Origin of the sequence: Thioclava dalianensis (assembly GCF_000715505.1) — a bacterium.
In the GTDB taxonomy this organism is placed as follows: domain Bacteria; phylum Pseudomonadota; class Alphaproteobacteria; order Rhodobacterales; family Rhodobacteraceae; genus Thioclava; species Thioclava dalianensis.
In genome coordinates this window covers 52,850-249,728 of record NZ_JHEH01000004.1, presented here as the reverse complement: position 1 = coordinate 249,728, position 196,879 = coordinate 52,850, and the positions used below count along the sequence as shown (strand labels likewise).

General features: G+C 63.0%; 187 protein-coding genes, 2 tRNA genes and 2 pseudogenes (1 of these 191 only partly in view). 87 read left to right on the top strand and 104 right to left on the bottom strand.

The window, feature by feature from the left end; translation table 11 throughout:
- Positions 1-321, bottom strand: a 321-nt coding sequence (locus DL1_RS05475) for an iron-sulfur cluster assembly protein (protein WP_038063564.1), incomplete at its 3' end; no start/stop codon positions are given.
- A 342-nt stretch (positions 322-663) separates the two neighbouring features.
- Between DL1_RS05475 and DL1_RS05470 the strand changes: the two genes are divergently transcribed.
- Complete coding sequence (locus DL1_RS05470; RefSeq protein WP_038063562.1) at positions 664-867, top strand: DUF1127 domain-containing protein; 204 nt, start codon at positions 664-666, stop codon at positions 865-867.
- A gap of 639 nt (positions 868-1,506) precedes the next feature.
- Positions 1,507-2,289 carry a 23S rRNA (adenine(2030)-N(6))-methyltransferase RlmJ gene (locus tag DL1_RS05465; protein WP_038063559.1) on the top strand — a complete coding sequence of 261 codons (783 nt, stop codon included), beginning with the start codon at positions 1,507-1,509 and terminating at the stop codon, positions 2,287-2,289.
- Here the strand turns inward: DL1_RS05465 and mntR are convergent.
- Positions 2,266-2,700 carry a manganese-binding transcriptional regulator MntR gene (gene mntR, locus DL1_RS05460; protein WP_038063557.1) on the bottom strand — a complete coding sequence of 145 codons (435 nt, stop codon included), beginning with the start codon at positions 2,698-2,700 and terminating at the stop codon, positions 2,266-2,268. The genes DL1_RS05465 and mntR overlap by 24 nt on opposite strands.
- Before the next feature lie 179 nt (positions 2,701-2,879).
- On the opposite strand from mntR, the gene DL1_RS05455 reads away from it, so the two are divergent.
- Entirely contained in the window at positions 2,880-4,154 is a 1,275-nt protein-coding gene (locus DL1_RS05455; RefSeq protein ID WP_425441845.1) for an Nramp family divalent metal transporter, read from the top strand.
- 76 nt (positions 4,155-4,230) lie between these two features.
- Here the strand turns inward: DL1_RS05455 and DL1_RS05450 are convergent, their stop codons facing one another.
- From DL1_RS05450 to DL1_RS05440, 3 genes and pseudogenes are all read right to left on the bottom strand, one after another.
- On the bottom strand, positions 4,231-6,315 hold the full coding sequence (locus tag DL1_RS05450; RefSeq protein WP_143081650.1) for a methyl-accepting chemotaxis protein: 2,085 nt from the start codon (positions 6,313-6,315) through the stop codon (positions 4,231-4,233).
- A gap of 112 nt (positions 6,316-6,427) precedes the next feature.
- Positions 6,428-6,685 (bottom strand): annotated as a pseudogene (locus DL1_RS05445) (transposase); the annotation flags it as partial.
- 550 nt (positions 6,686-7,235) lie between these two features.
- Positions 7,236-7,325 (bottom strand) — tRNA-Ser (locus tag DL1_RS05440).
- Positions 7,326-7,539: 214 nt separating this feature from the next.
- On the opposite strand from DL1_RS05440, the gene DL1_RS05435 reads away from it, so the two are divergent.
- The 7 genes from DL1_RS05435 to DL1_RS05405 are packed head-to-tail and all read left to right on the top strand — an operon-like array spanning position 7,540 to position 14,036.
- Positions 7,540-8,472, top strand: coding sequence for an SPOR domain-containing protein (locus tag DL1_RS05435; RefSeq protein ID WP_038063550.1), 933 nt, complete (start codon positions 7,540-7,542; stop codon positions 8,470-8,472).
- Between the two features lie 15 nt (positions 8,473-8,487).
- Complete coding sequence (locus tag DL1_RS05430) at positions 8,488-9,663, top strand: D-alanyl-D-alanine carboxypeptidase family protein (RefSeq protein ID WP_038063548.1); 1,176 nt, start codon at positions 8,488-8,490, stop codon at positions 9,661-9,663.
- 30 nt (positions 9,664-9,693) lie between these two features.
- Complete coding sequence (tmk, locus tag DL1_RS05425; RefSeq protein ID WP_038063545.1) at positions 9,694-10,302, top strand: dTMP kinase; 609 nt, start codon at positions 9,694-9,696, stop codon at positions 10,300-10,302.
- A 10-nt stretch (positions 10,303-10,312) separates the two neighbouring features.
- Entirely contained in the window at positions 10,313-11,437 is a 1,125-nt protein-coding gene (locus DL1_RS05420) for a DNA polymerase III subunit delta' (protein ID WP_038063542.1), read from the top strand.
- Between the two features lie 21 nt (positions 11,438-11,458).
- Positions 11,459-12,292 (top strand): TatD family hydrolase, encoded by an 834-nt coding sequence (locus tag DL1_RS05415; protein WP_038063534.1) that lies wholly within the window; start codon positions 11,459-11,461, stop codon positions 12,290-12,292.
- Complete coding sequence (locus tag DL1_RS05410) at positions 12,289-13,092, top strand: MBL fold metallo-hydrolase (RefSeq protein ID WP_038063531.1); 804 nt, start codon at positions 12,289-12,291, stop codon at positions 13,090-13,092. Before DL1_RS05415 ends, DL1_RS05410 begins: the two co-directional genes overlap by 4 nt.
- Complete coding sequence (locus DL1_RS05405; protein ID WP_038063528.1) at positions 13,089-14,036, top strand: AEC family transporter; 948 nt, start codon at positions 13,089-13,091, stop codon at positions 14,034-14,036. The genes DL1_RS05410 and DL1_RS05405 overlap by 4 nt, the downstream gene beginning before the upstream one ends.
- A 22-nt stretch (positions 14,037-14,058) precedes the next feature.
- Here the strand turns inward: DL1_RS05405 and irrA are convergent, their stop codons facing one another.
- The gene (irrA, locus tag DL1_RS05400; protein ID WP_038063526.1) at positions 14,059-14,484 is read right to left on the bottom strand and encodes an iron response transcriptional regulator IrrA; all 426 of its coding nucleotides are present in this window, start codon (positions 14,482-14,484) and stop codon (positions 14,059-14,061) included.
- Positions 14,485-14,632: 148 nt separating this feature from the next.
- Between irrA and fabA the strand changes: the two genes are divergently transcribed.
- The 8 genes from fabA (at position 14,633) to DL1_RS05360 (ending at position 21,621) form a co-directional block, all read left to right on the top strand.
- On the top strand, positions 14,633-15,142 hold the full coding sequence (fabA, locus tag DL1_RS05395; protein ID WP_038063524.1) for a bifunctional 3-hydroxydecanoyl-ACP dehydratase/trans-2-decenoyl-ACP isomerase: 510 nt from the start codon (positions 14,633-14,635) through the stop codon (positions 15,140-15,142).
- Between the two features lie 29 nt (positions 15,143-15,171).
- Positions 15,172-16,398: a beta-ketoacyl-ACP synthase I gene (gene fabB, locus DL1_RS05390; RefSeq protein WP_038063522.1), complete on the top strand. Its 1,227-nt coding sequence runs from the start codon at positions 15,172-15,174 to the stop codon at positions 16,396-16,398.
- A 34-nt stretch (positions 16,399-16,432) separates the two neighbouring features.
- A complete protein-coding gene (locus DL1_RS05385) occupies positions 16,433-17,221 on the top strand; it encodes an enoyl-ACP reductase FabI (RefSeq protein ID WP_038063519.1) in 789 nt (262 codons plus the stop codon).
- A gap of 54 nt (positions 17,222-17,275) precedes the next feature.
- Entirely contained in the window at positions 17,276-18,064 is a 789-nt protein-coding gene (locus DL1_RS05380; RefSeq protein ID WP_038063516.1) for a pyrroline-5-carboxylate reductase family protein, read from the top strand.
- Positions 18,065-18,114: 50 nt separating this feature from the next.
- Positions 18,115-18,786, top strand: a complete 672-nt coding sequence (locus DL1_RS05375; protein WP_038063512.1) for a haloacid dehalogenase type II — start codon at positions 18,115-18,117, stop codon at positions 18,784-18,786.
- Positions 18,787-18,875: 89 nt separating this feature from the next.
- A complete protein-coding gene (locus tag DL1_RS05370) occupies positions 18,876-19,694 on the top strand; it encodes an alpha/beta fold hydrolase (protein WP_038063510.1) in 819 nt (272 codons plus the stop codon).
- Between the two features lie 71 nt (positions 19,695-19,765).
- Positions 19,766-20,863: a glycosyltransferase family 4 protein gene (locus DL1_RS20765; protein WP_051693335.1), complete on the top strand. Its 1,098-nt coding sequence runs from the start codon at positions 19,766-19,768 to the stop codon at positions 20,861-20,863.
- Positions 20,860-21,621 (top strand): polysaccharide deacetylase family protein, encoded by a 762-nt coding sequence (locus tag DL1_RS05360; RefSeq protein ID WP_038063508.1) that lies wholly within the window; start codon positions 20,860-20,862, stop codon positions 21,619-21,621. Before DL1_RS20765 ends, DL1_RS05360 begins: the two co-directional genes overlap by 4 nt.
- 76 nt (positions 21,622-21,697) lie before the next feature.
- Here the strand turns inward: DL1_RS05360 and efp are convergent, their stop codons facing one another.
- A complete protein-coding gene (efp, locus tag DL1_RS05355; RefSeq protein ID WP_038063506.1) occupies positions 21,698-22,267 on the bottom strand; it encodes an elongation factor P in 570 nt (189 codons plus the stop codon).
- Between the two features lie 100 nt (positions 22,268-22,367).
- Here efp and epmA point away from each other — a divergent pair, with 100 nt between their 5' ends.
- Positions 22,368-23,399, top strand: coding sequence for an EF-P lysine aminoacylase EpmA (gene epmA, locus DL1_RS05350; RefSeq protein WP_038063664.1), 1,032 nt, complete (start codon positions 22,368-22,370; stop codon positions 23,397-23,399).
- Positions 23,400-23,457: 58 nt separating this feature from the next.
- Here the strand turns inward: epmA and DL1_RS05345 are convergent, their stop codons facing one another.
- The 4 genes from DL1_RS05345 to DL1_RS05330 all read right to left on the bottom strand — a co-directional run bounded on the left by DL1_RS05345 (position 23,458) and on the right by DL1_RS05330 (position 25,176).
- Positions 23,458-23,835 carry a DUF2237 family protein gene (locus DL1_RS05345; protein WP_038063504.1) on the bottom strand — a complete coding sequence of 126 codons (378 nt, stop codon included), beginning with the start codon at positions 23,833-23,835 and terminating at the stop codon, positions 23,458-23,460.
- Between the two features lie 75 nt (positions 23,836-23,910).
- Positions 23,911-24,420 (bottom strand): MarR family winged helix-turn-helix transcriptional regulator, encoded by a 510-nt coding sequence (locus DL1_RS05340; RefSeq protein WP_081856256.1) that lies wholly within the window; start codon positions 24,418-24,420, stop codon positions 23,911-23,913.
- 103 nt (positions 24,421-24,523) lie between these two features.
- Complete coding sequence (locus tag DL1_RS05335) at positions 24,524-24,799, bottom strand: FAD assembly factor SdhE (RefSeq protein ID WP_038063501.1); 276 nt, start codon at positions 24,797-24,799, stop codon at positions 24,524-24,526.
- A complete protein-coding gene (locus tag DL1_RS05330) occupies positions 24,796-25,176 on the bottom strand; it encodes a helix-turn-helix domain-containing protein (RefSeq protein ID WP_038063498.1) in 381 nt (126 codons plus the stop codon). Before DL1_RS05330 ends, DL1_RS05335 begins: the two co-directional genes overlap by 4 nt.
- Positions 25,177-25,258: 82 nt before the next feature.
- On the opposite strand from DL1_RS05330, the gene DL1_RS05325 reads away from it, so the two are divergent.
- Together DL1_RS05325 and DL1_RS05320 are read left to right on the top strand one after the other, a co-directional pair.
- Positions 25,259-26,461 carry a pyridoxal phosphate-dependent aminotransferase gene (locus DL1_RS05325; protein WP_038063495.1) on the top strand — a complete coding sequence of 401 codons (1,203 nt, stop codon included), beginning with the start codon at positions 25,259-25,261 and terminating at the stop codon, positions 26,459-26,461.
- Positions 26,462-26,489: 28 nt separating this feature from the next.
- Positions 26,490-26,897, top strand: coding sequence for a hypothetical protein (locus tag DL1_RS05320; RefSeq protein ID WP_038063493.1), 408 nt, complete (start codon positions 26,490-26,492; stop codon positions 26,895-26,897).
- Between the two features lie 19 nt (positions 26,898-26,916).
- On the opposite strand, the gene urtE is transcribed toward DL1_RS05320, so the two are convergent.
- The 15 genes from urtE to DL1_RS05245 all read right to left on the bottom strand — a co-directional run bounded on the left by urtE (position 26,917) and on the right by DL1_RS05245 (position 39,660).
- A complete protein-coding gene (gene urtE, locus DL1_RS05315) occupies positions 26,917-27,612 on the bottom strand; it encodes an urea ABC transporter ATP-binding subunit UrtE (RefSeq protein WP_038063490.1) in 696 nt (231 codons plus the stop codon).
- Position 27,613: 1 nt separating this feature from the next.
- Complete coding sequence (gene urtD / locus DL1_RS05310) at positions 27,614-28,372, bottom strand: urea ABC transporter ATP-binding protein UrtD (RefSeq protein WP_038063487.1); 759 nt, start codon at positions 28,370-28,372, stop codon at positions 27,614-27,616.
- Entirely contained in the window at positions 28,369-29,592 is a 1,224-nt protein-coding gene (urtC, locus tag DL1_RS05305; protein WP_038063484.1) for an urea ABC transporter permease subunit UrtC, read from the bottom strand. The genes urtD and urtC overlap by 4 nt, the downstream gene beginning before the upstream one ends.
- 94 nt (positions 29,593-29,686) lie before the next feature.
- Entirely contained in the window at positions 29,687-31,669 is a 1,983-nt protein-coding gene (gene urtB, locus DL1_RS05300; RefSeq protein ID WP_038063481.1) for an urea ABC transporter permease subunit UrtB, read from the bottom strand.
- Between the two features lie 70 nt (positions 31,670-31,739).
- Positions 31,740-33,023, bottom strand: coding sequence for an urea ABC transporter substrate-binding protein (gene urtA / locus DL1_RS05295; protein WP_038063478.1), 1,284 nt, complete (start codon positions 33,021-33,023; stop codon positions 31,740-31,742).
- A gap of 283 nt (positions 33,024-33,306) precedes the next feature.
- Positions 33,307-33,933, bottom strand: a complete 627-nt coding sequence (ureG, locus tag DL1_RS05290) for an urease accessory protein UreG (RefSeq protein ID WP_038063475.1) — start codon at positions 33,931-33,933, stop codon at positions 33,307-33,309.
- A gap of 9 nt (positions 33,934-33,942) precedes the next feature.
- A complete protein-coding gene (locus tag DL1_RS05285; RefSeq protein ID WP_038063472.1) occupies positions 33,943-34,581 on the bottom strand; it encodes an urease accessory protein UreF in 639 nt (212 codons plus the stop codon).
- On the bottom strand, positions 34,574-35,077 hold the full coding sequence (locus DL1_RS05280; protein ID WP_038063469.1) for an urease accessory protein UreE: 504 nt from the start codon (positions 35,075-35,077) through the stop codon (positions 34,574-34,576). The genes DL1_RS05285 and DL1_RS05280 overlap by 8 nt, the downstream gene beginning before the upstream one ends.
- Before the next feature lie 129 nt (positions 35,078-35,206).
- Positions 35,207-36,913, bottom strand: coding sequence for an urease subunit alpha (ureC, locus tag DL1_RS05275; protein ID WP_038063466.1), 1,707 nt, complete (start codon positions 36,911-36,913; stop codon positions 35,207-35,209).
- Positions 36,913-37,218: an urease subunit beta gene (locus DL1_RS05270; protein WP_038063463.1), complete on the bottom strand. Its 306-nt coding sequence runs from the start codon at positions 37,216-37,218 to the stop codon at positions 36,913-36,915. Before DL1_RS05270 ends, ureC begins: the two co-directional genes overlap by 1 nt.
- 4 nt (positions 37,219-37,222) lie before the next feature.
- A complete protein-coding gene (locus DL1_RS05265) occupies positions 37,223-37,408 on the bottom strand; it encodes a hypothetical protein (protein WP_038063460.1) in 186 nt (61 codons plus the stop codon).
- Positions 37,409-37,467: 59 nt separating this feature from the next.
- A complete protein-coding gene (locus tag DL1_RS05260) occupies positions 37,468-37,770 on the bottom strand; it encodes an urease subunit gamma (RefSeq protein ID WP_038063457.1) in 303 nt (100 codons plus the stop codon).
- 9 nt (positions 37,771-37,779) lie between these two features.
- Positions 37,780-38,604: an urease accessory protein UreD gene (locus DL1_RS05255; RefSeq protein WP_051693334.1), complete on the bottom strand. Its 825-nt coding sequence runs from the start codon at positions 38,602-38,604 to the stop codon at positions 37,780-37,782.
- 139 nt (positions 38,605-38,743) lie between these two features.
- On the bottom strand, positions 38,744-39,205 hold the full coding sequence (locus DL1_RS05250; RefSeq protein WP_038063454.1) for an Lrp/AsnC family transcriptional regulator: 462 nt from the start codon (positions 39,203-39,205) through the stop codon (positions 38,744-38,746).
- The gene (locus tag DL1_RS05245) at positions 39,202-39,660 is read right to left on the bottom strand and encodes an Lrp/AsnC family transcriptional regulator (protein WP_038063451.1); all 459 of its coding nucleotides are present in this window, start codon (positions 39,658-39,660) and stop codon (positions 39,202-39,204) included. Before DL1_RS05245 ends, DL1_RS05250 begins: the two co-directional genes overlap by 4 nt.
- Positions 39,661-39,786: 126 nt before the next feature.
- Between DL1_RS05245 and ilvC the strand changes: the two genes are divergently transcribed.
- Together ilvC and DL1_RS05235 are read left to right on the top strand one after the other, a co-directional pair.
- A complete protein-coding gene (ilvC, locus tag DL1_RS05240) occupies positions 39,787-40,809 on the top strand; it encodes a ketol-acid reductoisomerase (RefSeq protein ID WP_038063448.1) in 1,023 nt (340 codons plus the stop codon).
- A gap of 83 nt (positions 40,810-40,892) precedes the next feature.
- A complete protein-coding gene (locus tag DL1_RS05235; protein ID WP_038063445.1) occupies positions 40,893-41,285 on the top strand; it encodes a hypothetical protein in 393 nt (130 codons plus the stop codon).
- A gap of 7 nt (positions 41,286-41,292) precedes the next feature.
- Here the strand turns inward: DL1_RS05235 and glmM are convergent, their stop codons facing one another.
- The 8 genes from glmM to DL1_RS05195 all read right to left on the bottom strand — a co-directional run bounded on the left by glmM (position 41,293) and on the right by DL1_RS05195 (position 51,865).
- Positions 41,293-42,636: a phosphoglucosamine mutase gene (gene glmM, locus DL1_RS05230; protein WP_038063442.1), complete on the bottom strand. Its 1,344-nt coding sequence runs from the start codon at positions 42,634-42,636 to the stop codon at positions 41,293-41,295.
- Positions 42,633-43,664 carry a dihydropteroate synthase gene (gene folP / locus DL1_RS05225; protein WP_038063439.1) on the bottom strand — a complete coding sequence of 344 codons (1,032 nt, stop codon included), beginning with the start codon at positions 43,662-43,664 and terminating at the stop codon, positions 42,633-42,635. Before folP ends, glmM begins: the two co-directional genes overlap by 4 nt.
- A gap of 40 nt (positions 43,665-43,704) precedes the next feature.
- Complete coding sequence (locus tag DL1_RS05220) at positions 43,705-44,625, bottom strand: dihydroneopterin aldolase (protein WP_038063436.1); 921 nt, start codon at positions 44,623-44,625, stop codon at positions 43,705-43,707.
- Positions 44,626-44,737: 112 nt separating this feature from the next.
- Entirely contained in the window at positions 44,738-45,427 is a 690-nt protein-coding gene (locus DL1_RS05215; protein ID WP_038063434.1) for a cell wall hydrolase, read from the bottom strand.
- Positions 45,428-45,679: 252 nt separating this feature from the next.
- Positions 45,680-48,223 carry a putative PEP-binding protein gene (locus tag DL1_RS05210; protein WP_038063430.1) on the bottom strand — a complete coding sequence of 848 codons (2,544 nt, stop codon included), beginning with the start codon at positions 48,221-48,223 and terminating at the stop codon, positions 45,680-45,682.
- A 183-nt stretch (positions 48,224-48,406) separates the two neighbouring features.
- Positions 48,407-50,467: a glycine--tRNA ligase subunit beta gene (gene glyS / locus DL1_RS05205; RefSeq protein ID WP_038063427.1), complete on the bottom strand. Its 2,061-nt coding sequence runs from the start codon at positions 50,465-50,467 to the stop codon at positions 48,407-48,409.
- A gap of 1 nt (position 50,468) precedes the next feature.
- Complete coding sequence (locus tag DL1_RS05200) at positions 50,469-50,945, bottom strand: DUF6446 family protein (RefSeq protein WP_038063424.1); 477 nt, start codon at positions 50,943-50,945, stop codon at positions 50,469-50,471.
- Positions 50,942-51,865, bottom strand: a complete 924-nt coding sequence (locus tag DL1_RS05195) for a glycine--tRNA ligase subunit alpha (protein ID WP_038063422.1) — start codon at positions 51,863-51,865, stop codon at positions 50,942-50,944. Before DL1_RS05195 ends, DL1_RS05200 begins: the two co-directional genes overlap by 4 nt.
- Positions 51,866-52,054: 189 nt before the next feature.
- Here DL1_RS05195 and DL1_RS05190 point away from each other — a divergent pair, with 189 nt between their 5' ends.
- Positions 52,055-53,878 carry a trypsin-like peptidase domain-containing protein gene (locus DL1_RS05190; protein ID WP_038063419.1) on the top strand — a complete coding sequence of 608 codons (1,824 nt, stop codon included), beginning with the start codon at positions 52,055-52,057 and terminating at the stop codon, positions 53,876-53,878.
- Here DL1_RS05190 and DL1_RS05185 read toward each other — a convergent pair whose 3' ends face one another.
- On the bottom strand, positions 53,879-55,327 hold the full coding sequence (locus DL1_RS05185) for a TrkH family potassium uptake protein (RefSeq protein WP_038063416.1): 1,449 nt from the start codon (positions 55,325-55,327) through the stop codon (positions 53,879-53,881).
- A 161-nt stretch (positions 55,328-55,488) separates the two neighbouring features.
- On the opposite strand from DL1_RS05185, the gene DL1_RS05180 reads away from it, so the two are divergent.
- Positions 55,489-58,920: a pyruvate carboxylase gene (locus tag DL1_RS05180; RefSeq protein ID WP_038063413.1), complete on the top strand. Its 3,432-nt coding sequence runs from the start codon at positions 55,489-55,491 to the stop codon at positions 58,918-58,920.
- Positions 58,921-59,127: 207 nt separating this feature from the next.
- On the opposite strand, the gene pyrG is transcribed toward DL1_RS05180, so the two are convergent.
- Together pyrG and secG are read right to left on the bottom strand one after the other, a co-directional pair.
- Positions 59,128-60,771 carry a CTP synthase gene (gene pyrG, locus DL1_RS05175; protein ID WP_038063658.1) on the bottom strand — a complete coding sequence of 548 codons (1,644 nt, stop codon included), beginning with the start codon at positions 60,769-60,771 and terminating at the stop codon, positions 59,128-59,130.
- 162 nt (positions 60,772-60,933) lie between these two features.
- Positions 60,934-61,413 carry a preprotein translocase subunit SecG gene (gene secG, locus DL1_RS20760; protein ID WP_051693333.1) on the bottom strand — a complete coding sequence of 160 codons (480 nt, stop codon included), beginning with the start codon at positions 61,411-61,413 and terminating at the stop codon, positions 60,934-60,936.
- Between the two features lie 316 nt (positions 61,414-61,729).
- On the opposite strand from secG, the gene DL1_RS05165 reads away from it, so the two are divergent.
- Together DL1_RS05165 and DL1_RS05160 are read left to right on the top strand one after the other, a co-directional pair.
- Complete coding sequence (locus DL1_RS05165) at positions 61,730-63,025, top strand: adenylosuccinate synthase (RefSeq protein ID WP_038063411.1); 1,296 nt, start codon at positions 61,730-61,732, stop codon at positions 63,023-63,025.
- A gap of 5 nt (positions 63,026-63,030) precedes the next feature.
- Positions 63,031-63,270 (top strand): DUF2842 domain-containing protein, encoded by a 240-nt coding sequence (locus DL1_RS05160; RefSeq protein ID WP_038063409.1) that lies wholly within the window; start codon positions 63,031-63,033, stop codon positions 63,268-63,270.
- 91 nt (positions 63,271-63,361) lie between these two features.
- Here the strand turns inward: DL1_RS05160 and DL1_RS05155 are convergent, their stop codons facing one another.
- Positions 63,362-65,809 (bottom strand): hypothetical protein, encoded by a 2,448-nt coding sequence (locus DL1_RS05155; RefSeq protein ID WP_038063406.1) that lies wholly within the window; start codon positions 65,807-65,809, stop codon positions 63,362-63,364.
- A gap of 197 nt (positions 65,810-66,006) precedes the next feature.
- On the opposite strand from DL1_RS05155, the gene DL1_RS05150 reads away from it, so the two are divergent.
- Complete coding sequence (locus DL1_RS05150) at positions 66,007-66,609, top strand: thiamine diphosphokinase (RefSeq protein WP_245739583.1); 603 nt, start codon at positions 66,007-66,009, stop codon at positions 66,607-66,609.
- Here the strand turns inward: DL1_RS05150 and DL1_RS05145 are convergent.
- Positions 66,600-67,547, bottom strand: coding sequence for a LysR family transcriptional regulator (locus DL1_RS05145; RefSeq protein ID WP_038063401.1), 948 nt, complete (start codon positions 67,545-67,547; stop codon positions 66,600-66,602). The two genes, DL1_RS05150 and DL1_RS05145, sit on opposite strands and share 10 nt — an antisense overlap.
- Before the next feature lie 62 nt (positions 67,548-67,609).
- Positions 67,610-68,929, bottom strand: a complete 1,320-nt coding sequence (locus DL1_RS05140; protein ID WP_038063398.1) for an XRE family transcriptional regulator — start codon at positions 68,927-68,929, stop codon at positions 67,610-67,612.
- A gap of 160 nt (positions 68,930-69,089) precedes the next feature.
- Between DL1_RS05140 and DL1_RS05135 the strand changes: the two genes are divergently transcribed.
- On the top strand, positions 69,090-70,241 hold the full coding sequence (locus tag DL1_RS05135; protein ID WP_074854869.1) for a mechanosensitive ion channel family protein: 1,152 nt from the start codon (positions 69,090-69,092) through the stop codon (positions 70,239-70,241).
- 23 nt (positions 70,242-70,264) lie between these two features.
- Here DL1_RS05135 and DL1_RS05130 read toward each other — a convergent pair whose 3' ends face one another.
- From DL1_RS05130 to DL1_RS05095, 8 genes are all read right to left on the bottom strand, one after another.
- Positions 70,265-70,696 carry an AIR synthase family protein gene (locus DL1_RS05130; protein WP_038063395.1) on the bottom strand — a complete coding sequence of 144 codons (432 nt, stop codon included), beginning with the start codon at positions 70,694-70,696 and terminating at the stop codon, positions 70,265-70,267.
- Between the two features lie 126 nt (positions 70,697-70,822).
- Complete coding sequence (locus tag DL1_RS05125) at positions 70,823-71,812, bottom strand: ABC transporter substrate-binding protein (protein WP_038063392.1); 990 nt, start codon at positions 71,810-71,812, stop codon at positions 70,823-70,825.
- Between the two features lie 52 nt (positions 71,813-71,864).
- Positions 71,865-72,713, bottom strand: coding sequence for an ABC transporter permease (locus DL1_RS05120; RefSeq protein WP_038063389.1), 849 nt, complete (start codon positions 72,711-72,713; stop codon positions 71,865-71,867).
- Positions 72,713-73,573, bottom strand: a complete 861-nt coding sequence (locus DL1_RS05115; RefSeq protein WP_038063385.1) for an ABC transporter permease — start codon at positions 73,571-73,573, stop codon at positions 72,713-72,715. Before DL1_RS05115 ends, DL1_RS05120 begins: the two co-directional genes overlap by 1 nt.
- Positions 73,574-73,681: 108 nt before the next feature.
- Complete coding sequence (locus DL1_RS05110) at positions 73,682-74,470, bottom strand: ABC transporter ATP-binding protein (protein ID WP_038063382.1); 789 nt, start codon at positions 74,468-74,470, stop codon at positions 73,682-73,684.
- On the bottom strand, positions 74,467-74,895 hold the full coding sequence (locus DL1_RS05105) for a VOC family protein (RefSeq protein WP_038063379.1): 429 nt from the start codon (positions 74,893-74,895) through the stop codon (positions 74,467-74,469). The genes DL1_RS05110 and DL1_RS05105 overlap by 4 nt, the downstream gene beginning before the upstream one ends.
- A 1-nt stretch (position 74,896) precedes the next feature.
- Positions 74,897-76,348: a dihydropyrimidinase gene (gene hydA / locus DL1_RS05100; protein ID WP_038063376.1), complete on the bottom strand. Its 1,452-nt coding sequence runs from the start codon at positions 76,346-76,348 to the stop codon at positions 74,897-74,899.
- Between the two features lie 83 nt (positions 76,349-76,431).
- The gene (locus DL1_RS05095; protein WP_038063373.1) at positions 76,432-77,682 is read right to left on the bottom strand and encodes a Zn-dependent hydrolase; all 1,251 of its coding nucleotides are present in this window, start codon (positions 77,680-77,682) and stop codon (positions 76,432-76,434) included.
- Between the two features lie 120 nt (positions 77,683-77,802).
- Between DL1_RS05095 and DL1_RS05090 the strand changes: the two genes are divergently transcribed.
- On the top strand, positions 77,803-78,471 hold the full coding sequence (locus tag DL1_RS05090; protein WP_081856255.1) for a TetR/AcrR family transcriptional regulator: 669 nt from the start codon (positions 77,803-77,805) through the stop codon (positions 78,469-78,471).
- A gap of 3 nt (positions 78,472-78,474) precedes the next feature.
- Here the strand turns inward: DL1_RS05090 and DL1_RS05085 are convergent, their stop codons facing one another.
- On the bottom strand, positions 78,475-79,422 hold the full coding sequence (locus DL1_RS05085) for a hypothetical protein (protein ID WP_038063370.1): 948 nt from the start codon (positions 79,420-79,422) through the stop codon (positions 78,475-78,477).
- Positions 79,423-79,600: 178 nt separating this feature from the next.
- On the opposite strand from DL1_RS05085, the gene DL1_RS05080 reads away from it, so the two are divergent.
- Positions 79,601-80,182 (top strand): VOC family protein, encoded by a 582-nt coding sequence (locus tag DL1_RS05080; RefSeq protein ID WP_038063367.1) that lies wholly within the window; start codon positions 79,601-79,603, stop codon positions 80,180-80,182.
- Between the two features lie 82 nt (positions 80,183-80,264).
- Here the strand turns inward: DL1_RS05080 and aptA are convergent, their stop codons facing one another.
- A complete protein-coding gene (aptA, locus tag DL1_RS05075; RefSeq protein WP_038063364.1) occupies positions 80,265-81,590 on the bottom strand; it encodes an omega-aminotransferase AptA in 1,326 nt (441 codons plus the stop codon).
- A gap of 253 nt (positions 81,591-81,843) precedes the next feature.
- Here aptA and DL1_RS05070 point away from each other — a divergent pair, with 253 nt between their 5' ends.
- Positions 81,844-82,437: a TetR family transcriptional regulator C-terminal domain-containing protein gene (locus DL1_RS05070; RefSeq protein WP_038063652.1), complete on the top strand. Its 594-nt coding sequence runs from the start codon at positions 81,844-81,846 to the stop codon at positions 82,435-82,437.
- A 156-nt stretch (positions 82,438-82,593) separates the two neighbouring features.
- On the top strand, positions 82,594-83,163 hold the full coding sequence (locus tag DL1_RS21800; RefSeq protein WP_038063361.1) for a hypothetical protein: 570 nt from the start codon (positions 82,594-82,596) through the stop codon (positions 83,161-83,163).
- A 63-nt stretch (positions 83,164-83,226) separates the two neighbouring features.
- Here DL1_RS21800 and preA read toward each other — a convergent pair whose 3' ends face one another.
- The gene (preA, locus tag DL1_RS05060; RefSeq protein ID WP_038063359.1) at positions 83,227-84,525 is read right to left on the bottom strand and encodes an NAD-dependent dihydropyrimidine dehydrogenase subunit PreA; all 1,299 of its coding nucleotides are present in this window, start codon (positions 84,523-84,525) and stop codon (positions 83,227-83,229) included.
- A gap of 3 nt (positions 84,526-84,528) precedes the next feature.
- Positions 84,529-85,869: an NAD(P)-dependent oxidoreductase gene (locus tag DL1_RS05055; protein ID WP_038063355.1), complete on the bottom strand. Its 1,341-nt coding sequence runs from the start codon at positions 85,867-85,869 to the stop codon at positions 84,529-84,531.
- 305 nt (positions 85,870-86,174) lie between these two features.
- Here DL1_RS05055 and accB point away from each other — a divergent pair, with 305 nt between their 5' ends.
- Positions 86,175-86,669 (top strand): acetyl-CoA carboxylase biotin carboxyl carrier protein, encoded by a 495-nt coding sequence (gene accB, locus DL1_RS05050; RefSeq protein ID WP_038063352.1) that lies wholly within the window; start codon positions 86,175-86,177, stop codon positions 86,667-86,669.
- An 11-nt stretch (positions 86,670-86,680) separates the two neighbouring features.
- Positions 86,681-88,024, top strand: a complete 1,344-nt coding sequence (gene accC / locus DL1_RS05045; protein ID WP_038063350.1) for an acetyl-CoA carboxylase biotin carboxylase subunit — start codon at positions 86,681-86,683, stop codon at positions 88,022-88,024.
- Between the two features lie 64 nt (positions 88,025-88,088).
- Here the strand turns inward: accC and DL1_RS05040 are convergent, their stop codons facing one another.
- Entirely contained in the window at positions 88,089-88,799 is a 711-nt protein-coding gene (locus tag DL1_RS05040) for a DUF1698 domain-containing protein (RefSeq protein ID WP_038063347.1), read from the bottom strand.
- A gap of 71 nt (positions 88,800-88,870) precedes the next feature.
- Here DL1_RS05040 and aat point away from each other — a divergent pair, with 71 nt between their 5' ends.
- Positions 88,871-89,509, top strand: a complete 639-nt coding sequence (gene aat / locus DL1_RS05035) for a leucyl/phenylalanyl-tRNA--protein transferase (RefSeq protein WP_038063650.1) — start codon at positions 88,871-88,873, stop codon at positions 89,507-89,509.
- Here the strand turns inward: aat and DL1_RS05030 are convergent.
- The 6 genes from DL1_RS05030 to DL1_RS05005 all read right to left on the bottom strand — a co-directional run bounded on the left by DL1_RS05030 (position 89,473) and on the right by DL1_RS05005 (position 94,005).
- Positions 89,473-89,886 (bottom strand): DUF2155 domain-containing protein, encoded by a 414-nt coding sequence (locus DL1_RS05030; RefSeq protein ID WP_051693331.1) that lies wholly within the window; start codon positions 89,884-89,886, stop codon positions 89,473-89,475. The two genes, aat and DL1_RS05030, sit on opposite strands and share 37 nt — an antisense overlap.
- On the bottom strand, positions 89,883-90,338 hold the full coding sequence (gene mlaD, locus DL1_RS05025; protein ID WP_038063343.1) for an outer membrane lipid asymmetry maintenance protein MlaD: 456 nt from the start codon (positions 90,336-90,338) through the stop codon (positions 89,883-89,885). Before mlaD ends, DL1_RS05030 begins: the two co-directional genes overlap by 4 nt.
- Positions 90,339-90,352: 14 nt before the next feature.
- The gene (locus DL1_RS05020; RefSeq protein ID WP_038063340.1) at positions 90,353-90,727 is read right to left on the bottom strand and encodes an NADH:ubiquinone oxidoreductase subunit NDUFA12; all 375 of its coding nucleotides are present in this window, start codon (positions 90,725-90,727) and stop codon (positions 90,353-90,355) included.
- A complete protein-coding gene (locus DL1_RS05015; RefSeq protein ID WP_051693330.1) occupies positions 90,630-91,859 on the bottom strand; it encodes an acyltransferase family protein in 1,230 nt (409 codons plus the stop codon). The genes DL1_RS05020 and DL1_RS05015 overlap by 98 nt, the downstream gene beginning before the upstream one ends.
- A gap of 134 nt (positions 91,860-91,993) precedes the next feature.
- On the bottom strand, positions 91,994-93,259 hold the full coding sequence (gene clpX / locus DL1_RS05010; protein ID WP_038063337.1) for an ATP-dependent Clp protease ATP-binding subunit ClpX: 1,266 nt from the start codon (positions 93,257-93,259) through the stop codon (positions 91,994-91,996).
- A 116-nt stretch (positions 93,260-93,375) separates the two neighbouring features.
- Positions 93,376-94,005 carry an ATP-dependent Clp protease proteolytic subunit gene (locus tag DL1_RS05005; RefSeq protein ID WP_038063334.1) on the bottom strand — a complete coding sequence of 210 codons (630 nt, stop codon included), beginning with the start codon at positions 94,003-94,005 and terminating at the stop codon, positions 93,376-93,378.
- Between the two features lie 196 nt (positions 94,006-94,201).
- On the opposite strand from DL1_RS05005, the gene DL1_RS05000 reads away from it, so the two are divergent.
- Positions 94,202-94,783, top strand: a complete 582-nt coding sequence (locus DL1_RS05000) for a hypothetical protein (RefSeq protein ID WP_038063331.1) — start codon at positions 94,202-94,204, stop codon at positions 94,781-94,783.
- 15 nt (positions 94,784-94,798) lie between these two features.
- Positions 94,799-97,405, top strand: coding sequence for a methyl-accepting chemotaxis protein (locus DL1_RS20755; protein WP_051693329.1), 2,607 nt, complete (start codon positions 94,799-94,801; stop codon positions 97,403-97,405).
- Positions 97,406-97,509: 104 nt separating this feature from the next.
- Here DL1_RS20755 and DL1_RS04990 read toward each other — a convergent pair whose 3' ends face one another.
- Positions 97,510-98,781 (bottom strand): urate hydroxylase PuuD, encoded by a 1,272-nt coding sequence (locus DL1_RS04990; protein ID WP_051693328.1) that lies wholly within the window; start codon positions 98,779-98,781, stop codon positions 97,510-97,512.
- A 108-nt stretch (positions 98,782-98,889) separates the two neighbouring features.
- The gene (uraH, locus tag DL1_RS04985) at positions 98,890-99,246 is read right to left on the bottom strand and encodes a hydroxyisourate hydrolase (RefSeq protein ID WP_038063328.1); all 357 of its coding nucleotides are present in this window, start codon (positions 99,244-99,246) and stop codon (positions 98,890-98,892) included.
- A 324-nt stretch (positions 99,247-99,570) separates the two neighbouring features.
- Here uraH and DL1_RS04980 point away from each other — a divergent pair, with 324 nt between their 5' ends.
- From DL1_RS04980 to DL1_RS04960, 5 genes are read left to right on the top strand one after another with little or no spacing between them, the layout of a single operon-like run.
- On the top strand, positions 99,571-100,395 hold the full coding sequence (locus DL1_RS04980; RefSeq protein WP_038063325.1) for a UDP-2,3-diacylglucosamine diphosphatase: 825 nt from the start codon (positions 99,571-99,573) through the stop codon (positions 100,393-100,395).
- On the top strand, positions 100,392-101,525 hold the full coding sequence (locus DL1_RS04975) for a ceramide glucosyltransferase (RefSeq protein ID WP_038063322.1): 1,134 nt from the start codon (positions 100,392-100,394) through the stop codon (positions 101,523-101,525). Before DL1_RS04980 ends, DL1_RS04975 begins: the two co-directional genes overlap by 4 nt.
- Positions 101,522-102,097: a DedA family protein gene (locus DL1_RS04970; RefSeq protein WP_038063319.1), complete on the top strand. Its 576-nt coding sequence runs from the start codon at positions 101,522-101,524 to the stop codon at positions 102,095-102,097. Before DL1_RS04975 ends, DL1_RS04970 begins: the two co-directional genes overlap by 4 nt.
- Positions 102,094-102,834: a glycosyltransferase family 2 protein gene (locus tag DL1_RS04965; protein WP_051693327.1), complete on the top strand. Its 741-nt coding sequence runs from the start codon at positions 102,094-102,096 to the stop codon at positions 102,832-102,834. Before DL1_RS04970 ends, DL1_RS04965 begins: the two co-directional genes overlap by 4 nt.
- Positions 102,835-102,858: 24 nt before the next feature.
- On the top strand, positions 102,859-104,277 hold the full coding sequence (locus DL1_RS04960; protein ID WP_038063316.1) for a dihydrolipoyl dehydrogenase: 1,419 nt from the start codon (positions 102,859-102,861) through the stop codon (positions 104,275-104,277).
- Between the two features lie 83 nt (positions 104,278-104,360).
- Here DL1_RS04960 and DL1_RS04955 read toward each other — a convergent pair whose 3' ends face one another.
- Entirely contained in the window at positions 104,361-104,690 is a 330-nt protein-coding gene (locus DL1_RS04955) for a HesB/IscA family protein (protein WP_038063313.1), read from the bottom strand.
- Positions 104,691-104,781: 91 nt separating this feature from the next.
- Between DL1_RS04955 and DL1_RS04950 the strand changes: the two genes are divergently transcribed.
- The 10 genes from DL1_RS04950 (at position 104,782) to DL1_RS04905 (ending at position 114,583) form a co-directional block, all read left to right on the top strand.
- Positions 104,782-105,993 (top strand): deoxyguanosinetriphosphate triphosphohydrolase, encoded by a 1,212-nt coding sequence (locus DL1_RS04950; RefSeq protein WP_038063311.1) that lies wholly within the window; start codon positions 104,782-104,784, stop codon positions 105,991-105,993.
- 71 nt (positions 105,994-106,064) lie between these two features.
- Positions 106,065-106,487, top strand: coding sequence for an OsmC family protein (locus DL1_RS04945; RefSeq protein WP_038063309.1), 423 nt, complete (start codon positions 106,065-106,067; stop codon positions 106,485-106,487).
- Positions 106,488-106,691: 204 nt separating this feature from the next.
- Positions 106,692-107,498, top strand: a complete 807-nt coding sequence (gene xth, locus DL1_RS04940) for an exodeoxyribonuclease III (RefSeq protein WP_038063307.1) — start codon at positions 106,692-106,694, stop codon at positions 107,496-107,498.
- Positions 107,499-107,562: 64 nt separating this feature from the next.
- Entirely contained in the window at positions 107,563-108,132 is a 570-nt protein-coding gene (locus DL1_RS04935; RefSeq protein ID WP_038063304.1) for a peroxidase-related enzyme, read from the top strand.
- 168 nt (positions 108,133-108,300) lie between these two features.
- Entirely contained in the window at positions 108,301-108,807 is a 507-nt protein-coding gene (locus DL1_RS04930; protein WP_074854903.1) for a 2Fe-2S iron-sulfur cluster-binding protein, read from the top strand.
- Complete coding sequence (locus DL1_RS04925) at positions 108,804-109,826, top strand: FAD binding domain-containing protein (protein WP_038063301.1); 1,023 nt, start codon at positions 108,804-108,806, stop codon at positions 109,824-109,826. The genes DL1_RS04930 and DL1_RS04925 overlap by 4 nt, the downstream gene beginning before the upstream one ends.
- A complete protein-coding gene (locus tag DL1_RS04920; RefSeq protein ID WP_038063297.1) occupies positions 109,823-112,018 on the top strand; it encodes a xanthine dehydrogenase family protein molybdopterin-binding subunit in 2,196 nt (731 codons plus the stop codon). The genes DL1_RS04925 and DL1_RS04920 overlap by 4 nt, the downstream gene beginning before the upstream one ends.
- Complete coding sequence (locus tag DL1_RS04915) at positions 112,008-112,934, top strand: XdhC family protein (protein WP_051693326.1); 927 nt, start codon at positions 112,008-112,010, stop codon at positions 112,932-112,934. Before DL1_RS04920 ends, DL1_RS04915 begins: the two co-directional genes overlap by 11 nt.
- A gap of 95 nt (positions 112,935-113,029) precedes the next feature.
- A complete protein-coding gene (locus DL1_RS04910; protein ID WP_038063294.1) occupies positions 113,030-113,776 on the top strand; it encodes an alpha/beta hydrolase in 747 nt (248 codons plus the stop codon).
- A gap of 96 nt (positions 113,777-113,872) precedes the next feature.
- A complete protein-coding gene (locus tag DL1_RS04905) occupies positions 113,873-114,583 on the top strand; it encodes an alpha/beta fold hydrolase (protein ID WP_038063292.1) in 711 nt (236 codons plus the stop codon).
- A 66-nt stretch (positions 114,584-114,649) separates the two neighbouring features.
- Here the strand turns inward: DL1_RS04905 and phaZ are convergent, their stop codons facing one another.
- Entirely contained in the window at positions 114,650-115,960 is a 1,311-nt protein-coding gene (gene phaZ, locus DL1_RS04900) for a polyhydroxyalkanoate depolymerase (protein WP_051693325.1), read from the bottom strand.
- A gap of 116 nt (positions 115,961-116,076) precedes the next feature.
- Here phaZ and phaC point away from each other — a divergent pair, with 116 nt between their 5' ends.
- The 5 genes from phaC to DL1_RS04875 all read left to right on the top strand — a co-directional run bounded on the left by phaC (position 116,077) and on the right by DL1_RS04875 (position 121,847).
- Positions 116,077-117,870, top strand: a complete 1,794-nt coding sequence (gene phaC / locus DL1_RS04895) for a class I poly(R)-hydroxyalkanoic acid synthase (protein WP_038063288.1) — start codon at positions 116,077-116,079, stop codon at positions 117,868-117,870.
- 144 nt (positions 117,871-118,014) lie between these two features.
- A complete protein-coding gene (locus DL1_RS04890) occupies positions 118,015-118,464 on the top strand; it encodes a hypothetical protein (protein ID WP_038063285.1) in 450 nt (149 codons plus the stop codon).
- Between the two features lie 157 nt (positions 118,465-118,621).
- Positions 118,622-119,173 carry a polyhydroxyalkanoate synthesis repressor PhaR gene (gene phaR / locus DL1_RS04885; protein WP_038063282.1) on the top strand — a complete coding sequence of 184 codons (552 nt, stop codon included), beginning with the start codon at positions 118,622-118,624 and terminating at the stop codon, positions 119,171-119,173.
- A gap of 292 nt (positions 119,174-119,465) precedes the next feature.
- Positions 119,466-121,415 (top strand): threonine--tRNA ligase, encoded by a 1,950-nt coding sequence (thrS, locus tag DL1_RS04880; protein ID WP_038063278.1) that lies wholly within the window; start codon positions 119,466-119,468, stop codon positions 121,413-121,415.
- A 225-nt stretch (positions 121,416-121,640) separates the two neighbouring features.
- Positions 121,641-121,847 carry a cold-shock protein gene (locus DL1_RS04875; protein WP_038063275.1) on the top strand — a complete coding sequence of 69 codons (207 nt, stop codon included), beginning with the start codon at positions 121,641-121,643 and terminating at the stop codon, positions 121,845-121,847.
- A 102-nt stretch (positions 121,848-121,949) separates the two neighbouring features.
- Here DL1_RS04875 and DL1_RS04870 read toward each other — a convergent pair whose 3' ends face one another.
- The 6 genes from DL1_RS04870 to proS all read right to left on the bottom strand — a co-directional run bounded on the left by DL1_RS04870 (position 121,950) and on the right by proS (position 127,425).
- Positions 121,950-122,273 carry an arsenate reductase family protein gene (locus tag DL1_RS04870; RefSeq protein ID WP_038063272.1) on the bottom strand — a complete coding sequence of 108 codons (324 nt, stop codon included), beginning with the start codon at positions 122,271-122,273 and terminating at the stop codon, positions 121,950-121,952.
- 3 nt (positions 122,274-122,276) lie between these two features.
- On the bottom strand, positions 122,277-122,957 hold the full coding sequence (locus DL1_RS04865) for an ABC transporter ATP-binding protein (protein ID WP_038063270.1): 681 nt from the start codon (positions 122,955-122,957) through the stop codon (positions 122,277-122,279).
- On the bottom strand, positions 122,950-124,242 hold the full coding sequence (locus DL1_RS04860; RefSeq protein ID WP_038063266.1) for a lipoprotein-releasing ABC transporter permease subunit: 1,293 nt from the start codon (positions 124,240-124,242) through the stop codon (positions 122,950-122,952). Before DL1_RS04860 ends, DL1_RS04865 begins: the two co-directional genes overlap by 8 nt.
- A 177-nt stretch (positions 124,243-124,419) precedes the next feature.
- Complete coding sequence (locus DL1_RS04855; protein WP_081856253.1) at positions 124,420-125,538, bottom strand: cytochrome-c peroxidase; 1,119 nt, start codon at positions 125,536-125,538, stop codon at positions 124,420-124,422.
- Positions 125,539-125,600: 62 nt separating this feature from the next.
- Entirely contained in the window at positions 125,601-126,101 is a 501-nt protein-coding gene (locus tag DL1_RS04850; RefSeq protein ID WP_038063264.1) for a hypothetical protein, read from the bottom strand.
- Positions 126,088-127,425, bottom strand: a complete 1,338-nt coding sequence (gene proS / locus DL1_RS04845) for a proline--tRNA ligase (RefSeq protein ID WP_038063261.1) — start codon at positions 127,423-127,425, stop codon at positions 126,088-126,090. Before proS ends, DL1_RS04850 begins: the two co-directional genes overlap by 14 nt.
- A gap of 267 nt (positions 127,426-127,692) precedes the next feature.
- On the opposite strand from proS, the gene DL1_RS04840 reads away from it, so the two are divergent.
- Genes DL1_RS04840 through ppx form a run of 4 tightly spaced genes read left to right on the top strand, consistent with a single transcriptional unit; the run spans position 127,693 to position 133,317 of the window.
- Positions 127,693-128,832: an AI-2E family transporter gene (locus tag DL1_RS04840; protein WP_051693324.1), complete on the top strand. Its 1,140-nt coding sequence runs from the start codon at positions 127,693-127,695 to the stop codon at positions 128,830-128,832.
- Between the two features lie 3 nt (positions 128,833-128,835).
- A complete protein-coding gene (locus DL1_RS04835) occupies positions 128,836-129,510 on the top strand; it encodes an HdaA/DnaA family protein (protein WP_038063258.1) in 675 nt (224 codons plus the stop codon).
- A 51-nt stretch (positions 129,511-129,561) separates the two neighbouring features.
- A complete protein-coding gene (locus DL1_RS04830; RefSeq protein WP_038063256.1) occupies positions 129,562-131,727 on the top strand; it encodes an RNA degradosome polyphosphate kinase in 2,166 nt (721 codons plus the stop codon).
- Between the two features lie 39 nt (positions 131,728-131,766).
- On the top strand, positions 131,767-133,317 hold the full coding sequence (gene ppx, locus DL1_RS04825; protein ID WP_051693323.1) for an exopolyphosphatase: 1,551 nt from the start codon (positions 131,767-131,769) through the stop codon (positions 133,315-133,317).
- On the opposite strand, the gene DL1_RS04820 is transcribed toward ppx, so the two are convergent.
- The 4 genes from DL1_RS04820 to scpA all read right to left on the bottom strand — a co-directional run bounded on the left by DL1_RS04820 (position 133,314) and on the right by scpA (position 137,766).
- A complete protein-coding gene (locus DL1_RS04820) occupies positions 133,314-133,733 on the bottom strand; it encodes a hypothetical protein (RefSeq protein WP_051693322.1) in 420 nt (139 codons plus the stop codon). The genes ppx and DL1_RS04820 overlap by 4 nt on opposite strands.
- Before the next feature lie 32 nt (positions 133,734-133,765).
- A complete protein-coding gene (locus tag DL1_RS04815; RefSeq protein ID WP_038063253.1) occupies positions 133,766-134,785 on the bottom strand; it encodes an endonuclease/exonuclease/phosphatase family protein in 1,020 nt (339 codons plus the stop codon).
- Positions 134,785-135,483 (bottom strand): tellurite resistance TerB family protein, encoded by a 699-nt coding sequence (locus tag DL1_RS04810; RefSeq protein WP_038063250.1) that lies wholly within the window; start codon positions 135,481-135,483, stop codon positions 134,785-134,787. Before DL1_RS04810 ends, DL1_RS04815 begins: the two co-directional genes overlap by 1 nt.
- 153 nt (positions 135,484-135,636) lie before the next feature.
- Positions 135,637-137,766, bottom strand: coding sequence for a methylmalonyl-CoA mutase (gene scpA / locus DL1_RS04805; RefSeq protein ID WP_038063247.1), 2,130 nt, complete (start codon positions 137,764-137,766; stop codon positions 135,637-135,639).
- Positions 137,767-138,018: 252 nt separating this feature from the next.
- Here scpA and DL1_RS04800 point away from each other — a divergent pair, with 252 nt between their 5' ends.
- Entirely contained in the window at positions 138,019-138,507 is a 489-nt protein-coding gene (locus DL1_RS04800) for a DUF4174 domain-containing protein (RefSeq protein WP_038063244.1), read from the top strand.
- A gap of 63 nt (positions 138,508-138,570) precedes the next feature.
- Here DL1_RS04800 and DL1_RS04795 read toward each other — a convergent pair whose 3' ends face one another.
- The 6 genes from DL1_RS04795 to DL1_RS04770 form a co-directional block, all read right to left on the bottom strand.
- Positions 138,571-140,574 carry an acetyl-CoA carboxylase biotin carboxylase subunit gene (locus DL1_RS04795; protein ID WP_038063241.1) on the bottom strand — a complete coding sequence of 668 codons (2,004 nt, stop codon included), beginning with the start codon at positions 140,572-140,574 and terminating at the stop codon, positions 138,571-138,573.
- Positions 140,575-140,730: 156 nt separating this feature from the next.
- On the bottom strand, positions 140,731-140,946 hold the full coding sequence (locus tag DL1_RS04790; RefSeq protein WP_038063238.1) for a hypothetical protein: 216 nt from the start codon (positions 140,944-140,946) through the stop codon (positions 140,731-140,733).
- Between the two features lie 370 nt (positions 140,947-141,316).
- The gene (locus DL1_RS04785; RefSeq protein ID WP_038063235.1) at positions 141,317-141,709 is read right to left on the bottom strand and encodes a hypothetical protein; all 393 of its coding nucleotides are present in this window, start codon (positions 141,707-141,709) and stop codon (positions 141,317-141,319) included.
- A 78-nt stretch (positions 141,710-141,787) separates the two neighbouring features.
- Positions 141,788-141,910 (bottom strand): hypothetical protein, encoded by a 123-nt coding sequence (locus tag DL1_RS22215; protein ID WP_038063232.1) that lies wholly within the window; start codon positions 141,908-141,910, stop codon positions 141,788-141,790.
- Positions 141,911-142,076: 166 nt separating this feature from the next.
- Positions 142,077-142,589: a DUF6497 family protein gene (locus DL1_RS04775; RefSeq protein ID WP_245739582.1), complete on the bottom strand. Its 513-nt coding sequence runs from the start codon at positions 142,587-142,589 to the stop codon at positions 142,077-142,079.
- A gap of 9 nt (positions 142,590-142,598) precedes the next feature.
- Positions 142,599-144,131 (bottom strand): acyl-CoA carboxylase subunit beta, encoded by a 1,533-nt coding sequence (locus DL1_RS04770; RefSeq protein WP_038063229.1) that lies wholly within the window; start codon positions 144,129-144,131, stop codon positions 142,599-142,601.
- Positions 144,132-144,378: 247 nt separating this feature from the next.
- Between DL1_RS04770 and DL1_RS04765 the strand changes: the two genes are divergently transcribed.
- Positions 144,379-145,773, top strand: a complete 1,395-nt coding sequence (locus DL1_RS04765; protein ID WP_038063227.1) for a helix-turn-helix domain-containing protein — start codon at positions 144,379-144,381, stop codon at positions 145,771-145,773.
- A 6-nt stretch (positions 145,774-145,779) separates the two neighbouring features.
- Here the strand turns inward: DL1_RS04765 and DL1_RS04760 are convergent, their stop codons facing one another.
- The gene (locus tag DL1_RS04760; protein ID WP_245739581.1) at positions 145,780-146,367 is read right to left on the bottom strand and encodes a thermonuclease family protein; all 588 of its coding nucleotides are present in this window, start codon (positions 146,365-146,367) and stop codon (positions 145,780-145,782) included.
- Between the two features lie 173 nt (positions 146,368-146,540).
- On the opposite strand from DL1_RS04760, the gene DL1_RS04755 reads away from it, so the two are divergent.
- Positions 146,541-146,918, top strand: a complete 378-nt coding sequence (locus DL1_RS04755) for a DoxX family protein (RefSeq protein ID WP_051693320.1) — start codon at positions 146,541-146,543, stop codon at positions 146,916-146,918.
- Here DL1_RS04755 and betA read toward each other — a convergent pair.
- The 3 genes from betA to betI form a co-directional block, all read right to left on the bottom strand.
- Positions 146,915-148,567, bottom strand: coding sequence for a choline dehydrogenase (gene betA, locus DL1_RS04750; protein ID WP_038063222.1), 1,653 nt, complete (start codon positions 148,565-148,567; stop codon positions 146,915-146,917). The genes DL1_RS04755 and betA overlap by 4 nt on opposite strands.
- Before the next feature lie 100 nt (positions 148,568-148,667).
- Positions 148,668-150,119, bottom strand: a complete 1,452-nt coding sequence (gene betB / locus DL1_RS04745; RefSeq protein WP_038063219.1) for a betaine-aldehyde dehydrogenase — start codon at positions 150,117-150,119, stop codon at positions 148,668-148,670.
- Entirely contained in the window at positions 150,116-150,697 is a 582-nt protein-coding gene (gene betI / locus DL1_RS04740) for a choline-binding transcriptional repressor BetI (RefSeq protein WP_038063216.1), read from the bottom strand. The genes betB and betI overlap by 4 nt, the downstream gene beginning before the upstream one ends.
- A gap of 114 nt (positions 150,698-150,811) precedes the next feature.
- Between betI and choX the strand changes: the two genes are divergently transcribed.
- Genes choX through choV form a run of 4 tightly spaced genes read left to right on the top strand, consistent with a single transcriptional unit; the run spans position 150,812 to position 154,411 of the window.
- Positions 150,812-151,756: a choline ABC transporter substrate-binding protein gene (gene choX / locus DL1_RS04735; RefSeq protein WP_038063212.1), complete on the top strand. Its 945-nt coding sequence runs from the start codon at positions 150,812-150,814 to the stop codon at positions 151,754-151,756.
- A complete protein-coding gene (locus DL1_RS20750; RefSeq protein ID WP_051693319.1) occupies positions 151,753-152,451 on the top strand; it encodes a hypothetical protein in 699 nt (232 codons plus the stop codon). Before choX ends, DL1_RS20750 begins: the two co-directional genes overlap by 4 nt.
- Positions 152,448-153,284 carry a choline ABC transporter permease subunit gene (gene choW / locus DL1_RS04725; RefSeq protein ID WP_038063209.1) on the top strand — a complete coding sequence of 279 codons (837 nt, stop codon included), beginning with the start codon at positions 152,448-152,450 and terminating at the stop codon, positions 153,282-153,284. The genes DL1_RS20750 and choW overlap by 4 nt, the downstream gene beginning before the upstream one ends.
- Positions 153,281-154,411 (top strand): choline ABC transporter ATP-binding protein, encoded by a 1,131-nt coding sequence (choV, locus tag DL1_RS04720; protein ID WP_051693318.1) that lies wholly within the window; start codon positions 153,281-153,283, stop codon positions 154,409-154,411. Before choW ends, choV begins: the two co-directional genes overlap by 4 nt.
- Before the next feature lie 114 nt (positions 154,412-154,525).
- On the opposite strand, the gene DL1_RS04715 is transcribed toward choV, so the two are convergent.
- Complete coding sequence (locus tag DL1_RS04715) at positions 154,526-155,434, bottom strand: DMT family transporter (RefSeq protein WP_038063206.1); 909 nt, start codon at positions 155,432-155,434, stop codon at positions 154,526-154,528.
- Between the two features lie 53 nt (positions 155,435-155,487).
- On the bottom strand, positions 155,488-156,090 hold the full coding sequence (locus DL1_RS04710) for a LysE/ArgO family amino acid transporter (RefSeq protein WP_038063203.1): 603 nt from the start codon (positions 156,088-156,090) through the stop codon (positions 155,488-155,490).
- Positions 156,091-156,189: 99 nt separating this feature from the next.
- On the opposite strand from DL1_RS04710, the gene DL1_RS04705 reads away from it, so the two are divergent.
- From DL1_RS04705 to DL1_RS04670, 9 genes and pseudogenes are all read left to right on the top strand, one after another.
- Entirely contained in the window at positions 156,190-157,044 is an 855-nt protein-coding gene (locus tag DL1_RS04705; protein WP_038063199.1) for a LysR family transcriptional regulator ArgP, read from the top strand.
- 57 nt (positions 157,045-157,101) lie between these two features.
- Positions 157,102-157,923 (top strand): TIGR00282 family metallophosphoesterase, encoded by an 822-nt coding sequence (locus DL1_RS04700; RefSeq protein ID WP_038063196.1) that lies wholly within the window; start codon positions 157,102-157,104, stop codon positions 157,921-157,923.
- A 115-nt stretch (positions 157,924-158,038) separates the two neighbouring features.
- A complete protein-coding gene (locus DL1_RS04695) occupies positions 158,039-159,817 on the top strand; it encodes an SLC13 family permease (RefSeq protein ID WP_038063194.1) in 1,779 nt (592 codons plus the stop codon).
- A 12-nt stretch (positions 159,818-159,829) separates the two neighbouring features.
- On the top strand, positions 159,830-160,198 hold the full coding sequence (locus tag DL1_RS04690) for a hypothetical protein (protein WP_038063193.1): 369 nt from the start codon (positions 159,830-159,832) through the stop codon (positions 160,196-160,198).
- Positions 160,199-160,274: 76 nt separating this feature from the next.
- Positions 160,275-161,024 (top strand): YebC/PmpR family DNA-binding transcriptional regulator, encoded by a 750-nt coding sequence (locus DL1_RS04685; RefSeq protein WP_038063191.1) that lies wholly within the window; start codon positions 160,275-160,277, stop codon positions 161,022-161,024.
- A 162-nt stretch (positions 161,025-161,186) separates the two neighbouring features.
- On the top strand, positions 161,187-161,411 hold the full coding sequence (locus tag DL1_RS04680; RefSeq protein ID WP_038063189.1) for a hypothetical protein: 225 nt from the start codon (positions 161,187-161,189) through the stop codon (positions 161,409-161,411).
- Positions 161,374-161,517, top strand: a pseudogene (locus tag DL1_RS22340) (hypothetical protein); the annotation flags it as partial. The gene DL1_RS04680 and the pseudogene DL1_RS22340, both read left to right, overlap by 38 nt.
- A 300-nt stretch (positions 161,518-161,817) precedes the next feature.
- Positions 161,818-162,042, top strand: a complete 225-nt coding sequence (locus DL1_RS04675; RefSeq protein ID WP_038063187.1) for a hypothetical protein — start codon at positions 161,818-161,820, stop codon at positions 162,040-162,042.
- A 431-nt stretch (positions 162,043-162,473) separates the two neighbouring features.
- Positions 162,474-163,028 carry a GNAT family N-acetyltransferase gene (locus DL1_RS04670; RefSeq protein WP_038063184.1) on the top strand — a complete coding sequence of 185 codons (555 nt, stop codon included), beginning with the start codon at positions 162,474-162,476 and terminating at the stop codon, positions 163,026-163,028.
- Positions 163,029-163,405: 377 nt separating this feature from the next.
- Here DL1_RS04670 and DL1_RS04665 read toward each other — a convergent pair whose 3' ends face one another.
- Positions 163,406-164,296, bottom strand: coding sequence for a helix-turn-helix domain-containing protein (locus tag DL1_RS04665; RefSeq protein ID WP_051693317.1), 891 nt, complete (start codon positions 164,294-164,296; stop codon positions 163,406-163,408).
- A gap of 135 nt (positions 164,297-164,431) precedes the next feature.
- Between DL1_RS04665 and DL1_RS04660 the strand changes: the two genes are divergently transcribed.
- Together DL1_RS04660 and DL1_RS04655 are read left to right on the top strand one after the other, a co-directional pair.
- A complete protein-coding gene (locus tag DL1_RS04660) occupies positions 164,432-165,385 on the top strand; it encodes an NHL repeat-containing protein (RefSeq protein ID WP_038063181.1) in 954 nt (317 codons plus the stop codon).
- Positions 165,386-165,579: 194 nt separating this feature from the next.
- Entirely contained in the window at positions 165,580-165,981 is a 402-nt protein-coding gene (locus DL1_RS04655; protein ID WP_038063178.1) for a hypothetical protein, read from the top strand.
- Between the two features lie 156 nt (positions 165,982-166,137).
- Here the strand turns inward: DL1_RS04655 and DL1_RS20745 are convergent, their stop codons facing one another.
- The 4 genes from DL1_RS20745 to amaB form a co-directional block, all read right to left on the bottom strand.
- Positions 166,138-166,455, bottom strand: a complete 318-nt coding sequence (locus tag DL1_RS20745; RefSeq protein ID WP_245739591.1) for a transposase — start codon at positions 166,453-166,455, stop codon at positions 166,138-166,140.
- A 260-nt stretch (positions 166,456-166,715) separates the two neighbouring features.
- Positions 166,716-168,077 carry a 2-oxoadipate dioxygenase/decarboxylase HglS gene (gene hglS, locus DL1_RS04645; protein ID WP_038063175.1) on the bottom strand — a complete coding sequence of 454 codons (1,362 nt, stop codon included), beginning with the start codon at positions 168,075-168,077 and terminating at the stop codon, positions 166,716-166,718.
- 19 nt (positions 168,078-168,096) lie between these two features.
- Positions 168,097-169,365: an NAD(P)/FAD-dependent oxidoreductase gene (locus tag DL1_RS04640; protein ID WP_038063172.1), complete on the bottom strand. Its 1,269-nt coding sequence runs from the start codon at positions 169,363-169,365 to the stop codon at positions 168,097-168,099.
- Positions 169,362-170,864, bottom strand: a complete 1,503-nt coding sequence (amaB, locus tag DL1_RS04635; protein ID WP_038063169.1) for an L-piperidine-6-carboxylate dehydrogenase — start codon at positions 170,862-170,864, stop codon at positions 169,362-169,364. Before amaB ends, DL1_RS04640 begins: the two co-directional genes overlap by 4 nt.
- Before the next feature lie 312 nt (positions 170,865-171,176).
- Here amaB and DL1_RS04625 point away from each other — a divergent pair, with 312 nt between their 5' ends.
- Complete coding sequence (locus tag DL1_RS04625) at positions 171,177-172,109, top strand: LysR family transcriptional regulator (RefSeq protein ID WP_051693314.1); 933 nt, start codon at positions 171,177-171,179, stop codon at positions 172,107-172,109.
- A gap of 830 nt (positions 172,110-172,939) precedes the next feature.
- Here the strand turns inward: DL1_RS04625 and DL1_RS04615 are convergent.
- Together DL1_RS04615 and DL1_RS04610 are read right to left on the bottom strand one after the other, a co-directional pair.
- A tRNA-Thr gene (locus DL1_RS04615) sits at positions 172,940-173,015 on the bottom strand.
- A gap of 46 nt (positions 173,016-173,061) precedes the next feature.
- Complete coding sequence (locus DL1_RS04610; protein ID WP_051693313.1) at positions 173,062-174,777, bottom strand: ABC transporter permease; 1,716 nt, start codon at positions 174,775-174,777, stop codon at positions 173,062-173,064.
- Positions 174,778-174,887: 110 nt separating this feature from the next.
- Between DL1_RS04610 and DL1_RS04605 the strand changes: the two genes are divergently transcribed.
- Positions 174,888-175,763, top strand: a complete 876-nt coding sequence (locus DL1_RS04605; RefSeq protein ID WP_038063163.1) for a hypothetical protein — start codon at positions 174,888-174,890, stop codon at positions 175,761-175,763.
- Positions 175,764-175,800: 37 nt separating this feature from the next.
- Here DL1_RS04605 and DL1_RS04600 read toward each other — a convergent pair whose 3' ends face one another.
- On the bottom strand, positions 175,801-176,052 hold the full coding sequence (locus DL1_RS04600) for a DUF2312 domain-containing protein (RefSeq protein ID WP_038063161.1): 252 nt from the start codon (positions 176,050-176,052) through the stop codon (positions 175,801-175,803).
- 130 nt (positions 176,053-176,182) lie between these two features.
- On the opposite strand from DL1_RS04600, the gene DL1_RS04595 reads away from it, so the two are divergent.
- Complete coding sequence (locus tag DL1_RS04595; protein ID WP_038063159.1) at positions 176,183-176,398, top strand: hypothetical protein; 216 nt, start codon at positions 176,183-176,185, stop codon at positions 176,396-176,398.
- Between the two features lie 9 nt (positions 176,399-176,407).
- Here the strand turns inward: DL1_RS04595 and DL1_RS04590 are convergent, their stop codons facing one another.
- From DL1_RS04590 to DL1_RS04565, 6 genes are all read right to left on the bottom strand, one after another.
- Positions 176,408-178,345: an enoyl-CoA hydratase-related protein gene (locus DL1_RS04590; protein WP_038063158.1), complete on the bottom strand. Its 1,938-nt coding sequence runs from the start codon at positions 178,343-178,345 to the stop codon at positions 176,408-176,410.
- 148 nt (positions 178,346-178,493) lie between these two features.
- Positions 178,494-179,672, bottom strand: a complete 1,179-nt coding sequence (locus DL1_RS04585; RefSeq protein WP_051693312.1) for a FliM/FliN family flagellar motor C-terminal domain-containing protein — start codon at positions 179,670-179,672, stop codon at positions 178,494-178,496.
- A gap of 81 nt (positions 179,673-179,753) precedes the next feature.
- Entirely contained in the window at positions 179,754-182,447 is a 2,694-nt protein-coding gene (locus DL1_RS04580; protein ID WP_038063157.1) for an ATP-binding protein, read from the bottom strand.
- Between the two features lies 1 nt (position 182,448).
- The gene (locus DL1_RS04575) at positions 182,449-182,745 is read right to left on the bottom strand and encodes a hypothetical protein (protein WP_038063595.1); all 297 of its coding nucleotides are present in this window, start codon (positions 182,743-182,745) and stop codon (positions 182,449-182,451) included.
- Positions 182,745-183,143 (bottom strand): response regulator transcription factor, encoded by a 399-nt coding sequence (locus DL1_RS04570; RefSeq protein WP_038063155.1) that lies wholly within the window; start codon positions 183,141-183,143, stop codon positions 182,745-182,747. Before DL1_RS04570 ends, DL1_RS04575 begins: the two co-directional genes overlap by 1 nt.
- A gap of 326 nt (positions 183,144-183,469) precedes the next feature.
- Positions 183,470-184,711, bottom strand: coding sequence for a glycerate kinase type-2 family protein (locus tag DL1_RS04565; RefSeq protein ID WP_038063153.1), 1,242 nt, complete (start codon positions 184,709-184,711; stop codon positions 183,470-183,472).
- A gap of 141 nt (positions 184,712-184,852) precedes the next feature.
- Here DL1_RS04565 and serS point away from each other — a divergent pair, with 141 nt between their 5' ends.
- Positions 184,853-186,142 (top strand): serine--tRNA ligase, encoded by a 1,290-nt coding sequence (gene serS, locus DL1_RS04560; RefSeq protein WP_038063151.1) that lies wholly within the window; start codon positions 184,853-184,855, stop codon positions 186,140-186,142.
- An 81-nt stretch (positions 186,143-186,223) separates the two neighbouring features.
- On the top strand, positions 186,224-186,436 hold the full coding sequence (locus DL1_RS04555) for a hypothetical protein (RefSeq protein ID WP_038063148.1): 213 nt from the start codon (positions 186,224-186,226) through the stop codon (positions 186,434-186,436).
- A 140-nt stretch (positions 186,437-186,576) separates the two neighbouring features.
- Here DL1_RS04555 and der read toward each other — a convergent pair whose 3' ends face one another.
- The 3 genes from der to DL1_RS04540 all read right to left on the bottom strand — a co-directional run bounded on the left by der (position 186,577) and on the right by DL1_RS04540 (position 190,212).
- Positions 186,577-188,091: a ribosome biogenesis GTPase Der gene (gene der, locus DL1_RS04550; RefSeq protein WP_051693311.1), complete on the bottom strand. Its 1,515-nt coding sequence runs from the start codon at positions 188,089-188,091 to the stop codon at positions 186,577-186,579.
- Between the two features lie 49 nt (positions 188,092-188,140).
- Positions 188,141-189,463, bottom strand: a complete 1,323-nt coding sequence (locus DL1_RS04545) for an outer membrane protein assembly factor BamB family protein (protein ID WP_245739579.1) — start codon at positions 189,461-189,463, stop codon at positions 188,141-188,143.
- A 68-nt stretch (positions 189,464-189,531) separates the two neighbouring features.
- Complete coding sequence (locus tag DL1_RS04540) at positions 189,532-190,212, bottom strand: hypothetical protein (RefSeq protein ID WP_038063145.1); 681 nt, start codon at positions 190,210-190,212, stop codon at positions 189,532-189,534.
- A 194-nt stretch (positions 190,213-190,406) separates the two neighbouring features.
- Here DL1_RS04540 and DL1_RS04535 point away from each other — a divergent pair, with 194 nt between their 5' ends.
- Positions 190,407-191,579 (top strand): efflux RND transporter periplasmic adaptor subunit, encoded by a 1,173-nt coding sequence (locus tag DL1_RS04535; RefSeq protein WP_074854863.1) that lies wholly within the window; start codon positions 190,407-190,409, stop codon positions 191,577-191,579.
- Positions 191,576-195,097 carry an efflux RND transporter permease subunit gene (locus tag DL1_RS04530; protein ID WP_038063142.1) on the top strand — a complete coding sequence of 1,174 codons (3,522 nt, stop codon included), beginning with the start codon at positions 191,576-191,578 and terminating at the stop codon, positions 195,095-195,097. Before DL1_RS04535 ends, DL1_RS04530 begins: the two co-directional genes overlap by 4 nt.
- Here DL1_RS04530 and DL1_RS04525 read toward each other — a convergent pair.
- Positions 195,088-195,576, bottom strand: a complete 489-nt coding sequence (locus DL1_RS04525) for a GNAT family N-acetyltransferase (protein ID WP_038063139.1) — start codon at positions 195,574-195,576, stop codon at positions 195,088-195,090. The genes DL1_RS04530 and DL1_RS04525 overlap by 10 nt on opposite strands.
- Positions 195,560-196,879, bottom strand: the 3' portion of a protein-coding gene (locus DL1_RS04520) for an ABCB family ABC transporter ATP-binding protein/permease (RefSeq protein ID WP_038063136.1). Its footprint extends 534 nt past the window's final position; only the last 1,320 of its 1,854 coding nucleotides appear in the window; the start codon falls outside the window, past its right edge; it ends in the stop codon at positions 195,560-195,562. Before DL1_RS04520 ends, DL1_RS04525 begins: the two co-directional genes overlap by 17 nt.

Sequence of the window (196,879 nt, the reverse complement as noted above, 5' to 3'; positions counted from 1 at the left end):
GGGGGGGGCCCCCGCCTGCGGCTTGGCATGCCCGCCAATGGCTGGACCCTTTTGTGCAGCCTGCCCACCGCCCAGCCCCCGCGGCGGCCCTGCGGGAATCACAACCGTCACGCTCGAGATACCGGGCAGCGCACGCACCGCCGCCTCCAGCGCCGGGCGCATCGCCTCCAGCTCGGAATGCGGTGCGCCTTCCAGCACGAAGCGCACGATTCCGTCCTGAACAGCCAATGCCCGTACCAAATCACGACTCACGACATCGCCGCCGCCGGAAACCGCAACCCCTTTGAGGGCAGCAAGCACCTCTTCTTTGCCCAGAGCCATGCAAATCTCTCCTTATTGCCCGCGCAGCTTATTATCAGCGTCGCCAAGTTTGGCCGCGACTGTGGCGTTTTTGTCGCGGGGTTCAAGAGCAGACCTGCCCAAAAGGACAGTTAATCCGTGACCGCCGATGTGAGCGCGAACATTTCTTGCCGAAATGACCCGAAAATGGATCAGAAACGGTTATGCGGTTTCTGCATGGCAGCAATGAGCATAAGCGCCGTTGTGCAAGCGCAGCATTAGCCTCATCTTAGGGACAACGCGATAGAAAGCACATCGCAACCACCACGGACCACATGACGGAAAATCCGCGCCGGTCCGATCAGAGATTAAGAGGCTGAAGCAATGGCACTCGTACAAGATATCCGCGTTTCCGAAAACGGCCTGAGCGCCGTGATGACCAAAGTTTCCGAAGCGTTCGCACGCCGCAAGGTGTACCGTCAGACGCTGGGCGAGCTGCGCTCGCTGAGCGCCCGTGAGCTGGACGATCTGGGGCTGCACGCCTCGATGATCACCCGCGTGGCTTACGAAGCCGCTTACGGTAAATAATTGAATTCCTGAGACCCCTCTCCTCCTCCCTGGGGTCTTGGAAATCGGCGGCATCCTCTCTCCTCCTCCCTGAGGATGCCGCCACAAAGATACCGACCCCACGCGGCGCGAGGCCGCGATGTCGGACAGACTGCCCGGCTTCCTCTCCTCCTCCCTGGAAGCCGCGCCGAGAGGGCGGTGACCTCTCTCCTCCTCCCTGAGGTCACCGCCCGTTAATTTCGGCAGAAACCTGCGACAGGCTGTCGCATGCTGCACCGCAGCACTTGAACACCGGAGCAAAGGCTCCAAATTGGTTACGAAAGGCCCTCTCCTCCTCCCTGGGCCGATCGTTCTGGCGGCGCCCTCTCTCCTCCTCCCTGAGGGTGCCGCCGCAAAGAACACCGAGGGTCCTCTCCTCCTCCCTGGACCCGAGGCTGAGACATCGCTCCTCTCCTCCTCCCTGGAGCGGTGTCGAACATACCGAAGGGTCTCTCTCCTCCTCCCTGAGACCCGAGGTAGAAAAAGACGGTGGCGCTCTCTCCTCCTCCCTGAGCGCCGCCGTTTTTTTATGTCCGCAGATCCGCTCCGAGATGCGCTCAGGCGTGAAACGGGTTGCGTGCGTCGCGGACTGCAGGCACTCAGGCGACAAGGAGATTGCCGATGCTGTCCTATCAACACGCCTATCACGCAGGAAATCTGGCCGACGTGCACAAGCACGCGCTGCTGGCCTCGGCGCTCGATTACCTCACGCGCAAGGACAAACCGCTGAGTTATATCGAAACCCATGCCGGGCGCGGGCTTTATGCACTGGATGGGATCGAGGCGCGCAAGACCGGTGAGGCCGAAGCGGGCATCGGGCGGATTGCGCAGCTTGACTGGTTCGGCCCCGATCACCCCTACAGCCGGGCGCGCGCGCAGGTACTTGAGGCGCAGGGCCCCGCCGCCTATCCCGGCTCACCGCTGATCGCGCAGGCTCTGCTCAGACGCACCGACACGTTGCAACTCTGCGAGCTGCACCCGCAGGAATATGTAGCGCTGCGCGACGCAATCGGGCCCCGGCGCGCGATCTTGCACAAGGCGGACGGGCTGGAAATGGCGATCTCGCTCAGCCCGCCGATGCCCCGCCGCGGGATGATGCTGATCGATCCGTCTTATGAGGTGAAATCCGAATATGACGCGCTGCCCAAGGTCATCTCGCAGGTCGCGACACGCTGGAATGTCGGCATCATCGCGCTTTGGTACCCGATTCTGACCTCTGGCGCGCATCAATCCATGATACTGCAGCTGATGCGCAACTTCCCCGAAGCGCTGAGCCATGAGGTCCGCTTTCCGCCAGCGCGCGAAGGGCACGGCATGATCGGATCGGGAATGTTCGTGGTCAATCCACCTTGGGGGTTGGCCGACGAGGCCCGGCGTCTCTCAACCCTGTTTGCCGGTCTCTGACCGCGCAAGATAGGCCTCGAAGGCGCGCAAGGTGCGCTGCGACACATGGTGCTCGATCCCCTCGGCATCCAGCTCGGCCACCTCATCAGGCACCCCGACCGCACGCAACAGCGCCACGACCACGCGATGGCGCGCACGCACCTGCTCGGCCAGCGCCTCCCCCTCTTCCGTCAGAAAAACCCCGCGATAGGGCCGCGAAACCGCGAGCCCTTCCCGCTTGAGCCGCGCCACCGCCTTATTCGCGGTGGGATGGGCAACGCCCAGCCGGGCCGCGATATCAGTGATCCGCGCCTCACCGAACTCCCGCGCGAGATCAGAAATCATCTCGACATAATCCTCTGCCAACGCGCGCGACGCTGCCTGCCGTGCACGGTCGAACCCCTTGATTTGTGTCGGATCGGTCTCGGTCATCTGAAAGCTCCACTGGGCGCGCTGGATACCGGGCGATGCCAGCGCTGCCAAGCTATTTTCGGCTCCATCACGCTCCCGTGTCAACGATATATAGCCCCTTGCCAAAGTTGTAGCCCAGGCTACATTTCGCGGACGCAGCATCTTTCGACGATACGAGGCCCCCAATGAGCATGACCGGCATGACAGAGCGAACCCGCATCAAGATGGCGGATGTTCTGGCCGGGCGCAGACGCGGTGGGCTGCTGTTGTTCTTCGGCCCTGCTGTCATTGCTTCGGTCGCCTATATGGATCCCGGAAATTACGCGACCAATATCGAGGCAGGTGCGGGCTACGGCTATCGGCTGCTTTGGGTCGTGCTGGGGGCCAATCTGATTGCAATGTTGTTTCAGGCGCTTTCGGCGCGCATCGGCATCGTGTCTGGTAATAATCTGGCGGAACTGTCGCGCATGCATTTCTCGAAGCCGCTGACGCTGGCGATGTGGGTCGTCTCCGAGATCGCGGCGATGGCCACCGATCTGGCGGAGTTTTTGGGCGGCGCGCTGGGGCTTTCGCTGTTATTCGGCTGGCCGCTGATTTGGGGGATGGGGGTGACAGCAATCGTCACCTACGCAATCTTGCTGTTTGAGCGCGGTGGCTTTCGCCCGATGGAGTTGGTGATCGGCGCGCTCGTCGGGATCATTGGCGCGAGCTACCTGATTGAGATGTTCATCGCCCCCGTCGACTGGAGCGCGGCACTGATCGGGTTGGGCACGCCGGATCTGCCCGACGCCCGCGCGCTGACGATCGCGGTGGGTGTGATCGGGGCGACGGTCATGCCCCATGCAATCTTTCTACATTCCGGTCTGACACAGGACCGCGCGCGCTCTCACGGCATTGCAGAAAAACGCCGGATCGTGCGATTCTCGAACTTTGAGGTGATCATTGCGCTGGCCGTGGCTGGCATGGTGAATATCGCGATGGTCATCATGGCGGCCTCTGCTTTTCATCAGGGCCATGCCAGCGTGGCCGAGATCGAGACAGCCTATCATACCCTCACCCCGCTTTTGGGCGGATTCGCCGCCGCAGCGTTTCTAACGTCGCTGATTGCTTCAGGCGTCTCCAGCTCTGTCGTCGGCACGATGGCGGGCCAGATGATCATGCAAGGCTTCATTCGGCGCCGGATCCCGATCTGGCTGCGCCGCGCCATCACCATGGTTCCTGCCTTCGTTGTCGTCTTGCTCGGCGTGAACACCACGGAGGCGCTGGTGATGAGCCAAGTCGTCTTGTCGGTCGCCCTGCCGGTGCCAATGATCGCACTGATCTATTTTGTGCGCCATCGCGGGGTTATGGGCGAGTTCGCTGTGCGCGGGCCCCTTCTTTGGTTGGCGATTCTTGGGGCGGGGATCGTGCTGGCTCTCAACTTCGTGCTGCTATGGCAATCCGCCGGACTTTCGGTCCCGGGCCTGCCCGCCTGATAGGCGGCAGACCCGGCAAACCCCGGCATTTTCGTCGAACCTTCGCGGGCCCAAAGCAAGGGCCAGACACCGGCGGTCAACCGGCAAGCCGCGTAGGCTCATCAATTTCGGCACGCACATTGGTGGTGAAGAAGGCGACCTCCTGCAGGACCTCTTCCAGCTTCTGGGTCAGCCCCATCACCGCCGCGTTCGTCTCCTCGGCCATCGCCGCGTTCTGCTGCGTGGTGTGATCGAGATCCGACACTGCCTTGTTCATCTCTGCCAGCCCGTTCGACTGCTCGGAGGCGGAGGTCGCGATCGTGACGACTGAGTCGCGGATTTCAGCGACGCGCTGGTTGATCCGCTTGAGCGCGGCACCGGTTTTGTCGACCAGATCGACGCCCTCGGAGACCTGCCGTTCAGAATTGACGAGAAGATCGGCGATCTCCTTGGCAGCTTCCGACGAGCGCTGTGCCAGCGCGCGGACCTCGGAGGCAACGACCGCAAAGCCGCGTCCCGCATCGCCCGCCCGCGCGGCTTCGACCCCCGCATTGAGCGCCAGAAGGTTGGTTTGGAACGCGATATCGTCAATCACGCCGGTGATCGATGAGATTTTTTGCGAGGATGCCGCGATCTCGTTCATGGCCACGATGGCATTGTCGACGATCCGGGCAGAGTGATCGGCCTCTTCGGCGGCGCTGCCAACCTGCCCGCGGGCGGAATTTGTCAGCTCCGTCGAGCCCGAGACGGACCCGGTCAATTGCTCCAGAGCCGCGGCGCTTTGCTCCAGTGTCGCCGCCTGCGTCTCTGTCCGGCGCGACAACTCGTTGCTGCTGGCACGGATCGCCTGCGCCTCGCGCACCACCTCGGCGGCACCTTCGCAGACCGATCCGATTGCCCTCTCGACCTGCTCTAGCGCCCGATTGAAGATCGTCCGGATATCGTCCATCGGACCAAGGTTGGTCTCGATGCGGGCACTCAGATCTCCTTCCGCCATCTTGGAAAGGGCCCCGCCGACCTGTTCGATTGCAAGCTGGGACGTCGTCATATCAACGGCGAATTTTACCACCTTCACCACACGCCCGGAGGCATCCATGATCGGGTTGTAACTGGCGTCGATGAAGATCAGACGCCCGCCCTTTCCAACGCGGCGGTATTGTTTTGCGAGCGTCTTACCCGCTCTCAGATCCTCCCAAAATGCGGCATACTCCGCGCTTTTCGCAACCTCATCTTCGATGAAGATCCGATGCTTTTTCCCTACGATCTCGTCGCGCGTATAGCCCATCACATTGCAAAACAGCGCATTGGCTTCGAGGATCGTGCCCTGCGGGTCAAACTCGATCACCGCCTGCACCTTTTCGATCGCATCGATCTTGGCGCGGCTTTCAGCCTCCATGTTCTTCACCGAAGTGATATCGAAGGCATATTTCACGACCTTAAAGGGCCGACCTTCGGGATCGATCAATGTCTCATAAGTCGCTTCAAGCCAGCAAATCTCACCGGATTTGGTCATCCGCCGCACCGGACCGTTGCGCGAGGCACCTTTGGCCAGATCGGACCAGAAGGCGTCATATTGCGGCCCCTCGGCCTCACCTTCGGGCATGAAGATCCGGTGATGTTTGCCTTTAATCTCTTCGAGCCGATAACCCATCGCGTTGAGAAAATGCGTATTGGCGTTCAACACCTTGCCGGAGAGGTCAAATTCGATCACGGCCATGGAGCGCGACAAGGCATCGACCTTCGAGCGGTTGTCGCGGCGGCGCAGATGGAACTCTGTGATATCGCTGGCGAGCAGCAGTACGTCCTGCAGCGTTCCGTCCGCGCCCATCCGAGGCAGATAATTGATATCGAGCCAGCGTTCATCGCCCTTCGCATCAAGGCGCGGTCGGATGACCTGCGCGGGGGCCCCGCGTTCCAGATCGCCCCAAAGCGCCTTGTATTCCGCGGATTTCCGATCCTTCTCGCGCAGGAGGCGCGCGTAATCGCTGCCTTCCAGCTGCGCGCGTGTATAGCCCATAGCCTGCGCGAACCGATCATTCACGGAGAGGATCGTTCGGTCAGCACCGATGCGGCAGATGAGCTGCGTCTGCTCGATCAGATCGAACCATTCCGCCTGAGGGGAAGGGTTCGCCACGTCCTGCCCGAGAAGTGCTTTGAGAAACCGCATTCGTAGACCTTTCATGCCTGTTGATCCGGCATGATTAGCGCAAAATCTCTAAGCCAACGTAAACGGCAGCCCGCCTATCAAGGGCAAAGCGCCCGCGCGGACCTCAAGCCAAGCGCGGGCGCAGAGCCTATCGGTGGGGCCGAGTAGCGGCTCGGGGCAGACCCTTACCTAGGATCAAGGCCCATAGCCAGTAGATTACGGTGGCGGTGAGAGCGATGGCTGAGAGGAAGACCTTTGGGCATCGGTCTTAGCGCGTGGCAACGCGCCGCCAGTCCTTGAGCCTGCCGAATATGATCTCGATCCGGCTTCGACGTTTGTATCCGCGCTTGTCATACTTCACCGGTGCCTTGCGTTGCTCTCGGCCTGGGATGCAGGCGCGTAGGCCCGGGTCAGGCAACGTGCCCAGTAGAGCGCGACCTTCCTGCGCTCTCGTTTTTCGCCCTTTCATCGAAATCGCTTCAACACGCGCGATGATATCAGACACGGGTCCGGCGAGCAGATCTTTCGAGGACAAATAGTCGAACCCCTTAGATCCCACTAACGTTCGAGCTACGTCTAGCTTCAATTCCGAATTGGCACCTCCGCAGGCAAGCAATGCGTCCCATTCCGAGACCTGCTGTCTCCACGCGGCTCCCCCCCCTCTCCCCGGCAACAGACTTCGAGTCTGTATCAAGAGAAATCCAAACCGTCTTACGGCTTTCGACCGACGCATATTTCGTTGGAACACGCTTCACGAGACAGAGCTTTCCCCTTTGCCCCTAGCCATTATCGACATCACGGATCTCCCCCGTCACGACCCTCAACAACCGCAAATGCGCAGCAGTTTGTGCAGAAAAATGTGCAGCAAATCGGCATAGAGGACCTGCCCCGCTCGCGCCAATTTTATCATTTTTCCTAGGAAACGATGCTTACGCACATTCAACGCGTGTAGCATATGGCGGAAGCGGTGGGATTCGAACCCACGGTACGGTTCCCCGCACGCTAGTTTTCAAGACTAGAGCCTTAAACCACTCGGCCACACTTCCGTTGGCCAGCCATTAGCCCGGCTCACGCGATTCTGAAAGCCTTTCGCGCCGAAATCCGCCCTCGACATGCAGCCCTTCTTTTCATGGGCCGGGCAACACGCTAGGATCGCGCGCGGCGGAGAGCTTATGCGCAGGGCCAAAAACCTCGCATGAAACACCTTCCGACGACGGGGCAAACAGGCGCGGACCAACCGCGCGCAGTGAGGGGCGAGCTATGAGACAGCTAAATTTGCAGGGCAACAGTTTACGCCGCAAGGCGTCTGTACTGGCGCTGACACTGGCGGGCGGCTTGATGCTTTCAGCCTGTCAGGACGGTGCCAAGCCGTTTGATTTCCTCAAGAAAAAGCCGGGTGATGCGACGGCAGACACGTCGAGCTCGACCTCGACCAATCTGGTAGAGCGCGATGTCGAGGCGCCGCAGGTGTTCTCTGTCGATGAAAAGGCGCTCTGGGATGGCCGCCCCTCGCTGGGCGGGGTCTGGGTCGCCTATCCGGGGGTCAAAGACCCTGAGCGGGTGATCATCCGCAACCCCTCCAACGGCAAATTCGTGATCGGCGCGCTGTTCCGCCGCGAGATCGACAATCCCGGGCCCAAGCTTCAGGTCAGCTCCGATGCCGCCGATGCGCTTGGCATGCTCGCAGGCGCGCCGGCCGAGCTGTCGGTCGTGGCGCTGCGGCGCGAAACCGCACCGGCGGAAGATGAGACCACGCCGCTCGTCGATAAGCCCGTGATCGCCAAGCCCGACAGCGTCGATCAAACGCCGCTCGCGCCGCCCAAGGGCGCCGCCACGACAACTGAGCCCGCCGCTAAACCGGCCATCGGCGCACCGCCGACACCGGCGCCCGCCCCGGCCGCCCCCGTGAACGCAGCGCCCGAAAGCCCGTCCCCCAAGCCCGCCGCCAAAACGGCCCCGAGCGGGCGCTCCTTCGTGCAGATTGGCATTTTCTCGAGCGAGGCCAATGCCAACCGGGCGAAGGCCCAGATGGCCAAAGCGGGCGTGATTGCCACCATCAAGAAAGAGAAAAGCCAGTCCAAGACCTTCTGGCGCGTGATCGCGGGCCCTGCCCCCTCCAAACCCGATCTCGAAGCGCTGAAGACCACCATTCACAAGCTGGGCTACCCCGATGCCTATGCTGTCTCGAACTAGGATTGATCGTTGACCATGAGATTCCCCCGCCTGATCCTCGCCGCCGCTCTGGCGCTCGCCACCGCCCTGCCCGCCGCAGCCTTTGAAACCAAGGCCCGCGCGGCCTGGGTCTATGATGTGACGACCAAGACGGTGCTGCTGGACAAGAATGCCGACATTCCGCTGCCCCCAGCCTCGATGTCCAAGCTGATGACGCTCGATCTGCTGTTCGAGGCGCTCGAGGATGGGCGGGTCACCATGGACACGACCTTCCCCGTCTCGCCGCATGCCCAGTCGATGGGCGGCTCGACGATGTTTCTCAACACGACCGACCGCCCGACCGTGCGCGAGCTGATCCAAGGTATTATCATCAATTCGGGCAACGATGCCTGCGTGGTGGTGGCCGAGGGGCTAGCAGGCTCCGAGCCCGCCTTTGCCAAACTGATGACCGAGCGTGCGCATGAGCTGGGCATGAAGAACTCGATGTTTGCCAATTCCAACGGCTGGCCCGACCCGGGTCAACGCATGTCGGTGCATGATCTGGGCATCGTGGCCAATCGCATCATCACCCATTTCCACCAGTATTATCACTTCTTCTCCGAGACCCATTTCAACTACAAGGATCGCGCCCCGGCCAATGCCGAAAACCGCAATCCGCTGCTTGAGATCAAGGCCGCCGACTGGAAAGCGGACGGGATGAAGACCGGTCACACCCAAGAAGCAGGCTATGGACTGGTGGGCTCGGCTGTGATGGGCGACCGCCGGATCCTCTACGTTCTGGCAGGGCTGCCCACCGAGCAATCCCGCGCTCAGGAAGGCGAGGCGGTCGCGAACTGGGCGTTTCGGCAATTCGTGATGGAAAAGGTCGCAGCCTCCGGCACCGAGCTGACCCGCGCCCCGGTCTGGCTGGGTGCGCAGAAAACGGTGGGGCTTGCCCCCGAGCAGGATCTCAACCTGCTGATCCCGGCTGGCGCGAAAGACAAGGTCAAAGCCGAGGCGGTTTTTGACGGTCCGATTCAGGCGCCGATCAAGAAGGGCCAGAAGCTTGGCAAATTGGTGATCACGGTGCCGGGCCTGCAGGATCCGCGCGAAGTGGCGCTGGTGGCGGAAAATGACGTCAAGCGCGGCGGGTTCATGGTGCGCGTCAAGGCGGCCATGGCACGGCTGGGCGGCAAAGCCTTTGACGCGGCGATGGAAAAGGTGAACAGCTAAGCGCATGACCCGGGGATACGAGTAGGCGCCATGTTTATCAGTTTTGAGGGGATCGACGGGTCGGGCAAATCGACCCAAGCGCATCTGCTGGCCGAGGCCCTGCGCGGGCGCGGCCATGACGTGGTGCTCACCCGCGAGCCGGGGGGCTCTCCGGGGGCCGAAGAGATCCGCAGGCTTGTCCTTGAGGGCGATCCCGAGCGCTGGTCCGCCCAGACCGAGATCTTGCTGTTCACCGCCGCACGCCGCGACCATTTGGAGCGCGTGATCCAACCCGCGCTCGAGGCCGGTCGGATCGTGATCTGCGACCGCTTTGCCGACAGCACTCGGATGTATCAGGGCCTCTCGCGCGGCGATCTGCGCGCGGTGGTCGATCAGTTGCAAACGCTGATGATCGGGCGCGAGCCCGACCTGACCATTCTGATCGACATCGACCCAGCGACCGGTCTCTCGCGCGCCCGGGGGCGGCAGGGCCATGAAGAACGCTTTGAAGATTTCGGCCTTGGTCTGCAAGAAAAGATGCGCGCAGGCTTTCTCGATCTCGCCCGCGAATACGCTGCGCGCTTTGCGGTGATCGACGGCGCACGCGCGCCCGAGCGCGTCGCGCAAGACGTGCTGGAATGTGCGGCGGCCAGGCTCTAGAGTGTCGGCCATGAGCCTCGCCGACCTTCCCGATCCCACCCTTGCCCCCGGCGCACGCCACCCGCGTGAGACGCTCGCACTGGTGGGTCAGTTCCGCGCCGAGGCGGATTTCCTCGATGCCTTCAACACCGAGCGGCTGCATCACGGCTGGCTGCTGAGCGGGCCGCGCGGCGTCGGCAAGGCCACGATGGCATGGCGCATCGCACGGTTTTTGCTCACCCGTCCCGAGGGCGACGACTCAGGTCTGTTTGGTGCGCCTGAAGCCCCCACCAGCCTCGATCCGGACCCGGCCCATCCTGCGCTGAGCCGAATCCTCGCGGGCTCCGAGCCCGGGATCTTCACACTCAAGCGCGGCGCCAATGCGACGGAAAGCGCGCTCAGCCAAGAGATCCGCGTCGATGAGGTGCGCAAGCTGAAGTCCTTCCTGCATCTGTCCTCCACCGAAGGCGGGCGGCGCGTGGTGATCGTGGATGCCGCAGATGAGCTGAACGTGCAGGCGGCCAATGCGCTGTTGAAGCTGCTCGAAGAGCCGCCCGCCCGCGTAACCTTCCTGCTGATCGCCCATCAGCCCGCACGGCTTTTGCCCACGATCCGCTCGCGCTGTCGCGAATTGCGTCTGGGCACGCTTGAGCCCGACGAGATGGCCGCAGCCCTTGCCGCCGCAGATGAGGACGGCACGCCGCCCAATCTCGACACCCATGCGCTGGCGGCTTTGTCGGGCGGCTCGGTCGGGGCGGCGATCCGGCTGATCAATCTCGAGGGCATGACGCGCTATGCCAACCTGATCAAGCTGATGGCCACCCTGCCACGGCTGGACCGGATCGGCGCGCTGCAATTGGCCGAAGCCTGCGCCGGCAAGGCCAATGAGCCGCGCTACGATCTGATCCTCGGGCTGATCGAGCTGTTTCTCGCCCGCACGGCCCGGGCCGGGGTCGCAGGCCCGCCCGAGCCGCAAGCCGCCCCCGGCGAGGCCGAGCTGTTGGCCCGCCTCTCGCCCAATGAGCAGGCGGCGATGAAATGGGCGGAGCTTCATCAAAAGCTGGGCGCACGCGCCCGCCATGGCCGGGCGGTCAACCTTGACCCTGCCGCTCTGGTGATGGATATCGTGTTGGAGATCAGTGACGCGGCCTCTTGAGGTCGCAGCAAGGAGCCCGATTTGTCCCCCTCCCCCGAGACCCGCCCGCCCGAGATTACAGACAGCCATTGCCATCTCGATTTCCCCGACTTCGCGGGGGAACTGGATCAGGTGATCGCACGGGCCAATGCCGCCGGGGTGACGCGGATGGTCTCGATCTGCACCCGGCTGCGCAATGAGCCCGAAGTGCGCGCACTGGCGGAAACACATCGCGGTGTCTTCTATGCTGCAGGCACCCACCCGATGAGCGTCGCCGCCGAGCCGATGGCGCGGGTCGAGGAGCTGGTCGCCCTCAGCACCCATCCGAAATTCGTAGGCATCGGCGAGACAGGGCTCGATTATCACTATTCCGCCGAGAGCGCCGAGGCGCAAAAGACCTCGCTGCGCCTTCATATCGAGGCCGCGCAGGAAACCGGTCTGCCCTTGATCATCCATGCCCGCGATGCGGATGAAGATATGGAAGCGATCCTGACCGAGGGGATGAAGATCGCGCCCTATGCCTGCGTGATGCATTGCTTTTCCTCGGGGCCACGGCTGGCGCAGGCGGCGATTGATCTGGGGTTTTACCTGTCGATGTCGGGCATCGCGACCTTCCCCAAAAGCCAGGAGGTGCGCGATATCTTCGCGCGCGCCCCGTTGGAGCGGATCCTCGTCGAGACCGATAGCCCCTATCTCGCCCCGCCGCCCCATCGCGGGCGCCGCAACGAGCCCGCCTATAGCGCGCTGACGGCAAAGGTGGGCGCAGAGGTGTTCGGCCTGCCGCTGGCCGATTTCGCCGCGGCCACGCAGGCCAATTTCGACCGGCTGTTTGCCAAGGCCGCCGCTCATGGCGAACGCGGGAGCCTGTCTGCATGAGCCGCATGCGCTTCACCATTCTGGGCTGCGGCTCGTCGGGCGGTGTGCCGCGGATCGGCAATAACTGGGGCGAATGCGACCCAGCCAACCCGAAAAACCGCCGCCTGCGCTGCGCGATGCTGGTCGAGCGGATCAGCGAGGGCGGCACGACCCGAGTGCTCATCGATACCGGCCCCGATATGCGCGAGCAGCTTTTGAGCGCGCGCGTCGATCGGCTCGATGCGGTGGTCTATACCCATAGCCACGCCGATCACGTGCACGGGCTCGACGATCTGCGCCAGATTGTTTTCAACATGCGCAAGCGCCTGCCCGTCTGGGCCGATGGCGACACGCAAGAGGCTCTTTTGGGCCGCTTCGCCTATGCCTTCGTCCAGCCGCCCGATAGCAATTACAAGCCGATCTGCGATCTCAACGCGATCCGAAACGATACGGCTTTCGAAATTACGGGCGATGGCGGCCCGATCCGCTTCCAGCCATTTCAGGTCGAACATGGCAATATCGACGCGCTCGGCTTTCGGATCGCCGATCTGGCCTATCTGCCCGATGTCTCGGCCATCCCCGAGCCCGCATGGGCCCATCTGGGCGGGCTCAAATGCTGGGTGCTCGATGCGCTGCGGCGCACGCCCCACCCGACCCATGCGCATCTGGCGCAATCGCTCGAATGGATCGCCCGCGCGGCTCCGCAAAGCGCCGTGATCACCAATATGCATATCGATCTCGATCACGACGCGGTGGCGCGCGAGACCCCCGATCACGTGCGCCCGGCCCATGACGGGATGGTGCTGGAATTTGACCTTTGAGCGTTCTGATCGACGTCATCCTGCCGGTCTTTCTGGTGATCGCCTTCGGGTATGTCGCCTCATGGCGCGGGCTGTTTTCCGAAGGGGCGGTCGATGGGCTGATGCGCTTTGCCCAGACCTTCGCGGTGCCGGTCCTGCTGGCGCGGTCCATCGCAAATCTCGATCTGAGCCAAAGCTATAACTGGTGGATGATGACCGCCTTCTATGCCGGCGCTCTGATTGCCTTTTCAATCGGCATCTTTGGATCGCGGATAATGGGGCGCAGCGGCCCGGAATGCGTAGCCATCGGCTTTGCCTGCATGTTCTCGAACTCGCTGCTGCTGGGCCTGCCGATTACCGAGCGCGCTTATGGCACCGACGCGCTCTCGGGCAATTTCGCGATCATCTCGGTGCATTCGCCGTTTCTCTACGCAGTCGGCATCCTTTCGATGGAGATGGTGCGCTCGTCGGGCACGGGGGCGAGCCTTGGCCGCGTCGGGCTCAACGCGCTGACAGGCGTTTTGCGCACGCCGCTGGTGATCGGCATCCTCACTGGCTTTGCCATCAAGATCGGGACCGAGCTGACAGGCCAACCCCTTCCCCATCCAATCCGCGAAGGCATGGATATGATGGCGCGTGCGGCGCTGCCTGCCGCCCTGTTCGGGTTGGGCGGCGTATTGCATCGCTACCGCCCCGAGGGCGATGCCAAGGCGATTGCGATGATCACGGTACTGGCGCTGATCGTGCATCCGGCGATCACCTACACGCTAGCGCATTTCGCCTTCCACGTGGATACCGCCGCCCTGCGCTCGGCCACGCTGACGGGCGCAATGGCACCCGGCGTGAACGCCTATCTCTTTGCCAATATCTACGGGGTGGCCAAGCGCGTCTCGGCCTCGGCAGTGCTGATTGCAACGGCGCTGTCGATCCTGACGATCTGGGGCTGGCTGGCGATCCTGCCCTAAGTCAGTTCCCCTTGCGCGCCGCTCAGGCCTTGCGCACCCGGATCACGACATCGACGCGGGTCACCTTGGCGCCTTCCGGGGCTTTGGGGATCCGCGCCAGCTGCAGCTCCTCGGCAGGCGCATCCGAGATCCGGTTCTCATCTTCCCAGAAGAAATGCGGATGATCATCCATGCGCGTGTCGAAATAGCTGCGCGAGCCATCGACCGTCACCTCACGCATCAGCCCGGCATCGCAAAACGCTTTGAGCGTGTTGTAAACCGTGGCCAAAGAGACCTTCTCGCCCGCATCGCAGGCCGCTGCATAAAGGCTCTCAGCGGTGACATGACGGTTCTCGCCATCTCCCACGAGCAAGGCCGCAAGGGCCACGCGCTGACGCGTCGGCCTCAGGTGTCCCTGAGCCAACCAAGATTGTCCCCGCTCGCGCATCCCGTCAGGTTTTGCTGGCATCCCTAAACTCCTTCCCATCAATATGACTGTTCTGGGCGCAGGTTTCAATGGAGCAGGCGCGCAGCCGGCTCCCCGTTGCCCTTGCGCCGATTGGCGCAGCGGTGCTAGAGGGTTTGGAAAAGCACGCCGTAAACGGGAAGGAGCACCGATGGCAGGGTTTCCGACGAGCTTCGGGAAAGAAGATCTACTTAAATGTGCGCGCGGGGAGCTGTTTGGCCCCGGCAATGCACAACTCCCCGAGCCCCCGATGCTGATGATGGACCGTATCACCGAGATTTCGGAAGATGGCGGTCTGCACGGCAAAGGCCATGTCGTGGCCGAATTCGACATCACCCCCGACCTGTGGTTCTTCGAGTGCCACTTCCCGGGCAACCCGATCATGCCCGGCTGCCTCGGGCTGGACGGGCTGTGGCAGCTCACCGGCTTCAACCTTGGTTGGCGCGGCTGGCAAGGGCGCGGCTACGCGCTCGGCGTCGGCGAGGTAAAGCTGACCGGAATGGTCCGCCCCGAGCGCAAGATGCTGACCTACAAGGTCGATTTCACCAAGGCCGTGCAAACGCGCCGGCTGACCATGGGCGTCGCCGACGGGATCGTCGAGGCCGATGGCGAAGTGATCTACCAAGTCAAGGATATGAAGGTCGCGCTCTCCGAGAGCTGATCTGAGAGACTATAAACGAGGAGGGCCTTATGCGCCGCGTCGTCATCACCGGGCTTGGCATCGTCTCGCCCATCGGCAACACCGCCGACGAAGTCACCGCCAGCCTCCGGGCCGGTAAATCCGGCATCACCTTCCAGGACTCGTATAAGGAGCTTGGCTTTCGCAGTCAGGTCGCCGGCGTCCCGGATATCGATCTGGCCGCGAATATCGACAAGCGCCAGCTTCGGTTCATGGGACCGACGGCGGCCTATGCCTATATCGCGATGGAACAGGCGATTGCCGATGCCGGGCTTGATGCCGGCGATATCAGCAATGAGCGTACCGGCCTCGTGGCAGGCTCGGGCGGTCCGTCCACCTCGAATTTCTTCTTGGCCCACCAGACGGTGATCGAGAAAGGCAGCCCCAAACGCATGGGGCCGTTCATGGTCACCAAATGCATGAGCTCGACCGTCTCGGCCTGCCTCGCCACGCCGTTCAAGATCAAGGGCGTGAACTACTCGATCACCTCGGCCTGCTCGACCTCGGCCCATTGCATCGGCAACGGCGCAGAGCTGATCCAGATGGGCAAGCAAGACATCGTCTTCGCAGGCGGCGGCGAAGAGGTCGACTGGACCCTGAGCTGTCTCTTCGATGCGATGGGCGCGATGAGCTCGAAATATAACGACGCCCCCGAAACCGCCGCGCGCGCCTTCGATGCGACCCGCGACGGCTTCGTGATCGGCGGCGGCGGCGGCATGCTGGTGCTCGAAGAGCTCGAACATGCCAAGGCGCGCGGTGCCAAGATCTATGCCGAGGTGACGGGCTACGGCGCGACCTCGGATGGCTATGACATGGTGGCCCCCTCTGGCGAGGGTGGCGAGCGCTCGATGAAGCTGGCGAAATCGACCCTGCCTGAAGGCCGCAAGATCACCTATATCAACGCGCATGGCACCTCGACGCCGGTGGGCGATGTGACCGAGGTTGAGGCCGTGCGCCGCGCCATAGGCGAAGATCACGCGCCGATCAGCTCCACCAAGTCGATGACGGGCCACGCGCTTGGCGCGGCAGGGGTCAACGAGGCGATCTATTCGCTCCTGATGATGCAGGGCAATTTCATCGCCCCCTCGATCAACGTGACCGAGCTCGACCCTGCCATTCGCGCGGGCGAGATCGCGACCGAGATGGTCGATGGCGTCGATCATGACAGCGTGCTCTCCAACAGCTTCGGCTTCGGCGGCACGAACGCATCGCTCATCATGAGCAAATTTCTGGATTAATTCGTAAACACGGCGGCAGGACGGCAGGACGGGAATGGCAGAATTAATGAAGGGCAAGCGCGGCCTCGTTATGGGGGTCGCGAATGATCGCTCGATCGCATGGGGCATCGCCAAGGCATTGTCGGACGAAGGCGCAGAACTGGCCTTCACCTATCAGGGCGAGGCCTTTGGCAAACGGGTCGCTCCGCTCGCCGAGAGCCTCGGCTCGACTTTTCTTCTCGATGTCGATGTGAATGACGACGCCTCGATGGATGCGGCCTTCGCGCAGCTGAAAGAAGGCTGGGGCAGCATCGATTTCGTGATCCACGCCATCGCCTTTTCCGACAAAAGTGAACTCGCGGGCCGCTTCATCGACACGACGCGAGACAACTTCAAGAACTCACTGACGATTTCGTGCTACAGCTTCATCGACGTGGCCAAACGCGCCTCGGAGCTGATGACCGAAGGCGGCTCGCTGATCACGCTGACCTATATGGGCTCGCAGCGCGTGACGCCCTTCTACAACGTCATGGGCGTGGCCAAGGCGGCGCTGGAATCTGCCGTGCGCTACCTCGCCGCCGATCTCGGGCCGCAAGGCATCCGGGTCAACGCGATCTCGCCCGGCCCGATGAAGACGCTCGCAGGGGCCGCCATTGGCGGCGCACGCAGAACATTCCGGCACACCGATGCCAATGCCCCGTTGCGCCACAATGCGACGCTCGAGGCGATCGGCGGCACCGCAGTCTATCTGTGCTCAGAGTATGCTGCCTGCACCAGCGGCGAGATCATTTCGGTCGATAGCGGCTATCACGTGATGGGCATGCCCATCGCAGAAAACCTGTAAGGGGTTTACCACCCCGCCCCACCCGCTAGGGTGAAAGCAAACAGGAGGGGCGGGATGACAAGACGCGATTTTTCCGTAGGAATCATTGGCACAGGCATGCTTGGCGCGGCTCTGGCGCGCGCTCTCTGGCAGGCCCGCGCGCAGGGCTCAGCGCTCTATCTCAGCAACCGCTCAGGCCATCTGCCCGATCTTGAGGGATTTCCCGCTGATCACCTGCTCACGGATCCGCAGGCGCTGGCGGATGCCTGCGATGTCATCGTGCTATGCGTTCCGCCCGCCGCCGCGCGCAGTATCCAGATCCAAGCCACAGGCAAGCTGGTCATCTCGGTGATGGCGGGCGTGCCACTGGCCGAAATTGTGCGGCTCACCCAGAGCTCCCGCGCGATCTGCGCAATGAGCAGCCCCGCCGCCGCGCATGCATTGGCCTATTCGCCGTGGTTCGCAGCGCCCGATGTGACCGCGCAAGATCGCAGCCGCGCCCGCGCGATCTTCGAGGCCTGCGGCACCACGGATGAGCTGGAGACCGAGGACCACCTCGCCCATTTCACCGCGCTTACCGGTCCGGTGCCGGGATTTGTCGCAGCCTGCGCCGCCGCGATGGCAGATCATATCCGCGCGCAAGGCATCGCACCCGAGATTGCTGATCGCGCGATACGGCAGTTGTTTCTCGGCGCGGGGCAGATGATGGCCGAGGGCCCTTCACCGGCCACGCAGGTGCAAGAGATGATCGACTATGACGGGACGACGGCTGCCGGGCTCAGACGCCTGCAAAGCGGCCCCTTTGCGCGCGAGATCGCAGCCGCCCTTGAAAGCGCCGTGCAGAAGACCCGAGAGATATACTGAGCGGACCCGCCAATGGCTCGGCACCGTTTCACCCTTTGGGAGGACCCAAAATGACCACAGAGCTCTGCGTCTTTGACGCCTATGGCACCTTGTTCGACGTCGATGCCGCCGCCCGCGCACTCGCGCTCGACGAGCCCCGCCTGCGCGATATCTGGCCCCGTCTCGCCGCCGACTGGCGCCGCAAGCAGCTTGAATATTCTTGGCTGCGCGAGGTGATGGGCGATTACGTCGATTTCTGGCAACTCACCCGCGACGGGCTGGACTGGGCAATGGAGGCGCAAGGGCTTGACGATCCCGCGCTGGCCGCGCGCCTGATGGATCTCTACCGCGAACTGCCGGCCTTCCCCGAAGTGCCCGCCATGCTGGAGACGCTCAGGGCGCGTGGCGTGAAATGCGCGATCTTGTCGAATGGCGCCCCCGACATGCTGGCCTCTGCGGTACAGGCTGCAGGCCTCGCGCCGCTGCTCGATGCGGTGATCTCGGTCGACGCGCTACGCCGCTTCAAACCCGCTATGGAAGTTTACGGGCTGGTCGAGACCCAGCTTGCCATCTCGCCGGCGCAGACCAGTTTCATCTCGTCGAATGGCTGGGATGCCGCCGGCGCAGCGCGCTTCGGCTTTCGCGTGGTCTGGGCCAATCGCGCGGGTGCCCCGACCGAGCGGCTGTCCCATAGCCCGGACGTGATCCTGCCAGATCTCACGTCCCTGCCCGACCATCTTTGAGCGCGCCTTGCTGATGCAAAGCAGACGTGAATGGCAAGGTCGCAACAAGGCCCTAGCTACTCTCAGATGATCAACCGAAAGGAAGCCTCATGGAGTTCTTCACCGCCGATGATGGCGCGAAGCTGGCCTATCGCGACACGGGCTCGGGCACGCCGGTGCTCGCGCTCTCGGGCCTCACGCGGACCGTTCAGGATTTCGACTATGTCGCTCCGCATCTGCCGGGTATCCGGTTGATCCGCATGGATTACCGCGGTCGCGGCGCGAGCGATTGGACCGGAGAGGCAAGCTACACCGTCCCGCGCGAGGCGTTGGACGCGCTGCAACTTCTCGACCATCTGGGGCTGGAGCGCGCCGCGATCTTGGGCACCTCGCGCGGCGGGCTGATCGGGATGTATCTCACAGCCACCGCGAAGGACCGGATCACGGGGCTCGCGCTCAACGATGTCGGCCCGGTACTGCAAGAGACCGGGCTGAACCAGATTTTCGACTATATAGGGCGCAATCCGGCCGCCAAGACCTATGACGAAATGGCCGCGAAACTGCCCGCAGCGATGAAGGGCTTTGAGAACGTGCCCGACAGCCGCTGGGCGCAGGAGGTGCGCCACCATTATCTCGAGACAGAAACCGGGCTGAAGATCAATTACGACCCGGAGCTGCGCGCCGCCTTCCTGAAGGCCTTCGAAGGCGGTGTGCCCGAGGCCTGGCCGCTGTTTGATGCCGCCGAAGGGCTGCCGCTGGCGCTGATCCACGGCGCGAATTCCGAACTGCTGAGCGACGAGACCGCCCGCGAGATGCAGCGCCGCCGCCCCGACATGATCTATGCCAGCGTGCCAGACCGCGCCCATATCCCCTTCCTCGACGAAGCCGAGGCGCTGGAAGCGCTGCACGCTTGGATCGCAAAGCTCTGAGCGCGCCCCCTACCGCTGGCGCCGCGCGCTGTCTATAAACGCCCTCGCCGTCCCTGCCAAAGAGGCTCTCGATGCATGCAGGCTCGTCCAGCAGCCCCCGCCACCGGATCATCATGGTGGCCCATAGCCACAAGCTCGGCGGGATCGAGCGCAACGTGCATGCGCTGGCCCGCGTGCTCAGCGAGGCCGGGCATCACATCGCCTATGCCGGTCCGCGGGACGGCTGGCTGGGCGAGGCGATGGCGCAGGCGGGGTATGACAGCCTCGATCTGGCGATGAACGGGATGTATGATCCGATCTCGGCGTGGAAATTGCGGCGCTTTGCAAAGCGATGGGGTGCCGATCTGCTGCATGGTCATGCCCAACGCGGCACGCGCTACGCCCGCTGGGCGGCGGCCGGGCGTGTGGCCGTCATCGCCAGCGCGCATTCCACGACCGCGTGGAAATGGTTCGGCCCCAATCACCCGATCCTCGCAGTCTCGCAGGCCGTACGCTCTGTGCTGCTCGACAAGGGATTCGCGCCCGAGCAGGTGCGCTGCGTGCATCTGGGCGTGCCCGATCAAGGCCGCGCCCCCGCGCCGCCCCCCGGCCCGATCCGCCCCGAGCGCCCGCTTGTCATGGGCATTCTTGGGCGGCTCGAACAGGTGAAAGGCCATGACACGGCGCTTGAGGCGCTGGCCCTTCTGCGCGACCGCCTGCCCGCGCGGCTCGTCTTTATCGGCGCAGACACCACCGAATGGGCGGCCCAGATGAAGGCCCGCACAAAGGCGCTCGGCCTTTCGGATCGCGTCGAATTCTGGGGCCAGCGCAGCGACATCGCGGCTGTTTTTGCGCAGATGGACCTCATGCTTGCCCCCTCCTACCGCGAGGCGCTGAGCCTCTCCCTTCTTGAAACCTGCGCCGCCGGACGCCCGGCCATCGGCAGCAATCTGGGCGGCATCCCCGAGGTGATCACCCCCGGCCAGAACGGGCTTCTGGTGCCGCCCTCCGACCCCGAGGCGCTGGCCGAAGCCATCATGCAGCTTGCTCAGGACGACGCGCTGCGCGCGCGGATGGGCGATGCGGCCCGCGCGGTTTTTCTGCAGACCTTCACCGAGGCCGCGATGCGCGCGGGCACCGAGGCGGGCTATGCGCAGGCCTTGTCACAGGCGCAGGGAGGCGCGCGATGAGCGGCATCACAATCTTCATGTATCATCAGATAGGCCCCTTCCCGAAGATGGCCGAGCACCGCGCAAGCTATTGCAATATAGACCGGTTTCGCGCGCAGATGCGGATGCTCAAACTGCTCGGCATCCCCGTCTTGTCGATGAGCACGGCAGCACGCGCGCTGCGTGGCGAGATCGCGATGCCCCGGCGCGCCGTGGTGCTCAGCTTCGATGACGGATGCCGGAATTTCCACGAACACGCCCTGCCCGTCCTGCGCGCGCATGGCTTTCCCGCCATCGTCTATGCGATCTCGGATATGATTGGCGGGACAGCTGACTGGCTCGCCTCGGCCGGTCACCCGGCAGCGCCTCTGATGAATTGGGAGGAGTTGCGCAGCCTGCCCGCCGATAACATCGAAATCGGCAGCCACAGCGCCAATCACATCCGCTTGGGCGATCAGGATGCGACCCGGCAGATCCGCGAGCTTCGCGACAGCAAAGCCCGGCTGGAAGACGGGCTCGGACGGGCCGTGCCGCATGTCTGCTACCCCTATGGCTCACACGGGCCAGAGACGCTGAAGGCCGCAGCCCAAGCCGGATATGAGACCGGCGTAACCTGTCAGCGCGGCGCGGCGACGCCCGCCTTTGACCCGCTGGCCCTGCCCCGCAAGGCAATCTCTCAGGGCGATGACAGTTTCGGGTTCCTGTGGAAGCTCTACGCCAAGGATGCGCCCAAAGGCACAACGCTCTTCCGCCCCGACTGGCACCAACCTCACGCCTAACCCATTGATACAAAAAGGCGCTCCAAAAGGAGCGCCTTTTCCGAAACGTTTCGGAATCCGAGACTTTGGCGCGAGATCAGTCCTTCGCGCGTTCCACATAGGTGTTGTCCTCGGTGTTGACGACGATCCGCGTGCCCACGCCGATATGCGGCGGCACCATCACGCGAATGCCACCGGTGCACATCGACGGCTTGTAGCTCGACGAGGCCGTCTGACCCTTCACGACCGGCTCGGTCTCTTCGACCTCGACGGTGACCTTCTGCGGCAGGTCGATCGCGATCGCGGCGCCCTGAAACGTCTTGAGATAGACGCGCAGCCCGTCGCGCAGGAACACTTTCGCATCGCCAATCACATCGTCTTGCACCGCGATCTGCTCGTAGGTGTTGGGCTCCATGAAGTGATAGCCCTCGCCATCCTCGTAGAGGAAATCATACTCGCTTTCCTCGACATGGGCGCGCTCCACCTGCTCGGTCGTGCGCCAACGCTCGGACACTTTCGTGCCATCCGAAATGCGGCGCATGTCGACCTGCGTGACGGGCGTACCCTTGCCGGGATGGATGTTCTGCGCGGTGATCACGACATAAAGCTTGTCGTCGATTTCAAGAACATTGCCCTTGCGGACCGAGGAAGCGATGACTTTGGCCATGAAAGGACCCCTTGTGACTATCGAAGAAACAGGCTCTGGCGCCCGGCTGGCTGAGCGCCTAAACCATTTACGCCCCGATTTCCAGCCTGAAAGGCCGATCATGCCCCCGTTCTGGACCCCTGAGCGCCATGCCGACCGTCGCCCGGCGCTTTTGGCACGCAACCGCATTCAACACGCGATCCGCGACTGGCTGGAGGCGGAGGACTTCCTCGAGGTCGATCCCAGCGCGTTGCAGATCAGCCCGGGCAACGAGGCGCATCTGCATGCATTCGCAACCGAGGCCCTTGGCAATGACGGGCAAGCGCGCCCGATGTATCTGCATACCTCGCCAGAATTTGCGATGAAAAAGCTGCTCGCAGCGGGTGAGGCCCGGATCGCGAGCTTTGCCCATGTCTGGCGCAACCGGGAACGCGGGCCGCGCCACAGCCCCGAATTCACGATGCTGGAATGGTATCGCGCAGGCGCGGATTACACGGTTTTGATGGACGATTGCGCGACGATTCTGACGCTGGCAGCCCGGGCGGCGGGCGCAGAGGTGTTCCGCTCAGCCCATGCGGAATGCGACCCCTTCGCGCAGCCCGAGCGGCTGAGCGTGGCGGAGGCTTTCTCGCACTATGCCGGGATCGACCTGCTGGCGACCTGTGCACCCGGCGGGGCGACCGATGCCGCAGCCCTACGTGCGCAATGCGAAAGTACAGGCTTTGCCGTAGCCGCGGATGACAGTTGGTCGGATATGGTCTCGAAACTGCTGGTGGCCAAGGTCGAGCCGCATCTGGGCCATGGCCGCGCGACGATCCTCGATCGCTACCCGCTGGCCGAAGCGGCCCTCGCGCGCCCCGCCCCCGACGATCCCCGGCTGGCCCAGCGCTTTGAGCTTTATGCCTGCGGGGTGGAGCTGGCCAACGGGTTTGGCGAGCTGACCGATGCGGTTGAACAACGCCGTAGGTTCGAGGCCGATATGGATCTCAAGGCGCGGCTTTACGGGCAGCGCTACCCGCTCGATGAAGAATTTCTGAGCGCCCTTGCGATCATGCCGGAAGCCTCGGGGATCGCGCTTGGTTTTGATCGGCTGGTCATGCTCGCAACGGGCGCGCCGCAGATCGATGACGTGATCTGGGTGCCCGTTGGCTAGGGATCAGGCCGCGCACCTGATCCAAAGACGCAGACTGCGCGTCGCACCCTAGCTTACCTCATTTGGTTTGCGCGGCATGTTCCTTGAGCACGCTTAGCGAGACCTCGCGCAACGCGTCGCGATGAGTCGAGGCGAGCATGATCTTTGGTCCGCAGCCCTCTTGCGCGGCATCGGCAAAACGCGCGGCACAGAGGCACCACCGGTCACCGGGCTTCAATCCGGGAAAGCCGAATTCCGGGCGCGGCGTGCTCAGATCATTTCCGACATATTTCGACCATGCGAGAAATTCGGCCGTCATCACTGCGCAGACCGTGTGCGAGCCGGTATCTTCCCAGCAGGTATTGCAGCTACCATCCCGGAAAAACCCGGTCATCGGCGCTTTTGAGCAGGGTTGCAACGGCCCGCCCAACACATTGATCGCTTCGTACATCTGCATCCTAGCGCCCCCTGTTTGGGGGCTAAGCTTCCGCGATGCACCTGCGCAAGGCAAGCCCCGCGCGCGATATCGGCGTCAGTAGATGTAGCGGATCTGATCGGACCAGTAGCGCTCCATCCGGCGCAGGGTGTGATTCATCTCCTCCATCGCATCGAAGGAGATCACGCCCTGCGTCTCCATCCCCTGCGCATGACGCGCAAAGAGCGCCTCGACATTGTCGCGCATCTCGCGGCCCTTCGCGGTCAGGCGCACCCGCACCGAGCGGCGATCAATATCGCAGCGCTGATGGTGCATATAGCCCGCCTCGACCAGCTTCTTGAGATTATAAGACACGTTGGAGCCCTGATAATAGCCGCGTGTCTTCAGCTCGCCTGCGGTGACCTCATTCGCGCCGACATTGAACAGCAAGAGCGCCTGAACCGGGTTGATCTCCAGCTCTCCCAGACGCTCGAACTCGTCCTTGATCACATCGAGCAACAGACGGTGCAATCGCTCCAGCAAGGACAGGCTGTCGAGATAGCCCGCCATCAGACCCGGGCCGTCCGCGCGAGACCGGAGCTCCTCAATCTTGTTTTGCACAACCATGTGACTCTCCAACGCTGCTCACCTATCGCAAGCAGCGTGACGGAGAATGGCAAAGATACCGTTAAGACGAATACCCCCGCACCCGAACAGGGACTTGCGGGCCTCAGCGTTGCGGCAGATGGCGTGCGCGGGCAAACTCCCCGATCCGGGCGATCAAGGCGCTGTACTGCTCGGGACAGGGGCGCGTACCCGACACCCACGGATAGAGATCCTGATCGTTCTCTTCGAGCAGCGCGTCATATAGATCCAGCTCCGGCGCCTCGAGCCCCGCCAGCGACTCATCGGAGAAAGGCCCAAGGATCATGTCCATTTCCTTGGTGCCACGCCGCCAGCTGCGCATCCGCATCCGCTTCAACCGGGCCTCTGGGGTCTCGCTCATTCGCTCTCTCCTGCCATGAGCCGTTTTTCCAAGCGGCCCAGCCGTGCGTCCAGCTCTTCGAGCCCGGCGCGCACCTCGCGGATTTCGCGCACGATCGCACGATCCGTCGTTGGCTCTGCCATTGCCTCGGGCGGGCCGTCAAGCCCCTGCCCCTCGCCGGTGAGCAACCACATCAATGTGACATTGAGCATCCCCGAGAGCATTTGCATACGATTGGCGCGCGGCTCGGCCGCATCGTCCTCCCACGCCTCGAGGGTTTCCAGCCGCACACCCAGCTTCTCGGCCAGTTGCGTCTGGCTCAGACCTGCAGCCTCACGCGCGCCCGCCAAACGGTCGCCAAATGTTGCCGATGCCTCACCGTACCAATCTTCGGCCATGAACATCTCCTGCTTTCGCTTGATCACTGTTGGCCCCAAGCCTAGAAGTTTGCGCAATGGAATACAAATCAAGGGCAGTTCGATGGCATTTCTTTCCGAGACGCTCGCACGGGTCAAACCCTCGCCAACCGTTGCGATGACGGGCAAGGTTGCCGATCTGCGCGCAGCCGGGCGCGATGTGATCGGCCTGTCCGCCGGAGAGCCCGATTTCGACACGCCCGACAATATCAAGAAAGCGGCCTTGGCAGCGATTGATGGCGGAAAAACCAAATACACCGCCGTCGACGGGCTGACCGAGTTGAAGGAAGCGATCTGCGCCAAATTCGCGCGCGATAACGAATTGCATTACACGCCCGATCAGATCTCGGTCTCGTCGGGCGGCAAGCATGTGCTGTTCAACGCGCTGATGGCGACGCTCAATCCCGGTGATGAGGTGATCATCCCGACGCCCTATTGGGTGAGCTATCCCGATATGGTCCTGATCGGGGGCGGCACGCCTGTCTTTGTGGAGGGCAAGCCCGAGCTGGGCTTCAAGATCAGCCCCGAGGCGCTTGAGGCCGCGATCACGCCCCGCACCAAGTGGTTCATCTTCAACTCGCCCTCCAACCCCTCGGGAGCTGCCTATTCGCGCGCCGAGCTGAAAGCGCTGACCGATGTGCTGATGCGCCACCCCCAAGTCTGGGTGATGACGGATGACATGTACGAGCACCTGACTTTCGACGGGTTCGATTTCACCACCCCCGCGCAGGTTGAGCCGGGGCTGTATGAGCGCACCCTGACGGTCAATGGGGTCTCCAAAGCCTATGCGATGACGGGCTGGCGGATCGGCTATGCGGGCGGCCCGAAAGCGCTGATCGCCGCGATGCGCAAGGTCCAGTCGCAATCGACCTCCAACCCCTGCTCGATCAGCCAATGGGCCGCAACCGAAGCACTAAACGGTCCGCAGGACTATATCGGCACCGCTCGGGCCGCTTTCAAACGTCGGCGCGATCTTGTCGTCGACGCGCTCAACGCCTGCCCCGGGATCACCTGCGCGACGCCCGAGGGGGCTTTCTACGTCTACCCCTCGATTGCGGGTTGCATCGGCAAAACCACCGCCGGAGGCACGCTCATCTCTGATGATGAGAGCTTCGCGACTGCGCTTCTCGAAGAGGGCAACGTTGCCGTGGTGTTCGGCGCAGCCTTCGGACTTTCGCCCAACTTCCGCATCAGCTACGCTACCTCTGATGCGGCGCTGACCGAAGCATGCGCCCGCATAAAGACCTTTTGCGAAGGGCTGCGATAGGCCGGGAAACGGCCAGGGAGACACAGGCATGGCAGGCGAGCTTCCGGACTATTATTTCCGGGTCAAAGAGAATGGCGCGGCGGTCTTTCGGGTCGATACCGAGAACCGGCAACGGCGCATCGAGATGGACCAGATCGCGGTGGTCAATGTCCGCAACGGCGAGATCAAGCCGCAGGGCGACCGCGTTCTGAGCGCACAGGACCGTGCCGAGATCGACGCCTGGATCACGCATCGCCGCGATGTGCTGGCGGCGCGCGATGTCGATGACATCCTGCGCGCGATCGATCACCTCAATCTGGTGACGCAATGGGCGCAATCGCGCGCCACCGATGATCAGCTCGAAGAGATCACCGACACGCTCTTGCTCACGATGCATGATCTGCGCTCGGTTCTGGTGCGCAAAAAGGCCGAACGGGTGATCGCCAAGGCGAAATGAGCGGCCAAGGCTCGGCGGATCAGACCGAGACCACTTCGCGCAGCGCCTCGCGGGTCAGCGTGTCCTTCGTGCCCTCCATCGCCACGGCGCCACGCTTGAGCACGTAGAAGCGATCCCCCAGATCATGAGCGAAGTCGAAATATTGCTCGACGAGGATGATCGCCATATCGCCCTTCTCGCGCAGATAGGCGATCACGCGCCCGATTTGCTGGATGATATTGGGCTGAATGCCTTCGGTCGGCTCATCGAGCAACAGAAGCTTGGGCTTCATCAGCATCGCCCGCGCGATCGCAAGCTGCTGCTGCTGGCCGCCTGACAGATCGCCGCCCCGCCGGTTGAGGAACTCCTTGAGGATCGGGAACAGCTCATAAATCTCATCGGGGATGAAATGCTCGGATTTGGGCAGACAGGCAAAGGCCGTTTCCATATTCTCGCGCACGCTGAGCAGCGGAAAGATCATCCGGCCCTGCGGAACGTAGCCCAAGCCCGCCCGCGCCATCGCCTGCGGCGCGACCCGCCCCATCTGCGCCCCGTCCAGAATGACCTCGCCGCCAGAGCGCGGATGCGTGCCCGAAATCGCTTTCAGAAGCGAGGTCTTGCCCACCCCGTTCGTGCCCATGATGCAGGTCACCTCACCGGCGCGGGCCTCCATATCGATGCCGTATAGAATCTGACTGCCGCCGTAATGCAGCGTCAGCCCGCGTGTTTTCAGCATGTCAGCGCCCAAGATACACCTCGATCACCCGTTTATCCGCCGTCACATGATCGAGCGACCCTTCCGCCAGCACCGATCCCTCGTGCAAGACCGTGACCTTGCAATCGAGCCTGCGCACGAATTCCATATCGTGCTCGACCACCACCACCGCATGATCGCGCGCCAGCGCCACCAGAAGGGCTGTCGTCTGCTCGCGCTCGGCCAGCGTCATGCCAGCGGCGGGTTCGTCTACCAGCAAGAGCTGGGGCTCCTGCGCCAGCAGCATCCCGATCTCGAGCCATTGCTTTTGCCCGTGGCTCAGCTCACCCGCCTTGCGCGGCAATTGCTCGGCCAGCCCCACCTGCTCGGCAACTTCGCGCACCCGTGCCGCATCGCGCGCGCCTGCGCGCCAGAACAGGACCCGCCACGGCGCGCGATGCGCCTTGAGCGCCATCATCAGATTGTCGGTCACCGACTGATCCTCGAAGACTGTCGGCTTTTGAAACTTGCGCCCGATGCCTGCCCGCGCGATCTGCGCCTCGTTGCGCTTGAGCAGGTTGGTCGACATCGGCCCCCAAAGCACCGAGCCCTCATCGGGCCGGGTCTTGCCGGTGACGATATCCATGAAGGTCGTCTTGCCCGCGCCATTGGGGCCGATCACCGCGCGCAACTCGGCACGACCAATCGAGAAGCTGAGATTGTTGATCGCCTTGAACCCATCAAAGCTGACGGAGATGCCCGAGACCTCGAGAAGCGTGGCCGCGCCCGCACCGGTACTCATTCGCGCGCCTCCTCTTGCTGCAAACTGCCCTGATCGGGGCCCATCGGTGTGCCACCGCGCCGGGGGCTCCGGATATGGGCCAGAAGATCGACCAGCCCCGAGAGGCCTTTCGGCGCCAGCAGCGTCACCAGAACGAAGCTCAGCCCCAGCAACACCTGCCACCAATCGACCCATTTGACCGTGTAAAAGCCCAGCGGCAGATCGGGCACCCGCCCGCCGGTGAACCAGCTTGAGACGATAGAGACAAAAAACGCACCCATCACCGCCCCGTAAAGCCGCCCGCGCCCGCCAATGGCGACCCAGACCGCGAGATAGATCGACGCGATGGGCGCCATCTCACCGGGGTTGATGATGCCCGCCTGCGGGTAATAGAGCGCGCCCGCAATCGCTGCGATCACGGCCGTTAGCGTGAAGACGAACAGCTTGTAGCCCTCGACAGGATAGCCCAGAAACCGCACCCGCGCCTCATCGTCGCGGATGCCGCGAATGACCGAGCCGAACTTGCCCGACACAATCGCCGCCGAGAGCACATATCCCAACGCCAGCGCAAAGGCCGAGGCCCAGAGGAACCAGACCGAACTGTGATCCTGATCGGCTGCGAGGCCGGGGATGTTTTGCAGCCCCGAAAGGCCGTTATTGCCGCGCAGCCCGCTCTCGTTCTGGAAGAGATAGAGCGAGAGCGCCAGCGTCATCGCCTGCGTCAGGATCGACAGATAGACCCCCGTCACCCGCGAACGGAAGGCGAGCCAGCCGAAGATCAGCGCCAGCAACCCCGGCACCAGCACCACGAAGAGAAGCTGCATCGGCAGCGAGCCCGCGAAGGTCCAGATCGCGGGCAGATCCGAGCCCCCCACGACGCCAAAGATCTGCGTGCCAATCGCATCGCGCACCTCCTGCTGGGTCATCGGAAAATCGCCCGCCGAGGCCAGCACGATATCGCGCGTGCGCTCATACATCAGCCACATCCCGATCATGTAGCCGCCCAGTCCGAAAAAGGCGAAATGGCCAAGGCTGAGAATGCCGGTATAGCCCCAGACCAGATCCATCGCGATGGCGATCAGGCACAGGCACAACGTCTTGCCCAAGGTCTTCACCATCGAGGTCGAGATCACGCCCGGCCCATAGGCATGGCTCAGTAAGGTGATCACCAGCGTGAAGCAGGCAAGGATCGCGAGAAACCACAGCACCGAGGGGTTTTTGCTCAGAAATCCGGGTTTCATGCGCTCCCCCCCCATGTCGCGGCGGGGGTTTTGCACCCCCGCACCCCCGCAAGGTATTTGATCCAAGGCGAAGAGATATCCGGTTTTAACATGGTCAATCTCCCGCGGCCCGACCCTTGAGCGCGATGATGCCGCGCGGCCGGAATTGGATGAAGATGATGATGAAAAGGATCATGTAGGTCTGGGCTGCCAGCGTGTTGGAGGGGTTGAGCCATTCGATGCTCTTTTGCAGCCCGCCGATCAGCGTGGCCCCGGCCAGCGTGCCGAAGATCGAGCCCACACCGCCCACAACCACCGTCATGAAGCTTTGCACGATATAATCCTGCCCCATCTCGGAGGTGACCTTGGCAAACAGCCCGATGGCCACGCCCGCGATCCCGGCAATCCCCGAGCCAAAGCCGAAGGCCAGCATGTTGATCCGGTCGGGATTGATTCCCATCGAGGCCGCCATCGAGGGGTTTTGCGTCACCGCGCGGACCTCAAGCCCGAGCCGCGTGCGCCGCATCACCCAGAGATACAGCGCGAGGAAAACCAGCGCGAGCACGAAGATCGCGATGCGGATATAGCTGATCGAGACGATATCGTTGAATTGCAGCGCCCCTTCGAGCCAAGGCGGCGAGGTGAGCGGACGGGCCTGCGTGCCGAAGATGTTCTTGAAGAGCTGTTGCAGCGCAATCGAGATCCCGAAGCTTGCCAGCAGCGTCTCGAGCGGACGCTTGTAGAGATAGCGGATCACCAGCCGCTCCATCGCGACGCCCGCGCCGAATGTGATCGCAAAGGCCAGCGGCAGCGCGACCAGCACCGAGAGCGTTTTATCGGGCACGAAGAGCTGCACCACATAGCCGGTATAGGCACCCATCGTGATGAACTCGCCATGCGCCATGTTGATCACGCGCATCACCCCGAAGGTGATCGCAAGACCGATGGCTGCGAGGAAATAGATCGAGGCGAGCGAAAGCGCATCGAGCCCCAGATCCGCGCCCTGCATCAGCGAGACCTGACGGCTCACCCGCGTCAGCCCCGCCTCGGCGGCGGCGGTCACATCCGGGTCGGGCTCGGCGTAGATATCGGCATAGCTGTGCGCCTCCACCAGCTTTTGCGCCTCGGCATCGGTCAACCGCTGCGGCACTTCGCCTGCCTTGGCCAGCGCCGCATAAGCCTGCTCGCGCGCCTTGGGATCGGACATCTCCGACAGCGGCAGCCCGCCCACCTGACCGTTGACGACATGGGCCGCCAGCGCCCGCTGCACCTCGCTTGCGCTGATCCGCGCGGGTGCCATCTTGGCCTCCACCAAAAGCGCATAGGCCTCAGCATCCGAAATATCGCGCCCGGGTTTGAGCTCATCAGCGACATTGCCCTCGGGCGCGCCTGCAAACGCGCTCCGTCGGGTCGCGACCAGAGGGTTGAGCGTGCCGCGCAGATCCAGCCCGGTATCGGAGCCAAAGCTCTCGATTGCGGCGATCCGCTCGGCGGACTCTTTGCCAAAACGGATTGTCAGCAAGCGCTCGAGCCGCTGCTTTTCGGCCTTGATTTTCGGGTCGGTCTCATCCGGGATACTGGCGCGCAAAGGCGCGAGATGGCTGGCTTCGCCGTCGCGCTCAATCGCCTGCAAAGCCTCGCGACGCTTGGAGGGATCGGGATCGGAGAGCAGAAACTTGACCAGCGCCGCGCCGATCAGCGCGCGCACGCCGGAATTCGGTTTGACCTCCTTGATCTCGGAGCGTGGCGCTGTGCCCGCATCCTCCCCCGTGACGGGATCGCTCAGCGCATAGTCCTGACCCACGCGCTTTATGATAAAGACCGCATCATCGCTCTCGCGCAGCCCCACCCGCTTATCCGCCCAAGCCTGCAGAAACCGCGAGGCGCCGGGGCCTGAGGCTGCGATCTCATCGATCACCGGGCCGATGGTCATCCGCGAGGGGCGCGCGATCTTCTGGGCGTTATCCGCCAAGATCGCGCCAAGCCCAGTGGGTGCGGGCGCCGAGGTCACAGATCCGCTCTGCGGGGACGTGTCCTGCGCGCGCACGGGACACGCGAGCATCACGGCAATCGCGAGCCAAATAAAGAGCTTATGCATCGAATTCCCCTGCACCCCTGCCCGGTCTCGCGGCAGGAGACTGGCCCCTGCCGCGTGTTTTGTCGGTCGATCAGTAGTTCGACTTCTTCTGAACGCAGGTCTTGGTCTGGGTGTTGTACATCCCGCAATCGAGGCCCGGCCAATCCGACTTGAGCACCGCCGATTCCGGCAGGTAGTCGGTCCAGGCATCGCCCGGAACCGGATCGGTCTGCGAGATGATGTCGAACTGGCCATCCTCTTGGATCTCACCGATCAGGACCGGTTTGGTCAGGTGGTGGTTGGGCAGCATCTTCGCCGTGGTGCCGGTGAGGTTGGGGAATTCCTGCCCCGGCATCGCCGCGATAATCGTATCGATATCGGTCGTGCCTTTCTCTTTGACCGCGTTCACCCACATGTTGAAGCCGATATAGGTGGCCTCCATCGGGTCATTGGTGACACGGCTGTCATCGCCCGTATAGGCGTGCCAGGTTTTGATGAACTCGGCATTCTCGGGGGTATCGGCACTCTCGAAATAGTTCCAGGCGGCCAGCTGACCGACGAGGTTTTTCAGATCGGCCTGACCCAGACCCGACAGCTCTTCTTCGCCAACCGAGAAGGCCACGACCGGGATGTCATCTGCGGTGATGCCCGAGGCTGCGAGTTCTTTGTAAAAGCCGATATTGGCGTCGCCATTGATCGTCGAGATCACGCCGACCTTCTTGCCATCCGCACCAAGCGCCTTGACGTCCGAGACGATCTTGGACCAGTCGGACTGACCGAAGGGCGTGTAGTTGACGAAGATGTCTTCCTTCGCGATGCCCTTATCTTTGAGATAGGCCTCGAGAATGTTGTTCGTGGTGCGCGGGTAGACATAATCGGTGCCCAGAAGCGCGAATTTCTCGACGCCCAGTTCGTTGAGGAAGTAATCCACCGCCGGGATCGCCTGCTGGTTCGGGGCGGCCCCGGTATAGAACACGTTGCGCGAGCTTTCCTCGCCCTCGTATTGCACAGGGTAGAACAGCAGCCCGTTGAGCTCTTCAAGCACCGGCAGCACCGATTTGCGCGACACGGAGGTCCAGCAGCCGAAGATCACGTCCACCTTGTCGACCGAAATCAGCTCGCGGGCTTTTTCGGCAAAGAGCGGCCAGTCCGAGGCCGGATCAACCACGACCGCCTCTAGCATCTTGCCGTTGATGCCGCCCTTCTTGTTTTGCTCTTCGATCAGCATCAGGACCGTGTCCTTCAGCGTGGTCTCCGAAATCGCCATCGTGCCCGACAGCGAATGCAGGACACCCACCTTAATCTTGTCGTCCTCCTGAGCGAAAGCCACCCCGCCCGTCATCGTCACCGTTCCCGCAAAAGCTGCGGAAATCATAAGGTTGCGCCGAGTAATCATGTGTCGTCCCTCGTTTGCGTCAGCGCGCGTGGCCCTCTTGCGATCGCGTGGATCGGGCTCTTGTCGCGGCGGCTGAACCTCCATTGTTGGTGGCGGTGCGGGTGAGATCCCGCAGCGCCTCGGCTATCCAAGCGCCAACGCTGCAACGCGGCAAAGAAATCCGCAGCTCAAAGTGGCAAAACCCGCCACGAGGACGGGTTTGCCAAAGATTCCTGCGCAGATTTCGCTCACGCGCCCGTTATTTAAGCAATCGCATCTCGCGTCACGCTGGAATCGGGCTGAGCGCCAAGCCGCCCTCGCGCACCAGAAACTCCACGATCTGCTCCATCCCATCGCCTTGGCGCAGGCGCGTCAGCACGAAAGGCTTGTCCCCGCGCGCCGCCTGCGTGTCGCTCTCAAGCAATGCCAGATCGACCCCGACATAGGGGGCCAGATCAATCTTATTCACCACGAGAAGATCGGATTTCGTCACCCCAGGGCCGCGTTTGCGCGGAATATCCTGCCCCGCCGCCGTGTCGATCACATAGATCGTAAGATCCGCCAGCTCCGGGCTGAAGGTCGCCGCCAGATTGTCGCCCCCGCTCTCGATCAGCACAAGCTCCAGATCCGGGATCGCGCGGTTCAGATCTGCAATCGCGGCAAGGTTGATCGAGGCATCCTCACGGATCGCGGTATGCGGACAACCGCCGGTTTCCACCCCGCGTATCCGCTCAGCCGGCAGCACCTGCGCCCGCATCAGGGCTTCGGCATCCTCGCGCGTGTAGATATCGTTGGTCACCACCGCCATCGAGACACGCGCGGCCAGCGCACGCGCCAATTGCTCGGTCAGTGTCGTCTTGCCAACGCCGACCGGCCCACCGATGCCAACGCGTAAAGGTCCGTTTCCCATTCTCTCACCTCATGTCTTGAACAGACGCACATCGAGCGTCTCATGTTGCATCGCCGCGATCTCGGCTCGATAGGCGCTGGTCGCGATATCGTCGCGGCCCGCAGCCGCTGCGCGCTGCGCAATCTCGGTGATCTGCGGATGCAGCCCAGCGAGCACCTTCTGACCGGCCACTTGTCCTAAAGGGACAAGCCGGACCGCCGCAAACACCAGGTTTGCCGCAAAGGAATGTAGAAAAAGTGCAATGATGCGCGGGCTCGGAAGATCGAGATCCCGCGCCGCCTCCGCCACGGCGAGCGGCATCATCCGCGCACGCTGCTCGACCCCGCGCAAGCCCGATTGCGCCCGCGCGAAGGCCGCCCCCTGCTCCGCACTTTCGCTTAGCCGTTCCGCCGACCCCGCCAGAGCGCGCGCCAGATCATCGAGCGCATCGAGATCCTCGCCGCGCAGCGCGCATCCCAGCAGCACCGCGTCGCTCCAGCCTGTGCCATGCGCCAAAACAGCACCCAGCCATAGCGCCAAACTGTCCGGATCATGCACATCGCCCAAGGCCACCGCCTGCTCCAGCCCATGGCTATAGGCAAAGGCCCCGGTCGGAAACCCGGGCGAGAGCCATTGCATCAGGGCCAGTTCAGGCGCGCCCTCAGGCATGATCGTGTTCGTGGTGATGATCGGAGGCGTGGTGATGGCTGTGCCCATGCTCATGGCCCATCGTGCGGCCCATCCCATAGGCGCCGCCCTCGGGCTGAAAGGTCTCCATCGCGGCGCTGACCTGCGCGCCCAAGCCCTTGAGCATCCCCTCGAGCACATGATCGGCGCGGATCACCAAGCGATCCGCCTCGATCTGGCAAGGTGTGTGCCGGTTGCCGATATGCCACGCCAGCCGCGGCAGGCTGGGGCCACGGACGACCAGCACCGGCTCGCGCGCGGGTCGCACCTCGATGCAGCGCCCGTCGCTCAGAACAAAAGCCTCACCGCCCACAAGATTGGTCACCTCGGGCAGATCCACCAGGAACCCGGCCCCAGAGGCCGCCACCAGACGCTTGCGCCGCAGGAAGCGCCCCTCATAATCAAGCGCCACATGATCAATCGCATCGCGCCATTCCCCCCGCGCCGCAATCGTTTCGGATTTCGGATATTCAGACATTTCTGCCTCCATGAAAGCTCTGTAAGTTTGGCGATCCCAATCCGCGTAAAATCCGCGACAGGACCGCCTTGTTTGATCACCGCTCGCCGCGCCGATGGGCTGGCCGAAACGTTTCGGACCGCTCCCAGCTCAGAACAGGAAATACCGCTGCGCCAAAGGCAGGCTTTCGGACGGTTCGCAGGTCAGCAATTCGCCATCGGCACGCACCTCATAAGTCTCGGGATGGATCTCGATCTGAGGCGTCGCCGCATTATGCACCATATCCGCCTTGCCGATGCCGCGCGTCTTCTCGACAGCAAGCGTGGATTTGGCCAACCCCAGACTGGCCCCGATCTGCGCCGCCTCCGCGGCTTGGCTCACAAAGATCACCGAAGACGCATGCCGCGCGCCGCTATAGGCGCCAAACATATTGCGCATGTAGAAAGGCTGCGCCGGGATCGACCCGTTGGGATCGCCCATCTGGGCCGACACGATCATTCCGCCCACCAGCACCATATCGGGCTTCGCGGCAAAGAAAGCCGGGTTCCACAGAACCAGATCGGCACGCTTGCCAACTTCGACAGAGCCGATATGGCGGCTCATCCCATGGCAAATCGCGGGGTTGATCGTGTATTTCGCGATGTAGCGCTTGACCCGCGCATTGTCATTCTCGCCCTGCTCCTCGGGCAACCGCCCGCGCTGCTTGCGCATCTTGTCAGCAGTCTGCCAGCAGCGAATGATCACCTCACCCACCCGGCCCATCGCCTGACTGTCTGACGAGATAATCGACATCGCGCCCATGTCATGCAGGATATCTTCGGCCGCAATTGTCTCCTTGCGGATCCGGCTTTCGGCAAAGGCCACATCCTCGGGCACCCGGTTGTCGAGGTGATGACAGACCATCAGCATATCGAGATGTTCCTCGATCGTGTTGCCGGTATAGGGCCGCGTCGGATTGGTCGAAGACGGGATAACATTCGGATGTGAAACGACTTTCAGGATGTCTGGCGCATGGCCTCCGCCCGCCCCTTCCGTGTGAAAGGCGTGGATCGTGCGGCCCTTGATCGCGGCCAACGTGTTCTCGACGAACCCGCTCTCATTGAGCGTGTCGGTATGGATCATCACCTGCACATCCATGTCGTCGGCGACACTCAGGCAGCAATCGATCGCACCCGGCGTCGTCCCCCAATCCTCGTGCAGCTTGAGCGCGGCAGCCCCGGCATTGACCATCTCCACCAGCGCATCGGGCCGCGACGCATTGCCCTTGCCCGACAGCGCAAGGTTCACCGGAAAGGCGTCAAAGCTCTGAAGCATCCGCCCGATATGCCATGGGCCCGGAGTGCAGGTCGTGGCCAGCGTGCCATGGGCCGGCCCCGTGCCCCCACCCAGCATCGTCGTGATCCCGGAGGCCAGCGCGTCCTCGATCTGCTGCGGGCAGATGAAATGGATATGCGCGTCAAACCCGCCCGCCGTCAGGATTTTCCCTTCGCCCGCAATCACTTCCGTACCGGGGCCAATGATGATGTCGACCCCCGGCTGGGTATCGGGATTGCCCGCTTTACCAATCGCGGCGATCACCCCGTCGCGCAGCCCCAGATCGGCCTTGTAGATGCCCGAATGATCCACGATCAGCGCATTCGTAATCACGGTATCGACCGCACCGCCCGCGCGTGAAATCTGGCTTTGGCCCATCCCGTCGCGGATCACCTTCCCGCCGCCGAATTTCACCTCTTCGCCATAGGTGGTGAGATCGCGTTCCACTTCGATGATCAGATCGGTATCGGCCAGCCGCACCCGGTCGCCCGTCGTCGGGCCGAACATATCGGCATATGTCGCGCGAGAAATCGTAGCTGGCATTACAAAGCCCCCATGACTTTCTGATTGAAACCATAGACTTGGCGCGCCCCGCGGAACGGAATGAGCTGCACCTCGCGGCTCTGGCCCGGCTCAAAGCGCACCGCCGTGCCGGCTGCGATATCCAGCCGGTATCCGCGTGCGGCATCCCGATCAAAGGACAGCCCCGGATTGGTTTCTGCAAAATGGTAGTGACTTCCCACCTGCACCGGGCGGTCGCCCGCATTGGCGACCATCAGCGTGATCGCCTCGACCCCTTCATTGAGCGTGATCTCGCCATCCAATGTCAGTATTTCCCCTGGGATCATGCGCTCACTCCTCATCGTCGGAATTGCGCCAAGCCCGGATCACTTCCGGCACCAGATAGAGCGCCGCGGCCAATAGAAGCACGCCGATAAGCGGACCATCGTGGAAAAACCAAGTGGTGCCCGCACTGTGACCGGGATGGGCCAGCACAGCGGTGGGTGCGAGGGCGGCAAGGGCAAAGAGACGTTTCATCGAAGGTCCTTTCGTAAGTAAAACTTATGTATCAGGCGGGAGAATAAGCTTTGCTTATCTCAGCGGATCGGATGGTGAACCGTGACGAGCTTGGTGCCATCGGGAAATGTCGCCTCGACCTGAATCGAATGGATCATCTCCGGAATGCCAGACATGCATTGCTCGGCTGTGATCACCTCCGCGCCGGCCTCCATCAGATCCGCGACAGAACGCCCATCCCTGGCCCCCTCCACAACAAAATCGCTAATGATCGCAATAGCTTCCGGGTGATTCAGCTTCACCCCACGCTCCAATCGCCCGCGCGCGACCATCGCGGCGAGGCTGATCAAAAGCTTGTCTTTTTCCCTCGGCGTCAGGTTCATCTTGTCCTCTTAGATCTGCCACACGCGCGGGGCGGGCGCCCCACGTCGTAAAATCGTCATCACGCGCAAGATCTGTCGGCGCAGCGGCCAACCTTCCCGCGCCAAAAGCCGGATCACGCATTTGCCATCAAATCCCGATGCCGCGCCGGTCACTTCCGGCTCATCCAGCACGCCCCGCACCGCATCCACCGCATCTTCCGCACCGTGAGCGCAGAGCACAATCGTCGCGAAGGCCCTCCCATCCGCCAATGTCGCGGCTTGAGCACTGTTTGCGAGGATGTCGGAATTCATCAAGAAAGGCTCTAGAAATATAGGCTTTCCAGCCCGTTCGATCCGTCGAACATCGAAAAACTGCAAGTCAGAGACGGTCTCGCCCATCGCGGTGCGCCCCAAGATGACAGCTTCGACCATCAAGCACCCGGCATCAGGAGCAAGCCGGATAACCGTCTCACGATGCAACTTGGCGCGATCAAACAGGATCGTCTCTTGCGGCAACCAATCAAGCCAGCAACCCGCGCCGACGCTATGCTCAACATGCACGCGGGCGACGCCCGCATCCGAGCGATAGCCCCGCTCAGCCGCCTGCGTGGTCGCCACCAATCGAGCGCCCTCTTGCAGTGACGTTCGGTAGTCCAGCCGATCCCCACCAGTCAAACCACCGGAAGTATTGAGAAAAACCACCTCGGAATCGCCTGCGACCCGCGGCAAGATCGCCTTGGCCGATCCCGATTGACGCAACCCACGCAGGCGCGACCCCGAAAAAGACACCATCGCCGCCCCGCGAGAGCGTTGCATCGCAGGCGTCAATTCATCCGGGGATTTTGCGTCAAACATCTGGGCCTCCCAGACGATAGAACCGCGCGCAGCTTCGCGCGTCCATTGCACAGACTGACAACGGCCATGACAGATGGGATGGCGACAAACCTGCGTCTATTTTTTGCTCGCATTGCTCACAAAACGTGCGGAAAAGGAACTAGCCGAGCGGCCCGGGTCTGCGCTCTTCACTGAGCAAGACATTCGCCTCGACCTGCCCGACCCCCGGCAGTGTCATGATCCGCCGCCGCAGGACACGCTCGAAATCGGGAAGATCGCGCGCGGTGACACGGACACGATAGTCAAAAAGCCCCAAAACGTGTTGAACGACCTGCACCTCCGGGATCGCCGTCACGGCGCGCTCGAAATCTTCCAGACTGACACGCCCCTTCGCCGCAAGCTTGATGCCGAGAAACACCGTCACCCCGAAGCCGAGCGCCGTGTGATCAAGGTCAATGCGACGCCCGACCAGAACGCCCGCCTCCTCTAAACGCTTGATACGGCGCCAGGTCGCGGGTTGAGACAGGTGAAGCTTGCGCCCAAGAGCGCCGGCGCTTTGGGTCGCATCCTCCCGCAAAGCACGCAGGATCGCGCGATCCAGATCATCCAGTGCAAAGCTCATAGCGGCAACTCCGCGCCCGATTTTATGGTCGAGATCAGCATCAACGCATCCAGCTCGGCAATATGCGGCAAGGTCAGGATCTTGTTGCGATAAATCTCCTGATAATGCGCCATATCACGGGCGATGACCTGAAGCCGCATATCGGTCGACCCCAGAAAGCTCTGGATTTCGATCACCTCCGAAACGTTTCGGGCCGCAGCAATAAACGCATCGAACGCGCGCGGATCGGTCTTGTCGAGCGTGAACCGCAGCGACACTTCAACCTCCCAACCCAGCGCGTGCCAGTCGATCACCGCATGTTCACCACGCAAGACGCCACCTTCGCGCAACCTCTCGATCCGACGCCAGCACGTGGCCGAAGTCAGCCCCGCACGCTCGGCGAGATCGGCAACCGAAAGCCCGGGCGCTGCCAGCATGTGCCGCAAGAGTCGGCGGTCCGCATCGGTAATTTGCATGAATTTCTCGATGTTCTATAAAATTAAGAATTGATAATACGAATTACTCAAATTTTTCTCAAGTTTCGAAATCACTTTCCGCGCTAGATCGCTAATCTCGCCCCTGAACATAGAAGGAGGAACGCCATGCGCGTCTATTATGATCGCGATTGCGATGTGAACCTGATCAAAGACAAGAAAGTCGCCATTCTGGGCTATGGCAGCCAAGGCCACGCCCACGCGCTGAACCTGCGCGATTCCGGCGCGAAAAATGTCGTCGTCGCCCTGCGTGACGGGTCGCCCTCGGCCAAGAAGGCTGAAGGCGAGGGCCTCAAGGTCATGGGGATCGCAGAAGCCGCCGCTTGGTGCGACGTGATCATGTTCACCATGCCCGACGAATTGCAGGCCGAGACGTACAAGAAATACGTGCATGACAACCTCAAAGAAGGTTCGGCCATCGCATTTGCCCACGGCCTGAACGTGCATTTTGGCCTGATCGAGACGAAGCCCGGCATCGACGTGATCATGATGGCACCGAAAGGCCCGGGTCACACCGTGCGCGGCGAATATGTCAAAGGCGGCGGCGTGCCGTGCCTATTCGCAGTCGACAATGACGCAACCGGCACCGCTCAGGACATCGCGCTGAGCTATTGCTCGGCCATCGGCGGCGGGCGCTCGGGCATCATCGAGACCAACTTCCGTCAGGAATGCGAAACCGACCTCTTCGGCGAGCAAGCCGTGCTCTGCGGCGGCCTCGTTGAACTGATCCGCATGGGCTTCGAGACGCTGGTCGAAGCGGGCTATGAGCCCGAGATGGCCTATTTCGAATGCCTCCACGAGGTCAAGCTGATCGTGGACCTGATCTACGAAGGCGGCATCGCGAACATGAACTACTCGATCTCGAACACCGCCGAATATGGCGAGTATGTCTCGGGCCCGCGCATTCTGCCCTATGATGAGACGAAGGCCCGCATGAAAGCGGTTCTCCAAGACATCCAAAGCGGCAAATTCGTACGCGACTTCATGCAGGAAAATGCGGTCGGCCAGCCGTCGTTCAAAGCGACGCGCCGCATCAATGACGAGCATGAAATCGAGAAAGTCGGCGAGAAGCTGCGGGCGATGATGCCGTGGATCTCGAAAGGCAAAATGGTCGATAAAGAGCGCAACTGAGCCTGCGACCAGATGCATCAGGAAGGGCGCCTTGCGAGGCGCCCTTTTCTTTGCGAGAGTGACGTAACACATCCGGAGTCCGCATGCCTGACCTGACCCGATCCGAACTTGACGCGATCCATGCCGATCACGCAAAGATTTTTACGCGTCAATGGTTTACGCGGCTTTTCTCAGGTCAACTCCCGCCGGGCGATACGTTCTGGGCGGGAAATTACGGCCCGGCGCTTTTTGCGGTTCCGGTTCTGGTTCTGGTGGCTTTGTTCACCGCCCTTGCAAGCCCCGGCCACCTCTCGCCGCTCTTTGGCAGTGCCGCGATTATTGCGGCGATCTACCGAGGGGCGATCCTCCTTGGGCTGATCCGCTCCGTGCGGCGCGCAGGCCCTGGCCCGCGCATCTGGCACGCGCTCGGTATCGCTTGGACGCTGCTCGAAACGGGCCTTCTGCTCTGGGTCGGCCTGAGGCTGCTGGTGGGGTGATCGCGGGTCAGGCGGTCTCTGCCGCGACCGCCGCCACGATACTGTCCACCGCCGCATGCAAGACGCCCACGTCCTCGCATTCCGCCATCACGCGGATCAGCGGCTCTGTGCCCGATTTCCGGATCAAGAGACGCCCCTGCCCGGCCAAGTTCGCCTCGGCCTCCGATATCACTTTTTCAACGTTTGGCGCAGAGAGAGGCTCCTGCCCAGACTGATACCTGACGTTTTTCAGCAATTGCGGAACGGTCTCGAACTGCCGCACGAGTTCGGAGGCGGGTCGCTCGGTCTCGGCAATGGCTGCCAGAAACTGCAAGCCCGCCATCAGCCCATCACCGGTCGTGGCATAATCGGTCATCACGATATGGCCCGATTGCTCACCGCCCAAATTGAACCCGCCTTCGCGCATCCGCTCGACCACGTAGCGATCACCGACCGCCGTGCGCTCAAGCCGCAACCCGCGCCCCTGAAGAAAGCGCTCCAGCCCAAGGTTTGACATCACGGTCGCCACCAGAGCGCCCCCACGCAACTGACCGCTTTCGGCCCAACGCGCAGCCAAGAGCGCCATGATCTGATCGCCATCGGCGACATGGCCGGTCTCGTCGATGATCATCACCCGGTCGGCATCCCCATCGAGCGAAATACCAAGATCCGCGCCATGGGCCACGACGGCCTCGGCACAGGTCAGGGGATAGGTCGAGCCGCAGCGCTCGTTGATATTGCGGCCATCGGGCGAGACCCCGACGGGGATCACGTCACAGCCAAGCTCCCACAGCACAGCGGGGGCAGCGCGATAGGCCGCACCATTGGCGCAATCCACCACCACCTTGAGGCCCTGCCGCCCGCCCTTGGGGAAGGTCGTCTTGGCATATTCGACATAGCGCCCGAGCCCGTCATCGATGCGCTTGGCACGGCCGATATTCTCGGGCTGGGCCAGACGGATCTCCTCGTCGAGCATCGCCTCGATCTCGGCCTCTGCCGCGTCAGATAGCTTGAAGCCGTCCGGGCCGAAGAACTTGATACCATTGTCTTTTGCGGGATTGTGGCTGGCCGAGATCATGATGCCCAGATCGGCGCGCATCGAGCGGGTGAGATAGCCCACGGCGGGCGTCGGCACCGGCCCCAGCAGCAGCACATTCATCCCCGTCGAGGTCAGCCCGGCCGTCAGCGCATTTTCGAACATATAGCCCGAAAGGCGGGTATCCTTGCCGATCACGACCCGGTGGCCGCGCGACTTGTCCTGCCGGAAATAGCGCCCGGCGGCCGCGCCCAGCTTCAGCGCCATCTCAGCCGTCATATGGCCCGAATTGGCCTGTCCGCGCACGCCATCCGTGCCGAAAAGCTTCCTGCTCATGCGTCGCTCTCCTCTGCGTAGCCTCTTGCGATAGCGTCCCAAAGGCGCACGCCTTGGACGATCTCGGCAACATCATGCACCCGGTGGATCTGCACGCCCTGCGCCAGCCCCGTCAGCGTCACGGCCAGCGTCCCGGGCATCCGGGCGCTGGCCTCCTCGGCATGCCCCACAGTGCCGATGAACCGCTTGCGCGACACCCCCAGCAACAGCGGGCAGCCCAAGCCGTGAAACAGGCTAAGACCCCGGATCAACGCCAGATTATGCGCCACCGTCTTGCCAAAGCCGATACCTGGATCGGCGATGATATTGGCGCGCTCGACGCCATGAGCCTCGGCCAGAGCGATCCGGTCCTCGAGATAATCGTAGATATCGAGCAGAACATCGCCGTAGCGCGGGTCGTCCTGCATATCCTCAGGCAGGCCTTGCGCATGCATCAGGCAAATCGGCGCACCAGAAATTTCCGCCACCTCGACCATCGCGGGATCAAATTCTAGCCCCGAGACATCGTTGAGCATGTTCGCCCCCGCCTCAAGCGCCTGATCGGCCACCAGAGCCTTGCGCGTGTCGATCGAGATCAGACCGTCGAAGCCACGCGCGCGCAGCTCCGAAATCACCGGGGCGGTGCGAGCGATCTCTTCATCCTCGGAAACCTCCGTCGCGCCGGGTCGGGTCGATTCCCCGCCGATATCGAGAATATCCGCGCCCATCTCGCGCAGGGCAAAGGCGCGGGCCACCGCCGCATCCTCGACATCGAACTGCCCGCCATCGGAAAAACTGTCGGGCGTGACGTTCAAAATTCCCATGATCCGCGGTGCATCAAGCGCAAGCGTACCAAGCGGCTTGCGCGGCTCGCAGAGGCGGATCATTTCTTCTTCGGGCAAATGGGTCGCGGGGATGATCTCGGGCTCGGCGTCCCGGCGGATCAGCTCCACCTCATCAAACCAACACCAGCCCCCGGCCAGTGTCAGGGCCGTCTCGGGCCGGGCGGAGTCGGTGCGCGCAATCGGGCGATAATAGATCTTGTCCATGCGCCCCATTCACCGCATCGGCGCAGAAGTTTCAAGCGCTTCAAACGCCCGAGATGGTGATCGGCACGCGGCTTCCCGCCGGGGCTGAAACATCTCCGTGAAGCTCAAGCCGCGTCGCCGCCAACTGCTCTGAGAGCCACAGCGCGAGCGCCACCGCATCTCGCGCGGGCGCGCCCGGACCATCGACCGCGTCCAGCACGATCTTTGAGGGCGCCCAGACCACCATCTGGCCATGGCGCATCGCCCAGTCGATCTCGGTGCGCGTCGCGACCACGACGCAACGCGGATCGCGCGCCGCCAGCCGCCAGGCATTCTGCTCGATTGCCAGCAGATCGATCCGGCGCTGGGTCGGCCCCTGCCCGCTTTGCGGAATTTCCCCATCGGGCAGCCCGACGGTCAGGATCACCGGCAGCCCCGAGGCTTGCAGCACATCGAGCCTGCGCCCGAGATCCTCTTGCGTGAACACCGGGTTGGAGAGATAGGCCACGACGGGATGCAGGGCGGTTTCGACGCCGCTCGCATTCGTGCCCTTCACAGGAGAGGCCGCACGCGCGCGCACGATCTCGACGCCAAGGGCCCCCGGTCCACGGTCGAGCTTTTCGATCCGCACAAAGACGCGCATCGCCTGCGGCGCGGCGAGAATCCGTTCGGCCACACGCGCCGCCAAGGTTTCAAGCAGATTGACCCGCTCCTCGCTCAGCTCATCCGCGATTGCCTCGGTGATGCGATCATAAGAGAGAATCCGGTCGACATCATCCTCAAGCGGCTCTGGGATCGGGCGCACCTCGACCACGACATTGAATTGAAGCCGCTGCGAGTGCCCCCGCTCTTGCTGGAACGCACCAATATCGGCCTCGACGATATGATCGCGCAGCGAAATCCGATCCCGCGGATCTGTCGGAGCCGAGGCACGCGCCCGCTCTTCGGGATGGGCAAACGCTTGTGAAATGTCGGAACTCATGCGTCCCTCCCGAAGTTGTTCGATCATGCGTGTTGATAGCAAAAAGGGTGCGCCGAAGCCCACCCTCTTACGTCATAGCAGTGACGATCTGCGACCAAGACGGGCCGCGCCCTCAGTTCGAGGCCGTGCGGATCGGATTGGCGTAAAACACGTGATGCCCGATCGAAGCAGTCCTGTCGAAACGATGCGACCAGCGCGGACGGACCCTGAGCGTGTGGAAATAGGTCGCCCCATCGGTCAGGCTGCGCGGCGCGCCATCCATCATCGCACGCGCCACCTTGGCCACACGTGCAAAGGCACTGGCGTTGCGCACCGTGTCCTTGCGACCGTCACAATACCAGCTGAACTGGCAGCCGCGCGCGTTCGACTGGTGAACGACGCCACAGATCGAGCCTGGAAACCGCGGGTCATCCACTCGGTTGAGAATTACTTCAGCCACAGCCTGCTGGCCTTTGACCGTCTCGCCTCGTGCTTCGAAATAAAGCGCGCGCGAAAGGCATTCGAACTGCGCCCCGCCGGTGGCCTTAGGCTGCTGCGAGAGCCAAGCAGCAGACAGCAAGCCGGGCAGAGCCCCGTGATTGGCAACTTTCTTCGAATGGGCAGGTGCCATCGTGAGCGCGGTCACGCGACGCTTGTCGATCGCGCTCATCGCCGTGCGCTCCTGCCACAGAACCGACATCAGGCCCTGTTCGGCAACTTCACCTTGGTTATTGGACTGGCTCACCGTTACTTCGGCACGCAAGCCTCCGGCACAGGCCAGAAGGATCAAAGCGCCCCCGGTCCAGCTTTTCAGCACTGACATGTTTATCTTCCGATAAGGACAATCGCCACATCCCCCCAAGGGCGTGACCGAGGCTCACTTAACGTCATGAAGAAAAAAAGTCCAGAAAACAGGGAACCTAGGCGCAGATCCCACAGGATCGGCGGCGGAAACCTGCCAAAACCGTGCGCGCAAATCCGCGTGACGGCCTTTTTCTCGCGATAGCGTGAGCTATGCTAAAAGCCAATAGAAAAAGAGCGATCGGGCGAAAATTCGAGCGCAATTACCCTTGGGTTAGGGCGCGCCCCTCCCGCGCGGTGCCAAAAGCGCGAAATGGGCCGCTGCAAGCCGTGCAACCGGCACCCGGAAGGGCGAACAGGAAACATAATCGAAGCCCGCCGCCCGACAAAAGGCGATTGATTCGGGGTTGCCGCCATGCTCGCCACAGACCGAAATGGTGATATCAGGACGCGCGCCGCGGGCGCGTGCGGCCCCCATCAGCAATAGCTCCCCCACTCCCTCGACATCGAGAATATGGAACGGATCCTCGAAATAGACCTGCTGATTGACATAGGTCGACATGAAGCGGCCTGCATCGTCGCGCGACAGACCATAGGTCATCTGCGTAAGGTCATTGGTCCCGAACGAGAGGAACGCCGCGTGTTCTGCGATCTCTCCGGCCCGCAACGCCGCCCGGGGCGTCTCGACCATCACGCCCAGCTTATAGGTGAACCGTGTCTTGGTCTCATTGCGCACGGTTGCCGCAACCGAATCGATTCGGGTCTTCACGATCTCGACCTCACGTGAGGCAGAAACCAGAGGGATCATGATCTCGGGAATGATCTCGGCTCCCCGCATCTTGGCCTCGACTGTCGCCTCGAAAATCGCGCGCGCCTGCATGTCGTAGATCTCGGGCACAGTGATGCCAAGCCGCACCCCGCGCATCCCCAGCATCGGGTTGAACTCGCTGAGCGCCTCGGTCCGGCGCACGACCTCGGACAGCGGGCGGTCCAGAGCTTCGGCCAACTCCCGCATCCCTTCCCGGTCATGTGGCAGAAATTCGTGTAGCGGCGGGTCAAACAACCGGATGCAAACCGGCTGCCCCTTCATCAGCTCGAAAAGCGACAGGAAATCAGCGCGTTGCATCGGAAGAAGCCGCTCCAGCGCAGCGCGCCGGTCCTCCGGGCTATCGGCAAAAATCATCTCGCGCATCACCGTCAGGCGATCTTCGTCGAAGAACATATGCTCGGTCCGACACAGCCCGATTCCATCGGCCTCGAACATCATCGCCGTGCGCGCATCATCGGGCGTGTCGGCATTGGCCCGGATCCCGATATCGCGCACCAGATCGGCCCAATGCAGCAAGGTCCGAAAGCCGTCATCGAGGGCCGGGGCGAGCATCTCGGCCGTGCCGACGAGCACTTCCCCATTGGTCCCGTCGAGCGTCACCACATCGCCTTCCCGGAAGATCCTGCCCTTAGGGCCGCGAAATTGCCGCTCGCGCGCGTTGATCTCGATCTCCGAGCAGCCGACGATACAGGGCAGCCCAAGGCCCCGCGCGATCACCGCCGCATGGCTCGTCATCCCGCCCCGTTCGGTCAACACCGCCACCGCGGCATGCATCCCGCGGATATCCTCGGGCGAGGTCTCACGGCGTATCAAAATACAGGGCTCATCGCGCGCCGCCGAAGCCTGCGCGGCAGCGGCGGTAAACACCACCTTGCCCGTCGCCGCCCCCGGCGACGCCGCGATACCCCGTGCCAGCACGTCGCGCGGTGCGCGCGGATCTATTTGATAATGCAGCAATTCGGTGATCGCACGCGGTTCGACGCGCAACAGGGCATCGGCGCGCGAGATGACGTCATCCTCGGCCAAAGCCACCGCGATCTTGACGGCCGCGCGGGCGGAGCGCTGGACACGCACCGCGTCAATGACATGCACTTGCCCCGATTCCACCGTGAATTCGAGCTGCATTTCCTCGCGCAGCTTGACCCGACAAGCGGCTCCGAAACGTTTCAGGTCGGCAAAAACGGACGGATCGGCCTCTTCAAGCGAGGCGCCGCGTTGATCGCGCGTCAGATAGAGCGCCTCTATGGAACTGCTGCGCCCTTGGCTTTGATCGCGGAACCGTCCCCGGATCTCCTGCGCGCCCGTCACCGAATCCACGAACTGGATCGTCCCAGAGCCGGACAGTCCGGGCCCGATCCCCAGTGCCATATCTTGCACAACAAGCCCAAGCACGGCATCAGGTGGCGCGCCTTTGGCCTGCCGCAAGAGCCGCGCCGTCGTACCTTCCCAAGCCCGCGCCATCGAGCGCAGAACCTCTGCCAATTGCTGCGCAGGCGCTTGCGGAAATCGCGAGTCGGTTTCTTCCTCATAGGCATCAAGCGCAGCTTCCAGCGCACCCGGCCCGGTTTCTTGCTGAAACATATCTGGATCGAGGCGCGCGACATGAAGCGCGTATCCCTGAACAAAGCGCAGATAAAGCGCATCTGCCGTCTCGGTACCATGCGTATTGGACAAGATCGCATGCATCTCGTCATTCATGCCGACATTGAGGACCGTACCGGGGCCACCCCATGCCGGGTTTTCCGGACTGGGCCGAACCGATACCAGCATGTTGGCCCCAAACTCACCCGCCATCGCGACCGTGTCGATCCCCTGCCCCGAGGCGATCGCGCGCACGGATTGTGCGGGCAGCGCAACGGTTTTGGGGACCGGCAATTCCAGCCGGATCAGACGCTGAAGGCATTTTGCACGCCATCCGTGCCGAGCCGTCTCGACACGTGCGCCGGGCGTCAAAGCCACAAATTCAGCATTTTCAGCAAGTTTCTGCATTGCAGCGAAGCCCTCCACACCCGAAGAATAGGCTGAAATTCCCGCCCCGCAAGTGTGTCACTCTGATGAAAGACGCGGCGTCACTATTCAACAACGCAACTGCAATGCGCCACCGGGAGATCAAACGAAAAACCGGACACCCGAAAGGTTTCGGGTGTCCGGTTTTTCGCAGATAGAACGGGCCTAACCTTCAAGCCGGGTCAGATCGGCGACACTCAGGCAAATCTGGCGAATCCGCGAGAGCATATTGAGACGATTGCGCCGAAGCACCGCATTGTCTGCGTTGATCTGAACCGCCTCAAAAAACGCGTCGATCGGTCCGCGCAAACTGGCCATTGCCGCCATCGCCGCGCCAAAATCCTGAGCCTGCATAGCCGGGTCGATCCGCGCCTCTGCCGCGTCGAGAGCCTTGAACAGGACCTTTTCTTCCTCGGTTTCCGCGAATTTCACATCCGCACCGAAGCTATATTCGACTCCGTCCTTCTCCTCGGCCTGCGTGAGGATATTGTTGGCGCGCTTGAAGCCTTGAAGAAGGTTGGCACCATCCTCGGTCTTGAGCGTCTCCGACAAGGCCTCGGCCCGCTTCACCACACGCGCCAAATCATCGCTGCCCGGCATCGCCAGCACCGCATCGATCACGTCATAGCGGATCCCCTGATCCTTCAGGAAAACCTTGAGCCGATCATGGAAGAACACCAGAAGGTCGGCTTGATCCGCGTCCGGCTGTGCGGCGGCGAAAAGCTCCGTCAAAGACAGTTTCAACCCGTTCTCCAGAACCAACCGGATCACACCGAGGGCCGCACGGCGCAGGGCGAACGGATCTTTGGACCCCGTCGGCTTCTCGTCAATCGCCCAGAAGCCGGTGAGCTTGTCGATCTTCTCGGCCAGCGCAACGGCTACGGAAACGGGCTCACTCGGTACGGCGTCCGATGGGCCGAGCGGCGCATAATGATCACGCACGGCATCAGCTACCGGATCGGGGAGAGTTGTACTTTTCGCATAGTATCGGCCCATGACACCCTGCAATTCGGGGAATTCGTAGACCATTTCCGACCTCAGGTCGGCTTTCGCCACGCGCGCTGCCTGAGCGGCCAATTCGGGATCCGCACCGACGAGCGGTGCGATCTCGCGCGACAGTGCTTCGATCCGACGAACCTGATCTCCGACCGAGCCGAGTTTATTGTGGAAGGTCACGGCGTCTAGGCCAGCCGCCATCCCCTCCAGCCCTTTTCCGGCAATCAGGCGCTGGTCATTTTCCCAGAAGAACTTGGCGTCGGACAGACGCGCCGAGAGCACCTTCTGATTGCCCGCAAGGATCGTTGCGCCCTCGTCGGCGGTCTCGCGATTAGCAACCGTCACGAAGCCCTCGATGCGACCGGTCTTGGGGTTTCGTACCGAGAAGAACTTCTGATGCTCGCGCATGCTGGTTTGCAGCACTTCGGGCGGCAGCGTGAGGAATTCTGCATCAATCTCGCCCATCAAGACGACCGGCCATTCGACGAGCCCTGCAACTTCCGCCAGAAGCCCCTTATCCTCGACAACCTCCCAGCCCTTTGCAAAGGCCATCTGCTCGGCATCATGCCAGATCGTATCGGCGCGTTCTTGCGGATCGAGCACCACCTTGGCAACCTTGAGTTGACGCGCATAATTCTCAAACCCGATCACCCGAAACGGTTCGGGTGCCATGAACCGATGGCCTCGCGATGTATCCGTTGCTGTGATCCCATCAATCTCGAGCGGAACGATCGTGGCGCCCGCCTCATCCGACAAAATCGCCAGAATGGAATGCAACGGCCGCACCCAGCGCAGAGTCCCTGCCCCCCAGCGCATCGATTTCGGCCAGGGGAAAGTGCGGATCGCGCGCTCGAGCACCTCGGACACGATCTCTGTCGCGGGCCGCCCGGGCTTTTCGAGGGTCGCGAAATAGACCTGACCCTTCTTGTCGTCGCGGATCTCAAGCTGCTCTTTGGCAAGCCCCGTCGAACGCAAAAACCCCTCAAGCGCCTTTTCCGGCGCATCGGTGCGCGGACCTTTGCGTTCTTCGCGCAGGGTCGGCGAATGGGCCGTCAGCCCCTCCACGGCCAGAACCAGACGCCGCGGTGTCGAAAACGCACCTGCGGAAGCATAGGTCAATCCGGCCTCGACCACGCCATCGGTGATCAGCTTTTGCAGATCGGCACGCGCGCGCGCCTGCATCCGCGCGGGGATCTCTTCGGAGAACAGTTCAATCAGAAGATCGGGCATGTTACTTCTCCGCCTCATCATTCAGTTGGTGCCAGACGAATGCCCGGCCATCAGGATAAATCGCCACCACGCGGTCAACGCCGGGGTGGATGTCATGATGCGACAGGAACGCGACCGCGTCGCCGCGTTCGAGATCCGCACCGATCTTCTTGGCGTCGTAGCACTTGAACCAGTTCGGCCCGTTCAACGGCTTAGGATCGGCATAGACCTGATAGGTTTCGGTCGCGGTCGCAATCGACAGATCGGTGTGGAAACAGGCGCGGTAGCGCAGGGGCGAGCTGTCCGCGTCGATCCCCTCGTAGCCCTGCACGGCAATCGGCTCGAGCACGGAACTGTCGATCTGCGCAAGTGTGAGATCGGCGTCAGCCGCGTCAGCCGAAACGTTTTGGTAATAGGCATATTCCTGCGCGTAATAGACACCGGCGCCGAAAAGCAGCGCGATGATCACGATACCGCCTCCGATGTATTTGCCATTCACGCGACCGCCCCGCCCGCTTCGGTGCGCACGAAGGCATCCGCACAGGCCTTGGCGAGCGTGCGCACACGTCCGATATACGCCTGCCGTTCGGTCACCGAGATCACGCCGCGCGCATCTAGCAGGTTGAACAGGTGACTCGCCTTGATGCACTGATCATAAGCGGGATGGGCCATGATGATCGCGCGGCCCGCGTCATCGCGCTCCTCAGCGGCCAGAATGCGACCGCATTCCGCCTCGGCATCCTCGAAATGCTGCAACAACATCGCCGTATCGGCCTGATCGAAATTCCAGCGGGAATATTCCTGCTCGGTCTGGCGGAAGACATCGCCATAGCTGAGCGCAATCGGAGCTGACGGGTCATTATAGGGCATGTCCATGACGTGATCGATGCCCAGCACATACATTGCCAGCCGCTCAAGCCCATAGGTCAACTCGCCCGAAACCGGCTTGCAGTCATGACCGCCAACCTGCTGGAAATAGGTGAATTGCGAGACTTCCATCCCGTCGCACCAGACCTCCCAGCCAAGCCCCCAAGCGCCCAGCGTCGGGCTCTCCCAGTCATCCTCTACAAAGCGGATGTCATGCAAATCCAAATCGATACCGATTGCGGCAAGCGAGCCCAGATAGAGCTCTTGCAGATCGGGCGGGCTCGGTTTGATGAGCACCTGATACTGATAGTAATGCTGCAACCGGTTCGGGTTCTCGCCATAGCGCCCGTCGGTCGGCCGCCGCGAGGGCTGCACATAGGCCGCAGCCCAAGGGCGATCGCCCAGCGCCCGCAGTGTCGTGGCCGGATGGAAGGTTCCAGCCCCCACCTCCATGTCATAGGGCTGCAACACAGCGCAGCCCTTGGAGGCCCAGTAGCTCATCAGCCGCAGGATGATCTCCTGAAACGACTTGGGGGTATCGGGTTTGGCCATGTCAGCACCTCTCTCAAAGCGCCTTCTTCCTAGGCAAGGGGGGCAGTGCCGTCAACGGCTGCGACGCAGCAAGATCGCCCCGATCTGCGGCCCGCCGCCCACAACCTAAGCTTTGCGCGCAATTCAGGGGGTGACCTTGGCCCTTGTTTCGGTAAGTTGCGCGATAAAAGAACGGATGAGGTGGAGCAGATGCGCGGTTGTCGCAAAGCGGTATCGGTTGTGGTGGGGGCGAGCCTGACCGCCATGGTTTGGACCGGCACCGCCTGGGCACAGGCCTGGGTACAGATCGAGGCCAAGCCCTCGCTCAATCAAGCTGAGGACCGGGCGCGCGACTGGGCCGGGATGTTTCCGGAAATTTCGGGCTTTCGCCTGACCTCGGGCTGGTATGCCATCGCGATTGGGCCCTTTGCCGATGATCAGACGGCCAATCAACGGCTGCGCGCCCTGCGTGCGCAAGGTCTGATCCCGCGCGACAGTTTCGTGGCCGATGGCGGGAAATTCACGCAACAATTCTGGCCGGTCGGCGCCAGCCTCGGGACAGCCCCCTCGCAATCCGAAACGATACCGGGACCGGGCGAGCCGGATTCGAATATCGAGATTGCCCCCCTGCCCGCAGAGGTGCCCGACGCGGCGTCACCGGCAGAAGAAAGCGCAGCGCCAGAGGCCGCAGCGCCCGAAACAGCGGCACCCGAAACGATTGGGGAGTCGCGTCGGCTGGAAGCGGCGCTCAGCCGCGATCAGCGTCGCGAGATCCAGACCGCCCTTGACTGGGAGGGCAGCTATTCCGGGGCCATCGACGGGATCTTCGGACAGGGCACCCGCGCCTCCATCGCCGATTGGCAGTTGAAAAACGGATATGATCCGACTGGCGTGCTCTCCTCGGCGCAACAGCAGGCGCTGCTGGACAAGGTCGCCTCCGAGCGCACCGAGTTGGGCCTCGAACCGGTTACCGAGAAAGAGGCCGGCATCTCGATCGATCTGCCGATGGGCCTCGTGAAATTCGACCGCTACAACGCGCCCTTCGTGAATTACGCGCCCAAGGATGGCAGCGGCGTTCAGGTCTTGCTCATCTCGCAACAAGGCGATGCGGCCCGGCTGCGCGGCCTCTATGACGCGATGCAGACGCTGGAAATCGTGCCGGTGAACGGCCCGCGCGATCTGCGCGGCAACGGCTTCACCATCGAGGGCACAAACAGCGCGCTGCAGTCCTACACGCAAGTCAGCCTCTCGCAGGGGCTGATCAAAGGCTTCACGCTGGTCTGGCCCAAGGGCGATGAGAAACGCATGGGTCGCGTGCTCGACGCGATGAAATCGAGTTTCAAACCCATCGGTTCCACGGCGCTGGATGCCACGCTTGGTCAGCCGATGTCGGTGACCCGCGCAGCCCTGATGGCAGGGATCGAGAAGCGCGCACCGATCTTCTCGCGCTCGGGCTTTTTCATCGATGCCAATGGCGATGTGCTGACCGCCGCAGAGGGGCTCGCCCGTTGCGGGCGGATCACGATCGAGGATCACCCGGCCGATGTGAGTTTCAGCGACACCAAGACGGGCTTTGCCGTGCTCAAGCCGCAAGACCGGCTTGCGCCCAAAGCGGTCGGGGCCTTTCGAACCAATGCGCCGCTGGCCGGGGTGCCGATTTCCGTGGCCGGGTTCTCCTATCCCGAGGCCCTGCCCGCTCCGGTGCTGACCTTTGGCACGCTCTCGGCGCTCAAAGGTCTGGACGGGCAAGCCGGACAGGCGCGGCTTGAGGCACGCACCCGCGCAGGCGATGCGGGCGGGCCGGTGTTCGACAGCACGGGCGCGGTGATCGGCATGCTGCTGCCGCTGCCGCAAAGCGCGGGCCGGGTTTTGCCAGACGGGCTGTCGGTCGCGCTGCAAACCGAGGCAATGACCAGCACCTTGTCGCAAAACGGATTTGCGCCGCGCGCGGCAGAGCCATCCGGGGCGAAGGCCGCCGAGGATCTTCAGGCGATGGCCGACAAGATCGTGGTGCAGATTTCCTGCTGGAAATGATCAGGCGCGCCAGAACCGCGGAAGGAACAGGACCAGCACGCTCATAAGCTCCAGCCGCCCGATGCACATCGCGGCACTCATCAGCCATTTGGCGGAGTCGGGAAATTTCGCGACCGAGCCATTGGCGGTGATCTCTGGCCCCCAAGCCGGGCCGATATTGGCAATCGAGGTCCAGGCGGCGGTCATCGCCGTCTCGGTCTCAAGCCCGGTGAAGGTCAGCGCGATGATCAACACACCGTAAGTCAGGATGAACAGAGAGAAAAACGCGACGACCGAGTTGACGATACTGTCCTCGACCGGCGCGTCATCGTAATGCACCCGCAGCAGTCGGTGAGGCGAGTAGAGCCGCTGGATCTGCACCTTGATCGCCTCAAACAGGATCAGGTAGCGAAACACCTTGACCGAACAGGCCGTCGAAGAGGTACAGCCCCCGATCAGCCCGGCGATGATCAGGATGGTGAAGGCCAGATGCCCCCATTGCGTCACATCCTCGGAGGCAAAGCCGGTGCCGGTAAAGGTCGAGACGACGTTGAACGTCACCTCGCGCAGCGTGGGCCAGAAGGCGGCCTCATGGCGGATCATCCGATAGATCACGATCACCGCGATTGCATAGCCCATCCAGCGCAGGAAAGCGCGGACCTGCGGGTCGCGCCAGAGCGGCGTGACATTGCCCGACATCAGCTGCGCAAACCGGATGAAAGGCATCGCGGCCAGCGCCATGAAAATCGAGGAGGCATATTCCGGCGCACCCTTATAGGTCGCGAAACTGGCATCGTAATTCGAAAATCCCCCGGTCGAGAGCGTCGTGAGCGCGTGCATCACCGCGTCAAACCCCGTCATCCCGACCGCCATATAGACCACCACGCAGGCAATGGTCAGACCGACATAGATGCGGATCAGCGCGCTTGAGATATCCATCGCACGCGGCAGGATTTTCCCAAGCGTATCGAAGCCCTCGGAGCGAAAGAACTGCATCCCGCCGACCTTCATCACCGGCAGAAAGATCATCGCAACGATGATGATCCCCAGCCCGCCCAGCCATTGCAGGATGCCGCGCCAAAGGTTCACGCCGGGCGGCAGATCATCAAGATGCTCGATTGCGGTGGTGCCGGTGGTTGTCAGGCCAGACATCGCCTCGAAATACGCATCCGTCAGCCCCAGATGAGGCACGCCGATCATGAAGGGCAGCGCACCGAAGAGGGGCAAGGTCAACCAGACCGCCGTGGTCAGCACAAAGCTCTGCTGGATACTCAGCGTGCGGCGCAGCCCGTCGCGCGAGGCGATTGCCAACACCAGACCTGCGCTCACCGTGAGGGTCGCCGTCTCGACAAAGATCATCCAATGGGCCGAGCCATATCCCCAATCCACCGCCGCCGGGATAAGCATCGTCAGCCCCAGCACGGAAGTCAGCATACCGATGATGTAGCCTACCGGGCGCAGATCGATCATCCGCCCAACATGCCCAGCAGGCGGGGCTAGTCAATAGCTCGATTATCTTTGCAAACCCCACCGAACCTTTCAGCAAATTTGCCCAAGTTTGCAGATATGCCTTGCGCTGCGCTGCGGCACCGCTACCGTCTGGGCGACTTTGAAAGACTAAGGAGACTTCGATGTTCAACAAGATCCTTGTGGCAAACCGTGGAGAAATTGCCATTCGAGTGATGCGTGCGGCCAACGAGTTGGGCAAGAAAACCGTCGCGGTCTACGCCGAAGAGGATAAGTTGGGGCTGCATCGTTTCAAGGCCGATGAAGCCTATCGCATCGGCGAGGGGCTCTCGCCTGTCGGCGCCTATCTCAGCATCGAAGAGATCATCCGCGTGGCGCTTGCCAGCGGCGCAGACGCGATCCATCCGGGCTACGGTCTCCTGTCGGAGAACCCCGATTTCGTGGATGCCTGCGTCAATGCCGGGATTACCTTCATCGGGCCGAAAGCCGAAACGATGCGGGCACTGGGAGACAAGGCCTCTGCCCGTCAGGTCGCGATCAAGGCCGATGTGCCGGTAATCCCCGCGACAAACGTTCTGGGCGAGGATTTCGACGCGATCAAGCGCGAGGCCGCCGAGATCGGCTACCCGCTGATGCTCAAGGCAAGCTGGGGTGGCGGCGGGCGCGGGATGCGCCCGATCACCTCTGAGGCCGAGCTGGTCGAGAAAGTCCGCGAGGGTCGGCGCGAGGCCGAGGCCGCCTTTGGCAATGGCGAGGGCTATCTGGAGAAGATGATCCTGCGCGCGCGCCATGTTGAGGTGCAGCTTCTGGGCGACACCCATGGCGGTCTTTATCACCTCTATGAGCGCGACTGCACCGTTCAGCGCCGCAACCAGAAGGTCGTGGAACGCGCCCCCGCCCCCTATCTCAGCGAGGCGCAACGCGAGGAAGTCTGCGCGCTCGCACTCAAGATCGGTCGCGCGGTCGGATATCAGAACGCAGGCACGGTCGAGTTCCTGATGGATATGGAGACCGACCAGTTCTATTTCATCGAGGTCAATCCGCGCGTTCAGGTCGAGCACACCGTGACCGAGGAAGTCACCGGCATCGACATCGTGCAGGCCCAGATCCGGATCGCAGAAGGCGCGACACTGGCCGAGGCGACCGGCACGCCAAGCCAGAACGATGTGACGCTCTCGGGCCACGCGTTGCAATGCCGGGTCACCACCGAGGATCCGCAGAACAACTTCATCCCCGATTACGGGCGCATCACCGCCTATCGCTCGGCCACCGGCAACGGGATCCGGCTGGATGGCGGCACCGCCTATGCGGGCGGCGTGATCACGCGCTATTATGACAGCCTGCTGGTCAAGGTCACGGCCTGGGCGCAAGATCCCGATCAGGCGATCCGCCGGATGGACCGCGCGCTGCGCGAGTTCCGCATTCGCGGGGTCAGCACGAATATCGATTTCGTCATCAACCTGCTCAAACACCCAACCTTCATCGATATGAGCTATTCGACGAAGTTCATCGACACCACCGACGCGCTGTTCGACTTCAAGCAACGCCGCGACCGGGGCACCAAGATCCTGACCTATATCGCCGATATCACGGTCAACGGGCATCCCGAGACCGCAGGCCGCCCCAAACCCTCTGCCGAGGCGCGCCCGCCGCGCGTCCCCGAGGCGATCGGCACGCCGCAGCCCGGCACGCGCAATCTGCTTGAGGAAAAAGGCCCCAAGGCCGTGGCCGAATGGATGAAGGGTCAAAAGAAGCTTCTTCTGACCGACACCACGATGCGCGACGGCCACCAGTCGCTGCTGGCGACCCGGATGCGCTCGATCGACATGATCAAGGCCGCGCCCGCCTATGCCGCAAATCTGGGCGATCTGTTCTCGGTCGAGTGCTGGGGCGGCGCCACCTTTGATGTGGCCTATCGCTTCTTGCAGGAATGCCCGTGGCAGCGCCTGCGCGATATCCGCAGCCATCTGCCCAACGTGATGACCCAGATGCTGCTGCGTGCCAGCAACGGCGTGGGCTATACGAACTATCCCGACAATGTGGTGCAGTTCTTCGTGAAACAGGCCGCCGAAACCGGCGTGGATGTGTTTCGCGTCTTCGACAGCCTCAACTGGGTCGAGAATATGCGCGTCGCGATGGATGCAGTGATCGAGAGCGGCAAGCTCTGCGAGGGGACGATCTGCTATACCGGCGACATGCTCGACCCCGACCGCGCCAAGTATGACGTGAAATATTACGTCGGCATGGCGAAGGAACTGGAGGCGGCGGGCGCCCATGTGCTCGGCCTCAAGGATATGGCAGGCCTGCTGAAACCGGCCGCTGCGCGCCAGTTGATCTCGGCCCTCAAGGATGAGATCGGCCTGCCGATCCATTTCCACACCCATGACACGTCGGGGATTTCCGGCGCGACGGTGCTGGCGGCCGCCGATGCGGGCGTCGATGCCGTGGATGCCGCGATGGATGCGTTCTCAGGCGGCACCTCGCAGCCCTGCCTGGGGTCCATCGTCGAGGCAATGGCCCATACCGAGCGCGACACCGGGCTCGATATCGGCGCGATCCGCATGATGTCGAACTATTGGGAGGCCGTGCGTCATCAATATGCGGCTTTTGAGTCCGGCCTCGAGGCCCCGGCCTCGGAAGTCTACCTGCACGAGATGCCCGGCGGCCAGTTCACCAACCTTAAGGCACAGGCTCGCTCGCTGGGCCTTGAAGAGCGCTGGCACGAGGTGGCGCAGGCCTATGCCGATGCCAACCAGATCTTTGGCGATATCGTCAAGGTGACCCCCTCGTCGAAAGTGGTGGGTGACATGGCGCTGATGATGGTCAGCCAGGGGCTCAGCAAGGCCGATGTGCTCAACCCCGCTAAGGATATGTCCTTCCCCGACTCGGTGATCGACATGCTGCGCGGTAATCTCGGCCAGCCCCCCGGTGGCTGGCCCGCGGAGATCTCGCAAAAGGTCCTCAAGGACGAGAACCCCTCGACCGAACGCCCCGGCAAGCACCTGCCTGCGGTGGATATCGAGGCCACCCGCAAAACGCTGGCCGAAGAGCTGGACTGCGAGATCGACAATGAAGATCTCGCAGGCTACCTGATGTATCCCAAGGTCTTCACCGAATACGCAACGCGCCACGAGACCTACGGCCCGGTGCGCGCCCTGCCCACCCCCACCTTCTTCTACGGGCTGGAACCCCAGACCGAGATCTCCGCCGAGATCGATCCCGGCAAGACGCTGGAGATCCGCTATCTCACGACAGGCGAGACCGATGAACTGGGCGATGTGAAAGTCTATTTCGAGCTCAATGGCCAACCGCGCGCCGTGCGCGTCCCCAATCGCGCAGTCAAGGCGACCACGGCGGCCAAGCCGAAAGCCGATATCAGCAATCCCAACCATATCGGCGCACCGATGCCGGGCTCAATCGCAAGCGTCGCGGTCAGCGTGGGTCAGGCGGTCAAAGCGGGGGATCTGCTGCTCACCATCGAGGCGATGAAGATGGAAACCGGCCTGCATGCCGATCGCGACGCCACCGTGAAAGCGGTTCATGTCAGCCCCGGCACACAGATCGATGCGAAGGATCTCCTCATCGAGCTGGAATAAGCCGAACTTGGCGGGCGGGTCCGGCGCGCAGGCGGGCCCGCTGCTGAGACGAAAAAAGGGGGCTCCGCCCCCGCGCGTGCCGCGCTCCCCCGAGGTATTTTGTCCAAGATGAAAGAGGCGGCTTCCTCTTGATCGAAATATCAAGGGGGTGAGGCCGCAGGCCGAGGGGGCAGCGCCCCTCCTATCGAACCTCAGCCCATTGAGACGTCAGACCAACCGGCTTTGCTCCAGCGCCGCCTTGACGAATCCCGCAAAGAGCGGGTGCGGCGCGAAGGGTTTGGATTTCAGCTCGGGATGGAACTGCACACCGATGAACCACGGGTGATCCTTGTGCTCGACAATCTCGGGCAGGCGGCCATCGGGCGACATGCCGGAAAATTCGAGCCCGCAGGCCTCGAGCGGTTCACGGTATTTGACGTCGACCTCATAGCGGTGACGGTGGCGCTCTTCGATCTCGGTTGCGTCATAGACCTCGGCGACGCGGGAGCCCTCGCGCAGGGCCGCCGAATAGGCGCCCAGCCGCATCGTGCCGCCCTTGTCATCGTCGACCTTGCGCTCGACGCGGTGATTGCCCTGGATCCATTCCTTCAGGTGATAGACCACGGGCGTGAAGCGCTTGCCCCCGGCTTCGTGGTCGAACTCCTCGGAGCCCGCATCGCTGAGACCGGCCAGATTGCGCGCCGCCTCGATCACCGCCATCTGCATCCCGAGACAGATGCCCAGATAAGGCACGCCTTTCTCGCGTGCGAATTGCGCCGCACGGATCTTGCCCTCGGTGCCGCGCTCGCCAAAGCCGCCGGGCACGAGGATGGCGTGGTAATTCTCGAGATAGGGCGCGGGATCTTCGGTCTCGAAAATCTCCGCGTCGATCCACTCGGCCTTCACGCGGACGCGGTTGGCCATGCCGCCATGGGTCAGCGCCTCGGCAATGGATTTATACGCATCCTCGAGCTGGACATATTTGCCCACGATGGCCACACGGACTTCGCCTTCGGCATGGTTCAGCCGGTCCATCACATCTTCCCAGCGTCCCATATCGGGCTTGGGCGCGGGCGAGATCCCGAAGGCATCGAGCACCGCTTGATCGAGCCCCATCCGGTGATAGGCCAGCGGCGCCTCGTAGATCGATTTGAGATCATAGGCGGGGATCACGGCTTCGGGGCGAACGTTACAAAACAGCGCGATCTTGGCGCGTTCTTTTTCCGGGATCGGGTGCTCCGAGCGGCAGACCAGCACGTCAGGCTGCAAACCGATCGAGCGCAGCTCCTTGACCGAGTGCTGCGTCGGCTTGGTCTTCAACTCGCCGCTGGCGGCGAGATAGGGCAGCAGCGTGAGATGCATGAAGATGCACTGGCCGCGCGGCCGATCCTGGCTGAACTGGCGGATCGCCTCAAAGAAGGGCAGCCCCTCGATATCGCCCACGGTGCCGCCGATTTCACAGAGCATGAAATCGACCTCATCATCGCCCACATTGAGGAAGTCTTTGATTTCATTCGTGACATGCGGGATCACCTGGATCGTCTTGCCGAGATATTCGCCGCGACGTTCCTTTTCCAGCACGTTGGAATAGATCCGGCCCGAGGAGACGGAATCGGTCTTGCGCGCGGAAACCCCTGTGAACCGCTCGTAATGGCCCAGATCGAGATCGGTCTCGGCCCCGTCATCGGTCACGAAAACCTCGCCATGCTCGAACGGGCTCATCGTGCCGGGATCGACATTGAGATAGGGATCGAGCTTGCGCAGCCGCACCGAAAAGCCGCGCGCTTGCAACAAGGCGCCCAAGGCAGCCGATGCCAACCCCTTGCCGAGCGACGAAACAACGCCGCCGGTGATGAAGACATAACGTGCCATGAAGACCCCCGTGATCTGCAAATAAGAGAATTTAACCTGCCCACAGATGGGCAGGATCACGGGATTTAATACTTACACGATTCGCGGCCCGCCCGCAACCGGACCGCAAGTTATTGGGATAGATATTCGCCACGCCCCAAGGGGTTGTGGCACAAGGCCAGCTTAATTCGCAGGCGGCGGCGTCACCGGCCCCGAGCTATTCGCGCCCGAGCTCGTAGGGCTTGCAGGGGCCGAGGTGCTTTCACCCGCATTCGTGCCCGACGTCGCATCCGAGCCATCCGGCGCCGGCGGCATCACGACACCCAGCGACCCGCTCGAGGAGCCACCTGCGGGTGCCGTGCTGTTCGTGTCAGCCGGGGCGCCCTGCTGAGTGCCGGCCCGATCGAGAACCGATTCGTCACGCGCTTTCTGCGCAGCCAGCACCGTCAGCGTCACCGAGGTCACGAAAAAGGCGGCTGCAAGGATCCAGGTCAACCGGGTCATCGCATTCGCGGCCTGACGACCGGTCATGAGCCCGCCCACGCCGCTCGAAGAGCTCGACGACCCCATACCAAGCCCGCCCCCTTCGGAGCGTTGCAGCAGCACCACACCAATCAGCAGCAATGCGAGGATCAGGTGGATCGAGAGAACGACGTTTTCCATTGCGCGGGTCCGGGCCTTCTTTCATTGACGGGCCTATCTAGGCGGATGCAGCCCAAGGCGCAAGACCGACTTGCCGGTTTTTCCCCCGACCGCTGCGCAAAATGTATCAAACCATCGGGGCGCGTGGCCGCATCTCAGCCCTGCCCCCCTTTCCTGCTTCCTCTTGATCGCCAAATATCCCCGCCGGAGGCGCCTCAACGCGCAGCTCACCCGACGCGGACCCGATGCGCGCAGCGTGCTTTACAATTCGACCCTTTCGCAACAGGCCCGCAGCCGCTATACCTCGCGCGGTTTGACAGCTGCCAAGGAGAGAGCAATGGCCAATGTCGTCGTCGTCGGTGCCCAATGGGGTGACGAGGGGAAAGGCAAGATCGTGGACTGGTTGTCCGAGCGTGCCGATATTATTGCGCGCTTTCAGGGTGGCCATAACGCGGGCCATACGCTGGTCATTGATGGCAAGGTCTACAAGCTGAACGCATTGCCCTCGGGCGTGGTGCGCGGCGGCAAGCTCAGCGTGATCGGCAATGGCGTCGTGCTCGATCCGTGGCATCTTGTGACCGAGATCGAAAAGATCCGCGAACAGGGCGTCGAGATCAGCCCCGAGACGCTGATGATCGCTGAAAACACCCCCCTGATCCTGCCGATCCATGGCGAGCTGGACCGCGCCCGCGAAGAAGCCTCCTCCAAGGGCACCAAGATCGGGACGACCGGGCGCGGCATCGGCCCGGCCTATGAAGACAAGGTCGGGCGCCGCTCGGTCCGCGTGGCCGATCTCGCCGATGAGGCCACGCTGACGGCCCGTGTGGATCGCGCGCTTCAGCACCATGACCCGCTGCGCAAGGGGCTTGGAATCGAGCCTATCGACCGCGACGGGCTGATCGCGCAGCTCAAGGAGATTGCCCCCGAGATCCTGAAATACGCAGCGCCCGTCTGGAAAGTGCTCGCCGAGAACCGCAAACAGGGCAAACGGATCTTGTTTGAAGGCGCGCAAGGTTCGCTTCTCGATATCGACTTTGGCACCTATCCGTTCGTGACCTCTTCCAACGTGGTCGCAGGCCAAGCGGCGGCCGGCACGGGCATGGGACCGGGCGCGATTGATTTCGTCCTGGGCATCGTCAAAGCCTACACCACCCGCGTCGGCGAAGGCCCCTTCCCGACCGAGCTTGACGATGCCGACGGCCAGCGGCTGGGCGAGCGTGGCCGGGAATTCGGCACCGTCACCGGGCGCAAGCGTCGCTGCGGCTGGTTCGACGCCGCGCTGGTGCGCCAGACCTGCGCCGTCTCGGGCGTCTCGGGGATCGCGCTGACCAAGCTTGACGTGCTCGACGGGTTCGACGTGCTGAAAATCTGCGTCGGCTACGATCTGGATGGCAAGCGGCTCGACTATCTGCCCACCGCGGCAGATGAGCAGGCCCGCTGCACCCCGGTCTATGAAGAGATCGAAGGGTGGAACGAATCCACCGAAGGCGCCCGCAGCTGGGCCGATCTTCCGGCAGCGGCGATCAAATATGTCCGTCGCATCGAAGAGCTGATCGACTGCCCGGTGGCGATGCTCTCGACCAGCCCCGAGCGTGAAGACACGATCCTCGTCACCGATCCTTTCGCGGATTGAGGCCGATGGCGCTGAGTTACAAAGCACGCAGACGCGGGGCCCTTCTGGCCCTCGTCATCGGGCTGCCGCTTTACGTGGTGGTCGCGGTGAGTGTGGTGAACTGGGCAGAGGGCCGCTGGGGAACGATGCCTTGGTGGTTCTCGCTCGTCGTCTATGTCGTCCTCGGTATGCTTTGGATCGTCCCGCTGAAACCGGTCTTCACCGGCATCGGCAAGGACGACCCGGACGCGCCCTCGCAAGACTGATCCGCCTCGGCGGATCGTCTTTCTCCGATACGACTGACGCAAAAGGGCGGCCCCGCAGGACCGCCCCGTTACTCCGCACCACTCTCCAGACTTACTGCCCGGCGGCCACCTTGGCCTCGTCGTAATAGCGCGAGGCTTGGGTAATCGCGTATTGGCCGCGTTTCACCTTGGTGATCTTGCCCTGACGGAGCAAACGGCCAAAGACGCGCATCCGCTCTTCGCGGGGCACATCTGCGGTGGCGTTCATCGTGGTCAGCTTGCGCATGATCTGGGGCGGCGAGAAATAGGGACGCCCTTCGACTGCCGATGTATAGGCCGCTGCTGCCTCAAGCAGATCCGACAGGCCCTGCGTGCCCAGCGTTTCGGCAAATTCCTCAAAGCTCGTGGCATCGCCGGACGCCATGGCTGCGGTTTCCGCGTCATAGGCTTCGGCCAGCTGCGCGCTCGAGACACGGCGCGGACGGATCACATGGGTCGTCGGTTGCGCCTGAGCGGCGGGCTTGGCGACCTGCTGATCGGCATCCACATCCACGCGCTGTTCAGACACCAGAACCAGCGGCGCGGGGCGCAGCGCGGTCTCGGGGCGACGCGACACGCGCTCGCCTCCGCTGGCGACGGGGCGGCGCGGTTGCACGGCTTGCGAAAGATCCGCGCGATAGGCTTCGGTCGCGCGCTCGTCCTCCGGCAGCGGTCCGGCGGTGTCCTGACCCTTGGTGATGCGATCTGCCACGGTCGCGGCCACAGCCGCTTTGAGATGAGCGATAGCGGAAAAGCGGCGACGGGTTTCCTTGCCCGCCGATTGCTTGTCGGCCTCTTGCATCAGGCGCGACATCTCGGCCTCGGGCGCATCGGCAGCCGGAGCCGGGTTGCGCGTCTGTGCCGCCACGGGCTCCTGCGGCGCGACATCCGCATCTTCTTCGTCGTCCGGCTCAAGCGCCAGATCATCCTCGTCATTTTCGTCGAGCGCGTCAGCGTCGGCATGCGCTTTGCTGTCGGCTTCCTCGGGCGTCTCAAGACCCAGCGCCTCGGCCAGAGCGGCATCTTCCAGATCCAACGCGTCCGGATCGGCATCGTCTGCGTCGTCGGCATCATCTGCGTCGAAATCAGAGCTATCTTCGATCTCGGCCATTTCTGCGTCGTCGGACAGCATCGCCAGTTCGCGCATCAGGTCGGCCTCATCCTCTTCCGAGAGCGAGGAGCGCGGCGCGGCGGCTGCGGGTTTCTCCGGGGTCGTGGTGCCCAACTCTGCGGCTAGGCGCGCGGCGAGATCGTCACCGATTGCGTCCTCTGCGGCCCCACTGTCCTGTTGAGCCTCGTCTTTCTGAGCCACGTCTTCTTTCTCGGCCATTTCGTCTTGCGACTGGGCGGCTTTGAGAGCGGCTTCGGCCTCGGCGACGGCATTGGTCTCTTGGGGCGCTTCGGTCTTGAGTGCGACCGGTGCGGGCGTCGGGCGACGCACCTTGATCACGCGCGCCCGAACCCGAGCGGGTGCGGGTGCATCGGCCTGCACCTCTTCGCGCGCAGCCGCCTCGGGCTCGGCGGGGGTCTCCTCGACCGGCGATTGCTCGGCTTCAGCAGCGGCCTCTTCAATCAGTTCCGCGACCGCTTCCGGCTCTGCTTCGGCGGTTTCGGGCGCGTCCTCTGCGGCAGCCTCGGGGGCATCCTCCGCATGCTCAAGCGCCACCTCGTCAGCCGTGTCATCCTCCACGGCATCGACCAAGTCCTGCGATTGCTCGGGCTGAAGGGCCTCGGCGAGCCCCGCGATCAGCGTGTCATCAGCCGGGTCGGTTGCCGGCTCGGGCGCGGCCTCACGGTCGGCGGGCTCTTCAGCGGCGGCCTCAGCTGCGGAAGGTTCCTCAGAGGCGGACTGCGGCGCATCCGCATCCAGATCTTCGGCATCCAGCGGGCCGGAAATATCGAGATCAAAGCCGAAATCCGCATCGTCATCGGGTGCGGCTGCGTCGGTATAGCCAACGGAGGGCTGCGACACGATATCGGTCTGCTCATCCTCTTCATAGGTCATGGGCTGTTCGGCGCGGGCGCGAGCCACGGCGGCACGAATACGCTGCAATTTCATCGCCACCGACTCAGGCGCGGTACCAACCGGAGCTTCAGCTGCTTCAGGCTGAGCGGCGCTGGCCTCCGGGGCAACAGCCTCGGCAGCCGCAGGTGCAGCCTCGGCGGCAATCGCAGCCGTCGTCATCTCATCAGCGACCAGATCCTGCGCCGGTTCAGGGGACTGCGCCACCTCGGGCTCCGACTCGGATTGCGCGCCGATCAGGCTGTCATGCTGGCGCAGGATCACCCCGTTCTCTTGGATCTTGGCATCAACACGGCGCTTGATCTCACGCTCCGCGATCTTGTGAAGCATCTCGGCATCGGGTTGCGGTGGCTCTGCGCCGAAATACCGGTCCTCAGATGCGAGATCCCGGAAATACTCCGCAATCGCCTTCATCGTATTGAACGGCTCGTCAAACCCTTCGAGCGTGCACGAAAAAGTGCCGTAAGAGACGGTAAGGATCTTGCTTGCACCAATCATGGACCACTCGCTTTCTATTGGACCTCATAGCGTCAACATCCAACTGAACTGGTTCTTTCCCGTGGACGAAAGAAGGCATTTAAAAGGAATTTTATAGGTCTTGATTGTGTTCCCCTGCCATATTCGTCATCAATCATGCCATGTTCCAGCCGATTGTAAACTCAACGCACGGTGTCACATTGCTCGGCGCCGGGGCAGTGAACCAAATAGATGTTGACGATGCGTTGACAATCGCGCCCTGTCTCGTGGCCGCGGATGGTGGAGGTGATCGGGCTCTGGATCTGGGTCATGAGCCGCAGGCCGTCATCGGCGATCTCGACAGCCTGAGCGCACAGGCCCGCGCGCATCTGGGGAGCCGCGTTCATCACGTGGCCGAGCAAGACAGCACGGATTTTGGCAAATGCCTCGCTCTGATCGAGGCCCCCTTCATCCTCGCGCTCGGCTTTACCGGGCAGCGGCTTGATCACACGCTGGCCGCGATGAGCGATCTATTTCGCACATCCAAAACCGTGGTGATGCTGTCCGAGGAAGAGGTGATCACGCGCTGCCCTGCGCATATCACGCTGGATCTGGAGCCCGAGACGCGGGTGTCGATCTTTCCCTTCGGCCCGGTCACCGCGCACTCTTCCGGGCTGCGCTGGCCGCTCGACGGGCTGGAGTTTTCCCCCGACACGCGGGTCGGCACATCGAATGCGGCGCTGGGTCGGGTGGAGATCACGCTCAACGGCTCGGCCCTGTTGATGGTGCCGCGCGAGGGCCTGGGCGCGATGCTTCAGGCGCTCGGACTGCCTCAGACCTGATCGGCGCCCTCGATGCGCAACGTATCGCCCAGCCAAGGCGCATCGCGCAGCGCCGGGGTCACGACCCGCGCAGCCAGCAATCCGCGCAGCCGTTCGGCGACCTGACCGGGCAAGCCCCCCATGCCGCCCGCCCGTGCCGCAAGCACGATCCGGCGCGAGAGCGGCGCGCCCGGCAAGGGCTCGAGCACCAGCCCCGCGCGGGGCGCGTGGCGCACCCCCGAGGGTGTCAGGATCGTCCAGCCCTGCCCCGCCGCCACCAGCGCAAGAATGGCCGGATAGCTGTCCAGCGCGAGCCGATGCCCCGGCGCATGCCCCTCGCGCGCCAGATGAGCTGCAATCTGACGGCCCATAAGCGTGCGCTCGGAATAATGAATGAACGGCAGGTCGCGCGGCGCGTTTTCCGGGCGCACCACCAGAAAGGGCTCTTGCAACAACGGGTGCAGCTCGGTGCCATCAGGCAGCCCGTTTTCAGGCAGCGCCGCCACCGCGACATCCAAGCCGCGCGTCTCAAGCAGGCTCAACAGGCGGTGGCTCGGCCCGGTCTCCAGCTCAAAGCGGCATTGCGTCAGCTCCGAGGCCATCCCGGCCAGCAATTCGGGCGTCACCTCGGCCTCGAAATCCTCGATCATGCCAAGCCGGAAACTGGTCAGACCCGACGGGTCGGCCAACGCCACGCCAGCGCGCCCCTGCGCCAGCGCCTCAAGCATCGCCTCGGCATGGGGCAAGAACCCTTGCCCCGCCACGGTCAGCGCAAACGGCCGGGCGCTGCGATCCACCAGTTCAGCGCCCAATGCTGTTTCCAACGCGGCGAGCTGCTGGCTCACGGTCGGTGCCGAGACCCCAAGCCGCCGGGCTGCGGCCGTGATCGCGCCCTCTTCCGCAGTCGCGGTGAACACCTCGACGGCCCAGAGGCTTACGCGGGGGGGCTGAGGGGGCATCGGCAGGCTCCTTTGCTGGCTCCGCGCGCACAGTGCCGCGCAACAGCGATGGCCACAAGCCTTTAGCCCTCGGCCACGATCGCGGGTTCACGCCGCCCCGCGCAGTCCGCGCGCGGGCAGATCCGGCAGGACGTGCCGACGCGGCGCAGCGAGCCGGAGGGGGGCGCGGTCTCTTCGGGCAGGATCAGCATCATCGCCTCACGCAGAACCGGCCCGTCAAACCCGGTCACGCGGGTCTCGCAGAGCGCATAGGTCAGAAACCGCATCGGCATCCGCCCCGCGATATCGACATGGGCGCGGATCGGCTGCATCGGCTGGGCCAGCGCCTCGTAGAGCGGCCAGAGCGGGCAGCCAGCCCCAAAGCGCGGCAGCGCAAAACCTGGCACGGCGCGGCGAAAGGTCATCGTCCCCGAGCCATCGCAGATCACGAGGCCTAGCTCGCTCATCCCGGCAAGACCGGGCGGGAGAGCGGCCAACCGGCGCATCACGGTGCTGATCGGCGCGCCAAGCGCCTGCGCAAGCTGGCCGGGATCGGTGCCGATCTCACTCAGGGCAGGCGCGATTACGTCAAGCGGCAGGGCCCGCGCATCCGTGGCGATCCGTTCCAGATGGGCGCGCGCGAGGCTGCGTGCCGCTGCAGAGGCCAGCTCCGGCACGCCCTCGATCAGCTCTGACAGAGCGCAGGGGCCGGCCTCGATCTCTGGGAAATGCCACGCCCGCGCCTCCAGCCAAGCCTCAAGCTCTTCTTGCGGCGAAGACAGACCCGTCTCGGCCTCATTCATCCCGTCGAGATATCCCACAAGCGCCTCTGCCGTGGCCGACAGCCGCAGGCTTTCCTCCTGAATCGTCGAGAGAAACCGCGTGCGCCATTCCGGCTCAATGTCTTCCGCCTCAACGAGGATCGCCGCGGTGGAGCGCAGGCTCGTCACCGCCGAGAGCACCTCATGCAGCGAGGTTGCAAGGAAGGGGTCTTGCGCCATGCGGTCGGCGTAATCCTCAAGCACCCGCTCAAGCCGCGACAGGCGCGCCTGCCTGCGCGCCAAAAGCCCGGCCCAGCCGGGGAAACGCCCGACGAACTCCTCGATCCGCTCCAGATCGGGCGTCGGACCGCCGCCCGCCACCTCGCTTTCGCCTGCGGCAACCGCCTCGCGCAGCCCATCGAAAAGCGCGCTATCGGCGCCCTCGGACAGCATCACCGTCTCGACGCCCATTGCACGGGCGATCCGCTCAACCAAAGCGTCTGATACACGGCGGCGATTATGCTCGATCAGATTGAGATAGGCCGCCGAAATCCCCGCCGCGCGGGCCAGATCCGCCTGCTTCATCGTCAGCAAGGTGCGGCGTTCGCGAATGCGTGTGCCAGTGAGGGGGGAACGAGGCATCGGGTTTCTCCTTTGCCCAGTTTACAATCAACCCTGCCCTTTACAATGAAATTTACAGCATTGCCCCTACCATTGCCGGGACAAACGGCTCGGTGATTTGACCGCGCGACAGAATCGCCCATCCTGAGATTTCCCCCGCCGCAGCCCAAAAGAGGCCCCGATGCAGCCAGACCAGATTGAATCCGGCCTGAAAGACATGGTCACAGCCGTAAACCGCATCGCCCCCGACTGGGCGGTCGCGCTTTCAGGCTTTGCGATCGCGGCGCTGCTGGCGCTGGGGCTGTTCCGCTTCGTCTTTACACTGCTCACCCGGATGGTTGCGGAGCGCGAGCTGTTCTGGCGCTCGCTGGTGGCGCGCGCCGCCCAGCCGCTGCGCCTCGTGCTGCTGATCGTAGCGCTGGCCTTCGTGAACCAGATCGTGCCCATGCCGCCGCATGTGAGCCGGGGCGTCACGCAGATCCTGCTGATGGCGCTGATCCTGTGCCTCGCCTGGATCGCCTATACCGCCCTCTACATTTGGACCACGATCCATCTACGGCGCTTCAAACTTGATGCCGAGGACAATTTGCTCGCGCGCAAACATGTCACCCAAACCCGTATCCTGATGCGCGTGGCCAAGGTGATGGTGGTGATCCTGGCCGTGGCCGCCGCCCTGATGACCTTCCCGGCGGTGCGGCAATATGGCGTCTCGCTGCTGGCCGCCGGTGGGGCGGCGGGCATCGTGGTGGGGCTTGCCTTGCAACCGGTGCTGAAAAACCTGTTTGCGGGCATCCAGCTTGCGCTGACCCAGCCCATCCGCATTGATGATGCGCTGATCGTCGAGGGGGAATGGGGCAATGTCGAGGAAATCACCGCCACCTATGTTGTGATCCGCATCTGGGACTGGCGGCGTCTTGTGGTGCCGCTGAGCTATTTCATCGAGCAGCCCTTCCAGAACTGGACGCGCGAGAGCGCGGCTCTGATCGGCACGGTCATGATCTATCTCGACCACAGCGCCGATATCCCCGCGATTCGCGCCAAGGCCCGCGAGATCGCCGAGGCCTCACCGCTTTGGGATCGCGATGTTTTCGCTGTTCAGGTGACCGATTTTCGCGAGCGAGTAATCGAGGTCCGCATCCTTGTCTCTGCGCGCAACGGGCCGCGCACCTTCGATCTGCGCTGCGACATGCGCGAGGCGCTGATCGACTGGATCAAGCGCGAGATGCCCCATGCCCTGCCCCGGACTCGCGCCGAGATCGACGGGCTGGAGCCCCACGCGCAGGCTAGAACGCCCGACCAATCGCCCCCGCCGCACGACCCAGCCCCTCGCTGAGAACGCCGCCCGCCTAAGGTGCCTCACTCGAAACTCTTGAAGCGCGCGCCATAGGTCAGCGCGCGATGCGAGCAACTGTCCATCGCATTCATCAGCCATGCCCGATCAGGCCCCTCGAAGGCCTGCAAATGGCGGTTCAGCGCGATCTCTCCGCGCATGATATTGCTGGCCAGCGGGCCGCTGAAGTCGAGCAGGCGCTGCAGCCAAAACTCCTTGGCCTCGGTGATATAGCCGCCATAGCTGGCACCCGGCACAACCTGCCGCGCGACGGCCAGACAATAGCCCGCCTCCACGGGCTGAGTCGGGGTCTCAAACAGATACCCCGCCGGTGCCGCGAACTGGCTTTTCCACGTCATCCAGAACAACACAGCCAAGCCAGACAACCCCAGAGCACCGAGCACATAGACCCGCAGGCCGATCCCGGCGCCCGCTCGCGTGCTCGCCTTGGCCGCCATATCATCCCCCGGTTCGTGGACCCGCTCCAAAGCCTAGCACGCTCAGGCTTAAAACTCCGTCAACGCGCAGCAAAAAGCCCCCCGGATCGCTCCGGGGGGCCAAGTGTTTTGCGCGCGGCGCGGACTTTACTTCAGACCGGCCTTATCGGTGACGGCATGGGTCCATGCGCCTTCGGGCTTCTTGGTGATCACCGGATCCGAACCACCTTCCAGCAGCACCTTGACTGTGCGCTCGTAATCAGCCGGATCAAGCACGCCATCGGTGCCCTCGGTCAGCTTGGCGACTTCCTTCATCATGCCGACCTGATGCTCCATCGTCTGCGCACCGGTCTCGTCATTGTCGAGCACGATTTGAGCGGCCTCCTCGGGATGGGCATCGGCATATTTCCAGCCTTCCATCGACGCCTTCACGAATTTCGCCATCGTGTCGACAAAGGCCGGATCCTTGAGCTTATCCTCCATCACGTAAAGACCGTCTTCGAGCGTCGCCACACCCTCGTCCTCATATTTGAAGGTGATGAGTTGATCGGGCTTGATCCCGGCCTCGAGCACCTGAAGATACTCATTATAGGTCATCGTTGAGATACAGGCCGCCTGCTTTTGCAGCAGCGGATCGACGTTGAAGCCCTGCTTGAGCACCGTCACGCCATTGGGGCCGCCATCGGTCGGGATGCCCAGATGGGCCATCCAGCTCAGGAAAGGATACTCATTGCCAAAGAACCACACGCCCAGCGTATGACCGGGGAAGTCCTTGGGGGTCTTGATGCCGCTTTCCTTCAGACAGGTCAGCATCATGCCCGATTTCTTGTAAGGCTGCGCAATATTGACGAGCGGCAGGCCTTTTTCGCGCGCAGCCAGTGCGGCGGGCATCCAGTCGACGATGACATCCGCGCCACCGCCTGCGATCACCTGCTCAGGCCCGATATCGGGACCGCCCGGCTTGATCGTGACATTGAGCCCCGCATCCTTGTAATAGCCCTTGTCGAGCGCGACATAATAGCCCGCGAATTGCGCCTGCGTCACCCATTTGAGCTGTAGCGTCACATCTTCGTTGGCCTGGGCTGCGCCCGCCATGAGACCCAGGCTGACACTCAGCCCCGCGATCAGTTTTTTCATTTCTCTCTCCACTGTTGGCCCCGGATCTTGCGCCCGGGATTTTCGCTATTCGTCAGGCTCGTGCGCGTTGCGACGGGTGCCAGAATGTCACCAGCTTCTCGATGAGCGCGACCGCCCCGTAGAAGCCCGAGCCCGCGAGGGCCGCAACGGTAATCTCCGACCAGACGAGCGGCAAATCAAGCTGCCCCACGGCGGTCGATATCCGAAAGCCCATCCCGCGTGTCGGGCTGCCGAAAAATTCAGCAACGATGGCCCCGATCAGCGCCAGCGTCGTGGCGATCTTGAGCCCGTTGAACAAAAACGGCATCGCGGCGGGCAGACGCATCTTGAACAGACCCTGCCAATAGCTCGCCGAATAGGTCGCCATCAGATCACGCTGCAATTGATCGGTCGCAGCCAACCCCGCCACCATGTTCACGAGAACCGGGAAGAACACCATCACCACGACGACCGCCGCCTTGGATTGCCAGTCAAAGCCAAACCACATCACAAGGATCGGCGCGATCCCGACGATCGGCAACGCGGCCACGAAATTGCCCACCGGCAACAGTCCGCGCTGCAAGAACGGCGAGCGATCGATCAGCACCGCCACGACCACGGCGGCCGCACAGCCCATCAGATAGCCCGACAGCGCGCCTTTCAGAATGGTCTGGACGAAATCCTCCCGCAGGATCGGCCCCGACGCGGCGAAGCTCTGCGCGATCTGGCTGGGTGCGGGCAGGATCACCGGGCTGATCTCAAGCCCGAGAACGAGCCCCTCCCAGAGCAAGAGGATCGAGATGCCAAACAGCGCGGGGATCGTGAATTGCGCCCATTTCTGATGCCCGTGCCGCTGTGCGAGCCACGCGTTGGCCCCCCATGCCGCAATCCAGAACACCACTGCGAAGATCAACCAACCCATCATGCCATCCCCATTCGACGCAGCACCACCCGCTCGATCACGCCCACCGCGATCACGAGGATCGCCGCAAGCCCAGCTGCGGTAAACAGCGCAGCCCAGATCTGCACAGTTTGCCCGTAATAGCTTCCCGACAGCAGCCGTGCGCCGAGCCCTTGCGTGGCCCCTGCGGGCAGCTCGGCCACGATCGTGCCCACCAGACTGGCCGCCACGCCAACTTTCAGCGAGGCGAACAGATAGGGCATCGACGATGGCAGGCGCAGCTTCCAAAGCGTCCCCGACCGGCTCGCATTATAGGTCTTGAGAAGATCAAGCTGCATCGCATCGGGCGCACGCAATCCCTTCACCATCCCCACGAGGACGGGAAAGAAATTCAGATAGGCCGCGATCAGCGCCTTGGGCAAAAGCCCCGTGACGCCAAGGCTTGCCAGCACCACGATCACCATCGGCGCAATCGCGAGGATCGGCACGGTCTGGCTCGCAATCGCCCAAGGCATCACCGACAGATCCATGGCCCGGCTATGGGTGATCCCCACCGCGAGCAGGATCCCCAGCCCGGTGCCCAGCGCAAAGCCCACCATCGTGGCCGACAGCGTGATCCATGCGTGGAAGACAAGACTGCGCTTGGAGGTGAAGCGCTGCCCGAACAAACCATCCCACAAGCCCTGCGCCACCTGATGCGGCGCGGGCAGAACGGGGCGCTTCTGGCTCATCGTGTCGGTGAGAAGATGGCTGATGCTGACACTCTCGCCCGCCCTCGCCGCCTGATCATAGGTCCATTTGCTGTTGAGCAAGACCGTAGCGCCGTACCAGATCACGAGAATCGCCGCGAGTACGCTCAGAACGGGGGCTATCGACTTCATCGCGCGCCCCCTTCCTCTTGACCGAAATATCCTCGGGGGGAGCGGGCAAGGCCAAAGCCTGGCCCGCTGGGGGCAGACAGCCCCCCCGCCCCGGTGCGAATGATGCGCTCAATCTTCATAGGCATGCCCCGCCCTCAGGCCCTCGCGAACACGATGAGCCACCTGCAAGAACGCCTCGCTGTCGCGAATGTCCAAGGGGCGCGCGCCGCGCGGCAACGGGCTGTCGATCACCTCGTAGATCCGCCCCGGACGGGGCGACATCACCACGATCTTGGTGCTCAGATAGACCGCCTCCGGGATCGAATGGGTGACAAAGCCGATGGTCTTGCCCGTGCGCTCCCACAGTTTGAGCAGCTCTTCATTGAGCTTGTCGCGCACGATCTCGTCGAGCGCGCCGAACGGCTCGTCCATCAGCAAGATATCGGCATCGAAGGCCAGCGCCCGGGCAATGCTCGCCCGTTGCTGCATCCCGCCCGACAGTTGCCAGGGGAATTTCTTGCCAAAGCCCTCAAGGTCCACCAGCGACAGCACGTCTTCCACGCGCTTGACCTGCTCGGCGCGGCTATAGCCCATGATCTCGAGCGGCAAGCGCACATTGGCGGCAATCGTGCGCCACGGATAAAGCCCGGCGGCCTGAAAGACATAGCCGTAGGAACGCTTTTGCCGCGCGGCCTCGGCACTCATGCCCTTCACGCTCAGCGCGCCACCCGTCGGCGTCTCAAGCGCTGCGATACAGCGCAGGAAGGTCGTCTTGCCGCAGCCCGAGGGGCCGATGAAACTGACGAACTCGCCCGCCTCGATATCCAGATCGATATCCTTGAGCGCGTGGACCGGCCCGTCATTGGTCTGAAAGGTCAGCTCAAGCCCCTTGGCCTGAATGATCGGTGTCGCAGTCATCCGCGCCTCCACAAGCCACGATCGGCGATCTCAACGCTGTTGCCCGCCGGATCGCGCAGATAGATCGAGCGTGCCCCGACCGGCCAGGTGAAATCGGCTTCGATCTCTACATCATTGTCTTTCAAGTAAGTTTCCCAGTCTTCAAGCGTCTGTGCATCGCTTGCGATACAGACATGGCCCGGCCCGGTCGCCCCATGGGGCGGCACGGGCAGACGCGCATCGGGCGCGGGCGGTATTTGTGTCGCGCTGGCGATAAAGGTGAGGATCACGCTCTCGCCGCAACGAAAGAACACATGCCGCCCCTCGACCCTCGTGATCACTTCGAGCCCGAGCAGCCCGCTATAGAACGCCTCCGTAGCGTCGAGATCAGTGACATAGACGGCGGCTTCGAGAACGCCCGGGCTCTTGGGCGGGGACGAGACCATCTCAGACCCCGCTCGCCGGAATGCCGCTGCGCTGGATCGGACGGGGCGCGGTCAGCTCTTTCCAGGTCGAGAGCGCCTTGGTGACGGGCGTTCCTGCCTCGCGCGGCACGAACTGGCCATGGCCCTCTTTCGTCTGGATCTTGCCATCGGCCCAAGCCACGACGCCACGCGAGAGCGTGTAGCGCGGCAGACCCGTCACCTCTTTGCCCTCGAAGACGTTGTAATCAATCGCCGATTGCTGATCCTTCGCGCTGATCACTTTGGACGCTTTGGGATCCCAAACCACCAGATCGGCATCCGCGCCCACAAGCACCGCGCCCTTCTTGGGATAGATATTGAGGATCTTGGCGATATTGGTCGAGGTCACAGCCACGAATTCGTTGGGCGTCAGCCGCCCCGTGCCAACCCCGTAAGTCCAGAGCATCGGCAGGCGGTCCTCAAGCCCCCCTGTCCCATTCGGGATCTTGGTGAAATCGCCCACGCCATAGCGTTTCTGATCGGTGGTGAAGGCGCAGTGATCGGTCGCCACGCAAGACAGCGTGCCCGAAGACAACCCGTTCCACAGGCTGTCCTGATGCTGCTTGTTGCGGAAAGGCGGGCTCATGACGCGGCGCGCGGCATGGTCCCAATCCTTGTCGAAATATTCGCTTTCATCGAGCGTCAGATGCTGGATCAGCGGCTCACCCCAGACCCGCTTGCCCGCGAGTTTCGCGCGCCGGATCGCCTCGTGGCTCTCCTCGCAAGACGTATGCACGACATAAAGCGGCACGCCCGCCATATCGGCGATCATGATCGCGCGGTTGGTGGCCTCCCCCTCGACCTGGGGTGGGCGCGAATAGGCGTGCCCCTCCGGCCCGTTATTACCATCGGCCAGCAGCTTGGCTGACAGTTCGGCCACCACATCGCCATTCTCGGCATGGACAAGCGGGATCGCCCCCAGCTCGGCACAGCGCTTGAAGCTGGAATAAAGCTCGTCATCATTGACCATCAAGGCGCCCTTATAGGCGAGGAAATGCTTGAAGGTGTTGATGCCGCGCTCGGTCACGGCCTTCATCTCGTCAAAGACCTGCTTGTCCCACCATGTGATCGCCATGTGAAAGGAATAATCGCAATGCGCGCGGGTCGATTTGTTGTCCCATTTCTTGAGCGCATCGAGCAGCCCCTCACCGGGCGCGGGCAATGCGAAATCCACCACCATCGTGGTACCGCCCGCCAAGGCTGCACGGGTGCCGCTCTCGAAATCATCCGCCGAATAGGTGCCCATGAACGGCATCTCGAGATGGGTATGCGGATCGATCCCGCCCGGCATCACAAAACAATCGGTCGCATCGAGCGTCTCATCGCCCTTCAGATCCCGACCGATCTCAATGATCTGCCCGCCCTCGATCAAGACATCCGCCTTATAGGTCAGATCCGCGGTGACGATGGTTCCGTTCTTGATGACTGTGGTCATGCTGTTCTCCCTTCGAAAGGCCTGGCCTTCCTCTTGATAGAAATATCCCGGGGGTCCGGGGGCAGAGCCCCCGGCCGCGCCGTTCAGCTCACGATTTCGGCCGTCTCAAGCGCTGCGTGGAACAGCACATCCGTGCCCGCTGCAGCCCAATCCTTTGAGATCTCTTCGGCCTCATTATGGCTCAGCCCGTCCACGCAGGGGCACATGATCATCGCGGTCGGTGCGACCTGATTGATCCAGCAGGCATCGTGGCCCGCGCCTGAAATGATATCACGATGGCTATAGCCCAGCCGCTCGGCGGCATTGCGCACAGCGCTCACACAGGCCGGATCGAAGGTCACGGGATCAAATCCCCCGCTTTTCTCAAATTCGACGCTCAGCCCCATCTCGTCGCAGATCTCGCGCGCGCCGGTCTTGAGACGCGCCTCCATATCCTCGATCACCGCCAGATCGGGCGAGCGGAAATCGACGGTAAACACGACCTTGCCCGGGATCACATTGCGCGAATTGGGATAGACATCGATGTGACCGGCAGCGCCCACGGCATCCGGTTTATGCGACCAGGCGATCTCATCCACAAGTTCGAGCACCCGCGCCATGCCGAGGCCCGCATTCTTGCGCATCGGCATCGGGGTCGATCCGGTATGGCTGTCCTTGCCGGTGATCGTGACCTGCGTCCAGCTCAGGCCTTGGCCATGGGTGACCACGCCAATATCCTTACCTTCAGCCTCAAGGATCGGGCCTTGCTCGATATGCAGCTCGAACATCGCATGCATCTTGCGCGCGCCGACCGTTTCATCGCCGACCCAGCCGATGCGCTTCAACTCATCGCCAAAGGTGTTCCCCTCGGCATCGGTCTTGCCATAGGCCCAATCCTGCGTGTGCACGCCCGCAAAGACGCCCGAGGCCAGCATGGCAGGCGCAAACCGTGTGCCTTCCTCATTGGTCCAGTTGGTCACCACGATCGGATGTTTGGTCTTGATCCCGAGATCATTCATCGAGCGCACGGCCTCCAGCGCGCCCAGCACACCCAGCACACCGTCATATTTCCCGCCCGTGGGCTGCGTGTCGAGATGGCTGCCCATATAGACCGGCAGCGCGTCCGGGTCCTCGCCCGCCCGCGTCGCGAACATATTGCCCATCGTGTCAACGCCCATCGTCATGCCAGCGGCCTCGCACCAAGATTGAAACAGCGCGCGGCCTTCGGCATCGGCATCGGTCAAGGTCTGGCGATTGTTCCCCCCCGCGACGCCCGGGCCGATCTTGGCCATCTCCATCAGGCTGTCCCAAAGACGGTCGGGGTTGATACGGAGGTTTTCTCCGGGTGCTGGCATTGTAGAACTCCCTGTCGGCTGGTGGGGCTTTGCCCTCTTGCGACGAATCTTGATCTGACCGTATGGTCAGGTTGGAGTGGGCCATGTCCTGACCATTCGGTCAACAAAAAATCCGGCGGAATGCGCGTGCAAGACGAGAAGAACAGCAATAGCCTAAAAAATAGGCGACCGAACGGCGGGAGCCGCGCGAAGGCGCGCCGCGAAACCGAAGAGACGATCCTGACTGCGGCAGAAACGGTCTTTGCCGAGGCAGGCTTCGGTGGCGCGACGATGCAGCTCATTGCCGATCTGGCGGGTCTGCCAAAAGCCAACCTGCACTATTATTTCGATACCAAAGAGGCGCTCTATCGCCGCGTCGTCGAGCGGATTTTCAACATCTGGCTCGAGGCTGCCGATGTCTTTGATGGCGCAGCCGGCCCCACCGAAGGGATCGGGGCCTATATCGATGCCAAGATGGAAATCTCGCGCCATCATCCCAACGGCTCCAAGGTCTGGGCCAGCGAGGTGATGCATGGCGCGCCGGTCATCCAAGATTACCTCGAGACCACATTGCGCGACTGGACCGAGGGGCGCTGCGCGGTGATCCGGCGCTGGATTTCCGAAGGCAAGATGGCGCAAACCGACCCGCATCACCTGATGTATATGCTCTGGGCCACGACCCAGCATTACGCCGATTTCAGCCACCAGATTGACACGCTCAACGGCGGGGACCCCTTGTCCGACGCGCAATGGGAAGCGGCCAAGACGAGCGTCAAGACCATCGTACTGCGCGGGATCGGCGTGCTCTAGGCGCTACTGCGCGGGCGTGGTCGGGTCAGGCGCAGCACTCGGGGCGGGATCAGAGCCTTGGGCAGGCGCAGCGCTCTGATCGGGTTGCGCACTTGAGGGCCCGACGGGCGGATCTTGCGCCTTGGCGGGGCTTTGAGGATCGGCAGGCACCGTGCCCTCCGGATCCGCTGCTTTCTGATCCCCGGCCTCTGGTTTCAAAGGCGTCTCGACGACCGACCCGACCGGCGCACCGCTCACCCCGGAAGGCAAATGGTTCTTGGGCAGTTTCGAGCCCAACAGCTCGGCCCCGTCGCTGATCTCGGCGCCATGCTCCAGCTTGGGCTCAGGGGCGGCTTCCGCCGCCGCGCCCTCCGCGCCTGCGTCCGAACAGACATAAACCGTGCCGCCCACGATCACCGCCGTGGCCATCAAGGCGGGCGGTGAGGCCGCCGTCAACATCCCAAAGCCTGCCTTGAGAAGCTTGTCGCGCAGGTTGCTTGACGTGTCATGCACGATCTTGTTGCCCAGCTTGTCGCCGATGACGGCCCCCGCCGCCCCCGATGCAAGATCGCCCGCCTTGTCGCCCAACCCCTTGGCGGCCTCTGCCGTGCCCTCGATGCGCTGACAGAAACTCTTCGAGGGTTCCTTGCAAAGACCCAGCGCATCGCGCGGACCCTGATCATAGCCCAGATAGGTCTTGTCCTTCGTATCCCATTGCAGACAGAACGGCGCCCGCCCGGCATCGTCCAGCTCGGGCGTGAGCGCGCGCAGCGTCACCAGCGCCGGACAGGTCACATCGCCCTTGCCGCCAAACATCTTCTCGCGCAGCGACCGGCTTTCCTTGAGCGCGGCATTGTCCGGGTCGTAGCGAAAGGCATATTGCGTGCCACGAATCGACGTCTCGCAAGAAACCAGCTCGGCCAGCGCGGGGACCGGCATGAGGACCGCGATCAAAACCAGGTAACGCAGCATTGGAAACCCCTTTCGTTTCGAGCCGCACGATAGCGAAGGCCCAGCGCGCAACAAGCCCCCAGAATGCCCAGATGGACAGGCTCGGGCGGGGTTTCGCGCAAGACTGCACAGGTCTTGCGCCTCGACCCAACAGCGAGAGCGGCTATTGTTGTGGGCAGACATGATAGGGAGGCCTCAAATGCGCAAGATCCAGTCCCAAGGCGTTCATCACATCACGCTGACCGGCGCGGACCGGCAGAGCACGATCGATTTCTGGGAAGGGGTGCTCGGGATGCCCTTCATCTTCGATCAGCCCAATCTCGACAATCCCGATGAGGGGCATCTCTATTTTGATCCCGGTGACGGGCGGTTGATCACCATTTTCACCGACGAGACCCGCAAGCCGGTGCATGACCGCACGCCCACCGATCCGGGCTGCGTGCATCACATCGCCTTTTCCGTCAGCCTTGCCAGCCATCGCCAAGTGGTCACCCGGCTCGATGCGCGCGGGATCAAACATTCGGGCGTGAAGGATCGCGGCTTCATGGATTCGATCTATTTCAAGGACCCGCTCGGCTTTCTGATTGAGCTTGCGGCCTATAAATTCGAGCCACCGCGTGGATCGTCTCATGCGGAGGTGATGATCGAAGCCCACCGGATCCGCGTGGCTGCGGGCGACGAGTCCATTGGCGAGGTCCATCTGGCCGATGCCATCGAGCGGATCGTCGCGCGCTCGCAGCAATCGCTCTCCACGGATCGCTCCGCCAAAGACCCCTATTGAGACCGAAAAACGCCCGAGCGATCCGCCCGGGCGTTGATTTCACAGATGCGCGGCAGGTCTGTGACCCACCGCAGGGTGCGTTTTAATCCAATGTTTCGAGCACGTCCTTGAGCGTCCCGATCAGTTCGTCGATCTGCTCCTTCGAGATGATCAGCGGCGGGCTCATCGCGATGATATCGCCCGTGGTGCGGATCAGGATGCCCTTCTCATAGGCCTTGAGGAAGGCCGAAAAGGCGCGCTTGGTCGGCTCACCGGCAATCGGCTCCAACTCGATCGCGCCGATGAGACCCTCGTTGCGGATGTCGATCACGTGGCGCGTGCCTTTGAGCGAATGCAGCGCATCCTGCCAATAGGGCGCAAGCTCGGCTGCGCGCTCGAACAGCCCCTCTTCCTTATAGGTGTCGAGCGTGGCGATGGCGGCGGCCGAGGCAATCGGGTTACCCGAATAGGTATAGCCGTGGAACAGCTCGATCATATGCTCGGGGCCGTTCATGAAGGCATCATGCACCTCTGCCGTGCACATCACAGCCCCCATCGGGATCACGCCATTGGTCAGGCCCTTGGCCGTGGTCATCAGATCGGGCACTACGCCGTAATGCTGAGCGGCAAAGGCCGCGCCCAGACGACCGAAGCCCGTGATCACCTCGTCGAAGATCAGCAAGATGCCGTGCTTGCGCGTGATCTCGCGCAGCTTTTGCAGATAGCCCTTGGGCGGCAGCAGCACGCCGGTCGAACCCGCCATCGGCTCCACGATCACGGCTGCAATCGTCTCGGCCCCGTGCAGCGCCACAATCCGCTCCAGCTCATCTGCCAGATGCGCACCATGCTCGGGCTGCCCCTTGGAATACCGGTTTTGATCGGGAAGGTGGGTGTGCGGCATGTGATCGACGCCCGGCACCAGCGGTCCAAAGACCTTGCGGTTTGTGACAATGCCGCCCACCGAGATACCGCCGAAGTTCACGCCGTGATAGCCGCGCTCGCGACCAATCAGACGGGTCCGCGCCCCGTCACCCCGCGCACGGTGATAAGCGATGGCGAGTTTCAGCGCGGTCTCGACCGATTCCGAGCCGGAATTGGTGTAGAAGACATGCTCCATCCCGTCGGGCGCCACATCGATCAGACGGTTGGCCAGCTCGAACGCAATCGGGTGGCCCATCTGGAACGCGGGCGCGTAATCCATCTCGCCCGCCTGCTTCTGGATCGCCTCGGTGATCTTGGGGCGGCAATGCCCGGCATTGCAGCACCACAGACCTGCCGTCCCGTCCAGCACCTGCCGCCCGTCCGAGGTCGTGTAATGCATATCCTTGGCAGCCACGAACATACGCGGGTTCTTCTTGAACTGGCGGTTCGCGGTGAACGGCATCCAGAATGCATTGAGGTCGTTGGGGGTCTTGCGGTCGAGGGCCATGGGATGTCTCCGGTCGGGCGACCCCGGTCATGACGGGATCGGCATAAGCGATCTGACCAATTGGTCAGGGTCACGCTAGCACAGCCAAAAAGCCAGTCAAGCACGTCCTCTGCGCGCTTTTCACCCCCACGCGCCCCGTTGTGATTGATCCGCACAACGGTTTCGGATTTAATCCCTCTAGATTGGGAGAAAAAATGTGAAAGACACGGGACATCCAGCACAGGCCGGCGCGGCAAACGAGCAGGATAAGCCGTTGACACGCATACAAAAGCTGAACCGCCGCAAGATCCTTGAGGCAGCGCTTGAAGTGTTCTCCGCGCATGGGTTTCGCGGCGCCACGCTCGATCAAATCGCTGTGGAGGCCGGGCTCAGCAAGCCGAACCTTCTCTATTACTTCCCCTCCAAAGAAGCGATACATGTCGCTTTAATGGGCGGGTTGCTCGAAATTTGGCTTGCCCCTCTGCGCGCGCTGAACCCGCAGGGCGATCCGCGCAGCGAGTTGATGGGTTATGTGCGCCGCAAGCTGCAAATGAGCCGGGATATGCCGCGCGAAAGTCGGCTCTTTGCCAATGAGATGCTGCAAGGCGCGCCGCGGCTCAGCGACACGCTTGGCGACGAGTTGAAAGAGCTGGTCGATGCCAAGGCAGAGGTGATCCGCGACTGGAGTGCCGCGGGAAAGATCGCGCCGGTCGATCCGCATCACCTGATCTTCTCGATCTGGGCGCTGACCCAGCACTATGCCGATTTCGACGTTCAGGTCCGCGCCGTGCTTGGACCTAAAGCCGATCCGTTCGAAGGGGCGGGCCAGTTTCTCGACATGCTGTTCGAGCGCCTTCTGGCCCCCTGAGGCCACGACGACTGCCGCCATAGACCAAAGATCGCGGGCCGACACGTCGCGCCCCGCATGCCCTCCCCCGGCTCCAGAAAAATTTTCAATTGTTCACCTTTGAGTAAGATTCGGGGCGCAGACTCGTCTGATAGTGGATCTATAAGAGGATTGGAGATGGATCGGATTTCGGCGCTTTGGCCACAGATCGGTTGGTCGCCCCTGATGGCGCCGCCGACGACAAAGGTCTCCCCGGCCAGCCGTGTCGAAGCGGCAGGCGCGGGATCCCAAATGGGCAGCGGCTTGCGGGCCGATGTCGACACTCCTGAGAGCGGAGATCGCGCTCAAACAGCCCGGTTAATCGGCGCGCTCTCGGCCGCCCGGCACAATCGCACTGATCCGCCAGGGTATGGTGGCGCAGTTCCCGAGGCATCACCCCGCCCGACGCCGAAGTCACGGCCAGACCCGGATGCGCTGGTCGGCCCGAAGCCAACATTCGAAGTCAGCCCGCTTGAGGCCGCCGCCGCCCGGGCGCTGGATCCGCCTGCGCCTCTCCCCCAATCAAATGAGATAGACCAAGCCCCGGTTGAAGCCTCCGCCCCAGCGGCGCCGAAAGAGACGGAAAACCTGCAAGATGATGCACCAGAGCGTCCGCAAGTCACCGCTGATGAAACACCGGCGATGGCCGAACGCGCCTGGCGACAGCTCAGCGATTCCGGCACGGCACAGCTGGACGTAACACGCTGACGCGCCCCGAAGTGCCCCCCGGGGCGCGCGCCAAATGTCACGCATCACTCTGCGCGCTAGACCTTACTCTGCAGCCGTTGCACTCGGGTTGTTCGGGTGTTGGGTCCAGTTGTTGTAGCCGCCAACCGTCTCACCAGTGCGCAGATCGGTTTCACCCGGTTCAAGCTTGCGCATCGTGATGCATTCGACCGGACAGACATCGACACACAAGTTGCACGCGACGCATTCCTCGTCCTTCACGGTGAATACCCGATCCGCACTCATGTCGATGGCCTGATGTGAGGTATCCTCGCATACCGCATAGCAGCGCCCGCATTTGATACAGTCGTCCTGCTTGATCTCGGCCTTGGTCACATATCCCAGATTGAGATATTGCCAGTCCGTGACATTGGGCACGGCACGCCCCACCAGCTCGGAGGTCGAAACAAACCCTTTGCGATCCATGTAATCCGACAGGCCCGAGATCATTTCCTGCACGACCTTGAACCCATAGGTCATGGCCGCCGTGCAGACCTGCACGTTCCCCGCGCCAAGCGCTAGGAATTCCGCCGCGTCGCGCCAGGTCGTCACCCCACCGATACCAGAGATCGGCAAGCCAGCTGTCTCCGGGTCGCGCGCGATCTCGGCCACCATATTGAGCGCGATGGGCTTCACTGCAGGCCCGCAATAGCCGCCATGCGTGCCTTTGCCGTCAATCGTGGGTTCGGGTGCAAAATCATCCAGATCCACCGAAGTGATCGAGTTGATCGTGTTGATCAGGCTGACCGCATCTGCGCCCCCGGCCTTGGCCGCACGCGCGGGTTTGCGAATATCGGTGATATTGGGCGTGAGCTTCACGATCACCGGCATATTGGAATATTGCTTACACCAGCGGGTCACCATCTCGATATATTCGGGCACCTGCCCCACGGCCGAGCCCATCCCGCGTTCGGCCATCCCATGCGGGCAGCCGAAATTCAGCTCGATCCCATCGGCGCCGGTCTCCTCGACACGGGGCAGGATCGCTTTCCACGCCTCCTCCTCGCAGGGCACCATGATCGAGGCGATGAGCGCACGATCCGGATAGTCACGCTTGACCATCGTCATCTCGCGCAGATTCACCTCGAGCGGGCGGTCGGTGATCAGCTCGATATTGTTGAGCCCCAGCAGCCGCCGGTCGGCCCCATAGATCGCGCCATAGCGCGGGCCGTTCACATTGACCACGGGCGGCCCCTCGGCGCCGAGCGTTTTCCAAACGACGCCGCCCCAGCCCGCCTCAAAAGCGCGACGGACGTTATATTCCTTGTCGGTGGGCGGCGCGGAGGCCAGCCAGAACGGATTGGGGGATTTGATCCCGATGAATTCAGAACGCAGATCGGCCATGTCTTAGCCCTCCATCAGGAATTGGTGGATTTCAACGGCCGCGTCACGCCCCTGCGCCACGGCAGTGACCGTCAGGTCTTCGCCCGCATGGGTGCAATCGCCGCCTGCCCAGACACGCGGCGCGGCGCGCCCGGCCCCGTCAACGACGATCTTGCCGCCCTTCACTTCGATCTTTTCGGGCATATCGCCCAGCGTCTGACCAATCGCCTTGAAGACCTGATCCGCTGGCAGCCGGAACGTGACATCGGTCCGCTCAAGACCGGACGCCCCCTCTTGCGTATAGGCGAACTCGATCTCGCGCACCGCGCCATTTCCATGGATCGCCACAGGGGCCGCATTCTCGATGATCCGCACGCCATGGGTCAGCGCATGCTCCTGCTCATGCAGGCTCGCAGGCATTTGCGCGCGGCTGCGGCGATAGACGAGCGTGACGTTGAGCGCGCCCAGCAGCTTGGATTGCACAGCCGCATCCACTGCCGTCATCCCGCCGCCGATCACCACGACATCCCGTCCGATCGGCAGCTTGGCCAGATCGTCGGCCTGCCGCAGCTCGGCGATAAATTCGGTCGCAGGAACGATACCGTCCTTGTCTTCACCCTCCATCCGAAGCGCGTTGACACCTGACAGCCCCATGCCGAGGAAAACCGCCTCATGATCGGCCAGCAGGTCGCCAAGATCACCATCGCCCTTACGGCCCAGCTCCCAATTCGCGACCACCGAGATCCCGCCGATCTGCATCAGCCAATCGACCTCTGCCTGAGCGAACCCGCCCGGCGCCTTATAGCTCGCGATCCCGTATTCGTTGAGCCCGCCGGGCTTGGGGCGCGCGTCAAAGATCGTCACGTCATGGCCGCGCATCGCAAGCCCATGTGCGCAGGCAAGCCCCGCAGGTCCCGCCCCCACCACGGCAACCGACTTTCCGGTCTTCGCCGCGCGGGTGAAGGGATGGCTCTGCCGTGCCATCAGCGTATCGGTCGCGAAGCGTTGCAGCGCACCGATCTCAACCGGTTCGCCTTCGGATTCCATCCGTACGCAAGCGCCTTCGCACAACGTCTCGGTCGGACAGACCCTTGCGCACATGCCGCCAAGGATGTTCTGCGCGAAAATGGTTTTCGCGGCGGCCTCGGGTGTGCCCGTCGAGATTTGCCGAATGAAAAGCGGCACATCGATCGAGGTGGGGCAGGCCTCCATACATGGCGCATCATGGCAGAAATAGCAGCGATCCGCCGCGATCCGGGCCTCTTGCGCGCCCAGCGGCGGGGTGTGATCGGCGAAATTCGTACAATAGCGTTCCGGGTCGAGCCGCCCTGGCACGATCCCTTGAGTGAGCTGGCTGTCGGACACTTGCGGGCTCCCTGTCTGATTTTTGTGTTTTTGGTGCCAACACGGTGCCACAGGTTTTAATTTTATCAAGTGGTAAAATTTTACTCTGCGCGAGGAAGTTGGCCCGCACCGGGGCACCCTGCGCGAAAAATAAGCACCCCGCCCGTCGCTTGCGCGCTTTCCGGGCGGTCACGAATTCGCCACGCGGCAGGGCACGACTCCCGTTGCGGCTTTTCACCGCGGCTGACCTCGCGTATAACGCCTCGAAACAAAGGCAAGGCTCCGAAAGAACGGGGCATTCGTGACAAGCACCCTCAGAGGACCGCATGACCAACACCACCCGAGATAATGACGTCGCTTTCATTCAGGCTCTGGCCGAGCTGCTCAATTCAAATGAACTGACCGAGATCGCGGTAACGCGCGACTACGCGCCCGATGACAGCCTGAAGGTGCGGGTCTCGAAACAGACCAACATCGTGCAAGCCGCAGCCTCCGCTCCGGCGCCCGCGCCTGTCGCAGCCGCGCCCGCGCCGCAAGCCGCTGCAGCTCCCGCGGCCGCTCCGGCTGCCGAAGACCCGGCCGATCACCCGGGCGCCGTGGCCTCGCCCATGGTTGGCACGGCCTATATGTCGCCCGAACCGGGCACGGCTGCCTTCGTGAAACCCGGCGATCAGGTCAAGGAAGGCCAGACGCTGATGATCGTCGAGGCGATGAAAACCATGAACCACATCCCGGCGCCGAAATCGGGCACGGTCAAGCGCATCCTCGTGGATGACGGCCAGCCGGTGGAGTTTGGCACGACCCTGATGATCGTCGAGTGAGGGGGCCAAAGATGTTCGACAAGATCCTGATCGCCAATCGCGGCGAGATCGCGCTGCGCGTCATCCGCGCCTGCCGCGAGATGGGGATCGCGTCCGTCGCGGTCCACTCCACTGCCGATTCGGACGCGATGCATGTCCGGATGGCCGATGAATCCGTTTGTATCGGCCCACCCTCTTCGACGCATAGCTATCTCTCGGTGCCCGCGATCGTCGCCGCCTGTGAGATCACCGGCGCTCAGGCGATCCATCCGGGCTACGGCTTTTTGTCCGAAAATGCGGCCTTCGTGCAGGTGCTCGAAGATCACGGCATCACTTTCATCGGTCCGTCGGCGGCCCATATCCGCATCATGGGCGACAAGATCACCGCCAAGGAAACCGCGAAATCGCTGGGGATTCCCGTGGTTCCGGGCTCCGAAGGCGGCGTGCCTGATGTCGAGACGGCCAAGAGAGAAGCCGCTGCGATGGGCTATCCCGTCATCATCAAGGCAACCGCCGGTGGCGGCGGGCGTGGGATGAAGGTGGCCAAGGACGAGGCCTCGCTTGAGAGCGCTTTCCGCACGGCCCGCGCCGAGGCGAAATCGGCCTTCGGCAATGACGAAGTCTATATGGAGAAATATCTCCAGCGTCCGCGCCATATCGAGGTGCAGGTCTTTGGCGACGGCAAGGGTCGCGGCGTCCATCTGGGCGAGCGAGACTGCTCGCTTCAGCGCCGCCATCAGAAAGTGTTCGAAGAGGCCCCCGGCCCCTCGATCACGGAAGAAGAGCGCGCCCGCATCGGCGGCATCTGCGCCAAGGCAATCGGCGAGCTGGGCTATGCCGGCGCAGGCACGATCGAGTTTCTCTATGAGGATGGCGAGTTCTATTTCATCGAGATGAACACCCGTCTGCAAGTCGAGCATCCGGTGACCGAGGCGATCTTCGGCGTCGACCTCGTGCGCCAGCAGATCAAGGTTGCCGCCGGAGAAGAGATGGAGTTCGAGCAGGACAAGCTCTCGATCCGCGGCCATGCGATTGAAGTGCGTATCAATGCCGAAAAGCTGCCGAATTTCGCGCCCTGCCCCGGCAAGATCACGCATTTCCATGCACCGGGCGGTCTTGGCGTGCGGATGGACAGCGCGCTGTATGACGGCTACTCGATCCCGCCCTATTACGACAGCCTGATCGGCAAGCTGATCGTGCATGGGCGCGACCGGCATGAGGCGCTGCAGCGGCTCAATCGCGCCTTGGGCGAGCTGATTGTGGACGGCATCGACACCACGGTGCCGCTGTTCAACGCGCTTCTGGCCGAGCCTGATATTCAGTCTGGCGATTACTCGATCCACTGGCTCGAGAAGTGGCTCGAAAAGAACCTCTGACGCGCCATCGAACGCATGCAAAGCGCCTCCCTTCTGGGGAGGCGCTTTTTTACATCCGACAGCGTTATTTCGGGATCAGAAGACAGGTACCACGCCGCTTCGCCTGATCGGCAGGACGGTAATAGTCGCCCACAAATTTGCGCTGCCCCGGGCCCAGCTCCTCCCAGTTCAGCCAATGGCAATCGTAATCGAGCACATCGGCCATCGCGTCCATCGCCGGGAAAGAGGGAATGCCGATCAGCGCCTTCGTCTGGCCTTCGAACTGCGGGATCGAGTTCAGCTCATTATCCGTGCGCTCGCGCACCAGCATGATCACCTGCCCCGGGCGCTGCGCAAATTCACTGTCCACAATCACCAGTTCCGGGCCCAGTTTCCGCACAAGCTGGAACAGACGGAAATGATCCATCACGTGATAGAGAATCCCCAAAACTCCCACGACATCAAAGCGTTCGCCCGCGTCGATAAGCTTTTGCATCCCGTCGTAAATATCGTCGCAGATCAGCGAGACCTTCTCGCGCAGATGGGCGCGGGGAAATTCCGCAAAGCGGTCGATCAGCTCCTGTCGGCCCTCGATCCCCACCACCTCGCGCGCGCCTGCGGCGGCAAAGGCATAGGCCCAGCGGCCATCATGGGCTGCCAGATCCAGCACGCGCTTGCCCGCGATCTGGTCCTCCAGCGGCTTGATGATCATCTTGTGGCGATGATTCATCCGCTCCACCGTCCCCGGATCATCGGCATAGCGCCCGATTTCGGGCAGGAAATCATAAAAACCCATGTTTGCGCTCGACCCCACTCTGGTTCATCTTGCAGGCGAGCCTATGCGTAACGGGAAAACCGGGCAAGAAAATGACGGACAGGTTAAGCGCGCAACTCTTATTAGCGGGATATGCCCAAGGCATTTTCCCGATGGCGGAAAGCCGGGAGACCCTCGAGCTTCACTGGTTCGACCCGCCCCATCGCGGCATCGTCCCCTTGGACAAATTCCACATTTCCCGCTCTCTCGCGAAGGAGATCCGGCGCGAAGACTTCACAATCACGATCAACCGGGCATTTCGGGGCGTTGTCGAGTGCTGCGCGAACCGAGAAGAAACCTGGATCAACGGCGCGCTTTTCGACCTCTATGATGAGCTGCACGCGGCGGGTTTTGCGCAATCGGTCGAGGTCTGGGACGGGCCGCGACTTACGGGCGGCCTGTTCGGGATCACAATGGGCGGGGCTTTCTGTGGAGAAAGCATGTTCTCCGCGCGTCGCAGCGGGTCAAAAATCGCAATTGCCTATACCGTGGACCGGCTGCGTCAGGCGGGGTTTGTGCTGTTTGACACGCAATATATCACGCCGCATCTCGCGACGCTGGGCGGGATCGAGGTGACACGGATGGAGTACCGCACGCGCCTGGCCGCGGCGCTCTATCTCGACGCGGAGTTTACCGCGCCGCAGATCCCGACGGCTCAGCTATTGTTGCAGCGAATGACCCAGACGTCATAGCGCGGGTGATCGAGCGCCGAGAGCGCCGGAGACGATGCGATCATCCAGCCCGAAAAATCGGGCTTGGGCTTGTCGCCCTCAGTAATCGTGAGGAAGGCATAGGCATCCGACGCCGGATCATCGACCGGGTAGCGACATTCCTTCAAGGTGACGGAAATAAAGCCGAACTGAACCGTCTGCCCGACTTTCATTTCGATATTGGAGGTGCGACCGGCCACCTTGTCGAGTCCGCGCAACATCGCGCCCGAGCCCTCGGCCAGCCCCTCGGTTGGTCCGGCCTGCGGGATCTGATCGTCGGGGATTTGCTGCGGGCTTGCCTCTTGGGCCACTGCGACACAAGGCCAAAGCATCGCCGCCAGCATCAACGCGCGGATCATTGCGCCTCCCCATCGCCACCACCGGCGAATTTCATCATGAGATTCAGCACCGAGACGGCGCTTTGCGTATCAAGGATCTCGTCGCCGGGCTGCAAGTCGTCGAGCGCGCCGCCGGGAATCAGTTCGATATAATTGCCCCCCAACAAACCGTCCTGGGCCACTGCAATCACGGTATCCTCGGGCAACCGGATGCCCTCCTTCACGGAGATCGTCGTGTCTGCGAAAAACGTCTTGGGGTTCAGCTGCACCGCGCTGACAGAGCCAACCTTGACCCCCGCCAAGCGCACATCCGTACCCGGGATCACCCCGCCGATCGAGCGAAATGAGGCATGCAGAGGGTAGCTTGCACTCTCGCCGCCCAAGCCAATACCGCGCCCGGCCCAGACCAGAAAGCCTAAGGCTACGACCAGCACGACAGCGCCGGTCACAATCTCGGTACGGTTTTCAGCCATTTGCCCGCCCCTCGTTACTCGGGTTGCCAGGCCTCGTAGTCACGCCGCTCAACGGGTTGTGCAAGGCGGATGGAGCCCGGAGGCACATAGGCGGCCGAGGTCCCGGTGTGGTTTTCCTGATGGGGCTTTTCCCAAGGCTTATGCACGAACGGCTGATCGGTCGGCGGCTCGTCATAGGTGAAATGCATCCAGCCATGCCAATCGGGCGGAATCCGGCTCGCCTCGATGACGCCGTTATAGATCACCCAGCGTTTCTTGTCGTCCCGCGAACGGTAGTAGATATTGCCCTGCTCATCCTCGCCCACTTTCGTGCCTTTGCGGGCCGTAAAAAGCTGTGTGCCGAGCGTTTGGCCGTTCCACCAGGTCAGAGTCCGAAGCAGGAAATTCATGCGATACCCTCCGCGATCTATCCTGCCTGTTATATCTTGTGGGACGCCGAGGTCCAGTGCTCTGCGTGGATTGATCGCATTCAGGCCCGGAAACTTGCGCTGCAACTCGCGGACGGCGCAGTGTGCGCAACGCGGGGCGTTCGATCCAGTGCCATGACAGGATCGCCAAGGCGAGCGTGACCGGCAGAGAGAGGGCCACATTTGACATCGGCGCCATTGGCCCGAGCCAAGCCATCATCGCGCCCTGAACCGGAAAGGCATAGATATAGACGCCATAGGAATAGTCGCCGAGCGCGTTCCAGCGCCGCGCGACACCGGAGGGCAGCAAGGCCAGCCAGATCGCGCCATAGCCCGTCGCAAGACAGATCAGCGGCCCATGCAGCCCGCCCTGCCCCGACAGGGCCGCAGCACCGATCAGTGCCAGCGCGATCCATGGCGAGGCTGGAATTACAGACCGCCACAGGTAGAGCAGCATGCCTGTCCCAAAGGCCAGGGACGGCATCCAGAAATCGGCCTGCACCATCCCCCCCAAATCTGAGCCTGCAAATAGCGCGACCAAAAGCCCTGCCCCAAGCAGGCTGAGCACCAGACGCCCGCGCAGCAACCCCGCAAAGCCAACAGCGGCGGTCGCGAGATACAGCGCCATCTCGATCGGCAGTGACCAGATCGAGCCTTGCACCGTGGGATAGGGATTTTGGGTAAACACCGCAGGCAGCGTGTATTCAAGATGAAGCAGGCTGGCATTGCCCAGCAGGGCGTCCCAAGTCCGCGCGTCCTGCAGATAGTCCTGGATCGAGAGTTCCGTGAACACTGGCCCGAGGCCAAGCGTCACCAGCGCGATTGAGACAATGAGCGCGGGATAGATCCGCGCGACGCGTGCGTGCAGGTAGGGCCACACCCCCGCCGAGCGCTCATAGCTCGCACTGATCAAAAAGCCCGAGATCGCGAAAAACACCAGCACGGCGAAGGTCCCGAGACTGTAACCGGTGGCGCGCTCCAGCGGCTCGGTCGTACCCGGTCCCAAAGCGATCGGCCACGCATGGGAGACCAGCACGCAGAGCGCAGCGATCAGCCTGATCAAATTGAGATTATTGTCCCGCCCCGCCGCCAGCGGCTCCAAACTTACGCCCATGCCCTGTGTCCCGCGCTTTATGTCGGTTTTATCAAAGTTTAGACGCTTTTTGTCGCAAACGGAACAGGGCACCCCAAACGAAACGGGGCGCGCAACTGCACGCCCCGTTCGCTAAAGACTTACGAAGCCGAAGATCAGCTTGCCGATTTGCCCTCTTTCTTGGCATCGGCATAGATCAGCAACGGTTTGGCATCGGCCTGACCGACCGCCTCTTCGTTGACGACAACCTCTTCAACCTCTTCCATGCCCGGCAATTCGAACATCGTGTCGAGCAGGATGTCCTCCATGATCGAGCGCAGGCCGCGTGCGCCGGTTTTGCGCGCAATCGCCCGCAGAGCAATCGCCTTGAGCGCGTCATCGGTGAAGGTGAGCTTGACGCCCTCAATGTCGAACAGCCGCTGATATTGCTTCACGAGCGCGTTTTTCGGCTCGGTCAGAATGATCACCAAGGCCTCGGCATCGAGATCGGTAAGCGTCGCAATCACTGGCAGACGCCCGACGAATTCCGGGATCAGGCCAAATTTCAGCAGATCCTCGGGCTCGAGCTCTTTGAACAGCTCACCGATATTGCGATCTTCGCTGTCCTTCACATCGGCGCCAAAGCCCATCGCAGAGCCCTTGCCGCGCTGTGCGATGATCCGGTCGAGCCCAGCAAACGCCCCGCCGCAGATGAACAGGATGTTCGTCGTATCGACCTGCAGGAATTCCTGCTGCGGATGCTTGCGCCCGCCCTGCGGCGGCACAGAGGCCACGGTGCCCTCCATGATCTTCAGCAACGCCTGCTGCACGCCTTCGCCCGACACATCGCGGGTGATCGAGGGGTTGTCGGATTTGCGGGTGATCTTGTCGACCTCGTCGATATAGACGATGCCGCGCTGCGCCCGCTCGACATTATATTCGCTGGCCTGAAGCAGCTTGAGGATGATGTTCTCCACATCCTCGCCGACATAACCGGCTTCGGTCAGCGTCGTCGCATCCGCCATCGTGAACGGCACGTCGAGGATTCGCGCAAGCGTCTGAGCCAGCAACGTCTTGCCGCAGCCCGTCGGGCCGATCAGCATGATGTTGGACTTCGCAAGCTCGATATCGGTTTTCGTACCGTGATTGAGTCGTTTGTAGTGATTGTGCACAGCCACCGAGAGCACGCGCTTGGCGTGTTCCTGACCGATCACGTAATCATCAAGGACATTGCAGATATCACGCGGCGTGGGTACGCCATCGGTGGATTTCAGCCCCGCCGATTTTGTTTCCTCACGGATGATATCCATGCACAGCTCGACGCATTCATCGCAGATGAACACGGTCGGACCCGCAATAAGCTTGCGGACTTCGTGCTGGCTCTTGCCGCAAAACGAGCAATAGAGCGTGTTCTTGCTGTCGGAGCCGTTCGAGTTCGCCATCTAAAACCTCTGCGCTGCCGGGCCTTCCGGACTATTTCGGGGGCCTGTCCCACTCAGACTAGGACAGGCCACCCGTCACCTCAATGTCAAATTCATGGCTCAGTTAAGAGCCAAGATCACTTTTCGCCCTCGCCCGCCACGCGGCTTTCGAGAATATCGTCGATCAAACCCCATGCCTTGGCGTCCTCGGCCGACATGAAATTATCCCGCTCGAGTGCTGCCTCGACGGTCTCGTAATCATTGCCGGTATGCTTGACATAGATCTCGTTGAGCCGCCGCTTGAGCTTTTCGGTCTCACGCGCATGGATCATGATATCCGTCGCTTGGCCCTGATAGCCGCCCGAAGGCTGGTGCACCATCACCCGCGAATTGGGCAGCGAGAAGCGCATGTCTTTCTCACCTGCGGTCAGCAGCAGCGACCCCATCGAGGCCGCCTGCCCGATCACCAGCGTGGAGATTTTGGGTTTGATGTATTGCATCGTGTCGTAGATCGACAGACCGGAGGTGACGACACCGCCGGGGCTGTTGATATACATCGCGATTTCCTTGTTCGGGTTTTCCGCCTCAAGGAACAGAAGCTGGGCACAGATCAGCGTCGACATGCCGTCATGCACCGGGCCGGAGAGGAAGATAATGCGCTCTTTGAGAAGGCGCGAGAAGATGTCATAGGCGCGCTCGCCACGTGACGTCTGCTCGACCACCATCGGCACCAGCGTATTCATGTAAAGGTCGTGGGGGTCTTTCATCTCGATGCCCTTCCTGCGTGTCATTCGAAAATCATAGCCTCAGGTCTTTACTGAAGTCTTAGTGACGCGGGCAAAGCGCTGCAAGGGCAGGCAGGCGAAACTCCTCACCGGGCTGCGATTAATTGGCTGTAAAGTGTTGGGCGATAATGTGCTCCTCGACCGCCGTGCCATACGGCTTCGATCTGGAGTGTGACCCATGCGACTGACTGCCCCGACTTTTCTCCTCTGCGCCTGTGTGATGGCCGTACCGCTGCGCGCCGCGGCGCAAGACGTGAATGACAAAGTGCGCGCCTTCGTCGCCTCGGATCTGCGCGGCTGGGCAGAGGATCCCGCAATTGTCGCCGCGATTCAGGCCGGAAATGCCGCACATTCCGACCTGACGCCTGAGGCGATCGAAGCGCTCGATCAAACCTGGCGCGCAGAGACCGCACAAACGGATCGCCCCACGATTCAAGCCGTCCTCGATACACCCGCCTCACAGGCGCTGCGCGAACATGTGACAGGGAGCGACGGGTTCGTCACCGAAGCTTTCGTGGTCGACCAGACCGGCCTCAACGTGGCCGCGTCAAGCGTCACGTCGGATTATTGGCAGGGCGATGAGGCCAAGTTCACCAAAACCTATCCCGAGGGCGCGGATGCGGTCTTCATCGACGAGGTGGAGTTCGACGAATCGACGCAAAGCTATCAGGTGCAGGTCTCTTTCACGATCACCGACCCCACATCGCACGCTCCGATTGGCGCCATGACCGTCGGCCTCGACGCCGAAGCCTTCGAATAATCAGGAGCGACATTGATGCCTGCCGCACCGAAGAAAACCATGCGAAGCCCGGGTATTTTCTCGGTTTTCGCCAAGATCACCCTGATTTCCGGGGTGAGCGCCCTGATCTTCGCAACGCTGATGTCGTGGCTCTCGAACAATGCCGCGACCGAACGCGCCAAAACGCTCACACAGGAAACCGCGCGCTTCGTCACGCCGATGGTGTCCGACCAGATCGTCGGCGCGTTGCGCTTTGGCAAATCGGCCCCCGCCCAGACCTTGATCGAAGAGGCACTGGCTGCAACGAACGGGCAAGCGGAAGGCGCCGTGGCGCTTGACGGTAAAGGTGCGTCCTTCGCGCAAGATCCGGGGAGCGCGGATGTTCCCGAACTGACTCGGATCGCCCGGTCGGCCCTTGAAACCGGGACGCCGACGCAATCAACCGATGGATTTTCCTATGCCGTGCCGATCTTTTCCGGCAAAAGCGATGCCCCGATCGGCGCGCTGGCGATGCAATGGACACCGAAATTCAACATCGCCACAGCACATGCGGATGCGCTGCGCGTGATCAAGCTCACCGGGCTGATTGCACTGGCTTGCCTTGGCATTGTCGCTGGGCTCGCAATCGTTTTGATCACGCGCCCGCTCACACGGGTGCATCGCGCGGTCTCCAACGTCGCAGCCGGCGCTTTGAGCGATGTCATCTCGGACCAGACGCGTCGGGACGAAATCGGCGCAATTGCACGGGCGCTCGACTCGTTTCGCGCCTCACTCGCGCAGGCCGAACAGGGTCATCGCGAGGCCCATATGCATTCAACAGCACTCGACTGCTCGACTGTTGCCGTCATCTTGACCGATAAGGATCAGGTTATCACCTACGCCAATGACGCGGCCACCACGCTGCTTGCAGTGTTCGAGGCCGGGGTTCGACTGCATAATCCCGAGTTTGACACCAAGGCTCTGATCGGGGCGCGCGCCGACCAGATTCTGCCCGATGATGGCTCTGGCGCACCGATGGACAGCACCTCACATGAGGTTCAGACGCATGAGGGCCGCTTGCCAGAGGGCACGCTCCGCGCAATCGTCAGCCCCGTTCTGGACGAGTCCGGCGGCACGATCGGATATGTCTGGGAATGGCGCGACGTCACAGAGGACATGCGCAACGCCTCGCTTATCGCTGCAATCGACACCAATCTTCTGCGCGTCGACCTGCGCCTTGATGCGACGATTGACCGAGCGAATGAGGGCTTTGCAACGATCCTTGGCAAACCTCTCTCGACCCTGCCGGGCCACTCCCTGTCCAAGCGGATTCTCTATGAGGGACAGCCGGTTTGCGCCCATATGCGCAAAAACAAAACGGCGTTGAGCGGCCAGTTCATCCTCACCTGCGAATCGGGCGACGAAGCCATCCTTGAGGGATCTGCCAATCCGATCTTCGATGCAAAAGGCGAGATGGTCATGTTCAGCCTGCTGGCCAGCGATCAGACCGCAATCACCCGGGAACGCGAGGCGCGCGCCGCCGCGGCCGCCACCACAGCCGCAGACCAAAGACATGTCGTCGACGCCCTGCGCGCGGGGCTCACCCGGCTCTCGGAAGGCAAACTGAGCCAGTCGATCGACGAGGACTTTCCAAGCGAATACGAAAGCCTGCGCCACGATTTCAACCGTGCGCTCGGCGATCTTTGCAAAGCCATGGTGCAGGTGTTGGAAAACGCGGATTCGATCCGCGCGGAAACCTCTCAGATCAACTCCTCTTCAGAGGATATGGCGCGCCGCACCGAGCAACAGGCTGCAACACTTGAACAAACCGCCGCCGCGCTCAATCAGATCACCAGTTCCGTAGAGGCTGCGGCGAAAAGCGCCAGCCATGCCAACCAACTGGTGGAGGCCGCAAAACGCCACGCCGAACAAAGCGGCGAGGTCGTCAATGAGGCGGTTCAGGCGATGTCGGAAATCGAACAAAGCTCCGACAAGATTTCGAGCATCACTTCTGTCATCGACGAGATCGCGTTCCAGACCAATCTGCTCGCGCTCAATGCCGGGGTGGAAGCCGCACGTGCCGGAGAAGCTGGTCGCGGCTTTGCCGTCGTCGCCTCCGAAGTCCGCGCCTTGGCCCAACGGTCGTCAGACGCGGCGCGCGAAATCGCCGATCTGATCGAATCCTCCTCGCTGCAAGTCAAGCGTGGTGTCGGGCTGGTTGGGCAGGCGGGTGAGGCCTTGGGCGGCATCCAGACCTCGGTTGGGGACATTCTGACCTATGTGGCCGACAGCGCCAATGCGACGCAGGAGCAAAGCGCAGGCCTCTCGGAGGTCAATTCGGCGGTAACGCAGCTCGATCAAGTCACCCAACAAAACGCCGCGATGTTCGAAGAGGCTTTGGCCGCGAGCCACTCTCTAGATCGCGAGGCGGACATGTTGACCCAGACAATGGCACGTTTCGATCTCGGCCAACCTGCACGGATTGCCCCCGAAAGCACCGCACGGTTAGAGCAAAAAGGCGCTGCTCCAAAACAAAGCGCGCCTGCCAAAGCCACCACTCCCGCTCCAAGCTTCAGCTCGGCGCGCGCAGCGGGCAAAACGGCGCAGGCGGTGAAATCCGCCCCCTTGCCCGCGCCTGCAGCCGACGATTGGGAAGATTTCTAAGCCGGTTGGACAGTGGGCCTCGCACGCTTTGTCACGATGCCCCCATCTCAACACAAGGCCCGCCCCGGGATCTCGGGGCGGGCCTTCAAGCTCAAAGCCAAGTTTCAGCCAGACTCCGACCGATCCGCCGCTGTCGCGTGGACGCCCGCCTCTCCGGCGCGGTACCATTTGCGGATCATCGCGCGCTCACCGGGCTCTACAAAACTCAGATTGGCCGGCGGCATCGCATCTGTCAGCCCGGCTTGCAGATAGATCTGACGCGCGGCTGCCGCGATCTCGCGCGGTGTCTCCAGAACGATCCCTTTCGGCGCCTGCCCGATCCCGTCATATCCAGGCTCGGAGGAATGACACATCGAACAGCGCCCTAGCACGACATTGCTCACATCCTCGAAGCCCGGAGCCGCCGCGAAACGCGCCTCCGCCGGGGACCACATGGCGGTGTCGTCGTCATCCTGCGCGCCCAGATCCGCCTTCGGGATCATCGACAGCCAAATGATCAGCAAGAAGATCACGGCACTCGCCCCCCAGGTCCACCAAGGCTTTGGCTTATGGGCATGGTGGGAATTGAAGAAATGCCGGATCGTCACCCCCAACAGGAACACCAGCGAGGCGATGACCCAATTATACTGGCTCGCAAAGGCCAGCGGGTAGTGATTTGACAGCATCAGAAAGATCACCGGCAAGGTGAGATAATTGTTATGGGTGGAGCGTTGCTTGGCGATGCGCCCATATTTCGGGTCTGGCGTCCGGCCAGCGATCAGATCGGCCACCACGATTTTCTGGTTCGGAATGATGACCAGAAACACATTCGCGGTCATGATCGTGGCGGTAAAAGCCCCGAGGTGCAAAAGAGCCGCGCGCCCCGAAAACACCTGAGTGTAGCCCCAAGCCATCACCACCAGCAACACATAGAGCCCAAGCATGAGCCGCGTGTTATTGTCGCCAAAGCGCGTCTTGCAGATCAAATCATAGACAATCCAGCCGATCGCCAGAGAACCGAGCGAGATCGCAATCGCCTGCCAGACGGCCAGATCCATCACCCGCGGATCGATCATATAAAACTGCGCCTGGCTCCAATAGAGCAACACCAGCATCGCAAAGCCCGACAGCCAGGTTCCGTAACTCTCCCATTTGAACCATGTGAGCCGCGCGGGCATCTGCTCGGGTGCAATCGTGTATTTCTGGATGTGATAAAAGCCGCCGCCATGCACCTGCCAGGCCGCCCCGCTCACACCTTTGGGCGCGCCCGGCTCGGGTGCCAGTCCCAGATCGAGCGCGATGAAATAAAAGGACGATCCGATCCACGCAATCGCGGCGACCACATGCAGCCAGCGCACGGCAAACTGCGCCCATTCCAGCCAAAAGGTATAATCCATCTTCCGTCCCTCGGTTTTGGACAGAGTTTCGCAAGCCTTTCGCAAGCGCAAGCGGCCCGGGACGGCCGGCGCGAAAATTTTCTACGTTTGATTAAATTTCCAGCGCTGTCAGCTGCCGCGATAGGTCGAATATCCGAAGGGCGACAGCAACAGCGGCACATGGTAATGGGCCTGCGGATCTGAGATCCCGAAGCGGATCGGCACGATATCGAGAAAGAGCGGTTCGTCCTGCGCCTGCCCGACCCGGCGCAGATACTCGCCTGCGTAAAACACCAGCTCATACTGCCCGGTCGCAAATTCCGCCTCGGGCAGGATCGGCCGGTCCGTGCGACCATCGGCATTGGTCTCCAGCTCGGCCAGAAGCACACGGCTTTCGCCCGACAGGCGATAAAGCGCAACGCGCAGCCCCGATGCCGGAGCACCGCAGGCCGTGTCGAGAACATGGGTCGTCAAGTAACCAGCCATCCGCGTTTTGCCCTTCGTTTGTTTCACGTTACGACTATGAAACACACGGCCTGCAAATGACAAGTTACAGAATACTCACCGGAATTTGCGCTCGCACGAATGAGAGAAGCACTTGATCCTCTCGCCCCATCCCCTAGTTGCTACCTTATCTTCATCCAACCGTCACCCCGGCGTCACATCGCGCCGTCATGGGGCGTCAAGAACCGTCGTCGCGAGCATCATGATCAAGCTGACCGCCTCCCGCCCAAGCGTCGCACCCTCTGCTCTCCGAGCTGGACGGTCCGGTTCGATCATTTTGCCTCTCCCCCTGATCGGAGCCGCCTCATGACAGCGTTGCCAGCCGTTCCCCTCAAACCCGCAACTCGCCGCAAGCAATATCGCGCGCTTTTCCTGTCGGACTTTCATCTTGGCTCGCGCGGGTGCCGCCCCGGCCCGATCCTTGAATTTCTTCGCACCAGTGATGCCGAAACAATCTATCTCGTCGGCGATATTCTCGATCTCTGGCATGGCGGCACGGTTCAGTGGTGCGACGAACAGACCGAAATCCTGTGCGAATTGGAGCGGCGCGCCAAAGCGGGCACCCGCGTGGTCTATCTGCCGGGCAATCATGACGCCGCGATGCGCGCACCCGGCATGAGCTATCTCAACTTCGATCTCGCCGAGCAGGCCGTCCATATTGGCGCCGATGGTCAGCGCTATCTGGTGATCCATGGCGATCAATGCGATCTGCGGATCCTGCGCTGGCATGCGATGACGCGCTTTGGCAGCCGGATGGATGCGCTGTTCAGAGGCATCGATGCGTGGCTCCGCCGCCACTCTTCGCGCGGCGACGCCGAGCATAGCGCGATCGAGCAGGCCATCGACTGGGTGAACCAGCTGATCTCGCGCGGCGATGGCTATGAGCGCAGACTCGTGCGGCTTGCCCGCGATGCAAAGGCCGACGGCATCATCTGCGGCCATTCCCACAAGGCCGCATTGCGCGATCTGGACGGGCTGACCTATGCCAATTGTGGCGATTGGGTTGACAGCTTGACCGCCCTGACTGAGGATTACTCGGGTTCACTGCAGCTGTTGGAATGGCGTGTCGAACGCCGCGTACGTCCTGCGGCACAGCCCGAAGAACCGGTCTTGGCGAAGGTACGGGCATGAGTTTGGTATATGGTTTTGTTGGTACGATCCTCGGGATCACAGTGATCGCGCATTTCCTGACGACCGCGCTGAGCGCCGCGCGCTATCTGCGCCCCGTCCGGCCCGCGCCCCGCATGCTTCCCCCCATCGCGCTTTTGCGCCCCGTTTGTGGCGTAGATCCCTTTGACACGCAGACGCTGGAATCCTCGTTTCACCTCGATTATCCCGATTACGAGGTAATTTTCTGCGCCCCCTCCGAGAACGACCCGGCCTGTGCGCTGGTGCGAGAGCTGATCGCGCGCAATCCGCAGGTGCGCGCGCGCCTGCTCACCGGGCTTGATCCGGTTTCGGCCAATCCCAAGCTGAACAACCTGCACAAGGCTCTCGCGGCGACCGACGCCGACTGGCTTGCAATGGTCGACAGCAATCTCGATCTGCCGCGCGACTACTTTCAGCAGCTTCTGGCGGAATGGCGGCCCGGCACCGGGCTCGTCTCGGCCCCTGCCATCGGCGCGCAACCGGCCAATCTGTGGGGCGCGGTCGAAGCCGCGTTTCTCAACACCAATCAGGCCCGCTGGCAGCTCAGCGCCGACGTGCTCGGGGTAGGGTTTGCGCAGGGCAAATCGCTGTTCTGGCGCCGCGACATTCTTGAGGCCGGTGGCGGCTTTCCAGCGCTCGGGCGCAACATGGCAGAGGACGTCGCCTCCACCAAACTTGTCCGCGATCAGGGGCTCAAAGTGCGCATCACGCAAAGGCTCTTTGCTCAGCCGATTGGCCAACGCTCTGCCCGCGCGGTCTGGGACCGGCAATTGCGCTGGTCCAAGGTGCGCCGCGACGGGTTCGCCGCGATCTTCGCCATCGAGATCGCGCAAGGCCCGCTTGTCCCGTTCCTCGCGACCCTCGCGCTCAGCGCCGCAGGCCTGCTGCCCGCGCTCGCGCTGCCGGTGCTGGCAATCTTGTGGTACGCAGCGGAATGGGCACTGGCCCGGATCGCCGGTTGGCCCGCAGGCCCGCGCGATCTGGTAGCCTTTCTCTTGCGCGACGCCATGCTGCCGCTGATCTGGTGCGCGACTTGGAGAAACCGCGAATTTTCGTGGCGCGGCAACCAGATGTCGCATAGCGAGGTCCGGGCGGGCAGCGCCAAACAATGATCGGCCTTGAGACGCTCACGGCCTTGATGGCCAAGAACGGACTGATCGTCGTGGCCCCGATTGCGGTGCTCGAAGGTCCGATCGTGACCGTCATCGCCGCGTGGCTCGCCAGTCAGAACATGTTCAACGTCTGGGCCGTCGCCGTTGTCGTGATCCTCGCCGATGTCGTAGGCGATCTCGGGCTCTACGCGCTCGGACGCTGGGGGCTGCATCGCCTGCCATCGCGCTGGCGTACCAAGCTTGGCCTCAGCCGGGCGCGGCTTTTGCGCAACGGCAAGCATTTCCGCGACAAGGGCGTGCGCACGCTGCTTTTTGGCAAATGGACCCATTCGGCAGGCGCCCCCGTGCTTGTCGCCGCAGGCGTGGCGAAGATGAATTTCATGGTCTTCGCGCTCACCAACCTGATCGCCTCCATCCCGAAATCCCTGCTCTTCGTGTGGCTTGGCTATGAGCTGGGATCATATTACGGGCGTATCGACGGTTGGCTCAGCCGCGCCTCGCTGATCCTTCTGGTTCTGATCGTGATCGGGGGAGCAATCTGGTATTATCGGCGCAAGCGGCGGCATGCATGACTGCCTTCAGCTGCATCATTCCCGCCTATAACGAGGGACCGCGGATCGCCGCCGTTCTCGAATGCGTGCTGCGTCAGGAGGAGCTCTCCGAGGTGATCGTGGTCGATGACGGCTCGCGCGATGATACCGCCGCCATCGCTGAAAGCTACCGTTCAGCCCATCCCCAGTTGCGCGTTCTGCGCCAGTCTGTGAATGCCGGAAAGACCGCCGCCGTTGCGCGCGGGATCGCCGAGGCGCAGGGCGCACATCTGGTCTTTCTCGACAGCGATCTGCTGGGGCTGACGCCCGAGGCTCTGGGCGCGCTGCTGGCCCCCGTGGCTGCCGGGCGCGCGGATGTGAGCCTCAGCCTGCGCCGCAATGCACCCCGGCTGTGGCACGCAATCGGGCTGGATTACATCTCGGGCGAGCGTGTTTTGCCCCGTGCAATGCTGGCCGACCGGCTCGAAGAGCTGCATCGCCTGCCCCAATTCGGCCTTGAGGTCTTCATGAACCGGATCTGGATCGCCGAGCAGGCCCGGATCGCGGTCGTGCCTTGGCCCGAAGTCGACAGCCCGATGAAGCATGACAAGCTGGGCACATGGCGCGCGGGTCTGCGCGCCGATGCGCGGATGATGGGCGATATTTTCCGCACCATCGGCCCGGTGCAGGCGCTGCGCCAAATCCGCCACATGCGCGGGTTGCGTGTGCGACATGATGTCGGCGCTCTGCCGGGAACGAAAGCCGCGCCCACCCGTTGAGTTAAAGTTATAACGGGAGGTCTCATGACCCAACATCATCGCGTCATCATCATCGGTTCGGGCTCGGCGGGCCTTTCAGCCCTTCACGAGGTCCGCCGCGAGACGGATGATTTCCTACTAATCAATCACGCGGATTGGGGCACGACCTGTGCGGCGCGTGGCTGCATGCCCTCCAAAGCGTTGATCGAGGCGGCCAACGCCTTTGCGCGCCGCCGGGATTTCGCGCAGTTCGGCATAAACGGAGCACAAGATCTGGACGTCGATATCCCAACCGTTCTGCAACGCGTGCGCAGGCTGCGCGACGATTTCACCTCCTCCCCGCGCGCTGTGCCCGAAGAACTCGGCCCCCGCGCGATTTCGGGTTGGGCGCGTCTGACGGGACCGGATCGGGTCGAGATCGAAGGCCATGGCACGCATAGCGCCGATGCGATCATCTTGGCGACCGGCTCCACCCCTGTGGTCCCAGACCCGTGGCGCGCCTTTGGCAACCGCATCCTGACCACCGACACCCTGTTCGAGCTGCCCGACCTGCCCCGCCGCATCGCGGTGATCGGTATGGGAGCGATCGGCGTGGAGCTTGCCCAAGCGATGGCGCGGCTCGGGATCGAGGTCGCAGGCTTCGACCAGCGCGACCAGATGGGGGGGCTGAGTGATCCAGAAGTGGCCGCAGCACTTCATGCCGGGATTGCGAAAGACATGCGCCTCTATCTGGGCGGGCAAGCGCAGATCGAAGAGGCTGGGGCCCATCTGCGCGTCAGCTCAGAGCAAGGCGCGTTTGAAGCCGATGCCGTGCTGGCAGCGCTCGGGCGCAAACCCAATATCGACGGGCTTGGTCTTGAGACGCTGGGTGTTCCGCTCGACGACAAAGGCCTGCCGGAGGTCGACACCAACACGCTGCGCATCGGTGAGACCTCGGTCTTTCTGGTGGGCGATGCGAATGGCGCGCGCAGCCTGCTGCATGAAGCCTCGGATGAGGGCTATATCGCCGCGCGCAATGCTCTCTCGACATCCCCGCATGGAATGAAACGCCGGGTACCGCTTGCGATCACCTTTTGCAGCCCCAATGCCGCGCGGATCGGCAAGGGCTTCAGCGCGCTTGAGGGGCAGGACTACCTTATCGGCGCGCGCGATTTCAGCGATCAGGGCCGCGCGCGGATGGCAGAAACCGCACAGGGGCTCATCCGGATATATGCCGCGCCCGAGACCGGACGTCTGCTCGGCGCAGAGCTCGCCGCCCCCGAGGGCGAGCATCTGGCGCATCTGCTTGCGCTGGCTATGCATCAGGAAATGGACGTGCGCGCGATGCTGCGCATGCCGTTCTATCACCCGGTGCTGGAAGAGGGGCTACGCTCGGCGCTGCGCGAAATTGCCCGCCAGCTTCCCGGCCCCCGGCAATCCGATCTGGCCGATTGCCCCAAGACCGGGCATCCCGCTTTGGACTGAGCCGCAGCAAAAAGCCCGCCGCGCAAAATTGCGGGCGGGCTGAAAGTAAATGATCGGGCAAGGCCACGCGACGCGGCGCGCCCTCACATCGAGAAAGAAACGCCGCAGCCGCAGGAGCTGCTGGCATTGGGATTGTCGATCACGAAGCGCGCGCCAATCAGTTCTTCGGTGAAATCGATCGTCGCGTTTTCCAGAAACGGCAGCGACACCGGGTCGATCAAGACTTTCTGTCCGGCACCTTCCAACACGATATCGTCTTCGGCCACATCAGCCTCAAGCTTGATATCATATTGAAATCCCGAACATCCTCCGCCCTCGACCGCGACACGCAGAGCCTGGGGCGCTGCAGTTTGACCGTTGATTTCGGCCAGTCGGGCGAAGGCACGTTCGGTCACTTTGGGGGGCAGTTGCATCGGATAACCTCCGCTTGGCCCAAAGGGCCTGTAATTCCGTATCTTTCCAGATATAGGAGGAGAAAGGTCACGCGACAAGACGAGGATCGGTTTGCTCAAACCCTATGCCTGCCAACCAGAAGACACACGCGGCCGTCTGCATGACGAACGCATGTCCACCTTTCGCTCGCCCTTTCAGCGCGACCGCGACCGGATCATCCATTCCTCGGCCTTCCGCAGGCTCAAGCACAAGACGCAGGTCTTTGTGGAGCATGAGGGCGATTACTACCGCACCCGGCTGACCCATACGATCGAGGTGGCGCAGGTTGCGCGCACCATCGCGGGCGTGCTCGGTCTCAACACCGATCTGGCCGAGGCTGTGGCGCTGGCCCATGATCTCGGCCACCCGCCCTTCGGTCATACCGGCGAGGATGCGTTGGCCGGGCTGATGGCGCCGTTCGGCGGGTTCGATCACAACGCGCAGGCGCTGCGGATCGTGACCAAGCTGGAAAAACATTACGCCGATTTCGACGGGCTGAACCTGACATGGGAAACTCTCGAAGGCATCGCCAAGCATAACGGCCCGGCGATCTCGGATCACGGCGGGTCGCATTCCTTCCCGACACGGGCGGAGCTGCCCTATGCGCTGGCCGAAGTGGATGCCCAATGGGATCTGGAGCTGGAAACCAATGCCTCTGCCGAGGCACAAGTGGCCGCCGTCGCCGATGATGTCGCCTATAACCATCACGACCTGCATGACGGCCTACGCGCGGGGCTGTTTGACGAGGATGACCTGTGCGAGCTCCCGGTGCTGGGCGAGTGTTTCGCGGCCGTGGACGAGCTTTATCCCGGTCTGGATCGGTCTCGCCGCCAGCATGAGGCGCTGCGGCGTGTCTTCGGCGTCATGGTCGAGGACGTGATCGCAGTGGCGCAGAACCGGCTGACCTCGCTGGGGCCGGAAACCGCCGATGACATCCGCCAAATGGACGGGCCGATCATTCGCTTTTCCAAGCCGCTCTATCAAAACCTCAAGGCGATCAAGGGCTTCTTGTTTCAGCACATGTACCGTGCCCCCAGCGTCGTCGTCGAGCGCAAGCGGGTGACCGCGATGGTCAACGCGCTGTTCCCGCTGTTTATGGATCAGCCCGAATTGCTGCCTGCGGAATGGCAGGACGAGGTCGCACAGGCTCGCGTCATCGGCGGCGACCGCACCCGGCCCGAGGCCCGCGAGGCACTCGCTCGTGTCGTTCTGGACTACGTCGCGGGCATGACCGACCGTTTCGCCATCCAGGAATATGAGCGGCTGATCGGACGCGACGGCTAATATTTGGAACCGCTTGGCCTGCCTCCCCGTTGGAGAGGCAGGTTCAACACGAACATGAAGGAGCGACGCATATGATCCGCAAACACGCATCCGCCCATTGGGAAGGCCCGATCAAAGAGGGCAAAGGCACAATCTCGACCCAGAGCGGCGCGCTGGACGCCCAGCCCTATGGCTTCAACACGCGCTTCGAGGACAAGCCCGGCTCGAATCCGGAAGAGCTGATCGCGGCGGCCCATGCGGCCTGTTTCTCGATGGCGTTCTCGCTGGGTCTGGGCGAGGCAGGCATCACCGATGTCGAAATCGACACCAAAGCCGTTGTATCGATGGACAAGGAGGGCGACGGATTCGCAATCAAATCCTCGGCGCTTACCACCACCGTCAAAGGCAAAGGCGATGCGGATAAGATCCGCGAAGTGGCCGAGGGTGCGAAAGCCGGATGCCCGATTTCGAAAGTGCTCGATTGCGAGATTACGCTGGATCTCACGGTCAACTGATCGCGAAACACGACCACTTGAGACAGGGCGCCCCCGCATCGGGGCGCCTTTTTCAATGCGGGTTGCACTCCCTCTGCAGCCTGCCCTTCAAGGCCCGCGCATGGGCAAGCCCGCGCCGGGCTGCGATGATCACGCGCAATCGCCTTGTCCTTTCGCGGCCCGAAAGGATACACCCATCGGCGAAACGCCACGCGGAGGCCCGACATGAAAATTGCCACCTTCAACATCAACGGGATCAAGGCGCGCCACCCCGCCCTGATCGACTGGCTCAAGGAAGCAGAGCCGGATGTGGTGTTGCTTCAGGAGATCAAATCGGTCGATGAGGGCTTCCCGCGCGAGCTGTTCGAGGACATGGGCTATCAAGTCGAAACCCATGGCCAGAAAAGCTTCAACGGCGTGGCGATCCTCTCGAAGCTGCCGCTGGAAGATATCACGCGCGGCCTGCCCGGCGACGACACGGACGAACAGGCGCGCTGGATCGAGGCCACGGTGGTGGGCGAGCGCGCGGTGCGGCTCTGCGGCCTCTACCTGCCCAATGGCAACCCGGTGGAATTCGACGCCGAGGATGCGCCGATCCTCGAGGGCAAATACGGCTACAAGCTGGGCTGGATGGCGCGGATGCAGGCCCGCGCGGCAGAGTTGCTGGCGCTCGAAGAGCCCTTCGTGATGGCGGGCGATTACAACATCATCCCGCAAGACGAAGACGCCGCCAAACCCGAGGTTTGGGCGCGCGATGCGCTTGCGCTGCCGCAAAGCCGCGCCGCGTTCCGCGCGCTTTTGAACATGGGCTTCACCGAGGCGTTTCGGGCCCGCGATGCCGCCCCCGGCCAATATTCCTTCTGGGATTATCAGGCGGGCGCGTGGTCGCGCAATAATGGCATTCGGATCGACCACCTGCTGCTCTCGCCGCAGGCCGCGGACCTGATGCGCGAAGTGGGCATCGATAAGGATGTGCGCGGGCGCGACAAGCCCTCCGACCATGTGCCGGTCTGGGTCGATCTCGCCGCCTGAGAGCGCACACGCTGCCTTGCACATAGCCTCCTCGCGCCGCAGGATCGGCGCGAGGAGGACCATCATGTCAGAACAGATCAGCCGCCACCCGGTGCCACGCCTTGCCGAAATGCCCGACGATATCCGCACCCGGATCGAGGCAGTGCAGGAAAAGGCGGGCTTCGTGCCCAATATCTTTCTTGCGCTGGCCCATAGGCCCGACGAGTTTCGTGCCTTTTTCGCCTATCACGACGCGCTGATGGAGCGCCCGGGCGCGCTTAGCGTGGCCGATCGTGAAATGATCGTTGTAACGACTTCGGCGGCCAATGAATGCCAGTATTGCGTGATCGCCCATGGCGCGATTTTGCGAATCCGGGCCAAGGATCCTCTGATCGCCGATCAGGTGGCCGTCAATTACCGCAAGGCACCGCTGAGCCCGCGCCAGCGCGCGATGCTGGATTTCGCGATGAAGGTCTCGCGCCGTGCGGAAGAAATCGAGGCCGCCGATTACGAGACCCTGCGCGCCCACGGGTTCGCGGATGACGACATCTGGGATATCGGCGCCATCGCCTCGTTCTTCGCGCTCTCCAACCGGTTGGTGAATATGGCCGCGATCCCGCCCAACCCGGAGTTCTACACGCTGGGACGCGGCTAGGCATCGCCGCGTCAGCCGACGCAAAGGCAGCCGCGATGGCGGGCGAAAAGTGACCCGCCACGCGGAACCTGATGGGGTGGAACGTGGTTGAGGCTGAGAATGCGGCGCACCTGATTTTAGCGTCTGGTGCCGCTTGCAGCCTTCGAAGACATCTCCGAAAGGATCCCCATGCCTATCTCTCTCAAGGTAAACGGCGTCGAACGCACGCTGGAGTGCGACACGCGCGTGAGCCTGCTTGACGCGTTGCGCGATCATCTCGACCTGCCCGGCACCAAGAAGGGCTGCGATCACGGCCAATGCGGCGCCTGCACCATTCTGGTCAATGGCCGTCGCATCAATTCCTGCCTGACGCTTGCCGTCATGCATGAGGGCGACGAGATCACCACGATCGAAGGCTTGGGCGGCCCTGAGGACCTTTCTCCGATGCAGCGCGATTTCGTCAGCTGCGACGGCTATCAATGCGGCTATTGCACGCCGGGCCAGATCATGTCGGCGACCGGGATGCTCGCCGAGGCGCGCGACGGGATGCCCAGCCATGTCTCTGAAAGCCTGATCGGCAAAGCCAATCTGAGTGATGCCGAGATTGCCGAGCGGATGAGTGGCAACCTGTGCCGCTGCTCGGCCTATCCCTTCATCCGCGAGGCCATCGCGCGCAACACGGAGCAGTCGCAATGAGAGAGTTCGACTACGTGCGCGCCGACAGTCTCGATCACGCGGCAGCGCAAGCCGGGCCGCATGCCGCGCTGATTGCGGGCGGGACCAACCTCTTGGACCTGATGAAGCTGCAAGTGATGGTGCCTGAACGGGTGATCGACATCTCGCGGTTGGACGGTCTCGACACGATTGAGGCCGACGGCCCCGGCCTGCGGATCGGCGCGATGGTACGCAATGCCGATCTGGCCGCCGATCCTCGCATTCGCGCCGATTATCCGGTGCTCGCGCGCGCCCTTCTGGCGGGCGCGTCGGGTCAGATCCGCAACAAGGCCAGCACGGGTGGCAACCTGCTGCAACGCACCCGCTGCCCCTATTTCTACGACACCGCGATGGCGTGCAACAAACGCGCGCCGGGATCGGGATGTGCCGCCGAAGGCGGCGCGTCTCGGATGCTCGCGATCTTGGGCACCTCCAAGGACTGCCGCGCCGCACACCCGTCTGATATGGCCGTGGCGCTGCGCGCGCTTGAGGCCCGCGTGGCGATCCGCGCCCCGAATGGCACCGAGCGCATCCTCGAGATGGATCAGCTCTATCGCCTGCCCGGCGACCGTCCCGATCTTGAGACGGAACTAGACGAGGGCGACATCATCACCGCCGTGCTGCTGCCTGCCCCCGCGCTTGGGTCGTCGCAAAGCTATCGCAAGATCCGCGACCGCGCCTCTTACGCCTTCGCGCTGGTCTCGGTGGCCGCTGTCGTGACGATGCAGGATGACCGGATCGGCAAGGCGTCGCTGGCCTTTGGCGGGCTTGCGCCGCGCCCGTGGAAGGACGCGCAGGTCGATGCGATGCTGGCCGGACAGGCCCCGTCCGAGGCGCTCTTTTCCAAAGCCGCCGATACGTTGCTGGCCGAGGCCGTCAGCGATGCGGGCAATGAGTTCAAACGCCACCTCGCGCACCGCGCGATGATCGCCGTGCTACGTGAGGCCACGGGCCTCGCCCCCGCCAGCACCGGAACCGACCTTGTAGGAGAGCCGGCATGAGCGACAGCTTCACGATGAACGAGGCGCAGCCGCGCCTGCTCGACACCACAGATCAAGGACTGATCGGGGCCCCGCTCGACCGTCCCGAAGGGGCGTTGAAAGTCAGCGGTCAGGCGACCTATACCGCCGAGTATCACCCTGAGGGGATGTGCCATGGCGTGTTGGTGCGCGCGACGATTACGCGCGGCACGGTGACCGGCTTCGACGAGACCGCCGCCGCCGCCCTGCCCGGCTATCTGGGGCTCTTTCACGGCCCCGAATTCCTGCGCAACCCAGCCCAAGGGATGGCGGGCAAGGCCCCGACCCAGCCCGGCGATCGGGTGGCCTATCACGGCCAGCCGATTGCGCTTGTGGTGGCCGAGAGCTTTGAGACCGCGCGCGACGCCGCCGCACGTATCGTCGTGCACTATGACGAACAGCCCGGCGCGCCGGTCGATCCCGAAACCGCCCCCAGCGAGGAGCCCGATGATCGCACCGTTCAGGGCGATCTCGACGCGGCGATGCGCAAAGGCGCGGCCACGCTGGATCGCGCCTACACGACCCCGGGCCATGCGGCAGCCGCGATGGAGCCCCATGCGGCCCTTGCGGAATGGGAGGGCGATCACCTCACCCTGCACGGCGCGCTGCAGATGATCCGCTATAACAAGGCCGAGCTTGCCGATGCCATCGGGGTCAAGCCCGAACAGGTGCGCGTGCTTGCCCCCTATATCGGCGGCGGCTTTGGCTCCAAACTGGGGATCTCGGCCGAGCATATCTCGGCCGCACTGGCCGCACGCGCGCTCAAGCGCCCGGTGCGGGTGGTGATGGCCCGCCAGACCGTCTTCGACGCGATCCTGCGCCGCACTGAGACCGCGCAGCGCCTGCGTCTGGCGGCAGAAACCGATGGCAAGCTCACCGCGATCGGCCATGAGGACCGGATTTCCAACCTCGAAGGGGAAGGCTTTGCCGAACCCACGGCGGCGGCCACGCAGTTTCTCTACGCAGCCCCAAACCGGCTGGTCCGCAAGACGATCTCGCGCAATCACCGCACCCCCTCGGGCTCGGTGCGCGCACCGGGTGAGGCCGTGGGCATGTTCGCACTGGAATGCGGGATGGACGAGCTGGCCGAGACCCTGGGGATCTGCCCGGTAGAGCTGCGCCTACGCAACATCCCCGAAAAGCACCCTGAGACCGGCCAGACCTTCACCGCGCATGCGCTGGCCCAAGCGCTGCGCGAAGGGGCACAGGCATTCGGCTGGGACAAGCGCACAGAGCCCGGCACGCGGCGCGAGGGCGAATGGCTGATCGGGATGGGCGTGGCCTCTGCGGCGCGCACCAACATGCTGATCGCCTCATCTGCGCGGGTCACGCTGACCCGTGACGGCGCTTTGGTCGAGACCGACATGACCGATATCGGGACCGGATCTTACGCGATCCTAGGCCAGATCGCAGGTGAGATGCTGGGCCTGCCCATCGACAAGGTCTCGGTCCATCTTGCCGATAGCGACCTGCCCGGCGCGTCGGGCTCGGGCGGCTCTTTCGGGGCCTCCTCCGCGGGCTCCGCGGTCTTTCTCGCCGCACGCAAGATCCGCGACGAGTTGGCCAAGCGACTGGGCTGTGCGCCTGAAGACGTCCGCGTGGACCGTGGTCAGGTCACCGGCGACAACAAGAAGGCTGCTCTGGCCGACCTATTGGTCGAGCCGATCGCGATGGAGGCCAGCATTGAGTCCGGAGAGACCGCGAAGACGCATTTCTCTTCCGGCTTCGGCGCGCATTTTGCCGAAGTGGCGGTCAGCGAGATCACCGGCGAGGTGCGCGTGCGCCGGATACTTGGGGTCTTTGGCGTGGGTCGCGTGCTCAATGAGAAGACCGCGCGCTCTCAGGCCGTGGGCGGCATGATCTGGGGCGTGGGTTCGGCTTTGCACGAAGAACTCTCGCATGATCCGCGCACAGGCCATATAGTGGGTCGGGATCTCGCCAATTACCACGTCCCCTCCCATGCCGATATTCCGGCCAAGATGGAGGTGCGTTTCTTGGAGGAGCGCGACGATCATGCCAACCCTATCCAGTCCAAGGGAATTGGCGAGCTGGGCATCTCGGGTGCCGGGGCTGCGGTGATCAACGCGATCCACAATGCCACCGGTCTTCGGGTCTATGACTTCCCGGCCACGCCGGATAAAATCGTACAAGGGTTCATGGAACATGGCCGATAAACTCGATCTGACGGATCTGCCCGTGTCCCCATCGCAAGGTGGGGTGGCGATCACTCTGGACGCCTTCGAGGTGCCGCTGCCCCAGCCGGGGCAGCTTGCGGCCATTGCGATGATCACCCATCGCGAAGGCGCAAGCTACCGTCCGTTAGGCGCGGCGATGACGCTCGATATCGCGGGTAATCTGCGCGGCCAGCTTTCGGGCGGCTGCATCGATGCCGATATCGAGATCCACCTGCGCAATGCCGTGAAAAGCACACAGGCCCGGACCTTGCGCTATGGCACGGGTTCGCCCTTCCACGATCTCGTCCTGCCCTGCGGCGGCGCGCTTGAGGTCACGGTCTACCCCGCCCCCGAGCATAAGGTGCAAGATGCACTCTGCACGGCGATCCGCACCCGCAAGACGGTCACGCTGCACGCCACTCCCGCGGATTTGCGTGTTGAGGCGAGCGCAGAGAACCTGCTGGCGCTCACCTTGCAGCCCGACCCGCGCTTTGCGGTCTTCGGCGCAGGCCCCGAGGCCGAAGCCTTTGCCCGCCTCGCCGCCGCATCGGGCTATAAGGTCCGGCTTGCCAGCCCCGAACCTGCCGCGTTCGTGGCGGTCGATACGGTTGCGCTCTCGTCCTCTGATCCGCTGGCGGGCATGGATATCGATGCCCGCACCGCCATCGTGACCTTCTTTCACGATCATGACCGCGAGATCCCGATCCTGCGCGACGCGATCCGCAGCAAGGCCTTCTTCATCGGCGCGCAAGGCAGCCAGCGTACCGCGCGCAACCGTCAGGTCCAGCTGGAAGCCTTGGGCTGCGCGCCGCGCGACATCGCCCGGATCCGCGGCCCGGTCGGCCTGATCGAGCGGGCTCGCAATCCGCGCGTGCTTGCCGTGTCGGTGCTGGCCGAAGCGCTCTCCGCCGCCTGATCCCGCGCGCGCTTGCCTCCCGCATGGGGGGCAAGCGGTTGAGCCTACAGCAAGGCCCGGATAGGTTTGCGCAAAAGGACGCCAGAGGACATCTCATGACCGACTATCTCGACACGCCCGAAGCTCGCCGCATCGCCTATAATTACACACCGGGCAAAGGTCCGGGCGTGGTGTTTCTGGGCGGCTTCCGCTCGGATATGGAGGGCACCAAGGCGCTCGCCCTCGAAGCTTGGGCGCGCGCGCAGGGCCGGGCGTTTCTGCGGTTTGACTATTCGGGCCATGGTGTATCTGGCGGGCAGTTCGACGAGGGTGCCATCGGCGATTGGTTCGAGGATGCGCGCGACGCGATCCGAGCGCTGACCGAAGGGCCGCAGATCTTGGTCGGCTCCTCCATGGGCGGCTGGATTTCGCTTCTGCTGGCGCGCGAGCATCCCGAGCACGTAGCCGGCCTTGTCACCATCGCCGCTGCCCCCGACTTCACCGAGGACGGCTACTGGGCCGGCTTCGACAAAGAGACGCGCCATCAGCTTGAGGCCGAAGGATCGGTCCAGATCCCCTCGGATTACGGCGATCCCTATGTGATCACGCGACGCCTGATCAATGAGGGGCGCACCCGGCTTGTACTGCGTTCCGATCTCACCCTCCCTTTCCCCACGCGGTTCTTGCAAGGCACCGCTGATGAGGCCGTCTCGGTGGAGACAGCAGTACGGCTGATCGGGCACGCGCAGGGTGATGATATGCGGCTCACGCTTGTGAAGGGCGCAGATCACCGCTTCTCGGAGCCGGACTGCCTTGCGCTGATCGAAACCGCGCTCGAAGAGGTGCTGGGCGCGCTCGGCTGACGCCATCACACCGTTTCAATTTGCCTCACGGACAGGCTTGCGGCACACTCAATCTCGCAAGAGCGCGAGAAAGCGCCGCGAAACGAGGTTCGAGCGATGCAAGACGATCCCCTGATCTTCCTGCCCGGGTTCATGTGTGATGCCCGCCTGTTCTGGCATCAGGTGCAGGAACTCTCGACCGACCGCTCTGTCTTCGTGGCACGTCTGCGCGGGGCGACGATCGAAGAGATGGCGCAGCAGGTTCTGGCGCAGGCCCCACCGCGCTTTGCGATGGTCGGGCATTGGCTGGGCGGGATCGTGGCGATGGAGATCCTGCGCAAAGCCCCCGAGCGGGTCAGCCAGATCGCCCTGATCGACATCTCGCCGCTGCCCGAGACGCCGCAGATGGCGGGGCTGCGCGAGCCCCGGATCGTGCGGGCACGGACGGGACGGCTGGACGAGGTGATGCTGGAGGAGATCCCCGCCGAGACCCTCGCGCCCGGCCCGGCGCGCACGCAGATACAGGCGCAGGTTCTGGATATGGCTGCAGGTCTTGGGGCCGAGACCTTCGTTGAACAATCGCGCGCCCTGATGCGCCGCCCGGATTTTCAGCGCACCTTGCGCGCGACTCACACGCGCGCGCTGCTGATATGTGGCGAATATGACCAGATCTGCCCCCCGCGTCGGCACGAGTTTCTGGCCGAGCTGATGCCACATGCCGATTATCGGCTGGTCCTTGGCGCGGGCCATCTGAGCCCGCTTGAGCAGCCCGAAAAGGTCACGCAAAATCTGCGCGACTGGCTCGATGCGCCGCTTTTGCTGACCTGAACCAGCCGTTTCGCCGAATTTGCAAAGGATCGCCCGGCCCAAGCTCCGCGCGACCGGGCGGGTGTGTCAGCTTGCTTCGGGCTGCTTGACGGCTTTCTTGCGGATCGGCGTCACGGTCGCGGGCTTACGCTTGTCGCTGGTGACGGGCTCTGCGTTATCATCGATGAAATCGAGCACCAGCGGACGGATATTGTTGCGCCAGCTCGAGCCCGCGAAAATCCCGTAATGCCCGGCGCCGGGCTCCAGATGCTGGGTCTTCATCGATGCGGGCACGCCCGAGCAGAGATCCAGCGCCGCCACACATTGACCGGGCGCAGAGATATCGTCCTTCTCGCCCTCGACAGTGTTGATGGCCACGGTGGTGATCTTGCCGATATCGACAGCCTTGCCGTTGATCGTGAACCTGTTCTGAGCAATCTCCAGCCCTTTGAAGATTCTCTCAACGGTCGAGAGATAGAACTCCGCCGTCATATCCATCACCGCGAGATACTCATCATAGAAGCGGTAATGCCGGTCATTCTCCGAGCCCTGATCGGTCGATTCGTGCCAGATCTTGTCCTGAAACGCCTTGGTATGCTGCTCCATATTCATCGAAATGAAGGAGGCAAGCTGCATCAGGCCCGGATAGACCATCCGGCCCGCACCTTTGTATTTGAAGCCGACCCGCTGGATCACCATCTGCTCCAACTGACCCATCGTGACCCGGCGGCCGAAATCGGTCACATCCGTCGCCTTCGCATCAGGATCGATCGGCCCGCCGATCAGCGTGAGCGTGCGCGGTTGCGCCTCGGGTTGCTCTTCGGCGAGATAGGCCGTGGCGGCAAGCGCTAGGGGCGCGGGCTGACAGACCGCGATTACGTTGGTGTCAGGCCCCATATGTTTCATGAAATCGACGAGATAGAGGGTGTAATCCTCAATATCGAACTTGCCTTCGCTGACCGGAATGTCGCGTGCATTGTGCCAATCGGTCACCCAGACATCGGCGTCGGGCAGCAGCGAGGCCACGGTCGAGCGCAGCAGCGTTGCGTAATGGCCCGACATCGGCGCCACCAGCAAGACACGGCGCTGCATCGGCGCGCGGCCCTGTACGTTGAAATGCAGCAAGGAGCCGAAAGGCCGTTTCACGACCGTCTCAATCTCGACCAGATGATCGCGCCCGTCTTCGCTGGCAATCGAGGTGATTCCCCAGTCGGGCTTGATCACCATGCGAGAGAAGGAACGCTCCGTCACGCGGCCCCAAGCCGACATGATCTTGAACATCGGATGCGGTGCGAGGCCCCAGACCGGATATGAGGCCATAGCCCGGGCCGATGCTCCCATCCATTCATTGGTGTTCCTGACGGTCTCCATCAGGTCGTAGCTCATCATGGTCTTCATGGCGACTCCTTGCGTGGGGCAGTTCAGCAACCAAGGCCGATTGTGACCAAACGCTTCTTTACCCCAAGACTGCGGCAAGATTATGCTGAGATCGAGGATAGGGAGGAAATTGGCCTATGACAACTAACGACGAGATCAAAAATGCTGCATCGCAGAAGATGCAGGAAAATCTCGCGCGGATCGAGGCCCTCACCGAGCGCATGGTCGAGGCGCTTGCACGCAAGCGCGCTCCCAATCCCGCGCTCGAAGGTCCCGGCAGCGATCTGATCGTGAATTCCAGCGCCGCGCTGATGAAGGAATGGGTCGAGAAACCCTCGAAGATCTTCGAGACTCAGGTCTCTTACTGGTCGCAGGCCATGCAGCACTATGTCGAGGCGACAGAAGCCTTGACCCATGGCGGCTTTCGCCCCCCCGAAGACCCCGGCCCTGCCGATCCGCGCTTCAAAAATCCGCTTTGGGACAGCCACCCCTATTTCAACTTCATCAAGCAACAATATCTGATTGCCTCCGAAAGCGTGCAGAAATCGGTCGACGAGCTGGAAGATCTAGATGAGGTGGATCGCAAGCGCCTTGCCTATTTTTCACGCCAGATCGTCGATCTGATGGCGCCCACGAATTTCCTCGCGACCAACCCCGATGCGCTGGAAAAAGCGGTGGCGACCGAGGGCGAGAGCCTCGTGAAAGGGCTCGAGAACCTCGTGCGCGACCTCGAAGCGAATCGCGGCGACCTGTTGGTCACCCTGTCTGACACCGAAGCCTTCAAGCTGGGCGAGAATATTGGCACGGCGGAAGGTTCGGTCGTCTACCGCAACAAGATGTTCGAGCTGATCCAATACGCGCCCACCACCGAGACCGTGCACAAGATCCCGTTGATCATCTTCCCGCCTTGGATCAATCGCTTCTATATCATGGATCTCAAGCCGCAGAACTCGCTGATCCGCTGGATCGTCGATCAGGGATTCACGCTTTTTGTCGTGAGCTGGAAAAATCCCGATCCGAGCTATGCCGAAGTCGGACTCGAGGATTACGTGCAAGACGGCTATCTCGAAGCGATCAAGCAGGTCAAAGACATCACCGGTGAAAAGAAAATTAACGCGGTGGGCTATTGCATCGCGGGCACCACGCTTACCCTCGCACTGGGACTGCTCGAAAAGCGCAAGGACAAGTCGATCAATTCGGCCACCTTCTTCACGACGCTGACCGATTTCTCCGATCAGGGCGAATTCACCGTCTTTCTGCAGGACGATTTCGTGGACGGGATCGAGCGCCAATGCAAGGCGGACGGCATCCTGTCGTCCTATTTCATGTCGCGCACCTTCTCCTTCCTGCGCTCGCGCGATCTGATCTATCAGCCCGCAATCCGCAGCTACATGATGGGCGAGGCCCCGCCCGCCTTCGATCTGCTCTACTGGAACGGCGATTCGACCAACCTGCCCGGCAAGATGGCGATCGATTACCTGCGCGGGCTGTGCCAACAGGACCGGCTTGCGGGCAAGGGCTTTGAGATCTTGGGCGAGACGGTCAGCGTGCGCGATGTGAAAGTCCCGCTGATGGCCATCGCCTGCGAGACCGACCACATCGCACCGTGGCGCGCCTCCTTCGCCGGGATCGCCCAGATGGGGGCGAAGGACAAACAGTTCATCTTGTCGGAATCGGGCCATATCGCGGGCATCGTGAACCCGCCTTCCAAGAAGAAATACGGCCATTACAGATCGCAGGCCCCGGTCTCGAATGCCGATGAGTGGAAAGACGAGGCCGAATTCAGCGCCGGATCCTGGTGGCCGCATTGGGGCGAATGGCTGGCCGGACGGTCGGGCAAGATGGTGCCCGCACGCGTGCCCGGCTCTGGCAGCCACACGGTTATCGAACCGGCCCCGGGTTCCTATGTAAGAGAGGTGGTCAAGCTCTGAGCACTCGCGTCATGCGTGCAAATCTCTGCGTTGCAGCGAATACCCCCTTGAAATGCCGCACCGCAGCATGTATATAGATGACGTAACGAAACGGGCCCCGCCAATGTTCCAACTCAACGGGCCCCAACCGATGGAGCAAGACCCATGGCTAAGACCCAAGACTACAGCAAAATCATGCAAGATATGATGTCGTCCTTCCCGATCGACAGCTCGAAATTCCAAGACGCTTTCAAATCGCAAGCGGCTCTGGGCGAGAAGATGTCGAAAGTCGCGCTGACCGCAGCCGAGCAGTCGACCGAGCTCTCGACCAAGTGGACCAAAGAGACCCTCTCGAAAGTCTCGACGCTGACCACGACGAAAGAAGAGCCCGCTGACTACGCCAAAGCGATGAGCGACTTCGCCTCGGCTTCGGCTGAAATGGCTGCTGAAAACATCGCCGCTTTCGCTGAAATCGCGAAAAAAGTCCAAATGGACACGGTCGAGCTGATGATGGCTGCTGGCAAAGACATGTCGGATGAAGCGACCGCCACGATGTCCAAAGCGACCAACGAGATGGGCGCTGCGGCCAAAAAAGCGACCGCTGCTGCGAAGTAATTCCTCCCGTCACCCCGGCGACGTCCTCCCTGCCGGGTGACGGATATCTGGGCGGGCCTTCGGGCCCGCCCTTTTTGCATATATTTTCTATGGTTGCTTTTGTGCGGTCTGCGTCTAACAATCGCTGCACTGCAAAAAAGACTTTGGGGAGGATATCATGGCAGAAGACGCCAAGCCGCTTTTGATCAAGCGCTATGCCAGCCGCCGCCTGTATAACACCGAGACAAGCGACTACGTGACACTCGAGGATATCGCGAAATTCATTCGCGAAGGGCGCGAAGTTCAGATCATCGATCTGAAATCCGGCGACGATCTGACCCGGCAATATTTGCTGCAGATCGTAGCGGAACATGAAAGCCGGGGCGAAAGCGTGCTGCCGGTCGATGTTCTGACTGATCTGGTGCGCTCCTATACCGGGGCCGCGCAATCGGTGGTGCCGCAATTTCTCGCCGCCTCCTTCGAGATGTTGCGCGAAGGGCATTCGCATTTGCTCGACAACATGAACAAGATCCCCACCCCGATGTCGTCGATGCCCGGCTTCGAGGCCTTGCAAGCGCAGCAACAGGCCTTCTTGCAAAACATGATGAAGGGCTGGGCCCCGATGGGCTCAAGCGGCCCTGCCCCGGAAGAGAGCGGCGACGGGCGCGACGAGCTGGACGCGATCAAGAAGCAACTCGCCGAATTGCAGACCAAGCTCAACAAGATGTAACGTCTCGCGCCAAAAAGGGGCGCTGCCCCCTCTTCGGCCGCGCCGAGTTCACCCCCGGGATATTTAGGGGCAAGAGGAAGAGATCGCCGCTTCCTCTTGATCAAAATATCCCGGGGGAGTGCTCATCAAAGGACGGGGGCAGAGCCCCTCTCTTCTCCGGTCATTGTCAGTCACTGGCAACGCATGCCGCAGCGCGCCCCATTGACAGCCGCCCTCCCACATCGCAAAACGCCTCCACATATTTCCCGCAACCGGGCGTTCCGTGGGCGCCAAATCGACGAGGAGGACGACCATGTCCCAGATCTCCCTCACCTTTCCCGATGGCAATGCGCGCAGCTATGAGGCTGGCGTGAGCGCAGCCGAGGTCGCAGCCTCCATTGCCCCCTCGCTTGCAAAAAAGGCCATTTCGGCCACGCTCGACGGCGCGCATTGGGATCTGCAATGGCCGATCACGCAAGATGCGAAGATCGCAATCAACACGCTGCAAGATGACGCCCCCGCGCTGGAGCTGATCCGCCACGACCTCGCGCATATCATGGCGCGCGCCGTGCAGGAGATCTGGCCCGACGTGAAGGTCACCATCGGTCCGGTGCGCGATCACGGCTGGTTTTACGATTTCGACCGCGCAGAGCCCTTCACCCCCGAAGATCTGGGCGCTATCGAGGCGAAAATGCGCGAGATCATCAATGCCCGCGATCCGGTGAAAACCGAAGTCTGGGCGCGCGAGGATGCGGTCAAATATTACGAGGCCAATAACGAGCCCTATAAGATCGAGCTGATCAACCGCATCCCCGCGGGCGAGGATCTGCGGATGTATTGGCATGGCGATTGGCAGGATCTCTGCCGGGGCCCGCATTTGCAGCATACCGGTCAGGTTCCGGCGGATGCGTTCAAGCTGACCCATGTCGCGGGCGCCTATTGGCTGGGCGATTCCACACGCCCGATGCTGCAGCGGATCTATGGCGTGGCCTTCAAGTCGAAGAGGGATCTCAACGCTCATATGACCATGCTTGAGGAGGCCGCCAAGCGCGACCACCGCAAGCTGGGCCGCGAGATGGATCTCTTCCACATGCAAGAAGAGGCTCCGGGTCAGGTCTTCTGGCATCCCAACGGCTGGACGATCTATACCGAGCTGCAGGACTATATGCGCCGCAAGCAGCGCGCGGACGGCTATGTCGAGGTGAACACCCCGCAAGTCGTGAACCGCAAGCTCTGGGAGGCCTCGGGCCACTGGGAGAACTATCAAGAGCATATGTTCATCGTCGAAGTGGACGAGGATCATGCCCGCGAAAAGACCGTCAACGCGCTCAAGCCGATGAACTGCCCGTGTCACGTGCAGATCTTCAACCAAGGTGTGAAAAGCTATCGCGACCTGCCCCTGCGCATGGCCGAGTTCGGCTCGTGCTCGCGCTATGAGCCCTCGGGCGCTTTGCACGGCATCATGCGGGTGCGCGGCTTCACGCAAGACGATGCGCATATCTTCTGCACCGAGGACCAGATCGAATCCGAGACGAAGAAATTCATCGAATTCCTCGCGGGGATCTATACCGATCTGGGCTTCCACGACTGGCGCGTGAAACTCTCGACCCGGCCCGAAAAGCGCATCGGCTCTGAAGAGAGCTGGGACCGGACCGAAGCGGCGCTTGGCAATGCTTGCCGCGCGGCGGGCTATGATTTCACCATCAACGAGGGCGAAGGCGCCTTCTATGGTCCGAAGCTGGAATTCGTCCTCACCGACGCCATCGGTCGCGACTGGCAATGTGGCACGCTGCAGGTCGACCCGAACCTGCCCGAGCGACTGGATGCGGATTATGTCGGCTCGGATGGCAACCGCCACCGCCCCATCATGCTGCACCGCGCCGTGGTTGGCAGCTTTGAGCGCTTCATCGGCATGTTGATCGAAAACTTCGCGGGCAAACTGCCGCTTTGGATCGCACCGCGTCAGGTCGTAGTGGCCTCCATCGTCTCAGAGGCCGATGACTATGTGCGCGAAGTGGTGGCCAAGCTGACCGCAGCCGGGATCCGGGCCGAAGCCGATATCCGCAACGAGAAGATCAACTACAAGGTCCGCGAGCATAGCCTCGGCAAGGTGCCCTATATCTTCGCGATCGGCGCGCGTGAGGTCGAGGAGCGCACGGTCTCGGTGCGGCGTCTCGGCGAGAACCGCACCACGAGTGTGGGAATTGACGAAATTATCGCTGAGTTGCGCACCGAATCGACGCCCCCCGACTTGCGCGGATAATTGCCGCGACATCTCGGGCTTCGGAATTTTTCATAGATCTGTGAGGGGGTTAGCCTCCTCACGGAATGTCATTGCATTTTTGCAAATCTCCGCCAGACTTGATTACGCGTGTATCGCTGACTTTCTACCCCGTGCTCTCACAAGGCAGCCGGACGACCCGAAAGACACTGGCTGCACGGCCCCGGCGCAATCTCGCGTCGGGTAGTTACGAAGGAGAAGACGGGAATGGCCACTGGCACCGTGAAATGGTTCAATTCCACCAAAGGCTACGGATTTATCGCGCCCGATGATGGCGGCAAAGATATTTTCGTGCATATTTCGGCGGTCGAGCGTGCAGGGCTGCGCGGTCTCGATGACAATCAAAAGATCGAATACGAGCTTCAGTCGGGCCGTGATGGCCGCGAGTCGGCCTCAGATCTCAAGCTGCTCTGATCTCAATGATCAGCTAACAGCGACGGCCTGCGCAGATGATGCGCAGGCCGTTTGCATTGGCGCAAAGCCTCGGCCGGATCGCCGCTCAAAGCGCGCGACCGCTCACAGCCACTGCGCCTGCACATCCTTGCCCCAGCCCAGTGTCAGCTGCGCGCCCTCGCGGATCACAGGGCGCTTCATCAAAGCCGGGTGCTCTTGAAGCAGCTCGGCCACCGGCATTGCGCGCGTCTCATCTGTCAGCTTGCGCCAAGTCGTGGAGGCGCGGTTGACGATCTTCTCGCCAAACGCCGCCTCGAATTCCGAGACCTCTGCCGCACTCAGCGGCTCGGCCCGCACGTCGCGAAACGTGACCTCGCGCCCCGCCTCTTCGAGGGCGCGGCGCGCCTTGCGCACCGTGTCGCAGGTCGAAATCCCATAGACGATCATCGCTTACTCCTCCGTCAAACCGCCCGCATCAAGGCGCAAAACCCGATCCATCTTGGCAGCCAGCGCCAGATTATGCGTCGCGATCAGCGCCGAAAGGCCCGTCTCGCGCACCAGCTCCATCAACACGTCGAACACCGTATCCGAAGTCGTCGGATCAAGATTGCCGGTGGGCTCATCGGCCAAAAGCAGGCTCGGCCCATTGGCCAGTGCGCGGCAGAAAGCGACGCGCTGCTGCTCGCCCCCCGACAGAGCCGAGGGTCTGTGTGCGGCGCGCGAGGTCAACCCGACACGCCCCAAAAGATCCGCCGCACGCGCCTCAGCCGCCTTGCGCGCCACGCCATTGGCAAGCTGCGGCAGCACGATATTCTCGGTAGCGGAGAACTCCGGGAGCAGGTGGTGAAACTGATAGACAAAGCCCAGCTTCTCGCGCCGCGCCGCCGTGCGCACCCCATCGCGCGCACCGCTCAGATCCGTGCCCTCAAGCTCGACCGTGCCGCTATCGGGCGTATCAAGCAGCCCCGCGATATGCAAAAGCGTCGATTTGCCCGCCCCCGAGGGTGCGACCAGCGCCGTCACCTGCCCCTTGGGAATGCGCAGCGAGAGGTTCTGCAGCACGACGATCTCGTTGGGCTTGCCGCGATTGTAGCGCTTTTCCAGCGCGCTCAGGACCAAGACATCACTCATAACGCAGCGCCTCCACCGGGTTCATGCGGGCCGCCCGGCGCGCCGGAAAGATCGTTACGACAAAGGACAAAGTCAGCGACAACCCAACGGCCTTTAGCACATCCCAGGGCTGCAATTTCGCGGGCAGATGATAGATGCCCCGGATCGAAGGGTCCCACGCATCGCCGCCATTGATCCAGTTCACGAACTCCATCACATGGTCGATATTGACCGCAAACAGCACCCCGATGGCCAGCCCCGCCGCCGTTCCGATCACGCCGATGAAGGCGCCGCAGAGGAAGAAGACCCGCAGGATCGAGCCCTGCCCCAACCCCATCGTGCGCAAGATGCCGATATCGCGGCCCTTGTTCTTGACCAGCATGATCAGCCCCGAGGTGATGTTCATCGAGGCAATCAGCACGAGGATCGACAGGATGATGAACATCACATTGTCCTCAATGCCAAGCGCGCGCAGGAAACTGCCCGAGGCATCTTTCCACGTCCACAACAGCGTGCCCTTACCGCTGGCATTGCTCAGCGCGGTCTCCCATTGCTCGACATGTTCGGGATCGGCGACATCGACATCGATCTCATCCGCGCCGCCCTCGCGGTTGAAAAAGCTCTGTGCCTCCTTGAAGGGCATGTAGAGCCGGGTCTGATCGATATCGTAACGCCCCGCCGAGAAGATATATTCGACCGTATAGGCGTTCACCCGCGGGCTTGTGCCAAAGGGCGTCTTGGCCCCGTTGGGCGATAGCAGCTTGACCTTATCGCCGACGGTCACGCCGAGATCGCGCGCCATGCCGATACCGATCGCGATCCCCTTGTCGAAATTGTCGATATTGCCCTGCGCCTCGCTCGAATGCGCGATCCGGGGGATGTTCTTGAGATCCGATAGCGCAAGACCATAGACATCCGCCACATTGGCACGATCGGCAAAGCTCACCATCGCCTGTCCACGCACCGCAGGGGCCGCACTCACCACGCCCGGCACCGCCTTGATCCGCTTCGTGCGTTCCTCGTAATCGCGGATCTGGCGCGTAAACACGCCCGAGCCCGGAACCACCTCGCTGGGCGCGGTATAGACAGTGATCTGCGGGTTTGAGCCCACGATGGTCGAGACGAACTCGGCCCGGAAGCCCGCGCGCACGGCCAAGGTCGCAATCAGCGCAGCCACACCGAGCGTGATGCCGATCAGGCTGATCCATGTCATGACCGAGACGCCCCCCTCGGCGCGCCGCGCCCGCAGGTAACGCCAGGCAATCATGAACTCGAAACGGGAAAACGGGGCGGTGCGTGCGGCCATGGGCTCCATCCGGCAAAATTCGCCGCAAGCTGGCCTGCGCGCGGGCAAAGGTCAAGGGCGCGCCCACCCTAGCCGGCTCACGCCTGCGCCAGTTTCCGCCTTCGAATTCGCCCAAATATCCCGGGGTGAATGGCCCGTAAGGGCCAGAGGGGCAGAGCCCCTACCCTCCCAGCGCCATTACTCGCTTAGCAACCCCTCATAGCGCTGATCGGTCAGGCTGCGTAAAAATGCCTCAAGCGCCGCGATCCGCTGATCGTTCAGCGCGGGCCCACGTTCCAACTCCGCGCGCGACAGGGTGCCGGGCGTCTCGGGCGGGCCAAAGGGCTGCCCGGTCTCGGGATTGATCTGCCGCTCGGCGCGGTTGCTGTTAAAACTGTTATAGAACAGCAAAACCGTGCGCAGATCCGAGAACACCCCGTTATGCATGTAAGGCCCGGTGAGTGCGACATTTCGCAGGCTCGGAACCTTGAACTTCCCCGCGAGCGCCGGATCGGAGATCTCGGGATTGTCCAACAACCCGCGATCGGGCGCTTGCCCCGCGCGCAGCAGATCCGGGTTCGCGGGCACGCCAATATTATGATAGGCGTAATTGGTGAAAGTCTCGTTGGCCGCCCCCGGCGTTTCGCGCAATTGGTGGCAGGCATTGCAGCTGGTGAATTGCTGCGAGAAGAACAAAAGCCGTCCCAGTTCCTCCTGATCGCTCAGTTCCGCCTCGCCGCGCAAAAACCGGTCATATTTCGAATCGAAGCTGGAAAATTGCGGTTCGGATTCAAAAGCGGCAATCGCCTTGGCGGTGAGCGCGGCCACAGCCTCCGGATCAGAGGGATCGGCACCGCCCAATACGGCAAGGCTCGCCCGGTAGCGCGGCTTCTCAAGCACCCGCTGGGCCACCTGCTCCGGGCCGCTCAAGGCCATCTCGACCGGATTCATCATCGGACCAATCGCTTGGGCTGCCAGATCCCGTGCGCGCCCGTCATGGAACTGGCCACCGATATAGGCACCCGTCTCATCGCGATGAAAGGGCGGGGCGAACTTCGCATATCCTAAAGCGGGCGCATTGCGCGCGCCCCGGCTTTCACCATCATCGCCGAGGCTGACGGCCCCGGGGCGTGGATCGGAAAAGCCGCGCGCGGGATCGTGGCAGGTCGCGCAAGATTGCGTGCGCGCCGCCGACAGATCCGCGTCGAAAAACAACGCAGCCCCCCAATCGGCAAGGCTGTCATAGGGGGCCGCGTCCTGCGCTCTGGCCGACCCAAAGCCCGCCAACCCGATAAGTGCCGCCAAAACGAACCGCATACCCGCCCCTCTCACTGATTGAGGTGTGAATACCCGATAGAAACACTCAGGTCCAGTCGGTCTTACTTGCAGCCAAGCGAGTCCGGGATATCGGCCAGCAAGCCCTGCATCTGATCCGCCGCGCCAGAGGGGAAGCGGATATCGAGCGAAGCCAGAACAGGCCCGCCCTTGCAGCTCAGCCGTTTGGTGATCTGCCATTGCACCATGCCGCTTTCAGCCGCTCTCGAGCGCAGATCGAACCCTTTGTCATCGATCGTGTCGCTTTGAACCGTGTCGCCTTCCAGCAGATGCGCGCGCAAAGTCTGGTCATGCAGCGATGTCAGCGCCGTGCCCGCATCCGCATGGGCGCGGAACGCAACATGGGCCGCCACATGCGAATCCAGCCCAGGCTGCGTGAACAGCACACCACCGCCTGGCATGGTATCGACGTCCCAGCCCAGCGGCACCTGCGCGGAGATCCCCAGCCCGTCATCGGACCAGTGCGTAAGCCCCGTTCCCTGAGCCAACGCGCCCGACCCGAGCAGCGCCAACCCGGCGGCCAATATCAGATCAAAGCGCCGCATAGATCGCCACGATCTTCTCGACCGCCTCCTCTGCCGACATCTCTTCGCTCTCGCCGGTGCGGCGGCTGGTCAGCTCGACCTTGCCCGCCGCGATCCCGCGCGGCCCGACGGTGATGCGCCAGGGCAGACCGATCAGATCCATCGAAGCGAATTTCGCCCCTGCCCGCTCTTCGCGGTCATCGTAAAGCGGCTCAAGCCCGGCTTCGGTAAAGGCGCGGTAGAGCGCCTCGCAGGCGGCGTCGCAAGACGTGTCGCCCTGCTTGAGATTGACGATCCCGACATGGAACGGCGTCACGCCTTCGGGCCAGATAATGCCGCGCTCGTCGTGATTGGCCTCGATCAGCGCGCCGAGAAGACGCGAGACCCCGATGCCATGGCTGCCCATATGCACCGGCACCTTGCCCTGATCGGGCGTGTTGACGGTGGCGCCCATCGCCTCGGAATATTTGGTGCCGAAATAGAAGATCTGACCGACCTCGATCCCGCGGCCAACGCAGCGGCGCTCCTCGGGGATCTCGTTGAACAATGCCGCGTCATGGGTCTCGTCGGTGCGCGCATAGGCCGAGGTGAACTCGTCGCAGATCGCCTTGACGGCCTCGCGATCATCGTAATCCACCTCGCGCTTGCCCAGCTTCAGCTCGGGCACCTTGGCGTCGTAGAACACTTCCGACTCGCCAGTCTCGGCCAGCACGAGGAATTCATGCGTGTCATCGCCGCCAATCGGGCCGCTATCGGCGCGCATCGGAATCGCCGTCAGCCCCATGCGCTCATAGGTGCGCAGGTAGCTCACCATATGGCGGTTATAGGCATGCAGCGCGTCTTCCTTCGTCAGATCGAAGTTATAGCCGTCCTTCATCAGGAACTCGCGCCCTCGCATCACACCAAAGCGCGGCCGCACCTCGTCGCGGAATTTCCACTGGATGTGGTAGAGCGTGAGCGGCAGCGATTTGTAGCTTTCCACATGGCTGCGGAAGATATCGGTGATCATCTCTTCATTGGTCGGACCGTAGAGCATATCGCGCCCGTGCCGATCCTTGATCCGCAGCATTTCGGGGCCGTAGGCGTCATAGCGACCGGATTCCTGCCACAGCGTCGCGGGTTGCAGCGTGGGCATCAAAAGCGGGATATGCCCGGCGCGCACCTGCTCTTCATGCACGATCTGCTCAACGCGCTTGAGCACTTTGTAGCCCAGCGGAAGCCAGGAATAGATCCCCGCCTGCTGCTGCTTGATCATGCCTGCGCGCAGCATCAGCCGATGGCTGGCAATCTGCGCATCCGCAGGGGTTTCCTTCAGAACGGGGAGAAAATAGCGGGAAAGGCGCATCTGCGATCCTTTGGGCGTTGAGGAAGGTCTTGCCAGATGGCCTAGAGGAAATGGGCGCATTGGGCAAGATGGCGCTTGCGGAACGGGGCTTGGCTCCCGCCGCGCACAGGTTCCGGCCAGAGAGCCGCCTGCTTTGGCGTCGCGACACAGAGGGCCTATTTCACCGGGCGGACATGCCATAGTCTGTCGAGCGATCGCCGCACGCACTCTTGATTCTCTCCGCCGTCTTGCCACGTTAGGGCAACTGTACCGCAAAGGAGCCCGACGATGGCCTTGTCCGTCCGACAACAGATGATCTTCTGGAGCCTCGCCGCGGCAGTGCTTGTCTTTGCGCTCTGGCGCATGGGCGGCGTGATCTTGCCCTTCCTGATGGGCGGCGCGATTGCCTATTTCCTCGACCCGCTCGCCGACCGGCTGGAGCGGCTGGGGCTGAGCCGGGCGCTCTCGACCATCGTGATCGCGCTGGTGGGGCTCTTGGTCTTCGTCGTGCTGTCGCTCGCGATCCTGCCGATGCTGGTGCGCCAGCTCGGCCAGCTTATCGCGCTGGCCCCCGAGCTGTTGCAATCGCTGCAAGCCTTTCTGACGGAGCGCTTCCCCGATCTGGTGAAAAACTCCGTCGTCAATGACACGCTCGCCTCGATTGGCGAGGCCATCAAATCGCGCGGGGGCGAAGTGGCCAGCACCTTGCTCAGCTCGGCTATGACAGTGGTCAATATCGTGATCTTCATCGTCGTCGTGCCGGTCGTGACTTTCTACATGCTGCTCGACTGGGACCGAATCGTCGCCAAGATCGACAGCTGGCTGCCGCGTGATCACGCGCCCACGATCCGCACCATCGCCCATGATATCGACCGTGTGCTGTCGGGCTTCGTGCGCGGACAGGTCACGGTCTGCCTGATCCTCGGCTCGTTCTACGCCATCACGCTGATGCTGGCAGGGCTGCAATTCGGGCTTTTGGTGGGCTCGGTCGCAGGGGCGCTCACCTTCATCCCCTATATCGGCGCGATCATCGGCGGCTCGCTGGCCATCGGGCTTGCCCTGTTCCAGTTCTGGGGAGACTGGCTCCATATCGGGATCGTCGCGGGGATCTTTGCCTTCGGTCAGTTCATGGAGGGCAATATCGTCACGCCCAAACTGGTCGGAGATTCCGTCGGCCTGCATCCGCTCTGGCTGCTCTTTGCGCTCTCGGCCTTCGGCACGCTGTTTGGATTTGCGGGCATGTTGGTCGCAGTGCCGGTCGCCGCGGCCATCGGAGTGCTTGCAAGGTTCCTCATCGACCAATATCTGCACGGGGCGCTCTATCGTGGCGTCAGCGGGCACGAGCCGCCCGACATGGCGCCCCCATCCTTCATCAACGAAGAGACGGGTCAGGTCACGGGCGCGGGGCGCAGCACGACCGAAAGCTAGGATATGGCCAAACAACTGATCTTTCCCCTGCCGATCCGCTCCGCGCAGGGACGGGAGGATTTCTTCATCGCCCCGGCCAATGCGCTGGCGCTGAGCACGCTGGATGCGCCCCAGACATGGCCCAACGGTCGGATGATCCTGATCGGGCCGGAAGGCGCGGGCAAAACCCATCTGGCCGCGATCTGGGCGCAAGAACAGGGCGCCGAGCCGCTGGCGGCGCGCGATCTGAGCGATGACGACGCACCGCGACTGGCAGCCCAGCGCGTCGCGGTGATCGAGAACACCCATCAGATCGGCGGGGATCGCGTGCGCGAGACCGCGCTGTTTCACCTGCACAATCTGATGCAGGCCGAGGGCGGCAGGCTTTTGCTGACCGCGCGCACTCCGCCGCGCGACTGGGGCGTGACGCTGCCAGACCTGATCAGCCGGATGGAAGCCTCGGCCACCGTTCGCATCACACCGCCCGATGATGCGCTGCTCGCAGCCGTGCTCGTCAAGCTGTTCAACGATCGCCAACTGATGGTCTCGCCGGTGCTGATCGACTGGCTGGTGACGCGGATGGATCGCTCGCTTGCGACCGCGCGCAGGCTGGTGGCAGCGCTTGATGACCGCGCTTTGTCAGAGCAACGCGCGATCACGCGACCGCTGGCGGCACAGGTGCTGGACAGTCTGGACTAAGCCGCGCAAACTGTCATATCGCCCTTACAATTCTCAACGATAAGCGCGGATATGACACAGGCAGATTTTCTACAGACACCGTTCCCCGCCCCAGTGACCCTGCCGCCCGAGGAAATCTCGGGGCCGGGCCGGTTCTTCAATCGCGAGTTGAGCTGGATCGCCTTCAACTGGCGTGTCCTCGACGAAGCGCGCAATCCGCGCGTGCCTTTGCTGGAGCGGGTCCGGTTCCTGTCGATCTCGGCCACCAATCTCGACGAGTTCTATTCGGTCCGTGTCGCGGGCCTGATGGAACTGGTGCGCGAGGGCAACATGAACCCCTCCGATGACGGCCTGACCCCGGCCGAGCAATTGGAGCGGATCAACGCCGATGCGCGCAAGCTGATGGACACCCAGCAGGCGACATGGTCCGCGCTCAAGCGCGCGATGGAGCAAGAGGGCATCCATGTCGTCTCGCGCTCGCGCCTGACCAAGGCCGATCTGAGCTATCTGTCGGAGCATTTCCTCAACAAGGTCTTCCCGGTGCTCTCGCCGCTGGCGATTGACCCGGCGCACCCCTTCCCGTTCATTCCCAATACCGGATTCTGTCTGGCGCTCGAGCTGGAGCGCGAATCCGACAAGCGCCGCCTTCAGGCGCTTCTGCCGATCCCGCAGCAAATCGACCGCTTCGTGCGGCTGCCCGGCGAGGCCCGCTTCTTGCCGCTTGAGCAGCTTTTGATGATCCACCTCAACTCGCTCTTTCCGGGCTATCGCGATGTGGGTTCGTGCAGCTTCAGGGTTCTGCGCGACAGCGATCTTGAGGTCGAGGACGAGGCCGAAGATCTCGTGCGCGAGTTTGAGACGGCGCTCAAGCGCCGCCGCCGCGGTCAGGTGATCCGCATGTCGGTATCGCCCGGCGCGCCTGCCGATCTGCAGGCGCTGGTGATGCGCGAGCTGCATGTGGATCCCGATGAGGTGGTCGAGGAAAAGAACCTCGTGGGTATCGCTGACGTGAAGGAGCTGGTGCTCAGCTCGCGGCCTGATCTGCTTTGGCCGCCCTTCACGCCGCGCGTCCCCGAGCGCGTGCAGGATCACGAGGGCGATATGTTCGCCGCGATCAAGCAAAAGGATATCTTGCTGCACCACCCCTATGAGACCTTCGATCTCGTGGTGCGTTTTCTCGATCAGGCCGCCAATGACCCCAATGTTCTGGCGATCAAACAAACGCTTTATCGGACCTCCAAGGACAGCCCGATCGTGGGCTCACTTTGCGAGGCCGCAGAGAACGGCAAGTCAGTCACGGCACTAGTCGAGCTGAAGGCCCGCTTTGACGAGGCCGCGAATATCCGGCAATCGCGGCGGCTGGAGCGCTCGGGCGCGCATGTGGTCTATGGCTTCATCAACTACAAGACCCACGCCAAGATCTCGACCGTGGTGCGCCGCGAGGGTGACCAGCTTGTCACCTATACCCATTACGGCACCGGCAACTACCACCCAATCACCGCCAAGATCTACACCGATCTGAGCTTCTTCACCTGCGATGCGCCGCTGGGCCGCGATGCGACCAAAGTGTTCAACTACCTGTCGGGCTATGTGCAGCCCGAGGGGCTGGAGAACCTCGCGATCTCGCCGATCTCGATGAAGCCCCGGCTGCTGGAGCTGATCGACCGCGAAGTCAGCTTTGCCAAGGCGGGCAAGCCTGCGGCGATCTGGGCCAAGATGAACTCGATCATCGAATCCGATGTGATCGATGCGCTCTACCGGGCCAGTCAGGCGGGCGTGAAGATCTCGCTCGTGGTACGCGGCATCTGCGGCATCCGGCCCGGCATCAAGGGCCTGTCCGAGAATATCCGCGTCAAATCCATCGTGGGCCGCTTTCTGGAGCACTCGCGGATCGTGTGTTTCGGCAATGGCCATGGCCTGCCCTCCGAACAGGCGCGGGTGTTTTTCTCCTCCGCCGACTGGATGGGACGCAATCTCAATCGCCGCGTGGAAACGCTCGTCGAGGCAAAGAACCCTACCGTCAAGGCGCAGATCACCGGCCAGATCATGGCCGCCAATATGGCCGATGAGGCGCAAAGCTGGATCTTGCAACCCGACGGGAAATTCATCCGCTACCTGCCCGAGGGCAAGGACGATCTGTTTTCCTGCCATCGCTTCTTCATGGAGTTTCCCTCGCTGTCGGGCCGGGGTTCCGCAGGGGCAAAGGACGTACCAAAACTTGCCCATAGCTTCGACTAGCCCTAGCTTGGCCCCCAAGCGACTCAACCGGATGGGCTGATGACAGGCAAACTCAAGGCGCTGCCGAAGACGAGTGACAATGACGATTGGGACCCCTTTGGTCAGCCACTCTTCGACGACCCATCGGTGCGCGCGCTCTCGCGTGTGGGCGTGGTCGATATCGGGTCGAACTCGATCCGCATGGTGGTGTTTGACGGGGCCGCCCGTTCGCCTGCCTATTTCTTCAACGAAAAGGTCATGGCGGGCTTGGGCCAAGGTCTGGCCGAAACCGGCAAGCTGAATCCCGAGGGGCGCAAGCGCGGGCTTGAGGCGCTCAAACGCTTTGCCGCCTTGGCTGACGGGATGGAGATCGGACCGCTCACCTGCGTGGCCACCGCCGCGATGCGCGATGCCGAGGATGGCCCCGAATTTCGCGCCCAGATCGAGCGCGAGACCGGCCTCAAGCTGCATGTGATCGAAGGCGTCGAAGAGGCCCGGCTGTCGGCCCAAGGGGTGCTGCTGGGCTGGCCCGAAGCCGAGGGTCTGGTCTGTGATATCGGCGGCAACTCGATGGAATTGGCCGAGATCAAAAACGGTAAGGTCTGGCGCCGCGCCACCTCGCAGCTTGGCCCCTTCCGGCTGCAGATGGTCGAAGGCGGCAAGAAAGCACTGGCCGCCCATATTCAGGAAACGATTGCCGCTTTGGCCGAACAGGTCGGCACCGATCACGACCGGATCTATCTCGTGGGCGGCTCGTGGCGCGCGATTGCCCGGCTCGATATGGAGCGCCGCGAATACCCTCTTCTGGTGCTCCACGAATACCGGATGACGCCCGAAGGGCTCAACGAGACCATCGACTGGATCGGCAAATCCGACATCGACAAGCTGCGCTCCAAGACCGGCACCTCGGCTGCGCGGATGGAGTTGGTGCCGCTGGCCAGTCAGGTTCTGGCCGAACTGATCACACAGTTCCAGCCCAAGGAAATCGACGTCTCGGCCTATGGCATCCGCGAAGGTCTGCTCTATGAGCAGATGCCCGAGCGCCTGCGCCGTCGCGATCCGCTGGTCGAGGCGTGCCGCCATTCCGAGCGCGTGATGTCGCGCATCCCCGGTTCGGGCAAGAAGCTGCACGCTTTCATCGAGCCGATCTTCGGCCCGCTGCCGCCCGAGAGGTTCCGCCTGATCCGCGCCGCCTGCCTGCTGCATGACACGACATGGCGCACCCATCCCGATTACCGCGCCGAGGCCTGTTTCGAGAATGTCACCCGCGCGAACTATTCCGCGATGTCACATGCCGAACGGATCTTTCTGGGGCTGGCCTTGCTGCATCGCTACAAAAACTCGCGCTCCGGATCGCGGCTGGAGAGCTTCCTTGGGCTTCTGAGTGACGAGGAAATCCAGCAGGCCGAAGTTCTGGGCAAGGCGATGCGGTTCGGCTCGATGTTCAGCGCCAGTAATCCCGCCGATGCCGGAGAGCTAGACTACAGCGCCAAAGAGGGCGTACTGAAGCTGAAACTAAGCAAGAAAGGCCGTGCGCTCTTTGGCGAGGTCGCCGCAGCACGCTTCCGGTCGCTGGCCAACGCGCTCAAGGCAGAGGCGCAGGTCTCCTAAAGCTCGATCTCGTTTTGCGGCCCCGTGTGGTGGTCCTGCGGGCCATCTGGCGCCTCGGGCGCGGGCGGTGCGTCCATAAGGGGCGGCGGCGGGGGCGCATCGGGACGGCGCTTCATGACGATATCGCCATTGGGCAGCCGCGCGGGCGCCTCGTAATTGCGCAGATCATCGACCAGCGCGAGAAACTGGCGCAGCTTGGGGCCCAGCTCCGTGGTCGCCTCCCCGAGCCCTTTGCGCATCTCGTCGAGATCGGGCTTCATCTGGTCGATAAGCCCGCGAAACAGAAGCTGCGCGCCCTCTTCAAGCATCGACAAGCCACGCTCGGCATCGCCGTCCGATGGCGCGGGCGTGCTCTGAGCCGAGGCAGGCCCGGCCAGAGAGAGAACGGTCGCGAGGGTCAAAAAAGCATGTTTCATAGCCCGCACCTTACCCGTATTTCGGTGGGAAATCACGCATCGAGCATCAGATCGAGCGCGACCGGAAAATGATCGGATGCCTGCAACAACGCTCCGCGCAACTCTGGCACCGCATAGATCTTGGGATCATCGAACGGATGCCAGATCCGCCACGCGGCCCCCCGCTGCACCAAATCGGGCGAGACCATGATATAGTCGAGCATCGCCGAGAAATACTGTTTGGTATCAGAGCGATAGAACCGGGCAGAGCTGGGCGCCGCCGCCGTGTGATGCGCAATGCTCAGCCGCGCATGCGGGTCACGCAGCCGCAGCGCCTCCGGCCCGCCCTCGCCCGCGACGATCTCTACGCCGGAACGCCCGAAGAGTTTTTCGTACTCGTCCAGCCCCGGCCCGTCGTTGAAATCCCCAAGCACGATCAGGCTGTCGCCCGCCGCCAGATGCGCCTCCACCCGCCCGCGCAGCCAGACCGTCTGGGCAAGCTGCTTGCGGCGGTTCTCGATTGCGATTCGCGTCGCCATCTCCGGGCTGGTCGCGCCATGCGGCGCTTTGGATTTCACATGCACCCCGATCAGCCGCATAACCTCCCCGCCGATTGTCTTCAATTCGGCCTCTAATGGGGGCTTGGAGAACCGAACCGTGTCCTTATGGGCATCAATATCGAGATCGATATGCAATGCCATGTCAAACCGCGGCCACGCATCGCTCTCTTGCGGGTCATGGCGCACGCTCACCACGTCAGGGTCGAACATCAGCGCGATTTCCTGCTGGGTGTCATTGGCAAACCCGATCAGCGCCTTGCGCTGACGCAGCCCGTAATGCCGCGCGAATGCCTCAAGCATATCGACCGTGCGATGGCGCTTCACATCATCGTCGGGGGCTTCAACCACGAGCAGCACATCCGCCTCCAGCGCGCTCATCACGATCCCGATGGCGCCAAGCTGCTGGGCGCGCGTCACGTTGTAGCGCGCCGACCACTGATCATCCTCAAGCATCCGCCCGTCACGATCGAACAGCGTGGTGAACCATTCGATGTTCCAAGTGGCGATACGCATCAGGCGGTCGTGGCGCTGGCGCGGATCTCTTCCCATGCGGCGTTGAGCGCAATCACCTGCTGCTCGGCCAGTTGCACGGCCTCTTGCGGCAGACCGCGCGCGATGGCGCGGTCGGGATGCGCGTCACGCACCTTCGCGCGCCAGACCTTGCGCACCGCGTCAATCGGCGTACCCGGTGCCACTTCGAGGACCGACCAAGGATCGCGCGGCGCATCAGGCACGAAGGCTGCGCGCATCGCGTGGAAGCAACACTCCTCAAGCCCGAAGATCTGCGCCACCTCGCGCAGGAAAATATCCTCGTTTTCGTGGTAATCGCCATCGGCTATGGCGATGAAGAACAGCCCCTCAAGCACATCGCGCAGCACATCCGCGCCGGGCCCGAACATCCGCGAGATCTTGCGTGCATAGGCGTCAAAACCCGCCACATCGGTGCGGGCAAGATTGAAGACGCGCGCGGCGTTTTCCTCTTCGCCGGGCGGGATCTGGAAGATTTTGCGAAAGGCCGCGACCTCGTTGCGGGTGACCTCGCCATCGGCTTTGGCCATCTTCGCGCCCAGCGCAATCACCGCGATGGTAAAGGCGACCGAGCGTTCCGGCGGCTCGCGCAGATTGTCAAAAAACGACGACAGCCCCTCGCCGCGCCCGAGGGCAGCAAGAGCATGCGCGATGCGAGACCATATCGAAAGCGGCTTATCCATGCGGTAAGTTTAGCCTCACGCGCATGATTTTGCACCTGCACAAATGCACAGAGCAGCTACAGATCCAATATGCCGCAGGCGCAATCTTGCCACCGAAAGGCGCTCACGGCGGACCGGCACCGGGCGCGCGGCCCGATGCCTGAGAGGGCGCGATCAGCCCCGGGTCTGGCGCACAATCTCAAGGATTTCACGCGCGGCGTGCGGAATATTCGTGCCCGGCCCGAAGATCGCCTTGACGCCGGCCTCCTTGAGAAAGGCGTAGTCCTGTTGCGGGATCACGCCGCCGCAGATCACGATGATGTCATCTGCCCCCTTGGCGCGCAGGGCCTCGATCAGCTTGGGGGCAAGTGTTTTGTGTCCGGCTGCCTGACTCGAGATACCCACGACATGCACATCATTGTCGATGGCATCTTGCGCGGCCTCATCGGGGGTCTGGAACAGCGGCCCGACATCGACGTCAAAGCCGATATCGGCAAATGCGGTCGCGATCACCTTGGCCCCGCGATCATGCCCGTCCTGCCCCATCTTGACGACGAGCATCCGGGGACGACGGCCCTCTTGCTCGGCAAATTCTTCGACATCGCGCTGGATCTGGGCAAAGCCCTCATCGCCCTCATAAGCCGCGCCATAGACGCCTGCGAGGGTCTTCACCTCGGCGCGGTGCCGCCCGAACTCGCTTTCCATTGCCATCGAAATCTCCCCTACAGAGGCCCGCGCCCGCGCCGCCTCAACGGCCGCTTCCAGAAGGTTGCCGCCCTCTTTCGCGCGCCGTGTCAGCTCGGCCAAAGCCGCCGTGCAGGCCGCCTCGTCGCGGGTGGCGCGGATCGTCTTGAGCCGCGCGATCTGGCTGTCGCGCACCTTCGCATTGTCGATATTGAGGATGTCGAGATCGTCTTCCTTCTCAAGCCGGTACTTGTTGACGCCGACGATCACGTCCTCGCCCCGGTCGATCAACGCCTGCCGGCGCGCCGCCGATTCCTCGATGCGCAGCTTGGGCATGCCGCTGGCCACGGCCTTGGTCATACCGCCCAGCTCCTCGACCTCTTCCATCAACGCCCAAGCCTTCTCGGCCAGCTCGGCGGTGAGGCTCTCGACGTAATAGCTGCCCGCCAGCGGATCGACGACATTGGTGATCCCGGTTTCTTCTTGCAAGATCAGCTGCGTGTTGCGCGCGATCCGGGCCGAGAAATCCGTGGGCAGCGCCATCGCCTCATCGAGCGCATTGGTGTGCAGCGATTGCGTGCCGCCCAGCGCGGCGGCCATCGCCTCATAGGCGGTGCGCACCACGTTGTTATAGGGATCTTGCTCGGCAAGGCTCACACCCGACGTCTGGCAATGGGTGCGCAGCATGCTCGATCCCGGCTTTTGCGGATTGAACTCTTGCATCACCCGGCTCCACAGCAGACGCGCCGCGCGCAGCTTGGCCGCCTCCATGAAGAAGTTCATCCCGATGGCGAAGAAGAAGCTCAGACGCCCCGCGAACCGGTCCACATCCATGCCCGCCGCAATCGCCGTGCGCACATATTCGCGCCCATCGGCCAGCGTGAAGGCCAACTCCTGCACGAGGTTCGCGCCCGCCTCTTGCATGTGATAGCCCGAGATCGAAATCGAGTTGAATTTCGGCATCTCATTGGCGGTGTATTCGATGATATCGGCGATGATCCGCATCGAGGGTTCGGGTGGATAGACATAGGTGTTGCGAACCATGAACTCCTTGAGAATGTCGTTCTGGATCGTGCCCGAAAGCACCGAGCGGTCCACGCCCTGCTCTTCGCCGGTGACGATGAAATTGGCCAGGATCGGGATCACGGCCCCGTTCATCGTCATGGAAACACTGACTTTATCGAGCGGAATGCCGTCGAACAGGATTTTCATATCCTCGACGCTGTCAATCGCCACGCCCGCCTTGCCGACATCGCCCTCAACACGCGGATGATCGCTGTCATAGCCCCGATGCGTCGCCAGATCGAAGGCCACCGACACGCCCTGCTGCCCTGCGGCCAGCGCACGGCGATAGAAGGCGTTGCTTTCCTCGGCGGTCGAGAAGCCCGCATATTGCCGGATCGTCCACGGGCGGCCCGCATACATCGTGGCGCGGGGCCCGCGCGTATAGGGCGAGATCCCCGGCACGGTGCCCAGATGGTCGAGCCCCTCCAGATCCGCCTCGGTATAGAGCGGCTTCACATCAATGCCTTCGAGGGTTTTCCAGGTCAGATCCCCGAAGTCCCGGCCACGCAATTCTTTCTCGGCGAGCTTGCGCCATTCCGCTTGCTTGTCGGTCATGGTCTCTTCCTTTTTACTCTGGCGCCGTGGTCGGGGTGACCCCCTGTCCTCCCGGCTGAAACATCCACGAAATCAATTCCCTTAGCGCAGCCGCGGGGCTTCTTAGCCCGGATCGAGCGCACAGTCCCTTCTGCCGGGATGATCCGGGAAAAATCCCTCTCAACACGCTTAAAGCGCTGATTTTGCAAAAAATTGCATGTGCAGCCGTAGCCCGCACGCCCCGGCATGCCTATATCTTGCACAGGAGGAGCGATGACCCAGTCCCGTATCACTTTGGCCCTCGCGGCCTGTCTGAGCCTGAGCCTTGGCTCCGCGCTCCCCGCCCAGCAGGCGGCAGAGCCCGCGCCCGATGCCACGACCACGCCAGAGGCGGCGGGCGGCTTTGCGCCGGTGCCCGGCGATAGCGTCTCGCTCGACGATCTGGTGTGGAAAAAGCGCCCCGTCGTCGTCTTTGCCGACAGCCCCAACGATCCCGCATTCATCGAGCAGATCCGCCGCCTGTCAGAGCGCTGGCCGGAACTGGCCGCGCGCGACGTCATCGTGATTGCCGACACAACGCCCGATCCGCCAAGCTCCGTGCGGCTCAAGCTGCGCCCGCGCGGGTTCTCGCTGGTGATCATCGCCAAGGATGGCACCGTCAACCTGCGCAAACCCGCGCCTTGGGATGCACGCGAGGTGATCCGCTCGATCGACAAAATGCCGATCCGGCGCGAAGAGGTCCGCAACGGCGCACTCAGGTAGCGCCGCGCGATCGCGACCGGCGCATCCAGGCCTGCCCCCGACTGTCGCGGCGCCATGCCCACCTTATTCGAACTCCATGATGATCTCGTCCACGGCAAGGCTCGCGCCCGCCTCGGCCGAGATCGACTTCACCACGCCCTTACGCTCCGCGCGCAGGATGTTTTCCATCTTCATCGCCTCGACAGTGGCCAGCGCCTGCCCTTCTTGGACCTCATCGCCCTCTTGCACGGAAATGCTCACCACGAGGCCCGGCATCGGGCAGAGCAGCAGCTTGGAGGTATCAGGCGGCACTTTCACCGGCATCAACTGCGCCAGCTCGTACTGACGCGGCGTGCGCACATGGACTTTCAGATCAGCGCCGCGCAGGCGGATCCGAAAACCCATCGGGATCTTGGCGACCTTGAGCACCAGCGGCGCGCCATCGACATCCAGCCGCGCCAATTGGTTACCCGGCGTCCAGTCGCTTTCGACACGCATCTCGGCCCCGTCCTCGAAGCGGATCGTGGCCCCAGCCTTGTCGGCGGCCACGCTTAGCGCGAAGTTCTGATCTTGCAGCGAGACGACCCAATCGGTGCCGACCTTGCGCTCGTGATTGCCCAGCGTGCCGGAAATGCGCGTGCGCCGGATCTCGGCCACCCGCTCCATCGCGGCACAGGCCGCAGCGACCCGCCGCTCCAACTCCGCCGGAAGCTCCGTACCCTCGAACCCTTCGGGATATTCTTCCTCGATAAAGGCGGTGGTGATATTGCCGCTGATGAAGCGCCCATGATCCATCACGGCGGCGCAGAACGGCAGGTTGTGCCCGATCCCCTCCACCTCGAACGTATCGAGCGCAAGCCGCATCTCTTCAATCGCCTCGGCACGGCTCGGCGCCCATGTGCACAGCTTGGCGATCATCGGATCGTAGAACATCGAGATCTCGCCGCCCTCGAACACGCCAGTATCGTTGCGCACGATGCCGCCGCCATCGGTCTTGCCCTCGACCGGGGGGCGATAGCGCGTCAGCCGCCCGATGGAGGGCAGGAAGTTGCGATAGGGATCTTCGGCGTAAAGCCGGCTCTCGATGGCCCAGCCATTGATCCCGATATCCGACTGTTTCATCGGCAGCGGCTCGCCATCGGCCACGCGGATCATCTGCTCGACCAGATCGACGCCGGTGATCAGCTCGGTCACCGGATGCTCGACCTGCAAGCGGGTGTTCATCTCGAGGAAGTAGAAATTCTTCTCGCCATCGACGATGAATTCCACCGTCCCCGCCGACGTGTAGCCCACGGCCTGCGCCAGTGCGACCGATTGCGCTCCCATGGCCGCGCGGGTCTCTTCGTCGAGAAACGGCGACGGCGCCTCTTCGATGACTTTTTGGTTGCGGCGCTGGATTGAGCATTCGCGCTCATTGAGATAGACGCAATTGCCGTGTTGATCCGCCAGAACCTGAATTTCGATATGGCGCGGTTGCGTCACGAATTTCTCGATGAAGATCCGGTCATCGCCAAAGCTCGACGCGGCCTCGTTCTTCGACGACTGAAAGCCCTCACGCGCCTCCTGATCGTTCCACGCGATCCGCATGCCTTTGCCGCCGCCGCCCGCAGAGGCCTTGATCATCACCGGATAGCCGATTTCGCCCGAAATCTTCACCGCCTCATCAGCATCCTCGATCAGCCCCATATAGCCCGGCACGGTCGAGACATTGGCCTCCTGCGCGATCTTCTTCGAGGTGATCTTGTCGCCCATCTTCTCGATCGCGCTGGCGGGCGGCCCGATGAAGGTCACACCATTGGCCTCCAACGCCTCGGCAAATTTGCGGTTCTCCGACAAGAACCCATAGCCCGGATGCACCGCCTCCGCGCCCGTCTTCCGGATCGCCTCAAGGATCTTGTCGATCACGATATAGGATTGGTTGGCAGGCGACGGCCCGATATGCACGGCCTCGTCGGCCATCTTCACATGCAGCGCATCGCGATCCGCATCGGAATAGACAGCGACCGTCTGGATACCCATTTTCCGGGCCGATTTAATGACCCGGCAGGCGATCTCGCCCCGGTTGGCAATCAGGATTTTCTTGAACATAGCCGCTCCTTCCCCTTGGCGGCACGCGCGGCGCGCGGGCCCTCCGATACGGTCTGATCTTGTCTTGAGACAAACGAAAAACCGCCACCGGGACGCGTGGCCCCGATGGCGGTCATGATCGAATAGGCGCGGCCCGATGCGGGCTGCGCGCGAAACTTAGTAGCCGCGGCGCGAGCGGGTGCAGACGCCCGCATCGTCGCAATAGGTGCCTGCGAGCGCGCCCAAGGCTGCGCCTGCCACAACGTTGTTGTCAGTCGCATCGGCGACGAGGGCACCAGCGCCTGCCCCTGCCAGCGCACGCTGACCATCGGTCTGCATGCAGCCTGCGAGTGCGAGGCCGGAAAGAAGGATGAGAATTGGGGTCTTGCGCATCGTGTTCTGCCTTTTCGAGCGGTTGTTATTACCGCTGAACCTATCTCGAAAGCGTGAAAAGCCAACTCAAAATCCGCAATCTCGCAAGAATCGGCAAAGCGCCGCCGATCCCCGCAGCGCCGTGCGAGGACCCTCTTGCCATGTCGATCCGCCGCTCTGCGCGCAGCAAAAGAAAGCTGCGACCCGACCAGAAGGTCAGGCCGCAGAGAAAGGGAAGGGGTAGGGGTAGTAATATGTGACCCGCAGGGGTTGGGGACATAACGGGCCACACCATTAATCTGAGCATTGTTGCACACGATTGCAAAGCCCAATTGGGCCCGGGCCGCGGATTCGGCGGCTTGCTGCCATTCGTAAGTTGCAACTGGCGAAATCATGCCCAGTCCTCGTCATCTTCATCCCCGAAATCAAAGCTTTCGGGGGCGGAGAACACGGTCGGAAACGCAGCCTCGGCGCGTTTGACATCAATCTGCAGCAGCGCCTCATAGCTCTCGGGATCGAAGGGATCTTCAGCCGGGATCACCTCGCGGCCAAACAGCCAGCTGATCCGTCCGGCATCCAGATTGCCACGCTCGAAGGGCTCTTCGCCGAACTGCGCCCAGAGGGCTGCCATAAAGCCCTCATCGGCCCGCCGATCGGCAGCCGAACGATCCGCGAAACGCTCGCGCTTGATGATCTTGGTCGCGCCCTTCTTATTGGCGCGCCGAATTGTGAATTGATAATCGGTTGAGGGCAGACGCCCCGGAAAGCCGCGATGTTTCAGCATGTTGCACAGCCTCCCTGCGAAGAGAGCGCTGCGCTGTTGCGCGGGACGAGGGCTGCGCCCCGTCCCGGGCGAACGGCTTCAATACTTGCCGGACGAGACCGGTTCTTGCGTGATGGGTGCAGCCATTGGCGCGGGCTCAGGCTTGGGCGCGCAGGCCGCGACGAACCCGACGAGCGCGATGGCGATAAGCAGCTTTGACATGGTGTTCTCCTGTCCGTGGACACGCGCTGTGCCACGAAGGTCAAACCAGCCGCATCCGATTGCACGGGTGGGCAAGGATTCCCTTTCCCCAGCGTTAGGTTACCCCGCAAAGCCTGTTCACGGAAGCGCGATCTGCGCGTGATCCGCCGAACCGTCGAGGACGGCATTAGAAGAATTGCCATTCGCATTTTCCTTTATCGACAGAATAGGTGTCGAAATATTGTGTTGCCTCGTGGTCGACCTCGCCGAACGGCACGATGCGGTCGGACAGGCTCACCACGACATCCACCGGCCCCGGAGCCGGTTTGGCCAGCCGGGCGGCGACCCACGAATTGCACAGTGACTCGATATCGGCCAGTGCGATCTCGGGGCTCAGAGGGCTTGGCCCGCCAATCTGCGGCGCAAGAAAGCGGAAGCGGTAGGTCAGTCCATTTGCGCCCTGCGCGGAGTGGATCACGTCGATCCACCAGACCTTCTGCCCCGAAGGCACAGGAATCGCCTTGCCCTGCGTTCCCTCGGGTCCATCGGCAGGCGTCACGTCATCGGGATGCATATGCACGCCGTATTGCGCGAGCGGCGCGACCTCGCGCGGCGCCTGAGCCTGCGCGCTCGCAGCCATCAGCCCCGCGGCCAAAAGACCTGCGCCCACCGCGCGTAGCCCTGCATCCATCACCCCCATAGCGCCCTCTTACAGCGGAATATTATCGTGCTTCTTCCAAGGGTTGGACAGTTTCTTCGAGCGCAGCGCCGCGAATGCGCGCGCCACCCGGCGCCGGGTCGAGCGGGGCTGGATCACCTCATCGATGAACCCCTTCTCAGCCGCCACGAACGGGTTGGCAAAGCGGTCCTCGTAATCCTTGGTGCGGCTCGCGATCTTCTCAGGGTCGCCCAGCTCCGAGCGATAGAGGATCTCGACCGCGCCCTTGGCCCCCATCACCGCGATCTCTGCGGTGGGCCATGCATAGTTGAAATCGCCCCGCAGATGCTTGGAGGCCATCACGTCATAAGCCCCGCCATAGGCTTTGCGGGTGATCACTGTCACCTTCGGCACCGTCGCCTCGCCATAAGCAAAGAGCAGCTTGGCCCCGTGTTTGATGACCCCGCCATATTCCTGCCCCGTGCCCGGCAGGAAGCCCGGCACATCGACCAACGTCAGGATCGGGATCGAGAAAGCGTCACAGAAGCGCACGAACCGCGCCGCCTTGCGCGAGCTGTCGATATCCAGACACCCCGCCAGCACCATTGGCTGGTTGGCCACCACACCCACGGTCTGCCCCTCAAGGCGGACGAACCCGGTGATGATATTGCCCGCAAACTCCTTCTGAATCTCGAAGAAATCGCCCTCATCGGCAATCTTCGTGATCAGCTCTTTCATATCGTAAGGCGCGTTGGGATTGGCCGGGATCAACGTATCGAGCGATTCCTCGATCCGGTCCACATCATCGAAGAAGGGCCGCACCGGCGCCTTTTCGCGATTGCTGAGCGGGAGGAAATCGATCAGGCGGCGAGTCTCGATCAGCGCCTCGACATCATTCTCATAGGCGCCATCAGCCACCGAGCTTTTCTTGGTATGGGTACTCGCACCGCCCAGCTCCTCGGCCGTCACGACCTCATTGGTCACGGTTTTCACCACGTCAGGCCCGGTGACGAACATGTAGGAGCTGTCTTTCACCATGAAGATGAAATCGGTCATCGCGGGCGAATAAACCGCACCGCCCGCACAGGGCCCCATGATCAGGCTGATCTGCGGCACCACGCCCGAGGCCATGATGTTGCGCTGGAACACATCGGCATAGCCGCCGAGGCTCGACACACCTTCTTGAATCCGCGCCCCGCCCGAATCGTTGATCCCGATCACAGGGGCGCCGTTTTGCACCGCCATATCCATGATCTTGCAGATCTTCTCGGCATGGGTTTCCGACAGCGAGCCGCCGAACACGGTGAAGTCCTGCGAGAACACATAGACCATCCGCCCGTTGACGGTGCCCCAGCCGGTGACGACACCATCGCCATAAGGCTTGCTCTCCTCCATCCCGAAATCCGTGCAGCGATGGGTTTTGAACATGTCGAACTCTTCGAAAGAGCCCTCATCCATCAGCAGCTCGATCCGCTCGCGCGCGGTCAGCTTTCCCTTCTTGTGCTGCGCCTCGATCCGCGCCGCACCACCGCCCAGCCGCGCCTGCGCACGCCGCTCTTCGAGCTCTTCCAGGATATCTCTCATGCGAACCTCCGACTGTTTGAAGGCACAGTATACAAGCGCAACCATCTTACAAAGGGCATTTCAGAAAATTTGCAAAATCTTGGCAAGATGATTGTTGCTAATTGCGAATTTGCGAATATCACGCGGAATCGCGGTCTCGCCCCTCGTTCTGAAAGCAATAACGCGCCAAAAGTAGCAAGCCGCGTCACTAGAATTTGACCTCCAGATTTTGCAAAGATAGTAATGCGTTTGCAAAGAGGAGGCTCGGATGGCGACTCAGAAACTCTATGCCGGTGTCAAACTGCGCGAGACGCGCACACGGCTGGGCTTGACCCAAAAGATCTTTGCCGAACGGCTGGGCGTCTCCCTGCCCTATCTCAACCAGATGGAAAACAACCACCGCCCGGTCTCCGCACAGGTGGTGCTGGCTCTGGCCTCGGAATTCGGCCTTGATGTGACCGAGCTGTCGGCGGGCGATGCCGAGCGGCTGGTCACCGATATGCGCGAGGCGCTGGCCGATCCGATCTTCTCCGAAACCGCCCCACCAATTGCCGATCTCCGGCTCGCAGCGTCGAACGCCCCTGCCCTCGCGCGCGCCTTTCTCGAGATGCACCGCGCCTATCGCCAGACCCATGAACGACTCGCCTCTCTCGACGAGGCTCTGGGCCGCGACGGCACACAAACCGTGCTCAGCCCGTGGGAAGAGGTGCGCGACTTCTTTCACTATTGCGACAATTACATTGATGCGGTCGATCGCGCCGCCGAGCGGTTTTCCTGCCCCAATGGCAATCGCTTGGACCCCATCCCCCATGCGATGAACACGCTGGCCCGCCATGGGCTCACCGTGCAGTTTTCCGACATCGGCCCGCTGCGCGAGCGTGATGGCGACCGGCTTGTGATCAACGCCCATGCAGGCAAGCCGACGCAAGCGTTTCAACTGCTGCATCAGGTCGCTCTTGTGACCCAAGATGACCTCCTTGAGGCCACGCTGGATCTCGCCCGCTTTCAATCGGACACCGCGCGCGCCATCGCCAAGATCGGTTTGGCCAATTACTTCGCGGGCGCGGCGCTGCTGCCCTATGCCCGTTTCCTCGAGGCCGCGCAGGAGACGCGCCACGATCTGGAACGGCTTTGCGACGTGTTCGGCGCGTCAATCGAGCAGGTCGCCCACCGCCTCTCCACCCTGCAACGCCCCGGCGCCAAGGGCATTCCGTTCTTCTTCGTACGCGTCGATCAGGCCGGTACGATCACCAAACGCCATTCCGCCACGCGGCTGCAATTTGCCCGCTTCGGCGGCGCATGCCCCTTATGGAATGTCCACCAAGCCTTTGAAACGCCAACGCGTTTCCTGCGCCAACTGGCCGAGACGCCGGATGGGATGCGCTATCTCTGCCTCGCCCGCGACGTGTCCAAACCGGGCGGCAGTTTCACAGCCCCCGTGCGGCGCTACGCGATCTGCCTTGGCTGCGAGGTCAGCCATGCCGATGGTTTGATCTATGCCGACGATATGGAGCTGATCAACCCGAAGGCCTATGAGCCAATCGGGATTTCCTGCCGGATCTGCGAGCGCAAGAATTGCCATCAGCGCTCGGTCCCGCCGCTGGAGCGGCGTCTGCATGTCGACCCCGATCACCGCGGACTTCTGCCCTATGACATTGCCTGAGCGCGCTCAGCCCCCGGCGCGCCGCCAGCCTGCCGCCCGCGCCGCCGCCTCCGAGCAAAACCACCGCTCGCCACGCTTGGGATTGATCCGGGTCGCCGCATAGGCGCGCGTTCCGGGCAGATGATAGAGATGCCCGCGCGCCGAGATATTGCCCTTGATCGCACAGCCCAACTTGGGCGGAGGATCGCCCGCCCGGCCCTGTGCGCGCACATCGGCAGGCTGCTCGGCCGCGCCCTGCCAGATCCCCAGCGCCGCGCGCTTGGCCTGCGTCTCCTGACCGACATAGTCGCGGGAATATTTGCGATAGGCAAAGGCCGCACCGCGCGCCACCATCTGCGCATTGATGTCGCGCCCATCCGCGCGACACACAGCGATCAGGCGCCCGTAGCGATCCGTCTCCTGTCCCGTGCAGCGCACGCCATGGCTTGCGAGCTTTTGCAATTGCAAGGTCGCAGCCTTGCCACAGGCCCACAGCTGCCCCGAGGCACGTTTGCAGGTCTGGCGCGCCTCGGGCGCGTCGATCCCAAAGAGCCGCACCCGCGTATTCTGGAGCACGAGCGTATCGCCATCCACGACCCGCGGCGCCCCGCTCACCGAGCCCCCAACGGCTGGCAGCGCCAGCATTAACCAAAGGAAACAAATCCTGAACATTCTCAAGATATGGCGAGAATTGATCTCAGGGGCAACAGATCTCGTAGGTTAATCTTACCAATTGGCACATCTGCGCCCCGACCGCATCTGCGCGCAGCCCTCAGGAAAGGCCCGACATGCACCCGAAACTGACCGACAGCCTCAATCTCGCAGGCCGGATCCTGATCGCGCTTTTGTTCTTCGGCGGGGCTGCGCAAAAAGTGACCGATCCGCAGATCGTCGAGCAGATGATCGGCTGGCTTGGCCTGCCCGGCTGGCTGGTCTGGCCCGTGGCCCTGTTCAACCTGATCGCGGCGCTTGCGCTGATCTTCGGGCCCCGCGTTCAGCTCTGGGCGGTGCTGCTCGCGGGCTATTGCATCTTCACAAGCTGGTTTCACTGGCAGCTGCGCGCCGACCCGTGGCAGGTGACCATCGTCGTCAAGAACTGGGCGATCGCGGGCGGGCTGCTGATCCTCGCAGCCCAAGGCCCCGGACGTTTCAAACTCTGGCGCTAGCGCTGCGCGACCTGCCAGTTCGGCGCCATCTCGGGCGTCAGGTTCTCGCGCGGCAGCGGGTCGAGCCCGAGGATATGATCGGCCATTTTCTCGCCCACCATGATCGAAGGCGCGTTGAGATTGCCATTGGTGATGCGCGGGAAGATTGAGCTGTCGGCCACCCGCAGCCCCTCGACCCCGATCACCCGACCCTGCGGATCGACCACGGCATCCGGGTCATCCGCCGCCCCCATCCGCGCGGTACCGCAGGGATGATAAGCGCTTTCGGCATGTTCGCGGATAAAGGCGTCGATCGCCTCATCGCTCACGACATCCGCGCCCGGTTGCAGCTCGCGCTTCACATGGAGCGCCATCGCGGGCTGCTCAAAGATCTCGCGCGTCAGCCGGATGCATTTGCGGAACTCTGCCCAGTCATCGGGATGGCTCATATAGTTAAAGCGGATCTCCGGGGCACCGCTCGGATCGCCCGCGCGCAGCCGCACCGTGCCACGCGATTTCGAGCGCATCGGCCCGACATGCGCCTGAAAGCCATGCCCCTCAGCCACGGCCTTGCCGTCATAGCGCACGGCAATCGGCAGGAAGTGATACTGGATATCGGGATAGTCGATCCCGGCCTCCGAGCGAATGAAGCCGCAGGCCTCGAACTGGTTCGACGCCCCCACGCCGGTCTTGGTCAGCAACCATTGCGCGCCGACCTGCGCCTTGCCCCTCAGGTTCCAATATTTGAACAGGCTGACGGGCTCGCGCGCTGAGAACTGCATATAGACCTCAAGATGGTCCTGCAGATTGCTGCCCACACCCGGCCGATCCGCCAAAACCTCGATCCCGTGCTCGCGCAGATGCGCGCCCGGCCCGATCCCCGAGAGCATCAGGATCTTGGGCGTGTTGATCGAGCTGGCCGCCAGCACCACTTCGCGCGTGGCCCGGATGATCTCGCGGGCGCCGCCTTTGCGGGTGATCTCGACGCCCACCGCGCGCGTGCCTTCAAACACCACGCGCTGCGCCAGACCGCGCTCGATGCGCAGCTTGCCGGTCTTGAGCGCGGGACGCAGATAGGCATTGGCCGCCGACCAGCGCCGCCCCTTCCAGATCGTGGCCTCCATCGGACCAAACCCCTCTTGGGCCGCCCCGTTGTAATCCTCGGTCACAGGATAGCCCGCCTGCTCGCCCGCCTTGATGAACGCATCGAAAAGCGGATTGGCCCGCGGCCCGCGCGTCACATGCAAGGGCCCTGAGGTGCCCCGCCATTGCGAGCCCGCCCCGCCATGCCAATGCTCCATCCGCTTGTAATAAGGCAGCACATCGGCATAGCCCCAGCCTTGCGCACCGCTCTCTTCCCAATGGTCGAAATCGCGCGCATGGCCCCGGACATAGACCATCCCGTTGATGCTCGACGAGCCGCCCAGTACCTTGCCACGGGGCGTCGCCAGCCTGCGCCCGCCCAGCCCCGGCTCCGGCTCGGAGGAAAACCCCCAATCATAGATCGGCATATTCATCGGATAGGAGAGCGCGCCCGGCATCTGGATGAACGGCCCGGCATCCGAACCGCCATGCTCGATTACCACGACATCGCGCCCGGCCAGAGCCAGACGATAGGCCAAGGCAGACCCGCCCGACCCGGCACCAATGATCACGAATTCCGCACTCATATCCAACTTCCTCTTGACGAAAATATCCCGGGAGAGACTGCCAAAACGCCCGTTTTGGCAGTCGGGGGCAGAGCCCCCTCCCGCCGCCTCACCCAAACCCTCAATAGGGGCTTTCGACCGGGCCCATGCCGACATAGACCGACTTGAGCTGGGTGTAGTGATCCACCGCCGCGCGGCTGTTCTCGCGCCCAAAGCCCGAGCCTTTCACAGCCCCAAAGGGCATCTCCACCGGCGTCAGGTTATAGGCATTGATCCAGCAGGTGCCGGCCTGCAAACGGCTCACCATCCGGTGCCCGCGCGCGAGATCGGCGGTAAAAACCCCGGCGGCGAGGCCAAACTGCGTGTCATTGGCCCGTGCGACCACCTCGTCCTCGCTCTCGAAATCCAGAACCGACATCACCGGCCCGAAGATCTCTTCGCGCGCAACGGTCATCACATCGGTGATATCGGCAAAGACGGTGGGCTGCACGAATAGCGGCCCCGCAGGATCACCCGCGCCGCCGCAGACCAGCCGCGCGCCCTCATCGCGGCCCAGCTTGATATAAGACATCACCTTGTCAAACTGCGCGGTCGAGATCAGCGGCCCGAACTGCGTCTCATCGTCAAGCGGATCGCCCAGCCGGATCGTGCCCGCGCGCTCGGCCAGCCGCTTCAGGAACGCCTCCTTGATGCCCTTTTGCACAAAGACCCGCGTCCCGTTCGAGCAGATCTGCCCGGAGGAGTAGAAATTCCCCAGCATCGCGGCACCGACCGCGCTTTCCAGATCGGCATCGTCGAACACGATCAAAGGCGATTTGCCGCCCAGCTCCATCGTGACCTGCTTCATGCCAGCGGCGGCGGCGCTGTAGACCTTGCCGCCCGTGGGCACCGATCCCGTCAGCGAGACTTTGGCAATCCGGGGATCGGTCGCGAGCGCCGCGCCCACCGGGCCATAGCCCTGCACCACGTTGAAGATGCCCGCAGGCAGCCCCGCCTCGATGAAGATCTCGGCCAGCCGCAAGGCCCCCAGCGGCGTCACTTCCGAGGGTTTGAACACCATCGCATTGCCCGTGCTCAGCGCGGGCGCGGATTTCCAGCACGCGATCTGGCTGGGATAGTTCCACGCGCCAATCCCGGCGCAGACGCCCAGCGGCTCGCGGATCGTATAGGCGAAATCGCCCCCCAGCGGCATCGTCTCGCCGGTCAGCGTGGGCGCAAGCCCCGCGAAATACTCCAACGCCTCTGCCCCCGAGGGCCAGTCGGCCTCGCGAGTTTCCTGAATCGGCTTGCCCGTGTCGAGCGTCTCAAGCTGCGCCAGCTCCTCGGCCCGCTCGCGAATGATCGCGACAGCGCGGGTCAACACGCGAGCCCGCTCCACCGGGCGCCGCGCGGCCCAATCAGCCTGCGCCGCAAGCGCACCGGAAATCGCGGCCTCGATCACCGCAGGCGTCGCGGCATGCAGCTTGGCAATCACCTCGCCCGTGCCCGGATAGGTGACCTCGATCACCTCGCCCGCGCTGTCTTCCATCCATTCGCCATTCACGAAATGGCTCGCCTTCGGTTGCGCTTTCATTGCACGCCCTCCAATTCAAGTTCCAGATGGGCCAGCACCAGATCGCAGGCCTGCCTGCGATCCAGCACGCCTCCCGCCAGTGCGGCGCGGATATACACCCCGTCGATCAATGCCCCCAAACCATCGGCCACAGCCTCGGCGCGCAGCCCCACGATGGGCCGCAGCCCAACCAGCAGGTTCGAGCGCAGCCGGGCCTGATAAATCGCCAGCAGACGCCGGGCCGCCGCACTCGACTGCGCCAGCACGTAGAAATTCAGCCAGGCCGAGATCGCCTCATTGCGAAACGAACTGGGCGCGAATGAGCCCATCACCACTGCCTGGACCCGGTCGCGCGGGGTCTGCGCCATGGCCAGCGCCCCGCGCACCTCGGCGCCGTAAAGCGTCAGGATCGAGCGCATCGCGGCGAGGAAAATCTGCTCTTTCGAGCCAAAATAATGATGCGCCAGCGCAGAGCTCATCCCCGCCCGTCGCGCGATCTGAGCGACGGTCACATCCAGCGATCCGGCCGCACCCACTGCCTCAATCGTGGCTTTCACCAAGGCGGCACGGCGTATAGGCTCTGCTCCAAGCTTCGGCATCTGATCTCTCGTCTTTTGACGTTACGGTTGCATGTTCGGGCTAAAACATGTTTATTGACTCGTCAATCAACAACCGCACCGAAGCGGTTTTCATGCTGTGACAGGGAGACATATATGACATTTCGTTCCACCCTCTTCGCGCTCGGCGCGGCGCTTTCGCTCGGCTTTGCCGCAAGCGCACCCGCTCAGGCGGCGGATTGCTCCAAAGTGACGTTCTCCGATGTCGGCTGGACGGACATCACCTCGACCACCGCGACCGCAACGACGATTCTCGACGCGCTCGGCTATCAGACCGATGTGAAAGTGCTCTCGGTGCCGGTCACCTACGAGGCGCTGTCCAAGGGCGATGTTGACGTGTTCTTGGGCAACTGGATGCCCTCGATGGCCTCCAACGTCGAACCCTATGAGAAAAATGGCACTGTCGAGACGCTGGGCACCAACCTGACGGGCGCGAAATACACGCTGGCCACGAATGCCGCAGGCGCCAAGCTCGGGATCAAGGATTTCTCCGATATCGCCAAGCATAAGGATGCGCTCAACGGCCAGATCTACGGCATTGAGCCGGGCAATGACGGCAATACGCTGATCCTCGGGATGATCAAGAAAAACGAATTCGACCTCGGCGATTTCGATCTCAAGGAAAGCTCCGAACAAGGCATGCTGGCGCAGGTCGCCCGCGCAGATCGCTCCGACAAGCCGATCGTCTTCCTCGCCTGGGAACCCCACCCGATGAACTCGAACTTCAAGATCACCTACCTGTCGGGCGGCGATGACGTGTTCGGCCCGAACTATGGCGGTGCCGAGGTCAAAACCAACGTGCGCAAGGGCTACGTGCAGGACTGCCCCAATGTCGGCAAGTTCGTCTCGAATCTGAAATTCACGCTGGCGATGGAAAACGAGATCATGGGCAAGATCCTCGATGACGGCGAGCAGCCCGGCAAAGCCGCCAAAGAGTGGCTCGCAGCCCATCCCGACACCTGGAAGCCCTGGCTCGACGGCGTGACCACCAAAGACGGTGGCGACGCGGTGGCCGCGGTGCAAAAGGCCCTCGGCGCGTGAGCCTCCCCCCTGACACCACCGACGCGCGCAGAGCAATCTGCGCGCGTCTCTCGCTGGCGGGGCTGGCGCTGCTCCTCGCGGGCCCCGTCCGCGCCGCCGAGCCACAGCCGGAGTGCCCCGGCGCAAGCGCCTTGCAGGGTGCGGGCATCCTGCTGACCCGCAATGCCCCGCGCATGAGCGAGGCCTTCCGCTTCGAGAACGGCACGCTGACCGGCTACCGCGCCGACGACCCCGCGACCGGCCGCGCACCGCTGCGCGAAACCTACCCCCATCCCCTCGCCGTAGGCCTGCGCGAGATGGGCGGACGCGAATTTGCCTTGCGCTACACCAAGGATCCGGCAGAGCTCGACACGCTGCCACAGACACGCCGCTGGTCGAGCCCCGTGGCGCTGGTCGTCGACGGCCAGACGGAGCGCGAAGGCACCATCACCTACAGCTATCGCGGCGAAGGCACGGTTGAAATCGGCGCGTGCAGCTACCCCGCATGGCAGGTGATCGAACGCATCGATCTTGGCGATCTGAGCGCCTCCTTCCTCAAGGAATACGCCCCCGACCCGGGCCTCGTGCTGCGCGCAACCAAGCTTGACCCCGCAACCGGCGCGCCGCTGGCGCAGGTCGCCTTCGACACAATCTCCGCGCGCCCCGCCTCCCAAAGCAAGACCCCTCCAGACAGAACCAACAAGGGACAGCAATGAACTGGTTGACCGAATGGAAACTCCCCTTGGGCAAATGGGCCCAAGCGGTGATCGACTGGCTGCAAATCAATGCCGGCGGCTTTTTCGACGCCCTCTCCGCCCTGATGCAGGGGCTGATCAACGGCATCCTATGGGTCTTTGAGGCCCCGCCACCGCTTGTCGTGATCGCCGTCTTCGTCGCCCTCTCATGGTGGTTTCAACGCAGCTGGAAGCTCTCGCTCTTCGTTGCCATCGGATTTCTCTTCATCGTCAATCAGGGCTATTGGTCCGAAACCACCGAAAGCCTGACCCTCGTGCTCTCGGCCTGCGTCGTGTGCATGGGACTGGGCGTCCCGATCGGGATCGCCGCCGCGCACCGGCCACGTCTTTACAAAGTGCTCCAGCCGGTGCTCGACCTGATGCAAACGCTCCCGGGGTTTGTCTACCTGATCCCCGCCATCGTGTTTTTCGGCATCGGCATGGTGCCGGGCCTGATTGCGACGGTAATCTTCGTGCTGCCCGCGCCGATCCGGCTGACCTATCTGGGCGTGGTCTCGACCCCGGACACGCTGACGGAAGCGGCGCGCGCCTTTGGCGCGACCAAGAACCAGCTTCTGTGGAAGGTCGAACTGCCCTACGCCCTGCCCCAGATCATGGCCGGGCTGAACCAGACGATCATGCTCTCGCTCTCGATGGTGGTGATCGCCGCGCTGGTGGGCGCGGATGGTCTTGGCGTTCCGGTGGTGCGCGCGCTCAACACCGTCAACACCGCGCTCGGCTTCGAGTCGGGCTTCGTGATCGTGGTGCTCGCGATCATCCTTGACCGCATGCTGCGCCGGGAGGGCAAGAAATGAACGAGACCGCAACCGATACAACCAAGGGCCTCGCGGTCCGCTTCGACAATGTCTCCATCGTCTTTGGCGAACATCCGCAAACCGCGTTGCCACTGATGGATGAAGGCCTCTCGCGCCCCGAAATCCAAGACCGCACGGGACAGGTGCTGGGCGTGCATGACTGCTCGCTCGATGTCGCCGAGGGCGAGATCCTCGTGCTGATGGGCCTCTCGGGCTCGGGCAAATCCACGCTGCTGCGCGCGGTCAACGGGCTCAACCCGGTGGCGCGCGGCTCCGTGCAGGTCCATGACGGCCAAGGCATGATCGACCTCACCCATTCCGACCCCGCCACGCTGCGCCGGATGCGGCTCAGCCGGGTCGCGATGGTGTTCCAGCAATTTGGCCTTCTGCCGTGGCGCACGGTGCGCGAAAATGTCGGGCTGGGTCTTGAGTTGGGCGGCATGAGCAAGGCCGAACGCCGCGAGCGGGTGGACGCCCAGCTGCAACTCGTGGGGCTGTCGCAATGGGCCGACCGCGCCGTGGCCGAGCTGTCGGGCGGCATGCAACAGCGCGTGGGGCTGGCGCGCGCCTTTGCGACCGAAGCGCCGATCCTGTTGATGGACGAGCCCTTCTCCGCGCTCGACCCGCTGATCCGCTCGAAATTGCAAGACGAGCTGCTTGAGCTGCAATCGACCCTCAAGCGCACGATCATTTTCGTGAGCCACGATCTCGATGAAGCCTTCAAGATCGGCAATCGGATCGCGCTGATGGAGGGCGGACGGATCGTGCAATGCGGCACCGCGCGCGACATCATAGCCAACCCCGCCAATGAATATGTGGCCGATTTCGTGGCCCATATGAACCCGCTGGGCGTGCTGACCGCCACCGATCTGGCCGAGCCCGCACCCAAACTGGCCGAAGAAGAAGCTCCGCCCTCGCTGATCCGTCGCCTTATGGGGCGCCAGCCCACGCAGCCGCTAGCATTACCCCCGCCCCGCCCGGAAGTCGCCAGCGACGCGCCCGTGCGCGAGGTGATGGAAGCGCTGCGCCAAGCCCCCGCGGTCACGCTCGATGACGGGCGGATCGTGACCCGCGAAGGGGTCATCAGCGCGCTGCTTGATCCCAAGACCGGCGCAGCCTCAGAGTAAGGAGAGACGCTTCGCGGAGGATATTTAGATCAAGAGGAAGCACGGGTACCCTCTTCCTCTTGATCTTAAATATCCCCGCCGGAGGCTCCGACGGGTGCAACAGGCGCGCCTTTTTCAGATCTTGGTGGCGGGCGCAGGCGGCGTGACGGGACCACCTTTGAGGCGCGATTCGCGCCAGGTCATGAAGCTCACGCAGGCGATGATGATCCCACCGCCCAGCATGGTGAACGGGTCGGGCACTTCGCCAAAGAGGCTCCAGCCCGCGATGGCGGCCCAGACCAGTTGCAAGAATAAGACCGGCTGGGTCACCGTGACGGGGGCCGCTGCAAAGGCGTGGGTCATCGCGTAATGGCCGCCCGTGGCGAACACCGCGACCGCCGCGAGCCAGAGCGTCTCTGACAGCGTGATCGGCTGCCAGTTCCAAATCGCGACCGGCGCGAGGCACAGAGCCACGCTCAGCGACATCATCGCCACCACGGTGCCTGCGGGCACGAAATCGGTCAGCCGCTTGGCCACCAGATATGTCGCGCCGAAAAACAGCGCCGCGCCAAGCTGGGCCAGATGGCCCGGCTCGATTTCGCGCAGCCCGGGCCGCAGGATGATCAGCGCGCCCAGAAGCGCCACGATCACCGCCGTGATCCGCCGCCACGCGAGCCCCTCGCCCAGAAGGACCGCGCCGCCCACCGTCACCACGATCGGGTTGAGGTAATTGATCGCGGTCACATCTGCGATCGGGATATGCGCCATCGCGTAGAACCACAGCCCCACCGCGATCGCATGCAGCACGCCGCGCAGCCCGAACAGCGCCCAGACCTTGCGCGGGTAGGACCTGCGCAGGATCTGCACCAGCGCGGGGGCGAAGAACAGGGTGCCCCAGACAAAGCGCACAAAGGCCGATTGCACCGCAGGCACCCGCGCGCCCAGCCAATGCACGATGATATTGACGAGCACGAAGCACAGCGTCGTGGCCAGCATCCAGGCGATGCCGACAAGCGGGCGGTTGGGGGCGGGTCGATCGGTCATCCCTGTCTTGGATGCGGTTTTGCGCGTCCCTGCAAGTGCTTTGCCTGTATCGGTTACAACGTACCCACGGCCAGCCGCCATGCCAGCGAGGCCATCAGCAAAGCGATCACCCCGTCAAGCACGCGCCACGCGACCGGACTGGCAAAGATCGGGGCCAGAAGCCGCGCCCCGTAAGCCAATGAGAAGAAAAACAGAAATGAGGCGAGAATGGCACCGGCGGCGAAGTTCACCTGCGCGCCTTCGAATTGCGCCGAGACCGCGCCCAGCAGCACCACCGTATCAAGCCAGACATGCGGATTGGCCCATGTGAAAGCCGCAAGCGTCAGCAGCACCGTGCGCAGGCGCGGCGTACGGCCCTCTCCCGCCTCGAGCCGCGCGCCGCCGCGCAGGGCCGCATAGGCGGCGCGCCCCGCATAGACGGTGAGAAAGACCACCCCACCCCAGCGTAGGATCTCGGGCAGCAGCGGCCAGGCATCGGACGCCAAAGCAAAGCCCGACACGCCGAGAGCGATCAAGAGCGCATCCGAGAGCGCACAGAAAAGCGCCACCGCGAAGACATGCTCGCGCCGCAGCCCTTGCCGCAGCACGAAGGCATTTTGCGCCCCGATCGCCACGATCAACCCCAGCCCCAGCTTCAGGCCTGCCCAGAATGCCATTCTCACCCCTCATGCTTTCCCTATCTCTCGGGCCTATCTTCTGGTGCTGCGCGCGGATAAGCTCCAGTTAATTAACTTTAGCCAGATTAAGTTTTTCTTATGTTGGACTATGCACAGCTCGCGGCCCTCGCTGCGGTGATCGAGACCGGCTCTTTCGAGGGGGCGGCGGCGCGATTGGGGCTCACCCCGCCCGCGATCTCGCTGCGCGTGAAACTGCTGGAAGAACGGATGGGTGCGATTCTCGTGATCCGGGGCCAGCCATGCCGCGCCACGGCCGAGGGCATGCGGCTGATCACCCATCAGCGCGAGGTCGCCCTTCTGGAGGCACAGCTTGCGCCCGGTGATCTGCCGCCGGTGCTGCGCATCGCAGTGAGCGCGGACAGCCTCGCGACCTGGGTGATCCCCGCGCTTGCACAGGTCGAGGGTGTGCTCTTCGATCTGGTGATCGACGATCAGGATCACGCGCATCAATGGTTGCGGCGCGGCGAGGTCGTGGGGGCGATCACCGCCGATCCCGGGCCCATCGCGGGCTGCGACAGCATCAGCCTCGGGCGGCTGCGCTACATTGCGACGGCAGCCCCCGATTTCATGGCGCGGCATTTCCCCGACGGGCTGCGCGCGGGCGCGCTGAAAACCGCGCCGAGCCTGCAATTCAACGCCAAGGATCGCCTGCAGGAAGATTGGGCGGCGATGATCTGTGGCGGCCCGGTGCGCCTGCCCGCCCATCGCATCGGCTCGAGCGAGGGGTTTGTGGAGGCAGCGCTGCACGGGCTCGGCTGGGGGATGAACCCCGAGGCACTGGTGCGCGAGGCGCTGGCGCAGGGCAGGCTTGTCGCGATGGGGCCCGCGCCGCTCGATGTGCCGCTGCATTGGCAAAGCCTACGCAGGCTCAAAGCGCCTCTGGCCCCGCTGGGCCGCGCCCTGCGCGCCGAGGCCGCGAAGGTGCTTTTGTAGCGCCAAGCGCGCGCCCCCCATTGCTCTTGCGCCCGCTGCCCCCTATGCATTTGCGTCATGAAACTGTTATTCTTGGGCGATGTGATGGGACGCGCGGGGCGCGCCGCAATCACGCAAAAGCTCCCGCAACTTCGCGCCGATTGGCGGCTGGATTTCGTCGTGGTCAATGGCGAGAACGCCTCGGGCGGCATGGGGCTCACGGGCGAACATGCCAAGCTGATCCTTGAGGCGGGCGCCGATGTCGTGACGCTGGGCGATCACGCCTTCGATCAAAAGGACATGCTGCGTTTCATCGACGGCGAGACCCGGATCATCCGCCCGCTCAACTACGCCAAGGATGCGCCGGGACGCGGTGCGCGGGTGTTCTCGGATGCGCGCGGGCGCAAGGTTCTGGTGGCGCAGGTGCTGGGCAATGTCTTCATGAAACGCGCCTTCGACGATCCCTTCTCGACCATCGAGGCGGCGCTCAACCGCTACCCGTTGGGCGGCGCGGTTCAGGCGACGCTGGTCGATATGCATTGCGAGGCCACGAGCGAGAAGATGGCGATGGGTCATTGGTGCAACGGGCGCGCAAGCGTCGTGGTCGGCACCCATACCCATGTGCCCACGGGCGATGCGCAGATTCTCGACAAGGGTACGGCCTATCTGAGCGATGCCGGGATGTGCGGCGATTACGACAGCGTGATCGGTATGGCCAAGGCCGAGCCAATGCGCCGTTTCGTGACCGGCATGCCCAAAGAGCGCTTCCAGCCCGCGCGCGGCGAGGCCACCCTATGCGGCTTTTATGTCGAAACCGATGACAAGACGGGGCGCGCCACCCGCGCGGAACCGGTGCGCATCGGTGGACGGCTGGCGCAGGCCGGACCGGGCACCGTGTGAGCCCATACCGACGCGGGATCTCGCAGCGATTCCCCGCAAGCTGCCAAATCTGGTGCTTGCGGCGCGGCCTTGCAACGCTAGTATCGCGCGAGATGTGCCTGTGCGAGACCGATAGATGATCATCCTCCCCCTGTCCCAAACTGGCAATGCCGTACTCGCCCTGCTGATCGTGGCGGGTATGTTCGCGATGTTCCTGCGCGAGCGCTGGCCGCCCGAGGTTACTGCGATCGCGGGCGCGGCCCTGATGCTGGTTTTCAACCTCGCGCCCTATGAGAACGCAGCCGCGGTGCTGTCCAACCCCGCGCCTTGGACCATCACCTTCATGTTCCTGATCATGGGGGCGCTGGTGCGAACCGGCGCGCTCGATGCGATGACGCGCTATGCAGAATCGCGCATCGATCAGAATCCGAAACTGACGGTCGCGCTGATGTTCGCGCTGACCATGTTTGCCAGCGGTGTCATGAACAACACGCCCGTGGTCGCGGTGATGATCCCGGTCTTTATTCAGGTTGCGCGCAAGCTCAAGATCTCGCCCTCGCGCTTCCTGATGCCGCTCAGCTATTTCACCGTGATGGGCGGGATGCTCTCGCTGATCGGGACGTCCACCAACATTCTGGTCGATGGCGTGGTGCGCAGCCGCGGGCTGGAGCCGTTCTCGATTTTTGAGATCTTACCGCTGGGCCTTGCGATCTGCGCCATTGGCTCGATCTTCATGGCGCTGTTTGCGCGTCGCCTGATCCCCGAGCGCCAGTCGCTCTCCTTCATGCTGGGCGATCGCCCGAAGATGAAATATTTCACCGAAGTCGCGATCCCCGAGGAAAGCGCGCTGATCGGCCAGAACGTGATGGAGGCTGACAGCTTCTCGCGCGAGGGCGTGCGGGTGATCGACGTGCTGCGCGGCGATGCCAGCTTGCGGCGCGATCTGAGCTCGGTCGAGCTGAAGGCGGGCGACCGCGTGGTTCTGCGCTCGGAGATGGAAGAGCTGCTGGGCATGCAGAAGAACCGCGATCTGCGGATGGTCGACAAGCTGTCCTCGGTGCAGACCGAGACCGTCGAGGTGCTGATCTCGCCCGGATGCCGGATGATCGGGCAGCGCTTGGGCGACATGCGCCTGCGCCGGCGCTACGGCGTCTATGTTCTGGCCGCCCACCGCCGCAACCAGAATATCGGTCGCCAGCTCGACGATCTGGTGGTCGTCGTCGGCGATACGCTGCTGCTGGAAGGCGCCTCCGAAGATATCGCACGTCTGGCCTCTGACATGGATCTGGTCGATGTCTCCAAGCCGCAGGCCCGCGCCTATCGCCGCTCGCATCTGCCCCTCGCAGTGGGCGCGCTGGCGGCTGTGGTGGTGCTCTCGGCGCTTGGCGTGGCACCGATCCTTGCGCTGGCAATGGTGGCAGTGGCCGCGATCCTTGTGTCGCGCTGCATCGATACCGACGAGGCCTTCACCTTCATCGAGGGTCGCCTGCTGGCCTTGATCTTCGCGATGCTGGTGGTGGGCGTCGGGCTTGATAAGTCAGGCGCGGTGGAGCTGATCGTGAATGCGGTGGCGCCATGGCTCAAGACATTGCCTCCACAGGTCGCGCTGATCGTGGTCTATTTCCTTGGGCTGGCGATGACCGAGCTTTTGTCCAACAACGCCGTCGCTGTGATTTTCACGCCAATCGCGATGTCGCTGGCCTTAGCCCTTGGCCTTGATCCCCGCCCCTTCGCGGTGGCGGTGATGTTCTCGGCCTCGGTGGCCTTTGCCACGCCCATCGGCTATCAGACCCATATGATGGTCTACGGGCCGGGCGGCTATAAGTTCACCGACTTCCTGCGCCTCGGGATACCGATGGATATTGTCACGGGCCTGACCGCCTGTTTCCTGATCCCGCTGATCTGGCCCTTCTAAAGGAGAATAGCGATGCGTCTTTGGATGATCTTGCCGCTGGTACTGGCGGGCTGCGCGGCAGGTGCGCGCGCGCCGTCATGGCCCGATCAGGTGACGATCCACCGCACCGATATGCGGGTCTCGTTCAACGATGGCACGGTCTGCCGCGCCGATATCGCGCAGGCCCCTTCGGGCAAGTTGCAAGGCTGCCGCTGGCCGATGGCCTATACGGTGCGCGACTACAAACCCAGCGTGATCGGCCGGGCTGGCGCGCTCTCCGAGATTTTCGAGCCCTATGCGAAGATCACGCTCAGCGCGCCCTCCGGCATGACATGGCATTTCGAGACCCCGCCGCCGATCCCCGCCACCGATCACGGTGAGGGCACCCTGAACATGCCGTGACGCTTCCCTCCTTGCTCCCGGGGGGTAATCCGCACTATATCAGGCCAAATTCGCGAAAATCTCAACGGAGACCCTCATGGCAGGCCACTCAAAATGGGCCAATATCCAGCACCGCAAAGGCAAGCAGGATGCGGCGCGCTCGAAGATGTTTTCCAAGCTGGCGAAGGAAATTACCGTCGCCGCGAAGATGGGTGATCCCGACCCCGAGAAAAACCCGCGCCTGCGTCTGGCGGTGAAAGCGGCCAAAGCCCAATCGATGCCCAAGGACGTGATCGACCGCGCGATCAAGAAATCGCAGGCGGGCGATGGCGATGATTACACCGAGATCCGCTACGAGGGCTACGGCCCCAACGGCATCGCGGTGATCGTCGAGGCGATGACCGACAACCTCAACCGGACCGCCTCGAACGTGCGTTCGACCTTCACCAAATGCGGCGGCAATCTGGGCACGACCGGCTCGGTGAGCTTCATGTTCGACCATGTCGGCGAAATCTCTTACGGCCCCGATGCGGGCGATGCCGACACGGTGATGATGGCCGCGATCGAGGCTGGCGCCGAAGATGTCGAGAGCGAAGAGGGCGAAGAAGGCGGGCACTGGATTTACTGCCCGATGGAGAACCTCTCGGAAGTCTCAGAAGCGCTCGAGGCTGAACTTGGCGAGGCCAAGGAAGCCAAGCTGATCTGGAAGCCGCAGAACCGCACCGAGGTGGATCTGGAAACCGCGCAAAAGCTGATGAAGCTGATCGACACGCTGGAAGATGACGACGACGTGCAAAGCGTTACCGCCAATTTCGACGTCCCCGAGGATGTCGCAGCCCAGCTGTGAGCCAGAACGACACATGATGCAAAAAGGCGCCTCGCGGGGCGCCTTTTTCATGGCCTGCCAAATGGGGACAAGGCTGCCATTTGAAGGGATCGGCGGGTCGCCCCATTGGCCCCCTCCCGACCCGCCGCCTCCCCCCGCGACGCTCGTCTGAGGGAGATCAAGGTGCGGCGCGGGCGCGGTGGCGCGATCAAACCGGCAATGCCCGCCGCTCCGATGAAAGAGCGGATCTCGCAGCCCTCGCCGTGGATCGCGGTGGCCTGCCAAGAGAACGGGATCGAGGTGACGTTGATCGGCGGACAGGTCAGCACCCTCGGCGGCATCTGCGTCGGGAGGGATACGGAGGCACAGCTTGGCACCATGGGCCGTTCTGGGGGCATGCGGTCTTGAAGGCACCTTCGGCTTCGGCGCTGACGACCTATTTGAATCCGCGGTGAAACGAGCGGTGGCCCCGTGTGCAAAAGAGGTCGCTGTCCTAGCCGACAGCAGCAAGATCGGAATGCGTGCGCGTCACAAGACCTTGGCGCCGCGAGCGATCACCCATCTCGTGACAGACGCATCCGAGCACGAGGTGACGGCATTGCGCGATGCAGGCATCGACATTCACCATGCGTGATCCGCGCCCCCCAACGCGGGCCCTATGCGCCATGTCTGCGCTCAACGGCGCGCTCTTTGGTATCTGGGCCTCGCGCATTCCCGCCTTCGTGGACCGTTTCGATATTTTCCCGGGCACACTTGGACCGCTTTTGCTGTACTTTGCTAGCGGGGCTATTTTGTCCTCCCGATTGCAGGGCGAATGTCGGACAAGACGGGCGCAGCCTTCCTAACGCGCAAGCTGACCCTGTTTTACGCCGCAGCGCTCTGTCTCTTGTCCGCGCCCCACACTCTTGCGCTATTCGCTCTCACGCTGGCGATCTTTGGCGCCGCGCCCGGTGCGATGGACGTGGCCATGAACTCTTGGAGCGCGGTCTTTCTCACAGACGCGACGGGTGCGAGCGAAGCGCGCGCGGCCCTCGGCTAAGTTGCGTTTCGGTCGCGATGCTCACAACCCGTCTGTCCGGCTCCGTGATCATCTCGCGGCTAGGCGCGGTCGGCACGGCACGCGCCTCTGGTGTGATCGCCGCCGTAGGAGCCGTAGCCGTCGTCCTGTCGCAGGGGCTCGCGAGTGCCCTCGTCGGGTTCATCCTCCTCGGCATGGGATATGCCAACTGGCATTCTCGCGCGCGGCAACCGAACCCGGCATCGCTCAAGGCCGGGCCATCGCGGGGGGTGCGACGCTGGGCTATGGCGGAATGCTATTCGGCTCGCCCCTCATCGGCACAGTTGCCGCGCTTAACCTTCTGGTCACAGCCCTAGCCGCACCTGCTTGCCCGACGGGATCTGCCGCAGGGGCGTTGACGTTGAGGCGCAAGTGACCTCAGTAAAGAGTGACGTTATTTCAAGGGGAAGATCATGTCACAGGCGAAAGGCGAGATCCGCCCAGCGTTGCTTTCAGATGTCGACGCACTGGCCCCGCTCTTTCTCGATTTCTTCAATGAAGACGGGATCGCTGTCGACCCCGCGGCGATCCGGGCAAATCTTGAGCGCATGCTGCGAGATGACCGCGCCTGCGTCTTTGTGGCAGACGCGGGATCGGGCATCGTTGGAATGGCATCGGGCAGTCTCACCTTCGGGGTGGAGTTTGGCTGCGCCGCCGAGGTCGAAGACCTTTATGTCGTGCCGAGCTGCCGCGGAAACGGGCTCGCCAAGGCCCTGCTCAATCGCGTGCTAAGCTGGGCGGACAGTCAGAACGCCTCCGAGACATACCTGATCATCACTGAGGAAGCCGAGCGCGACCAAGGGCTTACGCGTTTCTACGAAGGCTTCGGCTTTAAGGCATCGCAGAGGCTCATGATGTATCGCGGTCGCGGCGTGACCGCTGGACAAATGACCAGCTCTGGGACCAGAGAAAAGCCCTCGAAGAGAAAGGCGCCCGTTTCGGTCAACGCCACGCCACGATGTGGGTAGCGGACCAGCCCCCACACCAGATCGCGTTCGACCACTTTGTTTTCCTGGCTCACAACCGCGCGCCCGGATTTTCTCTGGAACGGCCCTTCTGGAGGGTCGCCGAAATCTCGACGCGGATCTGACCGATATCTTCAGTCGCGCATGACTTGTTGCCCGCTCGGCCTACCCTGCTGACGGTCCCGGCCAAGGCACAGGATGGCGGCCGAACAAACCGGTACGTCGTTCCACATTGTGCCGCAGTGCTGGTCGACAGAGATGTTCGACGACCACCGACACGTTCGGACACGGGAACCGACACTGCAGACATCAGATGAGAACATGGCGCGCGGCGCTGAGCGCGTCCGAGACAGTCAATCTGACTGTGGCACGGTGCAATTTCATGAATGCACGGCAGTGGCGGAAAGAACAAACCGGCCTTCCGGCGGTCTTATATATTCACCGAAGTGTGTGCCGTGGATTATGCCCAAATTCGTCCCGGAATGCGCGCGCGAGGCGTAGCCCACTGCCGATGCGACAAGACCGCTCGCCATGCCTTGCCCGAGCATCCGTCGCGCGATCTGCATGCGTTCACGCCGGAGGATCGCCGAAAAGCTGTCATCCGTGTCGCGCAAGCGTCGCCGGAGCGTGGATTCAGACATACCTATCGCATGAGCTACCTGGTCGGAGGTCCAAGGATGATCGGGTTGCGAGCGGACCAGCTGCGCAAGCCTATCTGCCACGGGACTATCGAACAGCACGCCCGCTGCCGGCTCTGTCGCCAGAAGCGCCAACAGTTCCGCGATTCGCGCTCGCCGGATTGAACTTTCCATGGGGCCGGAAGCGATCGCCATGGCGGCGTGAGAAAGCGCCTCGATCAGCTCGGGCGTCAGATCGATGGCGGCACCTTTGCGAGAAGCGCTCACGTCAAGCCTCGGCAGCCCCGCTGTCATCTCCGGCGTCACCTCGATCAGCAATGATTGATATGTCCCGCGCTCCGGATCAGGATCGTTGACGACATCAATATCGACCCCGGCAGGCAGGGCAAAAAGCGTCCCCGCCGTCAGTGTCTCCTGATCGAGGGCGCGCCAGATCTCTTTCGTACCCGATAGCACGACACCAAGAATGGGATGGGGCAGATTGATCTGCCGCAGGCGTTCGCGCACCAGCGTGCAATAGGAAAATAGCCCCTGCCCATGCGGCGCGGTGCCCGAAAGCTCTGGACGCCGAAATGCGGCAAAGCTTTCGAGCAATGTGGCAGCGTTGGAAGATATGGCGACGAAATCCTTCATCCCATTAGCATAGCTTGAATTGCCCGTCCGTAGAACCGAAGTCTGACCGGATCGGGTTCAAACACGACCGGCTCCGGCGCAGCGTGAGAGCAAAGCTCTGCGATAGATGACGAAACGTCAGCCAGGAGATCTATCATGCTTCGAATCCGTCCTCTTTTCGCCGCCGCTTTCGTCGTCGGCCTGACCGGTGCGGCGCACGCCGAGACACCACGCGCTGCCATCATCACGCGCGGTTTCGCGCATCCTGAAAGCGTGCTTCTTGGTCCCTCGCTGCGCTACGTCTCGAGTATCGGTGCCGAACTCGAGCCCCTGAAAAAGGACGGCGACGGTTTCATCAGCATTGTCGACGCACAAGGCAGGCTTGTCGAACGTCGCGCTTTTACCGGCCTTGACGCGCCAAAGGGCATGGCGCTGATCGCAGACGAACTTTACGTGGCCGACATCGACAGGATCGTTGGGTTCGATCTTCAGACGCATCAGCGGACCTTCGTCGTGCAGATGGATTGTGAGCAGCCATGCCTGCTCAATGATATTGCGGTCGTGGACGATCGGCTGCTGTTCAGCGACACTTTGCGCGGACGGCTCTATGACCTTGATCCCAAGACACGGCAGGTCACGCTGTTGACAAAAGACATTCCGGGGGCGAACGGGATCGCTTGGGACAAGGCTCGGGGTGAAGCCATAATTGTCGCCTTGGGGAGTGATTTCGCCGGTGGCCATCTGTTCACCTGGTCCAGCGCACGAGGCGTCCGACAGATACCAAACAGCCCTTTCGGCATCTTCGACGGGGTGGCCGTATTACCAAACGGACGCGTGCTGGTATCAGATTGGATCAGCTTTGCGGGCAGGCCCGGAGCGATGCTCGACCTAGACCCAGCAACCGGCACCGCAAGCGCGTTCCCTTTACAAACGTCAATCCGCGGCCCGGCGGATTTTTCCTTTGACGAAGCGGGTAACAGACTTTGGATACCAGCAACTCTCGACGATGCAGTCGTGATCTTGCCGGTTCCGGAAGACTACACCTCCGCGCAGGAAAGCCGACTTGAAGGAAGGGCAGGTTTGTCCCACACAGCTGCTGTCGGCCGTTAACTCTGGAACCGATCTTGGTTGCTGGCGCGATGTAGGTCGGTTTCGAGTCCATCGAGACAAATTTTGCACACGCACCAAACGTCTGCTAATCGCTGCACGTGCGTAACGACTTAGGCGTGAGATTTGGATATTCGCGGCGAACTGCGCAGGTCGGTTACCTCAAGTGAAGTAACAAACAGCTCAATGGGGTTGCCATGAGGATGCTTCTTGAAGTTGAGGGGAAAAGACCGGAGCAAGTTAGGGAGTTTTCGAAAATTGAAGCGGCTCTGAGAGAGCTGAACAACTCTAACCCACATTCATATGCGAATTTGACCCGTCAGGATGGATCATACGTTCAAGTAGCTGGTGAAAAAAAGAAATACCTTATCGAAAGGCGCGATTTCGTCGACAAACTGCACTGGCGTGCGCATCTGAAAACAGCAAGCTTAATGTCAGATGCGCCGCAAATCATTGTGTGCGGAGCTGGTCAGATAACGGTGAGCGCAGATGAGATTTTTTCCATTGAGGATGTGGTTTCCATATGGCGTTCGTTCTTCCAAAACGAACCATTCGCCTCCTACATAATGTGGCGAAGTATGGCCAAAATACTCCGATGACCCACATACCTACCGTGCTGACCAAACCTGACATTGCCGAGTGGTTTACGACAGGCCGGTTTCGTCCGCCGAACTGACCTCGGTAGGAGCTGCGACCAGCGGCTGTTTTCGGGGTGTCAACTTGGACTGGGGACGGCCGAAATGGGGTGCAGACGCTCAGGCGGCGCGGGGCGCGGCCTCGCGTGCAACCTCAGGGCACCAGCTTTGTGCCGCAATGGAACAGAGCTTGTTGGCGTCGACGGCAAAGCCCTCGCGGAACACGACCCCCTCCCCCAGACAGCGTTCGAGCAGGGCCACGAAGACGTGCCTCAGCCGGTTGCTTTCCCGAAACTTGCCGTTGCGATACCGCGAGAGTGTCAAGCGATCCGGGACCCTCCCTACCAGCTTCAACCTGCAAGACCACCGATAGGCCAGGTTCAGGTGAATCGCGTCACATAAGCGGCGCTCCGAGCCTATCGCGGCGCATATTGCCATAGCGCAGGAACCGCCCGCCCCGATATTGGTGGCCACCCTGCCGCCGATCATCGGGGACGGAAGCCCCGACCAGCCCCGTAATGCCCCGACTGCGCAACGAAAGGAGGCTTTATGCCTTAAGGGGGGCGGAGACATTGCGCTATCGGCGCGGGCGCCTCGGGCAGCGGAACCGCCGGGCCTATGCCGATACTACCACGCAGGCTTTGCAGGGAAGCGTCATCTCTCTTGGAGAAGTGGCCACGCGAGTCCTTTCGGAAACCTCACGCTGCGCCCATGTTCAACTGGTCCAGCGCGGCTTTGAGCGAGGCCGCCTGCATCGCCTCATAGAGCGCGAATTCATCCGAAACCGGCTTGCCAAGGGCCGCTTCAAAATCTGAGCGGTTTGATGCGGCCTGCGCATCGCTACGGGCTTCGTCGCCAAGGTTGGACTGGAAGATCCCCGCCGCACTGACGGGCAGGAAATCTTCATAGATGATCGGGCTGAGCGTCAGCGCGCCCGCATCGAGCAGCGCTGGCAGATCCGCGCCAGCCGCCGCCCCCTCGCCGACGCCATATTTGAAATAGGCAAGCCCCTGATCATGCAAGTCGCGCCAGCGATCGGGGAAAGCCTCAAAGACCGCTTCGAGCTTTGCCACATAGTCTGCCGCGTTTGACCCGTCGGCTGCGGGCAGGATCTCTGCCCGGACCTCCGCCAGCAAACGGTCGTAGAGCGCCCGGCCCTTGGGCGTGAGCGCCACGCCGCGTTGTTCGATCTCGCCGAACCGCGCGGTGTGCTGGCCCTCATGCCATCCGCCCTCCACGGGGAAGCGGATCGCCTCGTTCAGGGCCTTGAACGCGGTCTGCCGCAGCAGGATCGGACAGGCACGGCGCGGCGGGCCTTCGACAACGGCTTTGGCGGGCAGGCCTTGGGCCACCATCTCGGCCTGGGCTGCATCGATATCCAACGTGCGGGGCGTCAGGTGGTTGATATGCGGGCCCTTGAAAGAGACCACGTCAGCGATCAGTCTGTGTGCCCCGATCAACTCTTCGAACGTCTTGTCATCGACACAGGCCTCCGGATGCCAGCGGAAGGTTTCCAGCACCTCAGCCACGAAACGTTTGGCATCCTCGGCGGTCAGCCCACCTTCGGCCTCGGCCTTTTCGGTCAGGGAAATCGCGCCTTCGGTGAAGATCCGGCGGCGCGCAAGCGTGGCGGCGGCTGTCTCACGCAGCGCCGCATCCGCGATCAGCTCCAGCCGCAAAAGCGAGGTGAAGACGCGAAACGGGTTCTCGGCCAAGGCATCCCGCCCGATGGGGCGAAAGGCGGTGGAGTGGACGGGCACGGAGGCGACCGACAGATCGTAATAGCCCACAGGCTCCATCCCCATCACGGCAAAGACGCGCCCCATCATCGCAAGCTCGTCCGCGGTACCCAGCCGGATCGCGCCGTGACGCTCCGCGCTGATCCGGTTCGTATCCTCGCCGGGCGTCAGCGCCAACGCGCCCGCGTCGCGCTGCAGAACACCCGCATTCACGGCTTCCACGATCTCGACAAGCGTGCCATAGGCGGGCACTTCCTTGCGGTACATCTCGGACATTGCGGCCGAGAAATCGGCTCGGATCTGGCTGGGAGATACGGTCATCGGTTTTGTCCTCTGGCGTCTAGATACGCCCGTTCGTGAGATGGGAGAGAGTGGCCCCGGCCTCATAATAGAGCCCTTTGGCGGCGGCAAAAGGGTCTGATTGCGGGTCTTGGATCGGAAGCGGCAGATCGCCGGTACCAAGGGCCCAAGCGGCGGCGGCGCGGCCAAAGAGCGTGCCCGGGGCGATGCCCCGCCCGCTATAGCCGAAGATCGAGATGCCGCGTTTTCCGCGCCGCTCGATGCGCGGCAGATGGGTGCCCGTCATTGCAATGCGCCCGGTCCAGTCCTGCTCGAACGGGATGCCCGCCAGTTGCGGGAACAGTTTGGCCAGCTTGCGGGCGGCCCATCGGCGATGAAGCGCCCGGCCTAGACCCTCGAGATTGCCGAGCGCGCCAAAGATCATCCGCCCCGCCTGATCGAGACGGAACGAGGACATGATCATCGCCGTGTCCCAGCAGCCCTCGCCGCCGACGAGAATGCTGTGCCGCAGCTCATCTGGAAGCGGCGCGGTCGCCAATTGGAAGAAATGCGCGGGGGTGATCGCATTCGTGGCGCCTGCGTTCACACCATAAGCATTGGTCGCCTGAATGAGCTGCCCCGCACGCACCTCGCCTTGCGCGGTTCGGATGGTCCAGCCCTGTGCAGTTTCCGTCATGGTCAGGGCGGCGGTCTCTTCGAAGATCTGCGCACCCTGAGCCTCTGCCGCGCGGGCCAGCCCCTGAACATAGGCCAAGGGCTGGATCGTACCCGCCCGCCCGTCCCAGAGTGCGCCGCAATAGGCCGTACTCCCCGTGCGCCGCGCAGTCTCTGCGGCATCCAGCAGCTTGACCGGCGCACCGCGCGCCTCTTGCTGGGCAAAGCGGTTTTCGAGATCGCGCAGGCCCGCCGGTGAATGGGCGCAATGCAGCGTGCCTTTGCGGGTCGCCTCGCAGCGGATCTGATGTGTCTCGATCAGCTCGAACACCACCGAAGGCCCAGTGGCGAGCAGCGCGTTCAGGCCTCCGCCCGTCGTCTTTCCGATGGTCTTTTCCACCTCATCGGGCGGCGTCCAGAGCCCGGCATTGACGAGGCCCACATTGCGCCCCGAGCCGCCAAAGCCGATGGTCCGCGCCTCCAGCAGCGCGACCGACGCGCCCCCGGCCGCCAGATGATAGGCCGCCGAAACCCCGGTGAACCCGCCGCCGATCACCGCGACATCGACGGTGATCGCCGCGTTCAGGGGCGCGTAGTCGGTCCGGTCGGGGGCCGTGTCGGACCACAGGCTGTCGAGGCGCAGCGCGGGTGTCATATCTCGAAGGAAATGCCTTGGGCGAGCGGCAGCGCGCGCGAGTAGTTCACCGTGCTGGTCTGGCGGCGCATATAAGCACGCCATGCATCCGAGCCGCTTTCGCGCCCGCCGCCGGTCTCCTTCTCGCCGCCGAAAGCCCCGCCGATTTCCGCGCCCGAGGGCCCGATATTGACATTGGCGATGCCGCAATCCGAGCCTTGCGCCGAGAGGAAATGCTCGGTCTCGCGCAGATCGGTCGAGAAGATGCAGGACGACAGCCCCTGCGGCACCGCGTTCTGCATCGCGATGGCCGCGTCGAGATCGGTGTATTTCACGACATAGAGGATCGGCGCGAAGGTCTCGGTGTGTACGATGGCGCTTTGCTCGGGCATCTCGACAATCGCAGGGGCTACATAGGCCGCATCCGGGTACTGATCGGTCAAGGCCCGGCCACCGCCATAGACGGTGCCACCCTCGGCCTTTGCCTGCTCCAGCGCCTGTTCCATCGCCGTCAGGGCGCCTGCGTCGATCAGCGGGCCGACGAGGGTGCCATCCGCCAGCGGGCTGCCGATCGAAAGCCCTGCGTACACTTTGATCAGGCGCGGGATCAGCTGGTCGTAGATGTCCGCGTGAACAATCAGACGGCGCAGCGAGGTGCAGCGTTGACCCGCCGTGCCGACGGCGGAAAAAACAATCGCGCGCACGGCCATTTCCAGATCCGCCGAGGGGGCCACGATCATCGCGTTGTTCCCACCCAGCTCGAGGATCGTCTTGCCCAGACGTTTGGACATATCCGCGGCAACCGCCTTGCCCATCGGCACAGAGCCGGTGGCCGAGATCAGCGCCACGTCACGCGAGGCGGTCAGCACCTCGCCCAGATCCCGCTCACCGATCAGCGTCTGGATCAGGCCCTCGGGCGCATCCTCACCGAAAGTCGCCATCGCGCGCTCGCAGATTTTCTGGATCGCGAGTTGGGTCAGCGGTGTCTTCTCGGAGGGCTTCGCGATCACCGGATCGCCGCAGACCAGCGCCAGCGCGGCATTCCAGCACCACGGCGCTGCTGGGAAATTGAAGGCGGTGATGATGCCGCAGACCCCGATGGGATGCCATGTTTCGCGCATCGAATGCCCCGGACGCTCAGAGGCGATGGTCAGACCGTAGAGCTGCCGCGACAGGCCGACCGCGAAGTCGCAAATGTCGATCATCTCCTGCACTTCGCCCAGCCCCTCTTGGTAGATCTTGCCGCATTCCAGCGACACGAGGCGGCCAAGGTTTTCTTTTTCGCGCCGCAGTTCTTCGCCCAAGAGGCGCACCAACTCGCCCCGGCGCGGCGCGGGCACCTTGCGCCAAGCGTTGAAGGCCTGAACGCCCGTGGCAATTGCGGCTTCGGCATCAGCAACCGAATGCGTCGGCACCTGCGCGATTTCGCTGCCATCCACAGGGGTGGTCACACAAAGCGTGCCGCCTGTGGTGTCTGCTGCACTCAGGCTGCAGGCGTCGAGAATGTCTTGGTATTTCATAAGGCTGTCCTCTGGTTCAAGCTCAGGCCTTGGACGGCCCGGTTCGGGCGCGCGCAGCCCTCGTCAAAATCGGCGCACGCATATGCGTCGGAAAGTCGGGGGGCGCCGGTTCTAAATGCCAAAACATCATGCCCGGAGGCGCGCAGACGCGCGGCCTCTTGCGAGATCGCGACGATCTCTGACAGTGTCATTGCGTCGATTCCACCCGCGTTTCTCTGCATCATGGGCTCCCGTTGCAGGCCGAGTTTGACATGCTGTTCGGTCATATGAGAAACGCAATTATCGCATTACTCATGCAAAAGGCTCATACCTATGCCGCATCCAAAGCGCTTTTTGCCGCCGATGACAGCGCTCCGTGCTTTGGAATCCTTCGAGCGGACGGGCAGCGTCACGCAAACCGGTCTGGAGCTCGGCGTGTCGCAAAGCGCGGTGAGCCGTCAGCTCAGAGTCTTGGAGGACCACCTCGACACACCGCTTTTCACGCGCGACAGGAAGACCATCCGGCTTTCGCTGGCCGCGCGCGATTACTGCACACAGGTCAGGGCCGCGCTGGAGCAGATCGGAACGGCCAGCCTGCGCCTGAAGGCCAATCCGCGCGGCGGGCAGCTGAATATCGCGATGCTCCCGGCTTTTGGGGTACGCTGGCTGGCCCCGAGACTGCCAGACTTCGTGGAACGTCATCCCGAATTTACCGTGAACCTCAGCACCCGGCTAAAACCTTTCGACTTCGCGTCTGAGCCTTTTCACGGCGCGATCCATTTTGGCCAACGGGATTGGTCCGATGTCGCCTATCAAGAGCTCATGCGGGAATATGTCGTGCCCGTGGCATCGCCGAAAGTCGCGCACACCCTGCGGGGCAGCACCCTGAGCGATCTGTTTTCGCTGCCGCTCCTGCATCTCGATACACGCCCGGATGCGTGGGAGAAATGGGCGCAGGCACTCGGAAAAGACATCGAATGCCCCGTTGGAATGCTCTTTGACCAGTTCGCATCGATGATCCAGGCGGCCATTCATGGCATGGGGGCTGCGCTTTTGCCGACCTATCTGGTCGAGAACGAGTTGGAGGATGGCCGATTGGTGGCGCTCTGGCCGGAAAGCGAAACCAGCATCGGAGCTTACTATTTCGTCTGGCCGATCGATGAGCCGAATTATCAACCACGCGATTTGTTCGTGGACTGGTTGAGACAGGTCAAAGGCGGCACGGTCCCGCACACGTTCGCGCATCAGACCGGCCCATCGACCTGATACGCCTTATGAGGCAGATATCTCCGGCTTGCATATGCAGAAGCGCCTGCCGGGGCAGAGCCACACAGCGCCCCCTGTCATGATCGCCATAAACTTCAGGTGCGCGAGATCGGGGAAGGACAGTGACCGGCGCCCCAGCACCTGAAGAATATCAGTCAGAGGATTCGCGCAAAATTTGGACGACTGCGATAGATCCAAAGCCTCCATGAGTGATGTGATCCTCCGCGGAGCACCTTTCGGCATCGCCGCCCCGATCACGAACATCCGTTAGCGGCGATCCCACACCGGGTCGCAAGCCCCTCCGAGCCTCATCTTGGAGACAACCGCCGCCCCAAGGGGCAGCGGTTGAGTTGGTGCCCCAGCCCTTCAGGCCCCCAGCATCCCATGCGGATCAAGCAGGAATTTCTGCGCAACGCCGCTGTCGAAGCTCTTGTAGCCCTCCGCCGCTTGGTCGAGCGGACTGATCGTGGCATTCACGATTATTGCTCATATGCGTCTCCTCCATAGATCTTGCACGGGCGAGGCCCGCATGACGGCATAGCGCAAAAATGGCCTCATACACGGGATGCTAAGCGTGGCAGGTCGCCTCACAGGCCGAGAAGCGACTTGGCGGCAGACGCGCAAATCTTTGCAGAGGTTCATCTTGTTACCCCAGCGGGGACAACTGGACAAATTTTCCCGGATTAAAACATTGATATTAAACGAAAAAACAACACCTAGGCACATGAGAGAGGAAGCGTAAGCTTTCGCGAAGGCAAACGCGGGCGAGGTGCTCTACGACACCTCGCTTGTGCAAAAATCTGAAGAAACCAATATCTTGCTTTGGAGAATGGTGCCGGCGGAGAGACTCGAACTCCCGACCCCCTGATTACAAATCAGACGCTCTACCAACTGAGCTACGCCGGCACGAGTCTCGCAATACCGCGAGCGGGGCGAGCGCGCAAGACTGTGCTCAGCCGCTTTTTCCCAGATTTGCGCGCGCCAGCACAAGAACCGCAAGCAGCCCAACCAATGACACCAGAAGTGCGGCCGGAGAGGCCTCACCCAGCCGCTCAAGACTGGCTTTTTCCTGCACGCGGGTGGCCAGCGTCTCGTAGTTGAACGGGCGCAGCAAGAGCGTGGCGGGCAATTCCTTGACGCAATCGACAAAGACCAAAAGCAGCGCCGAGCCGATCGAGCCGCGCATCAACGGCAGGTAGACCGCGCGCAAAACGCCGCCCGCCCCACGCCCGAGGCTGCGCGCGGCCATCGGCAGCGAGGGCGGCACGCGCCCAAAGGCGGCATCGGTCGCGCCCTGCGCAATCGCGAAGAACCGCACCACATAGGCCAGCACGATGGCTGCGGCAGAGCCGGTCAACAACAGGCCCGGATCACGCCCGCTCAGCGCAAGCACGGTATCGGCCAGCGCATGATCGAACACGGCCAGCGGGATCAGGATGCCCACCGCCAGCACCGCGCCCGGTGCGGCATAGCCCAGCGTCGTGAACGGCAGCAGGCGCGCGGGCAGCGCTCGGCCCGTCATACGTACGCCGTAGACCATGAACAGCGCCATGCCGACTGTCAGCAGCGCCGCTGCACCTCCCGTTGTCAGCGTGTGCCACAGCGCCAGACCAAGACCACGCCCGAACCATGCCTGCGGATTGTCGAGCGCATGGCCTGCCATCACCGCCACCGGCAGCACAAATCCAAAGGCGACCGGGAGGGCACACAGCGCGCAGGCCAGCCACCCCGCCCCGCCGCGCAAGCTCACCGGCATCACAGGGCGCGATTGTCGCGCGCTCTGGAAATAGCGGGCCTTGCGGCGCGAGGCTTTCTCAAGGGCAAAGAGCGCAAAGACCACCGCAAGGATCAACAGCGCCAGTTGGGCCGCGCCCCCGGCATTGCCGCCCTCAAGCCACGTGGCAAAGATGCCCGTGGTCAGCGTCTGCACGCCAAAATGCGCGACCACACCGTAATCGGCCACCGTCTCCATCATGGCAATCGCAGCGCCGGCCGCGATGGCGGGCCGTGCCAGCGGCAGGCCGACGCGCCAGAACAGCGCAAACGGCCCGGCGCCGAGGGCGCGGGCGACCTCGTAGCTCGCGCCCGATTGCTCACGCAGCCCCGCGCGGGAGATCAGGTACGTGTAGGGATAAAGCGCGCCTGCAAGCACCACGATGGCCGCCTCGCGCGAGCGGATCTCGGGAAACCAGTAATCGCGCGCCGAGGCCCAACCGAACGCGCCGCGCAGCGCGGTCTGCACGGGGCCGGAATAGTCGAGAAAATCGGTGAGCGCATAGGCGCCGACATAGGCCGGAATTGCCAGCGGAAACAGCAACAGCCATTGCAGCACCCGCCGCCCCGGAAAGCGGTACATCACGACGAGCCACGCAGCCCCCGCCCCGATAGCGGCACTGAGCACGCCTACCCCAAGGCTCAGGATTGCGGTGTTGGACAGGTAGCGCGGCAAAGTGGTGGCGATCAGATGCGGCCAGATATTCTCACGCGGATCCAGCGCCATCACGACCACCGCCAGCAGCGGTGCGAGCACCAAAGCCGCGATCGCCAGCGCACCTGCCGACCAGATGCCACCAGAGCCGCGCAGGCCCGAACGGATCTGGCCGCGATGCGGGCCGGGCTGCCGGGCGGAGCGGCTGGCGAGTGCCTGAGTGGTTTTGTCGGGCTTCATGCCAGCCCCATACCCTGAAACGCATTTGCCTGTCCAGATTTACGGGGCTAAAGTGAGCCGCAAATACAGAAGGTCTCAAAAAGGCCGCTGACGCATTTGAGGCAGAATATATGAAAGTCGTTTTCCATCTGGGCGCACATTCGACCGATGAAGACCGCCTCGTGCGGGTATTGGCGAATAACCCCAAGATCATGGATCGATACGGCATCGCGGTTCCACCGCCGCAGAAATACCGCATGGTACTGCGCGATGCGCTGGTGAACCTGCATGGCGAACCGGCGGGCCAGGATATTCAGGATGCGATCATCGAAGCCTGTTCGGATGCCGAAGAGGTCAACCGGCTGATCTTCAGCCACGAGTTCTTCCTGTGCATCCCCGAGCGCGTGATCACCCGGCGCGGATTCTACACGATGGCGGGCAGCAAGCTGGGGCCGCTGGCCAATCTGTTCCCGCAAAGCGAAACCGAGTTTCACATGGCGTTGATCAACCCCGCCACGTTGATCCCGCAACTTGCCACCCGCATGCCCAAGCGCAGCTACGAAGAGCTGATGGCAGAGAACGACCCGCGCGATCTGCGCTGGGAAACCGTGGTGCGCGAGATGCGTCAGGCCGCGCAAGGCCGCAGGCTGGTGATCTGGTGCAATGAGGACGTGCCGCTGATCTGGCCCGAGGTGCTGCGCGCGGTCTCAGGCGTGCCTGAAGAACAAGGGCTGATGGGCGACATGCAGGTCCTCGATCAGATCATGTTGCCCGAAGGCCGCAGCCGTCTGCGTGCTTATCTCAAGAGCCATCCGGCGAAATCGATCCTGCAGCGGCGCAAGATCATGACGGCCTTTCTCGACAAGTTCGTCAAGCCCGACGAGATCATGCTCGACGCGCCCCTGCCCGGCTGGGATGAGAAGCTGGTGGCCGAAATCACCGAGCAATATGACGCCGATGTCGCCGCAATCGCGCAGCTTCCCGGCGTCGAGTTCATCGCCCCCTGATCACGCCCCTTAGGGCGCGTGACCAAGGCGCAAGCGCTCAGCCCATGCCAAGCGCAGATTTGTAAAGATCGAGGATGGCTTCTTCCTCGGCCAGATCGTCCTTGTCGCGCTTGCGCATCGCGACGATCTTCTTGAGCACCTTGGTGTCATAACCGCGCGCCTTGGCTTCGGACATGATGTCCTTTTGCTGCTCGGCAATGTCTTTTTTCTCGGCCTCAAGGCTTTCGAACTGTTCGATGAATTGACGCAGCTCGTCGGCGGCGACGTTATAGGCGGCATCGCTGGGCATGGCACTCTCCTGCTCTGATCGAGGCTCTGACTAGCCCGCCGCGCGAGCCACATCAAGAGGGCTGCACGCCTTTCGCTTGCCACATCGGCGTCCAGCCGCTAGGGCAGTGGCGCGATGACGGGAGAATGCCATGGACTATCTGATCTGGACAGGCGCGGTGGTGTCGGTGCTCGGCTTGGCCGGGATCTTCTACTGCATCCTGACGGTGGCCCGCGCCAAGCGCGCAGGCCTTGACGACGCGGCCCTGCGCGCACGTCTGCAGCGCGTGGTGGTGGTCAATATGGCGGCGCTGTTTATCTCGGTGATCGGCCTGATGATGGTCGTGGTCGGCATTTTCCTGAAGTAATTTCGGGCATTAGCCCTCATCGAGATCGGCAAAACGCTTGCCGTTTCGGATCAGCACATCCCACAGCGTCACAGGGTCAGGGGCCCCCTCCGCCACCAGCGCCCGAAGCCGCTTGCGCGTGGCCAGCAGCCCTGCCTCATCCGCGGCAAACATCGGCCCGCCCAACTCTTTGGGGTAGTCGAGCGCGCGGATCAGGGCGAGATCAATATCGCTCGCGCGGAAGGCCTGCCCGTTTTGCAAAAGCGTCGCACCAACATTGGCCAGCTCTGCATGGACTCGCGCAAGAAACTCGGCGGCTCCGATCCGGCGCGCCACGCGCCCGGCCTCGGTGCGCAGCGGCGCAAGCCAGCTATCCGCCCCCTCTTGCGCATCATAGATGCGCAGCCCCGCCTCGGCGATTGTCGCAAGCAGCAGATCAGGCTTGTGCCCCGCCCGGCGCGTCCGCTCCAGCATCGATGCCGCACCCAGCTCATCAACGAGGCGCATCGGCGACTGCGTGAAACCCGCCTCCTCCATGATCACGTCCATCTCGGCCACAGACAGCCCCGCCAGCAGGCAACGATTGACCGCAGCAAGCGCGCCCACGATCACATGCTCATAGATCCCGGCACGCCCCGGGCCACCCCGAAGCACCGTGGCACCGGCCTGACGCAGCACGGCAGCGATATCGTAGAGCGTGTCCGCGTCGAGATCGGGGCCGGGCACCAGCTCAACCAGACCGGGATTAGAGATCAGCGTGACCTCGCGCCCCTCAGGCCGCGCCGGACCCTCCGCCTCGCGCAGCACCACATCGGCTTGGGGCAGCGCGCCGTCCACATCCCGCGCAATGATCAGCGCCGCACCCGTGAGCCCCGACAGATCGAGCGCCGCGCCAAGCCGCGCCCAATCGGCATCGCGTTGGGCCACCTCAAGCGTGCCGCTTTGCACCGCCCGTTCCTGACTGCGCGCGATCGACGAGAAAGCCTCTTCGATCTGGGCTGCATCGCTCGCGCCGAACACCACCTCATGGCCCGCCGCAAGCAGGCGTGCGGCCAAGGACGGGCGCTGGTTCCACAGCCCAATCCGGCGCGCGGGCGCGGCCTGAACCGGTTCCCCCGGCAATCGGGCCGCAGCACGGCGGGCGCGATGGGCATGACAGAGCGCCCGCGACAGCGGCGCGGCACGCAGATCGTCAAAGGCCACCGCCTCGAAAGCGAGTGCCTCCTCAAGTGGCAACAAAAGCGCCGCCTCCACGACCTCGACTGCGCGCCGGGCGACACTGTCGGGCCAATCCTCGGCCAAAGCCGCCTTCGGCCCCGTCAAAGCCGCCAGATAGGCCGCCGGATCGTCAAGCGCGCCATCATCGCGCGGCACCCCGTCCTCGATCAGAATATCAAGCGCCGCCGTCGCATATTCGGGGGCGATATCCGAGATCACCAGATCGCACAGCCCCATCGCATGACCCGCTTCGGCACCAATCTCTTCGGGCGACGCCATGAGAGTGAGCGCCGCCGCCCCGCCCTGGCGTCGGGCCAGCCGCACGAAACCGCCCGCCGCAGGCAGCACACCAAGCGTGCCTTCGGGCGCGGCAAAGACCGTGTCCTCCGAGGCAATCCGCAGCGCCGCCGCTTGCGCGATGGCCATTGCCCCGCTTTGAACACGCCCCGAAAGAAGCGCCAGCACCGGGATCTCGACCGCCGCAACCGCCGCGCTCAACGCGCTAAGATCGGGGGCGTTGTCATCATGGTCGTAGTCGGCCAGCGGATCGGATGCGCAGGGCCAACCATGCGCATCGCCTTGCAAGACGATCCCGCGCACCTCCGGCGAGCTTGCCACAAGACTGAGGGCATTTTGCAATGAGGCGCGCAATTGCGGGTCAAACCCCGCAGGCGCGCCATCCGCATCGCGCGCAGGCAGGGTCAGCCATGCCAACCCGTCATGGCGTCCGATTTTCACACGTCTTGCCATCGCCCCTATCGCCCAGTGTCCGTCTGCCTTGCCTTGCCCCACTTTAGGGTCAACGCGCTGCAAAACAAGGGGAAAACCCGGCGGCGCTTGCAAGATGCAAAGCCTATGAGCCAAAGTTGGCCGGACGTTCAGCCCCATTCAGGGCTCCTCAGGTGCCGGTGCGCAACGCGGGCAGGTCTTCCTCTGGGTCTGGCGTGCCGTAGATATCGAGATCGGCTGCAGGCAGTGGCGCATCGAAGGACAGATCGAGCGGTTCGGGCTCTGCGTCAAACGTATTGGACGGCAGATCGAGCGGCTCAGGCGCCAGATCGAAGGGCCCATCTCTCAGCCCGTCCATGGGATCAGGCGCGGCAAACGGGCTCTCGCCTGCCGATAGCGCGGGCAGCGATGGCTCTTCGGGGGGGCTTGCGGCGTCCTCCGCCCCGGTCAGACGCAGCGCGCGATTGCCCCGGCTTTGCCCAAGCCGCGCATGGGACAGCTTGCGCCGCCCCTTCGCTTCAATCGTGATCCGCTCCAGCGCGTCTTCGGGGATCGGCAATTCCGTCCCCGGCGCGAAATTCAGCACCGCCGAGAGCGGCAGGGTCACGCGGCGCAACACCGCCTCAAGCTCAGCAGACGTGCTCATCACCGCATGCTCCAGCCGGTCCGCCCAAGCGGTCGCATCGCTTGCCACCTCAGCCTCTGACGGCGGGCCGGTCCCGGCGCCGGGCGCGCGCTGCTGAAGATGCGCGCCGCGCCCCGATTGCGGCACCGCCATCAGGAACCCGCCCTTGCGCTCGCCGCCCATCCCAAGCGCCAGTTCTGCCGTCCAGACGCGGAAGGTCACATCCTCAAGCAATAGGCCCAAAGGGCGCGGATCATCGAGATGCGACGCGTAGCGATAGCCGCCCGCCCAGGCAATCGCGGGGTGGCAGATCAGCGCCGCCTCGATCGAGCCGAGCACCGCATCAATATAGTCCGCCGCCATCGCCGCATCGATCCGCGTGGGCTTGCGCGGAGTTGAGAGGCCCTTGGCCAATAGCCCCATCGTCTGCATCTCGATCAGCGCTGACAGCGTCACCGGCGGCAGCGCGATCAGACCGAGCGCCTCACCCGGCCCTTCGATGATGGCCAGAAGGGACAGATCCTCGAGCATCTCGGGCAGATCGGCGAGGTTGCGCCGCGCCTCCTCCAGCACCGAGACCTGGACGGGCAGCGCAAGGCATTCCTGCGCCATCTTGCTCAGCGCGAAGGAAATTGCCCGCTCTGGCGACACAGCGGCGCCATCGACGACGGGTTTCCCCGCGGCGGCCTTTTTGCGCAGCGCAGATGTGTCGTCAGAAGTCATACCCTTCGACCGCCCAAGATTCGTAGACATCCCGGTCAGGATCGCAAAGCTAGGTTTACAATATGTTTAAATCTGCGCGGATCAGTTCGCGCCCACCTCACGACCGCGGCGCAACGGCAGGCTGACGCGAAACGCAGCCCCGCCCTGCCCCGGCAGATAGTCGATCGTGCCGCCCAGATTGGCCATGATCTCGCGGCAGATCGCAAGCCCGAGCCCCGCGCTGCCTGCGCGGCTTTCATCAGTGAGCCGGGCGAATTTCTCGAAGATCAGCTTTTGCGAATGCTTCGCGATCCCCGCGCCATTGTCGATGAAATCGATCTGCACCCGCTTGCCGCGCTTGCGCACCTCGATGCGCAGCACCGGATGCTCAGAATCGCAATATTTCCGTGCATTGGAAATCAGGTTGATGAAAACCTGAACTAGCCGGTCGGTATCGGTGAAGACCGGCATATGTTCGGTCGGGAAATCGCGCTCGATGCGAAAGGCGCGCTCGGGGCGGGTCGAGGAGGCAGATTGCAGCGCCCGATTGAGCAGATCATGCAAATTGACAACCGAGATATTGAGCTGCACGCCACGGTTTTCGAGCACGCTGAGATCCAGCAAATCGTCGAGAAGCCGGGTCAGGCGGCGCGCCTCTTCATGGATGATCTCGGCATATTGGGCGCGCAGCGCATCGGGCAGATCGGGCTCCATCAGGATCTCGGAAAAGGCCCGGATCGAGGTCATCGGCGTGCGCAGCTCATGGCTGATCTGGCTCAGGAAACTGTCCTTTTGCACCGAGAGATCGCGCAGTTTGTCATTGGCGTCGCGCAGCGCGCGGGCGACCCGCGCCAGCTCCTCTGATTTCGCCTCCAGCGTGGCGGAATATTCCTTGGCCTCCGCGGTCTCATCGGCCACCGCGATCAGATCTTGCATGCTCACCGCACTCCCCCCGGTGAGCTGGGCGATCATCGCATGCGCAGTCGCAGCCCCGACCGAACCGGCCAGCTTGCGCTCGAGCCGCGCAATGAAGGGGGAGGTCGTATCGGGGAGAAACCCCTCCTTGCCCTGCGCCGAGGCTTGGGTCTGAAAGAAATGCTGCGCCTCGCGCGCCCCCAAGATCCGCTGGGCCATCGAGAGCAGATCCTCGGCCTCGACGCCGCCTTGCGCCCAAGACCGCGCGGCAGGGCTTTGATCGAAGACATTGACGAAGGCCACGCCCTGCAAGCGCTCCAACGGGCCAGGAAAGCTGAGCATCGAAAAGATCAGGAAGGCGAGAGCGTTGAACAGCAAAGACCAGAACAGCGCGTGCAAGATCGGATCGAGCCCGGCGATGCCAAAGAGCGCATGCGGCCTGAGCCAGCCAATGCCAAACGGTCCCGATTGCAGCACCGATTGCGGCAGCAGCCCGGCATCGCCGACGGAGGGCAGGAACAGCGTATAGGCCCAGATCGCAAAGCCGATCAGCAGCCCCGTCATCGCCCCCACATGGGTCGCCCCGCGCCAGAAAATGCCGCCCAGAAGTGCTGGCAGCACTTGGGCTGCGCCGACAAAGGCAATCAGCCCAATCGCGGCCAGCGCCTCGGAGCCGCCCGACAGCCGGTAATACATATAGCCCATCGAGAGCACGCCGATGATCGAGAGCCTGCGCGAGATCAGCACCAGCCCGCGCACATCGCCCGGCGCGCGCGTCGACGCGCGCCGCAGCGCCAGCCAGAGCGGTGTCACGATATGGTTGCTGACCATCGTGGCCAGTGCAATGGCCGCCACGATCACCATCGAAGTGGCCGAGGAAAACCCGCCAAGAAACGCCAGCAAGGCCAACGTGCCCTGCCCCTGCGAGAGCGGCAGCGTCAGCACAAACAGATCGGGATTGGAGCCCTCGGGCATCAGCTCCAGCCCCATCACGGCAATCGGCACGACAAAGAGGCTCATCAACATCAGATAGCCGGGAAACGCCCAGCTTGCGGTGGCCAGATGGCGCTCATCGACATTCTCGACCACGAGCACCTGAAACATCCGGGGCAGCGTCAGCACTGCCGCCGCCGACACGAAGGTCAGCCCCGCGAACCGACCGGGCTGCAAAGGCCATTCGGCAATCGGAGAGGCATCAATCCGCGCCAGCATATCGACCGGGCCGCCGCCCAAGCCCCAGACCACGAACACCCCCACCGCGATCAGCGCGACCAGCTTGACCACCGCCTCAAGCGCGATTGCGGTGACCACGCCGTGATGGCGCTCATTGGCGTCGAGATTGCGGGTGCCGAAGAGGATCGTGAAAAGCGCCAGCCCGCCTGCGATCCACAGGGCCGTCGCGCCTTGATCGGGCAGCGCCCACCCCTCGGGGCTGCGGGCTGCGAAAGCGTCGAAGCTGAGCGTTACCGATTGCAGTTGCAGCGCGATATAGGGCGTGGCTGCGACCACCGACATCAGCGTGACGATCACGCCAAGCGCATTGGATTTGCCGTAGCGCGACGAGATCAGATCCGCGATCGAGGTGATCCGATGCGTGCGCCCGATCCGCACCAGCTTGCGCAACAGCCACCACCAGCCGACAAAGACCAGCGTGGGGCCAAGATAAATCACCAGAAATTCCAGCCCCGAGCGCGCCGCGTAGCCCACCGCGCCGTAAAAGGTCCAGGCCGTGCAATAGATCGAAAGCGAGAGCGTGTAGATCCACGGGCTGCGCAAGAACCGCAGGCGGCTGCGTCGTGCGCGCCGCTCGGCCATGAAGGCCACCGCGAAGAGCATGATCACATAGGCCAGACAGACCGCGACAAGACTGTTGAACCCCATGCTAGTCAGGCGTCCCAAGCGGGTCGCGCGCGCCCTGCTCGGGCAGCTCCTCGGCATCGAGAACGGGACCAAGCCCGCGCGCGATGGCGAACGCGGCCACAATCAGCGCGATCCAGACGGCGAAGAGATAAATCCCGCCGCGCCCGGTATCGGGGGCGGGCGTCTGCGCGGGCACCCACAGAGCGGGCAGCAAGATCAGCACGACGCCAAGGACCGGCAACAGGCGCGCGGCATCCATCAGGCGGCGCCTGCGATAGGATCTGCGCGCAAGAAACAGCGGCTTGCCCGGTTGCGGCATCAGGCGTGCGCGCGGCACGCCGTGGTGCCACCTCCCGTGATTGCATCAAGCCGCTCAAGCACATCGGCATTGGCGAAAGGTTTGGCGAGGAAGGCCGTGGCGCCCGCGCGCTCGGCGGCCTCGCGGTCCCGCCCCTGCCCCCGCGCGCTCAGCATCAAGACCGGCAGCGCCTGAAGCTGCGAATCGGCGCGAAGATCAGCCAGGATCTCAAGCCCCGAGCGCCCCGGCAGCATCAGATCGAGGATCACCGCATCGGGGGGATCGCCCGCAATCCGCGCAAAGGCCTGCGCCCCGTCATCCAGCACCGAGACCGCCCATCCCGCACGCGTCAGGATGAAGCGGATCGCCTCGGCGATATGCGGCTCATCTTCGATCAACAAAACCCTACGCTGCGTCATCGTAACTCACTCCCCGGGCGCAACTATCAGCCCCGAGCGCGGCTGTGTCAATTTTTTGCGCATGCCAACGGAATGGCCCGCGAATGTCCAGCGGTTGCCTTTCTCTTGCCCCATTTCAACGCAAGATTGAACCGCGCCGGTTGCAAAACCGAGTGGCGCTGAGGACCGGAGGATCCACGACATGCTGAATTTCGACACGCTCGCCCTTGCCATCATCATGATCTGCGGCCTGCGCGAAGTGGTGGTGCGTCTGCGCCGTTCGCCCGCGATGACCGCGCAGGGGGAAAGCCACTCCTGATCTCGCTTTCGCTCACAGGTCGCGTCGCTCAGCCCTTTGCGAGCACGGCCAGATCGGCCACATTCGTCCCTGTCGCGCCGGTGATCAGCAGCGCCCCGCCCGCCTGCAAGGCCCGGTAGGAATCGTTATTTTCCAGCAGCGCCTCAGGGTCGGTGCCAGCCGCACGCATCGCGCGCAGGCTCTCAGGCCCGACCAACCCGCCCGCCGCATCGGTGGGCCCGTCGCGCCCATCGGTGCCGCCCGACAAAAACCGCCAATCGCCCGCAAGCCCCGCCTGCTCGACGCCAAATGCGACGCGCAGCGCCAATTCCTGATTGCGCCCGCCCGCGCCATCGCCGCGCAGCTTGACCGTGGTCTCACCGCCAAAACCCAACACGGTGCCCGAGGGCATCTCCTTGAGCAACGCGACAATGCGCGGCGCAAGATCCGCCACATCTCCCGACAGCGCGAAAGGTGCGGCCTGCGCGCCAGCCTTCATCATCGCCTCGCAAGAAATCCCGTTCGCCCCGATCAGCCGGTTGCGCGCTTGCGGTAAAGTCTGCGTCTCATCGGCGCGCTCCAGACAGCTTTGCACCGGAGCGGGCAGTTGATCCCAGATCCCCAGCTCCCGGCAGAGTGCTGCCCCTTGCGCCCGCGTGCCAATCGGCGCGACCGTGGGGCCAGAGGCGATCACCCGCAGATCATCGCCCGGCACATCCGACAAGATCAGACCCGTGACCGGCGCGGCACTCGCCGCAAGCCAGCCCCCGCCCTTGAGCCGTGAGAGCGATTGGCGGATCAGGTTCATCTGCTCGATATCGGCGCCACAGCCCAAAAGCAGGCGACTGACCTCTGCCTTGTCCGACAGACTCAGCCCCTCTGCTGGCGCCACTGCGAGGGCCGAGCCGCCGCCCGAGATCAGCGCCAGCAAGCGATCTTGCGGCCCGAGCTGCGCGAGATGATCGAGAATCGCGTGCCCCGCCGCTTCACTGCCCGCGCCGGGCACCGGGTGGTCGCCCGCGATCAGCTTGGCCCCGGCGGGGAGCTGCGCCCCGCTGGCATTCTCGGGATTGGTGACGATCAGCGCAGGCGTCTCATCGGGCAGCGCATCCAGCGCCGCGCGCGCCATCGCAAGGGCGGCCTTGCCAAGCGCCACGACATGCCAGCGCCCGCCCGGGCCCGGGCCTTCCTGCTGAACCCAACCCATCGCGCGCGTCACGCCCTGAGCGGGATCAGCCGCCGCAACGCCTGCGTTGAAAATATCGCGCACCTGCGCATCTAGCTTGCTCATCGCGGCCCCCTTCCCGTGTCGCGCCCAGTATCGCTGCCAGATGCGAAGGCGCAAGCCCACGTCAGACCCCATGTCAGACGGGGGTTTTCCGGGCACGCGGCATAGGCTAAAGCCTTGGGCGAAACAGACTTGGAGAGTGAGATGCACGATATCCGCGCAATCCGCGAGAACCCCGAACACTTCGACGCCCAGCTTGCGCGCCGGGGGCTTTCGCCGGTCTCCCCCGAGCTTTTGAAGCTGGACGCCGAGCGCCGGGCCGCAATCCACGCCGCTGAAACCGCGCAGGCCGCGCAAAACGCCGCCTCCAAACAGGTCGGCGCCGCCAAGGCCAAGGGCGACGATGCCGAGTTCGAACGGCTGCGCGCGCTGGTGGGCGAGAAAAAGGCAGAAGTGTCCGCGATGCAGGACCGCGCGGGCGAACTCGACGCTCAGATGCGCGATTTGCTGCTGGGAATCCCGAACCTGCCGCTCGATGACGTGCCCGATGGCGCAGACGAGGACGACAATGTGGAGCAGTCCCGCTGGGGCACGCCGCGCGACTTCTCTTTCGATCCGCTAGAGCATTACGCGCTGCCCGCCGTCGGCGCGGCGATGGATTTCGAGATAGCCGCGAAGCTCTCGGGGGCGCGCTTTGTCGTGCTCAAGGATGGCGTGGCACGGGTTCACCGGGCGCTGGCGCAGTTCATGCTTGATCTGCATGTCGATCAACACGGGCTGAGCGAGACGATCACCCCGGTTCTGGTGCGCGACGAGGCGATGCTGGGCACCGGGCAATTGCCGAAATTCTCCGAGGACAGCTATCAGACCACCAATGGCTGGTGGCTGATCCCGACCGCCGAGGTCACGCTGACCAATTTCGCAGGCGGCGAGATTTTCGAGGGCAGCGAGCTGCCGCGCCGGATGTGCGCGCATACCAATTGCTTCCGCTCCGAGGCAGGCTCGGCTGGCAAGGACACCGCCGGGATGCTGCGTCAGCACCAGTTCGAGAAGGTCGAGATGGTCACCCTGTGCACCCCCGAGACCGCGCTGGACGAGCATGAGCGGATGACCAAATGCGCCGAGGCAGTGCTGGAGGCGCTGGAGCTGCCCTATCGCCGTTTGGTGCTGTGCACCGGCGATATCGGCTTTGGCGCGCAAAAGACCTATGATCTCGAGGTCTGGCTTCCCGGCCAGAACACCTATCGCGAGATTTCCTCGGTCTCGACCTGCGGCACGTTCCAGGCGCGGCGGATGAACGGGCGCTACAAGCCCGAGGCCGGTGGCAAACCCGAGTTTATCGCCACGCTCAACGGCTCGGGCCTTGCGGTGGGGCGCTGCCTGATCGCGGTGCTGGAGAACGGGCAGCAAGAGGACGGATCGGTCACGCTCCCGAAGGTGCTTCACCCCTATCTGGGCGGCAAGACGCGGCTCGTCGATGGAAAGCTGGTCTGACGCCCCACTTATCCACAGGGACTCGGTGTTAACCGATTGTTAACATATGACGCATCGACTGATTCGCCGGAGGGCAAACCTATGACGCCAAAAGATATGCTCGCAGAGCGCGCGTCTCTGCCGAACCGCATTCTCTCCATCAACTCGGATGAGTTGCCGGTTCAGATCGAAGCGATGCGCCGCGACAGATCGCTGTCGAAAACAATTTCGGAGCTGAACGAAATGCTGTTTGCAAGCGAGACGCGGCTGCGAGATAGCGCGCGCAAAGCGCTCGATCACCTCGGCTTCATCTGAGCCCTGCCTTGAGGATGTGAAGACCGGAGCGCGCGCGGCGTCCGAAGCCAAGGCCGATTGCCTCTCACCAAACGAAAACGCCCCTGCCGGTCTCCGGCAAGGGCGCTCTGTGATATGCGTCTGACAAAAAGGCGGCGGGCCTAGTCGCCCTTTTTGCCTTCGCGCCGCTTGCGCGCGGTTTCCTTGTGATCGGCCTTCTTCTTGGCATCCACGTGCTTTTTCAGGCGCGACGGGATCGACTTCTTGCGATCCTTATAGGGGTTTTCGTTGCCCTGATCGCGCATATACAGCCGGATCGGCGTGCCGGGCATATCGAAGCTCTCGCGCAGCCCGTTGATCAGGTAGCGCTCGTAGCTTGCAGGGATCTTGTCGGCATAGGTCGTCTTGACGACAAAGCCCGGCGGGCGGGTCTTGGCCTGCGTGATATAACGCAGCTTGATCCGGCGACCGCCCGGTGCGGGTGGCGGATGGCTCTCGACCATCACCCGCAGCCAGTTGTTCAGCTTGGCGGTGGTGATCCGGCGGTTCCAGACCTCATGGGCCTTGAGGATCGCCGCATGCAGCCGGTCAAGCCCCTTGCCCGTCTTGGCCGACACCGTCACCATCGGCGCCCCACGCAACTGCGGCAACAGCCGCTCGAAGGCCTCGCGCAGTTCTTTGAGCTTCTCGGGCTTATCCTCTTCGAGATCCCATTTATTGGCGGCCACTACCACGGCGCGCCCCTCGGTCTCGGCGAAATCGGCGATCCGCAAATCCTGCGTCTCAAACGGGATATTCACGTCGAGCAGCACCACAACCACCTCGGCAAAGCGCACAGCGCGCAGACCATCGGCCACCGAGAGCTTCTCAAGCTTGTCGTTGATCTTGCCCCGCTTGCGCATCCCGGCCGTGTCCCAGAGACGCATCGGCGTGCCCATATACTCGGTCGTCACCGAGATCGCATCGCGGGTGATTCCCGCCTCGGGGCCGGTGAGCAGTCGATCTTCGCGGATGATCTTGTTGATCAGCGTGGACTTGCCCGCATTGGGGCGCCCGATCACAGCCAGTTGCAGCGGTTTTTGCGCCGAGGGCGGCTGATAGGCGGGGATATCCCCCTCCTCCAGCTCATCGTCGATCACGATATCCGTCTCGGGCGTGTTGGCGGCGTGCTGCTCGGCAAACGCATCGGCCAGCGGCACCAGCGCGGTATAAAGATCATCCAGCCCTTCGCCATGCTCGGCCGAGATCCGCAGCGGCTCGCCAAGGCCAAGGCTCCACGCCTCCATAGCACCCGCATCGCCCGCAAAGCCTTCGGCCTTGTTGGCCGCAAGGATCACATGGGCGTTCTTCTTGCGCAGAATATCGGCGAAAATTTCATCCGCAGGCGTCACGCCCACGCGCGCATCCACCATGAAAAGGCAGATATCGGCCTCTTCGACGGCGCGCTCGGTCAGCCGCCGCATCCGGCCTTGCAGACTGTCATCCTCGGCCAGCTCAAGACCCGCCGAGTCGATAACGATAAAGCGCAGATCGCCGAGGCGCGCATCGCCTTCGCGCAGATCGCGGGTGACGCCGGGCGTGTTGTCGACCAGCGCCAAACGCTTGCCCACCAGACGGTTGAACAGGGTCGATTTGCCGACATTGGGGCGGCCGACGATGGCCAGGGTAAAGCTCATGATGCCCTCCTTGGGCAGTATTGAGCGGCCCCCTTACACCCGAATGGCGTCACTTGAAAGCGTGCAGTTTCCCATCGCCGCCGACAACATAGAGCGTGCGGCCCGCAACCACCGGTGCCGAGGCGGCCCCGCCGGGGATCGGCGCCTGCCCGATCAGCGACCCATCGACCGGGCTGAACACCCGCAACACGCCATCCGAAGAGGCCACGTAAAGCTTGCCGCCTGCCAGAACCGGACCGTAATTGGCCACGACATTGCGCTGCTTCTTGGGCTTTTCCTTGGTGTAATAGGGCAGATTGCGCGCCCAGATCTGGGTGCCCGTCGCCGCATCGAGCCGCACGATCTTGCCGTCATCCGAAGTCAGGAAGATCGACCCGCCCGCCACTTGCACGGGGCTGTTGGCACCTTCGCTCGCGGTCCATTTCCGCTCACCGGAATTGAGATCAAACGCGGCCAGCTTGCCCGCAGAGGAACCCGCATAGACGGTATCGCCCACGATGACGGGGTCGCCGGTCAGATCCACGATAGAGGCATAGCCTACGCCCGGACGCGCGCCCGGCACTTTGGACTGCCACAGCTGCATGCCGCTTTGACGCAGCACACCCGACATGAAGCCCGACGGGAACGGGAACACGACCATGCTCTTGGTCACGGCGGGCGAGGACACGCCCGTCATGCCCGATTTCGAGGGTGCGCCCGGCACCTGCCAGAGCACTTTGCCATCCGAGGCCCGCACGGCCCAAGCCGAGCTGTCGCGCGCCACGACATAGACCGTGCCGCCTTCAACCGTTGGGGCGCCGCCGATACCTGCGTCGAAATATTGCCGCCATTTGATCGCGCCGGTGGCCGCGTCAATCGCAACCAGTTCCGCGAAATCCGAGCTGACATAGACGGTGCCATTGTCATAAGCGACACCGCCGCCCGACGCATCGCCCGAATGATCGCCCGGAGGCGTGATGTCGGTCTGCCACAGCCGCGCGCCATTGAGGCCCGTGGCCGTCACCCCGGCGCGGCTGTCCAGCGTGTAGATCCGTCCCGCACCCACGATCGGGTCGGCGGTGATCCGGTAGCGCTTGGCATTGCCCGCGCCGATATTGGCCGACCAGATCGGCGTGGTGCCTGCCCCCAGCGCCGCGTTGAACAGCGAATGGGTGGACGAGCCACCGCGCTGCGGCCATTGCGCGTTGCTGACCTGCGCGGGCAGCTTGATCGGCTGGGACACGTTTTCCGGGCCAGCGAGCGGCGGAAGCCCTTCCTCGGCGCGCATCGCGTCGCGGGGCGAGAGGCGCTCGCCCTGCAAGATCACCTCTTTGGTACAGCCCGCCAATGTGACTGCCACGCCCAGCACGAAGATCGTCTTGCTCAGATTCACGCCCAGTCTCCCTGCCTTTAGCGCATGTCCGCCGGCTCTTGCGGCGGTCACGGCCTTGGATCGTCTCGTTACTCTTGCGTCGCCGGTTGCGAGACCGCACCCGGCACATGCGGCACCGTGCCGCCCAGCGCCACAATCAACTCTGTGGCGCGCTGTTGCAAGCCCGGCGTAAGCCCGGCGTCCTGAAGGATTTGCGTCGCCGTGGCAATCGCCCCGGCCTTGTCGCCGCTGGCCAGCTTGTCAATCGCCTGCTGCTCCATCGCCAGCGGGCGATAGGGCGCGCCGGGCTGGGCCAGACTTGCCAGAATCTGCGTGCGGGTCGTGGGATCCATCGAGGCGCCCCCGGCCAGAACCGCCTTGAGCTGGGCGAGCTGCGTGATCGAGGCGGGAAGCCCCGGCTCTGCAGCCGCCTCTTGGTAGAATTTCATAGCCTCTTGCGGCTTTTTGGCGCTGACCGCCTGATCGCCTTGCAAGATCTTGAGCACGGCTGCGCGCCCCGCCCCATCGGGCGTGATCTTGGCAAGGGCCGCGTCGGTGTCATCGCCGTTCATTGCGGCCATCACCTGATCGCCAAAGCCGCGCGCCTCGGCGGCGGCCTGCTCTTTTTGCCAGGCATTCCATGCGGTGCCGCCAACAATGGCGAGAATAATGAGGGCGCCGACCCACCACCATTTGCGAAAGGCCGCAAACAGCTTGTCCTGCCGGACGGCGTCGGTGACTTCATCAATAAAACTGTCGCTCTCGCTCACGCATGCCTCACTTCGCTTGCCTCGCCAGCGCACTGGCTCGGCCCCTCTTACACGGCTGACCAAAGACTGCCAAGACCTCAGCGCGTCGCGTCTTGGGGGTTGAGATCACGCGCCGGTCACGCTAAATTGAACTGCTGAGTTCACTATCCCCATTCGGGCATGTCGCGACCCAGCCGTTTACCGGAGTCTGCCTCATGCGTCTGTTCCCGATCCTCAATGCGCTGCTGGTCCTGCTGGTCCTCTATCTTCTCGTCTTCGAGCGTGACCGGCTGATGGGGTTTGCGGGCGACAGCGCCGCCCCGGTCGCGGCCGAAGCCCCCGCCCCACAGACGAAAACACCCGAAGGCTCCGTCCCGGTTCAGGCGGTGATTTCAAAGGCGCGCGCGGTCGATCAGGGCGTGCTCACACGCGGGCAGACCGAAAGTGCGCGCCGGGTCGAGCTGCGCGCGGAAACAACCGCCCGGGTGATCTCGGAACCGCTGCGCAAAGGTCAAAAGGTCACGCAGGGCGATGTGCTCTGCACGCTCGATCCCGGCACCCGGCCCGCAGCCCTGATCGAGGCGCAGGCCCGGCTGGCTGAGGCGAGGCTCAATGCAAACGCGGCCCAGAAGCTGCAGGCGGGCGGCTACCGCTCCGAGACCGCCACCGCCTCTGCGCAATCCGCGCTGGAAAGCGCTACGGCGGGCGTGCAGGCCGCCGAGACCGAGCTTGCACGGCTCAAGATCACCGCCCCCTTCGATGGCATTCTCGAGGGCGACACGGCAGAGCTGGGTTCGCTTATTTCGGCAGGCGGGCTGTGCGCCACAGTGATCGCGCTCAATCCGATCCGGCTCGTGGGCTATATCCCCGAAACCGAGATTGATCGCGTCAAGACCGGCGCGCAGGTCGGCGCGCGTCTGGCCACCGGGCGCGAGGTTCTGGGCCGCATCACCTATGTCGCGCAAAGCGCAGATCCCGCGACCCGCACCTTCAAGGTCGAGGCCGAGGTGCCCAATGCCGATCATGCGATCCGCGAGGGCCAGACGGTCGAGATGATCATCGCAGCCGACGGCACCAAAGCACATTTCCTGCCCGCCTCGGCGATGACGCTCGACGATAGCGGCCAGCTTGGCGTCAGGCTGGATGACGATGGCATTGCGCGCTTTGCACCCGCAGAGTTTCTGCGCGACACGCCCGAGGGGATCTGGCTGAGCGGGCTTCCCGATGATGCCACCGTCATCGTGGTCGGTCAGGATTACGTCACCGACGGATCGCGGATCAGCGTCACGGTGGTGGATCATGCGCCGGGCGATGTGGCCAATGACACGCCCACGCCCGGCACACCTGCCCCCGAGACGCCCGCATCTGACACCGGCTCTGCAAAATGATCCGTGTCATCGATTGGGCCGCCGCGCATGCGCGGATGGTAATCGCCTTCATCGCGATCTCAATCCTTGCAGGGTTGGCCGCCTATGTGGGCCTGCCCAAAGAGGGCGAGCCGGATATCGAAATCCCGATGCTCTTCATCTCGGTCCCCTTCCCCGGCATCTCGGCCACCGATGCCGAGAAGCTGCTGGTCAAACCGATGGAGACCGAGCTGTCGGGGCTCGACGGCGTCGACAAGATGACCGGCATCGCGCAAGAGAATTACGCCGGGGTGATGCTGGAGTTCAAATTCGGCTGGGACAAGACCAAGACAATCGCCGATGTGCGCGATGCGATGAACACCGCTGAGGGCAAATTCCCCGACGGGTTCGAGAAATACACGGTCGATGAGATCAACTTCTCGGAATTCCCGGTTGTCGTGGTGGCCCTTTCCGGCGACGCGCCCGAGCGCACGCTGCAAAGGCTGGCGCGCGAGCTGCAAGACGAGGTCGAGGGGCTTGAACCCGTGCTTGAGGCGCAGATCGCGGGCAATCGCGACGAGATGCTGGAGGTGATCATCGATCCGCTCCGGCTGGAGGCCTATAACGTCACCGCCCCCGAGCTGATCACGACGGTGCAATCCAACAACCAGCTGATCGCGGCGGGCACGGTCGAGACCGATGGCGGCGCGTTCTCGGTCAAGACCCCCGCCACTTTCGAGACCGCGCAGGATGTCTACTCGCTGCCCGTGAAGACCAATGGCGAACGGGTCGTGACGCTGGGCGATCTGGCCGATATCCGCCTGACTTTCGAGGACCGCACCGGCACCGCACGGTTCAACGGCAAGCCCACCGTCGCGCTGCAAATCGTCAAGCGCAAAGGCTACAACATCATCGACACGGTCGATCTGGTGCGCGCCCGCGTGGCACAGGCTCAGGCGCGCTGGCCCGAGCCGTTGCAACGTGCCGTCGATGTCAGCGTCTCGCTCGATCAGTCGAAAACCGTGGGCGCGATGGTCAGCCAGCTGGAAGGCTCGGTGCTGACCGCGATTGCGCTGGTGATGATCGTGGTGCTGGCGACGCTGGGCACGCGCTCGGCGCTGCTGGTGGGGTTCGCGATCCCCACCTCCTTCCTGCTGACCTTCGTCTTTCTCGGACTGATGGGCGTGCCGATCTCGAATATCGTGATGTTCGGGCTGATTTTGGCTGTGGGCATGCTCGTCGACAGCGCGATTGTGATCGTGGAATATGCCGACAAACGGATCTCCGAGGGCGCAGGCCCGATGGCCGCCTATACCGAGGCCGCCAAGCGGATGTTCTGGCCCGTGGTCTCCTCCACAGCGACGACGCTTTGCGCCTTCCTGCCGATGCTGTTCTGGCCCGGCGTGCCCGGCGAGTTCATGGGCATGCTGCCGATCACCATCATCTTCGTGCTCTCGGCCTCGCTGGTTGTGGCGCTGATCTACCTGCCGGTGATGGGCGGTGTGGCAGGGCGGATCTCGCGCAGGCTCGAGGGGATCGCGGGCGTGATTACCCCTTGGCCCTACTGGCTGCGGCTGGCGCTTGCGGCACTGTCGCTGGCGCTCGTCTATTTGGGCGCGATGCTGATGCTCAACCCCGATTACCTGACGGGCGGACATGCCGCCTCGGGGCATTTCGCGGCCTCCATCCCCGGCATGGGGCTGTTCATTCTGGCCGCGATGTCGGCCTCCGTGACGCTGAGCGCGGCGCGCCCCGCGCGCAAGCCCCGCCCCGTTGAGGCGGGCTATCGCCGTCGCCCCTTTGGCCATGTCACAGCTTTCATCGCCGGAAATCCGGTGATGCCGCTGGTCACCGTGGCCGTGATCGTCTCCGCGGTGGTTTTCACCTTCGGCTATTTCGGACGCCACAATCCCGGCACTCAATTCTTCACCGATTCCGAGGTCGAGCAGGCCATCGTCTATATCCGAGCACGCGGCAATCTGAGCCTGTCGGAAAAAGATACGCTGCTGCGCGCCGCCGAAGAGCACGTGATCGGCATGCCCGGCGTGGGCGCGGTTTTTTCCTTCGCGGGCGCAGGCGGGCTGAACCAGAATACCGGCGGCGCCAGCACCCCGCGCGACACGATCGGGCAGATCCAGATCGAGATGCTGCCATGGGAGATGCGCAAATCCGACCCGACCCTGCGCGGCGACCGGGTGATGGAGCGGATCATGGCGCAGATCGCCACGATCCCCGGCATTCAGGCCGAATATCTGGCGCAGGATCGCGGCCCCTCCTCGGGCAAGCCGATCCAGTTGCGCCTGAAGGGCGATGATTTTGGTCCGCTCGGTCAGGCGGTCGAGCAGGTCGAGGCCCATATGGCGCAGATGACCGGGATCACCGATATCGAGGACACCCGCCCCCTGCCCGGCATCGATTGGGTGATTGATGTCGATGTGACGCGCGCGGGGCGGTTTGGTGCCGATGTGGCCACAGTGGGCGGCATGGTACAGCTTGTGACGCGCGGGCTTTTGCTCGACACGATGCGGGTGCCCAGCTCGGATGAGGAGATCGAGATCCGGGTGCGGCTGCCGAAAGCTGACCGGGTGCTCTCGACCCTCGACACGCTCAAGCTGCGCACCTCGGAGGGGCTGGTGCCGCTGGCCAATTTCATCACCCGCACGCCCGAGCCCAAGATCGGCCAGATCGACCGGATCAACCAGACCCGCTTTTACGACATCAAGGCGGGCGTCGCCGAGGGGTTGAGCAACGATGCGGGCCAGCCGATCAACGGCAATGAGCGGATCGCGGCGATTGAGGATTGGCTCCAGACCGAGGCCGTGCTGCCCGCAGGCGTCAGCTATGAATGGTCGGGCGATCAGGTCGATCAATCCGAAAGCCAGGACTTTCTGATCAAGGCTTTCGCGGGGGCTCTCGCGCTGATGTTTGTGATCCTGCTCGCGCAGTTCAACAGCTTTTACAACGCCGTTCTGGTGCTGGTCGCGGTCGTGCTGTCGACGGCAGGCGTGCTGGTGGGGATGCTGGTCATGGGCCAGCAATTCTCGATCATCATGACGGGCGTCGGGATCGTGGCGCTGGCCGGGATCGTGGTGAACAACAACATCATTCTGATCGACACCTATCAGGAGTTTTCGCGCTACATGCCCCATATCGAGGCGATCATCCGCACAGCCGAGGCGCGCCTGCGCCCGGTTTTGCTCACCACGATCACCACGATGGCGGGGCTGACGCCGATGATGTTCGGGCTCTCGCTCGATTTCTTCAATGGCGGCTATTCCATCGACAGCCCGACCGCTCTCTGGTGGAAACAGCTGGCCACGGCGGTGGTGTTCGGTCTCGGCACGGCGACGGTGCTGACGCTGGTGCTGACCCCGGCTTTGCTCGCGCTCCGGGTCTGGTTGGGCGCGGGCGCCTATCGCGGCGCGCAGGCGCTCTCGGCGCTCAGTGGCGGGCGCGAAAGCCGGGCCGCGCGCGATGCTGCGCAGGCGCGCGCCATGCGCAAGATCAGCGGGCGCGACATTATCTGGATCGACGAGACAGATCCCCCCGATCAGCGCTGACAGGCGCGCCGCATTGTCACGGAGGTGGGGCGATCAAAACCGGGATGTGCTGTGCGCGCGGTCTCAACAAATCCCATCGCCGCAAAGGCGCGCAGGTTTTCCACCAACTCGACACGCACCTGCAACTCAAGCCACGCATAGCCCCGGTCGCAGGCGCGCAGCGCCGCCCACTCAACCAATCGCCGCGCAAGCCCTGCCCCACGCGCCTGCTCTGCCACCGCAAGCTTGCCCAGATAGAGGCAATCTGGCTTGGGGGTCAGCACCACGCAGGCGCGCCGGGGCGCGCCGATCACCCAGACCTCGCCTGTCGCGCAGGACGCCGACAGGTCTTCGACGCGCAGCCTGTGCATTGAGCTCGGCGGATCAATCCGCGCGTCCATGAAGGCAAAGCTCTGCTGGATCAGCGCCAGAACATCGGGCAGCGACGGATCATCGGGCGCCAGCCTGCGCGGCGCATCCGCCTCAGGCCGCACCTGCATCTTCTTCGTCCGCGCGCTGTTCTTCCGCCGATTGATGCGCCCACATCGCCGCGTAGCGCCCGCGCCGGGCCAGCAGATCCTCGTGATGGCCCTGCTCGATCACCTCGCCCTGCTCCAGCACGACGATCAGATCCGCATCGACAATCGTCGAAAGCCTGTGCGCGATGGTGATCACGGTGCGGCCCTGCGCAATCGCCTTCAGGCTGGTCTGGATGTCACGCTCGGTCTGGGTATCGAGCGCCGAGGTCGCCTCGTCCAACAGCAGGATCGGCGGGTTCTTGAGCATCGTGCGCGCAATGCCCACCCGCTGCTTCTCACCGCCCGACAGCTTGAGTCCGCGCTCGCCCACCGCCGTGTCGTAGCCCTCGGGCAGATCCATGATGAAATCGTGGATCTTCGCGCCCTTGGCGGCGGCGATGATTTCGTCTTCGGTGGCATTGCCGCGCCCGTATGCGATGTTGTAGCGGATCGTGTCGTTGAACAGCACCGTGTCCTGCGGCACCACGCCAATCGCGTCATGCAGGCTCTTTTGGGTCACATCGCGCAGATCCTGCCCGTCGATCCGGATCGACCCGCCGGTGACGTCGTAAAAGCGGAACATCAGCCGCCCGATGGTCGACTTGCCCGATCCCGATGGCCCGACAAGCGCCACCGTATGTCCCGCAGGCACCGTCAGCGAGACCCCTTTGAGGATGGGCCGTGTGGCATCGTAATGAAAGGAAATATCATCAAAAGCAATCGTCCCGCCTTGCACATTCAGAACATCCGCACCCGGTTTATCGGTGATTTCGGCGGGTTGCTGTAACAAATCGAACATCTCGCCCATATCGACAAGCGCCTGCCGGATCTCACGATAGACCGTGCCCAGAAAGCCCAGCGGCATCGTGATCTGGATCATATAGGCCTGCACCATGACGAAATCGCCCACGGTGAGCGTGCCCGCCTGCACCTCGATCGCGGCCATGACCATAACGCAGATCAGCCCGACCGAGATGATGAGCGTCTGTCCGGCATTGAGCAGCGCCAGAGACTGGCCGGTCTTGACCGCCATCTCCTCATAGCTCTGCATCGATTTGTCGTAGCGCGCGGCCTCGCGCTGCTCGGCACCGAAATATTTCACTGTCTCGAAGTTCAGCAGGCTGTCGATTGCCTTCTGGTTGGCCGCACTGTCGGCCTTGTTCATCTCGCGCCGGATCGCCACGCGCCGTTCGGTCACAGCGAAAGTGAACTTGATATAGGCCGCGATTGTGATCACCACGACCGCCGCATAGCGCCAGTCGAACACCACCGCGAAGATGATTGC

Bases quoted from the DNA above. Each gene is read 5' to 3' on its own strand.
- DL1_RS05470 (WP_038063562.1), top strand. From the start codon at position 664: ATGGCACTCGTACAAGATATCCGCGTTTCCGAAAACGGCCTGAGCGCC.
- DL1_RS05465 (WP_038063559.1), top strand. From the start codon at position 1,507: ATGCTGTCCTATCAACACGCCTATCACGCAGGAAATCTGGCCGACGTG.
- mntR (WP_038063557.1), bottom strand. From the start codon at position 2,700: ATGACCGAGACCGATCCGACACAAATCAAGGGGTTCGACCGTGCACGG.
- DL1_RS05455 (WP_425441845.1), top strand. From the start codon at position 2,880: ATGACAGAGCGAACCCGCATCAAGATGGCGGATGTTCTGGCCGGGCGC.
- DL1_RS05450 (WP_143081650.1), bottom strand. From the start codon at position 6,315: ATGAAAGGTCTACGAATGCGGTTTCTCAAAGCACTTCTCGGGCAGGAC.
- DL1_RS05435 (WP_038063550.1), top strand. From the start codon at position 7,540: ATGAGACAGCTAAATTTGCAGGGCAACAGTTTACGCCGCAAGGCGTCT.
- DL1_RS05430 (WP_038063548.1), top strand. From the start codon at position 8,488: ATGAGATTCCCCCGCCTGATCCTCGCCGCCGCTCTGGCGCTCGCCACC.
- tmk (WP_038063545.1), top strand. From the start codon at position 9,694: ATGTTTATCAGTTTTGAGGGGATCGACGGGTCGGGCAAATCGACCCAA.
- DL1_RS05420 (WP_038063542.1), top strand. From the start codon at position 10,313: ATGAGCCTCGCCGACCTTCCCGATCCCACCCTTGCCCCCGGCGCACGC.
- DL1_RS05410 (WP_038063531.1), top strand. From the start codon at position 12,289: ATGAGCCGCATGCGCTTCACCATTCTGGGCTGCGGCTCGTCGGGCGGT.
- irrA (WP_038063526.1), bottom strand. From the start codon at position 14,484: ATGCCAGCAAAACCTGACGGGATGCGCGAGCGGGGACAATCTTGGTTG.
- fabA (WP_038063524.1), top strand. From the start codon at position 14,633: ATGGCAGGGTTTCCGACGAGCTTCGGGAAAGAAGATCTACTTAAATGT.
- fabB (WP_038063522.1), top strand. From the start codon at position 15,172: ATGCGCCGCGTCGTCATCACCGGGCTTGGCATCGTCTCGCCCATCGGC.
- DL1_RS05385 (WP_038063519.1), top strand. From the start codon at position 16,433: ATGGCAGAATTAATGAAGGGCAAGCGCGGCCTCGTTATGGGGGTCGCG.
- DL1_RS05380 (WP_038063516.1), top strand. From the start codon at position 17,276: ATGACAAGACGCGATTTTTCCGTAGGAATCATTGGCACAGGCATGCTT.
- DL1_RS05375 (WP_038063512.1), top strand. From the start codon at position 18,115: ATGACCACAGAGCTCTGCGTCTTTGACGCCTATGGCACCTTGTTCGAC.
- DL1_RS05370 (WP_038063510.1), top strand. From the start codon at position 18,876: ATGGAGTTCTTCACCGCCGATGATGGCGCGAAGCTGGCCTATCGCGAC.
- DL1_RS20765 (WP_051693335.1), top strand. From the start codon at position 19,766: ATGCATGCAGGCTCGTCCAGCAGCCCCCGCCACCGGATCATCATGGTG.
- DL1_RS05360 (WP_038063508.1), top strand. From the start codon at position 20,860: ATGAGCGGCATCACAATCTTCATGTATCATCAGATAGGCCCCTTCCCG.
- efp (WP_038063506.1), bottom strand. From the start codon at position 22,267: ATGGCCAAAGTCATCGCTTCCTCGGTCCGCAAGGGCAATGTTCTTGAA.
- epmA (WP_038063664.1), top strand. From the start codon at position 22,368: ATGCCCCCGTTCTGGACCCCTGAGCGCCATGCCGACCGTCGCCCGGCG.
- DL1_RS05345 (WP_038063504.1), bottom strand. From the start codon at position 23,835: ATGCAGATGTACGAAGCGATCAATGTGTTGGGCGGGCCGTTGCAACCC.
- DL1_RS05340 (WP_081856256.1), bottom strand. From the start codon at position 24,420: ATGGTTGTGCAAAACAAGATTGAGGAGCTCCGGTCTCGCGCGGACGGC.
- DL1_RS05335 (WP_038063501.1), bottom strand. From the start codon at position 24,799: ATGAGCGAGACCCCAGAGGCCCGGTTGAAGCGGATGCGGATGCGCAGC.
- DL1_RS05330 (WP_038063498.1), bottom strand. From the start codon at position 25,176: ATGGCCGAAGATTGGTACGGTGAGGCATCGGCAACATTTGGCGACCGT.
- DL1_RS05325 (WP_038063495.1), top strand. From the start codon at position 25,259: ATGGCATTTCTTTCCGAGACGCTCGCACGGGTCAAACCCTCGCCAACC.
- DL1_RS05320 (WP_038063493.1), top strand. From the start codon at position 26,490: ATGGCAGGCGAGCTTCCGGACTATTATTTCCGGGTCAAAGAGAATGGC.
- urtE (WP_038063490.1), bottom strand. From the start codon at position 27,612: ATGCTGAAAACACGCGGGCTGACGCTGCATTACGGCGGCAGTCAGATT.
- urtD (WP_038063487.1), bottom strand. From the start codon at position 28,372: ATGAGTACCGGTGCGGGCGCGGCCACGCTTCTCGAGGTCTCGGGCATC.
- urtC (WP_038063484.1), bottom strand. From the start codon at position 29,592: ATGAAACCCGGATTTCTGAGCAAAAACCCCTCGGTGCTGTGGTTTCTC.
- urtB (WP_038063481.1), bottom strand. From the start codon at position 31,669: ATGCATAAGCTCTTTATTTGGCTCGCGATTGCCGTGATGCTCGCGTGT.
- urtA (WP_038063478.1), bottom strand. From the start codon at position 33,023: ATGATTTCCGCAGCTTTTGCGGGAACGGTGACGATGACGGGCGGGGTG.
- ureG (WP_038063475.1), bottom strand. From the start codon at position 33,933: ATGGGAAACGGACCTTTACGCGTTGGCATCGGTGGGCCGGTCGGCGTT.
- DL1_RS05285 (WP_038063472.1), bottom strand. From the start codon at position 34,581: ATGCCTGAGGGCGCGCCTGAACTGGCCCTGATGCAATGGCTCTCGCCC.
- DL1_RS05280 (WP_038063469.1), bottom strand. From the start codon at position 35,077: ATGTCTGAATATCCGAAATCCGAAACGATTGCGGCGCGGGGGGAATGG.
- ureC (WP_038063466.1), bottom strand. From the start codon at position 36,913: ATGCCAGCTACGATTTCTCGCGCGACATATGCCGATATGTTCGGCCCG.
- DL1_RS05270 (WP_038063463.1), bottom strand. From the start codon at position 37,218: ATGATCCCAGGGGAAATACTGACATTGGATGGCGAGATCACGCTCAAT.
- DL1_RS05265 (WP_038063460.1), bottom strand. From the start codon at position 37,408: ATGAAACGTCTCTTTGCCCTTGCCGCCCTCGCACCCACCGCTGTGCTG.
- DL1_RS05260 (WP_038063457.1), bottom strand. From the start codon at position 37,770: ATGAACCTGACGCCGAGGGAAAAAGACAAGCTTTTGATCAGCCTCGCC.
- DL1_RS05255 (WP_051693334.1), bottom strand. From the start codon at position 38,604: ATGTTTGACGCAAAATCCCCGGATGAATTGACGCCTGCGATGCAACGC.
- DL1_RS05250 (WP_038063454.1), bottom strand. From the start codon at position 39,205: ATGAGCTTTGCACTGGATGATCTGGATCGCGCGATCCTGCGTGCTTTG.
- DL1_RS05245 (WP_038063451.1), bottom strand. From the start codon at position 39,660: ATGCAAATTACCGATGCGGACCGCCGACTCTTGCGGCACATGCTGGCA.
- ilvC (WP_038063448.1), top strand. From the start codon at position 39,787: ATGCGCGTCTATTATGATCGCGATTGCGATGTGAACCTGATCAAAGAC.
- DL1_RS05235 (WP_038063445.1), top strand. From the start codon at position 40,893: ATGCCTGACCTGACCCGATCCGAACTTGACGCGATCCATGCCGATCAC.
- glmM (WP_038063442.1), bottom strand. From the start codon at position 42,636: ATGAGCAGGAAGCTTTTCGGCACGGATGGCGTGCGCGGACAGGCCAAT.
- folP (WP_038063439.1), bottom strand. From the start codon at position 43,664: ATGGACAAGATCTATTATCGCCCGATTGCGCGCACCGACTCCGCCCGG.
- DL1_RS05220 (WP_038063436.1), bottom strand. From the start codon at position 44,625: ATGAGTTCCGACATTTCACAAGCGTTTGCCCATCCCGAAGAGCGGGCG.
- DL1_RS05215 (WP_038063434.1), bottom strand. From the start codon at position 45,427: ATGTCAGTGCTGAAAAGCTGGACCGGGGGCGCTTTGATCCTTCTGGCC.
- DL1_RS05210 (WP_038063430.1), bottom strand. From the start codon at position 48,223: ATGCAGAAACTTGCTGAAAATGCTGAATTTGTGGCTTTGACGCCCGGC.
- glyS (WP_038063427.1), bottom strand. From the start codon at position 50,467: ATGCCCGATCTTCTGATTGAACTGTTCTCCGAAGAGATCCCCGCGCGG.
- DL1_RS05195 (WP_038063422.1), bottom strand. From the start codon at position 51,865: ATGGCCAAACCCGATACCCCCAAGTCGTTTCAGGAGATCATCCTGCGG.
- DL1_RS05190 (WP_038063419.1), top strand. From the start codon at position 52,055: ATGCGCGGTTGTCGCAAAGCGGTATCGGTTGTGGTGGGGGCGAGCCTG.
- DL1_RS05185 (WP_038063416.1), bottom strand. From the start codon at position 55,327: ATGATCGATCTGCGCCCGGTAGGCTACATCATCGGTATGCTGACTTCC.
- DL1_RS05180 (WP_038063413.1), top strand. From the start codon at position 55,489: ATGTTCAACAAGATCCTTGTGGCAAACCGTGGAGAAATTGCCATTCGA.
- pyrG (WP_038063658.1), bottom strand. From the start codon at position 60,771: ATGGCACGTTATGTCTTCATCACCGGCGGCGTTGTTTCGTCGCTCGGC.
- secG (WP_051693333.1), bottom strand. From the start codon at position 61,413: ATGGAAAACGTCGTTCTCTCGATCCACCTGATCCTCGCATTGCTGCTG.
- DL1_RS05165 (WP_038063411.1), top strand. From the start codon at position 61,730: ATGGCCAATGTCGTCGTCGTCGGTGCCCAATGGGGTGACGAGGGGAAA.
- DL1_RS05160 (WP_038063409.1), top strand. From the start codon at position 63,031: ATGGCGCTGAGTTACAAAGCACGCAGACGCGGGGCCCTTCTGGCCCTC.
- DL1_RS05155 (WP_038063406.1), bottom strand. From the start codon at position 65,809: ATGATTGGTGCAAGCAAGATCCTTACCGTCTCTTACGGCACTTTTTCG.
- DL1_RS05145 (WP_038063401.1), bottom strand. From the start codon at position 67,547: ATGCCCCCTCAGCCCCCCCGCGTAAGCCTCTGGGCCGTCGAGGTGTTC.
- DL1_RS05140 (WP_038063398.1), bottom strand. From the start codon at position 68,929: ATGCCTCGTTCCCCCCTCACTGGCACACGCATTCGCGAACGCCGCACC.
- DL1_RS05135 (WP_074854869.1), top strand. From the start codon at position 69,090: ATGCAGCCAGACCAGATTGAATCCGGCCTGAAAGACATGGTCACAGCC.
- DL1_RS05130 (WP_038063395.1), bottom strand. From the start codon at position 70,696: ATGGCGGCCAAGGCGAGCACGCGAGCGGGCGCCGGGATCGGCCTGCGG.
- DL1_RS05125 (WP_038063392.1), bottom strand. From the start codon at position 71,812: ATGAAAAAACTGATCGCGGGGCTGAGTGTCAGCCTGGGTCTCATGGCG.
- DL1_RS05120 (WP_038063389.1), bottom strand. From the start codon at position 72,713: ATGGGTTGGTTGATCTTCGCAGTGGTGTTCTGGATTGCGGCATGGGGG.
- DL1_RS05115 (WP_038063385.1), bottom strand. From the start codon at position 73,573: ATGAAGTCGATAGCCCCCGTTCTGAGCGTACTCGCGGCGATTCTCGTG.
- DL1_RS05110 (WP_038063382.1), bottom strand. From the start codon at position 74,470: ATGACTGCGACACCGATCATTCAGGCCAAGGGGCTTGAGCTGACCTTT.
- DL1_RS05105 (WP_038063379.1), bottom strand. From the start codon at position 74,895: ATGGTCTCGTCCCCGCCCAAGAGCCCGGGCGTTCTCGAAGCCGCCGTC.
- hydA (WP_038063376.1), bottom strand. From the start codon at position 76,348: ATGACCACAGTCATCAAGAACGGAACCATCGTCACCGCGGATCTGACC.
- DL1_RS05095 (WP_038063373.1), bottom strand. From the start codon at position 77,682: ATGCCAGCACCCGGAGAAAACCTCCGTATCAACCCCGACCGTCTTTGG.
- DL1_RS05090 (WP_081856255.1), top strand. From the start codon at position 77,803: ATGCGCGTGCAAGACGAGAAGAACAGCAATAGCCTAAAAAATAGGCGA.
- DL1_RS05085 (WP_038063370.1), bottom strand. From the start codon at position 79,422: ATGCTGCGTTACCTGGTTTTGATCGCGGTCCTCATGCCGGTCCCCGCG.
- DL1_RS05080 (WP_038063367.1), top strand. From the start codon at position 79,601: ATGCGCAAGATCCAGTCCCAAGGCGTTCATCACATCACGCTGACCGGC.
- aptA (WP_038063364.1), bottom strand. From the start codon at position 81,590: ATGGCCCTCGACCGCAAGACCCCCAACGACCTCAATGCATTCTGGATG.
- DL1_RS21800 (WP_038063361.1), top strand. From the start codon at position 82,594: ATGGATCGGATTTCGGCGCTTTGGCCACAGATCGGTTGGTCGCCCCTG.
- preA (WP_038063359.1), bottom strand. From the start codon at position 84,525: ATGGCCGATCTGCGTTCTGAATTCATCGGGATCAAATCCCCCAATCCG.
- accB (WP_038063352.1), top strand. From the start codon at position 86,175: ATGACCAACACCACCCGAGATAATGACGTCGCTTTCATTCAGGCTCTG.
- accC (WP_038063350.1), top strand. From the start codon at position 86,681: ATGTTCGACAAGATCCTGATCGCCAATCGCGGCGAGATCGCGCTGCGC.
- DL1_RS05040 (WP_038063347.1), bottom strand. From the start codon at position 88,799: ATGGGTTTTTATGATTTCCTGCCCGAAATCGGGCGCTATGCCGATGAT.
- aat (WP_038063650.1), top strand. From the start codon at position 88,871: ATGACGGACAGGTTAAGCGCGCAACTCTTATTAGCGGGATATGCCCAA.
- DL1_RS05030 (WP_051693331.1), bottom strand. From the start codon at position 89,886: ATGATCCGCGCGTTGATGCTGGCGGCGATGCTTTGGCCTTGTGTCGCA.
- mlaD (WP_038063343.1), bottom strand. From the start codon at position 90,338: ATGGCTGAAAACCGTACCGAGATTGTGACCGGCGCTGTCGTGCTGGTC.
- DL1_RS05020 (WP_038063340.1), bottom strand. From the start codon at position 90,727: ATGAATTTCCTGCTTCGGACTCTGACCTGGTGGAACGGCCAAACGCTC.
- DL1_RS05015 (WP_051693330.1), bottom strand. From the start codon at position 91,859: ATGGGCGTAAGTTTGGAGCCGCTGGCGGCGGGGCGGGACAATAATCTC.
- clpX (WP_038063337.1), bottom strand. From the start codon at position 93,259: ATGGCGAACTCGAACGGCTCCGACAGCAAGAACACGCTCTATTGCTCG.
- DL1_RS05005 (WP_038063334.1), bottom strand. From the start codon at position 94,005: ATGAAAGACCCCCACGACCTTTACATGAATACGCTGGTGCCGATGGTG.
- DL1_RS05000 (WP_038063331.1), top strand. From the start codon at position 94,202: ATGCGACTGACTGCCCCGACTTTTCTCCTCTGCGCCTGTGTGATGGCC.
- DL1_RS20755 (WP_051693329.1), top strand. From the start codon at position 94,799: ATGCCTGCCGCACCGAAGAAAACCATGCGAAGCCCGGGTATTTTCTCG.
- DL1_RS04990 (WP_051693328.1), bottom strand. From the start codon at position 98,781: ATGGATTATACCTTTTGGCTGGAATGGGCGCAGTTTGCCGTGCGCTGG.
- uraH (WP_038063328.1), bottom strand. From the start codon at position 99,246: ATGGCTGGTTACTTGACGACCCATGTTCTCGACACGGCCTGCGGTGCT.
- DL1_RS04980 (WP_038063325.1), top strand. From the start codon at position 99,571: ATGACAGCGTTGCCAGCCGTTCCCCTCAAACCCGCAACTCGCCGCAAG.
- DL1_RS04975 (WP_038063322.1), top strand. From the start codon at position 100,392: ATGAGTTTGGTATATGGTTTTGTTGGTACGATCCTCGGGATCACAGTG.
- DL1_RS04970 (WP_038063319.1), top strand. From the start codon at position 101,522: ATGATCGGCCTTGAGACGCTCACGGCCTTGATGGCCAAGAACGGACTG.
- DL1_RS04965 (WP_051693327.1), top strand. From the start codon at position 102,094: ATGACTGCCTTCAGCTGCATCATTCCCGCCTATAACGAGGGACCGCGG.
- DL1_RS04960 (WP_038063316.1), top strand. From the start codon at position 102,859: ATGACCCAACATCATCGCGTCATCATCATCGGTTCGGGCTCGGCGGGC.
- DL1_RS04955 (WP_038063313.1), bottom strand. From the start codon at position 104,690: ATGCAACTGCCCCCCAAAGTGACCGAACGTGCCTTCGCCCGACTGGCC.
- DL1_RS04945 (WP_038063309.1), top strand. From the start codon at position 106,065: ATGATCCGCAAACACGCATCCGCCCATTGGGAAGGCCCGATCAAAGAG.
- xth (WP_038063307.1), top strand. From the start codon at position 106,692: ATGAAAATTGCCACCTTCAACATCAACGGGATCAAGGCGCGCCACCCC.
- DL1_RS04935 (WP_038063304.1), top strand. From the start codon at position 107,563: ATGTCAGAACAGATCAGCCGCCACCCGGTGCCACGCCTTGCCGAAATG.
- DL1_RS04930 (WP_074854903.1), top strand. From the start codon at position 108,301: ATGCCTATCTCTCTCAAGGTAAACGGCGTCGAACGCACGCTGGAGTGC.
- DL1_RS04925 (WP_038063301.1), top strand. From the start codon at position 108,804: ATGAGAGAGTTCGACTACGTGCGCGCCGACAGTCTCGATCACGCGGCA.
- DL1_RS04920 (WP_038063297.1), top strand. From the start codon at position 109,823: ATGAGCGACAGCTTCACGATGAACGAGGCGCAGCCGCGCCTGCTCGAC.
- DL1_RS04915 (WP_051693326.1), top strand. From the start codon at position 112,008: ATGGCCGATAAACTCGATCTGACGGATCTGCCCGTGTCCCCATCGCAA.
- DL1_RS04910 (WP_038063294.1), top strand. From the start codon at position 113,030: ATGACCGACTATCTCGACACGCCCGAAGCTCGCCGCATCGCCTATAAT.
- DL1_RS04905 (WP_038063292.1), top strand. From the start codon at position 113,873: ATGCAAGACGATCCCCTGATCTTCCTGCCCGGGTTCATGTGTGATGCC.
- phaZ (WP_051693325.1), bottom strand. From the start codon at position 115,960: ATGAAGACCATGATGAGCTACGACCTGATGGAGACCGTCAGGAACACC.
- phaC (WP_038063288.1), top strand. From the start codon at position 116,077: ATGACAACTAACGACGAGATCAAAAATGCTGCATCGCAGAAGATGCAG.
- DL1_RS04890 (WP_038063285.1), top strand. From the start codon at position 118,015: ATGGCTAAGACCCAAGACTACAGCAAAATCATGCAAGATATGATGTCG.
- phaR (WP_038063282.1), top strand. From the start codon at position 118,622: ATGGCAGAAGACGCCAAGCCGCTTTTGATCAAGCGCTATGCCAGCCGC.
- thrS (WP_038063278.1), top strand. From the start codon at position 119,466: ATGTCCCAGATCTCCCTCACCTTTCCCGATGGCAATGCGCGCAGCTAT.
- DL1_RS04875 (WP_038063275.1), top strand. From the start codon at position 121,641: ATGGCCACTGGCACCGTGAAATGGTTCAATTCCACCAAAGGCTACGGA.
- DL1_RS04870 (WP_038063272.1), bottom strand. From the start codon at position 122,273: ATGATCGTCTATGGGATTTCGACCTGCGACACGGTGCGCAAGGCGCGC.
- DL1_RS04865 (WP_038063270.1), bottom strand. From the start codon at position 122,957: ATGAGTGATGTCTTGGTCCTGAGCGCGCTGGAAAAGCGCTACAATCGC.
- DL1_RS04860 (WP_038063266.1), bottom strand. From the start codon at position 124,242: ATGGCCGCACGCACCGCCCCGTTTTCCCGTTTCGAGTTCATGATTGCC.
- DL1_RS04855 (WP_081856253.1), bottom strand. From the start codon at position 125,538: ATGCGGTTCGTTTTGGCGGCACTTATCGGGTTGGCGGGCTTTGGGTCG.
- DL1_RS04850 (WP_038063264.1), bottom strand. From the start codon at position 126,101: ATGCGGCGCTTTGATCTGATATTGGCCGCCGGGTTGGCGCTGCTCGGG.
- proS (WP_038063261.1), bottom strand. From the start codon at position 127,425: ATGCGCCTTTCCCGCTATTTTCTCCCCGTTCTGAAGGAAACCCCTGCG.
- DL1_RS04840 (WP_051693324.1), top strand. From the start codon at position 127,693: ATGGCCTTGTCCGTCCGACAACAGATGATCTTCTGGAGCCTCGCCGCG.
- DL1_RS04835 (WP_038063258.1), top strand. From the start codon at position 128,836: ATGGCCAAACAACTGATCTTTCCCCTGCCGATCCGCTCCGCGCAGGGA.
- DL1_RS04830 (WP_038063256.1), top strand. From the start codon at position 129,562: ATGACACAGGCAGATTTTCTACAGACACCGTTCCCCGCCCCAGTGACC.
- ppx (WP_051693323.1), top strand. From the start codon at position 131,767: ATGACAGGCAAACTCAAGGCGCTGCCGAAGACGAGTGACAATGACGAT.
- DL1_RS04820 (WP_051693322.1), bottom strand. From the start codon at position 133,733: ATGAAACATGCTTTTTTGACCCTCGCGACCGTTCTCTCTCTGGCCGGG.
- DL1_RS04815 (WP_038063253.1), bottom strand. From the start codon at position 134,785: ATGCGTATCGCCACTTGGAACATCGAATGGTTCACCACGCTGTTCGAT.
- DL1_RS04810 (WP_038063250.1), bottom strand. From the start codon at position 135,483: ATGGATAAGCCGCTTTCGATATGGTCTCGCATCGCGCATGCTCTTGCT.
- scpA (WP_038063247.1), bottom strand. From the start codon at position 137,766: ATGACCGACAAGCAAGCGGAATGGCGCAAGCTCGCCGAGAAAGAATTG.
- DL1_RS04800 (WP_038063244.1), top strand. From the start codon at position 138,019: ATGACCCAGTCCCGTATCACTTTGGCCCTCGCGGCCTGTCTGAGCCTG.
- DL1_RS04795 (WP_038063241.1), bottom strand. From the start codon at position 140,574: ATGTTCAAGAAAATCCTGATTGCCAACCGGGGCGAGATCGCCTGCCGG.
- DL1_RS04790 (WP_038063238.1), bottom strand. From the start codon at position 140,946: ATGCGCAAGACCCCAATTCTCATCCTTCTTTCCGGCCTCGCACTCGCA.
- DL1_RS04785 (WP_038063235.1), bottom strand. From the start codon at position 141,709: ATGCTGAAACATCGCGGCTTTCCGGGGCGTCTGCCCTCAACCGATTAT.
- DL1_RS22215 (WP_038063232.1), bottom strand. From the start codon at position 141,910: ATGTCAAAGCTGCTTATCGCCATCGCGCTCGTCGGGTTCGTCGCGGCC.
- DL1_RS04775 (WP_245739582.1), bottom strand. From the start codon at position 142,589: ATGGGGGTGATGGATGCAGGGCTACGCGCGGTGGGCGCAGGTCTTTTG.
- DL1_RS04770 (WP_038063229.1), bottom strand. From the start codon at position 144,131: ATGAGAGATATCCTGGAAGAGCTCGAAGAGCGGCGTGCGCAGGCGCGG.
- DL1_RS04765 (WP_038063227.1), top strand. From the start codon at position 144,379: ATGGCGACTCAGAAACTCTATGCCGGTGTCAAACTGCGCGAGACGCGC.
- DL1_RS04755 (WP_051693320.1), top strand. From the start codon at position 146,541: ATGCACCCGAAACTGACCGACAGCCTCAATCTCGCAGGCCGGATCCTG.
- betA (WP_038063222.1), bottom strand. From the start codon at position 148,567: ATGAGTGCGGAATTCGTGATCATTGGTGCCGGGTCGGGCGGGTCTGCC.
- betB (WP_038063219.1), bottom strand. From the start codon at position 150,119: ATGAAAGCGCAACCGAAGGCGAGCCATTTCGTGAATGGCGAATGGATG.
- betI (WP_038063216.1), bottom strand. From the start codon at position 150,697: ATGCCGAAGCTTGGAGCAGAGCCTATACGCCGTGCCGCCTTGGTGAAA.
- choX (WP_038063212.1), top strand. From the start codon at position 150,812: ATGACATTTCGTTCCACCCTCTTCGCGCTCGGCGCGGCGCTTTCGCTC.
- choW (WP_038063209.1), top strand. From the start codon at position 152,448: ATGAACTGGTTGACCGAATGGAAACTCCCCTTGGGCAAATGGGCCCAA.
- choV (WP_051693318.1), top strand. From the start codon at position 153,281: ATGAACGAGACCGCAACCGATACAACCAAGGGCCTCGCGGTCCGCTTC.
- DL1_RS04715 (WP_038063206.1), bottom strand. From the start codon at position 155,434: ATGACCGATCGACCCGCCCCCAACCGCCCGCTTGTCGGCATCGCCTGG.
- DL1_RS04710 (WP_038063203.1), bottom strand. From the start codon at position 156,090: ATGGCATTCTGGGCAGGCCTGAAGCTGGGGCTGGGGTTGATCGTGGCG.
- DL1_RS04705 (WP_038063199.1), top strand. From the start codon at position 156,190: ATGTTGGACTATGCACAGCTCGCGGCCCTCGCTGCGGTGATCGAGACC.
- DL1_RS04700 (WP_038063196.1), top strand. From the start codon at position 157,102: ATGAAACTGTTATTCTTGGGCGATGTGATGGGACGCGCGGGGCGCGCC.
- DL1_RS04695 (WP_038063194.1), top strand. From the start codon at position 158,039: ATGATCATCCTCCCCCTGTCCCAAACTGGCAATGCCGTACTCGCCCTG.
- DL1_RS04690 (WP_038063193.1), top strand. From the start codon at position 159,830: ATGCGTCTTTGGATGATCTTGCCGCTGGTACTGGCGGGCTGCGCGGCA.
- DL1_RS04685 (WP_038063191.1), top strand. From the start codon at position 160,275: ATGGCAGGCCACTCAAAATGGGCCAATATCCAGCACCGCAAAGGCAAG.
- DL1_RS04675 (WP_038063187.1), top strand. From the start codon at position 161,818: ATGTCGGACAAGACGGGCGCAGCCTTCCTAACGCGCAAGCTGACCCTG.
- DL1_RS04670 (WP_038063184.1), top strand. From the start codon at position 162,474: ATGTCACAGGCGAAAGGCGAGATCCGCCCAGCGTTGCTTTCAGATGTC.
- DL1_RS04665 (WP_051693317.1), bottom strand. From the start codon at position 164,296: ATGAAGGATTTCGTCGCCATATCTTCCAACGCTGCCACATTGCTCGAA.
- DL1_RS04660 (WP_038063181.1), top strand. From the start codon at position 164,432: ATGCTTCGAATCCGTCCTCTTTTCGCCGCCGCTTTCGTCGTCGGCCTG.
- DL1_RS04655 (WP_038063178.1), top strand. From the start codon at position 165,580: ATGAGGATGCTTCTTGAAGTTGAGGGGAAAAGACCGGAGCAAGTTAGG.
- DL1_RS20745 (WP_245739591.1), bottom strand. From the start codon at position 166,455: ATGGCAATATGCGCCGCGATAGGCTCGGAGCGCCGCTTATGTGACGCG.
- hglS (WP_038063175.1), bottom strand. From the start codon at position 168,077: ATGACCGTATCTCCCAGCCAGATCCGAGCCGATTTCTCGGCCGCAATG.
- DL1_RS04640 (WP_038063172.1), bottom strand. From the start codon at position 169,365: ATGACACCCGCGCTGCGCCTCGACAGCCTGTGGTCCGACACGGCCCCC.
- amaB (WP_038063169.1), bottom strand. From the start codon at position 170,864: ATGAAATACCAAGACATTCTCGACGCCTGCAGCCTGAGTGCAGCAGAC.
- DL1_RS04625 (WP_051693314.1), top strand. From the start codon at position 171,177: ATGCCGCATCCAAAGCGCTTTTTGCCGCCGATGACAGCGCTCCGTGCT.
- DL1_RS04610 (WP_051693313.1), bottom strand. From the start codon at position 174,777: ATGAAGCCCGACAAAACCACTCAGGCACTCGCCAGCCGCTCCGCCCGG.
- DL1_RS04605 (WP_038063163.1), top strand. From the start codon at position 174,888: ATGAAAGTCGTTTTCCATCTGGGCGCACATTCGACCGATGAAGACCGC.
- DL1_RS04600 (WP_038063161.1), bottom strand. From the start codon at position 176,052: ATGCCCAGCGATGCCGCCTATAACGTCGCCGCCGACGAGCTGCGTCAA.
- DL1_RS04595 (WP_038063159.1), top strand. From the start codon at position 176,183: ATGGACTATCTGATCTGGACAGGCGCGGTGGTGTCGGTGCTCGGCTTG.
- DL1_RS04590 (WP_038063158.1), bottom strand. From the start codon at position 178,345: ATGGCAAGACGTGTGAAAATCGGACGCCATGACGGGTTGGCATGGCTG.
- DL1_RS04585 (WP_051693312.1), bottom strand. From the start codon at position 179,672: ATGACTTCTGACGACACATCTGCGCTGCGCAAAAAGGCCGCCGCGGGG.
- DL1_RS04580 (WP_038063157.1), bottom strand. From the start codon at position 182,447: ATGGGGTTCAACAGTCTTGTCGCGGTCTGTCTGGCCTATGTGATCATG.
- DL1_RS04575 (WP_038063595.1), bottom strand. From the start codon at position 182,745: ATGCCGCAACCGGGCAAGCCGCTGTTTCTTGCGCGCAGATCCTATCGC.
- DL1_RS04570 (WP_038063155.1), bottom strand. From the start codon at position 183,143: ATGACGCAGCGTAGGGTTTTGTTGATCGAAGATGAGCCGCATATCGCC.
- DL1_RS04565 (WP_038063153.1), bottom strand. From the start codon at position 184,711: ATGAGCAAGCTAGATGCGCAGGTGCGCGATATTTTCAACGCAGGCGTT.
- serS (WP_038063151.1), top strand. From the start codon at position 184,853: ATGCACGATATCCGCGCAATCCGCGAGAACCCCGAACACTTCGACGCC.
- DL1_RS04555 (WP_038063148.1), top strand. From the start codon at position 186,224: ATGACGCCAAAAGATATGCTCGCAGAGCGCGCGTCTCTGCCGAACCGC.
- der (WP_051693311.1), bottom strand. From the start codon at position 188,091: ATGAGCTTTACCCTGGCCATCGTCGGCCGCCCCAATGTCGGCAAATCG.
- DL1_RS04535 (WP_074854863.1), top strand. From the start codon at position 190,407: ATGCGTCTGTTCCCGATCCTCAATGCGCTGCTGGTCCTGCTGGTCCTC.
- DL1_RS04530 (WP_038063142.1), top strand. From the start codon at position 191,576: ATGATCCGTGTCATCGATTGGGCCGCCGCGCATGCGCGGATGGTAATC.
- DL1_RS04525 (WP_038063139.1), bottom strand. From the start codon at position 195,576: ATGCAGGTGCGGCCTGAGGCGGATGCGCCGCGCAGGCTGGCGCCCGAT.